The sequence below is a fragment of the Pseudomonas sp. 3A(2025) genome (assembly GCF_054589175.1).
The window spans coordinates 1-230,686 of sequence record NZ_BAAILM010000095.1 but is presented as its reverse complement, the minus strand read 5'-3'; the positions used below and the strand labels follow the sequence as shown (position 1 = coordinate 230,686).

Below are 230,686 nucleotides of genomic sequence, written 5' to 3'. Positions count from 1 at the left end.
CACGGTAAAAACGCCCCACGCCACCCACCCACAAAACCACTGATTTGAGTAGCCCATGGCTTTGCTGTTAAATACACGGCGTGTCGCTGCGGGCCGGGCATTGAATGTTGCACCTCCGAACCGTTAGCGCATAGGCAGGACCAACGTTCGTGCAGCACGCCTCCCTCATTTTCAAGAAGCGTACCGGGCGTTACCGGCTATTTCCTTGCGTTCCATCTTAATGTGAGCTTTTTACCATGTTGAAAATCGTCCACCTGGTAACGGGAGCGGCAGCCCTGCTGCTTTCCTTCATACCGAGCCTGCGCAGCGAAGCGCTTTCCTCCCACCTGCTGCAACCCGATGCCCTGTACCTGGCATTCTTTGGCTTGCTCAACCTGCTGCTGGCGCCCGTCGTCCCGCACTGGAAAAAAGGTCCACGCCGCAATCTGCAGAATCTGGTCAGCGCATTGCTTGTCATCGCTGTCATCGTCCAGACCCTGACCTTGCTGGTTCCTCTGCAAAACATTGCCGGCCAACCCGCCATCGCCATCGCACTGCTCATCGCACTGATCGCGATCGCCTTGCACCTGGGCGCCACGCTGTATAAACGCTCCCCCAGCCCCATTGTGCAAAGCCATGATCTGGGCAATCGCGATACCGGTACCGTGAAATGGTTTAACGCTTCCAAGGGCTTCGGCTTTATCTCCCGGGATTCGGGCGATGACATTTTTGTACATTTTCGTGCTATCCGCGGCGAAGGCCATCGCGTCCTGGTCGAAGGCCAGCGCGTGGAGTTTTCGGTCATGAACCGCGACAAGGGCCTGCAGGCCGAGGATGTGATAGCAGCCCTGCCCCGTCGTTAATGCCGACACCCGCATGAAAAAAGCCGCGAATCGATCGCGGCTTTTTTTTCGTCTTATCAATAGTGCGGCGGCGGCACATCATCCTCGAAGCCGTCACCACGGTGACTCATCTCTTCCTGACGCTTGATCACCATCGCCAACTGCAATTGCAGGCGGTCCAGGCTGCGCTGCTGGGCGACCAGCGCATCATTGAGCACTTGAATGGTGTCATCCTGAAAGGCAAGGCGACTTTCGAGTTCCACGACCCGCAATTCAAGACTCATAGTGACACCTCAAACGTGAAGTCATCCACCAGTACCGGCTTCAGGCGCTCGATAATGGCCGCGAACTGTTCGGCGGTATAAGGCACCGCCGGGTGCTTGCCCCACACTGGGGCAGGCCAGGCTGCATCATCGCGCGTGCGAGCGATAACATGCACATGCAACTGGCTGACAACGTTACCCAATGCCGCAATGTTCATCTTGTCGGCCGCAAAGACATCCCTGAGAAGATTCGCCAGTGCAGTGGTCTCCTGCCACAACTGCGCCTGCTGCCGGGCATCGAGCTGGAAAACCTCAGTAATGTCAGCGCGACGCGGTACCAGGATAAACCACGGATATTGCGCGTCATTGGACAGCAAGAGCCGGGACAACGGGAAATCGCCGACAGGCAAAGTGTCTTGTTGCAGGCGCGAATCGAGAACGAACACGACCGTACTCCTGATCGAAAAGATAAAAGGTGCCGTCATGCAGTGACGCCACGCAGTCACAGAGAATATCAAAAACGCGACGCACCGGCCCGACCCCTCCTCGTCGGCTCATGCACCGATTCGGACTCACCGTCATTTATTCGCAGCAAAGACCCCTCACCCTGTACGCCAGCACACAGAACAAATACAGATCGCCCGCCCTGAAACATAACCCGCCCGTTCAGATTCAGGCAGCTACGCTTAGAAACGCACCAAAACGAAACACAAGTGTGTACTTGGCATACCAGGATTCCGGGATTTACCCACATCGGAGTACCCCCGGTAACATTTTGTGAAACGCCTCCGGGAAGACCCGGCCCAGCCCACTAAAAATATACACAGCGGATACATTATTGATTTTTTCTTTAAAAACATGAAGTTACACAAATAAATTAAGGTTAAAGCTGCATTTTTCACAAATTTTTTTCATTTCAATGAACTTTGAGCACGCTTGTTGCTTTATCACTGGCATGTCTCACACCAGAGCCGACCGCTTGAATCTTGAGCCGATCAAACCTGGCAAGACTTTTGCTGTACTCCTGAACACAGTCGACGAACACATTTGCCAAATAGCGACATTTTCGACGACATACGGGACTTTTTCGGCGAAGAAGCCGTAAAAAAACTGAAAATAATGGGTTTGCAACTATCGCAACCCTGACCGGCGTGAGGTACATTGCGCCAGCATAAAAAGAAAGAGCCGCCCAGATAAAAATACAGGTGGGCGGTAAGAAACTTCTAAAAACCAAAGGAGCAATCACGATGAGAGTGATGAAGTGGAGCGCAATCGCACTGGCCGTTGCAGCAGCAGCCAGCACCCAATTGGCCACAGCAGCGCCGTTCGTCAGCGACCAGGCCGAGGCCAAGGGTTTTGTCGAAGGCAGCTCGTTGAACCTCAAGGCACGTAACTATTATTACAACCGCAACAAGAAAGACGGTGCGGTTGATGATAAAGACTGGACCCAGGGCTTCTCTGCCATCTACAGCTCCGGCTACACCCAGGGCACCATCGGTGTTGGCGTGGACGCTTTTGGCTTCTTTGGTCTGAAACTGGACGGCGAAGACAAGTACTCCGGCTCCGGCAACCTGGTGACCGACAGCCAGGGCCGTAACGAAGACAGCTTCGGCAAGGCCGGTGGCGCTGTTAAGTTCCGCATCTCGAAAACCGAACTGAAAGTAGGCGACCAGTTCCCTACCAGCCCTGTATTCGCCGTAGGCGGCTCGCGCCTGATTTCCCAGACCGCCAGCGGCATCAGCCTGCAAAGCAGCGAGATCACAGGCCTGGACCTGGAAGCCGGTCACTACTACTCGGGCACCAGCCAGGATGAAACCAACCGTAACGGTAACATCTGGGCCAACTATGCCGGCGTGACCGCCAAATCCGCCGACTTCGTAGGCGGCAAGTACGCAATCACCGACAGCCTGGGCGTTGCGTTCTACGCAGCCAACCTGGAAGACGTATGGAACCAGTACTACGGTAACGTGAACTACGCCCTGCCACTGGGCGGCGATCAGTCTCTGGCTTTCGACGCCAACGTGTATCGCACCGTTGACGAAGGCAGCGCCAAGGCCGGCTCGATCAGCAACACCGCCTTCTCCGGCTCCGTTGCCTACTCGTTCCTGGCCGCGCACACCGTGACTCTGGCCCTGCAGAAAATCAAGGGTGACACGCCATTCGACTACATCGGTATTGGCGACAACAACCGTGGCGGCGACTCGATCTTCCTGAACAACTCCGTTCAGTACTCTGACTTCAACGCCCCGAACGAGAAGTCCTGGCAGGTTCGTTATGACCTGAGCATGGCGCCTTACGGTGTTCCTGGTCTGAGCTTCATGACCCGTTACATCCGCGGTACTGACATCGACGGCACCAAGACCCCAACCAACAGCGCCTACGCTGGCCTCTACGGTGCCGATGGCGAGCACCGCGAAACCAACGTCGAAGCCAAATACGTACTGCAGTCGGGCCCGGCCAAAGACCTGTCCTTCCGCATTCGTCAATCCTGGCACCGCGCCAACGCCGACCAGGGCGAAGGCAACATCGACGAGTTCCGCCTGATCGTCGACTACCCGATTTCGGTTCTGTAATCGCGGTTCGGTCACACGCAATACCACAAGCCCGGCTCATGCCGGGCTTGTTCATTTTTAGACCTGCCCGCCGCGCAACTGCCGCGCCCTGTACTCGACTGGCACAGCGCCGTACAATGCCGGTCATTTTCAGCCTTAAGCAACCGACAACGGCCAACCATGCGCACCAGTCAATTTTTGCTCGCCACACAGAAAGAAACCCCTTCGGATGCGGTCGTGGTCAGCCATCAGCTGCTGCTGCGCGCTGGCATGATCCGCAAACTGGCTTCGGGCCTCTACACCTGGCTGCCCATGGGCCTGCGCGTACTACGCAAGGTCGAGGCCATTGTCCGCGAAGAAATGGACGCCGCCGGCGCACTCGAAATTCTCATGCCCGGCATCCAGCCCGCCGAACTATGGCAGGAATCGGGGCGTTGGGAGCAATACGGCCCCGAACTGATGCGCCTGGTCGACCGCCATGCGCGCGACTTCTGCCTGGGTCCGACCCATGAAGAGGTTATCACCGACCTGGCCCGCAACGAGCTCAACAGCTATAAACAGTTGCCGATCAACATGTATCAGATCCAGACCAAGTTCCGTGACGAGATCCGTCCGCGCTTCGGTCTGATGCGTGGTCGCGAGTTCATCATGAAAGATGCCTACTCGTTCCATGCCGATCAGGCTTCGCTACAGCAAACCTACGACCGCATGCACCTGGCCTACAGCAATGTGTTCAGCCGTCTGGGCCTGAACTTCCGCCCGGTAGAAGCCGACAACGGCTCGATCGGTGGCGCCGGCTCCCATGAATTTCATGTGCTGGCCGAGTCCGGCGAAGACGATATCGTGTTCAGCAATGGCTCCGACTACGCGGCCAACATCGAGAAGGCCGAAGCGCTTCCACAGGAAACCAGCCGCCCCGCTGCTACCGAAGAACTGCGCCTGGTCGACACCCCGAACACCAAGACCATCGCGCAACTGGTCGAAGGTTTCGACCTGTCGATCAAGAAGACCGTCAAGACACTGGTAGTGCGCGCCGCCGAAGAAGGCAAGCTGATCGCACTGATCATTCGTGGCGACCATGAACTCAACGAAATCAAGGCCGCCAAGCTTGAACAGGTCGCCAGCCCACTGACCATGGCTACCGAAGCCGAACTGCGCGACGCCATTGGCGCCGGTGCCGGCTCCCTCGGTCCGTTGAACCTGCCGCTGCCGTGCATCATCGACCGCTCGGTCGAACTGATGAGCGACTTCAGCGTTGGCGCCAACATCGACGACAAACACTACTTTGGCGTCAACTGGGAACGTGACTTGCCTACACCGCAAGTGGCTGACCTGCGTAACGTGGTCAGCGGTGACCCGAGCCCGGACGGCAAGGGCGTGCTGGAAATCAAGCGCGGCATCGAAGTGGGGCACATCTTCCAGTTGGGCACCAAATACAGCCAGGCCATGAAGTGCCAGGTACTGGGCGAAAACGGCAAGCCGATCGACCTGATCATGGGTTGCTACGGTATTGGCGTGTCCCGCGTGGTGGCTGCCGCCATCGAGCAGAACAACGACGAGAACGGCATTATCTGGAACGACACCCTGACGCCGTTCCATATTGCCCTGGTGCCGCTGCGCTACGAAACCGATGCCGTGCGCGAGGCGACCGACAAGCTGTACAGCGACCTGACCGCCGCAGGCTTTGAAGTGCTGCTCGATGACCGCGACAAGAAAACCAGCCCCGGCAACAAGTTTGCCGACATGGAACTGATCGGTATCCCGCACCGCATCGTTGTCAGCGATCGCGGTCTGGCCGATGGCAATATCGAGTACAAGAGCCGCACCGAGTCGCAGCCACAAGCCGTCGCCGTGGCTGACGTGCTGTCGTTCATCCAGAGCCGCCTGCGTCGCTAAGCCCTGAGCGCACCCGCCTTTAGCGGGTGCGCCTGGCACGCACCTGCGCGTCTATCCGAATTCAGAGACCCCATGTTCAAGCGACATAACCTGAGCCTCGGCAGCGCCACCTTGTGCGGCGCCCTGCTTGTCAGCGGCTGTGCCAATCACTTGTCACAACGCAGCGAGCATGAAGAACGCGTCGAGCGCAAACTTCTCGAACATACATTGCAGATCGATGTGGGCGACCCCAAGACCCTGGAGTTGCCGCAGCGTCGTATCCGTATTCATGAACACAAGGCCTTCGAAGTCACCGAGTTCGAAGTGACCCGTCACTATGATCGCTACACGCCTTATCAACCCTGGCGCGAAGTCTACGAGATCCCGCTGGGTGTCGTCGCCGTCGTGGCCGGCCTGGGCGCCAATGTGGTCAATGTGTTCGCCTTGGGCAACCTGCCCGACAGCGTGACCCACGACTGGCTCGATTACGGCCTGGCCGGACTCAATCCATTCATGAACGCGCCGTCTCATGGGCGGGCCGAACAAAACCTGGCCAGCATCGATGAGGCCCAGCAGGACAAACGGATCGAACGCACGACCCTGCCCTGGAACGAACGCCCGGTGCTGGTCAAAGCGGGCAACACCACACATGAACTGAGCACCGACCGTAACGGCGTGTTGCGCCTGAACCTGCTGGACAGCCCGTTCGCCGAACAGGACCTGCGGCAGATCACGCGCCTCTATATAAATGTCGAAGACGAGCAGGACAACACCCACGCCAGTGACAGCCTGCCCATCAGTCGCAGCCTGCGCGGCAAACTGCTGGAAGCTCACGATCTGATTTACGACGATCTTGAAGACGACGAAGTTAGCCAGTGGGTTTATCGGGTCAAGCGTCTTGCTGAGCTGGGCCTCGAAGAACAGGCCGGCGAACTGGAGCAAAGCCTGATCGAACTGACCCGCAACGACCCGCAATTGCAGCGCGACTTTCTCAAGCTGCTGGCCCGTGACGCCGGACGCCTGGTAGCACCCGCACCTGCGGACGAGTAAAACGCTCAGCGCTCGAACAACTCCAGCTGTTCATGTGCGCCGCGCAAATCCTGCAGGCGCACACCGATGCCCAACAGCCGCACCGGCTTGCCGCCCCGGGCAAATGCCTGGGTCAGCAGTTGCTGATAACTGCCAAGGTCGCGCCCGGCGCCGGCTTGCTCCAGCGTCGTCTGGCTGAAGTCATGAAACTTGACCTTCACGAACGGCTTGCCCGGCCTGTACTGGCCATCGAGCCGCTGCATCCGGTTTTCGAGGGTTTGCATCAGTTCAGGCAACCGCTCAAGGCAACTTTCCAGATCGGGCAGGTCTGTGTCGTAGGTATTTTCAACACTGATGGACTGGCGCCGGTTGTCGTTATGCACCGCACGCTCATCGATCCCCCGCGCCAGGCTCCATAGCCGCTCGCCAAAGCTGCCGAACTCGCGAACCAGCGCCAGTTTTTGCCAGCCCAGCAGATCGTGGCAACTGACAATTCCCAGGCGTGCAAGCTTGTCGGCCGTGACCTTGCCGACGCCATGCAGCTTGCTGACCGGCAAGGCCGCCACAAAGTCTTCGACCTGTGCCGGCGTAATGACAAACAACCCGTTGGGTTTCTTCCAGTCACTGGCGATCTTGGCCAGAAACTTGTTGGGCGCAACGCCTGCCGAAACAGTGATGTGCAACTGATTGGAAACCCGACGACGGATATCCTGAGCGATGCGCGTGGCACTGCCCTCGAAACGGGTGGACTCAGACACATCCAGGTAAGCCTCATCCAGCGACAGCGGCTCGATCAGGTCGGTGTAGTCGCGAAAGATAGCCTGAATTTCTCGTGAAGCTTCTTTATAGGCATCCATGCGCGGCTTGACGATGGTCAAGTCCGGGCACAGCTTTAACGCATGGTGCGACGACATGGCCGAACGCACGCCAAATGCACGCGCTTCATAGTTGCAAGTAGCAATAACTCCACGCCGATCCGCCGAGCCGCCCACTGCCAAGGGAATGTTGGCCAGCTTCGGGTTGTCGCGCATTTCGATGGCTGCATAAAAGCAGTCACAGTCGATGTGGATAATCTTGCGCTGGGCCATGCCGTACGATCATCTATTTCAGGGAAGTGCAGTATCTCACTGCTCTTTATCGCTGACACCTCTCGAGCCTGGCAATGCCGGTGAAAAACCGGCGACAGGCTGACGGTGACTGCACGCGCACTGCAATGCTTTCACTAAACAATTGAACAAAAAGCACTTTTTCCGAATAGGCGCTTGACAGCCAGTCGAGAATCCGTAGAATGGCCACCACAGACGCGGGATGGAGCAGTCTGGTAGCTCGTCGGGCTCATAACCCGAAGGTCGTCGGTTCAAATCCGGCTCCCGCAACCAAATACAGAAAGAAGGCCACTTGAAAAAGTGGCTTTTTTTTGGCCTGAATTTTGTGCTTTAACAGTTTCAGACGTTTTATTACTATTTTTCACATCCAGCATTGACAACATTTCGTTTGGCTGTAGAATGCGCCCACACAGACGCGGGATGGAGCAGCTTGGTAGCTCGTCGGGCTCATAACCCGAAGGTCGTCGGTTCAAATCCGGCTCCCGCAACCAGATACAAAAGAAAGGCCACTTGAAAAAGTGGCCTTTTTTGTTGCCCATCATAAAGCCTGCACTGCCCTACCAAGCCGCTGATAAAAAACTGTTTAGCGTCGTCGCGTGGAAAACCCTATCATCGGCGCGGTAACCGGATGTGTCCTGTCCGACAGTTTTTTCCTGCACTGCCGATACCTTTGTGTCTAGGCTGGGATACAACTGAATCACACCTGAACAACTCTGCCCTGCTCCACTGGCTATTCGCTCGTTAGCCGCTGACGCGCTAACATCTCGACATATTTTTGCGTAGGGATCGGTAACTTGGCTGTAGACCTCAACCCTGTCGCGCACATTTCAGGAAACGAATGATGCGCGATAACTCGTCAGAGACTCCCGAAGCCGTAACGGCGACTCAACCGATCCAACCCGCGCGTCTCCAGTGGCTGGAGCGCCTGAGCAAATATCGCCAGCCTATTGGCCTGGCGGTGATGCTGGTGCTGTTCGGCATGGCCTTGATTGCCTGCCGGCACATGTTGATCGAAATGGACTTCTATGCGCTGCGCGATGCGATGTACGCCGTGCCCTTGCCTTCACTGGGTGGCGCGCTGCTGGCCGCGGTGATCGGCTATGTGATCCTGATGGGGTACGAGTTTTCAGCCAGCTACTATGCCGGCGTCAAGCTGCCCGCTCGCACCCTGTTGCTTGGCGGCTTCACGTCCTTTGCGATCGGCAATGCGGTCGGGTTATCGATGCTGTCTGGCGGCTCGGTGCGCTACCGCTTGTATTCGAGGCACGGCATAGGCGCAGTCGAAATCGCCCGCATGACGGTGTTTGCCAGCTTGTCGCTGGGCTGTGCCTTGCCGCCGCTGGCCGCCATCGCCACCTTGAGCAACCTGTCCGGCGCTTCGCTGGCCCTGAAACTGCCAGTCGATCTGCTGGCCGGTATCGCCATTGCGGTATTGGTCGGCAGCGCGGTGCTGGCCTATGCGGTGTATCGCCGGCGCCTGCCCGAACAGGACATCCCTCATGTCCTGCTGGTACGTGCCGGACGCCGCTCGCTGCGCCTGCCTGACCAGCGCCTGACACTGGTGCAGTTGCTGATCACCGCGCTGGACGTCGCCGCTGCGGCATTGGTGCTGTATATGCTGCTGCCAGAAGCGCCGCCGCTGGGCGCCTTCATGCTCATCTACCTGCTGGCCCTTGCCGCTGGCGTGCTCAGCCATGTGCCGGGCGGCGTTGGCGTGTTCGAAGCCGTCCTGCTGGCCGCGTTTGCCAATGAACTGGGCGCCGCGCCACTCGCGGCAGCGCTGTTGCTGTACCGCTTGATCTATGTAGTCCTGCCGTTGTTGCTGGCCTGCCTGACACTTCTATTCACAGAGGCACAGCGTCTGCTGCCGACCCGTCAGGCCATGCGCGTGGCTTCGGGTCTGGCCGCGCCGATCCTGGCCTTATTGGTGTTTCTTTCTGGTGTAGTCCTGCTGTTCTCCGGCGCTACACCCGAAATCGACACTCGCCTTGAAAACGTCGGCTTCATGCTCCCGCACCGCTTGATCGACGCTTCGCACTTTGTCGCCAGCCTGGTCGGCGTGCTGTGCCTGCTGCTGGCCCAAGGCTTGCGGCGTCGACTGTCTGCCGCCTGGATGCTGACTGTGATTCTGTTGCTGGTCGGTGCCGTGCTGTCGATGCTCAAGGGCTTTGACTGGGAAGAAGCCAGCCTGCTGCTGTTGACTGCTGCGCTGCTGGCGACCTTCCGCCGCTCGTTCTATCGTCCCAGCCGGCTGCTGGAGCTACCGTTCTCGCCGCTGTACCTGATTGCCAGTTTCTGTGTGGTGGGTGCATCGATCTGGCTGCTGCTGTTTGCCTACCAGGACGTGCCCTATAGCCACCAGCTGTGGTGGCAGTTCACCCTCGATGCCGATGCGCCTCGGGGCCTGCGCTCGGCACTGGGCAGCGCCGTGCTGCTGCTTGTGGTTGGCCTGACCTGGCTGCTGCGCACTGCGCGCCCGGTCATCAAGCTGCCCGATGCAGAGGATCTGGCCAAGGCTGCCGCGATCCTCAAGAGCTCCAGCCAGCCTGACGGCGGCCTGGCACTGACCGGCGACAAAGCGATCCTGTTTCATCCGGACGGCAACGCGTTCCTGATGTATTCGCATCGCGGTCGCAGCCTGGTGGCGCTGTACGATCCAATCGGCCCGGCGCGTCAACGTGCCGAGATGATCTGGCAGTTTCGCGACCTGTGCGACGTGCACCATGCCCGCCCGGTGTTTTATCAGGTGCGCGCAGAGAATCTGCCCTACTACATGGACATCGGTCTGACCGCGATCAAGCTGGGTGAAGAAGCCCGCGTCGACCTGCGCCGCTTTGACATCGACGCCAAGGGCAAGGAGATGAAAGACCTGCGCTACACCTGGAACCGTGGCAGCCGCGATGGCCTGTCGCTGGAAATTCATGAGGCCGGTCAGGCGCCGCTGGAAGAGTTGAAGGTCATTTCCGATGCCTGGCTGAGCGGCAAGAACGTACGCGAAAAAGGCTTCTCTCTCGGGCGTTTCACCCCGGAGTATCTGCAGCATTTTCGTGTCGCCATCATCCGTTTTCAGGGCAAACCGGTGGCGTTTGCCAACCTGCTGGAAACCACCAGCCTGGACTTGTCCAGCCTCGACCTGATGCGCGCCCACCCCGACGCGCCCAAGTCGACCATGGAATTCATGATGATCGGCCTGATTCAATACTACAAAGCCCAGGGCTACAGCCGCTTCAGCCTCGGCATGGTGCCGTTGTCGGGCCTGCAACCACGGCGTGGTGCACCGCTGACCCAGCGCCTGGGTTCGATGGTGTTCCGGCGCGGCGAACAGCTGTACAACTTTCAGGGGCTGCGGCGCTTCAAGGACAAGTTCCAGCCCGACTGGGAACCTCGCTACATGGCCGTACCAGCCGGACTCGATCCGCTGGTGGCCCTGGCTGATACCGCCGCCTTGATCGCAGGCGGCCTGACTGGATTGGTGAAACGCTGATGATTCGACGCTTATGGCGCTATGCGCTGGTGGTACTGGCGATTGTCCTGATCGCAGGTTTGGGCGTATGGCTTTGGCAGCGCCCTGCCACACCGGCAACCCTTGAACAACTGACCCTGGCCGACGGCGCCGCAGTGACCCGCGTAACGCCGGCCGGACGGGTCAAGACCCGTATTGCCCTGGCCGTTTCGGACAAGGACAAACTCAGCGACAAGCAATTGCAGGCATTGGGTACTGACGCTTCTGCACGTGTTGTGCAGGTCGTCTTGCCGGCCGATGACTGTGTACTGCAAGGCAAGACCTTCCAGGCCGCACTGCAACAGCTCGACGGCCCGGCTAATGTGGTCGGCGGCATCGGCCATGGCGGAACACTGGCCTGGCGCTGGCTGGCGACACAGACCGACGACAAGGCCCAGGCCATTTCGGTAGGCTTTGCCTTGCAACATGTCTCCAACCCGCCACCGGTGGTCGACGAAGGCGACACCCCGCCACAGATCTGTGACGAGCCTTTGCCACAAAAGGCCCCGCACGGTCACTGGCTGGCCGCCTTCAACGATGCGCCGGACGATCCGAGCGCGGCGTTCGTGCGCGATCAACCTAACGCCGACACCAGCATCAGCGACTATGACATTCCGCTGCCGCAGGTCCTGACCACTGAATTGCGTCACCTGCTGCTCGGCGAAAACGATGCCGGTGGCCTGGGCGTACCGACCGTTGAGGTGCCGTCCAAACAACCCAGCGACACCGTGACCCTGTTTCTGTCAGGTGACGGCGGCTGGCGCGACCTGGATAAAGTGGTGGCCGGTGACATGGCCGGCATGGGCTATCCGGTCGTCGGTATCGACGTGCTGCGCTACTACTGGGAGCGCAAGTCACCTGAGCAGACTGCCACCGACCTTACCGACCTGATGAACCATTACCGGCAAAAGTGGGGCGCCAAGCGCTTTATCCTCGCCGGCTACTCGTTTGGCGCAGACGTGCTGCCAGCGGTCTATAACCGCATGGCGCCGGAAGATCAGGCACGTGTAGACGGCATCATCCTGCTGGCCTTTGCGCGCAGCGGCAACTTCGAGATTCACGTCGACGGCTGGCTGGGCAATAAGGGCACCGAGGCCCAGACAGGGCCGGAAATGGCCAAACTGCCCGCCAGCAAAGTGCTGTGCGTGTACGGCGTAGAAGAGCAGAAAGACAGCGGCTGCACCGACAGCACTGCCGTGGGTGAAGCCCTGCAATTGCCGGGCGGTCACCACTTTGACGAGAACTACCCGGCCCTGGCCAAACGCTTGATTCAGGCGATCAACAAATGGCAGGGCAAGCCGTAACGGCGAAGTAATACCAAGCCCCGGCACCACAAGGTGACCGGGGCTTTTTTATTTACATCTCGACCTGAGTACCCAGTTCGATCACCCGGTTGAACGGCAGCTTGAAGAAGCGCAGGTTACCGTTGGCATTTCTGAGCATGAACGCGAACAGCGCCTCGCGCCAACGCGCCATACCAACCATCTTCGACGGGATCACCGTCTCGCGACTGAGGAAGTAAGTGGTGCGCATGGGACTGAAGTCCAGCTCATCGAGATGGCACAAGCCCAGCGCCTGAGGCACGTCCGGCTCATCGATGAAACCGAAGTGCAGAATCACCCGATAGAAACCTTCGCCATACGCTTCAACCTCGAAACGCTCATGCGCCGGCACCCTCGGGCGATCTTCATACACAACGGTCAGCAGCACCACCTGCTCGTGCAGCACCTGGTTATGCAACATGTTATGCAGCAAGGCGTGCGGCACCGCGTCGGACCGTGCGGTCAGGAACACCGCCGTGCCCTGCACCCGATGCGGAGGCTGCACGCGGATACTGCCGATGAAGATCGGCAGCGGCAGCCCACCCTCGTCAATCCGGTCAGCCAACAGTTGCCGGCCACGCTTCCAGGTGGTCATGAGGATAAACAGCGCAGCCCCCGCCAGCACCGGAAAAGCCCCGCCCTGCACGACCTTGGGCACGTTGGCGGCAAAAAACAGACCGTCGACCAGCAACAGCCCGATCAGCAGCGGCACAGCCAGCAATGGCGGCCACTTCCACAACAGCAACATCACCGACGACACCAGGAAAGTGGTGCACAGCATGGTGCCGGTGACCGCAACGCCATAGGCCGACGCCAGCGCGCCAGAAGACTCGAAGCCGATCACCAGCAGAATCACGCCAACCATGAGCGCCCAGTTCACCGCACCAATGTAGATCTGCCCCTGGGCATCACTGGAGGTGTGCTGGATGTACATGCGCGGAATGTAACCAAGCTGAATGGCTTGCAGGGTCATAGAAAAGGCCCCGGAAATCACCGCCTGCGAGGCAATAATGGTCGCCAGGGTCGACAACGCGATCAGCGGCAGCAAGGCCCAGCCCGGCGCCAGCAGGTAGAACGGGTTGCGCACCGCTTCCGGATGCTCCAGCACCAGTGCGCCCTGGCCAAAGTAATTGAGCAGCAAGGCCGGCAACACCAGAATGAACCAGGCACGGGATATCGGCTTGCGGCCGAAATGCCCCATGTCGGCATACAAGGCTTCGGCACCGGTCAGGGCCAGCACCACCGCCCCCAGAATCGCCACACCGATACCGGGGTGCACAATGAAAAAGCGCACTGCCCAGACCGGGTTGACCGCCTGCAAGACCTCTGGCGTGTGCAGGATGCCATAGACCCCAAGCGCCCCCAGCACCAGAAACCAGACGACCATCACCGGCCCGAACAGCACGCCGATACGTGCTGTGCCGTGCTTCTGGATCAGAAACAGACCCACCAGCACCACCAGCGCCATCGGCACGATCCAGTTATCCAGCCCGTCGAAGGCCAGCTCCAGCCCTTCCATTGCCGACAACACCGACACCGCAGGCGTGATCATGCTGTCGCCGTAGAACAAGGCGGCCCCGAACAACCCGAAGGCGACCATGACCATTTGCAGCCGTGGAAAGCGCGCCGTGGCCCGCCGGGCCAACGCAGTGAGGGCCATGATCCCGCCTTCGCCCTGGTTGTCGGCACGCAGGATGAACACCATGTATTTGAACGACACCACCCAGATCAGCGACCAGAAGATCAGCGATAAAACCCCGAAAATAGCGTCGTGGGTCACCTCGACGCCATAACCCCCCTGAAACACTTCCTTGAGGGTATACAACGGGCTGGTGCCGATATCGCCGTACACCACTCCCACCGCTGCAATCAGCAATCCCAATGGTTTGGCGGCACTTCCTGTTCCGGCCTGACTACTTGCATGACTCATCGAATACTCCCGAAACCGGAACCTGCGACCTTGAACCTGACCTGAGCCGCATTTGCGCTAAACAACAGGAAACAATTGTACTTGTACGCGTTCTTGACAGATTCCACGCACAACGGCGCGAAGCATAGCGCAGCACTCGTCTTATTTCTCTGTCAGCACAGCTCCCGATCCTGATCAAGCGCTCAGCACTTGCTCGTACCCTCTCCGTATGCGATAAGGAAATTCAATCAACGCAATGTCTCTTTTAAGGTACATTTTTTGATGTACAGCGTGGGACACGTATTGTCTGCCAATGGAGTCGACATCTATCAAGCCTGGCTCGACACGATTATAGATAACCGTACCAAGGCAAGAATTACCACAAGAGTGGACCGGGCTTCCTTGGGCCATTTTGGTATCACTGAGCCCGTAGGCGATGGGGTCTATGAGATGAAACTGGATTTCGGTCCAGGCTTTCGCCTGTATTACGCGGTTCAGGACCGAAAAATCATTTTCCTTTTAGGCGGTGGCTCGAAAAACAAGCAGCAGAATGATATCAATCAAGCCAAGGCTCTCTGGAACTCTCACAAGGTAAAAAAGAAATGACAATTCATACTCGCTCTCATGAGGAAAGCGTTCTTGAAATGCTTCGAGACGACGAAGCCTTTGCCATCGAATACCTTTCTGTGGCCCTCGAAGAAATCGATGAAGAAGGTGGAGAGGACACGTTTCTTGTTGCTATCCGTCGCCTTATAGAAGCCAGAGGCGGCATGGTCAGTCTTTCTCAGAGCACTGGACTGGCTAGAGGCAACCTCTACAGATCCATAGCAGTTGGCGGTGACCCGAAGCTTTCGACGATTTTAAAAGTGCTTCAAGCACTAGGCGTAGGCATGTCCAAGGTCGTGTCCCATCGCGCAGATGAAGCTTGTGCCTGATCGATATCTGGCCTCAGTCGGAGAAAGCCCCAATCACCATCAGGGCTTTCATTACCGGCGAGCGCAGCATTCGTCTTATTTCTCCATGAAGCGCTGGTCATGTCACCGGCTGATCGCTAGAATTGCGCACTTTTTGACCAGAGACGCGTCCAGCGTCCACGTCGGAGCCCGCGCAGTGCGTTGAGGCCTCCCCCTTTACGCCGAGGTTCGCCATGTCCACCGCTACTCCATCCGCCCCCAAGGTCGGGTTCGTCTCTCTGGGTTGCCCAAAGGCCCTTGTAGACTCCGAACGCATCCTTACCCAGCTACGCATGGAAGGCTACGAAGTCGTGCCGACCTATCAGGACGCCGATGTCGTGGTGGTCAACACCTGCGGCTTCATCGATTCGGCCAAGGCTGAATCGCTGGAAGTTATCGGTGAAGCCCTCGCCGAAAACGGCAAGGTCATCGTCACCGGCTGCATGGGTGTCGACGAAAGCGTGATCCGCAACGTGCACCCCAGCGTGCTGTCGGTCACCGGTCCCCAGCAGTACGAGCAGGTCGTCACCGCCGTTCACTCGGCGGCCCCCCCGAACCTCGAGCACAACCCGCTGATCGACCTGGTGCCACCACAAGGCATCAAGCTGACACCGCGTCACTACGCGTACCTGAAGATTTCCGAAGGCTGCAACCACAGCTGCAGCTTCTGCATCATCCCGTCGATGCGCGGCAAGCTGGTCAGCCGTCCGGTGGGCGATGTGCTCGACGAGGCCCAGCGCCTGGTCAAGTCGGGTGTCAAAGAGCTGCTGGTGATCTCGCAGGACACCAGCGCCTACGGCGTCGACATCAAGTACCGCACCGGCTTCTGGAATGGCCAGCCGGTCAAGACCCGCATGACCGAACTGTGCCAGGCGCTCAGCTCGCTGGGCGTCTGGGTGCGTCTGCACTATGTGTACCCGTACCCGCACGTCGACGAGCTGATTCCGCTGATGGCGGCCGGCAAGATCCTGCCGTACCTGGATATTCCGTTCCAGCACGCCAGCCCGAAAGTGCTCAAGCTGATGAAGCGCCCGGCCTTCGAAGACAAGACCCTGGCGCGGATCAAGAACTGGCGCGAGCAGTGCCCGGAGCTGATCATCCGCTCGACCTTTATCGTCGGCTTCCCGGGCGAAACCGAAGAAGATTTCCAGTACCTGCTGGAGTGGCTGACCGAAGCCCAGCTCGACCGCGTCGGCTGCTTCCAGTACTCGCCGGTCGAAGGCGCACCGGCCAACCTGCTGGATGCCGAAATCGTACCCGATGACGTCAAGCAGGATCGCTGGGATCGCTTCATGGCCCATCAACAGGCTATCAGTGCTGCTCGCCTGCAAATGAAGATCGGCAAAGAAATCGAAGTACTGATCGACGAAGTCGATGAGCGCGGCGCCGTCGGACGTTGCTTCTTCGACGCCCCGGAAATCGACGGTAACGTCTACATTGGTCTTGAGGACGACAGCCAGGTCAAGCCGGGCGACAAGATCATGTGCCGGGTCACCGACGCCGACGAATACGACCTGTGGGCCGAACCGCTGTAACCCCGACCCGGTGCCATCAAGCCCCGCCGTCGGCGGGGTTTTTTATTTTGCGCAGGAGTTATCCGGCATGGATTTCCATCGCCCTGACAAGCACGATTACCCACGGCTGATCGAAGTCTGGGAAAGCGCGGTGCGCGCCACTCATGATTTTTTACCTGAACCCTATCTGCAACGCCTCAAAGGTCTGCTGCTGGAGCAGTACCTGGACACCGTGCTGCTGTTCTGCACGCGTAACGAACAGGGGTTGATCACAGGTTTTGCGGGCGTCAGCCCGGGCAAACTGCAAATGCTGTTCGTTGACGCCCAATACCGTGGCCAGGGGCTGGGTACGCAATTGCTCAAACACGCCATCGAGCAATTCAATATTCGCCACCTGGACGTCAACGAGCAGAACCCTCAAGCACTGGGTTTTTATATCAAGCACGGCTTCAAACAGATAAGCCGCAGCCCGGTGGACGGGCTGGACCAGCCCTACCCGATGCTGCGCCTGGGACTGGCCAGGCACCGACGGATCTGACCCAGAACCGCACCACACACATTAACCGGGCGCGCATGCGTACAATGACGCCTTTCTACTCTTTTAAAACGGCTGCCTTTCATGTCTGAACCTCTACGCCTTTCCAAACGCCTCATCGAGCTGACCGGTTGCTCGCGTCGCGAAGCCGAGCTGTATATCGAAGGCGGTTGGGTAACCGTCGATGGCCAGGTGATCGAGGAGCCGCAATTCAAGGTCGACAATCAAAAAGTCGTGCTCAATCCCGACGCAGTGGCCAGTTCGCCAGACCCGGTCACGCTGATCCTGCACAAGCCAGCCAGCCAAAGCCTGGATGCTGCGCTCAATTCGATTACCCCCGGCACCCTGTCGGTCGAACACAGCTACGGCAAGCGCGTGCTCAAGGGCCACTTTTTGCGCCAGGAGGCGGTATCGAGCCTGCAGGCCAACGCCAGTGGCCTGGTGGTGTTCAGCCAGGACTGGAAAATCCTGCGCAAGCTCACCGACGATCGCAGCCGTATCGAACAGGAATACGTGGTTGAAGTCAGCGGCGAGATGGTCGCCCACGGCCTCAACCGCCTGAACCACGGCGTCACCCACAAAGGCAAGGAGCTGCCGGCGGTCAAAGCCAGCTGGCAGAACGAGAACCGCCTGCGTTTCGCCCTGAAGAACCCGCAACCCGACGTCATCGCCCAGCTGTGCAGCGCCGTTGGCCTGAAAATCGTCGCCATTCGCCGTATTCGTATCGGCGGCGTGTCCATGGGCAAGCTGCCTGAAGGCCAGTGGCGCTACATGACCGCCTCGGAAAAATTCTGATAACCGTTTTCCAGGCTAACACCTGAAAGGATTTCTGCTTCCATGATCAACAACGACATTTTGCGCAGCGTGCGCTACATGCTTGATATCAGCGACTTCAAGATCGTCGATATTCTCAAGCTGGCAGGCTGCCAATTGACCCGCGAAGAAGTCGCCGCCTACCTGAAAAAAGAAGAGGACGAGGGCTACGCCGTACTGCCCGATGAGCTGATGGCGCATTTTCTCGATGGCCTGGTGTATTTCAAGCGTGGCAAGGACGAAAGCCGCCCGCCCCAGCCGCTGGAACTGCCGGTCACCAATAACATTGTCATGAAAAAACTGCGCGTGGCCTTCGAACTCAAAGAAGAAGACCTGCACGCCATTCTGGCCTCGGTGGACTTCCCGGTGTCCAAGCCGGAACTCAGCGCGCTGTTTCGCAAGGTGGGGCATAACAACTACCGCGAGTGTGGCGACCAGTTGCTGCGTAACTTCCTCAAGGGCCTGACCCTGCGCGTACGCCCTGCCCAGCCATGACCTACAGCGTCTCGCCGGTCGGCTTTGTGCGCTCGTGCTTCAAGGAGAAGTTCGCCATTCCGCGCCAGCCGCACCTGGCTCCGGCAGCGCGTGGCGTGCTGGAACTGGTGGCGCCCTTCGATCAGGGCGATGCCGTGCAAGGCCTGGAGCAGGTCAGCCATGTCTGGTTATTGTTCGTGTTCCATCAGGCGCTGGAAGCGACGCCACGCCTGAAGGTACGGCCGCCGCGGCTGGGTGGCAACCAGAGCATGGGCGTGTTCGCCACCCGCGCCACGCACCGCCCCAATGGTATCGGCCAGTCGGTGGTGCGTCTGGACAAGGTCGAGCCGGGTCGCCTGTGGTTGTCGGGAATCGATTTGCTCGATGGCACGCCAGTGCTGGATATCAAACCTTACGTGCCTTACGCCGACATCGTCAGCGCTGCGCGTAACGAGATGGCCAGTGCAGCGCCGACACTGATCCCGGTGCAGTGGCAGGACAACGCCCTGCAACAGGCTAACAGTCACGCCCTGCGCCTGAATGAGCCGCTGGTCGAGCTGATCGAGCAGTGCCTGGCCCAGGACCCGCGCCCGGCTTATCAAGTACCCACGCCGGAGCGCCGTTATGGTGCGCAGTTCTGGGATCTGGATGTGCGCTGGCATTATCCCGAGCCCGGACTGATTCGGGTGCTGGAAGTCGTACCGGCCTGCCAATAAAAAACCCGCCGGCTCGACAAGAGGCGGCGGGTTTTTCATTCAGGCGCCAATCACTTCTCGACGAAGGCGCGCTCGATCAGGTAGTCGCCCGGCTCGCGCATGCGCGGCGAAACGGTCAGACCGAAGCTGTTGAGCACTTCACTGGTTTCATCCAGCATGCTCGGGCTGCCGCATAGCATGGCGCGGTCGTCCTGCGGGTTGATCGGCGGCAGGCCGATATCGCTGAACAGCTTGCCACTGCGCATCAGGTCGGTCAGACGACCCTGGTTGCGATACGGCTCGCGGGTCACAGTGGGGTAGTAGATCAGTTTTTCACGCAGCGCCTCACCGAAGAACTCGTTCTGCGGAAGGATCTCGGTGATGAACTCGTGGTAAGCCACCTCGTTGACGTTACGCACGCCGTGCACCAGCACGACTTTCTCGTAACGCTCGTAGGTTTCCGGGTCCTGGATAACGCTCATGAACGGCGCAAGACCAGTGCCGGTGCTCAGCAGGTACAGGTGTTTGCCAGGCTTGAGGTCGTCGAGCACCAGCGTGCCGGTAGGCTTTTTGCTGATGATGATTTCATCGCCTTCCTTGAGGTGCTGCAACTGCGAGGTCAGCGGGCCATCGGGCACCTTGATGCTGAAGAATTCCAGATGCTCTTCCCAGTTCGGGCTGGCAATGGAGTAGGCACGCATGAGCGGACGACCAGTGGGCTGCTGCAGACCGATCATGACGAATTGACCGTTCTCGAAGCGCAGGCCCGGGTCACGGGTGCACTTGAAGCTGAAGAGCGTGTCATTCCAATGATGAACGCTGAGGACGCGCTCGTGATACATGTTGCTCATGTACGTGCAAACTCCTGAAAAAATCGCTCGCGCCGGCACAGGCGCTATTGCGCGACATTCTAGTGGCAGACACAATATCTGTTAACTGGATTATCAAGATATGGGTTATCGGTTATATAGATATGCGATTTACTCTGCGTCAACTTCAGGTCTTCGTGGCCGTCGCTCAGCAAGAAAGCGTCTCGAAGGCGGCGGTCATGCTGTCGCTGTCGCAATCGGCTGCCAGCACCTCGATCACCGAGCTGGAGCGCCAGTCGAGCTGCCAGCTGTTCGACCGCGCCGGCAAGCGCCTGAGCCTCAACGCCACCGGGCGCCAACTGCTGCCCCAGGCGGTGGCTCTGCTCGACCAGGCCAAGGAAATCGAAGACCTGCTCAATGGCAAGTCGGGGTTCGGCTCGCTGGCGGTCGGGGCCACGCTGACCATCGGCAACTACCTGGCCACCTTGCTGATCGGCAGCTTCATGCAGCGCCACCCGGAAAGCCAGGTAAAGCTGCACGTGCAGAACACCGCACACATCGTGCAACAGGTTGCGCATTATGAAATCGACCTGGGCCTGATCGAAGGCGACTGCAGCCACCCGGACATCGAGGTGCAAAGCTGGGTCGAGGACGAACTGGTGGTGTTCTGCGCGCCCCAGCACCCGCTGGCCATCAAGGGCCAGGCCACACTCGAGGAGTTGACCCGTGAAGCCTGGATCCTGCGTGAGCAAGGCTCCGGCACCCGCCTGACCTTCGACCAGGCCCTGCGTCATCATCGCAATGGCCTGAACGTGCGCCTGGAACTGGAGCATACCGAGGCCATCAAACGTGCGGTCGAATCAGGGCTGGGAATCGGCTGTATTTCCAGACTTGCCCTGCGCGATGCCTTTCGCCGTGGCAGCCTGGTGGCACTGGACACGCCAGAACTGGACCTGTCGAGACAGTTCTACTTCATCTGGCACAAACAGAAGTACCAGACCTCGGCGATGCGTGAGTTTCTGGAGCTGTGCCGCGCCTTTACCGCAGGCGTACAGCGCAGCGACCAGATCGTGTTGCCCAGCCTTTATTAGCCGAGCAGGATCACTGCCCAGACCAGTGCAATCATGCTCAAGGCAATGAGTTGCGCAGCGCTGCCCATGTCCTTGGCATTCTTCGACAAGGGGTGCAGGTCCAGAGAAATGCGGTCGATGGCCGCTTCTACCGCCGAGTTGAGCAACTCGACGATCAGCGCCAACAGGCACACGGCAATCAACAATGCGTGTTCGCCCCGGCTGACGTTGAGGAAGAACGACAGCGGGATCAAAACGACATTGATCAGCACCAGTTGGCGAAAAGCAGCTTCGCCCTTGAAGGCGGCGCTCAGGCCGTCGAACGAATAGCCGGCAGCATTGAAAATACGTTTAAGGCCGGTCTGGCCCTTGAAAGGCGACATACAAAGAACTGCCATGCAAAAAAGATGAGCGAAATTAAGGCGGGCCCTGTCAAAAAAACGTGAACCCCGCCTCATTATTGTGCCGGGATTGATTCCAGCTGTTGCAGCAGCAGCGCCGCCTGAGTACGGGTGCGCACCCCGAGCTTGCGAAAGATCGCCGTGACATGCGCCTTGATGGTCGCTTCCGAAACACTGAGTTCATAGGCAATCTGCTTGTTCAGCAAGCCTTCGCAGACCATGGTCAGCACCCGGAATTGTTGCGGCGTCAGGCTGGCAAGACCTGCGCTGGCAACCTTGGCCTCGGCCGATACACTGACTGCCTCATCCACTTGCGGCGGCCACCAGGCATCACCATCCAGCACCGCACGAACAGCCTGCTGAATGGTCTCCAGCGGGCTGGACTTGGGAATGAAGCCGCTGGCGCCGAATTCGCGAGAACGCACGACAATGGAGGCCTCTTCCTGCGCCGAGACCATCACCACCGGGATCTGCGGGTATTGACCGCGCAGCAGGACCAGCCCGGAGAACCCATACGCGCCCGGCATGTTCAGGTCGAGCAGCACAAGATCCCAATCGGCCTTCTGTGCCAATCGGGATTCGATCTGCGCGATGCTGTCTGCTTCGACCAGCTGTGCCTGTGGCCCCAGGCCCAAGCTCAGTGCCTGGCGCAGCGCACTGCGAAACAGCGGGTGATCATCGGCGATCAGGATATCGTAGGTCATTATTTGATCCTGTTTTTATACTGAGTACGAATACCCGATCAGGCCGCTGCGAATGTCGGCAAATGCTCAGCGGCCCTGCGCGACTCGGGGCGGCGCCAAGCATGCCCAGCCAGGCCCTAGTGGTCAAGCGTGATCCGGCCAGAGTATGGCAGTTGGCCTTTAAGGCATTCAGCTCAAAGCCAGGCCTTCAGGCGGTTATGCACCGCATCGTCCGGATCAATCGGATTCTGGTACTTGGCACCCAGATAATGGGTGGTAAACACATCCAGATAAGCGTCGAGCTGCTGACTGGCATCCATATCGCCTGCCAGCTCCAGACATAACGCAGCGACTTCAGCAGTGCAGAAGTGATCGTCTCGCTTTGAGCGACGCAGGCGATACCGCGAGATTTGCTCTGGCGCTAGGCTCAAGACCGGAAAGCGCTCCAGGTACGGGCTCTTGCGGAACATCTTGCGCGCTTCTGGCCAGGTGGCGTCCAGCAGGATAAACAGCGGACGCTTGCCGGATACCGGAGCAACTTCACTGACCACCCTATCCTGAGCGACAAACTCACCGGGGAACACCAAGTAAGGCTGCCATTGCGGATCATCGAGCAGTGCCAGCAGCCGTTGATCGACGTCCAGGCGCGACCAGCCGAATGCGTGGGTATCCTTGATCACATCGGCGATCAACCACCCGGTATTGGTTGGCTTCAAGGGCTCGGTGTCATGCATCAACAGGCACATGCCCGACATGGCAGAGGCCTGCGTGCGCCAGGCACACAGACAATAGCTGAAAATCACCCGGCAGCCAGGACAACGCGGCGCCCGGGAACCCCGGGCAATGAATGGCTTGGTACTGCGTGCCAGGCGCTCGTCGCGCAGGCGAGATACGGCGTGGCTCATTGCGAGACACACTCGCAGGAGGAAAGCATCGGCACAACGAATAACCCGACAGGACTGAAAGTGCGCGCAGTTTATCAGAGCCTGTGCCATGAGCGTTTTTGGCCCGATGGGATTCGGGGCACGCAGCCTTTATAATGCTGCACCTGGTTGTGAACGCACACCCAGGTCGCTGGTCAAAGCGCCAGCCACCGTATCAGGAGAGTTCAATGCTGCGCCTTATCGCCCCCACCCTCATGCTTTTGCTCGCAGCCCCTCTGGGTGCCCAGGCGGCGTCGAAACAAGAGTACGAATTGAGCAAGATGCTGGAGCAAGTCGCCCAGCAAAGCAGTGTCGGAACACCACGCGCTATCAACGAAGACATTCTCGACCAGGGTTATACGGTCAGCGGCAACGAGCTGATCAATCACCTGAGCGTGCGTGAAGGGCAGGCCCGGCAGATGCGCGCCAACCCGGACACCGTTCGCGCTCAACTGGCCAACAGCGTCTGCCACAACAATGGTTATCGCCAACTGATGACCAAGGGCGCCGTGCTCAAGTATCAGTTCACCGAGTACAAGACCAACAGGCCGGTCATCAGCCAGTCGTTCGTCAACGCCGACTGCATCACCAAGCCTGCGGCCAAGGCTAAAAAGTAAGCACTAGCGCTTGCCCATCACCTGCACTCGCCTGGTCGCGCGCCGCTGTTCATCGTCGGCGCGCAACTCAGCGATCAATGCCTGAACGTAGCGTGAGCGCGTTTCTTCACTGCGCAAACGGCGCAGGCATTCCTGACCCAGCGTCAGACGATCAGCCTGAGCTGCCTGTTCAAGCACTTCATACAACGCCTGGTCCACTTCCAGCCTGATGATTACCATCTGCAGCCTCCCTGCACCTCAATCATCGCCACGCTCCGTCAACAGATTCTGCAAACCTGCGATTGAAACCTGTCTCCAATTGAGTAAATCAGAGCGATGTACAGGCATCGGGCAGACCGACGAGCGGCTATCTATAAACCTTGATAATCTTTGGGCAGGCATGCAGCGGAACGCCACGCCGATTTTGCAGAAGGAGAACACTTAAATGCCGTACGTACCTAACGATGTTCTGTCCCGGCACTTTCAGGACAAGGGCCTGGACATCACCGATCAGGTTCAGCAGCATCTCGACCTGCTTTCCCCTGGCAGCGCCAATCTGCCGCTGTACCGCGACATGATTCTTACCGTTTTGCGCATGGCCGAGGACGACCGCAACCGTTGGGATGCCAAGATTGTTTTGCAGACCCTGCGTGAACTGGATAACGCCTTTCGTGCCCTGGAGCAATTCAAGGGGCGCCGCAAAGTCACTGTATTCGGCTCGGCACGCACACCGCTGGAACACCCGCTTTACGCCCTGGCCCGCGAGTTGGGCAAACGCCTGGCCGAGTCGGACATGATGGTCATTACCGGCGGCGGTGGCGGCATCATGGCGGCGGCTCACGAAGGTGCCGGTCTTGACCACAGCCTAGGGCTGAATATCACCCTGCCGTTCGAGCAACACGCCAATGCGACGATAGAAGGCAGCGAGCATTTGCTGTCCTTCCATTTTTTCTTTACCCGCAAACTTTTTTTCGTCAAGGAAGCCGATGCGCTGGTGCTCTGCCCTGGCGGCTTCGGCACCCTGGATGAAGCCCTGGAAGTGCTGACGCTGATTCAGACAGGCAAGAGCCCACTGGTGCCGATTGTGCTGCTCGACGCACCAGGCGGTGGCTTCTGGCAAGGCGCGCTTGACTTCATCAAGGCGCAACTGGAGGACAACCACTACATTCTGCCCAGCGACCTGAAACTGCTGCGCCTGGTTCACAGCCCTGAACAGGCAGTCGAAGAAATCGACCGTTTCTACAGCAACTTCCACTCCAGCCGCTGGCTGAAAAAGACCTTTGTGCTGCGCATGCGCCATCCACTCAGCGATGCCGCACTTGAGCATATACGCCACACATTTGCCGATTTGTGCCTGAGCGAAGGATTCCAGCAGTCAGGGCTAAAACCCGAAGAGCACGAAGAAGCGCCTTTCAGTCACCTGACCCGGCTGACATTCAACTTTACCGGTCGCCAGCAGGGGCGCTTGCGAGAGCTGATCGACTGTATCAACCTGCCGCAGAACCGGGCTGATGCACCGCCCTCCAGCGAGGCCCATGCACATGAGTCACTGAATATCGACTAAGCATCGACTCAGTCGAAATCACCACCACGGCCGCTCAACAAGCGGCCGATCAAATCCATCGGGTAACCCCGATAACTCAAAAACCGGGTTTGTTGTGCACGCTCACGCATGTCGGTCGGTAGCTTGCCGGAAAACTTGCGCTGCCAGGTTTCTTCCAGCCCTGCCCGCCAGTCGATGTCGCACTCGCGCAATGCCTGCTCGATATCACCCCGCGCCAGACCGCGCTGGCTCAGCTCTTCGCGAATCCGCAAAGGGCCCTGCCCTGCGCGCGCACGGTAGGCGATAAAGCTTTCAAGGTAGCGGGCTTCAGAGAGCAGGCCGTCTTCGACCAGTTGATCCAGAGCAGCATCGATCATTTCGGAGGGAGCGCCGCGCTGACGCAATTTGCGCGTCAGCTCGACACGACCGTGCTCGCGACGTGCGAGCAGGTCCATTGCAGTGCGCCGTACAGCGACGAGGGTATCGAGCACGGTAGTCATGATCGAAAATCAGACGTCGGCGTCGATTTCGGCCACATCATCAGCAGACTCATCGATGTCCACAGCACGCGCATCAGCAGCGACAGGGCCACCATTGAGCAGCTTGTCACGAATCTGCTTCTCGAGGGCGCCGGCGATTTCCTGATTTTCAGCAAGGAACTTGGCCGAGTTAGCTTTGCCCTGGCCAATCTTGCTGCCCTTGTAGCTATACCAGGCACCGGATTTTTCGAGGAAGCCATGCGCAACAGCCAGGTCGATGATTTCGCCGTTCAGGTAGATGCCCTTGCCATACAGGATCTGGAACTCCGCCTGACGGAAAGGCGGTGCAACCTTGTTCTTGACAATCTTGACCCGGGTTTCGCTACCGACCACTTCGTCGCCTTCTTTCACGGCACCGGTACGACGGATATCCAGACGAACCGAAGCGTAGAATTTAAGGGCGTTACCACCAGTGGTGGTTTCCGGGCTACCGAACATCACACCGATCTTCATGCGGATCTGGTTGATGAAGATCACCAGGCAGTTGGCGTTCTTGATGTTACCGGTGATCTTGCGCAGCGCCTGGGACATCAGGCGAGCCTGCAAGCCCACGTGCATGTCGCCCATTTCACCTTCGATTTCAGCTTTAGGCACCAGAGCGGCCACGGAGTCGACCACGATCACGTCGACGGCATTGGAGCGCACCAGCATGTCGGTGATTTCCAGAGCCTGCTCGCCGGTGTCCGGCTGGGAAACCAGCAGGTCATCGACATTGACGCCCAGTTTGCCGGCGTATTCAGGGTCCAGGGCGTGTTCGGCGTCGACGAAGGCGCAGGTGGCACCCAGTTTTTGCGCCTGAGCGATGACCGACAGGGTCAGCGTGGTTTTACCCGACGACTCAGGACCATAGATTTCGACGATACGGCCGCGTGGCAGACCGCCGATACCCAAGGCGATGTCCAGGCCCAGCGAGCCGGTGGAGATCGAAGGAATAGCCTGGCGGTCCTGGTCACCCATGCGCATCACGGCACCTTTGCCGAACTGACGCTCGATCTGACCCAAGGCCGCAGCCAAGGCTTTCTTCTTGTTCTCGTCCATTGAAGTCCTCACGTAATCAAATTCATTAAAGGCCTTGCGGCCACGACAACTGTATAAGTAGCCAGTATTATTCCACAGCGTTGAGCGCTCGCCTACCCCTGTTTTGGTTTTTCACCGATACAAAGCTGGATAAGCCCGTCTAGCGCAGCCTTTACCGTTTGTCGGCGCACCTCATCGCGGTCCCCGGCAAAGTGATGACACTGCGCGATGACCTGCTGACCGTCAGCCCAGCAAAGCCATACCGTGCCCACAGGCTTTTGCGGCGAACCGCCCGAAGGACCTGCCACACCGCTGACCGACACCGCAAAACGTGCGCCGCTATGACGCTGCGCCCCGGCCGCCATTGCCCGCACCACTTCTTCGCTGACCGCCCCCACCGAGTCGAACAGCGCTTCGGGCACATCAAGCTGACGGGTTTTCTGGGCATTGGAATAGGTCACATACCCGGCCTCGAACCAGGCCGAGCTGCCGCCGATACGGGTGATGGCCTCGGCAATGCCGCCACCGGTACAGGACTCGGCGGTACTGACCTGAGCCTTGAGCGATCCGAGATGCCTGCCAAGCGCGTCGGCAAGCCGGGTAATGTCATCCATGGTGCAGTTCCTGACAGGAAAAAAAAGTGATCGACGCCTGACGAATCGAGGGGTAGCCAACGGTTGGCGAGTCTACACACACGCAAGGCGTTGCATACCCGGACAAATGTGTGGGCATCCTTCGCAGCAGCCCGGCGCATACCTGCACCGACCCCGCGCACATGGTAATCTTGCGCCCATTACTCAGCCGCCAGCCGACATTTCTTGTTGCAAGCCGAGAAACGCTTTTGCCCCTTGGCGTTGCCCCATCTATTTACGAATTTGCCCTAAGCCACTGATGAATAAAGCCATTTCCGATCTATCCTCGCATACCCCCATGATGCAGCAATACTGGAGACTGAAGAATCAGCATCCAGACCAACTCATGTTCTACCGCATGGGCGACTTCTACGAAATCTTCTATGAAGACGCCAAGAAAGCCGCAAAGTTGCTCGACATCACCCTGACCGCGCGCGGCCAGTCAGCCGGCCAGAGCATCCCCATGTGCGGAATTCCCTACCACGCCGCCGAGGGTTACCTGGCCAAGCTGGTAAAACTGGGCGAGTCGGTGGTGATTTGCGAGCAGATCGGCGACCCGGCGACCAGTAAAGGCCCGATGGAGCGCCAGGTCGTGCGAATCATCACGCCGGGCACGGTCAGCGATGAAGCCTTGCTCGACGAACGCCGCGACAACCTGCTGGCTGCCGTGCTGGGCGACGAGCGCCTGTTCGGTCTGGCGGTGCTCGATATCACCAGCGGCCTGTTCAGCGTTCAGGAGTTCAAGGGCTGGGAAACCCTGCTGGCAGAGCTGGAGCGGATCAATCCGGTCGAGCTGCTGATCCCCGATGACTGGCCGCAGGGTCTGCCGGCCGAAAAACGTCGGGGTGCGCGACGCCGTGCACCTTGGGATTTCGAGCGCGACTCGGCGCACAAGAGCCTGTGCCAGCAGTTTTCGACGCAGGACCTGAAGGGCTTCGGCTGCGAAAACCTGACCCTGGCCATCGGCGCCGCCGGCTGCCTGCTGGGCTATGCCAAGGAAACCCAGCGTACTGCCCTGCCGCACTTGCGCAGCCTGCGCCATGAACGCCTGGACGACACGGTCATCATGGACGGTGCCAGCCGCCGTAACCTGGAACTGGACACCAACCTGGCCGGCGGCCGCGACAACACCCTGCTGTCGGTCGTCGACCGCTGCCAGACCGCCATGGGCACGCGACTGTTGATTCGCTGGCTGAATCGCCCGCTGCGCGATCTTCCGGTGATCCAGGCCCGACAGAGCGGCATTGCCTGCCTGCTGGAACAGTATCGCTTCGAGGGTCTGCAACCGCAGCTCAAGGAAATCGGGGATATCGAGCGCATTCTGGCGCGTATCGGCCTGCGTAATGCCCGTCCGCGCGACCTGGCGCGCCTGCGTGACGCCCTGAGCGCCCTGCCCGAACTGCAACAGGCCATGGCAGCGCTTGAGGCACCGCATCTGCAACAACTGGCGCGCACCACCAGCACCTATCCGGAACTGGCCGAACTGCTGCAACGCGCGATCATCGATAACCCGCCAGCGGTCATTCGCGATGGCGGCGTGCTCAAGACTGGCTACGACGCCGAGCTGGACGACCTGCAGTCGCTGAGTGAAAACGCCGGTCAGTTTCTTATCGACCTGGAAACCCGCGAAAAAGCCCGCACGGGCCTGGCCAACCTCAAGGTGGGCTATAACCGCGTGCACGGCTATTTCATCGAGTTGCCCAGCAAGCAGGCCGAACAGGCACCCGCCGACTATATACGCCGGCAGACGCTCAAGGGCGCCGAGCGCTTTATCACGCCCGAGCTCAAAGAGTTCGAAGACAAGGCGCTGTCGGCCAAGAGCCGTGCCCTGGCCCGGGAAAAAATACTCTATGAGGCACTGCTCGAAGACCTGATCGGCCACCTGGCGCCGCTGCAGGACACCGCCGCTGCCCTGGCTGAACTCGATGTATTGAGCAACCTGGCGGAACGGGCCCTGAATCTGGATCTCAACTGCCCGCAGTTCGTAGCGCAACCGTGCATGAAGATCGAGCAAGGCCGTCACCCGGTGGTCGAGCAGGTGCTGTCCAGCCCCTTCGTGGCCAATGATCTGGCGCTGGACGACAACACCCGCATGCTGGTCATTACCGGCCCGAACATGGGCGGTAAATCGACTTACATGCGCCAGACCGCGCTGATCGTACTGCTCGCGCACATCGGCAGCTATGTGCCAGCAGCCAGTTGCGAACTGTCGCTGGTCGACCGGATCTTTACCCGTATTGGCTCCAGTGACGACCTGGCCGGCGGGCGCTCGACCTTCATGGTCGAAATGAGCGAAACCGCCAACATTCTGCACAACGCCACCGAGCGCAGCCTGGTGCTGATGGATGAAGTCGGGCGCGGCACAAGCACTTTCGATGGCCTGTCGCTGGCGTGGGCTGCGGCAGAATGTCTCGCCCAGCTACGCGCCTACACGCTGTTTGCAACGCACTATTTCGAGCTGACGGTATTGCCCGAAAGCGAGCCGCTGGTGAGCAACGTTCACCTTAATGCCACCGAACACAACGAACGCATCGTGTTCCTGCACCGGGTTCTGCCGGGGCCGGCCAGCCAGAGCTACGGCCTCGCCGTGGCCCAGTTGGCAGGCGTTCCAGGCCGCGTAATCAGCCGGGCCAAAGAGCATCTGCAACGTCTGGAGACCACCAGCCTGCCGCACGAGCAACCCAAGGCCAGGCCCGGCAAACCTGCCGCCCCCCAGCAAAGCGATCTGTTTGCCAGCCTGCCTCATCCGGTGCTTGAAGAGCTTGGGCGCCTCAAACCCGACGACCTGACCCCACGCCAGGCGCTGGATTTGTTGTACTCATTGCAAACTCGCCTGTGACGCAGAGCGTTACATACTGTTAGAATCCCGCGCGGTTTTGGAATGCTCTTGACATTTAGCCTGGTCAAGCAGCTATCCGGGCCGCGTGAGAACGTAGCGAACCAAAGGTCAGCGGCAGGCGGACACAGCCACCCGCCTTGAGACCGCTCACTTAAAGCACATGTTTTCATACGGCTCGGGCGATAACCTCCCGAACCCGGTATCCCTGTCTGATACAGCGATGCTGCCGCCGCCTGAGGAGAGAATTAGAAATGACCTTCGTCGTCACCGACAACTGCATCAAGTGCAAGTACACCGACTGCGTAGAAGTCTGTCCGGTGGACTGCTTCTACGAAGGCCCGAATTTCCTGGTGATCCACCCGGACGAGTGCATCGATTGTGCGCTCTGCGAGCCAGAATGCCCGGCGCAAGCCATTTTCTCGGAAGACGAGATTCCGGCTGGCATGGAGAACTTCATCGAGCTCAACGCTGAACTCGCTGAAATCTGGGAAAACATTACCGAGCGCAAAGACGCCCTGCCCGATGCTGAGGAATGGGACGGCAAGCCCGGCAAGATCGCTGATCTGGAACGTTAACCAAAAGGCCCCTTGCGGGCCTTTTGCATATCGGATGCTGACGACTTTTCTGCAGGCAAAAAAAGGGGCGGTATGACCGCCCACATTTTTTCCCTTGTCCCTTTGATCCCTTTCATCGTCCTGATGAATCGCATCCTGCGATGTCCATTCCGGCCTTCATCCTTGAGGGCCTGTGCCGCTCCGTTGGCACAGTTCCGATAGTAGTGATTTCTCAGCCAAGAGCAATCCCTGTAACCGACACCAGACATGTCAAAATACGGCACATCCTTTAAAAATCCCTTTTAAATCAAAATTATAAAAATTTAACGAGTCTGAATTCGCACAATTCAGCAGCTTAAAACAGTAAAAACTTACAGCCTGCGTAAGCAATGACTTACACAGTACTTAGTTGATCTCAAAGGGCCAGTTTTATAAGTAACGATTAGCCTTATAGCCACTACTGTCACGATAGCGCAATGCAAGTATGCAGATGCAAAAAGGCCGATAGCAACAAGCCAGTTGCTATCGGCCTTTTATCCGCCAGGCGATCTACTGGAAAAGAGACTCGCTCGAAAGACCGTTCTTCTCGAGGATTTCACGCAGGCGCTTGAGACCCTCGACCTGAATCTGCCTGACACGCTCACGGGTCAGACCGATTTCAAGGCCTACATCTTCGAGCGTGCTGCTTTCATGACCACGCAGCCCAAAGCGGCGAATCACGACCTCACGCTGCTTTTCGGTCAATTCCGAAAGCCACTGATCGATGCTTTGCGACAGATCGTCGTCCTGCAGCAATTCACATGGATCGGTTGGACGATCGTCGGTGAGGGTGTCGAGCAGTGTCTTGTCCGAGTCCGGGCCCAGCGACACATCCACCGAGGACACCCGCTCATTAAGGCCCAGCATGCGCTTGACCTCGCTTACGGGTTTTTCCAGCAGGTGGGCGATCTCTTCGGCAGAGGGCTCGTGATCGAGCTTCTGGGTCAGCTCACGGGCAGCCCGCAAATAGACGTTCAACTCTTTGACGACATGAATCGGCAGACGAATGGTTCGCGTCTGGTTCATGATCGCCCGTTCGATGGTCTGGCGAATCCACCAGGTGGCGTAGGTAGAAAAACGGAAGCCACGCTCAGGGTCGAATTTTTCGACAGCCCGAATCAGCCCCAGGTTGCCTTCTTCGATAAGGTCGAGCAATGACAGGCCGCGATTGACATAGCGCCTGGCAATCTTGACCACCAGTCTCAGGTTACTTTCGATCATGCGCTTGCGGCCGGCAGGATCGCCACGTTGCGACAGACGCGCAAAGTGAACTTCTTCTTCCGGAGACAGCAGAGGAGAAAAACCGATTTCGTTGAGGTAGAGCTGGGTGGCGTCTAGCGCCCGGGTGTAATCGATATACTTGTGCTGTTTGAGCGAAGAAGAAGTTTTGGCCTTGGCGCGAGCCGAGACTGCGGTTGACGATTGCTTATCGTCAGACACCTGCTCCAGGACAATGCCTGATTCCATAAGGAGCACTTCATCATCGATGTCAAACTCCGGCGCCTCGTTGCTAAGAGCCATTGTTATAGTCCTTTGGTGAGTTCGACCTCAAGCCCCCGCGTCACCTGATTTCCATGGCAACGCCTGGGCCTGTTCCTGTTTCGCCGGGAACAGGCCGACAACTTTCAACGACGTGGCAAGAATTGCAGCGGATCTACAGGCTTACCCTGGCGGCGAATCTCGAAATGCAGCTTCACCCGGTCAGTCCCCGTTGACCCCATCTCGGCAATTGTCTGCCCTGCCTTGACCTGTTGCCCTTCCTGTACCAGCAGCCTGCGGTTATGACCGTAGGCACTGACGTAGGTATCACTGTGTTTGATGATGATCAATTCGCCGTAGCCCCGTAGTCCACTTCCGGCGTAAACCACTGAACCATCAGACGCAGCTAAAACAGGCTGTCCCAAATCTCCTGCGATATCAATGCCTTTATTCAAACTCCCGTTTGAAGAAAATTTTCCTATCAAAACGCCACTAGCCGGCCACGTCCAGCCCGTTGGAGAGCGCCCTGCCGGCGTCTGCGCATTGGTTGCCGCCGGTGGAATGACCACTGGCGTTACAGCGACCGGCCTGGAGATGACCGTGGTTTTTACAGACCCCGAGCCACTGCTGGTCACGGACGTCGACGTGCTGACAGGCCCGCTACGCACCGGTGTGCTGGCCACATTCGGTGCTGCATCCGAGCGCCCGTCGAAACGAATGGTCTGCCCGGGGCGGATGGTGTAGGGCTCAGGAATCGCGTTGCTCACCGCCAGTGCCTTCCAGTCCCAGCCATAACGGAAGGCGATGGAAAACAGGGTGTCGCCGCGCTTGACCACGTATTGCCCGGAGGTGGTCGGCGTGCGCTGTTGCACGGGATTACCGTTGCGATCGACGACGCGAACGCCACTCGAAGGCGAGCTGGAGCAGCCGACCAGAAGGACGCTCAGGGCAAGGCCAATCACCAGACGCTGAAAACCTGTCAAAAACCTAAGCTGCCGAATGACTGTGTGACTCACCCGCCACTCCCTTTCCTGGTGATTGATTTGAAATGATGCCTGTTGCGCTGCACCCATGATGAGCAGCGAGTGTAACCGGTGTTACGCGCACTTGCCTGAAACAACTGGCACCAGACAATAATGCCATGCTGCCATATCAAGACCTGCAGGCAGGTGATAGACCGACGGCGGCGTACAGAATTCCCCGATGTTCACAGGCCTGACCGTTCAGGCCAGAGGGCCATTGAGCAACGGTACAAAACGCACGGCGCCCAGCACTCGCCGGGAGAACCCGTGTTCTTCACGCACGATCATCAGCAACTGTTGAACCTCGCCCGAGCCCACCGGGATGACCATCCGCCCACCGGGGGCCAGTTGATCGAGCAGGGCCTGAGGCACATCGGTGGCCACCGCCGTGACAATGATACCGTTGTAAGGCGCCAGTGCAGGCCAGCCTTCCCAACCGTCACCCCAGCGAAACACCACATTGCGCACGTTCAGTTCGATCAGGCGTTCTTTGGCACGATCCTGTAACACCTTGATGCGTTCGACGGAGAACACCCGCTCGACCAGCTGTCCCAGCACAGCCGTCTGGTAACCGGAACCGGTACCGATCTCCATGACCTTGTCCAGAGGCCCGGCCTCCAGCAGCAGCTCGCTCATGCGTGCCACCATATAGGGCTGGGAAATGGTCTGGTTATGGCCGATAGGCAAAGCGGTGTCTTCATAGGCCCGGTGTGCCAGCGCCTCATCGACGAACAGGTGACGTGGCGTCTTGCGGATGACATCAAGCACCCGCCTGTCGGCCACTCCCTCTTCGGACAATCGCTGGATCAACCGCTCGCGGGTACGCTGCGAAGTCATGCCGATGCCACGGCGCAGCAAGTCATCATGGTCACGGGACATCAGCGTAACCCTCCAAGCCAAGTATTCAGACTGCTGAAACCGTCCTGAAAAGTACGATCGAGCTGCAAGGGGGTGATCGATACATACCCTTGCATCACCGCATGGAAATCGGTACCCGCTCCGCCGTCTTCGGCGTCCCCGGCTGCCGCTATCCAGTAACCGGCCCGACCACGCGGGTCAACCACCCTGACCGGTGCAGCGGCGCGAGCCCGATGTCCCAGCCGGGTCAGTTGAATGCCACGCACCCGATCCAGCGGCAGGTTGGGAATGTTCACGTTCAATACGGTGCGTGGCGGCAGGTCGAGTTGTTCGTGCGCCTCGACCAGCAGGCGGGCGTAATGGGCCGCCGTCGCAAGGTTGTCCGGCTGACGCGACAAAAACGAAAAGGCCATGCTGGGACGCTGCAGGAAGCGGCCCTCCAGAGCGGCAGCCACCGTGCCTGAATACAGCACGTCATCGCCAAGGTTGGCGCCAAGATTGATACCCGACACCACCATATCGCACTCATACGGCAACAGCCCGTTGAGGCCCAGGTGTACGCAGTCTGTGGGCGTGCCATTGACGCTGATGAAACCGTTATCCAGCGTTTGTGGGTGCAGCGGGCGATCCAGCGTCAATGAACTGCTGGCACCGCTCTTGTCTTGATCCGGGGCAATCACCGTGCACTCGGCATAGTCCGACAACGCGGCGTACAGCGCTGCCAGACCGGGCGCGGCGACCCCGTCATCGTTTGAAATCAGAATACGCATGGGCTATCCGTTAGCCCGACCGGCACCAGATCGACGAGTTCGCGTACCAGAACGGTGGCGAAACATCCGGGCGGAAGGACAAATTCCAGTTGCAGAATGTCAGACTCGGGATAATGCCATGCCAAACGGCCAATGGGCAGTCGCAGAATACGTCGTTCGTGTTCCATTCCCGCCCGCACCAGCCACTCGCACAGTGCCGCTTCGCTGCTTGCCAGGCCGTTTTCCAGCTCACCTGTGGCACCGCTGGCCGGCGAGGCTCCGGCGCCCCACTGCGGACCGGTAGGGTGCAGGTCGAGAATCGCCAGGCGTGGATCGTTGCACTCCTCGCTGCCGGCCACAAAGAAGCTGCGGCTGTCAGTGAACGCCAGCAAGTCGCCCACTTGCGCCTTGTTCCAGTTGCCCTCGCTGACCCGCGCCGCCAGAACCCGGTTGAACAGGTAACTGCGCGCCGTCGACAACAGCCGCGAGCGTACCGCACGCTGTTCGGGCAAGGCCAGGCGTGCGGCATAGTCGCGGGCCTGGGCCAGGTTGCCGCCCTCATAGCCGAAACGCTGGGCACCGAAGTAATTGGGCACGCCCTGGGCTGCAATGGCTTCCAGGCGCTGCTGCAAGGCGGGCTTGTCGGCCTTCAACCCCGTCAGGCGCAAGGTAAAACCGTTGGCAGCATGCGCACCGCGTTGCAGTTTACGGCGGTGCCGGCCACGCGAAAGAATCGTCAGGGTGTCATCTTCGGCCGCCGACAGGTCCGGGTCGGCCTTGCCCGGCAACTGAATGCTGAACCACTGACGGGTCAACGCCTGACGGTCCTTGAGACCGGCATAGCTGACGGTACGCAACGGCACCCCGGCAGCACGCGCCAGCCGGCGAGCGGCCTCTTCGGTGTTCAGGTCGCGCTTTTCGACCCACAGCCACAGATGCTCACCATCGCCGGACAACGGGATGTCGAGCACCTCATCGACCTGAAAATCATCGGCAGTGGCCTTGAGCACGGCTGTACCCAACGCCTCTCCGTAAGCCCGCGGACCCAGCAGTTGAAGGTCGTTCATGCGCGCAGCAACAGTGCGACGGCATGCACGGCAATACCTTCTTCGCGGCCGACGAAGCCGAGTTTTTCCGTGGTGGTGGCTTTGACGTTGACCTGATCGAGATCGACCTGCAGGTCCTCGGCGATCAGCTCGCGCATGGCCTGGATATACGGCGCCATCTTCGGCGCCTGGGCAACGATGGTGGCGTCGACGTTACCGACCTTCCAGCCTTTGCTCTGTACCTGCGCCATCACATGGCGCAGCAATACACGGCTGTCAGCACCCTTGAACTGTGGATCGGTGTCCGGAAAGTGCTTGCCGATGTCGCCCAGTGCGGCGGCCCCCAGCAAGGCATCGCTCAAGGCATGCAACAGGACATCGCCATCGGAATGGGCCAGCAGGCCGAAACCGTGTGCAATCCGCACGCCGCCCAAGGTAATGAAATCGCCTTCGGCGAAACGGTGCACATCGTAGCCATGGCCAATACGCATAGAAAAACGCCCTGAAAAAAGTCAGGGCGCGATTCTACCTGCTTTGCAAGGCACACGGTCAGTTGAACTGACCTGATTGCACTCAATAAGCGTTCAGGGCTGTGGCGTGATGCCGCAGGTGTTCTTCGATGAAGCTGGCGATGAAGTAGTAACTGTGGTCATAGCCGGGCTGCAGACGCAGATTCAACGGATGGCCCGCAGCCTTGGCGGCCTGCACCAGCGCCTCTGGCTTGAGCTGGTTGACCAGAAAATCGTCGCGGTCGCCCTGATCCACCAGAATCGGCAGCTTCTGCGTGGCCTGCGCCAGCAGCAGGCTGGCATCCCACTCACGCCAGCGCGAACGATCCTCGCCCAGATAGCGCGAAAACGCTTTCTGACCCCACGGGCAGTCCACCGGATTGCTGATCGGTGAAAATGCCGACACCGATTGATAACGCCCAGGGTTGCGCAAGGCACAGACCAACGCGCCATGGCCACCCATGGAGTGGCCGCTGATACCACGCGCCTGAGACGCCGGAAAGTGCGACTCGATCAGCGCCGGCAACTCGTCGACCACATAGTCGTGCATGCGGTAATGCTTGGCATACGGCTGCTCGGTGGCATTGAGGTAGAACCCTGCGCCAAGGCCGAAATCCCAGGCACCGTCCGGGTCACCCGGCACATCGGGGCCGCGCGGACTGGTGTCCGGCGCCACGATGATGATCCCGAGCTCAGCCGCCAGCCGATGCGCGCCAGCCTTTTGCATGAAGTTTTCATCGGTGCAGGTCAGCCCCGACAGCCAGTACAGTACCGGCAGCTTGCCGCCCTGCTCCGCCTGCGGCGGCAAATACACGGCGAAAACCATGTCGCAGCCCAGCACTTTGGAGGTGTGCCTGTAGCGCTTGTGCCAGCCACCAAAGCTCTTCTGGCAGGAAATATTTTCAAGGCCCATTGGATAGCTCCAAGCTGCAAGCTCATGGCTGCAAGCGGCAAGTAAAGGCGGGCACCCTCTTGCCGCTTGCAGCTCAACGCTTGCGGCTTCTTTAGAAATGGATGACGGAGCGAATGCTCTTGCCTTCGTGCATCAGGTCGAATGCCTTGTTGATGTCTTCAAGGCCCATGGTGTGGGTGATGAAGTCGTCCAGCGGAATCTCGCCGCTTTGCGCCATGTCGACGTAGCTCGGCAGTTCGGTACGGCCACGCACGCCACCGAAGGCCGAACCGCGCCAGACGCGACCGGTCACCAACTGGAACGGACGGGTAGCGATTTCCTGGCCGGCACCGGCCACGCCGATGATCACCGACTCGCCCCAGCCCTTGTGGCAGCACTCCAGCGCAGCGCGCATCAGTTGCACGTTGCCGATGCACTCGAACGAGAAGTCGACACCACCATCGGTCAGGTCGACAATCACTTCCTGGATCGGGCGATCGTATTCTTTCGGATTGATGAAGTCGGTAGCCCCCAGCTGACGGGCGATATCGAACTTGGACGGGTTGATGTCGATGGCAATGATGCGCGAGGCCTTGGCCTTGACCGCACCGATGATTGCCGACAGACCGATGCCGCCCAGGCCGAAGATGGCCACGGTGTCACCCGGCTTGACCTTGGCGGTATTGAGCACCGCACCGATGCCGGTGGTCACGCCGCAACCCAGCAGGCAAACCTTCTCCAGCGGGGCATCTTTCTGGATCTTGGCCACCGAGATTTCCGGCAGCACGGTGTACTCGGAAAAGGTCGAGGTGCCCATGTAGTGGAAAATCGGCTGACCCTTGTAAGAGAAGCGCGCAGTGCCGTCCGGCATCAGGCCCTTGCCCTGGGTCGCACGGATCGACTGACAGAGGTTGGTCTTGCCCGACAGGCAGAATTTGCACTGACGGCATTCCGGGGTGTACAGCGGAATAACGTGATCGCCCACTGCCACCGAGGTCACGCCCTCACCGATAGCCTCGACGATTGCGCCGCCTTCGTGGCCCAGGATCGCCGGAAAAATCCCTTCGGGATCGGCACCGGACAAGGTGTAGGCGTCGGTGTGGCAAACACCCGAGGCAACGACCCTCAGCAGCACTTCGCCAGCCTTGGGCATGGCCACATCGATTTCGACAATCTCCAGCGGCTTCTTGGCTTCAAAGGCGACAGCGGCGCGTGACTTGATCATTGGGTCTCTCCATTTGGGTAAAAACAGACCCGGAGTGTATTACGCTGCTGAATGATGAATAATCCAGACAAAAGCAAAACATTATTGCTGCACAGGGATAATCAATGTACGCCAACCGCTGGGAAGGTCTGGATGAGTTTGTGGCGGTCGCTGAAAGCGGCCAGTTCACAGCGGCGGCGCAGCGGCTGGGCGTGTCGTCTTCACATGTCAGCCGGCAGATCATGCGCCTTGAAGAACGCCTGCAGACCCGCCTGCTATACCGCAGTACCCGCCGGGTCACCCTCACCGAAGCCGGGCAAACCTTCTTGCAGCATTGTCAGCGCCTGCAAGATGGCCGCGAAGAAGCCCTGCGCGCGGTGGGCGATCTGAACAGCGAGCCCAAAGGGCTGTTGCGCATGACGTGCGCAGTCGCTTACGGCGAGCGCTTTATCGCACCGCTGGTGACCCGCTTCATGGAAAGTTACCCGCAGTTGCGCGTCGACATCGAGTTGAGCAACGACACTCTGGACCTGGTGCATGAAGGCCTGGACCTGGCGATTCGCCTGGGGCGCTTGCAGGATTCGCGCATGGTCGCCACGCGCCTGGCGCCACGACGCATGTACCTGTGCGCCTCGCCGTCGTATCTGGAGCGTTATGGCAGGCCGCACAGCCTGTCGGAATTGAACCGCCACAACTGCCTGATCGGCAGCAGCGACACCTGGCTGCTGCAGCAAAATGGCCGGGAATTTTCTCAACGCGTGCAAGGCAACTGGCGCTGCAACAGTGGCCAGGCGGTGCTCGATGCTGCTTTGAATGGCACGGGCCTGTGCCAGTTACCGGACTATTACGTGCTTGAACACTTGCACAGTGGCGCTCTTGTTTCTCTGCTGGAGGCTCATCAGCCGCCCAACACGGCGGTCTGGGCGCTGTACCCGCAACAGCGGCACTTGTCGCCCAAGGTGCGCAAGCTGGTCGATTACCTCAAGCAGGGCCTGACGCAGCGCAAGGAATACGCGGCAGGCTAAACGCTGCCTTGCCGGCGCTGGCGCAGCCATTCAAGGTCTTCGGGACGGGTGACCTTGATATTGTCGGCACGGCCTTCGACCAGGCGCGGCGCGGCACCGGACCACTCGATGGCCGAGGCCTCATCGGTGATCGGTACATGGGCCACCAGGCTGTCGGCCAGCGCACGGTGCAAGGCGCCAAGACGGAACATCTGCGGCGTATAGGCTTGCCAGATCAGGCTGCGGTCGACCGTTTCGGCCACTCGCCCCTGGGCATCGGCACGCTTGAGGGTATCGCGGGCCGGCACCGCCAGAAGGCCGCCGACCGGATCATCGGCCAGTTCGCCCAGCAGGTTATCCAGATCGCTGCGCGCCAGATTGGGCCGCGCCGCATCGTGCACCAGCACCCAGTCATCGTCGCCTGCACCCTGCGCATGCAGGTGCAACAAGGCATTGAGCACCGAATCGGCGCGTTCCTTGCCACCGGTGACGCGCTGAATCCGTGAATCCAGAGCACAGGGCAAGGTCGGCCAGTAGGGATCATCCTCGGCCAGGCTGATGACCAGCCCCTTGAGCCGCGGATGATCGAGAAAACACAGCAGGCTGTGTTCAAGAATAGTGAGGCCGCCCAATGCCAGATATTGCTTGGGACGGTCTGCGGCCATACGGGCACCCACGCCTGCGGCGGGAATGACGGCCCAGAAAAAAGGCAATGCATTGCTCATGCTCAGCGCGCCAACTGATAAAGCGTTTCGCCATCTTTGACCATACCCAGCTCATGGCGGGCACGCTCTTCGACGGTCTCCAGACCTTTTTTCAGCTCCATGACTTCAGCATCCAGCACCCGATTGCGTTCAAGCAGGTTTTGATTCTCGGCATGTTGATCCGCGATCTGCTGGGTCAGGCTGGCCACTTGCGCAAGACTTCCGTTACCTACCCACAGTCGATATTGCAGACCGCCAAGTAACAACAGCAGGACGAGAAACAACCAGTAAGGACTGCGCATTTAAATATCAGTGACCCGGTAATGAGGCGGCAGCGCCAGAAACATAGCAACCAACGGCATTGAGCCTGACAAAGGCCAGGCTCAATAAGCACAACATCGGCATCAACCTGCACAGACCGCGTGCAGGCCCTGCCGTTTTACCATCTATGGCTTAGCCGCGAAACTCTGCACGACCGCGATAAACAGCCTTGGAGCCCAATTGCTCTTCGATACGCAGCAGTTGGTTGTACTTCGAGACGCGGTCGGAACGGCACAGAGACCCTGTCTTGATCTGGCCAGCAGCAGTACCCACGGCCAGGTCGGCAATGGTCGAATCTTCGGTTTCACCGGAACGGTGCGAGATCACTGCAGTGTAACCGGCAGCCTTGGCCATCTGAATGGCTTCCAGCGTCTCGGTCAGGGTACCGATCTGGTTGAACTTGATCAGGATCGAGTTGGCGATGTTCTTCTCGATGCCTTCTTTCAGGATCTTGGTGTTGGTCACGAACAGGTCGTCGCCCACCAGTTGCACCTTGTCGCCGATCTTGTCGGTAAGGATTTTCCAGCCAGCCCAGTCGGACTCGTCCAGGCCGTCTTCGATCGAGATGATCGGGTAACGGCTGGCCAGACCTGCCAGATAGTCGGCAAAACCGGCGGCGTCGAAGGACTGGCCTTCGCCGGACAGGTTGTACTTGCCGCCTTCTTCATAGAACTCGCTGGCGGCGCAGTCCAGTGCCAGGGTCACGTCGGTGCCCAGGGTGTAACCGGCATTGGCTACCGCTTCGGCGATGGCGCTCAGGGCGTCTTCGTTGGAAGCCAGGTTTGGCGCGAAACCACCTTCGTCACCCACGGCAGTGTTCAGGCCGCGGGCCTTCAGTACAGCCTTGAGGTGATGGAAAATCTCGGTGCCCATGCGCAGCGCGTCGGAGAAGGTCTTGGCGCCAACCGGCTGAACCATGAACTCTTGAATGTCGACGTTGTTATCGGCGTGCTCGCCACCGTTGATGATGTTCATCATCGGCACCGGCATCGAGTAGACGCCCGGGGTGCCATTGAGGTTGGCGATGTGCGCGTACAGCGGCAGGTCCTGATCCTGAGCCGCGGCCTTGGCAGCCGCGAGGGACACAGCGAGGATGGCGTTAGCGCCCAGGCTACCTTTGTTTTCAGTACCGTCGAGGGCAATCATCGCCTGGTCCAGCGCTTTCTGGTCGACCGGGTCTTTGCCCAGCAGCAGGTCGCGAATAGGGCCGTTGATATTGGCTACCGCTTTGAGAACACCTTTACCCAGGTAACGGCTCTTGTCGCCATCACGCAGCTCGAGCGCTTCGCGCGAGCCGGTCGAAGCACCGGATGGCGCACAGGCCGAACCGATGATGCCATTGTCGAGAAGCACGTCAGCTTCGACAGTGGGGTTGCCACGGGAGTCGAGAACTTCACGACCTTTGATGTCGACGATTTTTGCCATTGTTGTGAACACTCCAAGATTGACGTAAACGACACAGCAGGGAAAAACGGGTGGCGCCCGACCGAAAACCGGCAGGACCGGGCGCGCACTTTACCGCAGAGCCGGACTTAGGCGGTCTCTACGGGCGCAAAACTTTTCACCAGATCATCCAGGGCCTTGAGCTGGGTCAGGAACGGCTCCAGCTTGTCCAGACGCAGGGCGCAAGGACCATCGCATTTGGCGTTGTCAGGGTCCGGGTGCGCTTCCAGGAACAACCCGGCCAGACCTTGCGACAGACCAGCCTTGGCCAGTTCCAGCACCTGGGCACGGCGACCGCCGGCCGAATCGGAGCGACCGCCCGGCATTTGCAGGGCATGGGTCACGTCGAAGAACACCGGGTACTCGAACTGCTTCATGATGCCGAAGCCGAGCATGTCGACCACCAGGTTGTTGTAGCCGAAGCTCGAACCACGCTCGCAGAGGATCAACTGCTCGTTACCCGCCTCTTCGCACTTGGTCAGGATGTGTTTCATTTCCTGAGGCGCGAGAAACTGGGCTTTCTTGATGTTGATCACGGCACCGGTCTTTGCCATCGCCACGACCAGATCGGTCTGACGCGACAGAAAGGCCGGCAACTGGATGATGTCGCACACTTCGGCCACCGCAGCGGCCTGGTGCGGTTCATGCACATCGGTGATCAGCGGCACATTGAAGGTGCGCTTGATCTCTTCGAAAATGCGCAAGCCCTCTTCCAGCCCCGGCCCCCGATAGGAATTGATCGAGGAGCGATTGGCCTTGTCGAAACTGGCCTTGAACACGTACGGGATACCGAGTTTCTCGGTAACGCGCACGTATTGCTCGCAGATCTGCATGGCCAGGTCACGGGACTCCAGCACGTTCATGCCGCCGAACAGGACCAGGGGCTTGTCGTTGGCGATCTCGATGGAGCCTACGCGAATGATTTTCTGAGCCATGTACTTGATATCCCGAATCAGGCGTTCTTCTGATGTTGAGCCAGGGCAGCCTTGACGAAACCGCTGAACAGCGGATGCCCGTCACGCGGCGTCGAGGTGAACTCAGGGTGGAACTGGCACGCCACGAACCATGGGTGATCAGCCGCTTCAACCACTTCAACCAGCGCGCCATCACCGGAGCGACCAGAGATTTGCAGGCCGGCCTCGATCAGTTGTGGCAGCAGCTTGTTGTTGACCTCGTAGCGATGACGATGACGCTCGACAATCACATCCTTGGCATAGCAGTCGTGCACCTTGGTGCCCGGCAACAGCTGGCACTCTTGAGCGCCCAGACGCATGGTGCCACCCAGGTCGGAGCTTTCGGTGCGGGTTTCGACCGCACCGGTGGCATCTTCCCACTCGGTGATCAGGCCCACGACCGGATGTGCGACGGTACGGTCGAACTCGGTAGAGTTGGCGTCTTTCCAGCCCAGCACGTTACGTGCGAACTCGATGACCGCCACTTGCATGCCCAGACAGATACCCAGGTAAGGGACCTTGTTTTCGCGGGCGAATTGTACGGCAGTGATCTTGCCTTCGACACCGCGCAGACCGAAGCCGCCCGGCACCAGAATCGCGTCGACACCTTCGAGCAGGCCAGTGCCCTGGTTCTCGATGTCTTCGGAGTCGATGTAGCGCAGATTGACCTTGGTGCGGTTGGTGATACCGGCGTGGCTCATGGCCTCGATCAGCGATTTGTACGCATCGAGCAGCTCCATGTACTTGCCGACCATGGCGATGGTCACTTCATGCTCTGGGTTGAGCTTGGCGTCGACTACCGCGTCCCATTCGGACAGATCGGCGCCGCCGCATTGCAGGCCAAAGCGCTCGACGACGAAATCATCCAGGCCCTGAGCATGCAGGATGCCCGGGATCTTGTAGATGGTGTCGGCGTCTTCCAGACCGATGACCGCACGCTCTTCAACGTTGGTGAACTGCGCGATCTTGCGACGCGACGACACGTCGATCGGGTGATCGGAACGGCAGATCAGTACATCAGGCTGCAGGCCGATGGAGCGCAGTTCCTTGACCGAGTGCTGGGTCGGCTTGGTCTTGGTTTCACCCGCAGTGGCGATGTAAGGAACCAGCGTCAGGTGCATCAGCATGGCGCGCTTGGCGCCCACTTCGAAGCGCAGTTGACGAATCGCCTCAAGGAACGGTTGCGACTCGATGTCGCCGACCGTGCCGCCGATCTCGACCAGGGCCACGTCAGCATCGCCGGCGCCCTTGATGATCCGGCGCTTGATTTCGTCGGTGATGTGCGGGATGACCTGAATGGTCGCACCCAGATAATCACCACGGCGCTCCTTGCGCAACACGTGTTCGTAGACACGGCCGGTGGTGAAGTTGTTGTTCTGGGTCATGGTCGTGCGGATGAACCGCTCGTAGTGGCCCAGGTCCAGGTCGGTTTCGGCGCCGTCGTGGGTGACGAACACTTCACCGTGCTGGAACGGGCTCATGGTGCCCGGGTCGACGTTAATGTAGGGGTCCAGCTTGAGCATGGTGACCTTAAGTCCCCTCGCCTCCAGGATGGCCGCCAATGAAGCTGAGGCAATGCCTTTCCCCAATGAAGAAACAACACCGCCCGTGACGAAGATGAAGCGCGTCATGAAAAACCCTAGAAGTCTGCGTTAAAGCGGTCAGAGCCGCCGGGGAAAGCGAAGGAAGGCCGAAGCCCCCGATTGCCCACCAGGTTCACAATGCATGCCTGAAACTGCTGCGTTGAAACCGACTGGCCATAGGCCTGTCCATTGCGCCACACGTTAAAAGATTGCCCCGTAAACACGGGTTGAAAATCGGCAACTTGAGTCAATTGGAAACCACTGACACAAGCTGTATCAAGAAGGGAGCGTAGTCTACCGGAAAGGGCCTATCAGCTCAAACATTGGTCGCTCGTCGGCGCACTCCAGCACAACTGCGCACCTTTTTCGCCCACGCGGTCCAGCCCTGACAGATTGGCCACCGCCACCAGGCGACCGCCCTGAAACAGCAGTGGCAGACGCGTGCGGACAAAACCCGGCAGTTTTTTTTCGTTGAACAGCCGCTTCAGATCACGCTGCCCGCGTCCGGGTACGCTCATGACTTCCCCGCCCTGGCGATAGCGTATTTCAAACGTTCCTTGCGGCACTTCGCCTGAAAAACCCAGTACGCCATTGCCGGGCAAGACCTGCGGTTGCGTCAAGTCGTGCCAGACAGATACGCCGCAAGGCTGATGCAACCAGTCACCCGCCAGCCAGAACATATGTTCGCCTGCCCGATGCAACTCGCCATCGGCCAGACGCCAGACGGGATGCGCCGAAGGCTGGGCGTCGCGCAGGTCTTTCCAGCCGGCCCAATGATCGGTGTCCGGCAGCCGGGTCAATGACGCCAGCCAGTGGCGCAGGGCATTACGCTGACGTGCCTCGGAAAGTCCGGCCAGCGGCGCCATGGCCAGCACCGGCAGAACAAGCCAGGAAAAAAGGCCGATGTCACACGAACGCGCATCTGCCAGATCTTCGACCGCCAGCTCATCGAGCAATTGCTGAGCCTCGCCCAGATGCGCCGCACTGCGCGCCAGGCTGGTCTGCGCCTGCGGCCAGCGTGCCTGCAACAGCGGCAGCACCTGAGCGCGCAGAAAGTTGCGCGAGTAATGCGTGTCCTGATTGCTCGGATCCTCGACCCAACTCAGGCTATGTCGCTGCGCATAGCCTTCAAGCTCCGAGCGAGAGACGCCCAACAACGGGCGCAGCAGACTGCCCTGTCCTAACGCCCGATGCGGCGCCATGGCCGCCAGACCGCGCACGCCGGCACCACGTAACAGACGAAACAGCAACGTTTCGGCCTGATCGTCGCGATGCTGGGCCACAAGCAACCATTCACCCGCCCCCAGCACATGCGTAAACGCGGCATAGCGTGCCTGACGCGCCGCCTCTTCAAGGCTGGCGCCGCTGCGCACCTGAACCTTTTCTACGCGCAAGGGCACGCCCAGCGCCATGCAGACCTGGCGACAATGCTCAGGCCAGGCGTCAGCCGTCGCTTGCAAACCGTGATGGACATGAATGGCATGAATCGGCGGGAGTGGCTGGCGCTTTGAAAGTGCGACCAGCAGGTGCAGCAGGACAGTGGAATCCAGACCACCGGAGAACGCGACATGCAAGGCAGGCGCCGCGTCAGCCCCCGACAGCGCCCGAGCGAGGGCGACGTATAACGCGTGATCGCTCATGACACGGTCGGGGGCAACGTCATGTCAGACGCCGTAGCTCATCAGACGCTCATAACGGCGCGCCAGTAATGCAGCACTGTCGAACTTCTTCAGCGAGTCCAGCTGGCCTAGCAACTCTTCGCGGATCAGCGCGGCAGCGGCCGCCGGATCACGGTGCGCGCCACCCAGTGGCTCGTTGATCACCTTGTCGACGATACCCAGGCCCTTCAGGCGTTCGGCGGTGATACCCATGGCCTCAGCGGCGTCCGGCGCCTTCTCGGCGGTTTTCCACAGAATCGACGCGCAACCTTCCGGCGAAATCACCGCATAGGTCGAATACTGCAGCATGTTCAACTGGTCGCAAACACCGATGGCCAGTGCGCCGCCAGAACCGCCTTCACCGATCACAGTGGCAATGATCGGGGTTTTCAGACGCGCCATGACGCGCAGGTTCCAGGCAATCGCTTCGCTCTGGTTGCGCTCTTCGGCGTCGATCCCGGGGTAAGCCCCCGGCGTATCGATGAAGGTCATGATCGGCATCTTGAAACGCTCGGCCATTTCCATCAGACGGCAGGCCTTGCGGTAGCCTTCCGGACGCGGCATGCCGAAGTTGCGACGTACCTTCTCGCGGACTTCACGGCCTTTCTGGTGACCGATCACCATCACGGGCTGATCATCCAGGCGTGCCACACCGCCGACAAGGGCAGCGTCATCGGCAAAGTGCCGGTCGCCGTGCAGCTCGTCGAATTCGGTAAAGATGTGCTCGATGTAGTCCAGGGTATAAGGACGACGCGGGTGACGCGCCATCCGTGCGATCTGCCAGCTGGTCAGGTTGCCGAAGATGCTTTCGGTAAGCGTATTGCTCTTGTCCTGCAGTCGGGAGATCTCGTCGCTGATGTTCAGCGAGTTGTCATTGCCTACCAGGCGCAGCTCTTCGATCTTGGCTTGCAAGTCAGCGATAGGCTGTTCGAAATCGAGAAAATTCGGGTTCATAGGCATCCGTCTTGGGTCGACGGCCAAGAGGCCGGCCGGTTGATCTGTAAAAGCGCCCCACCATACGGAAGGGGCGCTTTCAGGTCGAGGTTAAAAACTCGCTACTTTAAGCGCTTAACGATACTGGAGGAAGACGTTCTGCTTGCCGAACTGGTCACGCAACGCCTGAATCAGGCTGTCGGCAGGGTCGATTCTCCAGCTGTCGCCAAACTGCAATATCGCCTGGGCATCCAGCCCTGTGTAATCGAGGGTCACCGGGCAGGCACCGCGATGGCGCTTGCACAGATCCCCCAACCAGCGCAGCCGGTCGCCCTTGAGGGCGTCGGTATCCACCGTCACGCGCAGGCTTTCGGCAAGACCGGTACGGGCATCTTCGATGCTCATGACGCGCTTGGCACGCAAGCGCAGGCCACCGGAGAAATCATCGTTACTGACCTCACCTTCGACCACCACGATAGCATCGGTCTGCAACAGCGACTGAGCGGCGTGAAACGCCTCGGCAAACAGCGAGGCTTCGATACGCGCAGAACGGTCGTCCAGGGTAATGAACCCCATCTTGTCGCCCTTCTTGTTTTTCATCACCCGCAAGGCAATCACCAGCCCCGCCACGGTCTGCGTATCGCGCGCCGGCTTCAAGTCGATGATGCGCTGACGGGCAAACCTGCGTATCTCACCTTCGTATTCATCGATCGGGTGGCCGGTCAGGTACAGGCCCAGGGTTTCTTTCTCACCGCGCAGGCGTTCCTTGAGGGTGATCTCGCGGGTCTTGCGATGGTTGGCATAGACATCGGCGTCTTCGGCTTCGAACAGACCACCAAACAGGTCGCTGTGCCCGCTGTCGCGGCTGCGCGCAGTCTGTTCGGCCGACTGGATGGCTTCTTCCAGCGCGGTCAGCAACACCGAGCGGTTACGGTCGATGTTGGCCTGATACGCCTTGGGTTCCAGCTCGAAATACGGCCCCAGACGGTCCAGCGCACCGCTGCGAATCAGGCCATCGAGGGTTCGCTTGTTGACCCGTTTGAGATCGACCCGCGCACAGAAGTCGAACAGGTCCTTGAAAGGCCCGTTACGACGCGCTTCGGTAATCGCCTCTACCGGGCCCTCACCCACGCCCTTGATCGCACCCAGACCGTAGATGATCCGTCCGTCGTCACTGACCGTGAACTTGAACTCGGACATGTTCACGTCCGGCGCATCCAGGCGCAGCTTCATGCTGCGCACTTCTTCGATCAGGGTCACGACCTTGTCGGTGTTGTGCATGTCCGCCGACAGCACCGCCGCCATGAACGGCGCCGGGTAGTGCATTTTCAGCCAGGCGGTCTGGTAAGAGACCAGACCATAGGCGGCCGAGTGAGACTTGTTGAAGCCGTAGCCGGCGAATTTTTCTACCAGATCGAAGATGTTGCCTGCCAGATCCGGCTCGATGTTGTTGTTCTTGCAACCCTCAATGAAACCGCCACGCTGCTTGGCCATTTCTTCGGGCTTTTTCTTGCCCATGGCGCGGCGCAGCATGTCGGCGCCACCCAGGGTGTAGCCGGCCATGACCTGGGCAATCTGCATCACTTGTTCCTGATACAGAATGATGCCGTAGGTCGGTGCCAGAACGGGCTTGAGGCCTTCGTACTGATAATCGGGGTGCGGATAGGCCAGCTCTGCGCGGCCGTGCTTACGGTTGATGAAGTCATCGACCATGCCCGATTGCAGGGGCCCCGGACGAAACAGGGCCACCAGTGCGATCAAGTCTTCCAGGCAGTCGGGCTTGAGCTTTTTGATCAGCTCTTTCATGCCTCGCGATTCAAGCTGGAACACCGCCGTGGTCTCGGCGCGCTGTAACAGTTCGTAGGTCGGCTTGTCGTCCAGCGGAATAAAGGCGATATCCAGCGGCGCCTTGTCTTCCTTGGCCCGCTCACGGTTGATGGTGTCCAGCGCCCAGTCGATGATCGTCAGGGTCCGCAGGCCGAGGAAGTCGAACTTCACCAGACCCGCCGCCTCGACGTCGTCCTTGTCGAACTGGGTCACCAGACCGTCGCCGGCCTCGTCGCAATAAATGGGTGCAAAGTCGGTCAGTTTGGTTGGCGCGATCACCACGCCACCGGCGTGTTTGCCGACGTTACGCACCACACCCTCGAGCTTGAGCGCCATTTCCCAGATTTCGGCCGCTTCTTCGTCGTTCTTGAGGAAGTCGCGCAGAATCTCTTCCTGCTCGAAGGCCTTCTCCAGCGTCATGCCGACTTCAAAAGGAATCATCTTCGACAAGCGATCGGCCAGCCCATAGGACTTGCCCTGCACGCGCGCCACGTCGCGCACCACCGCCTTGGCCGCCATGGAACCGAAGGTGATGATCTGGCTGACCGCGTTGCGGCCATATTTCTCGGCCACGTATTCGATGACGCGGTCGCGGCCGTCCATGCAGAAGTCGACGTCGAAGTCGGGCATCGAAACCCGCTCGGGGTTAAGAAAGCGCTCGAACAGCAGGTCGTATTCCAGCGGATCGAGGTCGGTGATCTTCTGCACATAGGCCACCAGCGATCCGGCACCCGACCCCCGGCCCGGGCCTACCGGCACGCCGTTGTTCTTGGCCCACTGGATGAAGTCCATCACGATCAGGAAGTAACCGGGAAAGCCCATCTGGATGATGATATCCAGCTCGAAATTCAACCGGTCGACATACACCTGCCGGCGTTCTTCATAGTTTTCCGAGTCTTTGGGCAGCAGCACCTGAAGACGTTCTTCAAGCCCGTCGAAAGAGACCTTGCGAAAGTATTCGTCGATGGTCATGCCATCGGGGATCGGGAAATTGGGCAAAAAGTGCGTGCCCAGCTTGACGTCGATGTTACAGCGCTTGGCGATCTCGACGGTGTTTTCCAGCGCCTCGGGCAGGTCACTGAACAGCGCGGCCATTTCTTCCGCACTTTTGAGGTACTGCTGATCGCTGTAATTGCGCGAGCGGCGCGGGTCGTCCAGCGCCCGGCCTTCGCCGATGCACACGCGGGTTTCGTGGGCGGCAAAGTCTTCTTCGCGGATGAAGCGCACATCGTTGGTCGCCACCAGCGGCGCGCCATGGCGATCGGCCAGGGCAACGGCGGCATGCACGTGCTCTTCGTCGTTGACGCGGTTGGTGCGCTGCAACTCGATGTAGAAGCGGTCGGGGAATACCGCCATCCACTCACGCAACAACTGGTCGGCCTCATCGGCATTGTTGCCGAGCAGGGCCATGCCGATCTCGCCCTCTTTGGCCGCCGACAGCGCGATCAGGCCTTCGCTGGCCTGGGCCACCCACTCGCGCTCGACGATCACAAAGCCATTGCGCTGGCCTTCGGTGAAGCCACGGGAAATCAGCTCGGTCAGGTTGCGATAGCCCAGCGGGTTCATCACCAGCAGGCTCAGGCGGCTCAACGGTGCATCGGCATTCTTGCCGGCCAGCCACAGGTCGGCGCCGCAGATCGGCTTGATGCCGGCCCCTTGCGCCGCCTTGTAGAACTTGACCAGCGAGCACATGTTGCCCTGATCGGTGACGGCGACCGCCGGCATGTTCATGCCCGTCAGCGCCTTGACCAGCGGTTTGACCCGGACCAGCCCGTCGACCAGGGAGTATTCGGTGTGCAGGCGCAGATGAACGAAAGAAGCCGACATGAAGATCCTATAACGCTGGAACACGAAAAACGAAGATCGGGATTGTACCCAGCCAGGCTTGAAACGTCAGTCCTGCAGCAAGCCCTTGGGTACGCCGGGTGCTGTGGCGGCAACGGCCTCCCAGGCGGCGCGCACCGGGGCGAAAGAGCGCCGATGGATCGGCGTTGGCCCCAGACGCGCCAGCGCTTCCAGATGAACGGGGGTCGGATAGCCTTTGTGCCCACCCATGCCGTAGCCAGGATAGATCAGCTCGAAGGCGGCCATTTCCCGGTCGCGGCTGACCTTGGCCAGAATCGAAGCAGCTGCAATCGCCGGCACCTTGGCATCGCCCTGCACTACCGGCGCCGACGGCACCGACAGTTTCGGGCAGCGATTGCCATCGATCAGCGCCAGTTTTGGCGTGATGCTCAGGCCCTCGACAGCGCGCTGCATGGCCAGCATGGTGGCATGCAGAATATTCAAGCTGTCGATTTCTTCGACCTCGGCACGAGCGATGTACCAGCACAGGGCTTTTTCACGAATTTCGTCGAAGAGTTTTTCGCGACGCGCCTCGGTCAGTTTCTTCGAGTCGTTCAGGCCAAGAATCGGCCGGGCCGGGTCGAGAATCACCGCAGCGGTGACCACCGGACCACACAATGGACCACGTCCGACTTCATCGACACCGGCAACCAGCTCTTCGACGAGGGTGAAATCCAGGCCCATTTGCATTGTTCGTACACTCACAGAGAAGAAGGGCGGCCGATCAGTGCCAGCACGGCGTCAGCAGCCTGGTTGGAGGCATCGCGACGCAGCGTGCGATGAATCGCATCGAAACCCTCGGTCTGCGCCTGGCCGTTATCGATCAGCGGCAGTATTTCGCCCGCCAGCGCTTCTGGCGTCGCCGCATCCTGAAGCAACTCGGGGACCAGCCCACGATCGGCCAACAGGTTGGGCAGCGAGACATAAGGGCTCTTGACCAGGCGCTTGAGAATCCAGAAGGTCAACGGTGCCATGCGGTAGGCAACCACCATCGGACGCTTGTACAGCAGCGCCTCCAGTGTGGCGGTCCCCGAGGCGATCAACACCGCGTTGCACGCCGCCAATGCCAGATGCGAGCCGCCGTCCAGCAGCGTGACGGGCAGGTCGCGGCCTTGCAGCAACTGCTCGATCTGCACGCGCCGCTGCGGGCTGGCGCAAGGCAGCACGAAACGCAGTTCGGGCCGCTCGGCCAGCAAGCGTTGTGCGGCATCGAAAAACAGCGCACCCAGACGCCCGACTTCACCGCCACGACTGCCGGGCATCAGCGCAACCAGCGGACCATCGCCCAACCCAAGTTGCGCCCGTGCCGCCGCGCGGTCCGAGTCCAGCGCAATGGTGTCGGCCAGCGGATGCCCGACAAAACGCACCGGCACGCCCTTCTCTTCATAGAAGCGCGCCTCGAACGGCAGCAGGGTCAGCATCAGGTCGCAGCCTTCGCGAATTTTCAGCACCCGCTTCTGTCGCCAGGCCCAGACCGACGGGCTGACGTAGTGCACGGTCTTGATGCCTGCACGGCGCAATTGCAGTTCGATATTGAGGGTGAAATCCGGCGCATCGATGCCGATGAATACATCCGGTCGCTCGGCGATCAGGGCCGCGATCAGCTCCTTGCGCCGACCCAGCAACTCACGCAAACGCCCCAGCACTTCGACCAGACCCATGACCGACAAGCGCTCCATGGGAAAGTACGAGGCCATGCCTTCGGCTTCCATGAGCGGTCCGCCAACGCCAATGAATGTGGCATCCGGATGACGCGCCTTGATTGCACGCATCAGGCCGGCACCAAGAATATCACCGGACGCTTCGCCGGCGACCAGGGCGATACGCAATGAATCGCCCATGGTCAGCGGGTGATGCCGCGGGTCGAGGACTGGATCGACTGGAGAAAGATAGCCACCTCAGGAAATGCAGCCGCAGGCTCAGTGAGCTGGACAATCGCCTGATCGACGGTCAGACCCTGACGGTAAACCGTCTTGTAGGCCTTGCGCAGCGCCTGAATGGCTTCTTCGGAGAAACCACGACGGCGCATGCCCTCGAAGTTCATGCTGCGCGCTTCGGCAGGATTACCGAACACCGTGACGAACGCCGGTACATCCTTGCCAATCGCCGTGCCCATGCCGGAAAAGCTGTGGGCGCCGATATGGCAATGCTGATGCACCAGGGTATAGCCGGACAGGATCGCCCAGTCATCGACGTGCACGTGACCGGCCAATGCCGTGTTATTGACCAGGATGCAGTGGTTGCCGATTACGCTGTCATGGCCGATGTGGGCATAGGCCATGACCAGGTTGTGGTCGCCCAGCGTGGTTTCGGCGCGGTCCTGAATGGTACCGCGATGAATGGTCACCCCTTCACGAATCACGTTGTGATCGCCAATCACCAGGCGCGTCTCTTCACCCTTGTACTTGAGGTCAGGGGTGTCTTCACCTACCGAGGAAAACTGGTAGATACGGTTATGACGACCGATGCACGTCGGGCCGCGCACAATTACGTGGGGACCGATCACTGTACCCTCGCCAATTTGCACACCGGCTCCGATGATCGACCAGGGGCCGACCTCAACGTTGTCGGCCAGTACGGCCGTCGGATCGATGATTGCGCGAGGGTCAATCAAACTCATAGCTTGCGTTCCGCACAGATGATTTCAGCGGAGCAAACCGACTTGCCGTCAACCGAGGCCTTGCACTCGAACTTCCAGATCTGGCGCTTGCAGCTGACGAACCTGGCCTCAAGCAGCAACTGGTCGCCCGGCACCACTGGCTGACGAAAACGCAGTTTGTCCGAACCAACGAAGTAGTAGAGAGTGCCATCGGCAGGCTTGGCGTCAAGCATTTTGAAGCCCAGGATGCCGGCAGCCTGAGCCATGGCCTCAATGATCAGTACGCCCGGCATGATCGGATGCTGGGGAAAATGGCCATTGAAGAAAGGTTCGTTGACGCTGACATTCTTGTAGGCGCGAATAGTCTTGCCCTCGATATCCAGCTCTACGACACGATCCACCAACAGGAAAGGGTAACGATGAGGCAAGTATTCGCGTATTTCGTTGATGTCCATCATTTCGAGGGAAAGCCTGTAGTAAAGAGTGAGAATGCGTAACGACTGCACGCACTCTTCTGCAAATCGGGCAGGCGGTCTATCGACCGTACTGACCCGATATGAAAGAGATTTCAGCCATCAGATGAATCATTGGCGTCGCGGGTCACGGTCTCGACGGTTTTTTCCAGCTTTTGCAGGCGTCGCGCCATGTCATCGATCTTGCGCAAGCGCGCTGCGCTCTTGCGCCACTCGGCGGCAGGCTGCATGGCCGTACCCGACGAATAGGAACCCGGCTCGGTGATCGAGTGGGTCACCATGGTCATGCCGGTGATGAATACCCCGTCGCAAATGTCGATATGCCCCACCAGCCCCACACCACCAGCGAGCATGCAGTGCTTGCCGATTCGGGTGCTGCCGGAAATGCCGACGCAAGCCGCCATTGCCGTGTGATCGCCAATCTGCACGTTGTGTGCAATCTGGATCTGGTTGTCCAGCTTCACGCCGTTGCCGATCCGGGTGTCAGCCAGCGCGCCGCGGTCGATGGCGGTGTTCACGCCAATCTCCACATCGTCACCGATGACCACACCGCCGATCTGGGCGATTTTCTGCCAGACACCCTTTTCATTGGCGAAACCAAAGCCTTCCCCGCCCAGCACCGCACCGGACTGAATCACCACACGCTGGCCGATGCGAACATCGTGATACAGCGTGACACGCGAAGCCAGCCAGCCGCCCTCACCGATTTCACTGCGCGCACCGATGAAGCAATGAGCGCCCACAGTCACGCCCGCAGCAATCCGTGCAGCGCTTTCGATGACCGCATAAGGACCGATGCTTGCAGCCGGATCGACATGCGCATCATCGGCCACAATGGCGGTTGGGTGAATTCCGGTCACAGCCTTGGGCTTGGGGTCGAACAGGTGTGACACCCGGGCATAGGCCAGATAAGGATCAGGGACCAGAAGCGCGTCACCGTCGTAGCTGTCGATATCGGCCGGCTTGAGCAGCACGGCGGCAGCGCGGGTTTCGGCGAGAAACTTTCGATACTGCGGGTTGGCCAGAAAACTGACTTGACCGGGCCCTGCCTCTTGCAAGGTAGCAAGCCCGGTAATGTCCTTGTCCTTGTCGCCACGCAGAGTGGCGCCGAGGAACTCGGCCAGCTGGCCGAGCTTGATGGCTGCGCTCATGATTACTTCAGCTGGTTCATGCGCTCGATGACCTGGCGAGTGACGTCATACTGAGGCTTGACGTCGATCACTGCACCACGCTCGAACACCAGATCGAAAGCACCTTTCTTGATGACTTCTTCAACAGCCTGATCCAGCTTCGGCTTGAGCTGCTTGAGCATTTCGCGGTCGGCAGAAGCTTTGGCTTCGTTCAGTTCCTTGGACTGGAACTGATAGTCGCGGGCCTTTTGCTTGAATTCCAGCTCAAGACGCTCGCGCTCTGGCTGAGCCATCTTGTCGCCACCGCTGACCAGACGATCCTGGATGCCCTTGGCGCTGGTTTCCAGACCTTTGAGCTTGGTGACTTGCGGGCCGAATTTTTTCTCGGCGTCCACGGCGTAACGCTTGGCAGCGTCGGATTCCAGCAGGGCCATCTGATAGTTCAGAACGGCAATTTTCAGATCAGCGAAGGCCGGGGTTGCTACCAGTACAGTGGCCAGCAGTGCCAATTGGGTCAACTTACGCACAAATACACTCCTACAAAATTCGTTTTCGTTGCCAGGAGTCAGACCTTAGAAGGTCTGGCCCAGAGAGAATTGGAACACTTGGGTTTCCGAATCGTTGTCCGGCTTCTTGATCGGCATCGCCAGAGCAAAGCTCAGCGGGCCGAGCGCGGTGATCCAGGTCACGCCAACGCCAACGGAACTTGCCATGCCGGAGAAGTCGACACCGTTACATTCGACTTTTTCGCCTGTACCGGTCCTTGTTTTGGACTCGCAGTTGGTATCGAAGACGTTACCCACGTCCCAGAACAGGGAGGTACGCAGGGAACGCTGGTCCTTGATGAATGGCAGCGGGAACATCAGCTCTACACCACCTTGCACCAGTGCGTTGCCGCCAAATGGCAGCGGATCCTGGTCCGGATCACGCAAGGTGCCAGGCCGTCCGTTTGGATCATCAGCACCTTTACTTGGCGTGCTGCGAGGACCTAGCGTACTGTCCTTGAAGCCACGTACCGAGTTGAAACCGCCGGCGTAGTAATTCTCATAGAACGGCAGGCCGCTGGTCGAACCATAACCATCACCAAAGCCCAGCTCGGTATGCAAGCGCAGGGTATAGGTGTCGTTGATCGGGTAGAAGTACTGGCCACGGTAGTCGACCTTGAAGAACGACAGATCGCTGCCCGGCAGTGTCGCTTCGGCCACCAGGCTTTGCGAGTGACCACGGGTCGCCAGTACACCTTTGTTCAGGGTCGACTCGGACCAGCCGATCGAGCCCTTGAAGTTGGTGAAGTTGCTGCCTTCCTTGTCGATGAAGTCGAAGATTTCATCAACGGTGTAGGTGCCGGTCTTGATCTTGTCCTGCTGTACGTTCAGGCCGTAGGTCAGGCGCGCGGTTTCGCTGATCGGGTAGCCCAGGCTGATGCCGGCACCCATGCTGTCCACGGCGTAGCTGGCCACGTCGACGTCGAGGTCATCGTAGTCGGTGGTGCGGTAGAACGCGTTGTAACCCAGGCTCACACCGTCCGGCGTGTAGTACGGATCGACATAGCTGAAGTTGTAGCGAGTCTGGTATTCGCTACGGGTCAGGCCGATGCTGACCTTGTTACCGGTACCCAGGAAGTTGTTCTGGCTGATCGAACCACCGAGGATCAGGCCGGCGCTTTGCGCAAAACCAACGCTGGCGGTGATGGAACCGGAAGCCTGTTCTTCAACAGCATAGTTCACGTCGACCTGGTCGTCGGTGCCCGGCACGGCCGGTGTTTCGACGTTGACTTCCTTGAAGAAGCCCAGACGGTCAAGACGCACTTTCGACTGGTCGATCAGGTAGGTCGAAGCCCAACCGCCTTCCATCTGGCGCATTTCGCGACGCAGCACTTCGTCGGCCGACTTGGTGTTGCCACGGAAGTTGATGCGGTTGACGTACGCGCGCTTGCCCGGATCGACTACAAAAGTGATATCGACGGTACGGTCTTCGGCGTTCGGAGTCGGCACGCCGTTGACGTTGGCGAAGGTATAGCCTTCGTTACCCAGACGACGGGTGATCAGTTCGGACGTGGTGGTCATGATCTTGCGCGAGAACACCTGGCCAGGCTGCACCAGCAACAGGGACTCGACCTGATCTTCAGGCACTTTCAGGTCGCCGCTGAGCTTGACCGACTTGACGTTGTACTTGTCGCCCTCGTTGACGTTGACCGTGATGTACACGCTCTTCTTGTCAGGGGTGATCGAAACCTGGGTAGAGGCGATATCCATGTTGATATAGCCGCGGTCCAGGTAGTAGGAACGCAGACGCTCAAGGTCGCCGGACAGTTTTTCACGGGCGTACTTGTCGTCGTTCTTGAAGAACGACAGCCAGTTGGTGGTCTTGAGCTCGAACAGGTCAACCAGTTCCTGCTCCTGGAAGACGGTGTTGCCCACCACGTTGATGTGCTGGATGGCAGCGACGGTGCCTTCGTTGATATCGATCTTCAGGCCTACGCGGTTGCGTGGCTGGGGAACGACTTCGGCTTTCACTTCAGCGGAATAACGGCCCTGGGCAACGTACTGGCGTTGCAGCTCGTTACGCACACCCTCAAGGGTCGCGCGCTGGAAGATCTCGCCTTCGGCCAGACCGGACTGCTTCAGTCCCTTCATCAGGTCTTCGGTCGAGATCGCCTTGTTGCCTTCGATCTCGATGCTGGCGACCGATGGACGCTCGACGACGGTGATGACCAGAACGTTACCTTCACGCCCCAGCTGGATGTCCTGGAAGAACCCGGTTTTGAACAACGCACGAGTGGCTTCGACCAGACGACCATCGTCCGCGCTCTCGCCAACGTTGAGCGGCAAGGCGCCAAAGACGCTGCCGGCGGAAACCCGCTGCAGGCCATTGACACGGATATCGGAGATAGTGAAGGACTCGGCGTGAACTTCAGCGATCATCAGTACGGCAAGAGCCGCAGTTAGCAGCAGACGTTTCATGAAGTCCTTTATTCCAACTGGCAATAAACAAACTGCCGCCTCAGGCGGCAGATTCGCAATGGAGCGAAGCTTTTAGAGTCGACCCAGATCGTTGACCAGTGCGAGCAACATGACGCCCACTACCAGACTGATACCAATCTGAACCCCCCAACCCTGTACCTTTTCCGAAAGAGGACGCCCACGGGCCCATTCGATCAGATAAAACAGCAAATGCCCCCCATCCAGCACCGGAATGGGCAGCAAATTGAGAACCCCCAGGCTTATGCTCAGATAAGCCAGAAAATTCAGGAAGTCACCCACGCCCGACTGGGCTGAAGCGCCCGCCACTTTAGCAATGGTTATCGGTCCACTCAAGTTTTTTACCGAGAGCTCCCCGAACAACATTTTCTTCAGCGATTCAAGGGTCAGCACACTCATGGTCCAGGTACGCCTGAAGCCTTCGGCGACTGCCTCCAGCGGCCCGTAGCTGACCTCTCGAAGCATCTCGGCCGGCCACTCGCCACCTTTGACCCCAGCGCCCAGGTAACCGGTTGCCGCCTCGCCCTCGCCCCGCGCCGCCAGCGTCAACGGCACAACCACCTGCGCGCCGTCGCGCTCAAGGGTGACAGAAACTCGTGCTTCGGGCCGCTCGCGCACCCAGTCGACCACCTGCTGCCACTCATTCAGCGGCTGAGCATCAAGCGCAACCAGCCGATCACCGGTCTTGAGGCCGGCAGCTTGCGCAGGGCCTTTCGGATCGAGCTCGGCGAGCACCGGCGGCAAGGCCGGACGCCAGGGCTGGATACCCAGCGAGCGGATCGGGTCCGGCTCTTCGGCACCCTTGAGCCAGTCCTTGAGTACCAGTTGATGCGCGCTGTCGACACTGGCGCCCGGCTCGCGCACGCTCACATTGACGATGCCGCTCTCGCCCAGACGGCGAACCAGCTGCAGATTGACCGCCGACCAGCCGACGGTCGGCTTGCCATCGACAGCAACGATTTCCTGACCTGCAACAAGACCTGCCTGCTGCGCAATACTGTCTGGCGCCACCGTGCCGATCACCGGCTTGACCTGCTGACTGCCGAGCATCGCCAACAACCAGAAAAACACGATTGCCAACAGAAAGTTGGCAATTGGCCCTGCCGCAACAATGGCAATGCGCTGATAAACAGTCTTGCGATTGAACGACTGCTCTGCCATTTCAGCCGGCACATGCCCTTCACGCTCGTCGAGCATCTTGACGTAGCCGCCCAGCGGAATGGCCGCCACCACAAATTCGGTACCCTGCCTGTCATGCCAGCGCACCAGCGGTGTGCCGAAGCCCACTGAAAACCGCAATACCTTGACGCCACAGCGGCGTGCCACCCAGAAGTGGCCGAACTCGTGGAACGTCACCAGTACACCCAGGGCCACCAGGGTCCCGAGAATCATATATAACGCGCTCATTTATCTTCTCCGGGGACCGGCTTTCTGGCCGGCATGCCAATCATTGCAGGCCACAGGACTGCCCCTGACGCATCACCCGATCATCCATGGTTTTATCGTGCATGCCGCTCGAGCCATTGCCCGGCCAGCACCCTCGCCCTCGCATCCATCGCGAACACGGTCTCCAGCTCATTGACCACCACCACCGGCTCGCTCTCCAGCACCGATTCGATCAGGCTGGCGATGTGCAGATAACCGATACGCCCTTCAAGAAAGGCTGCCACCGCCACCTCATTGGCCGCATTGAGCATGGCCGGCGCACTGCCGCCGGCCTCTGCTGCCTGACGCGCCAGGCGCAGACAAGGGAAACGCTGTTCGTCCGGCGCCTGGAAGTCCAGTTGACCGATACGAAACAGATCCAGCGGCGCAACACCCGAGTCGATACGCGCAGGCCACGCCAGGGCATTGGCAATCGGCGTACGCATATCGGGATTGCCAAGCTGGGCCAACACCGAGCCATCGACATAATCCACCAGCGAGTGGATCACACTTTGCGGATGGATGACCACCTCGACCTGATCGGGACGCGCATCGAACAGCCAGCAGGCCTCGATCAGCTCCAGACCCTTGTTCATCATGGTCGCCGAATCGACCGAGATCTTGCGCCCCATCGACCACACCGGATGCGCACAGGCCTGCTCGGGCGTGACTGCCTGAAGTTGCTCCAGAGGCGTCTGCCGGAAAGGACCGCCAGAGGCCGTCAACAAGATACGCCGCACACCGACGGCGCCCAGACCACGGGCAAAATCCTGCGGCAGGCACTGAAAAATCGCATTGTGTTCGCTGTCGATCGGCAGCAGTACAGCGCCGCTTTTGCGCACTGCCTGCATGAATAGCGCGCCGGACATGACCAGTGCTTCCTTGTTGGCCAGCAATACTTTCTTGCCGGCCTCGACCGCTGCCAGGGTCGGACGCAGACCGGCCGCACCGACGATAGCCGCCATGACCGCATCGACCTCAGGGTGAGCGGCCACTTCACACAGACCGCCCTCCCCCACCAGCACCCGAGCGTCAAGCCCGGCACCGAGCAGTTGACCCTGCAAACGGCTGGCAGCCTCGAGCGTCGGCACCACGGCAAAACGTGGCCGGTACACGACACACAGCTCAAAAAGCTTGTCCAGGCGCGCGAAACCGGTCAGGGCGAATACCTGATAAAGATCGGGGTGACGAGCGATGACATCCAGGGTGCTCAGGCCGATGGAGCCTGTAGCCCCCAGCACGGTGATCTGTTGCGGCGTACTCACATGACACCCCAATCAGCGGCCCACAGCAGCACCGCAAACACCGGAATGGCCGCCGTCAGGCTATCGATACGGTCCAGTACGCCGCCGTGACCGGGCAGCAGGTTACTGCTGTCCTTGACCCCGGACTGGCGCTTGAACATGCTTTCGGTCAGGTCGCCGACCACGGAAATCACCACCACCGCCGCCGCCGCCAGAAGCCCTGCAACGAACTGGCCGAACGACCAGTCGCGCATCACTCCGACCACAAAGGTAATCGCCAGGCTGACGGCCAGACCGCCATAGACGCCTTCCCAGCTTTTGCCGGGACTGACCCTCGGCGCCAGCTTGCGCTTGCCTAGGGCCTTGCCGGTAAAGTAGGCACCGATATCGGCCGCCCAGACCAGCACCATCACCGACAGGATCAGCCAGTTACCCAAAGGCCATTGCTTGATCAGCACCAGACCTTGCCAGGCGGGTAACAGAATCAGCAGGCCGATCGCCAGCTTGCACACTGCGCTCGCCCAATGATCGCTGGAAGCCGGAAAGGTCAGGACCAGCCAGGTCGCGAGCAACCACCAGATGACCGCTGCGGTCAGCACCCAAGGCGCCAGCCCCGGCAGCAAGTACAGCAGAAACAGCAACACAGCGACGGTCGCTGCATAAGCGATGCGCATCGACTGACTGGCAAAGCCGGCCAGGCGCGCCCATTCCCAACCACCCAGAACGACCACCAGACCGATGAACAAGGCAAAGCTTGCCCCCTTGAGCAGGAAGAAGCCGCACAAGGCAATCGGCAACAGGATAAGGGCAGTGATAATCCGTTGTTTGAGCATCAGGCGCGGGCTCCGGCTTCTATCTGTTCGCTGGTCTTACCGAAGCGACGTTGACGTGAAGCGAAATCGGCCAGCGCTGCGCGCATGGCGTCGTGTTTGAAGTCCGGCCAGAAAAGGTCGGAGAAATACAGCTCGGCGTAAGCCAGTTGCCAAAGCAGGAAGTTGCTGATGCGGCGCTCGCCACCGGTACGAATACACAGGTCCGGCAACGGCAGATCGCCGGTGGACAGGCAAGCCTGCAGCAACCCCGGTGTAATGTCTTCGGGCTGCATATGCCCGGCCTGCACCTCACGCGCCAGACGCTGGGCAGCCTGGGCAATATCCCACTGACCACCGTAATTGGCAGCGATCTGCAGAATGAACCGGTCATTACCGGCCGTACGCTGCTCGGCATCGCGCATCGCAGCCTGCAGCTCAGGATGAAAGCGCGAGCGATCACCGATGATCCGCAGCGAAATATCGTTTTCGTTGAGGCGCCGCGTTTCACGCCGCAAGGCGCTCAGAAACAGCTCCATCAATGCGCCGACTTCTTCGGCAGGCCGCTGCCAGTTCTCGCTCGAGAAGGCGAACAGGGTCAGCACCTCGACCTTGGCCTCGGCACACACCTCGATCACCGCACGCACCGCATCCACGCCCGCCTTGTGCCCGGCGACACCGGGCAGCAGGCGTTTCTTCGCCCAGCGATTGTTACCATCCATGATAATCGCGACGTGTCGCGGCACTGAAGACAGTGCCGCTTGCTTGGTCTTTTCCATGAAAACGCCCCGAGCCTTACACGGCCATCAGGTCGGCTTCTTTCTGCTTAACAGCCACTTCGATGTCTGCCACGAACTTGTCAGTCAGCTTCTGGATGTCGTCAGCCGCACGACGCTCTTCGTCTTCACTGATTTCCTTTTCCTTGACCAGATCCTTGTACTGGCTCAAGGCATCGCGACGGATGTTGCGCACGGCAACACGAGCGTCCTCAGCGGCATCGCGCGCCTGCTTGGTGAAGCCCTTGCGGGTTTCCTCGGTCAGGGCCGGCATCGAGATCAGCAGCAGCTCACCCAGGTTGGTCGGGTTCAGGTTCAGACCCGCATTCATGATGGCCTTGTCGACGGCACCGAGCATGTTGCGCTCGAATGCAACCACTTGCAGGGTACGAGCGTCCTTGACGGTGACGTTAGCCACTTGCCGGATCGGTGTGTCGGCGCCGTAATACGGCACCATCACCCCTTCAAGGATGTCCGGGTGCGCCTTGCCGGTGCGGATGCGACCAAATGCATGAGCCAGGGACTCCAGGCTTTTCTGCATGCGGACCTGAGCATCCTTCTTGATTTCATTGATCATTATTGAACTTCCTCGATCAGGGTTCCTTCAGCGCCACCGTGCACGATATTGAGCAGGGCGCCAGGCTTGTTCATGTTGAAGACGCGCAACGGCATCTTGTGGTCGCGACACAGGCAGATAGCAGTCAGATCCATGACGCCCAGCTTGCGATCCAGCACTTCATCGTAAGTCAGATGATCGAACTTCTCGGCATTGGGGTCTTTGAACGGATCGGCGGTGTAGACGCCATCGACCTTGGTCGCCTTGAGGACAACGTCGGCATCGATTTCGATGGCTCGCAGACAGGCAGCCGAATCGGTGGTGAAAAACGGGTTGCCGGTGCCGGCAGCGAAGATGACCACTTCCTTGGCACTCAGATGGCGCATGGCTTTGCGACGATCGTAGTGATCGGTCACACCCACCATGGAAATGGCAGACATCACGATGGCGGTGATATTGGCACGCTCCAGCGCATCGCGCATGGCCAGCGCGTTCATCACCGTGGCAAGCATGCCCATGTGATCGCCGGTGACCCGGTCCATGCCGGCAGCACTCAGGGCTGCACCGCGGAACAGGTTGCCGCCACCGATGACCAGGCCGACCTGAACACCGATACCTACCAGCTGACCCACCTCAAGCGCCATGCGATCAAGCACTTTGGGGTCGATCCCGAACTCTTCGGAGCCCATCAGGGCCTCGCCGCTAAGCTTGAGTAGAATGCGTTTATAGCGAGCCTGGTGACCACTGCTCTGCTGAGCCATTGCGAATCTCTCCTGCGGCGTTACTTGATAATGAAATCCGTGCAGGCACCAAGGCCTGCGTCAACTCTAGTCCGGCACCACGCAGGCGCCAGAAAATGCTGCCTTGCAGACTGCTTTTGCGAGAAAAAATTCCCTTTCTTTCTTTGACAAAGAGGCCGCGCGCGTAAGCGGGCAGCCTCTTTGGCAGACGTGTGAAACCGTCTTACTTCTTGCTGGCAGCTACTTGAGCAGCCACTTCTTCAGCGAAGTTGTCGACCGGCTTCTCGATGCCTTCGCCCACTTTGAAGTAGGTGAAAGAAACGATTTCGGCGCCGGCTTTCTTGGCCAGTTCGCCGACCTTGATTTCAGGGTTCTTGACGAACGCCTGCTCGACCAGGCTGGCTTCGGCCAGGAACTTGGCGATACGGCCTTTGACCATGTTCTCGACGATGTTTTCCGGCTTGCCGGCAATCTTGTCGGCGTTCAGTTGCAGGAAGACACCCTTCTCGCGCTCGATCGCTTCAGCCGAAACTTCCGACGGCAGCAGGAACTCAGGGTTGCTGGCAGCAGCGTGCATGGCGATGTCTTTGGCCAGCTCGGCGTCACCGCCTTTGAGGACCACGACCACACCGATCTTGTTACCGTGCAGGTAAGCGTTGACCACGTCACCCTCAACACGCGCCAGACGACGGATGTTGACGTTCTCGCCGACCTTGGCAACCAGAGCCTGACGCTCGGCTTCTTGAGCTTCGATCAGCACGGCGACGTCGGTAACCTTGTCGGCGTAGGCTTTTTCGATGCTGCTGGTGACGAAGTTCTTGAAGTCGTCCTGCAGAGCCAGGAAGTCGGTCTGCGAGTTGACTTCAATGATGACCGCAGCTTTGCCGTCTTCGGCAACCTTGACACCGATCGCGCCTTCGGCAGCGATGTTGCCGGCTTTCTTGGCAGCCTTGATGGCGCCGGAAGCACGCATGTCGTCGATTGCTTTTTCGATGTCGCCGCCGGCCTTGGTCAGGGCCTTCTTGCAATCCATCATGCCTTCGCCGGTACGCTCGCGCAGTTCTTTGACCAGCGCTGCAGTAATCTCTGCCATTTCAAAATCCTCTTGGAAAGGTCTTAAACCAAACCACCCGACTCGCGGGTGTTCAAATTCTTGGAAAACCATCGTGGCAGTCACAGATGACAAGCAGACCACGACCTGACAGCACGATGTTTCCCGAGGTGGCAAAAAGGGGGCCTAGCCCCCTTTTTGCGCACTGAGTCAACGCCTGGCGTTGGTTACTCAGCCTTCTACGGCAGCAGCCGGAGCTTCTTCAACGTAGACTTCGGTACCACTAGCAACGTTGTTGCGACCACGGATGACGGCGTCAGCCATCGAACCCATGTACAGCTGAACGGCGCGAATGGCGTCGTCGTTACCTGGAATCACGTAATCAACGCCTTCCGGGCTGCTGTTGGTATCGACGATGCCGATAACCGGGATACCCAGCTTGTTGGCTTCGGTGATTGCAATGCGCTCGTGATCAACATCGATAACGAACAGGGCATCAGGCAGGCCGCCCATGTCCTTGATACCACCCAGGCTGCGATCCAGTTTTTCCAGATCACGGGTGCGCATCAGCGCTTCTTTCTTGGTCAGCTTGGCGAAAGTACCATCTTCAGCCTGAACTTCCAGATCACGCAGGCGTTTGATCGACTGACGGATGGTCTTGAAGTTGGTCAGCATGCCGCCCAACCAGCGATGGTCGACGTACGGCGAACCGCAACGTGCTGCTTCTTCAGCAACGATCTTGCCTACGGAACGCTTGGTGCCGACGAACAGGATCTTGTTTTTGCCCGAAGCCAGGCGCTCAACGAAAGTCAGGGCTTCGTTGAACAGTGGCAGGGTTTTTTCGAGGTTGATGATGTGAATCTTGTTGCGCGCGCCGAAAATGTACTTGCCCATTTTCGGGTTCCAGTAACGGGTCTGGTGGCCGAAGTGCACACCGGCCTTCAGCATATCGCGCATATTGACTTGGGACATGATAGTTCCTTGATAAGTCGGGTTAGGCCTCCACGCATCCCAATGACCAACCAGAGGCATTGCCCAAGGCACCCAGGTCATCGTGTCGATACGTGTGTGGGTTTATGCTCTGCAGGCTAGCCCTGCAAAGCGGCGCACTTTATATCACAAAAGCCTGACAAACAAAACCGCCCGATGCGCCCGCCTTTCACAACCCGCAGCAACCTGCCCGCAAGCCCATCGCCACTGCCCGCCCGGCGGTCTGGTAGAATCGCCGTTTTCCGTATTTTCAAGCCGCACGCGGCTTCCTGAGAGAGCCTGTATGACCATCAGCATCAAAAACCACGAAGACATCGAAAAGATGCGGATCGCCGGCCGCCTGGCCGCCGATGTACTGGACATGATCGAACCCTATGTGAAGCCCGGCGTCACCACCGACGAGTTGAACACCCTGTGCCACGACTACATCGTCAATGTGCAGCAGGCCATCCCGGCGCCGCTCAACTATAAAAGCTTCCCCAAGTCGATCTGCACCTCGATCAACCAGGTGGTGTGCCACGGCATCCCCAGTGACAAGAAGCTCAAGAAAGGCGATGCGCTGAACATCGACATCACCGTCATCAAGGACGGCTACTACGGCGACACCAGCAAGATGTTCCACGTGGGCGAGGTGGCGCCATGGGTTGAACGCCTGTCGCGCATCACTCAGGAATGCCTCTATAAAGGCATCGAAGTGGTACGCCCCGGCGCACGTCTGGGCGACATTGGCGCGGTGATCCAGCAGCACGCCGAGAAAAACGGCTTTTCGGTGGTGCGCGACTTCTGCGGCCACGGCATCGGCAAGGTCTTTCACGAAGAACCACAGGTGCTTCATTATGGCGTGGCCGGCACCGGCCTCGAGCTGGTCGAGGGCATGACCTTCACCATCGAGCCGATGATCAACCAGGGCCGCGCCGACACCAAAGTGCTGGGCGATGGCTGGACCGCCGTGACCAAGGACCACAAACTGTCGGCCCAGTGGGAACACACCCTGCTGGTGACCGCCACCGGCTATGAAATCTTCACCTTGCGCGCCGACGACACCATCGCGCGCACCAACGCAGGTTAATACACGTCGTTTATTTGCCGACAACCCCAGAAGGAAAGCAGTTGCCATGCCGCAGGTGGATCCTGATTTGTTCGATCGCGGCCAGTTCCAGGCCGAACTGGCCTTGAAGGCCAGCCCTATTGCCGCCTTCAAGAAAGCCATCCGTCATGCACGCGATGTCCTCGACGAGCGTTTTCGCTCAGGCCGGGACATCCGCCGCCTGATCGAAGACCGCGCCTGGTTCGTCGACAACATCCTGCAGCAGGCCTGGAGCCAGTTCGACTGGAGCCAGCAGGCCGACATCGCCCTGCTGGCCGTTGGCGGCTACGGGCGTGGCGAGCTGCATCCCTACTCGGACATCGACCTGCTGATCCTGCTCGACAACGACGATCACGAGCTGTTTCGCGATTCCATCGAGCGCTTCCTGACCCTGCTCTGGGACATCGGCCTGGAAGTCGGACAAAGCGTGCGCTCGGTCAACGAGTGCGCCATCGAGGCGCAGGCCGACCTGACGGTGATCACCAACCTGATGGAAAGCCGGACCATTTCCGGTCCCGAGCCGCTGCGCCAGCGCATGCTCGAAGTCACCAGCACGCAGCACATGTGGCCGAGCAAGGACTTCTTTCTGGCCAAGCGCGCCGAACAGCGCGCCCGGCACCACAAATACAACGACACCGAATACAACCTGGAGCCCAACGTCAAAGGCTCGCCGGGCGGCCTGCGCGACATCCAGACCATCCTCTGGGTCGCCCGCCGTCAGTACGGTACCCTGAACCTGCACGCACTGGCCGGTGAAGGCTTTTTACTCGAAAGCGAAAACAACCTGCTGGCCTCCTCCCAGGAGTTTCTCTGGAAGGTACGCTACGCCTTGCACATGCTCGCCGGCCGCGCCGAAGACCGGCTGCTGTTCGATCACCAGCGCACCATCGCCGCCTTGCTGGGCTATCAGGACAGCGACGCCAAGCGCGCCATCGAACGCTTCATGCAGAAGTACTACCGCGTGGTCATGAGCATCGCCCAGCTGAGCGACCTGATCATTCAGCATTTTGAAGAAGTGATTCTCAGCGACGATGACGGCAGCACCCAGCCGATCAACTCACGCTTTCAGCTTCATGATGGCTACATAGAAGCGACCAACCCCAACGTCTTCAAGCGTACCCCGTTCGCCATCATCGAAATCTTCGTGTTGATGGCCCAGCGCCCGGAAATCAAGGGTGTGCGCGCCAACACCATTCGCCTGTTGCGCGAGCACCGGCACCTGATCAACGACGACTTCCGCAACGATATCCGCAACACCAGCCTGTTCATCGAGCTGTTCAAGTGCGAAATCGGCATCCACCGCAACCTGCGGCGCATGAACCGCTACGGCATTCTGGGCCTGTACCTGCCGGAATTCGGCCATATCGTCGGGCAGATGCAGCACGACCTGTTCCACATCTACACCGTGGATGCGCACACGCTTAACCTGATCAAGCACCTGCGCAAACTGCAGTACACCGAGGTGTCGGAGAAATTCCCGCTGGCCAGCAAGATCATGGCCCGCCTGCCCAAGCCCGAGCTGATCTACCTGGCAGGGCTGTACCACGACATCGGCAAGGGCCGCGGCGGCGATCACTCGGAATTGGGCGCGGTGGATGCCCAGGCCTTCGGCGACCGCCATCAATTGCCCAAGTGGGACACGCGACTGATCGTCTGGCTGGTCAGCCACCACCTGGTAATGTCGACCACCGCGCAGCGCAAGGACCTCTCCGACCCGCAGGTAATTCATGACTTTGCCCTGTTCGTCGGCGACGAAGTGCACCTGGATTATCTGTACGTCCTGACCGTGGCCGACATCAACGCGACCAACCCGACGCTGTGGAACTCCTGGCGTGCCAGCCTGCTGCGCCAGCTCTACACCGAGACCAAGCGTGCGTTGCGTCGCGGCCTAGAAAACCCGGTTGACCGCGAAGAGCAGATCCGCCGCACGCAAACCGCCGCCCTGGACATTCTGGTGCGCAACGGCACCGATCCGGACGATGTCGAGCAGTTGTGGTCGGGGCTGGGCGATGACTATTTCCTGCGCCACACCGCAGGCGACGTCGCCTGGCACAGCGATGCGATCCTCCAGCAGCCGGCCGACGGCGGCCCGCTGGTACTGATCAAGGAAACCACCCAGCGCGAATTCGAAGGCGCCACGCAGATCTTCGTCTACGCCCCGGACCAGCACGACTTCTTCGCCGTGACCGTGGCCGCCATGGACCAGTTGAACCTCAACATTCACGATGCCCGGATCATTACCTCCAGCAGCCGCTTCACCCTGGACACCTATGTGGTGCTCGACAGCGACGGCGGCTCGATCGGCAACAACCCCGAGCGTATCGAAGAAATCCGTCGCGGCCTGACCGAAGCGCTGCGCAACCCCGACGACTACCCGACCATCATCAAACGCCGGGTACCGCGCCAGCTCAAGCATTTTGCCTTCGCCCCGCAGGTCACGATCCACAACGACGCACAGCGCCCGGTGACCGTACTGGAACTGCTGGCGCCGGACCGCCCGGGCCTGCTGGCGCGAATCGGCAAGATCTTCCTGGAGTTCGACCTGTCACTGCAGAACGCCAAGATCGCCACCCTTGGCGAGCGGGTCGAGGACGTGTTTTTCATCACCGACGCCCATAACCAGCCGCTGTCCGACCCGCAACTGTGCCTGCGCCTGCAAGAAGCAATCGCCGAACAATTGAGCGTCACCAGCGAGCCGACGGCGGGCTTTCGCCTCAGCATCTGATTCGATGGCGCCCGCATGACGGGCGCCTGCACTTTGCCTTGGGACATTTGCACCATGAACAACGCCATGCAACTGCTTCAGCCCTACCCGTTCGAGAAGCTGCGCGCCCTGCTCGGCAGCGTGACGCCCAACCCCGACAAACGCCCGATTGCCCTGTCGATCGGCGAACCCAAGCACAGGTCACCTGCGTTCGTTGCCAAGGCCCTGGCCGACAGCCTCGACCAGATGGCCGTGTACCCGACCACCCTGGGCATCCCGGCCCTGCGCGAAGCCATCGGCCACTGGTGCGAGCGGCGCTTTGGCGTGCCCGAAGGCTGGATTGATCCTGCGCACAACGTGCTGCCGGTCAACGGCACCCGCGAAGCCCTGTTCGCCTTTACCCAGACCGTGGTCAACCGTGAAGACAAGGGTCTTGTGGTCAGCCCGAACCCGTTCTACCAGATCTACGAAGGCGCAGCCCTGCTTGCCGGCGCTCAGCCGCACTACCTGCCATGCCTGAGCGAAAACGGCTTCAACCCCGATTTCGACGCAGTATCGCCAGACGTCTGGCAGCGCTGCCAGATTCTGTTCCTGTGCTCGCCGGGCAACCCGACCGGCGCGCTGGTGCCGCTTGAAACCCTGAAAAAACTGATCGCCCTGGCCGACCAATACGATTTCGTCATTGCCAGCGACGAGTGCTACAGCGAGCTGTACTTCGACGAAGACACCCCGCCACCGGGCCTGCTGACCGCCTGTGCGGAGCTGGGCCGCGAGGACTTCAAACGCTGCGTGGTCTTTCACAGCCTGTCCAAGCGCTCCAACCTGCCCGGCCTGCGCTCGGGCTTTGTCGCCGGCGACGCCGAGATTCTCAAGGCATTCCTGCTGTACCGCACCTACCACGGCTGCGCGATGCCAGTACAAACCCAGCTGGCCAGCGTCGCGGCCTGGAACGACGAAGCTCACGTGCTCGCCAACCGCGACCTGTACCGCGAGAAATTCGATGCCGTGCTGGACATCCTCGGCCCTGTACTCGATGTGCAACGCCCCGATGGCAGCTTCTACCTGTGGCCCGATGTGGGTGGCGACGATGCGGCCTTCTGCCGTGATCTGTATGTCGAACAGCACGTGACCGTGGTTCCCGGCTCGTACCTGTCGCGTGAAGTCGATGGTTTCAACCCCGGCGCCGGCCGTGTGCGCCTGGCGCTGGTCGCACCACTGGCCGAGTGCATCGAAGCCGCCGAGCGGATTCGCGCTTTCGTCACCCGCTGATCCGTGCGCTGCTGCCCGCCTGCCGGGCAGCAGCCTCATGCAATAGCTATATATACCACCGGCAACCTGCCGCCTGGCCTTACCTTCGTCGCTCGTCGCAACACCTGCTCACATCAGGTTACGCACTCCCACACGAACGAAACGAGCCGCCCACCCGGCGCTCAGCGAGGCCTTCATGTTCCACTCAACCCCACTCGACCGGCGCCTGCTGCTGCGTTGCTCCCTGCGCGAAGCCGATGACTATCACGCAGCCTATAGCGCCGCAATCAAGGAAAACCCGGGCAATGCCGCCATTACCCCCACCTACGAAAGCGACTATGAAACCGAAGACAGCCGCCAGCCACGCCTGCTGATCGCTTTCAATAAATACTGGGCACGCGGGCGCACCCTGAAAATCCTGTTTCTGAAAGACCCGCCCGCCGTCCTCACCCAACCGATCATCGACGCCGCACGCCAGTGGCTGGTGCATGCCAACCTCAAATTCGAATTCGTCACCAGTGGCCCCAGCGACATCCGCATCGGCTTCAACGAGCACCTGAACTGGAGCGAGCTGGGCACCGATGCGTTGCTGATCCCTCAGGACCAGCCAACCATGGAGTTCAACGCCCATGAACTGTTCGACGCCAAAATCAACGCCCTGCCGGAACTGCCGCGCATCGTGCTGCACGAGTTCGGTCACGCGCTGGGCGCGGTGCACGAACACCAGCACCCCAAGGCCAACATTCCCTGGAACCAGCCGCTGCTCACCAGCCTGCTCACGCAGGCGGGCTACACCGAAGCGCTGATCCACAAGAACTTTCTCGAACACTACGAAGCCGCCGACTTTCAGTATTCGGCCTACGACCGCGACTCGGTCATGCACTTCGACATCCCCAATGCCCTGACGCTGGGCGATTTCGAGGTGATCAACACCGGTAAAACGCTGAGTGAAGGCGACATTCGCATGATGAAGTTTGTCTATCCGGATAGAGGCAATTCGAAGTACGGCGGGGATTGAGGTTTGAGTACATGACTGAGTGATATCACATGCACAAAAATCTATGGTCACCCTCATTTTTGCAATACTGATTAACGGGTGTTGTGGTCGGCTTGCTTAAATCTATCCGGCCTCTGTTTGGGGCATGCCCCAGCGCCACGATGAGAGTCGCGCCTGACGATCCTTAAGCCCGTCGGTTTTTGCAGCCAATTTTTGCGTCAGGATCTTCGTCAGGCCGGTGTGCCGCTCACATCATCTGTTGTTCAGCTATCGCAAAACCTGAAGGTGAATCGTGGTACTGCAACAACCGCAGGGTCAGGCGTTCAAGGCGCCTGACCCTGACTTGCGAAAGACCTCGCGGCCCGACTTATCCTGGCCGTGCAGGTGGACAGTATGTTTGCCGAGATAGATACCCATCAGCGCCGACTCGATCATGATGATGGCCTCCGAAAACAAAACACCCTGTGAAAGCGTAGCCCTCACAGGGTGTTGGGAGTGACCATCTCATTAGAAGACTGGCGCAATGGCCGGGCTTTCAGAAAATCAGAGTTTATTGTGGGCTGAACGACACACGCCGGACTCTTCCGGCTTCTTTTGCGGCTTTATAGGCAGCCAACGCTGCATTCAGTCGTTCGGCTTTGCTGACTTGTACGTCTTTCTTGGCGTCAGACGAGCGCATAACCTTTACCCTCGAGGACTGTGTGCACACCAAAACCTAGCTGGCCTTGATACTTTTTGAGCAAGCGACCGTAGTATGCGGCAAGTTTTGGCCTGTCAACAAGAGCCACCATGACGAGTCCTCGTACATCTCGATGACTACGAAGCATCCATGTAGACTGAAAAATCCCTCGGCCTAACGCCATAGACTGACCGTAGCTCAGGCTGGATAAATCATCCCAGTCTTCAGGAGAGGTAAAGTCTGGCGCCCCTCCATCAAAATCTCGGCGAAGCGCAAACTTCAGCTCGTAACAATTGAGCGGGAGGGCCTTTCCGAGCTCTCGCTCGATCATGCCTTGCTCTGCGAAGAAACCAGCGTCGATCGGCACATAGAGAACACCGTACTCAATATTGTCAACGCGGATGGTGTGGATCAGGGCTTGATGACCGTCATCAGTCATAAGGTCCATCTCCTCATACCCATCATCTAGCCACAGCTCAGCCACTTCGCTCATTCCAGTCCATTTTAGCGGCTCGAATCCAACAAAAGCCCGGCACATTCACTGGCCGGACTTTCTCTGTTTGAGCGCTCACCTGATCACGCTCAAAACCGCAGGGGCGGAACCTAACCGGTCACTTGGGGGCCGTCAAGCGACACGCCAAAGCAACAGCTCCCGCCATTCAAGCGATGGCTATCGTGTCATACAGCCCCTGTATTGAATTCCTACACCCCGCTGTGCCCCGATTGTCCGACAGATGTCGAGACGAGCCGGGCACAGCGGCGTTTGCCATGGCATAATCCCCGGCTGTTTTCAGCGATGCATGGGAAGTTCTGGCAATGGGAAATACCACCAACGGCAGCAACATCATTCGTCTATACGGCATCAAAGCCTGTGACACGATGAAAAAGGCCCGTACATGGCTCGATGAACATGCCGTGAGCCATGAGTTTCATGATTACAAGACCCAGGGCATCGACCGTGAACACCTGACGCAGTGGTGTGACGAACACGGTTGGCAAGTGGTCCTGAACCGCGCCGGTACGACATTTCGCAAGCTTGACGAGGCACAGAAAGCCGACCTCGACCAGGCAAAGGCTGTCGAACTGATGCTGGCGCAACCGTCGATGATCAAGCGCCCGGTGCTCGATCTCGGCGAACGAACCCTGATTGGCTTCAAACCAGAATTGTATGCGGCGGCGTTGCAGTAAGCCCAAGCGCTACTGACACCCCCGATCACCAAGAGGAATCTGCATGTCCACCACCCTGTTCAGCCTGGCCTTCGGCGTCGGCACTCAAAACCGTCAAGGCACCTGGCTGGAAGTGTTCTACGCACAACCGCTGATCAATCCGTCGGCCGAACTGGTCGCTGCCGTTTCCCCGCTGCTGGGCTACACCGGCGGCAACCAGGCGATCACCTTCAGCACCGACCTGGCCTCGAAACTGGCCGATGCACTCAAGTCGGTCGATGCCGCTCAAGCCGCGTTGCTGACCCGCCTGGCCGAGAGCCACAAGCCGCTGGTCGCCACCCTGCTGGCCGAAGACGCTGCCCTGACCTCGACACCCGAGGCGTATCTGAAGCTGCACCTGCTGTCGCACCGCCTGGCCAAGCCGCACGGCCTGAGCCTGGCCGGCATCTTCCCGCTGCTGCCGAACGTGGCCTGGACCAGCGCCGGCGCCGTCGACCTGGCGGAACTGGCCGAGCGTCAACTCGAAGCACGCCTGAAGGGCGAACTGCTGGAAGTCTTCTCGGTCGACAAATTCCCGAAAATGACCGACTACGTGGTGCCGAGCGGCGTGCGTATCGCTGACAGCGCACGTGTACGCCTGGGTGCCTACATCGGCGAAGGCACCACCGTCATGCACGAAGGTTTCGTCAACTTCAACGGCGGCACCGAAGGCCCGGGCATGATCGAAGGCCGCGTTTCGGCGGGCGTATTCGTCGGCAAGGGCTCGGACCTGGGCGGCGGCTGCTCGACCATGGGCACCCTGTCTGGCGGCGGCAACATCGTCATCAAGGTCGGTGAAGGCTGCCTGATCGGCGCCAACGCCGGTATCGGCATTCCGCTGGGCGACCGCAACACTGTCGAGTCGGGCCTGTATGTCACCGCCGGCACCAAGGTTGCACTGCTCGACGAAAACAACGAGCTGGTACGCATCGTCAAGGCCCGCGACCTGGCCGGCCAGCCCGACCTGCTGTTCCGTCGCAACTCGCAGACCGGCGCCGTGGAATGCAAGACCCACAAGTCGGCCATCGAGCTGAACGAAGCACTGCACGCTCACAACTGATGTTGTCGGTGGCACCTTGCCTGCGGCTTGAGCCCGCAGGCCAGGTGCCAACTGACCGAGCTGGATGGACCAATGCCCCTCATTTCTCCCTGGCGCGCGGACTTTCCTGCCCTCGACGCTCTGCAACGGCAAGGCCAGACCTATCTGGACAGTGCCGCTACCACGCAAAAGCCAAGGGCATTGCTCGATGCCCTGAATCACTATTACTTGAGCGGCGCCGCCAATGTGCACCGCGCCCAGCATTTGCCCGGCGCGCATGCCACCCAGGCGTTCGAAGCTTCGCGGCATACGATCGGCCAATGGCTCAATGCCGGTGAATCCGGGCAGATCATCTTCACCCACGGCGCTACCTCGGCCCTGAATTTGCTGGCCTACGGTCTGCAAGAGCGCTTTGCCGAGGGCGACGAGATCGTCATCAGCGCCCTGGAACATCACGCCAACCTGCTGCCCTGGCAACAACTGGCGCGCCGTCGCAACCTGCGTTTGGTCGTACTGCCGCTGGACAGCACAGGCCTGATCGATCTGGACGCCGCCGCCACCCTGATCGGCCCGCGTACCCGTTTACTGGCGGTCAGCCAGCTCTCCAATGTGCTTGGCGCCTGGCAGCCGCTGACCCGCCTGCTGGCACTGGCCCGTGCGCAAGGCGCGCTGACCGTGGTCGACGGTGCACAGGGTGTGGTCCATGGCCGTCACGATGTGCAGACGCTGGGCTGCGATTTTTATGTGTTCTCCAGCCACAAGCTGTATGGCCCCGAAGGGCTGGGCGTGCTGTATGGCCGCCATGAAGCACTGGCGCGGCTCGATCATTGGCAGTTCGGCGGTGAGATGGTGCTGAGCGCCGATTACCACCATGCCGAATTTCGCGCAGCCCCTTTAGGCTTTGAAGCCGGTACGCCGCCGATTGCCAGCGTCATCGGCCTGGGCGCAACCCTTGAATACCTCGGCGGCCTCGATCAACACGCGGTGGCCAATCACGAAGCGCGCCTGCACCAGCGCCTGCTTGAAGGCCTGCTGCAGCGCGAGCAGGTGCGCGTGATCGGCGCGCCGGAGCTGGCGCTGGTCAGTTTCGTGGTCGAAGGCGTGCACCATGCCGATCTGGCGCACCTGCTGACCGAACAAGGGATTGCCGTGCGCGCCGGTCACCATTGCGCGATGCCACTGCTCAAGAGCCTGGGCTTACCGGGTGCAATCCGCGTTTCGCTGGGGCTGTACAACGACTCCGATGACTTGCTGCGCTTCTTCAGCGCGCTGGATCAGGGCCTGGAGCTGTTGGCATGAGCCTGACCGTTGAAGCACAGGCCGCGCTTGAAGCGTTCAGCCAGGCACAAGGCTGGGAGCAACGCGCACGTCTGCTGATGCAGTGGGGTGAACGCCTGCCGGCCTTGAGCGATGCAGAAAAGTCCGACGAACATCGGGTGCATGGCTGCGAAAGTCAGGTCTGGCTGTTGAGTGAGGAACACGACGGCCGCTGGCAGTTTCGCGCCAGCAGCGATGCCCGGCTACTGCGCGGCCTGCTGGCAGTGTTGCTGGTGCGGGTCAACGACCTGCCAGCACAAGCACTGCATCAGGTCGACCTGACCGACTGGTTCGAGCGCCTGGGCTTGAGCCGTCAGCTCTCACCATCGCGCAGCAACGGCCTGAACGCGGTGCTGCAACGCATGCGCGAGCTGGCTCAGGCCTGAGCCGGCTGCGTCTTGACCCGCTCCGAAGGGCGTCGTGCGCCGGCCACCAGTTTGTCTACCGCACGACTGGCCGCGACCATGCCAAAGGTCGCGGTGACCATCATCACCGCGCCAAAGCCGTCGGCGCAGTCCAGCCGAACCCCTTCGCCGACAAAGGTCTTGCTCTGGCACACACTGCCGTCGGGCATCGGGTAACGCAGCTGTTCGCTGGAAAACACACAAGGCACGCTGTAGCTGCGATTGGGGGTGCGTGAAAAGCCGTATGCGCGGCGCAGGGTCGAGCGCACCTTGGCCGCCAGCGGATCGTTGAACGTACGGTTCAGGTCGGCCACCTGAATCTGCGTCGGGTCGACCTGGCCGCCGGCGCCGCCGGTGGTCACCAACGGGATCTTGCGCCGCTTGCACCAGGCGATCAGCGCCGCCTTGGCCTTGACGCTGTCGATGCAGTCGACGACAAAATCGAGCTCGGCAGTGATGTACTCGGCCAGGGTGTCGGCGGTGACGAAATCGGCCACCGCATGCACCACACACCCAGGATTGATGGCCAGAATGCGCTCGGCCATGACCTCGACCTTGGCACGCCCCACCGTACCGTCCAGCGCGTGCAACTGGCGATTGACGTTACTGACACAGACATCGTCCAGATCGAACAGCGAGATCTCGCCGACCCCTGAGCGCGCCAGCGACTCGGCCACCCAGGAACCCACGCCGCCTATACCGATCACCGCAACATGGGCGGCTTGCAGGCGCGCCAGCCCCTCATTGCCGTATAACCGGGCGATACCGGCGAACCGTGGATCTGCTGTACTCATGTGCCTGCCCTCAAAAACCGGCGCGCATTATAAAGCGCCCAACGAATGAAAGCAGTCACTTGTCGAATGGTCGTTGCCACTGATCAGTACAAATCGACAAGACCGGAAGGCAGAAACGCTCTGCGTCGCCCCTCACCCTCACGTTGACATTGTTTTTTACGGTCAGTGCCCTATGACGTGCCAGACCAACCCGGCAATACGTCCTGCAGAACTCTAGACTTAACGAAGTATCCACTTCACATCGCGTGGCAACGCCTGACGCCCATGACCTTGCTCATTATTGTTTGCCTGGCACTTTGCGGGCTGTTGTTGATCGTTATTCATGCCTGTAAGAGGTCGTCTGTTCACGCACCTGACTGGCCAGAACGCGTCAGCGGACTTTGCTATGCGCCTTATCGCCCCGGTCAAGACCCGAATAAAAAAATCTACCCTTCGAAAGCCCAGATTCACGAAGACCTGATATTACTAAGTACGTTGACCTCGCACATTCGTACGTACTCGGTAGAAGGCACGTTGCGGTATATACCCGAGATGGCCGAACCCTTGGGGTTGACCGTCACGCTGGGTATATGGATCTGTAACGATGATGAAAGCAACCGTCATGAAATCGCACTGGCGATTGAACTGACGGAGCGTTTCCCCTGTATCAAACGCATCATTGTGGGCAGCGAAAGTCTCTACCGGGGTGATACCACATTCGAACAATTGGTGGGGTATCTGCAATTGGTACGTCAACAGGTGAGCGTGCCGCTATCTACTTCCGAACAGTGGCACCAGTGGCGCGACCTTCCGATGCTAGCGGAGCAGGTGGACTTTATTGCGGCGCATGTACTGCCCTACTGGGAGGGCAGGGACTTCCTTGATACACCTGCCTACGTAGCAAAATGCGCTGTACAACTGAGGCAGTCATTTCCGGGAAAACCTGTATTGCTCTCTGAAATTGGCTGGCCCAGTCATGGCAATGTCACCAGAACAGCATGTCGTTCGCGGGACCAACAGGCCATCAGCTTGCGTCAGCAGGTCAATGCACTGGACCGGCAAGGGGACGAATATTGTGTAATCGAAGCATTCGATCAGGACTGGAAAAATGACGAGGGTATAACAGGACAACACTGGGGCATCTTCACAGCGCAACGCAACATCAAACTTCAGTTGAAAGGCCCCGTCAGTGTGCAGGCGAACTGGAGCAGTACCTTATCGTTCCTTTCAGGCAGCCTGCAGAGACTGGGTAGCCCCCGCCGCCTGATCACAGCCGGCCTGATCCTCTACAGCTTTCTGGTACTGGCCAGCATCAGCCAGATACTGACCACGCCCTTATGGATCAGCCTGCCGGTAGTCTTGTGCTGGGCCGCATTCACGCTCGGCATTCTGATTGTGGAAATCCATGAATGGCTTGAAAGCATCGGAGCGCCCGAACAGCCGAGGCTGTTCTTGCCTCTACGTGACGCCAACCACTATCGCCCGCCACTGTCGATCCACATCGCCTGTTTCAATGAACCCCCGCACATGGTCATACAAACCCTTGAGGCACTGAACCGGCTGTACTATCCGGACTTTGAAGTGCTGATCATGGATAACAACACCTGCGACCCGGCTATCTGGAAACCGGTGCAGGCGCATTGCCAACACTTGGGTTCGCGCTTTCGCTTCTTTCATGTCAATCCGTTGTCAGGGTTCAAGGCTGGCGCCCTCAATTATCTGCTTGAGCACACCCGGCCCGACGCTCAGGTCATCGCAGTGATCGACGCAGATTATTGTGTCCACCGAAACTGGCTGTACGAAATGGTGCCGCATTTTGCCGACGCCAACATTGCCTTGATTCAGGCCCCGCAAGACTATCGCGATGCCACGGAAAGTCTTTTCAAACGCTGTTGCAATGCCGAATACCGGGGCTTTTTCAATATTGGCATGGTCATTCGTAACGATCACAACGCGATCATTCAGCATGGCACGATGACCCTGATGCGACGTTCGGCTCTGCAGGCATTGCGCTGGGCGCCCTGGTGCATCTGCGAAGACGCCGAACTTGGCCTGCGCTTTCTGGAGAATGGCTACTCGACCGGTTATTTACCGGTCAGCCAAGGCAAGGGGCTGATACCCGATAACTTTTTAAACTTCAAGAAACAGCGCTATCGCTGGGCCTATGGCGCCATGCAGATCATCAAACACCATGCTCATAGCCTGATCTTCACCCGGCATGGAAACTTGAGCAGTGCCCAGCGCTATCACTTCCTGAGCGGCTGGGTACCGTGGATGAGCGAAGGCATCAATTACCTGCTGATCTTCGCCAGCCTGTTCTGGTCAGTCATCATGCTCAACTGGCCGGAGGAGTCAGGCCCTGCTCCCTGGTTGTTTTCAGCACCGCCGATACTGATGCTGCTGGTGCGCACGGTAAAAATCTTCTCACTCTATGATCGCTTCGTCAGCACAGACCTGCGAGAAGCCTTTGCCGCCACCGTGGCAGGCATGGCGCTGTACCCCACCATAGGCAAGGCCGTACTGTCGGGGATGCTCACCCACACACTGCCCTTCTTCCGAACCCCTAAAACGGCGTCCGGCCATGGACTGCTCGTGGCACTTGCCCATGTCCGTGAGGAGGGCTGCCTGGTACTGTCGTTATGGACTGCTGCGCTGGGGTTAGTGCTGACTGGCGACCTGACAGCAGACATGCTGGTATGGATTGCCTTGTTACTGACCCAGTCGCTGCCTTGCCTGGCGGCCGTGGCAATGGCGCTTCTTTCCTGCTCAAACGCTCGTACGCCATTGAACTGAACGGCGCCCTCTGCAAACGGCGGCCTTCACGACGACTTTTTGCTTTAAGATACCCGCCTTTTCGCCTTGCGCCCTGTTACCGGAGTCCTGTTCATGACGGCCCCAGCCGACCTTTCGCCCACTCTTCAACTGGCCTGCGACCTGATCCGCCGTCCATCGGTCACGCCGCTCGACGCCGATTGCCAGGCCGTGATGATGCGCCGCCTGGGCGCGGTCGGTTTCAAGCTTGAACCGATGCGCATCGAAGACGTCGACAACTTCTGGGCCACCCACGGCAACGGCGACGGCCCGGTGCTGTGCTTTGCCGGACACACCGACGTGGTGCCGACCGGCCCTGTGCAGGCCTGGCAGAACGACCCGTTCGAGGCATTGATCGACGAACAGGGCATGCTCTGCGGGCGCGGCGCGGCCGACATGAAAGGCAGCCTGGCGTCGATGATCGTGGCGGTCGAGCGCTTTGTCGGCGACTACCCGGACCACAAGGGCTCGGTGGCATTCTTGATCACCAGCGACGAAGAAGGCCCGGCGCACCACGGCACCAAGGCCGTCGTCGAGCGCCTGGCGGCACGCCAGGAACGTCTGGACTGGTGCATCGTCGGCGAGCCGTCGAGCACCACGCTGGTCGGCGATGTGGTCAAGAACGGTCGTCGCGGCTCGCTGGGCGCCACCCTGACCGTACGCGGCAAGCAAGGCCACGTCGCCTACCCGCACCTGGCCCGCAACCCGATTCACCTGGCCGCGCCGGCGCTGGCAGAGCTTGCCGCCGAGCACTGGGATGAAGGCAATGATTTCTTTCCGCCGACCAGTTTCCAGATTTCCAACCTCAACTCCGGCACTGGCGCGACCAACGTGATTCCCGGTGATCTGGTGGCGGTGTTCAACTTCCGCTTCTCGACCGAGTCTACGGTTGAAGGCCTCAAGCAGCGCGTCGCGACGATTCTCGACAAGCACGGCCTGGACTGGCACATCGACTGGGCGCTGTCGGGCTTGCCGTTCCTCACCGAGCCGGGCGCGCTGCTCGACGCGGTATCGGCCAGCATTCGCCAGGTCACCGGCCGTGAAACCCAGGCCTCTACCAGCGGCGGCACCTCCGACGGGCGCTTTATCGCTACCCTGGGCACCCAGGTGGTCGAGCTGGGCCCGGTCAACGCCACCATTCACCAGGTCGACGAACGTATTCTGGCCAGCGATCTGGATGTGCTGACCGAGATTTACTACCAGACCCTGGTCAAGTTGCTCGCCTGATGCTGACCTGCCCAATCTGTGCAGCGCCCCTGAGCGCTGTCGAACATGGCGTGGCGTGCCCGGCCAACCACCGCTTCGACCGTGCGCGTCAGGGTTACCTGAACCTGCTGCCGGTGCAGCATAAAAACAGCCGCGACCCTGGCGACAACCAGGCCATGGTCGAGGCGCGGCGACGCTTTCTCGACGGCGGGCATTACGCCCCTGTAGCGCGGCGCCTGGCAGAACTGGCCGCCGAGCGTGGCCCCAACCGCTGGCTGGACATCGGCTGTGGCGAGGGCTACTACACCGCCCAACTGGCCCAAGCCCTGCCGAAAGCCGATGGCTATGCACTGGATATTTCTCGCGAGGCGGTCAAGCGTGCCTGCCGGCGTGATCCGGCGCTGACCTGGCTGGTCGCGAGCATGGCGCGCATTCCGCTGCCCGATGCCAGCTGTCAGTTTCTCGCCAGTGTGTTCAGCCCGCTGGACTGGACCGAGGCCAAGCGCTTGCTGACACCCGGTGGCGGCCTGATGCGGGTCGGTCCGACCAGCGGCCACCTGATGGAAATGCGCGAGAAGCTTTACGACGAGGTCCGCGACTACGCCGACGACAAGCACCTGGCCCTGGTGCCAGAGGGCATGGCGCTTGCGCACAGCGAAACTTTGACCTACACCCTCAAGCTGATCGACAACCAGTCCCGCGCCGACCTGCTGGCCATGACGCCTCACGGCTGGCGCGCCAGTGCCGAGCGGCGCACGGCAGTCATCGAGTACCCTGGGCCGTTCAAGGTCACTATCTCTATGCGCTACGATTATTTCGTCCTGCGTTAAGCACTTATTCGAGGCCATCATGCGTCAACCCGATATCGAGATTTACCTCAAGGACGAAGACGTCGACCACAAGGCCATTACCACCTGGCTGAGCGTGGCCCTGGGCCCATGCAGCGAGTGGAAGCAACGCGGCCAGACCTGGAAATGCACCGCAGGCGATGTGCCGGTGACCTGGTTGCCAAAAGCGGTCGGCAAGTGGAACAGCCTGTACCTGGAAAGCGAACAGACGCCGTGGGACGACGACATCGCCTGCGCCCGCGCCGCCTTTGCCGCACTGGGTGTCGAGGTGCGCTGCGCACCGGGCACCTGGGTCGAGGAAGAAGGCGAAGACGACGCCGACCGCTGGATTCGCGTGAGCGAAGACGGCGAGCAAGAGATTGTCTGGCGCACCTCGTAACCCGCACAAACTCGTAAGACTTCGTAGGACCGACTTTAGTCGGGAAGCAGACGCCACAAATCTGCAGTGGTGCCTTTCGCTGCTAAAGCAGCTCCTACGGACATGGGTATGGGTGCGAGTGCGGGTACCAAAACGGAACATTCTTACAATCTGCGACACCAATAGACGACACCGGCCCTTTTGCCGTTCTCTGGCAGATACGGCACACTGCCGCCCGAGCCCTCTATTCAGCAGAAGCGTATGACTCGTTCCCCCCTGCGTCGCCTTGTGTTCGGTGCCCTGCGCCGCCTGTTGTTCCTCTGGGTTCGCTCCGAAACCATCAATCAATCGTCCCTGGGGCTGGACCTGGACCGCAGCAAACCGGTGTTCTATGCCTTGCAGTCGCCGGCATTGAGCGACCTGGCCGTGGTTGACCGTGAATGCAGCAAGGTCGGCCTGCCACGCCCGGTGCTGCCGGTAGCGGTGGGTGAGCTGCTGGAACCGGCAGGGTTTTTCTACCTGACGCCAGAGCCCGACTGGCTGGGCCGGCATGACAAGCGCGGCGCCCCGCCGACCCTTGAGCGGCTGATGGCGACGCTCGGCGAGCACCCGGACCTGGATGCGCAGATCATTCCGGTCAGCGTGTTCTGGGGCCAGTCACCGGATCGCGAATCCAGCGCCTGGAAGCTGCTGTTCGCCGACAGCTGGGCCGTTACCGGGCGCCTGCGCCGGCTGGTTACCATCCTGATTCTGGGGCGCAAGACCCGCGTGCAGTTTTCCGCGCCCATCCACCTGCGCGACCTGCTCAACCAGAACAAGGGCCCGGCCCTGACCCTGCGCATGACCCAGCGCCTGTTGCGCGTACACTTTCGCAACCTCAAGAGCGCGGTCATCGGCCCGGACGTTTCGCACCGGCGTAACCTGGTCAAGGACCTGTTGCAGGAGCCGCTGGTCATCGAGGCGATCAACGAGGCCGCTCAACGCGACAATATTTCCAAGGAAAAAGCTCGCGCGCAGGCACAGAGCTACGCCAACGAAATCGCTTCGGACTACACCTACACGGTAATCCGCTTCATGGAAGTGGTGCTCAGCTGGTTCTGGAACAAGATTTACGACGGCATCAGGATCAGCCATATCGAGAACGTGCAGAAGGTCGCGCCGGGCCATGAAGTGGTGTACGTGCCTTGCCACCGCAGCCATATCGACTACCTGCTGCTGTCGTACCTGCTGTTTCGCAACGGCCTGACCCCGCCGCACATCGCCGCCGGCATCAACCTCAACATGCCGGTGGTCGGCGGCCTGCTACGCCGGGGCGGCGCATTCTTCATGCGCCGCACCTTCAAGGGCAACCCGCTGTACACCGCTGTGTTCAACGAATACATGCATACCCTGTTCAGCAAGGGCTTCCCGGTCGAGTACTTCGTCGAGGGCGGTCGCTCGCGCACCGGGCGCATGCTGCAACCCAAGACCGGTATGCTGGCCATCACCCTGCGCAGCTATCTGCGCAATTCACGCATGCCGATTGTCTTCATCCCGGTGTACATCGGTTACGAACGGGTACTCGAAGGCCGCACTTACCTGGGCGAGCTGCGGGGCGCGACCAAGAAGAAAGAGTCGATCTTCGATCTGTTCAAGGTGTTCAGCGCCTTCAAGAAGCGTTTCGGCGAAGTCGCGGTCAACTTTGGCGAGCCGCTGCATCTGGGCGAGTTTCTCGACCGAGAGCAGCCCGACTGGCGCGCCCAGCCCCTGGCGCCACAAGACCGCCCCGAATGGCTGAATGCAACCACCCACCGCCTGGCCGATCAGGTCGCCCAGCGCCTGAATGCCGCAGCGGCAATCAACCCGGTCAACCTGGTGGCGCTGGCGCTACTCTCGACCCCGCGCCTGGCGCTGGATGACCTGGCACTGGAACGGACACTGGACCTGTTCCTGAGCCTGCTGCGCGCGGTGCCCTACTCGTCGCACATCACCCTGCCCGAAGGCGATGGCAAAGCACTGATCGCCCATGTCAAAGGCATGGACCTGCTGTCTGAACAGAAAGACGCGCTGGGCCACATTTATTATCTGGACGAGCAGAATGCCGTCCTGATGACCTACTACCGCAACAACGTACTGCACATCTTCGCCCTGCCCTCGCTGCTGGCCTGCTTCTTCCAGAGCTGGTCACGCATGAGCCGCGAACTGATCTTCCGTTACGTGCGTGCCCTGTACCCGTTCCTGCAAGCAGAGCTGTTCATCCGCTGGCCGCTGGAAGCGCTGGACGAGGTCATCGACCAGTGGCTGGAGGCATTCGTCGCCCAGGGCCTGCTGCGCCTGGAGAACGACGTGTACCTGCGCCCCGAGCCCAGCTCGCGGGAGTTCGTGCAACTGAGCCTGCTGTCCAAGCCGATTACCCAGACCCTGCAACGCTTCTACATGGCGATTGCCTTGTTGCTCAACAACGGTCAGCACAGCCTCAGCGCCGAAGAGCTGGAAGACCTGTGCACGGTCATGGCCCGGCGCCTGTCGATCCTGCATGGCCTGAATGCCCCGGAGTTCTTCGACAAGAGCCTGTTCCGCCACTTCATCCAGACCCTGCTCGACCTCGGCGTATTGCGCAAGGACGGCAATGGCAAGCTGAGCTATCACCCATTGCTGGGCGAACTGGCCGAGGGCGCGGCCAAGCGTGTGCTGACCGCCGAGATCCGCCTGTCGATTCGTCAGGTGACCCTGCATGGCAATGACGATGAACCCGCCAAGGAGACACCCGCATGAAAGCCCTTCCCGTGATCGCACTGGCCAGCCTGCTGGCCGCCTGTTCGACCGCTCAGACGCCGACCGCCAACCTCGACGGTGAAGTGTTCTACCTGCAACGCATTGCCCTGCCGCCGTCGGCGACCCTGAGCGTCAGCCTGCAGGACGTCTCACGCGCCGATGCCCCGGCCATTGTGCTGGCCCAGCAAAGCGGCCAGGTCAACGGCCAGGTGCCGTTGCCGTTCCACCTGAAATACCAGCCAGGCCAGGTACAACCCGGCCATCGCTATGCGGTCAGCGCGCGCATCGAGGCTGACGGGCGTCTACTGTTCATCAGTACCGAGCAGCACAGCGTCACGCTCGATGGCAGCGACGTGCAGCCGCTGCGCATCCGCGTCAACCCGGCGCATCCCTGATATTCTGCGCAGGTACCGTTCAGACACCCTTATCGCAAAAGGAAACTGCCATGTTTCGCCCCTCGTTTACCCTTGCCGGCCTGTGCGCGGGCCTGTTGCTGTCGGCCAATGTGTTTGCCCTGTCGTTGAGCGACCTGACCCAGTCGGACGCCAGCGGCGGGCTCAAGGACGCCCTGACCCAGGGCGCGCAGATTGCGGTCAAGCAACTGGGCACGCCGGGCGGCTTCAGCAATAACGAAGACGTGCGCATCGAACTGCCGGGTAATCTCGGCAAGGCTGCGAAAAAGATGCGTCAGTTCGGCATGGGCGCACAGGTCGACCAGCTGGAAACCAGCATGAACCAGGCCGCCGAAGCCGCCGTGCCGCAGGCGCAGGCGCTGCTGGTCGATGCCGTGAAGAAGATGACCGTGGCCGATGCCAAGTCGATCCTCAGCGGTGGCAAGGACTCGGCGACCCAGTACCTGGACAAGAGCAGCCGCGAAGCGATCCGCGCCAAATTCCTGCCCATCGTCAAGCAGGCCACCGACAAGGTCGGTGTCGCGCAGAAATACAACACCTTCGCCGGTCAAGCGGCGGCATTCGGCCTGGTCGACGCCAAGAGTGCCAACGTCGAGAACTACGTGGCTGAACAGGCACTCAACGGCCTGTTCGAGATGATCGCCAAACAAGAAGAAAGCATCCGCGCCAACCCGGCCGCTGCCGCGACCAGCCTGGCGAAGAAGGTGTTTGGCGCGCTGTAACGCGCCTTTCATTCACACCGGCTTCTTGACCCTGAACCACGCGGCATACAGCGCAGGCAGAAACAGCAGGGTCAAGGCCGTCGCCACGATCAGCCCGCCCATGATCGCCACCGCCATCGGGCCGAAGAACAGGCTGCGCGACAACGGGATCATCGCCAGCACCGCCGCCAGCGCGGTGAGCACGATGGGCCGGAAGCGCCGCACCGTCGCTTCGATGATCGCCTGCCAGGTGTCCAGCCCCGATGCGATGTCCTGCTCGATCTGATCCACCAGAATCACCGAGTTGCGCATGATCATCCCCGACAGCGCAATGGTGCCGAGCATGGCGACGAAGCCGAACGGCTGATTGAACGCCAGCAGAAACAGCGTCACGCCGATCAGCCCCAAGGGCGCGGTGATGAATACCATGAACATCAGCGAGAAGCTGCGCAGCTGGATCATCAACAAGGTCAGCACCACGACTATGAACAGCGGTACCCCGGCATTCACCGAGTTCTGCCCGCGCGCCGAGTCTTCTACCGTACCGCCGACTTCCAGCAAGTAGCCATCGGGCAGCTCGGTACGAATCGACTCAAGGTTGGGCGAAATCTGGTTAACCAGCGTCGCCGGTTGTTCACGGCCATAGATATCGGCGCGTACGGTGACGCTGGGCAGGCGGTTGCGATGCCAGATGACCCCCTCTTCAAAGCCGTACTCAAGGGTCGCGATCTGTGACAGGGCGATGCTCGCACCGTTGCTGGTCGGCACCGCCAGGCTAGACAGGTCCTGAAGGCGCTCGCGCTCACTGCGAGTGCCGCGCAGCACGATGTCAATCAACTCGTCGTCTTCGCGAAACTGGCTGACGCTGGCGCCGGTCAGCGACGATTGCAGAAACGCCGCCACGTCGCGGCTGCTGACACCCAGCGCCCGCGCGCGGTCCTGATCGATATTCAGGTGCACCACTTTGCTGGGCTCTTCCCAGTCCAGATGCACATTGGCCACATGCGGATTTTCACGCACCTTGTCCTGCACCTGACGCGCCAGCGCCCGAACCACTTCGATATGCTCGCCAGTAACCCGGAACTGCACCGGGTAACCCACGGGCGGGCCGTTTTCCAGACGCGTGACCCGCGAGCGCAGGGTCGGGAAGTTTTCGTTCAGCGCGCTAATCAGCCAGCTGCGCAGGGCTTCGCGGTCTTCGATGCTTTTCGCCAGCACCACGAACTGGGCAAAGCTGGCGGCGGGCAATTGCTGGTCCAGCGGCAAATAGAAACGCGGCGAGCCGGTGCCGACGTAGGCCACGTAATTGTCGATGCCGGCGTGGTCCTTGAGCATCTGCTCCAGGCGCTTGACCTGTTCGCCGGTGTTGCGCAGCGACGCGCCCTCGGCCAGTTTCAGGTCGACCATCAACTCAAGGCGCCCGGAAGCCGGGAAAAACTGCTGCGGCACGAAGCGGAACATCAGCACCGAGAGCACAAACAAGGCAACGGTCGCGACGATCACCGTCTTGCGCCGTCGTACGCACCACTCAACCACGCGACGCACGCGCTGGTACATCGGCGTCGCATAAGGATCAGGGCCATGCGTGCCACCATGCTTGGCCGCGTGCCGCTTGGCCAGATCAGGCAACAAACGATCGCCCAGATACGGCACGAACATCACCGCCGCCACCCACGAAGCCAGCAACGCGATGGTCACCACTTGAAAGATCGAGCGGGTGTATTCGCCGGTACTCGACTGTGCGGTGGCAATCGGCAAAAAGCCTGCGGCGGTGATCAGCGTGCCGGTGAGCATCGGAAACGCCGTGCTGGTCCAGGCGTAACTGGCTGCCTTGAGGCGGTCATAGCCCTGCTCCATCTTGATCGCCATCATCTCGACGGCAATGATCGCGTCGTCCACCAACAGGCCCAGCGCCAGCACCAGCGCGCCGAGGGAGATCTTGTGCAGGCCGATGCCCAGGAAATACATGGTGGCAAAGGTCATGGCCAGTACCAGCGGGATCGCCAGCGCGACCACCATGCCGGTGCGCACGCCCAGCGAGAAGAAGCTGACCAGCAACACAATGATCAAGGCTTCGGCCAGCACCTGGACGAACTCGCCGACGCTGGTCTTCACCGCTGCCGGCTGATCCGAGACCTTGCGCAATTGCATGCCGGCCGGCAGGTTGTTCTGCAAGCGGGTGAATTCAGCTTCCAGTGCACGGCCGAGAATCAGAATGTCGCCGCCGTCCTTCATGGCCACCGCCACGCCAATCGCGTCCTGATCCATGAAGCGCATGCCTGGCGCAGGCGGTTCGTTGAAACCGCGATGGACCTCGGCCAGATCACTGATGCGCAGGGTGCGGTCTTGCACCCGGATCGGGAAATCACGAATCTCGTCCACCGAGACAAAACGCCCGCTGACCCGTAGATGGATGCGCTCTTCAGGGGTTTCGAAGAAGCTCGACGAAGCCACCACGTTCTGCTCTTCCAGCGCCTGCTGCACGCTCGACATCGCAATGCCCAGGGTGGCCAGCTTGACGTTGGACAGCTCGATCCAGATCTTCTCGTCCTGCAGGCCGATCAGTTCGACCTTGCCGACGTCCTTGACCCGTTGCAGCCGCACTTGCACGCGCTCGGCGTAATCCTTGAGCACCGCATAGTCGAAACCCTGGCCGGTCAGCGCATAGATATTGCCGAAGGTGGTGCCGAACTCGTCGTTGAAGAACGGTCCTTGCACGCCCGGCGGCAAGGTCTGGCGAATATCGCCGACCTTCTTGCGCACCTGATACCACAGCTCGGGCAGCAAGGCAGACACCAGCGAGTCGCGGGCGACGAAAATGACCGTCGATTCACCGGGCCGCGAGAACGACGACAGGCGTTCGTACTCGCCGGTTTCCATCAGTTTCTTTTCGATGCGGTCGGTGACCTGCCGTGCGACTTCCTCGGCACTGGCGCCCGGCCACATCGTGCGGATGACCATGACCTTGAAGGTAAACGGCGGGTCTTCGCTCTGTCCCAGCTTGCTGTAGGACAGCGCCCCGACCACGGCCAGAACGATCATCAGGTACAGCACGACCTGGCGATGACGCAACGCCCACTCGGAAAGGTTGAAATGCATGGCGGGCTACTCCTGGCCGGTCAGCTTGACCGCGCGGTTGCTGCGGTCCACCGGACGAATGCGCTCGCCTTCGCGCAGCACATGCACGCCGGCGGCAACCACCCAATCGCTGGCGCGCAGACCGTCCAGCACCGGTACGGTTTCCTGGCCCCAGGCACCCAGTTGCACTGGCACTCGCTTCAAGGTGCTGTCCGGCTCGACCCGCCAGACATAGCTGACGCCGTCATTGGCACTGATCGCCGACAACGGCAGCGCCAGCGACACGGCCTGCCCGGTAGCGATGGACACCCGGGCGCTCTGGCCCAGCTCGACCGGCACCTGGCCGGCATCAAAAGCGATACGCGCGGCGAAGGTGCGCGAGCGCGGATCGGCGGCCGGCGACAGCTCACGAATGCGCCCGGCCAGACGTACATCGCGCTGGGTCCATAGCTCTACCGTCACCGGCTGGCCGACCTTGAAGCGCGCAAAGTTCTGCTCCGGCAGGCTGATGGCAACCTCACGCTCGCCATCGACCGCCAGGCTGAACACCGTCTGCCCGGCCGCGACCACCTGGCCGACCTCTACCGAACGCCGGGCTATCACGCCGTCCTGCGGGGCGCGCAACACCGTGTAGTCGGCCTGATTGTCGGCCACCGTCAATTCGGCCCGCAGTTGTTTGACCCGTGCCTCGGCGGCACGATAGCTGTTGTCTGCGTTGTCGTACTGCGACTGGCTGACCATCTGCTTGCCCAGCAGGGTCTTGTAGCGTTCGCGATCGGTACGCACCCGTTGCAGATCGGCTTCGGCACCGGTGAGCTGGGCGCGCATGGCCTCACGTTGCAGGCGCACATCCTGGGCGTCCAGTTCGGCCAGCGGTTGATTGGCCTTGACCCGCTGGCCCTCTTCGACCAGCCGGCGGCTGACCTTGCCGGCAATCCGGAAAGCCAGCTCCGGCTCGAAGCGCGCGCGGACTTCGCCGGGGTAGCTGTCCAGCGATCGTGACGACGGCAGCGGCTGGACTACCATGGCCGGACGAACGGTAACGGGAGCCGCTACGTCCTGACCGCACGCGGTCAGCAGCACTGTCAGACCTGCGCCAAGGCAGGGAATCAGGAGTTTGCGCAACATGATGTGAAGGGTTCTTCCCTGTGGAGGCTTGGAATAATTGTACCGGCGAGTATATTAAAAATTACCGAACCCACCAGTACATTATTAGAACCAAAATGCCTGATAACCCTTCAAATATTGGTCCGGGCCGCCCCAAGGACCTGGAAAAACGCCACGCCATTCTGGAAGCGGCAAAAAACCTGTTCGTGCGCCAGGGTTATGCCGGTACCAGCATGGACGCCATTGCCAGCGAAGCCGGGGTTTCCAAGCTCACGGTGTACAGCCACTTCACCGACAAGGAGACACTGTTTACCGCAGCGGTAATCGCGCGCTGTGAAGAGCAACTGCCCGACCTGTATTTCGCCTTCGATCCCGAGCAGCCGCTGGAGCCGGTGCTGCTGAATATCGGCCGGGCCTTCGAACGGCTGGTCAACAGCCCCGAATCCTTGCAACTGCATCGCCTGATGTCCGACCTGGGCATTCAGGACCCGCAGCTTTCGCAAGCCTTCTTCGCGGCCGGGCCTCAGCGGGTGCTCGATGGCATGCAACGCTTTCTGGCCCAGGTCGATACCAGCGGTCAGCTACACATCGCCGCACCCGACAAGGCCGCCGGGCACTTTTTCAGTCTGGTGAAGGGCATCGACCACTTCCGCCTGCTGGTGGGCTGTTGCGAAGCGCTGGATGAAGCCGACATCGAAGCGCATGTGCAGGAAGTGGTCCGGCTGTTCATGCGCGCCTATGCGCCGTAGGAGACGTGAATAACCGTGGCGCCTGATTCCCGACTGAAGTCGGTCCTACAGCTTGAGCGCCTTTTTCGGGTAGATGTCGTAGCGGCTGGATTTGCCTTCCAGCGTATAGCCGGGCCGGGTGCCGTCGATGCACGGTGCCTTGCGTGGGCGCTTGACCACCACCCGGTGAGTCGCCAGGGCCAGGGCGGCTTGCAGCAACGCCGGGGCGTCGAGGTCGTCGCCGACCAGCGGGCGGAACAGGCGCATCTCTTTTTTCACCAGCGCACTCTTGTCGCGGTGCGGAAACATCGGGTCGAGGTAGATCACCTGTGGCGGCTCCAGTTGCCAATTGCCGATCAGCTCGATGGAGTTGCCCGCCAGCAGTTGCATGCGCTGGACGATCTCGCCCACGTCCAGATTCTGGCGGCCACGCGCCAGGCCATCTTCAAGCAAGGCGGCGATGATCGGCTGGCGCTCGATCAAGTGCATCTCGCAACCGAGGCTGGCCAGCACGAACGCATCCTTGCCCAGCCCTGCGGTGGCATCCAGTACCCGCGGGCGCACGCCCGGTTGCACGCCGACGGCCTTGGCAATCATTTGCCCGCTGCCGCCGCCAAACAACCGACGGTGGGCCGTCGCGCCCTCGACGAAATCGACCCGCACCGCGCCTGGCGCGTCTTTACCCAACTGCTGCAATTGCAGGCCGTCAGCAGTCACTTGCAGGGCAAAGTCCGCATCGATGTCCTGCAACGGCAGGCCCAGGCGCTGCGCCCAGTGGCCAGCCTGCTCCTGCCCGCTCACCTCAGAAGCTTCAACCCGGATACGACTGCCTGTTTGCTGCTCGGTCATTGCGTTTACACACTCGAAAAAAAAAATTAATGATCGGCCAAACCAGCCGATAACTTCGGTATCAGGCATTTTGCCAGAGCCACAGCCAGTACTGATCGCTATGTCAGAGATTGTTCAATCCATAGGTTACTTGTCGCACTCTGGCGACTATAGCCTGCGCAACAACCGGGCACTGGGTGGCGTCACCCAGCTCTGGTCTGATGCGTTCGCCCGGGCGATGGCTGAACAGATCGGCGATGGCAGCCAGTTTCCGGCTACCGCAGCCCCGGCCGAGGTCTACAGCAGTGAAGGCGAACCCATCGCCGGCGCGCAGACCCTGAGCCAGATCGTCGCCCAGCGCAACCTGCCAGTGACTGACACCGAAGTCCGCCCGCCAGAGCCGCTGTTTCTGCCTATCGCCGAATTCGAAACGGACCTGCTGCCACCGGCCCCTGAACCCTTTGATGCCTTGGCGCTGATCGAACAGCAACGTGGCCTGGAATTCGACACTCAGTGGGTTCGCCCCACCGTGTTCCACGCCTACGATGATCGCGCAGAACCTGGCCAGGCACCGAAACCGCGTCCGCTGAACCTGCCGATTGCCGAGCTGGAATGGGACCTGGCCGACAAGCCTGCCGTGCCGTTCGACGAAGCCACCATGGCCGCCCAACAGCGCCAGCTGGACTACGACAATGGCTGGGCCCGGCCATTGATCCTGCAGAACCTGCGCCAGGTCGCCTGATCCACGCCTGTCACCTGCACACCCGCCACAAGCCCATGTCCAGATGAAAATGATTACGGTGCGCCGCATTGTATTCCGGCCCCAGCACGGTATTGAAATGCGTGCAGGCGGCTTGCTGTATCGCTTTCAGAAAACGCCCCTTGTTCCCTGAATCACTCCAGTCCTTGAGCAAATCGATGCGTTGCCCATCGGCCAGGCGAAAGCCCGCGATGTCCAGCGCATTGGCGCTGGCGTGCTGGCTGAGACGGCCTTCGCTGCGATTGTAGATATTGCGGCAGGCAAAACTGCCCAGATGGTCGATGCGCGCGATACGCTGGCCCAATACGTCTTGGGCAGTAGATTGCAGGCTGTGGTATTCGAACATGGCGTAAGCCACCGCCAATGGGCAACTGGCCAGAAAACTGCTGCTCAGCGCCACATCGCCGCCCTGGATACGCAAGGTGTTACTTAACGGGCAGCGCGCCGAGGCCGGGCTGTCGGCCTGGCGGCTGTAGCGCAAGGTTGAGGTGGCCAGCGCCTGATCGCACAGTGCCGGATCGTCCTGCAGGCGACCGAGCTTGAACGAGGTCAGAAAATTTGGCTCGGCTCGCACATCCAGCGGCGCCCACGGGTTCCAGCGTGGCGGCACATCGACCCAGCCGCGCCATACCGACAGCGTCGCCAGGCCGCACAGCAGCAGGATCAGGAGCATTACACGCATCGAGTCGCCCTTGTAGAGGTCCGTTACAGCATTGACCTCACAACAGGCCCAACTGCTCCACGTGCGGACCACGATCGATCTGCGCCAAAGGCGGCAGTCCCGGTAGCCGGGTCATAAGCTGCTCATGAAAGCGCTGCGCCAGTTGCGGCGCATTGTGATTGTCGGGGGTATGCAGATACACGTAAGGCGTGCGGCCCTCTTCGATCCATACCGCGACTTTTTCGACCCACTGAGCCATGAACGGGTCATTGGCCTCAAGCTCCGGGCGACCGATAAAACGCACCTGCGGGCTTTGCGTCAGCGCCGCCGGGCGCACGGGCACCTTGGGCTTTTTCGACTGCGCATGCAGCACCGCAGGGTCGCTGGACACGCAACTGAACAGCGCCCGCGAATCCAGACAGATGCGCTCAACGCCACGCTCCAGCAACAAGCGGTTGAGCAGACGCTCTTCATCGCCCTTCTGGAAAAACGCCATGTTCCGCACTTCCACCGCCATCGGCAGTTTCAGCTCGTCGATGAAGGTGACCAGTTCAGCGAGGCGCTGCGGCGTGAAGCTGGCCGGCAATTGCAGCCAGAACGGTGTGACTCGCTCGCCCAGCGGCGCCAGCAGACTGACGAAGGCTTGCGCGGCGTCGATCTGCAAGCGCAGGTCGCCTTCGTGACTGATGTCGCGGTGAAACTTGGCCGTGAAGCGAAAATCCGCCGGCATGGTCTCGGCCCAGCGCTGCACGGTGTCCGGTTTCGGGCGCGCATACAGCGTGGTATTGCCTTCGACCGTATTGAACACTTGCGCATACAGGCCGAGAAACTCGCTGTTGCGCGCATCACTGGGGTAAAACGACTCGCGCCAGGCGTTATCGCCCCATGACGGGCAGCCGAGAAAATAAGGCAGGCTGGACACGGTCAGACGTACAGATCGAGTTCCGCGCCATCCATATCCCAATCGCCGACAAAAGTAGCTGTAGTCAGGTAGCTGGCCAGGGCATTGGCCACGCGAGAACTCATGGAACGCGGAAAGATGATGTCTTGCGGGCGTGCAGGCACATTGGCCGTTGGCGTATCGCTGGCCTCACGGCGAGCGGTCTGGGCCGGCTGCGGCGGTAATTCGACTTCACTGTCGAGTTGCTCGAACGAACCCTCAAGCGTAGCCGAGTTCTGGCGCGGCTTGCGCTTGATAGGGTACGAGCGTGATGAAGGACCGTCTATGCGCATCGATGGTTACTCGGCGTCTTGTAGTGGCAATTTAACGTCACGAACAGGCGCTTTGGCAAACAAACAGGTGCCTGGGCAAATATCCGAATGACGAACAGACCACACCTGTCGCAATTTATTTGAGCCACAGGTCGTTCTGATAGAGCCAGCCGATAAATGGTAGATGGCTGATCGACATCTTGTATTGCAATACATGTCCGGTCAGCCACAAACCTGCAGGCGCAAGCTCGCTCTATCACTGTTATATCGTCCGCTGCCCGGTATTCTTGAGGCGATGACTTACTGGCCCTTGGGCGTTGCCACTTTGTCGCGCAGGTAAACAGGCTGGGCGTCGTCAGCCGGCAGCGCTTCGCCGCGATGCCAGGCGAAGGTCGCCAGGCTCAGCAGGTCCTGGGCGTGGGGCAGCAGGCTGGCGTCCATACCGCTGAGACTGACCGGCAAGCGCGGCGCATAGCCCCAGCCGGTGCCGGCGCCGAACCAGTCGCCTGTGGCGTCGGCGGGCAGGATCGCCTGCTCGGGTGGCAGTACGGCTTCATTGCCCACCAGACGCATCTCGCCGGCCGTGGCGCGGTAGCAGCCCCAATACACTTCATCCATGCGCGCATCGATGGCCGCTGCGACCTGGCTCGCGCCGTGTTCGCGCTGGGCGCGCTGGGCCAGTACGGCCAGGTTCGACACCGGCAATACCGGACGATCCAGCGCGAAGGCCAGCCCCTGCACCACACCGATGGCGATCCGCACGCCGGTAAAAGCGCCCGGCCCGCGACCGAAAGCAATGGCGTCCAGCGCCGAGCGCGCCAGACCGGCCTGGGCCAGCAGGTCCTGAATCATCGGCAGCAGCTTCTGGGCGTGCAGGCGCGGGATCACCTCGTAGTGGCTCAGCACCTTGCCGTCATGCAGCAAGGCAACCGAGCAGGCTTCAGTGGCAGTGTCCAGGGCCAGCAGGGTGGTCATCGAGGTATCCGTCGCAAAATAAAAGTGGCGCAGTATAAATGACAAATGGCCCGCAAGCGGGCCATTGTCGTGTGAAACATGTCGCGGTCAGTTCAGCGCGGCCAGAACCTTGGCAGTGATCGAATCGACAGAGCCCACGCCTTCGATGTGGCTGCACTTCGGCTTGCCCTGCTCAGCGCTCAGCTTGCTGTAGAACTCGACCAGCGGCTTGGTCTGCGAGTGGTAGACCGACAGACGATGGCGCACGGTTTCTTCGGTGTCGTCCTTGCGCTGGATCAGCGGCTCCTGGGTGACATCGTCCAGACCTTCGACTTTCGGCGGGTTGTAGATCACGTGGTAAACACGGCCCGAGCCATCGTGTACGCGGCGGCCGGAGATGCGCTTGACGATTTCTTCGTCGTCTACGGCGATTTCGACAACGTGGTCGATCTCGACACCGGCGTCCTTCAGGGCTTCGGCCTGAGGAATGGTGCGCGGGAAGCCGTCGAACAGCACGCCTTTTTCGCAGTCTGGCTGGGCCAGACGGTCTTTGATCAGACCGATGATCAGGTCATCGGAGACCAGGCCACCGGCGTCCATGACGCTCTTGGCCTTCAGGCCCAGCTCAGTGCCTGCCTTGACTGCCGCGCGCAGCATGTCGCCCGTGGAGACCTGGGGAATGCCGAACTTTTCAGTGATGAACTTTGCCTGAGTACCTTTTCCGGCGCCCGGAGCTCCCAGCAGAATCACGCGCATCGTCATGCTCCTCAAATTTTTATATGGAAATCGTCGGATTCGCCTCTTGGGCCAATCGAAAACTAAATAGACGGCCAAAGGCCAAAAGGTTGATCAAGATACACAGCCCACACAGGGCGCACAAGCCGCCCAAGGTCGCAGCTACGCCGCGCCCGGCAAGCCTTACAGTGTCGGGCTGAATTGTCTGACAAGGCCTGCCGCCAGGTTCCGGCGGCAGGCGCTTGAAGAGGGCCGCAGACACTTAGCCGGTGTTGCGCAAACCGGCCGCGATACCGGCCACCGAAACCAGCAAGGCCCGCTCCAGCGGGCTGTCCAGACGGGCTTCACGCTCGCGCGAGCGCGCCAACAGTTCGGCCTGCAGCAGGTGCAACGGGTCGAGGTAGGTGTTGCGCAAACTGATGAACTCCAGCGTCTCCGGGCTATGCGCCAGCAACCGCTGCTGGCCGGTCAAGCCCAATACCACGCCGCACGCCTGCGACAATAGGTCGCGTAAATGCGCCCCTAAATGGCGCAACTTCGGGGTGACCAGACGTTCGTCGTAGAGCTGCGCGATGTCGCTGTCGGCCTTGGCCAGGACCATTTCCAGCATATCGATGCGGGTACGGAAAAACGGCCACTGCTCGCGCATCTGCGCCAGCAACTCGCCCTCACCGCGCTCCAGCGCCTGACTCAAGGCCGCTTCCCAGCCCAGCCAGGCCGGCAGCATCAGCCGCGTCTGGGTCCAGGCGAAGATCCACGGGATGGCGCGCAGGCTCTCGACGCCGCCCTCGCGGCGCTTGGCCGGGCGACTGCCCAACGGCAAGCGACCCAGCTCCTGTTCGGGCGTGGCCTGACGGAAATACTCGACGAACTCAGGGTGCTCGCGCACTACGGCGCGGTAGGCCTTGACCCCGTCACTGGCGAGGCGGTCCATCATCTGCCGCCAGGCCGGCTCCGGCAACGGTGGCGGCAACAGGGTCGCTTCCAGCACCGCGGCCAGGTAAAGGTTGAGGTTCTGCTCGGCGATGCCCGGCAGACCGAATTTGAAGCGAATCATCTCACCCTGCTCGGTGGTGCGGAAACGCCCGGCCACCGAACCCGGTGGCTGCGACAGAATCGCCGCATGCGCAGGACCGCCGCCACGCCCGACCGTGCCACCACGACCGTGAAATAGCAGCAACTCGACCTGCTGCTCGCGGCAGATCTTCACCAGAACTTCCTGGGCCCGATACTGCGCCCAGGCCGCCGCCGTGGTGCCGGCGTCCTTGGCCGAGTCCGAATAGCCGATCATCACTTCCTGCGGGCCGTGTAAACGCGCCCGGTAACCCGGCAAGCCCAGCAGTCGCTCGATCACAGGTCCCGCGTTATCGAGGTCAGCCAGGGTTTCGAACAGCGGTACCACGCGCATCGGCCGTTGCAGGCCGGCTTCTTTCAATAGCAACTGCACGGCCAGCACATCGGAAGCCGCGCCGGCCATGGAAATCACGTACGAGCCCAGCGATGCTGCCGGCGCTGCCGCCACTTCCCGGCACGTGGCCAGCACTTCAGCCGTGTCGGCGGCCGGCTTGAAGTGCGCCGGCAATAGTGGTCGACGGTTGTTCAGCTCGTTGGTGAGAAAAGCGATGCGGGCCTCTTCATCCCAGTCCTCATAACGGCCCAGCCCCAGGTAATCGGTGATTTCGCTGAGCGCCGCGCTGTGCCGGCTGGAGTCCTGGCGCACATCCAGACGCACCAGAAACAGCCCGAAGGTCACCGCGCGGCGCAGGCAATCGAGCAACGGGCCATCGGCGATCACGCCCATGCCACAGTCATGCAGCGACTGAAAACACAACTGCAACGGCTCAAGCAGCTCGCGGTTGTCGTGCAGCACTGCTGCAGGCGCCGGCTGGGTGCTGGTCAGCGAGGCCTGCGCCCAATTACGCGTGGCGCGCAGGCGTTCACGCAGGCGCTTGAGTTCGGCACGGTACGGCTCGGCGCTGTCGCCCACCTTCGCCCGCAACTCGGCATTGGCTTCTTGCATCGACAGGTCGGCGGCCAGGTGATCGACATCGCGCAGGTACAGGTCGGCGGCCATCCAGCGCGCCAGCAGCAAGACCTCATGGGTCACGCTGGCGGTCACATTGGGGTTGCCGTCACGGTCGCCGCCCATCCACGAAGCAAAGCGAATCGGCGCAGCCTCCAGTGGCAAACGCAGGCCGGTCGCGGCATGCAGCGCCTGGTCGGCCTTGCGCAAGTAATTGGGCACCGCCTGCCACAACGAGTGTTCGATGACCGCAAAACCCCACTTGGCTTCGTCCACCGGTGTAGGCCGGGTGCGGCGGATTTCTTCGGTATGCCAGGCCTCGGCGATCAGCCGTTGCAGGCGGGTGACGGTCTGTTCGTATTCCTGGCTATTCAGGTCTCGATGGTCCAGCGCAGCCAGTTGCTCGGCGATGGCATCGTATTTCTGGATCAAGGTGCGGCGGGCGACTTCGGTGGGGTGGGCGGTCAGCACCAGCTCGATGTCGAGCTTGCCCAGTTGCCGGGCCAATGCATCGTTGCTGTGCCCCGCACTCTTCAGACGCTCAAGCAGTTCGGGCAGCACCCGGTTCTCGAAGGCGGCGGGCTGCGCATCGTCGCGACGGCGAAGCAACTGATACTGCTCGGCGATATTGGCCAGGTTGAGAAACTGGTTGAACGCGCGGGCGACGGGCAACAGCTCATCGTCTTCCAGGCTGGCGACACTCGAACTGAGCTGTTCGGCGCCTTCTGCCGAGCCACGCCGGCCGGCCTTGGCCGCCTTGCGGATGCGCTCGATGGTGTCGAGAAAGTCGGCACCGCGCTGCTCGCGAATCGTATTGCCCAACAATTCGCCCAACAAGTGGACGTCTTCGCGCAAACGGGCATCTATATCGGCCATCCTGATCTCCTGAAGTTTGTTGTTATATTACGAACATTGCCTTAAAAATTTCAGTACGCCAAATCCTTTGTCATCGAACCACCGACGCGCTAGCGCAGTCACAACCTCTGACTGCATCAATCGCCACCGGAGGCATCATGAACAGTTTCAAGGACCTGCTCAACGAATGGGAAACCCGCGCCCGCCAACAACAAGAGCGTAGCGAAGTCACCTTAAGCCTGTACCGCCACGACCTGGTCAAGATCAAGGCGCTGGCCGAAGCCTACGGCATCAGCGAAGCACAGGTGACCGAAGGTCTGTTGCATGTCGCGCTCGAACAGGCCGAAGCGGCCATTCCCTATGTGCAGGGCGCCGAAGTGATTCGCGTCGAAGAAGGCGATGAGGTGTACGCCGACAGCGGTCGCACGCCTGCGTTCGTCGAGGCCGAGCAACGCATCCTCAAGGCACAAACCACGCACCGCTGATGCAGGTCATATTTCATGAAAAGTGGCTGTAGCCCTTGATTTCAAAGGCGCTTGAAAAAGTTGACTCATCGGTACAGAAATTCGAGTGAACTATTCAAAAACGCCAAAGGTCACAGCCAATAGCCATTACAGGAAGACCGCAGGTAACAGCCAGGCACGGCTCTGGCACCTCTGATTCCGGCACCGACTGTCATGGAAAACCAAGCACTTGGAGTTAAACAATGGAGTTGATGACCATGAACACCCTCACTGCCAAAACCTCGTTCAAACGTCTGCGCGGGCTGAAACTGGCTGCGTTGGCCCTGGGAAGCACTCTGGTTCTGGCCGGTTGTGCCGGCAACCCTCCCACCGAGCAGTACGCGGTGAGCCAATCGGCAGTCAATAGCGCCGTCAGCGCCGGTGGCACCGAGTTTGCCGCCGTCGAGATGAAGTCCGCCCAGGACAAACTGCGTGCCGCCGATCTGGCCCTGCAGGACAAGAAATATGACGAAGCGCGTCGCCTGGCCCAACAGGCCGAGTGGGATGCCCGCGTCGCCGAGCGCAAGGCACAAGCCGCCAAGGCTGAAAAGGCCGTGCAGGATGCTCGCCAGGGCGTCAACGAACTCCGTGAAGAAAGCATGCGTCAGGTCCAGTAAGACGACCCCTTGCTTCTTGTTTTTCACGCTTTCGCCATTGATTTAAGGACGACAACATTATGCGTAAACAACTGATGATCCCTGCCCTGCTGGCCATGAGCGTTGCCCTGGCGGCCTGTGCCACCAAGCCAAACCCGACCCTTGAGCAGGCACGCACCAACTACACGTCCTTGCAGACCAACCCTGAGGCCACCAAGGTCGCAGCGCTGGAAACCAAAGATGCCAGCGAATGGCTGGAAAAAGCCGACAAGGCTTTCCGTGACGGCGAAGACGCCAAGAAAGTCGACCAACTGGCCTACCTGACCAACCAGCGCGTTGAAGTGGCCAAACAGACCATCGCCCTGCGCACTGCCGAAGCCAACCTGGGCAAAGCCAGCGCCGAACGTGCCAAGGCACGTCTGGATGCACGCGATGCACAGATTGCCAAGCTCAAAGAAAGCCTGAACGCCAAGCAGACCGAACGCGGCACCCTGGTGACCTTCGGTGACGTGCTGTTCGACTACAACAAGGCCGAACTGAAGCCGGGCGCACAAGGCGACATCTTCAAGCTTGCGCAATTCCTGCAAGAAAACGCCGACCGTAAAGTGATCGTCGAGGGCTACACCGACAGCACAGGCTCCGCCACTTACAACCAGGGCCTGTCAGAGCGTCGTGCCGGTTCCGTACGTATGGCGCTGGTGCGTGCCGGTGTCGATCCAAGCCGCATCGTCGCTCAAGGCTATGGCAAGGAATACCCGGTTGCCGACAACTCGAGCAACTCCGGCCGTGCCATGAACCGTCGCGTCGAAGTCACCATCTCCAACGACAACCAGCCAGTAGCACCGCGTTCGACCATTCGTTGATCGCCTGAGCTGTAGTCTCAAGCCCCGCCCGCGTTGCGCAGGCGGGGCTTTTTCATGACTGCTGTTAAGTAAAACACCACGGCGCACACGGAGAGCCCATGGCACAAAAGCCTCAACCCATTGCCAAGTCGGCACTCAACCCGCCGGTCTTCTGGATCTCATCGATCCTGCTGTTGATCCTGGTGTTGTTCACCAGTATTTTCCGCGACGCGGCGCAAAACATGTTCAACCTGATCCAGGACTGGATCATCATCAACCTCAGCTGGTTCTACATCCTCGCTGTAGCGATCATTCTCGGTACCGTGGTGTTTCTCGGCATTGGCCGCTACGGCGACATCAAGCTGGGCCCCGACCACAGCACCCCCGATTACAGCAGCACCACCTGGTTCGCCATGCTGTTCTCGGCGGGCATGGGCATTGGCCTGATGTTCTTCGGCGTTGCCGAACCGGTAATGCACTTCATCAACCCGCCGATCGGCGACGGCTATACCGTTGAAGCGGCCCGCGAAGCGATGAAGATCACCTTTTTTCACTGGGGTTTGCACGCTTGGTCGATCTACGCCATCGTCGCGCTGATCCTGGCCTATTTCAGTTTTCGCCACGGCCTGCCGCTGACCCTGCGCTCGGCGCTGTACCCATTGATCGGCGAGCGCATCAATGGGCCTATCGGCCATGCCGTGGACATCTTTGCGATCATCGGCACCGTGCTCGGCGTGGCGACCTCGCTGGGCTTTGGCGTGTCGCAGATCAATACCGGCCTGAACAGCATGTTCGGCGTACCGGTAAACACCGGCGTGCAGATCGGCCTGATCATCGGCACCACGGCACTGGCCACCTTGTCGGTGGTGTCCGGCCTGGACAAGGGCATTCGCCGGCTCTCGGAGCTGAACCTCGGCCTGGCTGTGCTCCTGCTGCTGATGGTGGTACTGCTCGGCCCGACCGTGCTGATTCTGCAAACCTTCGTGCAGAACACTGGCGGCTACCTGACAGAAATCGTCAGCCGCACCCTGAACCTGTATGCCTACAACCCGACCGACTGGATCGGCGGCTGGACCCTGTTCTACTGGGGCTGGTGGCTGGCGTGGTCGCCTTTTGTCGGACTCTTTATCGCGCGTATTTCACGTGGCCGCACGATCAGGGAGTTTGTGACAGGCGTGCTGCTGGTGCCGACCGCGTTCACCCTGTTGTGGATGACCGTATTCGGCAACACCGCGATCCACCTGATCCTCAACGAAGGCATGAGCGATCTGGCGGCGGCCATCGACAAGGACACGGCGCTGGCGCTGTTCGCCTTCTTGCAGCACTTCCCGCTCGCCAGTTTCATCTCGGTGCTGGCAATCATCATGGTCGTGGTGTTCTTCGTCACCTCCGCCGACTCCGGCGCCATGGTGGTCGACATGCTGGCTTCGGGCGGCAACGATCAGACGCCGGTCTGGCAGCGGATCTTCTGGGCCTCGGCCATGGGCGTGGTGGCCATCGCGCTGCTGCTGGCCGACGGTTTGAAAGCCTTGCAAACCGCGACCATCGCCAGCGCACTGCCCTTCACCATTGCTCTCTTGTGCAGCATGCGCGGGCTGCTCAAGGCGCTGAAGCTCGATGCGACCAAACGCGGCCTGCGCCATCACGCGCTGTCACCGTCGGTGGCCCGCACGCCGGGCAGCTGGCAACGGCGCCTGCGCAACATGGCGATGTTCCCGAGGCGCTCGCACGTGGTGCGTTTCATCACTGAAGTGGCCAAGCCGGCGTGTCTGTCGGTGGCTGAGGAGTGGCGGCGCCAAGGCTATAACTGCAGCGTCCAGGACGGTGAAGACGGCCGCGTGCAACTCACCGTAGGCCCGGCCGACAACCCGGAATTTCTCTACGAAATTCGTCCCCAGGCCTACGCCATGCCCAGCTTCGTGATGGGCGATACGCAAAATGAAGAGCGCAAATACTTCCGCGCCGAAGTGCACCTGCGCGAAGGCGGCCAGGACCATGACGTCATGGGCTGGTCAAAGGAAGACGTGATCGGCGACATTCTTGACCAGTACGAGCGGCACATGCACTTCTTGCATCTGGTCGGGGATTGATCGCTGCAAGCCCCTGCGCGACCGGATCGACTATTGACGCGGGACCTGTTCGATCCGGCCGCCACAGGTGGTGAAACAACCGTCATACGCCTCCCGGCAATGACGGGTATCGGGTGCGGACGGTGAGCGTGGCTCGCCGCCGCAGGCCGATGACGGCTGCGACGACGAACTGCCGATCTGCGTCATGCAGGCCCGGTAGTTCATCATTTGCCAGTCGTAACCGGTCTTATCGACCTTCTGTGCATCCTCGGCCTTGCTGGTGCAGGCGCTGCGCCTGGCTGTACATTGCGCCACGCATTGCTGCCCGTCAGCGGTTTCAGGCGGCACATGGCGGTACTCGACACAGCCGCTGAGCAGAACGCCAAGCAAGCCTGCGGTGAACAATCGTTGAACTGACACGGTATCCCTACCCTTTCTATTGCTGATGGGTTCGCTGCCCCCGGCAACAAAAAGGGCCGGGGAAATCGACAGGAATAGACCGGGATTGTGGAATCAAGTTCGTCAGGACGTTACGGGGCCGGTCACTCCACCAACCGCAACACCCCATCCACATACACCACCTCACGCCCTACCCAGGTCACATCAACCTGCGGTAATACCGCCGACGGCTTACGCAGTTCACGCAGCAGGGTCGAACCGTGCGACAGGCGTCCGCCCATGCGTGCGATTACCGCCTGCGCGGCTTGATAATGCGCATGGCGGCCGGGATCGAGAGTGTCTTCCAGCAGGATGTCGCGGCCCAGAATGCCCTGCACCTGGCCTGGGTAAATCATGAAACCTGTGGCCTGTTCGCTGCCTTCGCGCCCGTCCTGCCAGAAGCTGCCATCGCGGCTGCGGATGTGCGGGTGTGGCGCGAACCAGTGCTCGCGCTCGGCCTGGGGCATGGCGTGATGCAGACGGAAAAACACGCGCATCAGGTTGTCGCGATACCACTCGCGCACTTGCAGGTAATAACCGCGCAAACCCGGTAAACCTGTCGCATGCGCCAGACGGACGCGGCGTGGCCAGTGCGGGAAAGTTTGCAACGGCAAGTCGGTCAGCGCCGGGCGCGGTGTGCCGGGATCGGTCTCCCATGGCAGGCGGTGCGGGCAGTTTTGCAGATCGTCATAGGCCGTAGGCGGCCGCCCCAACCAGTCGCCGCCGCTGCTCGCCAACGCGGTCGCGATGCACAGATTGCCCTGCACCACGAACACATAGAAGCGGGTAAACCAGTCGGCCAGTCGTTGTCCATTCGCCCCTTGCCGAGCAAGATCAGCCAGCTCATGGTCGAAGCGGCGCAGTTGTTTTTCAAGGGTCGGCAAGTGCCCGCGCGCGCTGCGCTGCATGCGCAGAAAAACCGGCAGCGAATGCAGTAACCGCGCTGGTCGCCAGGGCAGAGGCGGCGTGGCGCCACCCACTTCGCCAGCATAGCGGCTAGCGGCGATGCCCCAGTCGGCCAGACGCGCCAGAAACAAGTCATTGTTGATGTAGGAAGCACCGCCAAACACGGCGGTAAACGGCTCGTTGTCCTGCAACACCCGCGCGTCCCAGCGCGCCATGATCGCCGGAATACTGGCCGCTGCCCGGCGCTGGCCGTACTCGACAAAACGGCTCGGTTGCGGCGGCAGAATCTCGGCGATGTTGGCTGCGGTCAGGTGCCGGCGCCAGCCGTAATCGCTGATCGGCCGGTATTGCAACAGCCATAACTGGCGTCCGTCCCACGCCCACTCGACATCGCCCGGCACATAATGAAAAACCCGCAACACACCTTGCAGAAAGTCCCACAGCTGCGCTTGACTCAGCCCGTGCGCAGTCTTGAATGCGCCGCTGCTCCAGCCGTCGCCCAGTCTGGAAATGACGGCCCTTTCGGGACTGATCTGACCGTCGGCCAAGGCTTCAAGATGGCCTTCGACCCACTCCAGCTCCACAGCCAGATGCCGCACAAACGCAATGCCCGACAGCACCGGCGTGATGAAACGCTGCACCACCACTTCTTCGACACCGGCGCCGCGCAACTCGGCCACGCGCCCATTGACCTCATCTGCCGGCACGCGCAAATACGTGGTGCTCAACCCGGCATTCGCAGAGTCGGCCTGGTCTTCACCATAGCTGGACGAACGCACCGCCCAACTCGCTTGCGGCTGGCTGGCCAGCAACGCAGGCAACCGTGGGTCAGAAGCATCCTGCAGCGATAGCGCCGCAGGCACCGGCTGCCCGGCCAGTTCCGCCAGACTCAGACGCCCGCCTTTGGTGTGCGCGACAAAGCCCTGCTCACCCGACTCCAGCCAGGTGGCAAATTCGGACGGCGCGTCGATCCACGGATAATGCCCCCAACCCGGCTTGAGGCAGATGCTCAGGTTCGCGCGGGCCAGGATCGCCGACCACGCCGCAGCCTGCTCGATGCCCAGCACACCGTCCTGATCGCCCCACACCAGCTCGACCGGATCGGTGATCCACTCCAGCAATGGCAGTGCGGTATCGGCACGCAGCAGGTCCCAATACGGCACAAACGCCCGGCAGCGTTTATAGCCATCGCCCATGCGCTGGTACTGCGCCGCGCTCCAGGTGTGTCGGGAGAACTTGCTGGCAAACAGCGTCGGCTTGTTGGCCAACAGCCAATGGATGGTCTTGCGAATCGGCATCGGCGACATCAAGGCCGGCAGGCGCCGCTGCCACAAAAAGGCCCCCACCGGCGCCAGCAATACACTGCGCGAGAAATGCCCGGGCCGGCGCTGCAAGGCATGCAACACCAACAAGGCACTGACGCCCACCGCCATGATCGCGCCGCCCTTGACCGTCGCCGCCAGCAAGGCCTCGGTGTAGGCCGGCAAGTCTTCACACAACGGCTCGGTATTGCTGCCAAACCCCGGCAACTCCACCGGCACAACCTCATAGCGCTGAAAATACGGGATCACGTCATCCCACCAGCGCGCGCTGCTGCCGTTGCCGGCCAGCAGGTACATCACAGGCCGACTCATGCTGCCTCCCTGCGGTCATGGCGATATAGCCAGAACAACGGCGGCAACAGGGCAAGCAAGGCCAGAGAGTCGATCACCAGGTGCGACCAGACACCGGCCTGCAACGAGAAAAACAGATCCTGCGGCGCCCACAGCAGAAGTCCTGCAATCAACCAGCCCCACACCATCGGCCGCCTGATCTGGCTACCGATGTGCACCAGCGCCAGCATGTACAACGAAAAACTCTGCACCGTGGCACCGAACAAGGCCAGCCACCAGACCTGCTGCTGGCGCGCAAAGACTGGCGCCGCCTCTGGCCAGAAGGCCCGCTCCAGCGAACTCAGATAAGCGTCGAACAACCCGGAATTTCCCGCCCAACTGACCAGCAGGCCACCCAGCAGATGGGCCACGGCTACGGCGTATAGCCAGAGCACCAGTGTGCGTCGCAAGGTCGAAGGTGAGCGCGGCATTGCAAGTCCTGTGCAGGTGCTGGAGGGATGGCGAGTGTAGCGATTTCCCCGAACGATTGATAAGCGCGGCACGTTTACAGACTCATGGCGTATCGGTGGTGGTGCAATGTTATAGCCCACGCGATGACGTATCGGAACATGATGCCTGTCACGAAATTCATGACCTCCAGGCCAGAACGCCGCCCAATAATGGATAACCGAACACATGCGTAATCCTCAAACAGCCAGCGGTTCTGTAGCGCGTGATATCGTGCCTGCCTCCATCGACCCACGCTCGACAGCCGGGCGGCTCGAAGGAACGGCAGCGGATCTGCCTGGATACCTGAGGAAAATCGTCATGCTGGACAGCGCGATCATTCATAACTTCGGCCCGCTTCCCAATGCCGAGTTTCGCTTCGCGCCTGGTTTGAACGTGGTGGTCGGTGAGAATGGTTGCGGCAAAAGCCAGCTTCTGAAACTGCTGTATTCGCAGCTTAAAGTACAGGCCGATCATAAAGAACTGACCAAGACCCTCCTGCAGAAGGCCTGCGCCGAAAAGCTTGCAGGGGTGTTTCGTGCCGAGGCCTTGGGACGTCTGGTAAAGCGCCAGCAAGGGCAAGGAAAATGTGAAATAGAGCTGGTCATGGAGACGGCGTCCAACAACCTTTCCATCAGTTTTACACCACGCGCCAGCACATCGGTGCACGTGGGCAAATTGCCTTCGACGGGACTGGAGAAATCACCGGTCTATTTGCCGACTCGTGAATTGCTGACCCTGTGTCCGTGGTTTGTTCCGCTTTACGATAATTACCATCTTGAGTTTGAAGAAAGCTGGCGTGACACCGTTTCATTGCTGGGCAATCCATCGATCAAAGGCAAGCGCGAGGCGACTGCCGCCAGACTGGTAAAACCGCTGGAGGACGCCATGGGCGGCAAGGTCATCGTTGACCCGACGACAGGCCGCTTCTACGTGCAAATGCCCGGCGGCAAAATGGAAATGCCCCTTGTCGCCGAAGGCCTGCGCAAGATTGCCATGCTCGCCCGTTTGATCAGTACAGGCACCCTGCTTGAACAGGGATATCTGTTCTGGGACGAGCCCGAAACCAATCTCAATCCAAGGCTGATCAGGCTGGTTGCCCGGTGCATCCTCAGTTTGTGCGCACAAGGCATTCAGGTGTTCGTGGCCAGCCATTCGCTGTTTCTGCTCAGGGAGCTGGAAATGCTCGCAGATACGACTGAGTTCGAAGCGGTCAAACAGCGTTACTTCTCACTGAACATAACCGATCAAGGTGTCGAGCTTGAACAAGGCGACAGGCCCGATGATCTTCAAACCCTGGTACTACTCGATGAAGAACTGAAACAGTCTGACCGCTTTATCGGGCTGGAACACTGAAATGCCGGTCATTGAGCAAGTCATCGGCGAAGGACGGCTGACGTTTCGTTTTCCTGATCAGGCACTCTCCAGTCAATACGATGAGTGGGCGCATTATCGTCGTCAGTTCAACAGTGCTTTTGGTGGCACCAAAGCTGTCGATATTCTTTATGCCGAAGGGACCACAGGCTGGCTGGTTGAGGTCAAGGATTACCGTGAACACTGCCGCACCAAGACAATCGATCTGGCCGAAGAAGTTGCCATCAAAGTCAGAGACACCCTGGCGGGTCTGATTTCCGCCAGGCTGCATGCTCAGGATTCTGATGAGAAGAACGTGGCCAAGGGCATTCTCAAAAGCCGGCGATTGCGAGTGGTGCTGCACCTTGAACAGCCTGACAAGCAGACCAGACTCCGGCCAAAGGCAATTGATCCGGCGGCCATTTTGCAAAGGCTTAAAAACCTGCTCAAAGCCATCGATCCACCCCCATGCGTCGTCGACCAGAACAGCATGAAACCTGAAATGGTATGGACCGTTGAGGGCTAGATTGAATCTGCACGACGGTGCCTGGCAGCAACTCAAAGACGATCCAGCCGTGCCATGTCCTCATCACTGAGCGTCAATGTCGCCGCCCTTGTCAGGCTTTCGATTTTATGGACATGAACGGCAACCCACGAGTCCACGAGCTTGTTCATATCCTTCAAATATCAAGCAAAGCGGGAGCTATCCCCAAAGCCACTGCAATTTTTTCACGCGTTGCACCGCGTGGCCTCGCGGCCTGTTCCTGCTGCGCATAGGCAGACTGGCTGATCCCGATACGCTCGGCCACCTGAGCCTGAGAAAGGCCAAAGTATTTGCGCCACGCACCAATGGCTGTAAGCCCTTCCTTGACCATAAATCCAACGACTTCATTAGGCACCCGATCATCCAAGGGATGATCTTTTACATAATCGGCGTAAGGAATGACGACGAAGGCAGGCGCACCGTCTGGCCCGTTGATTATTTGCACGTTAGTAGGTGTGCTCATCCCGCTTTTTCACCTCTTCAATATTCACGATCTTTACGCCGCTGTCCCAGTCAAACATGACCCGATAGTTTCCTGTACGAAGCCGATAGCCATAGGGGTGGTTGGTGAGCCTTTTGACATTCTGGGCATTAGGCATGTAGGCCAAGGCTTGGATCGCATCGTAGATTTTGGACTGATCCGGCTTGTGAATCTTGCCCAACTGCTTGACCGCTTTGCGTGCCCAGTAAATCGTGTTCATGCCACCTCGCCAAACACTTATTAAAAATAAGCAATTAAATAAGAATTATCAAGTTCTAATTCGTAAGGCGCAGTCTGATCCGGACACGCGGCAGTGTCTCGTCAGCGCAATCGGGGAATGTTGAGTGAAATGTCGCAACATTTCTTGGAAAAGGCAAAATGCCCTTAAGGATTTTGACGTAAGAAGACGTCAGAATTATCGAGTAGCCACTACTCCTTAGAGAGCGAAGCAATTGCGACGGTGCCTCGCAGCACCGCCGCCCGTCACCTCAAAGCCGATCCAGCCGCGCCACGTCCTCATCACTGAGCGTCAATGTCGCCGCCCGTGCCAGGCTTTCGACCTGGGCCACGCTGGTGGCGCTGACGATCGGTGCGGTCACGCCCGGTTGGCGCAGCAGCCAGGCCAGCGATACTTCAGACGGCGTGGCCTGGTGGCTGGAGGCGATATCGTCCAGTGCATCGAGTATTGCCAGGCCGCGCGCATCGAGGTATTTGGCGATGCCCTGGCCGCGCTTGCTTTTGGCAAGGTCGGCCTGCGAGCGGTATTTGCCCGACAGAAAGCCCGACGCCAGGCTGTAGTAGGTGACCACGCCGATATTGGCGGCAATGCACAGCTGTTGCAGGTCGCCTTCAAAGCCTTTGCGGTCGTACAGGTTGTACTCCGGCTGCAGCACTTGATAGGCCGGCAGGCCCGGTTGTCCGGCGGTGCTCAAGGCTTCGGCCAGTTGCGTGTAGTCGAGGTTGGAGGCGCCGATGCTTTTGATCTTGCCTTCGCCCAGCAACTGGCCGTAGGCATTCAGGGTTTCCTGATAAGGCGTTTCAGGGTCAGGCCAGTGCGAGAAATACAGGTCGATGTAATCGGTCTGCAAGCGGTTCAAGGAGTTTTCCACGGCTTCGCTGATCCAGCGCTGCGACAGGCCCTTGCGCCCTTCGCCGCCCAGGTCCGAGCCGACCTTGGTAAAGATCTTGATCTTCTCGCGCAGGCCCGGCCGCGCCTGTAGCCATTTGCCGATGATGGTTTCCGACTCGCCGCCCTGGTTACCGTCGGCCCAGGCCGAATACACGTCGGCGGTGTCGATGGCATCGAAGCCGTAGTCGATAAAAGCGTCGAGCACGGCAAAGCTGGTCTGCTCGTCGATGGTCCAGCCGAACACGTTGCCGCCGAACACCAGCGGTGAAATGTCAAAACCGGTGCTGCCCAAAGTGCGTCGTTGCATGGTCGTCTCCCTGTCGATTGCCCTCAAAGGTGTGTGCATCGGAACGCTTGATGCACCTGCAGGTTCGATAAAAGTTGGTAAAACCGTGTCCCCTTTTCAGCGCTCGGGTGTCATGAGCTACAAGTGAACCCAAAAAGAGAGCCCCCCAATGCCCGCACTGCCACGCCACAGGTCGTTCCTGGCGTCATCGATTTCCCGTTCAACGTTATGCTTGAGCCTTGCCCTGGGTCTGGCTCCGCTGACCGTGCCCGTAGCCCTGGCAGACAGCCAGCAGCAGAGCTACAACATTCCGGCCGGTGAGCTGGGCACGGTGCTGACCCGCTTTGCCGGCCTAGCCGGGGTCAGCCTGTCGGTGGACCCGGCCCTGGTCAATGGTCGGCGCAGCGCCGGCCTGAGCGGTAACTACAGCGTAGAGGCCGGCTTCAGCCACTTGCTGCAAGGCAGCGGTCTGCAACTGCAACCGGTCGGCAGCGGCAGCTACACCCTGGTGCCCGCACCAACGGCAGCGTCGGGCACGCTGGAAATCAACGCCACCGATATCGTCAGCACCAGCATCCTGTCGTTCAACGGTGACGGCGAGCGCTATGCCGGCGGCCAAGTCGCAAGGCGTGGTTCGCTGGGCCTGCTGGGTTCGCGGGACTTCATGGACACCCCGCAAAGCATCACCACCTACACCAGCGAGGCGGCCAAGAACCAGCAGGCACGCACCCTTGGCGACCTGGTGGCCAGCGACCCTTCGGTGCGCGCCACCAACCCGGCCGGTGGACGCTTCGAGCAGTTCACCATTCGCGGCTTCAGCCTGTTCAACACCGATGTGTCGTACAACGGCCTGTTCGGCGTATTGCCGACCTATTCCATCGACATGGAAATGGCCGACCGCATCGATGTGTTCAAGGGCACCAGCCAGTTGCTCAACGGCATTTCGCCGCGCGGCAGCGTGGGCGGTGGCATCAACGTGGTCGCCAAGCGCGCCACCGAAACGCCAATCACCGAATTCACCGGCAGTCTGGCTTCCGACAGCCAGGTCGGTGGCGCTGTCGACATCGGCCGGCGCTTCGGTGACGAAAACCAGTACGGCATCCGCTTCAACAGCGTCAAGCAGTCTGGCGACACCGCGTGGGATCACCAGAACGTCGACCGCGAAATGTCGGTACTGGGCCTGGATTTCCGTGGCGAGCGCCTGCGTGTCTCGGCTGACATCGGCCGTACCGAACGCGACACCGATGCCCCGCAAGAACGTATTCAGGTCGGCGCCAACGCCCGTGTACCCAGCGCCGGCTCGGTCGATAAGAACTACGCCCAGCACTGGAGCCAGGCCAGCACCAACGACACCTTTGGCGATCTGAACGCCGAATACGACCTGAGCGATTCGTTCATGGTCTACGGTGCCGTGGGCGCCCGCGAAAGCAACCACGACTTCCTGCGCCATGCCGTCAGCGTCACCAACAACGCCGGTGACTTCACTATTTCGCCACGCTATTTCACCCGTGACGAAAGCGTACGCACTGCCACCGTCGGCGCACGCAAGTGGTTCCAGACCGGCCCTGTCAGCCATGAGCTGAATATTTCGGCGACCCACTTCTACATGGACTTCACCAACGGCGGCTCACGCTATGCCACCGCCGCCGGCAATATCTATAACCCGATCCAGCGCCCTGCGCCCGGCACGCCGACCCGCCAGGATTCGAAGGACTACACCGAAAACCGTTTCGACAGTATTGGTATAGCCGACACCCTGGGCTTCTTCGACGACCGTTTGCTGGTGACCCTGGGCGGGCGTTTCCAGCGCGTGCAGGTCGAGGACTGGAGCGATGGCGTCAAGGGTGCCACCGCTTACGACGAGAAGAAGTTCTCGCCGTCGGGCGGCGTGGTGTACAAGGTCACCGATCAGTGGTCGCTGTACGCCAACTACATGGAAGGCCTGAGCCTGGGCAAGATCGCGCCATCGACCTCAATCAACGAAAACCAGATTTTCGCGCCTTTCATCAGCCGTCAGGTCGAACTGGGCACCAAGTATGACCTGGGCTCGGTGGCCTTCACCGCCAGCGTGTTCCGCATCAAACAGCCGGCCTACGAGACCAACGCTACCACTCGGGTCTTCGGCCCCAGCGGCAAACGCGAAAACACCGGCGTGGAACTCAGCGTGTTCGGCGAACCGCTCGAAGGCGTGCGCCTGCTCGGTGGTGTGATGTACATCGACAGCGAGCTGACCAACACCGCAGGCGGTATCTACGATGGCAACCGTGCTCCGGCCACGCCCAAGTTCAACGTCAACCTCGGCGCCGAATGGGATGTACCGGGCGTGCAAGGCGTGACCCTGACTGCACGCGGTATTCACTCCAGCTCGCAGTACCTGGACCAGGCCAACAGCAAGTCGATCGACGGCTGGGAACGCTTCGACCTCGGTGCCCGTTATGCCTTCAAGGTCGAAGGCCGTGACATCACTCTGCGCGCCAACGTCGAGAACGTTCTGGACAAGGCCTACTGGGCCTCGGCCGGTGCCTCGGATGACAGCGAGCCAGGCCTGACCCTGTCGACCCCACGCACCTACCTGATCTCGGCCACGGTCGGGTTCTAAAGGATTGGCGGGGCGCTAATCAATGCCCCGCCGCCTGATTCAGCAAGTGCCGGATCTTCACCGGCACACCTGCGTCCTGAAACCTGCGCGCGGCCACTTCCAGCTTCTGGTCTGCGCGGGTGACCCGGTCGTGATGGCGCAAGTGCTCGACCCAGGATTCCTCGAAGAAATACTCCTGCCACACCTGCGGATCCTGCGCGTCCTGCATCAAGCCCCATGAAAACGCGCCGTTGCGCTGGCGCATGTGACTGACCGCCTGCATCGCATGGCTGAATTTCGCGGCGTTCTGCTGCGCAATCCGGTACTCCACCGTGATCATCACCGGCCCGCGCTCGGCTGGCAGCGCTTCATCAAGTTGCGGTGCGGCCCAGTGCTTTGAAGGCTGCAACTCGTCCATCTCGCTGCTCGGCAACGGGAAGTGCCAGCGCAACAGGATGCCCACCAACAACACTACGCCTGCGCCCATGAACGCCGCATTCATCGACACATGGCTGGCCACCGCGCCCCAACCCGCTGCGCCACCGGCCGAACAGCCGAAAAACACGAGGATATACAGCGACACCGCCCGCGCCCGCACCCACGACGGCACCGTGGTTTGTACCGCGACCTGCAAACTGCTCAACACCGCGATCCAGGCCACGCCACTGATCAACATCAACGGCGCCAGCGCCGCAATGGAGCGTGTCCACGCCAGACCAAACAGCACCAGCGCATACACCACGCTGGCGCCGACCACGATCTGATCGGCACTCAAACGCGCACGCAGTTTGGGCAGAAGTACAGCGCCCAACACCGCGCCGATGCCGACACAGCCCAGCAGAATGCCGTAGTCCAGCGCCGTACCGCCGATCTCACGACGCACCAGCAACGGCAGCAACGCCATGCCCACCACCGCCCCGACAAAGAACGCCGCCGTACGCACCAGCACCGCCCGCAACGGCCGCGCCCCCTGGGCATAACGCACCCCGGCACGCATTGCGCCCCACCAGCGCTCGGCCGGCAACGTTGCAGGTGCCGGCGTGTGGCGCCAGGCATACAGCGCCACGATCACCGCCAGAAACGACACGCTGTTCAAGGCAAAGGTCAACCACGGCCCGCTCAGGCTGACCAGCACCCCTGCAATCGCCGGACCAATGGCCCGCGCCACGTTCATCGCCAGGCTGGACAACGCCACCGCCGACGGTACGTCTTCACGGGCGACGATTTCCGGCGCCAGCGCCGACCACGCCGGCATCATCAGCGCACTGCCGATGCCCATGGCGAAGGTCAGGGTCAGCAGCAGCGGCACCGACATCTGGTTGGTCACCGTTAATATCGTCAGCACCAGCGCCACTGCCGCCATCCAGCACTGTACGGCCAGCAGGTAGCGGCGCTTGTTGACGATATCCGCCAAGGCACCGGCCGGCAGCGCCAGCAAGAACACCGGCAAGGCACCGGCCACCTGTACCAGCGCCACCGCTTGCGGGCTGGCCGACATCGAGGTCATCAACCAGCCGGAGCCGACTTCATGCATCCAGGTGCCGATGTTCGAGGCGATACTGGCCAGCCACAACCACAGGAATACCCGCGTGTGCAGGGGCTTCCAGGGCGAGGTGGTGGGCAACGTGGCGGGCTTGTTCATGGCGACTCTCACAGATCCGGGGCGGAAAAAAAGCCTGCGGGCGAAGGCAGGCTTTTGGTCGGTTGCTTAGGCCTGACGGGCGGTCAGGGCGGCGTAACCATTCATGAGGTTGCGGTAGTTGGGGATGCGTTGCGACAGCAGGTTGCCCAGGCCTTCGATATCGTTGCGCCAGTCGCGGTGCAGCTCACAGGCCACCGAGAACCAGTTCATCAGTTGCGCACCGGCCTGGCTCATACGATTCCACGCCGCCTGCTGCACGGTCTCGTTGAACGTACCGGAAGCGTCGGTCACCACAAACACATCAAAGCCTTCGGCCAGTGCTGACAGCGTCGGGAACGCTACACAGACATCGGTGACCACGCCGGCAATGATGATCTGCTTGCGGCCGGTGGCCTTGATCGCCTTGACGAAGTCTTCGTTGTCCCAGGCATTGATCTGACCAGGACGAGCGATGTACGGCGCGTCGGGGAACATTTCTTTCAGCTCCGGCACCAGTGGGCCATTCGGGCCTTGCTCGAAGCTGGTGGTGAGGATGGTCGGCAGTTCGAAGAATTTGGCCAGATCAGCGAGGGCCAGCACGTTGTTCTTGAACTCGTTGGGCGAGAAGTCCTGCACCAGCGAAATCAGGCCGGTTTGATGGTCGACCAGCAGTACGATGGCGTCGTCTTTGTTCAGGCGGTTGTAAGTGGCTGCGCTCATGATTGAATCCCTTTTCCAAGTGAGTAAGTGGTTGCGTTCAACATGGGCACAGATTAGGGGTGATTGATTGAGGGATAAATCGGCTGAAATGTGTTTGACCGTCAACCTGAGAGGGACAATAAAAATGCCGACTACCTCTGTAGTCCATTTCTGAATTTTCGTGATTGGCCTGCAACAACTGGTTATGCCCGGCTGGCCTGACTACCCTGCGCAGCACTCGCTGCCAATTCAGCGAGACGGGTTTGGCGACCCGATGATCAGTTGCTACGCAGCTCGTAATGACGTTGTGTGTATCCTTACGCACGTCGCTTCTATGGCGGCTGTGCGTCGGAGACCAACAGGTCTGCCGGGCGTGGCTCCTGACCCGGTTCGCCAACCCTCGCACAGCTGCCACCCTATTGTTTGGCGACGGTTCGGAGCAGCTCCTTTTGAAGATCAGGAGCTTGAACAATGCAAAACTTCAACATCTGTACACCTTGCGCAGAGCACTACACCGCCGAAGCTTTTTTCCGCCATCACCGCCGTCTACGCGCCATTCGCCACGACAGCCAGGCCTGGTTCTGCCTGGCCGATATCGCCCGTCTGATGGGCGCCCACCTCGACGAACGCGCCACCCTCAAGCTCGACCCCGACCAACGCCGCTTGGCTTGGCTCTCCTCCCACGGGCTGTGGGAGAAATGCATCATGGTCAGCGAGTCCGGCGTCTTCGCCTTGCTTGTTCATCACTACATCCCCGAAAACCGCACACTGCGCCAATGGCGGACCCACGAAGTGCTGCCCGAACTGCATCGCCGCTCGGAGCGCATGCTGGAAGAACCGAACCTGAGCCGGCTGGAGTGGCTGGGCAATACCCTGCAACTGCTGCACTGGTATAACGACGCGTGGATACGCTGGCGCGATATGCCGTATCTGGTGGCAAAGGTGCCAAAGCCGCTGCGGCTGTGGGAACGGCTTTTAGGCAGGTCGGAGGGTAAGGAGGATTCGCTGGGGATTGGGCAGCGGTAAGGCTAGAGATACTGAGGTATCTGTAGATGCGAGACAGATGGAAATCCGTCTCGCGTCACACGCATAAAGTCCAGAACTCACTCTCTGCTGCGCGCATATTGCTGAGCTACGAACATGCCTACAGTGGTCAGAAACATGACCCACGCGCACGCCACTTGCCAATGCCTGAAAATCCCTTGTTCATCGCCCATGAAAAAGACGGTCGAGGTCATGAACAATACGACGCAAACGCTCGCCAACAGGATGCGGGGAATAGCCAGCAACCAGCGCCACGTGCGACTGGGTCCTGAGCCTTGCGCGCGCCATCGGGCAAACACGGTCAGCCCCCCCAAAACGAAGGCGGCCACGATCAGCAGAATGGGAATGCCCAGCATCGCCATGGCCGGCTCGAACTCGCCGCCATCTTCACCGGGTGTGTAGTAGTTCGCGTACCAGATTTCACGACACAAAATGTGGGTCAGATAAATCACGGTAATCGGCGCGACGGGAAAGATCAGGCAGTTGATCAGCGGGTTCCTGGAGTCCATCAAGTAAAGCGTCCTTGGCAGCAAAGAGTCTGATTATCAGCAAAGCCCTCTGCTGCTGTCATCAAACGAAACTCATTCCTTGATCTTTCCCCATTCACGCGCAACCGCCTCAACATCAGCACATTCGATTCGCGCCAGATCCGTCGGGTAATCAACACCCGGATTCTCGCAAAAGCGCGTCGCCGTGAACTGCCCATTGCTGGCCCGCAAAATGAACCCGGTGTCCAGGCAGAGTGAACTGGCCAGGTACAACACACCGGGCACCACCCACTCAGGCTTGAGGTTTTCCGGCTCCCCGGTCTGCCCCCACATACGGGTCCGGGCCACTGGCGATACGGCATTGACCAGAATGCCGTCTGCCTGCCCTTCCATGCTCAGGGCATTCATGATGCCGATCTGCGCCATCTTGCCGGCTGCATAGGCGACCAGCCCCGGCTGGGCGTATTGCTGATACATGGCCCGGTCCGACGTGGTCAGCACCATACGTGCGGCATCGGAACGCTTGAGGTGTGGCCAGGTATGCTTGCTCAGCCACACCGGCGCGTACACGTTAATGCCCAGCGAACGGTCGAGAAAACCAGCCTCTTGCGCCTCGATGGGCTGATAACCGACCCAGCCTGCGTTGTGAATCACAATGTCCAGCGCGCCAAAGTGCTCAATGGCCAGATTGACTAACTGCTCGCAGCCCGCCTCGGTGTCCAGATGCCCGCAATGGGCGACCACCTGTGCATCACCGACCTGTAACGCACCAGCCGTTTCCATGACCAGCTCTGCGTCATGGCCTTCGCCTTCGCGACCGGTGCCCAGGTCGCTGATGACCACGCGCGCGCCCTGTTCAAGCAAAGCCCTGGCGTAGGCCAATCCCAGCCCCTGCGCCGCACCGGTGACAATCGCAACCTTGTTCTTGAACAGCATGATCGAGCTCCCGAGATGATCTGCTGTTACGGTAGCGCTGAAAAAATCGGCCGCCCAATATCAAATACAGGCACGTTTGATATTTGCCAGATATCGATTCGACGAGGGAACGCAGCATGATCGAGACCCGTTTACTGCGGCAATTCATCGCCGTCGCCGAGGAGTTGCACTTCCACAAGGCAGCAGCTCGTCTGCACATGGCGCAGCCCCCCTTGAGCCAGGCGATCAATCGGCTTGAAGACAAACTGGGGGTCGGCCTGTTCATACGCGACAAGCGCGAGGTAAGGATGACCGCTGCAGGCGAGGCATTTCTGCAAACGGCTTATCGCACCCTCAATGAGCTGGAACAGGGCATTGAACATGCCCGCAGTGTGGCGCAAGGCATCGCCGGCACCTTGACCGTGACAGCGATTTCCATCGCCTGCTATGAACAGTTACTCGATGCCTTTCGCCAGTTTCGCGAGACCTTTGCCCAGGCACGCCTGGTGATTCGTGAAATGCCTTCCTGCGAGCAGTTGCAGCCGTTGCTGAGCGGGCAAATAGACATCGCCTTCATGCGCGAACTGCCCCTGCCGACTCAGGTGCTGACCTCGCGACGAATCCTCGACGAGCAGATCGTCATGGCCCTGCCGTGCGATCACCTCCAGGCGCAATACTCGACGGTCGATCTTCGTCAATTTGCCGATGAAGCCTTTGTCTTTACCCCGCAAGCGCTGGGCAGCGGTTACCACAGCCAGTTAATCGCGTTGTGTGCAGCGGCCGGTTTCTATCCAAAAGTAGTTCAGGAGGCATCGAAGATTCATACGCTGCTGGGGCTGGTGGCCTGCGGCTTCGGGGTGGCGCTGGTACCGGAATACGTTGCCCGGTCAGTGTCGAACCCCAGGGTCCGGTTACGACCGATCCAGCCGTTGGAGGGCCAGGCCAATCCAGCCATGGGGTTGTACATGAACTGGAGTCATCGGCATGTTTCTCCATTGCGGGATAACTTCATGGCGCTGCTGGGTGACGGCTGGCCGTACTGAAACACACGAATGTCCGCCTGACTAATATGTCTGCAAGGAAAAGCACGCACCTCGCAAAATTTGCGCCGTTCGCGCGTCCCCGCATAAGATGCGAACAATTCCCAAAGAGCTTTTTCCTATGCCCACCTCGACCGATTCCTACACGCACCAGGTGTCGGGCTATTACACCGCCCATCACGGCTGGATTCAGGCGTGGCTGAGCAAGCGTCTGGGCAACTCCAGCGATGCCGCCGACCTGGCGCACGATGTCTTCGTGCGATTACTCGCCCGGCCGCGGCAGTTCGACAGCGACAGCCATGCGCGGGCGTACCTGCATACGATGTCGCGCCATGTGTGCGTGGATTTCTGGCGGCGTCGCGAGGTGGAGCACGCGTGGCTGGAGGTGTTGGCGACGCGGCCTGAGGCCTGTGCGCCGTCGGAGGAGCATCGTGCGGTGGTGCTCGAAGCGCTTGAGCAGGTGCATGGCATGCTCGCCCGTTTGCCGCCGCGGGTGGCGCAGGCGTTTTTGCTGGCACAGCTCGACGGCCTGACCTACAAGCAGATCGGCGAGCAGCTTGGCGTCTCGGCGCGCAGCGTGACCAAGTACCTGGCCCAGGCCATGTATCAATGCTTGCTGCTGGAAATGGAACTGGATGAAGCCCTCGTCTGATTCGCTCGATCACGCCGTGCTCAAGCAGGCGGCGCAGTGGTATGCGCGCTTGCAGGGCGAAGACGATGCGCAGGTGCGAGCTGCATGGCAACGCTGGCATGCGCAGCACGACAGCCATCGCCAGGCCTGGCAGTACGTCGAGCGCATCAGTTCGCGCTTCTCACCGCTGCAAGACGATCGCGATACCGCGCGCGCGACCCTAAGTGGCGCACGGCAGGTGCAACAGTCGCGGCGCAATGTGTTGCTGGGCCTGGCCTTGCTGGGTGGCGGCGCCCTGCTCGCCCGTCTGGGCTGGCGACCGGTCGAGCAAAATCTGATGGCTTGGCGCGCGGACCAACGCACGGCGGTTGGCGAAGTGCGTGTGCTGAATCTGCAAGACGGCACCCGCGTCTGGCTCAACAGCGACAGCGCCCTGAACATCGCCTACGCCGCGCAACAACGGATGTTGCAACTGGTGCGTGGCGAAGTGCTGATCGAAACCGCCCGTGATACCCGACCATTTTTTGTCGAGACCATCGACGGACGCTTGCAGGCATTAGGCACACGCTTCAGCGTGCAGCAAGAAGCCCAGGACACCCGGCTGAGCGTATTCGACGGCTCGGTGGCGATTCGCATGGGCGACAGCGAAAGCATTGCAGCGGTGGTTGCCGCCGGGTACGAGCGACGTTTCAACCGCGAACGTCTTGAAGGCGAGCAACCGGCCAGCGCTGGCCGGCAAAGCTGGAGTCGCGGCATTCTGCAAGCCGATAACCAGCCGCTAAGCGAGGTCATCGCCGAGTTGAGCCGCCATCATCCCGGCCATATCGGCGTAGCACCGGAGATCGCCAGCCTCAAAGTGGTTGGCACTTTCCCGCAGGACGATCTGCAGCAAACCCTGAGCATGATCAGCAGCGCACTGCCGATTCGCATCGAGCGCTCGCTGCCGTGGTGGGTCAGCCTTGAGGCGAAACGCTGATGACTGATTGAAAATTATTTTCATTCAGGTGTTCCTGTTTTGCCGGTTCATCCGAATTAGCTGAGACCAACATTACAACATCAGCTAATCAGGAGCCTCCATGCACCGCTTGCCCGCCGCTTCCTTGCGCCCCTTGAGTCTGGCCATTGCCCTGGCGCTGTTCACGCCGCTGAGCAACGCCGCCGATCAGTACCATCTGGCACCCGGCCCGCTGTCGACCCAGTTGAACCAGTTCGCCGCCCAGGCCGGGATCTTTCTGGTCGGCGCTGGCAGCCTGACCGAGGGTCATCAGAGCCGGGCGCTGGAGGGGAGCTACAGCGTTGAACAGGCCTTGGTGATCTTGCTGGAAGGCAGTGGGCTGGAGGCGGTGAAGACGGGGGAGAAGCGCTATGAGCTCAGGTCTGCACCTGTCAGTGCAGGAATCGAGCTTTCAGCCGTCAGTATTTCAGGCAAGGCGCCGGGGTCAACGACGGAAGGGACAGGTTCCTACACAACAGGCTCGACCAGCAGCTCGCTGCGTTTGAACCTGACCCCGCAAGAGACGCCGCAGTCAGTGACGGTATTAACTCGGCAGCGCCTGGATGATCAAAAACTGGATGATCTGGCCGATGCGCTGGATGCCACCACCGGGATTATCGTCAAGACATTGACCTTCGGCGGTGACGCACCGCAGATATTTTCGCGCGGTTCAACGATCAATAACTTCCAGATCGATGGCGTGCCAAGTTCTTCTTCCATGGCCAACTATGTGCAGAACACGGCCATGTACGACCGCATCGAAGTGGTACGCGGCGCGACAGGCATCATGAGTGGTCTGGGTAAACCGGCGGCAACCGTCAACCTCATCCGTAAACGTCCCACCCATGAAGCACAACTGTCAGTCAGTGCCGAAGCCGGTAACTGGGATCGTTACGGCACGGGGGCGGATATCTCCGGCCCGCTGAATGAGAGTGGCACGCTTCGCGGTCGTTGGGTGGTCGACTACAAGACGCAACATGGCTGGACTGATAACTACAAACAGGAAAAGACGGGCGTTTATGGCATCGGTGAATGGGACATAGATGACCGCACGCTGTTGACCTTCGGTTTCAATCACACCGTTAGAAATACCAATAGTCAGTCGACAATCTTCCCCATGCTCTATAGCAATGGAGAAAAAATCGGCATCAACGCATCAGACACAGCGACACCCGACTGGGCATTTTACGATCATGAAATCACCAATATCTTTGCCTCTGTCGAGCATCAATTCGACTCGGGATGGAGCCTGAGAAGCGAGCTGACCCATACTCAGTATGAATATGAAACGTTACTCCCCTCTGTCATTGGCTCCATCGACAAGGCGACCGGCTCAGGAGGCCGGTATCAGAACCCCTACTTCGTCAACAACACCGATCAGGAGACACTGGACACCTACGTCACCGGCCCCTTTTCACTGTTTGGGCGGCAACATGAAGTGGTGGGCGGTATTACCCTCGCTCAGTTGACACCCAGCGGGACCAACTACACATCGATGACACCCAACAGCCTCCCCACTATTTTTACCTGGGCCAAGGACACGCCAAAGCCCGAGTACAGGGCGACGGGGAAAAGTAACGGTGATGAACATCAGTACAGTGCCTACCTCAGCACCCGCCTGCATTTGACCGACAGCACGACACTGCTGATTGGCAGCCGCCTGACCGATTGGAAAAAGAACAGCGAAAGCCTGTCTTACGCCAACGGTAACAAGAGCAAAACGTCCCTGAGCGAAACCGGTGTTTTCACCCCTTATGCAGGGGTTGTGCAAGCGCTGGACGACACATGGTCGGTCTATGCCAGTTACACCAAGATCTTTCAGCCACAAGATCCACTCGTAAGCCAATACGTCGCCTCCCCCCCTCCTGAAGAAGGCACCAGTTATGAAGCGGGCGTTAAAGCCAGCTTCAACGAAAGTCGTTTGAACTCCAGCCTTGCGCTGTTCAGAACCAACCAGGATAACCTGGCCGTCTGGAGCAATGCCACGGCCAGTTATGAGTTGTTCAGCAATACCAAAACCGAGGGTGCCGAACTTGAGTTCAATGGCGAGCTTGCCCAGGACTGGAACTTCAGCAGCGGTTATGTTTACAGCGTGACGCGCAATGACCAAGACCAACGCATCGTGACCCGCGCGCCAAGACATAGCCTTAAAGCATTTACCACCTATCGTTTACCGGGTGAACTCGACCACTTGACTGTCGGCGGTGGTTTCAGTTGGGAGAGCAAGACCGGCGACGATCTGAAGGTCATGCATCAAGGCAGCTACACGCTGGTCAACCTGATGAGCCGCTATGACATTAACCAGCACCTCTCAGTGTCAGCGAATATCAATAACCTGTTCGACAAGGAATATATTATCTCGACTGGAGTACGCGGCACTTACGGCATGCCGCGCAACTTCATGACATCGATCAAATACACCTATTGATGACGACAGGTGCTGAAAATCACACCCTCAGCACCTTCGAACACACCTCAATAAAAGCCCGCAACTTCGGTTGGCTCTTGGCCGTACGGGAAAAATAAAGAAACAGCCCATCACTGCCAGGCGAGCAGTCCAGCAAGGCTGGCTCAAGCGTGCCGTTGGCCAGTTCACGCGAGGTGTGAAAGGTCGAGGAGTAAATCAACCCGACGCCTTTGACCGCCAGGCTACGCATCAGCTCGCCATCGTTGACGGTGAGTGGCCCGTTGGGCTCGATCCTGACAGTCTCTTCGTTTTCAACGAACTCCCAGCGATAGACATCGCCCTTTTCCGGGCGGCGAAATCGAATACAAGGATGGTCTGCCAGATCGCCGGTAACGATGGGTTTGCCCTTGGCCTTGAAATACGCGGGCGATCCAAACACCGCCCATTGGAAGGGCTTTGAAAGCCGCACGGCAATCATGTCTTGCTCGATGTATGAGCCGATCAGGATGCCGGCATCAAAGCCCTCGGAGACGAAGTTGTCGTGACGATTGCTGACGGTGATGTCCACATGCAAGTTGGGCCAGGCTTTTCGGAAAACCGGCAGCACAGGCTCGATCACGTGTGGCAACGCCAGGCGCTCGACGATAAGGCGCAACGTGCCAGACGGCGCTTTGGCTGACTGGGCGGTATCTTCAAGCCCGGTCACAATCGCTTGCGCGGCAGGTTCAATACTGATCAGCAAGTTCTTGCCTGCGTCCGTCAGTGCCATCTTGCGCGTGGTGCGATGAAAGAGCGGCACACCCAGGCGGCCTTCGAGTCGTTGCAATGCCTGACTCACCGTCCCCGGTGTTTTGCCAAGATCCAGGGCCGCCTTGCGAATACTCAGCCACTTCGAAATGGCCAGAAACTCTGATAAGCCATCGAAACGATCAGGCTGCGCCATCGGGCTTTCCTCTCTGGTTCAGGCACGTCGTGCCGCAATGAATACGGCGGCAATGTACACCGTTTTTTCATCGCAATATTTCTCTATAAGGCCGTTTTATTAAACAGTCCGTTCGGTGGTAGCTGGCTATTTCCAGACTCGACCCACCGCTACAGTGGCCGCCATCACTTACAACTGAAGGAAGCGGGCATGTCGATTACGAAGTTTTTTGCCGGCCTTGTCGCCGCGCTGGTCCTGTTTAGCAACCCTGTGTTTGCCGATGAACATGTAAAGAGCAAAAGAGTGCTGTTTGTGGTGTCCAGTCTGGACAAGAAAGCGCCGAATCTGGTCGGTGGCTTCTGGTTTCCCGAACTTACACACCCGGTCGAAGTGTTCGATCAAGCCAATGTCGGCTTCGATATCGCCAGCCCCAAAGGAGGTCTGGCGCCCTTCGATGGCTTTGACTTGAACGACCACGCCAACCTGAGTTTCTGGACCAACCCTGAGCACCGCAACAAGCTGGGCAACACCCTGAAACTGTCGGCGGTAGACCCTTCCCGATACGACGCCATTCTGTTGGTCGGCGGACATGGACCGATGTGGGACTTCGTCGGTAACCCTGAACTTGATCGGATCGTGCGTACGTTCTACGAAAGCAACAAAGTGGTCAGCGCCGTTTGCCATGGCCCGGCAGGACTGATCGACGTCAAACTCAGCAATGGCCAACGCCTGCTCAAAGGCCACCGCGTCACCGGATTTACCGCCGAAGAAGAGCAATCACGCCAGTACGACAAAATCGTGCCTTTTGAACTGGAAAGTGCTTTGAAACAGGCCGGTGCAACCTTTGAAGAAGCACCGGTGTTCGAAAACCGGGTCGTGGTCGATGGTCGTCTGGTGACCGGGCAAAATCCGGCGTCAGCAAAGTCTCTGGGAGAAGCCGTGGTCAAGTTGCTTCAATCGAAAGCGATTTGATTCACTGCCGAACTCAACTACAAAAAACCGGTCAATCAACCCCAGACCTGATCAGGCTTGCCTATTCATTGTTCAAGGATGATTTTCCGCCCGATGAAAAAACCACTTTACGCTGTTCTCGCCGCACTCCTGTCTTTCACGCCCGTTGCCATTGCCGATGCAGAAACCGAGGCCTTGATCGCCAAAGGCCAATGGCAACAGGTGGCCGACCGTCTTTATCTAGAAGTACTAGAGGCCGGATATTCAAAAACGGTGGTTGCCAGGACACTGTCCGCAGACGGGCGTGAAGAACAGGCCGTGGCGTTGATCAAAGCATGCTGCTACAGCACTGGGTTGATTGACGTAGCGGTTCTGTCCCGTCAGTCAAGCCACGCGCAACGACTGGCCATTCTGGATCAGGTGGCGCGGGATAATCCAAGGAACCCCCAACAGTTGAAACTGGCCCAAGCCTATCTGAAATATGGCCGTACCGATCAGGCCCTGCAAATCTACAACACCTATCTACAAACGGCAGTCGCTGACAACCTCAGTTTATCAGTGTTGGTTGAGAGCGTTATTGCGACCAACAACAAGGACATGATGAGTCGCATGCTGCCCGTGCTGTCCGATGCTGCGCAGCGTCTCTCCAATAAGGTCCTGGCCGCAAAAACCTATGCTTTGCTGGCCATTATCCAGGCACGATTGGGGCAAATGCCAGCGGCCGAAGCCGCCTTGCAGCAGGCTTATGATCGGGTTGAGCGCAAGCAGCGCAAGGCAATATCGGAATCGCTTGTACAAGCCGCGCTGATCATCGACCGGCCGGATCTGGCTGATCAATATAACGAGGATGACGATCAGGAATGGCGTAACTGGGCACTCTACCACGTCAATAAGGGCGACTATCAGGGTGCCGTTGCAATCGGTATGAAGATGACCTCCAAAACAGTCTGGGTAAAGAAGTACGTACACATCGAGGCCATCGATAACGCCCGCACAAGCCCGAACATGCCGGCCTTGGTGGCCTTTATCGAAAGTGTCAAAGACGAGAAGCCTTCAAGGTATGTCCAGGACCTGCAGGACATTGCCATTGCTTACGCCATCAAGGGGGATTCTGCACAGGCCCGGGCCACACTGGCACGCGCTGCAGATAGCCTGACACAAGACGGCGCTGCGGACCTGAACGGCCTGCTGCTGACTGCCCGGCTCGCGAGCCTGGCACTGCAACGGAAGTTCGACGATATCGCCCAACCGGCCATGCGGGCACTGCCGGAGCGTCTTCAGAAGATGCAAACCGATGCTTATGGCTATGCCGAGGCATGGCAGGCTATCAGCAAAACACATTCCTTCATTGCTGATCAGACATTGGTCCGGCACAGCATGGCCCAGGCTTATAGCGCCACGCAGCCATTAATACAGAAGAGTCTGGACGACAAAAACTTCAGGCGTTCAGATAACGTGAGAGCCCTGCTGTTAAGCATGGCCCGTTCCGCGCAACGAATGGCCGATGCCACAAAGGCTCCGCTCAAGGAATCACACGCCGCGCTTGAGGCACCATAAGCCGTTTCGTAGCCCTCGTTGTGCAGCGTGCTCGCGAGGATTAGCACAATTGCCAGCGACTTAAGGTGCTTTGAGTTACCTTTCCAACATCAGAATTTCCAGCTCACGGAGGCGGTGACATTGCGCGGGGCGCCGTAGTTGGCGGTGGTTGCGCTCTGGTACAGCGACAGCAGGTATTTGCGGTCGGTGACGTTGTTGAGGTTCAGCGCGGTGCTCCAGTGGCTGTCGATGTCGTAGCTGGCCATCAGGTCCACCAGGGCGTAGGCGTTCTGGCGCACGTGGCTGTCGCTGTCGCTTTCGACCGCGCCTTGCCAGGCCACGCGGGTGCCGACACGGGCTTGCGGCAGGCCCGGCAGGCGATAGATCAGGCTGCCGCGTACGGTGTGGGTGGGCACGTATTTGCGTGCACGGTCGCCGTTGTCGTCGTCGATGCGCACGTAGGTGTAGCCGCCATTGAGTTCCAGGCCGTCGGCGATTTCACCAGCCGCGCCCAGTTCCAGGCCGTGGCTCTTGTAGTCCAGCGCTTCGTACAACTGGCGCGAGCCTTGGTATTCGCCGGTACCTTCGGCGACGTTCTGCTGTTCGGTTTTGAACAGCGCTGCGGTGACGTTCAGGCGTTTGTCGAGCAGGCTGCCCTTCACACCCACCTCGTAGCTGTGGCCTTCCAGCGGATCGAGCAGGCGGCCGTCGGTGCCCAGCGTGTATTGCGGATTGAAGATTTTGGTGTAGCTGGCGTACAGCGCGTAGTCGTCGTTCAGGTCATAGACCAGCCCGGTGTACGGCGTGACCTTGCCATGAATGCGCACATCGCGTGGCTGGGCGTAGTCGGTGCCTTCGCTGTCGGCGCTGAGCATGCGCGCCCCGACGATCCAGTGCAGGTTGTCGGCGAGGCTGAAACGGGTGCCGGCATACACACTTTTCTGGCGGTCGGTGAAGTCTGAGGTTTCGGCATCGCTGGTGAACGCCATCTCTGGCTCGACGACAGTACCGGCCACGGTCGAGGCCAGACTGCCCATCACGTATTCGTCGGCGCTGACGTAGTAGCCGCGCTCATGGTTGCGCGCACGGCCGTAGCTGGCGCCCAGGGTCAGTTGGTGCTCGCGACCGAACAGGCTGAACGGGCCGCTGACTTTGGCCTCGCCGAGCAGTTGATTGTTGCGGGTGCGCGTGTGGCTGGGGTAGGCGTAGACGTCGTCGCCGACATCGGCCAGCACGTAGTACATCTTGGTGTCGTTGTGCTGCTGCACGCCGGTCACGCTGAGGGTGCCGTTCCAGCCACCGCCGAAGTCATGCGCCCATTCGGCAAACGCGCGTTGGGTGTGTACGTCCCAGTAGGTCCAGTCCTGGCCGATGCTGGAGCTGCGGCTGCTGTAGTGGATCAGGTTGCCGGCGCCGTCGACCAGCGGCAGGTTGCCCCAACTGCTGCCGTTGGAATTGCTCTTGGTGTCGGAGTAACCCACGGTCAGCGTGTCGGCCTCGCTGAGATCGAAGGCCAGCAAACCGGCGACCACGTTACGTTCGTGGCTGTAGCGGTCGAGCCAGGAATTGCCGCTGTCGTTGGCATAGATGAAGCGCCCGCGCACGTTGCCGCTGTCGGTCAAGGGGCCTGAGACATCGACGTCGACACGGCGGTTATCCCACGAGCCGACACTCATGCCGATGCTCGCCTGAGTCTCGTAGGTGGGACGTTTACGCACGAAGTTGACCGTGGCCGAAGGGTTGCCGCTGCCGCTCATCAAGCCGTTGGCGCCGTGCAGGATATCGACCTGTTCATACTCGGCCAGGTCCAGATCGCCGACCAGCAAGCCGGTGGCGAACGGCATGCCCATGCCGTCGTACTCGAAGTTGTCGATATCGAAACCGCGCGAGGTGAAGCTGGTGCGGTCGGTCTCGGTCTGCTCCACGGTCACCGACGGCGCACTGCGCAGTGCGTCCTTGACGCTGTTGAGCCTGAAGTCCTCCAGTTGCTCGCGGGTGATGGTGGTGATCGCTTGCGGCGTCTGTTTTTCGCTCAGGCCCAACCGTGTGGTGCTGCTGGCGGGCTTGCCCTGATAACCCTGGCTTTCGCTGTCTTGCTGCTGCGCGGTGGTCTGGATCTGGGTGGCCGGCAGGGTCAATTCATCGGCGGCATGCGCCAATGGCAGGACACTGCAGGCCCCTGTCAGCAGCAGGGTCATGGAGAAGCGGGGTTTCACAGTCGCGATTCCTGTTGAGAATGAGAAGGAATCGCTATTGTGGCGCAAAAGATAATTATTTCAAAATGTAACTATCTTTAGCCGTTTCGTCACAAAGCGCTGGCCAGAAAGCTGGCGGTGCGGCTTTTCTTGTTCTTGGCCACGGTTTGCGGCGCCCCTGCCACCACCACCTTACCGCCCGCCTCGCCTGCGCCCGGACCGATGTCGATCACCCAGTCGCTCTGCGCCACAACACGCATGTCGTGCTCGACCACGATCACCGTATGCCCGGCGTCGACCAGCCGGTTGAGCTGCACCATCAGCCGATCAACATCCTGCGGGTGCAAACCGTTGGTGGGTTCGTCGAGCACATACAGGGTTTTGCCGCGCGCCATGCGTTGCAGTTCGGTGGCCAGTTTGATGCGCTGCGCCTCACCGCCCGAGAGTTCGGTGGCCGGCTGGCCCAGGCGCAGGTAACCCAGGCCGATGTCCTTGAGCACCTGCAAGGCGCGTCGGGCGGCCGGTTGTTCGACAAAGGTGTCGAACGCCTGGTCGACGGTCTGTTGCAATACTTGGGCGATGTTCAGACCTTGCCAGGTCACGGCGAGCGTCTCGGGGTTGTAGCGCGCGCCGTGGCAGGTCGGGCATGGCGCGTAGACGCTGGGCATGAACAGCAGCTCGACGCTGACAAAGCCCTCACCCTCGCATTTTTCACAGCGACCTTTGGCGACGTTGAAGGAGAACTGCCCGGCATCGAAACCCAAGGCCTGCGCCTGTTCGGTGGCGGCGAACAGTTTGCGCACGTGGTCGAACAACCCGGTGTAGGTCGCCAGATTGGAGCGCGGCGTGCGACCGATGGGCTTCTGGTCGACCTGTACCAGGCGCTTGAGACCTTCAAGGCCGGCGCTGACATGGCCACCACTGGTTTGCAGTGGCTCGTCTTCCAGGCTCGATTCGGTGGCCTCACTCGTGGCGCTGGTCTGGCCGAGATGACTGCCGACCAGTTCCAGCAACGCCTGGCTGATCAGGCTGGATTTGCCTGAGCCGGAAATGCCGGTCACGGCGGTGAAGCAGCCCAAGGGAAAGTCGGCGCTCAGGTTGTTGAGGTTATTGCGGGTGATGCCTTGCAGACGCAGCCAGTCATCTGCCGGGCGCGGTTTACGCGGCGTCAGGTCGGGTTCGGCAAACAGATAGGCGCGGGTGCGCGATTCGGTAATCTGCTCAAGTCCTGCGGGCGGGCCGCTGTATAAAATGCGCCCGCCTTGTTCGCCAGCCGCCGGGCCGACATCGATCACCCAGTCGGCGCGGCGCATGGTGTCCAGGTCGTGCTCGACCACAAACACCGAGTTGCCCGAGGCTCTAAGCCGTTGCAAGGCATCGAACAGCGCCTGGCTGTCGGCCGGGTGCAAGCCGGCGGAAGGTTCGTCCAGCACGTAGATCACGCCGAACAATTGCGAGTTGAGCTGGGTGGCCAGGCGCAGGCGTTGCAGTTCGCCGGACGACAAGGTCGGCGTGCTGCGCTCCAGCGCCAGATAACCCAGGCCCAGATCGATCAGGGTGGTGATGCGCTCCAGCAACTCATTGGCGATGCGCTGTGCGGCCAGGCGCTTTTCCAGCGACAGCTCGGGGTCTTCGTGTTGCAGATAGTCATCGGTCGCCACGCGCTTGAGCACGTCGGCCAGTGCTTGTAGCGACAGGTGCGACAGTTCGGCGATGTCCAGGCCTGCGAAGGTCACGGTCAGCGCCTCACGCTTGAGGCGTTTGCCCTCGCACGCCGGGCACGGGCTGGCGCGCATGTACTGCGACACGCGTTTGCGCATCTGCGCGCTTTGCGAGTGCATGAAGGTGTGCAGCAAGTAGCGCCGCGCACCGCTGAAGGTGCCCTGGTAACTGGGCTCGAGCTTGCGCTTGAGTGCCTCGCGGGTCTGCGCCGGCGTCAGCCCTGCGTACACCGGCGCCGTGGGGGTTTCTTCGGTAAACAGAATCCAGTCGCGCTGTTCTTTGGGCAGGTCGCGCCATGGAATGTCGACGTCATAGCCCAGGGTCACCAGAATGTCGCGCAGGTTCTGGCCCTGCCAGGCCAGCGGCCAGGCGGCGACGGCGCGTTCACGAATGGTCAGCGACGGGTCAGGCACCATGCTGGCTTCGGTGACTTCATGCACCCGGCCGATGCCGTGACATTCGGGGCACGCGCCTTGTGGCGTGTTGGCCGAAAAGTCTTCGGCGTAGAGCATCGGCTGGCCGGCCGGATAGGAACCGGCACGCGAATACAGCATGCGGATCAGGCTCGACAGGGTCGTGACGCTGCCCACCGACGAGCGTGCACTCGGTGTACCGCGTTGCTGTTGCAGGGCCACGGCCGGCGGCAAGCCTTCGATGGCATCGACATCGGGCACACCGACCTGGTCGATCAACCGCCGCGCATACGGCGCGACCGACTCGAAATAGCGACGCTGGGCTTCAGCATAAATCGTCGAAAAGGCCAGCGACGATTTACCGGAGCCCGAGACGCCGGTGAACACCACCAAGGCATCGCGCGGAATATCGACGTCAACGTTCTTGAGGTTATGCTCGCGCGCGCCACGCACCCGGACGAATCCTGAGCTGTGGGGCAAGGCTGAATCGTGAGCTGCAGGCATTGGGCTTCCTTGGTACGACAAAGGCTGTAAGGCAATGGACCGCACACAATCGGAATCTACTGCCCCGATGTGCAGCGTACGGCGCGCTTGCGCTCATCGACCAATACGCCGCTCAAGCCTTTTTGTTGGGTATCGAACAGCACCAGCACGCCGTCGATGCACTGCGCCACCTGATCGGCCGGAGTCAGGCTGGCACGCTGCTCTTGGCCGGGCACGGTCTTGAGCATCGTGAATTCGTTGAGCAGCAGTGCGTCTTCGGGTTTGGCGAAATGCAGGTAGCCGTAGTAGCCGAGGCACGCGACCGTGCCGGCGATGCTGGCCACGGCCGTCAGAATCAGCGGGATCAGGTTGCGTTCCTGGGTCATGGCCTGGCATCGCCTTGGTAATTGGGGATTTCGCCCAGCCGGCGTAGACCGTTGAAGTGCTGCGGGTCATCAAGGTAGCGCAGCATCACCTGGCGCCAGGTCGGGTCGGCGAACGTTTGCACGTGGCCACCGCGGGTCAGTTGCAGCACGCGCGGCAACGGCGCGGCCTTGTACAGCGCCAGGCCGTTGTCGAGCGGCACCAGTGTGTCGTCCAGACTGTGAAAGATCAGCATCGGCGTGCCCTTGAGTTGCGCCAGGCTGTTGATCGCGCTGTCGCCATCGGGAATCAGCCAGGACAACGGACGCTTGAACGCCCAGGTCAGCCATGACGTGCCCAGCGTATAACGGGCCACGTCGCGGTAGCTGGCCGGCACACCGTCGAGAATCAGCGACTTGAGGTTTTTACGCTGTTCGGGATGCTGCGCCAGATAGTGCACCGCCAGCGCACCGCCGATGCTTTGCCCGAGCACGATGCGCGGGTGGTCTTTAACCTCTGGCGCGCTATCGAGCCAGGCAAAGGCGGCGTCCAGATCCTGATAAATCGCCGGCAGGCTGGGCGCCCCCTGCGACAGGCCGTAGCCGCGATAGTCGAGCATCAGCACCTGATACCCCTGCTCCGGCAACCACCCGCTACCGCCCAGGTGCCAGGCCAGATTGCCGCCATTGCCATGCAAGTGCAGCACCGTGCCTTTGACCGCCACACCCGGTTTGGCCGGCAACCACCAGGCATGCAGGCGCGTGCCGTCGGCGGCGGTCAGGGTAATGTCGCGGTACGCCAGTTGCGCCTTTTCAGGGGTGAAAGGCTGGCCGGGTTCCGGGTAGAACAGCATGCTGCTGCAACCGGTGAGGGTCAACAGCAGGGTCAGGATGCCGATGAGTTTCACGTCCACCTTCCTTGCGTACCGGATCTACAAAATATTCGAATAATCCGCTTCGATCCGATCCAGGCTCAGGTGGTTCAAGAAGTTCGAAAAGCACATCCAGGCCGACAGTGCGTTCATGTCGCGGAACTGGTCGGGCAGGTATTTGGGCGCAATCACCAGGCCTTCATCCACCAGTTGGCGCAGAGTGCGCATGTCTTCCAGCGTGGTCTTGCCGCAAAACAGCAATGGCACCTGTTCAAGCTTGCCTTTACGCACGGCCAGCTGGATGTAGTTGTAAATCATGATGAAGCCTTTGAGGTACGACAGGTCCTTGGTGAACGGCAGCCCGTTGGGGGACGAGCCACGGAATACGCGGCTGGCGTTGCCGTAGCTTTCGGACATACCGAAGCCTTGTTCACGGTAGAAGTTGAACACCTCGATAAAGTCGGCGCCCTCCTCGGCCATGTGGATGGCGCGGGTGCGGTTGGTCAGTTTGCGCAGGCGGCTGGGGTAGGACGCAAAGGCGATCACTTCCATCAGAATCGCCAGGCCTTCCTGGGTCACGGTCGATGAGGGCGGGCCCTTGGACAGGAAGGTGCAGATCGGCTGGTTCTGGCCATTGAGGGTGGTGGCGACGTGTACCAGGCCTTCGTGGACTTCCAGCGCCCGCACGTCGCGCTCGTTGAACATCGCGTCCGAGCGCACCTTGATGTAGTCGGCGCCGGCCGCCGCATCGGCGACGATGCCGTCGGACTCGAACACCCGCACGGTGTCCTCGGCCTCGCCGAACACCCGGTTCAGCCGGCTTTGCAGCATGGCCACGGCGTCCTTGGCGGTGAGGGTCTTGGGCTCGTCCTTGAGGTCGCCGCGCCCGGCAATGTTGTTCAGGTAGCCGGACAGCATCAGGCCCAGGTCGGACAGGGTCGGGTCGCCGGCATGAAAGGCATCGGAGGCCGCGCCGTACAGCTCCTGGGAAATCAGGCCGAAATCCTGGGTGCCGCGCGCCTCTAACATGCGCACCACCATGCGATATTCGCGGCACATGCGGCGCATGATCTGCCCTGCCGGGTTGAACTGGCCTAGCTGGCGAGTGATGTCGCGCTCGATGTTCTGGAATTCCTGCTTCAGTACACCGGCATCGAAGCCCAGCGGGCGGCCTTCGTAATAGGCCCGATCGACGATCGGCAGTTCCTTGCCCTTGGCGGCCAGAAAGGTCTTGCGTACGCCGTCGTCCCACTTAACTGCATCCAGTACGCGAATCGGTGTTTGCGCCGCCACGATGCGGTCGGATAACACGCGAATAGTCTGCTGGTAATCGTCCACCCGGTACTCCTTGATCCTGTTGTTGACGTCCTGCATGCACACAACGCCCGATATTCCATGCCACGGACAAGGTCCGTCAACATTTATGCCGTGCATAAAAAAACCGCCTGCTCATATCACACGAACAGGCGGTTCTGGATATTCCGGCTTACGCCTGTGGGCGCATGTGCGGGAACAGGATCACGTCGCGGATCGACGGCGAGTTGGTCAGCAGCATGACCAGACGGTCGATACCGATGCCTTCACCGGCAGTCGGCGGCATGCCGTACTCCAGGGCACGTACGAAGTCAGCGTCGTAGTGCATCGCTTCGTCGTCGCCGGCGTCCTTGTCGGCCACCTGGGCCTGGAAGCGTTCGGCCTGATCTTCGGCGTCGTTGAGCTCGGAATAGGCGTTGGCAATTTCACGGCCGCCGATGAACAGTTCGAAGCGGTCGGTGACGTTCGGGTTGTCGTCGTTGCGGCGCGCCAGTGGCGACACTTCGAACGGGTACTGGGTGATGAAGTGCGGCTGTTCCAGCTTGTGCTCGACCAGTTCTTCGAAAATCATCACCTGCAATTTGCCCAGGCCTTCGAAACCCAGCACCTTGGCGCCGGCTTTCTTGGCAATGGCGCGGGCCTTGTCGATGTCCTGCAGGTCATCGGCGGTCAGCTCGGGGTTGTACTTGAGGATCGAGTCGAACACCGACAGACGCACGAACGGCTCGCCGAAATGGAACACCTTGTCGCCGTACGGCACGTCGGTAGTCCCGAGAACAAGCTGCGCCAGTTCACGGAACAGTTCTTCGGTGAGGTCCATGTTGTCTTCGTAGTCGGCGTACGCCTGGTAGAACTCCAACATGGTGAATTCTGGGTTGTGACGGGTCGAGACGCCTTCGTTACGGAAGTTGCGGTTGATCTCGAATACTTTTTCAAACCCGCCAACCACAAGCCGCTTGAGGTACAACTCTGGCGCGATACGCAGGAACATGGCCATGTCCAGCGCGTTGTGGTGGGTTTCGAACGGCTTGGCCGCCGCGCCACCCGGAATGGTCTGCAGCATCGGCGTTTCGACTTCAAGGAAGTCGCGCTTGGCCAGGAAGCTGCGGATGTGGCTGATGACTTGCGAGCGCACGCGGAAGGTGTCGCGTACTTCTTCGTTGACGATCAGGTCGACGTAGCGCTGGCGATAGCGCTGCTCGGTGTCGGTCAGGCCGTGGTGCTTGTCCGGCAGTGGGCGCAGCGATTTGGTCAGCAGGCGCACGCTGGTCATCTCGACGTACAGGTCGCCCTTGCCCGAACGGGCCAGGGTACCTTCGGCAGCGATGATGTCGCCCAGGTCCCAGGTCTTGACCTCGGCCAGGGTTTGCTCAGGCAGGGTCTTGCGGTTGACATAGACCTGGATGCGACCGGTCATGTCCTGAATCACCATGAAGGCGCCACGGTTGAGCATGATGCGACCGGCAACCTTGACAGGGATTGCAGCCTCGGCCAGCTCTTCCTTGGTCTTGTCGACGTACTGCTTCTGCAGGTCGTTGCAGTAGCTGTCGCGACGGAAGTCGTTGGGGAAGGCCTGACCCTTGGCGCGTTCTGCGGCAAGTTTTTCCTTGCGCAGGGCGATCAGGGTGTTTTCTTCCTGTTGCAGGGCTTGCGAGTCGGGTTGTTGGTCGCTCATGTCTTCAGTTATTCCATCACAGGTTCATTGTCCCTCGCCTGCGGCAAGGGATGGCGGGCAGTCCGGGCTGCCCGCTGCTGTTGTGTCGCCTTACAGGCCTTGTTTGAGGCTGGCGATCAGATACTCGTCCAGGTCGCCGTCAAGCACCTTGTCGCAGTCGCTGCGCTCGATGCTGGTGCGCAGGTCCTTGATGCGCGAAGCATCCAGAACGTACGAGCGAATCTGGTGACCCCAGCCGATGTCGGACTTGGTGTCTTCCAGCGCCTGGGAGGCAGCATTGCGCTTCTGGATTTCCTGCTCGTACAACCGGGCCCGCAGCATTTTCATGGCGGTGTCCTTGTTGGCGTGCTGGGAACGTTCGTTCTGGCAACTGACCACGGTGTTAGTCGGCACGTGGGTAATCCGCACCGCCGAGTCGGTGGTGTTTACGTGCTGACCACCGGCACCGGAGGAGCGGTAGGTGTCGATCCGCAGGTCGGACGGGTTGATCTCGATTTCGATGTTGTCATCGATTTCAGGCGAGACGAACACCGCCGAGAACGAGGTATGGCGACGGTTGCCGGAGTCGAACGGGCTCTTGCGCACCAGGCGGTGCACGCCGATCTCGGTGCGCAACCAGCCAAAGGCGTACTCGCCCTTGATGTGCACGGTCGCGCCCTTGATACCGGCGACTTCACCGGCGGACAGTTCCATGATGGTCGCGTCGAAGCCGCGCTTGTCGGCCCAGCGCAGGTACATGCGCAGCAGGATGTTGGCCCAGTCCTGAGCCTCGGTGCCGCCGGAACCGGCCTGGATGTCCAGGTAGGCGTTGTTGGGGTCCATCTCGCCACTGAACATGCGGCGGAATTCGAGCTTTTCCAGCGCTTCGCGCAGACGCTCGACTTCAGCTGCCACGTCGGCGACCGCGCCTTCGTCTTCTTCTTCGGCAGCCATTTCCAGCAGGTCACGGGCATCGGTCAGGCCGCTGCCAAGCTCGTCGAGAGTGTCGACGATCAGCGCCAGCTGGGAGCGTTCGCGGCCCAGGTTCTGTGCGTATTCGGGTTTGTTCCAGACAGCGGGGTCTTCGAGCTCGCGGGTAACTTCGGTCAGACGATCATGTTTGTGATCGTAGTCAAAGATACCCCCGAATGGTTTGGGAACGCTCGGAGAGGTCCTTGATGCTGTTTAGGATCGGATTGATTTCCATGGTAGTCAGCACTCGCAGGCGAAATTTTCAAAGCCGGAGAGTATACCTTAGAGGGCGGGGTGATAGCAGCCTATTCCTACCCCCCCATCTGCACCTGATTACGCCCATTATGCTTGGCCGCATACAGCCCTTTATCCGCATCCAGTATCAATTGCCGGCTATTACCGCCGGGCTGCGGCACCACGGTCGCCACACCGATGCTCACCGTCAGGTGCGCGCCAGCGTCAGGGGCGATGTGCGGGATGTTCATGCCGGCTACGCTCTGGCGCAGCTTTTCTGCCAGCAGTCGGGCGCCGCCAGGGGTGGTGTTGGGCAAGACCATGGCGAATTCTTCGCCGCCGTAGCGGGCCGGCAGATCCGACGGACGGCTGCAGTTGGCGCGAATCGCCTTGGCGACCTGGCGCAGGGCTTCGTCGCCTTCGAGGTGGCCGAAGTTGTCGTTGTAGGCTTTGAAGTAGTCGACGTCGATCATCATCAGCGACAGCTGGCTTTGCTCGCGGGTGGCGCGGCGCCATTCCAGCTCCAGATATTCGTCGAAGTGGCGACGGTTCGACAGACCGGTCAGGCCGTCGGAGTTCATCAGGCGTTGCAGCACCAGGTTGGTGTCGAGCAGTTGCTGCTGGCTGACGCGCAAGGCGCGGTAGGCTTCGTCGCGCTGCAGCAGGGTCATGTAGGAGCGTGAGTGGTAGCGGATGCGCGCCACCAGTTCGATGTTGTCGGGCAGTTTGACCAGGTAGTCGTTGGCACCGGCAGCAAAGGCGGCGCTCTTGATCATCGGGTCTTCCTTGGTCGACAACACGATGATCGGAATATCGCGGGTCAGCGGGTTGTTGCGGTATTCGCGCACCAGGGTCAGGCCGTCCAGGCCAGGCATGACCAGGTCCTGCAGGATCACGGTCGGCTTGATCTGGATCGCCTGGGCGATGGCCTGATGTGGATCGGCGCAGAAGTGGAAGTCGATCAGGTCTTCATTGGCCAGGCCGCGACGCACCGCTTCGCCGATCATGGCTTGATCGTCGACCAGCAGTACCATGGCGGCGTTCTCATCCGGGGCTTTGAAGTCTTCTGGCTGAAAGTCATGCATGAGGCGTCTCCTGGTCACCGGTTCTGGGTGATTTCACCTGGATAATCATTGAGCGAATACCTCAAGCAAACGAGGTGCGATGGTGCGCAGCGGCCGGATCTCGACAGCGGCATCAATAGCAGCAGCGGCCTTGGGCATGCCATACACCGCACTGCTTGCCTGGTCCTGGGCAATCGTCAGAAAACCCTGCTCGCGCATGGTTTTAAGTCCTTGAGCACCGTCACGCCCCATGCCGGTCAATAAGACTCCCACAGCTTCTCCACTCCAGTAACGGGCCACACTCTCGAAAAAAACGTCGATCGAGGGCCGGTAGATTTCGTTCACTGGCTCCGCCGTGTAAGCCAGTGTTCCGTCCTTGAGCAGACGGATATGGTGATTGGTGCCGGCCAGGACCACCTGGCCGCTTTGTGGCGGCTCGCCCTCGCGAGCCAGACGCACCGGCATGCCCGAGGCACTGCTCAGCCACTCGGCCATGCCGGCGGCGAACACCTGGTCGACATGCTGTACCAGCACGATGGCCGCCGGAAAATTTACCGGCAGGCCTTTCAATAACTCTTCCAGCGCCGCCGGACCGCCGGCCGATGAACCAATCGCGACCAGCCCGCCGCGCTTGGCGGCAGTGCGCAGCGGTGAAGTCTCGCTGCGCTCACGGCTGTTACGCTGGCCAATCAACCAGCCGATGTTGAAAATCTTGCGCAACAAGGGCGCCGCAGCGTCCCTGGGGTTGCCTGAGCCAATGGCCGGGGTATCGACTACGTCCAGCGCGCCATGGCCCATGGCTTCGAATACCCGGTGCACGTTCTGCTCGCGATCGACCGTCACCAGAACGATAGCGCATGGTGTGGCAGCCATGATCCGTCGTGTCGCTTCGACACCGTCCATGACCGGCATGATCAGGTCCATGAGAATCACATCCGGGGTCAGTTCGGCGCAGCGCTGCACGGCATCCGCCCCGTTGCTGGCCACCCAGACGATCTGGTGCGCCGGCTCGAAGGCCAGCGCCCGGCGCAGGGCTTCGACAGCCATGGGCATATCGTTGACGATAGCGATCTTCATCCCTGTGCTTCTCCTATCAGTTCCACCACTACATCGAGCAATGCATCATCGTGGAAGCTGGCTTTGGCCAGGTAATAATCGGCACCGGCATCAAGGCCCCGCCGGCGGTCTTCTTCACGGTCCTTGTAAGAAACCACCATCACTGGCAGCGATTGCAAGCGCGTGTCGCGACGCAACAGGGTCACCAGTTCGATACCGTCCATGCGTGGCATGTCGATATCGGTAATCAGCAGGTCGAAGTCTTCGCCGCGCAAGGCGTTCCAGCCATCCATGCCGTCGACGGCTACGGTTACATCATAGCCGCGACTGACCAGTAACTTGCGCTCCAGCTCACGCACCGTCAATGAGTCATCGACGACCAGAACCCGCTTACGCGTCACATTGCCAGCATTGCGGTTCTGTCGGTCGATGCGCTCCAGCCGGCCGGTATTAAGCAGCTTTTCGACAGAACGCAGCAGGTCTTCGACGTCGACGATCAGCACCACCGAGCCGTCGTCGAGCAAAGCGCCGGCCGAAACGTCCTGAACCTTGCCCAGCCGCGGGTCGAGGGGCATGACCACCAGAGTCCGCTCGCCGATAAAGCGCTCCACCGCCACCCCGTACACCGCGTCGCGCTCGCGGATCACCACGACTTTCAGGCTGTCCTGCACCTTGGCGCTCGGCGGCCGGTTGAGCAACTGACTGGCCGATACCAGACCGACATGCTGCCCCTCGTGCCAGAAATGCTGGCGGCCTTCGAGCTGTACGATATCCGAGGGCTCAAGGTCGCGCATGCGTTCGATGTGCGCCAGCGGAAAGGCATAGGCCTCACCGCCGACGTCGACCACCAGGCTGCGCGCCACCGACAGGGTCAGCGGCACCTCGATGCGAAAACAGCTGCCCTGCCCTGCGCTTTGTTCCAGGGTTACGCCGCCATGCAGCTGGCGCACCATATGCTGCACGGCGTCCAGGCCCACACCGCGACCGGAAATCTGGGTGACCTTGTCGCGCATGCTGAAGCCGGGTAAAAACAGAAAGCTGAGCAGTTCTTCTTCGCTCATCTGGGCGGCGGTTTCGGCTGGCGACAGCTTGCGCTGCACAATGGCCTGGCTCAGGCGTTGAAGATCGACACCGCCACCGTCGTCGCTCAGCTCCACGACCAGCATGCCGGCCTGGTGTGAGGCACGCAGGCGGATGGTACCTTCGCTGTCTTTACCGTGCGCAAGGCGCAGTTCGGGCATTTCGATGCCATGATCGACGGCATTGCGCAGCAAATGGGTCAACGGTGCTTCGAGTTTTTCCAGCACCTCGCGATCGACTTGAGTTTTCTCGCCTTCGATGTCCAGGCGCACCTGTTTACCCAACTCGCGCCCCAGGTCGCGAACCATGCGCGCCTGGCCGCCCAGCACATCGGCAAACGGGCGCATGCGGCACGCCAGAGCGCTGTCGTACAGCGATTGAGCGCGCTGCGCCGATTGCCAGCCGAACTCGTCAAGCTCGGCTGCTTGTTCGATCAGCATGTTCTGCGCCTGAGACAGCAGGCTGCGCGCATCTTCCAGTGCGCGCTGCGCCTCGGGGCTGACGGTACTGACGCTCAGGCTCGCCTCCAGGACCTGCAAGGCGCGGTCGCTGCCCAGTTGCAGACGCTTGAGGCGCTGCATGCCCGCCAGCAGTGGCTTGATGCGCTGGCTTTCAACCAGTGACTTGCTCGACAGATCGAGCAAGCCATTGAGGCGTTCGGCGGTGACGCGCAAGACCCGCTCGCCACCTTCGGCCACCCGGCGGTCGCGTAAGGGTCGGGGCGCAGAATCGGCGTCACTCACGACTGGCGCAGGCTCAAGCTGTACAAGCTCGGGTTGCAGTTGCAGTGCGTGCGAAAGATCGATTGGCGGCAATGCCGGCGCTGGCTGTTCCGGTTGGCGCAGGGCGTCCAGCAGCAGGCTTTCGGCCAGCAGGGGATCCGGCGGATCGGGCGGCCGGCTGACACTGCGTGCGGCGCCGGCGCCGGAGTCCATCAGGGTGTTCATGCGCTGCACATAGGCATCGACGACGGCCTGATCGACACTGCCATCGCCGGGTGTGGCAATGCGCATCAGCATGTCGGTACCCGACAGCAAGGCGTCGATGTGATCGGGTTGCAGCACCAGCCGGCTTTCCTGGGCGCTGACCAGGCAATCTTCCATCACGTGGGCAACGCTGACGCCGAAGTCGACCCCGACGATTCGGGCCGCGCCCTTGAGCGAGTGGGCGGCGCGCATGCAGGCTTCGAGCTGGTCGGCCAGGGTCGGGCTGCGCTCCAGTTCCAGCAGGCCTGCGCTCAACACCTGGGTCTGCGCCTCGGCCTCCAGGGTAAATAGCTCGAACAGCGACGCATCGCGCATTTGATCAGGCGTCATGTAAGGCTCCGGTTGACCGCCGACAACAACTCCTGCTCATCGAGCAGCCGCAGACTGCGGTCCTTCCAGTGCAGCACGCCGCGGGTAAAACGGGCGTTGGCGTGGGTACCGGAGGTCGACGCCGAATCGAGCAACTGTTCGGTCATGGCATGGATACCGTCGACTTCATCGACCGGCACCACCACCGGTCCTCCCTGGGCCGCGACGATCAGCATGCGCGGCATGATCCGCCCGCCGGCCGCAGCTGCAGGTACAGCGCTATCGAGGCCCAGCAGGTCGCTCAGCGAGATGCAGGCCACCAGCGCGCCGCGCACGTTGGCAACCCCCAGCAAAGCGCGGGAGCGCTGGTGCGGCAGAGAATGGATCGCCTGCATCGGCGCCACTTCGACCAGGCTGCGCGTGGCCAGGCCCAGCCATTCATCGCCCAGACGAAACACCAGAACCGAGCGGGTGCGCACCAGGGTCTGTTGTTCGGCACTGCGCGAGCGGTCGTGGTAGTCCTGAACCAGGCTGTAGCGGTCGAGCAGGCGCGTGGCCGCTGCCGAGTAGACTTCGCAGTTACGGCAATGAATATGCCCGGGCAATAACGGGCAGGAGCGGTCGCCATGAATACCGATGCGGTTCCAGCAATCGTCGATGGCGTGATCGTCGTCCTGGGTAAGGCTTGAAAGGCTGACCCCGCTCATCGCGTGTTTCCTTGTTTATTGGCACCGCGTGCGGCGCGCTCAAGCAAGCGCTGGGCGCCGGCGCTATCGCCTTGGGCGGCCAGCAAAGCCGCCATTTGCGCCAGCGTTTCAGGGTGCTGGGGTTCAAGGTACAAGGCCTTGCGGTAATAACCCTGCGCCTGGCTGGCATTGCCGTCGACCTCGCTGAGCAGGCCCAGCCAGTAGAACACCGATGCGACAGGCTCATGCTGTTGCAGGTAGCGCTCGCACGCTGCGTGGGCCTCGCGGCTTTTGCCCTGATTGGCCAGCCGGGCGATGGTGGCCAGATCATCGACGGCCTGCACCGATTGACCGGTATCGGCTACGGCCGGGCTGGTGGCGCCTACCCGTGAGGCAGCGCCCGGTGCAAAGGGCCGTGGTGCAGGAGCGGCAGTACGACGCGGCGCAGGCTCGGCAACCGGGGCAACAGGGCTGACCGGCGCGACAGGCATGGCCGGTAGGATCGGCACATCGTCTTTGTGGGCATGCCGAAAGGCGAACGACTGTGCGATGTTGATCGAGCGCATGCCGATGTGTGCCAGCAGGTTGCCTTCGGCAGGACCGATGAACAGCACACCATCGTCGAGGGTCAGGCGCTTGAGCACCTCGAATACATGCTTCTGCGTGGCGCGGTCGAAATAGATCACCAGGTTGCGGCAAAACACAAAATCATAGGCCGGCTGGTTGAGCAGTGCCGGATCGAGCAGGTTGCCGGGACGAAAGTCGACGCTGTCGCGCACCCGCTGGGTGACCTGCCAGCCCTCGTCGACCGGCATGAAATACCGTTCGCGGTAAGTCAGATCGCTGCCACGAAACGAGTTCTTGCCGTAAGTGGCGCGCTGCGCCCGCTGAATCGACAGGGGACTGATGTCGATGGCATCGACGCGAAACTTCGCCGCCTCGATACCGGCATCGAACAGCGCCATCGCAATCGAGTAAGGCTCTTCGCCTGTCGAGCACGGCAGGCTGAGAATGCGCAGCGGCCGGGCGCCTGCCAGTTTCTGCAAACGGGCCACGGCCAGCTTGCCGAGCGTGACGAAGGACTCGGGGTAGCGGAAAAACCAGGTTTCCGGGACGATCACCGCCTCGATCAGCGCCTGCTGCTCAGTCTGCGAACTCAGCAACAGCAGCCAGTAGGCGTCACTGTCGGCGGCACCCGACGCGGTACAGCGCTGGCGCAGTGCACGCTCGACGATGGCCTCGCCCACCGAGGTGACATCCAGGCCGATACGCTCCTTGAGAAAGGCGAAAAAGCGCGCGTCGTCACTCATGGCGCATCCTCAAGCTGATCGATATCGGGCGGTACGACCGGGTACAGCAGTTCACGCACCGGCTCGCTGAGCAGTTCTTCGACACGAATCCACTGCAACAGGCCCAGGTCGTCTTCACGCACCGGCCCCAGATAAGGCGACAGGCGATTCTCCAGCCCGTACTCCTTGAACTGCGAAGCCGGGCAACGCAGGGTTTCGGTAGCCTGTTCCAGAATCAGGCCCAGCAGTTGCGCCGGGTGCTTGTCGTCGTGCCGGTACTGCACCAGCACCATGCGCGTGCTGGTGCGTGCCTGAGCCGGCGTGCCGAAACTCAGGGCGCTGATGTCGATGACCGGCACGATTTCACCACGATGGGCAAAGATGCCCGCCACCCAGTGCGGCGCCTTGGGAATGACCTTGAGTTTCAGGCGCGGCAACACTTCGGCGATTTCACGGGCCTGCAACGCGTAGCGTTCTTCGCCAATGCGAAACAGCAGGAACAGTGTGTCCCGGACCTGCGCAACCGCATTGCGCCTGGGTGAATGATCGCGCATGGTCTGGCTCAGACCTTGAAGCGTGAGACGCCACTGCGCAGGCCAACCGCGACCTGGCTCAGCTCGTCGATGGCAAAACTGGCCTGGCGCAAGGACTCGACGGTCTGGCTGCTGGCATCGGCCAGTTGCACCAGCGCCTGATTGATCTGCTCGGCACCGGTGGCCTGGGCCTGCATGCCTTCGTTGACCATCAGTACGCGTGGCGCCAGAGCCTGCACCTGATGAATGATCTGCGACAGTTGCTCACCTACCTGAGTGACCTCGAACATGCCACGGCGCACTTCTTCGGAGAACTTGTCCATACCCATCACGCCGGCCGAGACCGCCGACTGAATCTCGCGGACCATCTGTTCGATGTCGTAGGTGGCGACAGCGGTCTGGTCGGCCAGACGCCGTACTTCGGTGGCTACCACGGCAAAACCACGGCCGTACTCACCGGCTTTTTCAGCCTCGATGGCGGCGTTGAGCGACAGCAGGTTGGTCTGGTCGGCCACTTTGACGATGGTCACTACCACCTGATTGATGTTGCCGGCTTTCTCGTTGAGGATCGCCAGCTTGGCATTGACCAGATTGGCCGCGCCCATGACCTGGTGCATGGTTTCTTCCATGCGCGCCAGGCCTTGCTGACCGGAACCGGCAAGGGTCGAGGCTTGATCGGCGGCGGAGGTGACCTCGGTCATGGTGCGCACCAGGTCCCGCGAGGTCGCGGCGATTTCGCGCGAGGTCGCGCCAATTTCGGTGGTGGTGGCAGCCGTTTCAGTGGCCGTGGCCTGTTGCTGCTTGGAGGTGGCGGCGATTTCGGTCACCGAGGTGGTGACCTGTACCGAGGAGCGCTGTGCCTGGGCGACCAGCGCGGTCAGCTCGGTGACCATGTCGTTGAAACCGGTCTGTACCACATTGAATTCGTCATTGCGCTCAAGGTTCAGGCGCTGGCTCAGGTCGCCGGTGCGCATGATCCCGAGGATTTCGACCAGCCGCTGCATGGGGGCGGTGATCGAGCGCATCAGCAACAGGCCACAGGCACCAGCCGCAAGAATCGCGATAAGCAACGAGACGATCATGCCGAGCTTGGCTGTGAATACGGCCTTGACGATGTTGTCGGTGGCCTGATCGGCCAGCTGCTTGTTGGACAGAATAATGTCGTTGAGTTGCTTGCGGCCCAGGCTCCAGACCGGATTGGCCTGTTCATAAAACTCGGACTTGGCCGTGGCATAGTCGCCGCGCTCGTAGGCAACATGCACCTCCTTGAGCAGGCGCGAATAGACCTCGCGCTGTTTCTCGAACTGCTGGAAGTTGACCTTGTCGGTATCGTCGAAGATCGAGCGCTTATAACCGTCGATCTGCTTTTGCAGGGCATCTTCAAAGCCCTGGAACTGGTCGCGCTCGGCCTGGGTCAACGCCCGGCCCTGCCCTTCGCCGATCAGCTCCAGGGTGCGGATGTAACTTTCGCCCCAGGCACTGCGCACCAGGGTGCTGTAGTAAACACCGGGCAAGGCGTCCAGGCGAACCTGCTCTTCGCTGGACTCGATCGACAGCAAGCGCGAATAGGACGCCACCACCATCAGCAACATGATCGCGATGATTACAGCAAAACTCGCCAGGATCCGTTGACGCAACGTCCAGTTCTTCACAGTCAGCCCTCAAGAGTTCAACACCGGCATGGCCGTGTTCAAGAAATGGACCGCATCAGGGCCCAGGCGGGCTGAGTATAGCCCAGCCATTAATTGATTAGCGTGTCGTCAGGCAAGTAATTGAAAAGACTCTGAATCAGCCAATTCAATGTTGAACCGCACAGTAGGAAAACCTCGAAGTGCCCTCGAAAGCAGGGGGCCTCTCGATTAAATACCCGTTCATACGCCGGTGTTACCTAGATAGTTAGCGCACCAAGAACAGCATCGGCTCGTACGCTCTGGCCACTCTTCAATGCCAAAAGGCGTGCGTGACCATGACCACCAATACCCAGGCGGCGGCCCCAATGACCGTCCCCGTACATTACGACCTCATCAAACAACGCAGCCCCGAGTGGCTGAGCCTGGCGCCAGCCGCCACCCATACGACACTGCGCAATGCCAGCCGGCAGTCGCTACCGTGGCTGGAACAGGCACGCAGCCGGATGCCTCACATCGTCGTCCAGCTGCAAAAGGCCTACGCCGAACACCGCCAGCACGCACTGCGCGTCCTGCCGATAATGGAGAAGCTGGGCACCCCGGAGAGCTTTTGCGAACCCTTGCTGACAGCGGCAATCACGGCAAAGTACAACCTGCCTGTCGATGTTCGACAGGCGTATTTTCTGCATGCCAGCCATGCGCAGGTGGATCAGTCTTTCCAGTCGGTATCCAAAGACCCTATCGTCCAGGCCAATAGGGCCCTGCGTCAGGCAACAAGGCCGTTGCTCAGTGCAGCCATGCAGAACTTTCAGAACGGCGATACGGCGACAGGAGCCATGGATCGTAGCCCTGCGCTCAAAGCCACGGTGTTTGCCAACCATCAGATTCTCGGCCCGCATATCACAGGAACTCCCCTGGCCATTCCCGCCCACGAATTCGCCACGCTGAGCCGCCACCTCGATCTGGGCGGCCGTTACCAGACTCATATCGACTCTCTGTTCAGCCCGCCAGACGACGCAGACGATCCCGCCATGCACTTCAAGGCATTCGAGAGTTCGGCACTGGAGATGCAAGTGCATATCGCCCTGCTCAAGGGGTTGATCGAGCCGGCCGATCATGCAGGCTTACTGCCCATTGTGCGCGGCCAGTGGTATTCCCGGCCCGGCCACCTGCCGGTAAAAAGCAACAGCCTGAGCCTGTGGGATGTCGAACTGCCCGGAATTGTGGTGATCGAGATAGGCGATCGGGTCATGGTGTACATCCCCGAAGACCCGGTGGCCCCCTTGCAAGCTTTCGCATCGTTTGAGGCGTTTCATGATGCCCTGCGCGAGCGGTTGTTCCGGCGCCGCTATATGGCGTTCTTCAATAGTCTGGTGCCCGCCCGCGAGCGTGACCGCATCGCGGCCAGGTTGCATGAGCGGTTGTATCCGCTGGTAAAGAAAGGTCGCTGGTTCGAACGCCAATGGCTCAGCGAAGAAGCGGACCCCAGTGCCAGCCTGTACCTGACCCGCAACCCGATGAGGCCGCCCCTCGCTGAAGCACTGTATCGACAGAAACTGGCCAGCATCCGCGACAATGCGCTGTTTCATGCCGTACCCAGCGCCGAGCAGGATCGCAAGAGTCATGAAGAACGTCTGGCCTATTGGCGCGACAAAGCGCTGCAGGCCTTGAATCTGGCAGCCTTTGCCGTACCGGCGCTCGGCGCGGTGATGATGGCGGTGACTGCCGTCCAACTGGTTCATGAGGTGTATGAAGGCATCGAAAGCTGGACGCACGACGAGCGCGAGCAAGCCATGGGTTATCTGTTCGATGTGGTGCAGAACATTGCCTTTATGGCAGCACTGGGAGCGGCTGGCGCACATGGCTCGCCGATTCCTGCTGTCGAATCGCCGCGCCTGGTCGAGACCCTCATGCCGGTCGAACTACCCAGCGGTCAGATGCGGTTGTGGAAGCCTGACCTGAAGCCGTTTGCCCACGACATCTTGCTACCCGCGACGCTCAAGCCCAACGAACTCGGTCTGTATGAGTTTCAGGGCAAGCAATGGCTGGCGCTGCAAGACCGTATCTACTCGGTCAAGACTGCCAGCAACGGCGATGGCCTGGTGATGCAGCACCCGGACAAGCAGAACGGCTATGAGCCGCCGTTACGCCACAACGGTGCCGGCGCCTGGCTGCATGTACTCGACAATCCCCGCCAGATGCACGGCCTGGACCTGCTGCGACGCCTGGGGTATAGCGCGCTGGCGTTTCCTGACGAAATGGCCGAACGGATTCTAAAGGTCAGCGACACCGGCGAAGGCGTCTTGCGCTACACCCTCACCGACCTGCAACGGCCGCCGGGCTTATTGGCCGATACCGCAGAACGCTTCAGCCTGGATCAGCAACTGGGGGTGCAAGGCGCGCGTGAAACCTTCGATGCCGCTTACCGATCCGGGCAGGTATCGCCCGTGGATGGCGTCGAACCCTTGCAGGCATTATTGCCCGTTCGACTGCCGAGGCGGGTCGCCGAGGAACTGCTGGCGAATGCGACCGACGCCGAGCGGGTAAGCCTGATCAAGAGCAACAAGCTGCCGACACGCCTCGCCGAGGAAGCCAGGATTTACCGGCAGCAGGTGCGTCTGAGCCGCGCCTATGAAGGGCTGTACCTGGAATCGGTGCATAACCCCGACACCGACATGCTGATCCTGCACAGCCTCGAGGGATTGCCGGGCTGGTCAACCGAGGTGCGTCTGGAGGTCCGTGAGGGGCATTTCAATGGGACGTTGCGTGACAGCATCGGCCTGAAGGATGCCCCGACCCGCAAGGTACTGGTCAGAGGTGAAGGCGGCTATGAAGCCTATGACGCCGAGGGCTTGCACCTGTGTGGCCGAAGCGACCTGTACGCCGCCGTTCTGCATGCCTTGCCCGATGCCGAGCGTGGCGCACTGGGTTTTCCCAAAACCGGCCAGAAGGCTGACCTGCAACGCGCTATTCAGGCACAACCGATGTTACGCAGGCACCTGCGCGATGTGCTGGGCATGACGGTGGTCAGACCAGCGTTCAGATCGCCAATGCGCCTGGCCGATGGCCGCATTGGTTATCCCATGAGTGGGCGTATCCGGCCCGACTGGGCATTCACCCGCGACAGCCTGCTCGACAAGCTGCGCCTGCTGGAACTCGAAGATGCCTACCCGGACCAGATCCTTGATCGGTTGTCGGCGAGCGGATTGAGCAATCAGGCAATCGACGAACGACTCAACGCACTTCTGCACGAGCAGCAGACCCTGCGCGCCAGCATGGCTCTGTGGGCTGACGGAGCCAGTTCGATACCGCTCATGGATACGACCCGTCTCGCCGCTCGCACGCACATCGGCGAAGCCATCTGGCGCCACTGGAACCTGAACAATCTGCCCGAAATCGGTCGCAACCTGGAGCCTCTGCAACTGTCTTCGATTGCTCTGGAGGATTTTCCCGGTCAACTGCCGGACTTCTTTTATCAACGGGTCACCGGGTTGCACCTCAATGGCGTAACCACCTATTCGAGTACCGCCCAATCACTGGGCGTCCGAATGCTCGACCTTGAGGTTCTGGAGCGCTTCCTGACGCATTTCAGCAACACCCGGGTCTTCACGATGCGTCAGGAAACAGGAAGCCCCGCCCTGTGGAGTTCCACCAACCTGCCGCGCTCTATCGCGCGCGCCTTGCCGGGCCTGACCGACCTGTCGCTGATCAATCAGCAGCTCTTGCTCGATCAAACCCAGATCGGTACGTTCAGATCCCTGCGCAATCTGCGTAATCTGGACCTGAGCGGTAGCCAGTTCAATCCGATTCTGCCGCTGAGCCTGGAGGGCCTGAACCTTGAGCGCCTGGTGCTGGAGCGCACTGGGTTGAGCCGCTGGCCCACCTGGCTCGACAACATGATACCGGGCACCCTGCGTCAAGTGTCACTGGCCAATAATCGCCTGACCGGGCTGCCCGACAGCATCATGAATAACCGCACTGGCCTGGACGGTCAAACCGTCATCGATTTGCGTGGCAACCCGCTGTCGGTCGGCACCGTACTGCGTGCACGCCTGGATGAGCTGCTGCCGGACCTGTCGTTGAGCGTGCTCGTCGATACACCGCCCGCCCTGGCTGTCAATCTGGGTATTCAGATGGCCGAGCGCAATGTGCTGGTCGAAGCCATCGACGCCTGGACCGAAGCGTCCAGCTCGCAGATGCCTTTGAACGAACAGACGATTGCCGGGCGCCGGCGTATAGGCCAGGCCCTGCTCGCACACTGGAATGCGTATGCGCGAGGTGAAACACAGACGCCACTACGGCTTGACTCGGTGGATCTGGCCGACTTCCCAAGACGCCTGCCGGCCTTGTTTTATACGCGCATTCGCGCGTTACATATCAACCAGGCCAGGGGCACCGGCGAGCAACTCAATGATCTGCTCAAGCGTTTCATAAGCCTGACCACCGTGCATCTGGAGGGGCCAATGACACCGTTGCTCGAACCGCCGGTGGCGCTTGCCGGGCTACCGATGCTCACGACCCTGAACCTGATCGATCAGGGCGTGCTGATCGACCAGCGCTGGATAGACTTTTTTGCCCGACTGCGGCTGCTGGAACATCTGGAACTGGATAACAATCGTCTAGGCGTCATACAGGATGTCTCAGCGCTGGAGCGTCTCAACCTGCGTTGGCTGTCACTGAGCAATACCGGACTCGACCACTGGCCGCAATGGGTGCTCGACCTGCTGCCCGAGCCTCTGGAAACCCTGATTCTGGATAACAACCAGTTGACTGTGATTCCTGATGAGCTGCTGGCCAACCCGCGCCGCTCCTGGGGGCATAGTGAGATCAGCCTGCGCGGTAACCCGCTGCTACACGATGTCATGCAACGCGCACATACCTCGCAGCATTACGGGCGTTCTTACGCGTTCGATATTGATCTGCCGCAAGACATCCTCGACATCACCTGGCATGAGATCCATGACTCGGACACCAGCATGAGTGACTCCGACAGTTCGTTGCACACGCATAGCCCGGCGACAACGTCCAGCGAGGAGGAGATCAGCGTCGAGCCCTGGCTGCACGCCACGATGGCCAATGCCGAAACCCGGCGTGCTACCTGGCAGCAACTTGAAGCGGGAAGCGACGGGCAAAACCTGCTGGGCATGATCGGCTATTTGCAGCGCAGTGCTGACTACCGTATGCCCAATAGCCGTACGCAGTTGATCGAACGTGTGTGGCGCCTGCTCGATGTCGCCGCACAAGACCCTCAATTGCTTACCACCTTCAATGCCATTGCCGAAGATCCGTTACGTATGGCAAGAAATGAAGAGACCTGTCCTGACGGCGTCATGCTGGAGTTCAACCAGATGGAAGTCATGGTGTTCACCCGGCAGTCGCTACTGGACCTGCCGACCGTTTCCAGGGGCAGCGCCCTGCTGAGTCTCACCCAGCGGTTGTACCGCCTCCATGAACTGGATCGCATTGCCCGTGAACGGGCCGGTACTCGCGACGAGGCCGAAGTTCGCCTGGCCTACCGCTTGCGTTGGGCCCAGGTCCTTGACCTGCCGGTACCGCCGGAGCGCATGCTGTATCAGGTAGAAGCCCGTTTGCGCCCCGGCGAGCTGGACTCGGCCCTGACTCAGGTACAGGCCGGCGAACGTGGCGAGTCGTTTCTGAATTACGCCACGACTCAAGAGCCATGGACACAGTACCTGCGCGAACACTATGCACCGCGCTTTCAGGCTCTGGAGCAAGCCTACCGGGACAATCTGACGCAACTGACCGAACGCTTCGATGAGAACAGCCTGAGCCTGAGCAGCCCGGAGTTCGAAGCGTCGGCACGTGAGCTGCAACGGCGGTGGCTGGATGACCAGCAGGAGCTGATCAAGACGCTGACCACCGAGCAGACCATCAGTCAGTCCAGCCTCACTGCGCCTGACGCACCTGAGCCTCCAGCTCACTCTTGAGTCCGGGGGCCAGATTCAACTGGCGGGCCAGCTCTTCGAGATAGGCACGCTCCATGAAATGCTCCTGGTCGACCAGAATCAGGCTGGCGATGTACATCTCGGCAGCCATTTCCGGAGTGCGCGCCGCACGGGCTACCTCGGCCGGGTCGAGCGGCTTGTCCAGCTCGGCATGCAGCCATTGCTGGAACTGCTGATCGTTGTCGAGTTTAACGAACTCGCCTTCGATCAGTTGCCGCTCACGATCATCGACATGACCGTCAGCCTTTGCCGCTGCCACCAGAGCGCGCAAGATTGCCTGGCTGTGCTCTTCGGCCTGGTCGTCGGGCAAGCGATCGATAGTCTGCGGCTCGCGCTGGCCGGCTTGTCCCTGGCTGGCTTGCCAATTGTTGTAGGCCTTGTAGGCGATCACGCCCAATGCCACCAGGCCGCCATAGGTCAGCACCTTGCCGCCCATGCCGCGCGAGCCCTTGCCCTTGAGCAGACTCATCGCACCCGCCGCCAGCGCACCGCCGCCCGCTCCCGATAACAGGCCACCCAGACCACCTGCGGACGACTTGCCGCCGCCCAGCAGGCTGCCCAGGCTACCGGCCAGCCCGCTGTTGCCCGGACTGCGCTTACCCGGTTTGCCGCTGACCTTGTCCTGCAGGATCTGCTGGCCCGATTTAAGCAATTGATCGAGTAAACCGCGCGTATTCATGTAAATGCCCTCAAACCTGACGTTGACTGGATGTGCAACTGACCAGAAAACCGGATCGAAGTCCCTCGTGGCGCCTGAACGTGTGATTCCGGATATTTCAGAGTTTCGATATTCAGCCTCTCGACCGATAGCCAGCACACGTCCTGAAAAGCCTGCTGTTCGTTGACTCTCCCCCACAGGGGAGACTTTAGACTGTTGCACGACAGGCCAACGCCACAAGAGTCCGACATGCACAAAACCGATGTAGTAGTGACCGGCTACGGCCTGGTTGCTCCAGGCGTACTGGATGCCAGAGGGCTGTTCGCCCTGCTCGGCGCACAAGGTTCATGCACGCGTGAGCATTCGGGTCCGATCGAAGCCGAGCAATGGCAGGTCATTCATGACGCCTTGCCCGCCCCGACAAACGATCAGTCCAGGCGCAATACGCTGATCCGCTATGTCGCCGGCCAGGCACTGGCTCAGGCAGGCCTGAACATGGATGAGTACGTCTCGACCCATTCGGCCCCTAGCGCGACCAGCACCCTGGCCATCGGCAATGCTTATCGGGCGATTGCCAACGGTGAAATCGACCTGGCCTTGTGCGGCGGCATCGAACAACTGCCTGGCGAAGGTGCTGCGCTGATGGTACTGGAGTCGGCCAGCCATGCCCGACGCCGCGGGGCACGTGCATTGGGGCGGGTGCTGGGCTTTGCCGCAGGAACCCATTATGCGCAGTGCATGCAGGCCGCACTGGACGATGCCCGACTGGGCGCGCACCAGATCTGTCACGTCAACCTGCACGGCCCGGGCGACCCGAATGAAGTCCGCGCAGTCAAACAACTGTTCGGCGCCAACCTGCATGAAATGACGTTCACCGCCAACCCGCTGACGGCAGGCAGCGGCGTTATCGAAACGGTGCTGTCCTTGATGAGCCTGCAACTGGGCGTACTGCTGCCCACGCGCAATCACACGCCAGAAAAAGCCGGGCTCAACTTTCCGCTCAGCCTGGTGCAACAGCCTGTCGAGGCAATGCTGTCGAACTGGTTCGGTGTTGAAGGGGTCAATGGTTCGCTGATATTGGGCAGGGCGTGAACCGTCAAGGCATCAGGCTTTGCTCGAACGCCAACAAGCCATTGTGCATGCTCTGTAACTGCTGAATCTGTTCGTTCAGTTCCTGCTTCTTGGCGGCGATGGCCTGGCGGGCCTGCTCCTGATGCCCTTCCAGAATGGCCTGCATTTCCTTGAGCCGGAAACCCAGTTGCTGAACATCTTTGATACAGGTCAGACGCTCGATGGTCTGTTGGTCGTAGACCCGGTATTTGCCCTCGCGCCTGGGCGGGGGTAACAAACCGATGGCCTCGTAATGACGAATGGATTTGATCGTAGTCCCCGATAACCGGGCTGCTGTACCGATGAACATGCCTGCTCCTTTCCCTGACATCACGTCCCTTAAATTTCGGGAGGTCATCCGTGATGATGCTGGCCAATTGTTACACAGGCCATCGCAGGAAAGTAACAAGGGCAGAGATCTGCCCTTGTCAGCTGTGTATCAGTCGCGCAGGTCGGACTCGTGAATGGGCTGGTCGCGGTGAGTTGCGCGTTGATATTGCGCGGGCCAGACGGACTGGCGACTGCCCAGATCGTCGTCGGCATGCAGCGCCCAGTACGGATCACGCAGCAGTTCACGAGCCAGCAGGATGATGTCGGCCTGGCCGGTGCGCAGGATGTGTTCGGCCTGGGCAGGTTCGGTGATCATCCCCACGGTGCCGGTGGCGATGTCCGACTCTTTGCGGATGCGCTCGGCGAAGCGGGTCTGATAGCCAGGCCCCACCGGAATTTCGGCATGCACCGAGGTGCCGCCGGAGGAGACGTCGATCAGATCGGCGCCCAGCGCCTTGAGGCGGCGCGCCAGTTCTACGGTTTCGTCCGGATTCCAGCCATCCTCGACCCAGTCGGTGGCCGACACGCGTACAAACAGCGGTAACTCGACAGGCCAGACATCGCGCACTGCAGCGGTGACCTGCAAGGCCAGGCGAATACGGTTTTCGAACGAGCCGCCATAAAGGTCGGTGCGCCGATTGCTCAACGGCGACAGAAATTGATGCAGCAGGTAACCATGTGCCGCATGCACTTCGACCACCTTGAAGCCGGCCTTCAATGCTCGCCGGGTCGCGGCAACGAAGGCTTCGACCACTTCCTGAATATCGTTTTCGCCTAGCGGCTGCGGAACGCTGTGCTCGGGGTCGAAAGCAATCGCCGACGGGCCGCGCGGGGTCCAGCCGCCCTCTTCGATCGGCACGTTGCCATGCTTGCCCAGCCACGGCCGCCAAGTGCTGGCCTTGCGTCCGGCATGCGCCAGCTGGATCGCCGGCACCGCACCCTGGGCGGTAATGAAACGGGTGATGCGTTGCAGGGGCTCGATCTGATCGTCATTCCACAGACCCAGGTCTTGCGGGGTAATGCGCCCGTCGGCGGTAACCGCCGTCGCTTCGGTAAAAATCAGCCCGGCGCCACCCACGGCGCGGCTGCCCAGGTGGACCAGATGCCAGTCGTTGGCCAGCCCGTCGACGCTGGAGTACTGGCACATCGGCGAGACGGCAATACGGTTAGGCAGTTTCAGGTGGCGCAGGGTATAGGGTTCTAGCAGCAGACTCATGGCGACCTCGCAAATTGACAGTCAGGACGGCGGCTCTTGCTTTTTCTAATCAGAGCCTAGTCGACAATTTGCAGACGCACAGGGTTCAACGCGGCGCAATATGCGTCACCAGCAACTGCACGGTTTCGTTACCGCGAAACTCGTTGAGATCCAGCCGGTAAGCCAGTTCGACCCAACGGATATTGGGGTCGGGCCAGACCTCGCGATCGACGCCAAAGGCAATGCCGTCCAGACGCACGCTGCCGCATTCGGTCTTGAGCACCATCTTGAGGTGGCGCTCGCCCACCACCCGCTGCTCGATCAGTTGAAACACGCCATGAAACAGCGGCTCGGGAAAATGCTGCCCCCAGGGACCGGCATTGCGCAGGGCGCGGGCCAGCTCCAGGTGAAACTCCTCGACGGCCAGGGTGCCGTCGGACAACAGCCGGCCGGTCAGGTCTTCTTCGCTGAGCTGGCGACGCACTTCAAGGTCGAAGGCTTCGGTGAAAGCACGGAGATTGGCTTCGGGCAACGACAGCCCGGCGGCCATGGCGTGCCCGCCGAACTTGCTGATCAGATCAGGATGACGGGCCGCCACCGCGTCCAGCGCGTCACGAATATGAAACCCCGGCACCGAACGGGCCGACCCCTTGAGCAGACCGTCGCCAGCACTGGCAAAGGCAATCGCCGGACGGTGGTAACGCTCTTTGAGGCGCGATGCCAGGATGCCGATTACGCCCTGGTGCCAGTCTGGCTCGAACAGGCACAAGCCGAACGGCATGGACTCCAGGGGCAGATCCTGAAGCTGTGCCAGGGCTTCGCGCTGCATGCCCTGCTCGATGCTTTTGCGATCCTGGTTCAACTCGTCCAGTTGCACGGCCATTTCCCGCGCCAGCAGCGGGTCATCGCACAGCAGGCATTCGATGCCCAGGCTCATGTCGTCCAGACGCCCGGCAGCGTTCAGGCGTGGGCCCAGGATGAAACCCAGATCAGTTGAAGTGATGCGCGACGGATCGCGGCGTGCCACTTCAAGAATCGCGCGCAGGCCAGGCCGGGCACGGCCAGCCCGAATGCGCATCAGACCCTGATGCACCAGAATGCGGTTGTTGGCATCCAGCGGCACCACGTCGGCCACGCTGCCCAATGCCACCAGGTCGAGCAACTCGCCCAGGTTCGGCGGTTTCTGCTCGAACCAGCCCAGCTCGGTCAAGCGCGCGCGCAGGGCAATCAGCACATAGAAGATGACCCCGACCCCGGCCAGCGACTTGCTCGGGAACGTGCAGCCCGGCTGGTTGGGATTGACGATTGCGTCGGCCGCCGGCAGCTCGTGACCCGGCAAGTGGTGGTCGGTGACCAACACCTTGAGCCCCGCCGCCCTGGCTGCCGCCACGCCCTCGACACTGGAAATGCCATTGTCGACAGTCATCAGCAGATGCGGCGTGCGCTTCAAAGCCACAGCGACGATTTCCGGGGTCAGGCCATAGCCATATTCAAATCGGTTGGGCACCAGATAATCGACGTGCGCGGCGCCCAGCAACCGCAACCCCAATACACCGACCGTGCTGGCCGTGGCGCCATCGGCATCGAAGTCACCGACGATGAGGATACGCTGGCGCTGCTGGAGCGCCTCGACCAGCAGATCGACCGCTGCTTCGATGCCTTTTAGCTGCTGATAAGGAATCAGCCGCGCCAGGCCCTTGTCCAGTTCATCGACCGAGGAGACCCCGCGGGAGGCATACAAGCGGGTCAGCAAGGGCGGCAGGTCGCCGAGCAACGGCAAAGGATCGGGCAGAGGACGGTGTTCGATGCGCATAAGCGTTTTGGGGTCTCGTAGGGGGCTAGCTGATTAATCGCGTTCGCCGGTCAGCCACTGCAGCTGCACTTCGTGCTGGCCACGGTCGTCGGTGACGAAGATCGTACCGTCGCTGATCATCACATCCCACTTGATAACGCGTGGCATGTCCTTGGACAGAATATCCAGCGCCTCTTGTGGCACCGCCGCAATGTGGACGTTTTTCAGGTTTTTCGCGACCGGCACGACTTTGCCTTCCCACACACGCAGGCTGCCATAGGCCAACAGGCTGGTGCGCTCGGTACGCCGCGAGCACCAGGTCAGGCGGTCGGCATCGGGCTGACCGACTTCGATCCAGTGCAGCACGCGGTCATCCAGACTTTTTTCCCACAACGCCGGTTCGTCTACTTCAGACAGACCACGACCGAACGCCAGTTGCTCGTTGTACCAAAGGGCATACGCCAGCAAGCGCACAGTCATGCGCTCTTCGGTTTCGGAAGGGTGACGGGCGATGGTCTGCTTGACGCTTTCGTAGACGCTACGGTCCAGATCGGTCAGGTTGAGTTCGAATTTGTATGTCGTCGACGGCTGAGCCATGAACAGGCTTCCAGAACAGGAGAAAGCCGGCAAGTCTACCCGATGCAGGCCCCGGCAGGTTACGGATGGCTGACGAGCGATGATTTCGCCAGCATTTGTTGCGGCCAAGGGCCATAAGCCCGGAAAATCCGCTAGTGTAAGCAAGCTTGCCGATGCTCTTTGAATCACTTTGCATGAGGAAGAATTCGACGTATGTGTTTTCGTGCCTCACTCCTTGCAAGCCTGCGTCTGGCTAGCGGCCTGCTGGCCCTGACACTTTGGGCCATGCCCGCCACCGGCCAGGCCAGGGAGACGTTGATCTGGCTGATGCGCGACATGGCACCTGTGACTATTTTCTCCGGCCCCGACCAGGGCCAGGGTGCCATCGACCGGCTGATGCCGCTGCTGATCGCGCACATGCCGGAGTACGACCATGTGCTGATGCGCGTTAACCGAGCCCGTGGCATGCAAATGCTCAATGAGCCGAGCTTCACCTGTGACCCGACCCTGCTGTGGACGGCCGAGCGGGCGAAAAAAATCGTGTTTTCCATTCCAACCTATGCAGTGTTCAGCAATGGCCTGATCGTGCGCAAGGATGACCTGGCGCTGTTTACCCCTTTTATTGCTGATCGGCACATTGACCTGCAAGCACTGCTGGCCAGCAAGACCGTAAAGATTGGCGTGGTGGCCGAGCGCAGCTATGGCCCGGTCATCGACAACCTCCTCAAACAGACCGCGCCAGACGAACTGAACCTGCACTATGGCAACGATGCGATTGGCAGCCTCTTGCAGATGCAGCGGCTGGGACGCTTGCAGGCGATGATCAGCTATTGGCCCGAAGCGCGCTATCAGGCGCAGTTGCAGGGTATTCGCGAAAGCGAGTTGATCTTTCTGCCGGTCAAGGACAACCCCAAGTACCAGTTCACCCACATCGGTTGTTCGGACACTGAGCAGGGCCGTCAGGCCATGGACATCATCAACCGGGAAATGCGCGTGCTGCGTGAAGAATATCTGGTGGGCTTCTACGCCCAGTGGCTGGACGACAAGAAGCGCGCAGAATACCTGGAGGACGCCAAGACCTTCTTTATCGACAAATGATTTTCTGTCGTGCAAAAGAAACCCCGAACAGCGGAGATTGCCATTCGGGGGTTGGCCTTGGCTTTTGGCGTCAGCGTTACAGAAAAACTACAGAAAGGCGGATGAAGCCGAAAACGCACGCTGGGCAGCAGCATGGCGCATGGCTGCGATCATGCAAGGCTCAATACGCCCCTCGACGACCAACAGATCGCGATGCAGACCGTCGACGACATCGGTCAACTGAAACTTGTCGCGCAACTGATCGGCGCTGAAGCGGCGTTCGATCACGGTGACACCGACAGCATTCTTCAGGGTTACCAGACGTTCGCCTTTGGAGCCGGCAGGACCGAGACTGACCTGATACGGTGATAGCGCTTCATTTAGCAGCAAGCTGATATTTTCCATCTGGATCACCACTCAACAGGTTGAATGCAAAGGTGCTTATCAATGACCTGCGCCCGGACTGGAAAGTTCTGACAACCGGGCGTAAAGCAGGCAATGCTCTATAAATCGAGCATGCCTATGGAATGTGACAGAGAGAAAACCACAACGCAATTGGCAATTATTTCAGCGCCCGGCCATCCAGGCCTGCAGCGCTTCGGAAGGAACCTTGCCCTGCCGTCGATCCTGCTCGAACTCAAGCTCCAGCAGGTCGATTATCGCCTCCAGACGGGCGCTTAACTGATGGTTCATATCGCTTACCAGCGTGGCATGGGCGGCTTCGGCCTGATTGAGCCGCTCTTGCAGGCGCTTGTGCCCTGTATTGTCGACCCAGCCCCCCAACAGCCCCTGCAACTGCCCTTCAGCACTGAAGAACGGCACGCTCCACTGACTGACCTCAATGGGATGACCGGCGTATTCCAGCACCCGTTCGGCAAACACTGGCTGGCCACTTTCAAGCAGTTGCAGGTAATCGTCATGCGCCTGCCTGGCCAATGGGCCAGGCAGCAAGTCGACATCGATCAGGCGGCGCCCGAGCAAATGTTCGATGCTGACACCCAGACACGTCTCATAATGGCGATTGCATGACAGCAAACGGCCCTGCAGATCGCGCACATAAAGGGGCATGGGGATGCCATCGAGTAACGCACGCCTGAAAGCCAACTGGTCATTGAGCAATACCTCGGCATTGTGCCGCAGGCGGGTTTGCACCTTGAGCCGGCTGTGCCAGGCCAGCGACACCAGCCCCAACAGCAGCACCAGCGTCACACTCCATAGCACCCATGGCGGAACCCGACTCCACAGTGATGGTTGCGGTGATTTCGCCCCCAGCCACTTCATACGAATCGAGCGCATTTCAGCCACCGGAAACTCCTCCAGGGCCTTGTTGAGGATGCTCAGCAGCTCTGGTTGCGATTTGATCACCGAAAAGCGATCCGGCGACCATTTGCCATCCACGCTGCGCCCGACCTTGAGCTTGCCGGGCGCAAACAGCCAGGCGCCGGCCTCATTCTGCAGGGTGACGTCGGCCTGGCCGCTTTCTACCAGTTGGCGAGCCTGGGCATAGGTGTCGACCAGATGCAGTTGAATGGCCGGATACTGGCGGCGAATTTCACTTTCAAGCGCATGCCGGGCCGGCAAGGCCAGCACACGCCCGTTCAGATCGGCCAGGCTGTCGGGCGAAGCCTGGTCGGCACGGACCACGAACACCCAATGATTGCCGCCAAAGGAATAGGTGAAGTTGAGAAACTGCTTGCGCTCGGCATTTTCGGCCAGCGTGCTGTTCATGTCGGCCTGACCACGGCGCAACAGATCCAGGCTGGCCTGGGTGGAAATCACGGGTTTGTAGACGAACTGCAAGCCGGTCATGCGCGAAATCCGCGACAGCACATCGACATTGAGCCCCACCCAGTGCCCGTGTTTGTCGCGGTAGATATACGGCGGGTGTTCGCTGGTTGCGACGCTTACCAGTGGATGCTTGGCCTGCCAGAGCCGCTCGGCGCGACTCAAGGTGATGCGCTGGCCGGCAACCTCGGCATTAAGCCCCAGAGTCCAGCGCCTTAATACTTCACGCACCAGCGCCGGCTCCAGGCTGGTCAGTGCCTGATCGACCAGCCCGCGCAGGTGTTGATCACTGGCGCGCAGGGCAAAGGCAAATCCTGTCGGTGGCAGCGAACCTTCGAACACGACCCGCAGGTCCAGATAGGGACGCATGGCCAGATAGGAACCTACAACGACTTCGTTGCCGATAAAGACATCCACTTCCTGCTGGAGCAAGGCCTCCATGGCGCTGTACAGCGTCGGCGCCAGGATAATTTCGCTGTCGGGGTAGGTTTGATGAGTCACCTGCGGGTCGGCATAGCCCTCAAGCAGGGCGATTTTCTTGCCGGCCAGCCCCTGTGGCGGCACCAGTTGCTTGCCATGGGCAACCACGACGGTCCGGTCGGGCAGGTACTGCCGGGAGAACACAAGGCCCGCTTCACCCCGATCAAAGCCATTGGCGCTGGTCAGCAGATCGATGCTGCCATCGCGCAAGGCTTCAATCGCATCTTCGCGCTGGGCAAAGCCCACCAGTTGCACAGGGGTGTCCAGCTTGAGGCTGACCAGGCCCAGGTAATCGGCACTGACGCCCTGATAGCGGTTACCGTCGGTGGTGATGTCGATGGGCTCGTTATCGGCGATGGCAATGCCGACCCGCAGCGGGGTGTACCGGCTGAGCCTTTGCCGGTCGGCATCGGACAGCGGCAAAGCGGTGGTGCTCTCGAAGGGCGCCCCCAGCGTAAATGCCAGGCTTTGCGCAGCCGTCGCCGGTTGCACGAACACCATCATGAGCATCAAGGACAGCAACCACCGGACCTGCGCTTTCGCAGCCAGGAGGGTCTTGCTGAGAGGACTTTGCCTGCTTGCCTGTTTCACTGCCACACACTCTTCCGAAACCATTCAACCGGCAGAGTTTGGCATGCGCAAACAAGAAGGCCCGCCAGATGGCGGGCCTCAAGTTGTTACACGACGATACCGTTAAAGCGGTTTGCCGCGGTTGCCGTGCTGACCGACGAAGGCCTGTACGGCTTTGAGGTCATTTGGCAGAACCGTGCAGCGCTCTTCACGCTCGAATAAATCAGAAAGATGTGCAGGTAGCACAAGCTCTTTTCCTACACCGGCCTTCTCCACTGCCTCAGGGAATTTGACCGGATGCGCAGTTCCAAGCACCACCATCGGGATGTCCAGGCTGCGACGGCACTCGCGTGCGGCCTTCACACCGATGGCAGTGTGCGGGTCAAGCACTTCGCCAGTGCGGGCAAAAACTTCGGCGATGGTTGCGCAGGTTTGCTCGTCGTCAACAGCCAGCGAGTCGAATAGCTTGCGGGTTTCGGTCCAGCGATCCTGATCGACGCTGAAACCGCCACCTTGCTTGAAGTTGTCCATCAGCTCGGCGATGGCTGTGCCATTGCGGCCGTGCATGTCGAACAGCAGGCGCTCGAAGTTCGACGACACCATGATGTCCATCGACGGCGACAGGGTCGCGTGCAGGGTTTCCTTGACGTACTGATTGCCGCTCATGAAGCGGTGCAGGATGTCGTTGCGGTTGGTGGCGACGATCAACTGGTTGATCGGCAGGCCCATGTTGCGCGCCAGGTAGCCGGCGAAGATGTCGCCGAAGTTGCCGGTCGGCACCGAGAACGACACCGAACGGGCCGGGCCACCGAGCTGCAGGGCGGCGTGGAAGTAGTAGACGATCTGGGCCATGATCCGCGCCCAGTTGATCGAGTTGACCGCCACCAGACGTGTGCCCTTGAGGAAGCCCTGGTCGGCGAAGCTGGCCTTGACCATTTCCTGGCAGTCGTCGAAGTTGCCTTCGATGGCGATGTTGTGGATGTTGTCGCCCTTGATGGTGGTCATCTGGCGGCGCTGAACATCGGAGACGCGCTTGTTCGGGTGCAGGATGAAGATGTCGACGTTGTCGCAACGACGGCAGCCTTCGATGGCCGCAGAGCCTGTATCGCCGGAAGTCGCGCCGATGATGACCACGCGCTCGCCGCGTTTGGCCAGCACGTGGTCGAGCAGGCGGCCGAGCAGTTGCAGGGCGAAGTCCTTGAACGCCAGGGTCGGGCCGTGGAACAGCTCCAGCACCCACTCGTTGCTGTCGAGCTGACGCAGCGGAGCGACCGCGCTATGGGCGAACACGCCGTAGGTTTCTTCAAGGATTTTCTTGAAGTCGGCATCGCTGATGCTGCCGGCCACGAAGGGGCGCATCACCCGGAAAGCCAGCTCGTGATACGGCAGGCCGGCCCAGGAAGCGATTTCTTCCTGGGTGAAACGTGGCAGGTTTTCCGGTACGTACAGGCCACCGTCGCTGGCGAGACCGGCGAGCAGCACATCTTCGAAGTTCAACGCCGGCGCTTGGCCACGAGTACTGATATAACGCATTTTTTCAAACCTTCGGTTTTTTGAGCTGCAAGCTGCAAGCTATAAGCCGCAAGTAAAGGCACGGTGGCGCTCGACTTGTGGCTTGCCGCTAAAAGCTTGCCGCTGCTCTTAGTTTAGGTGTTCGACGCGGATGCGAACGACCGGGCCCACGACATCCTGCAAGGCTTCCAGCGCCTGGATGGCATCATTGATACGCTGCTCGACGACACGGTGGGTCAGCAGGATCATCGGCACCAGGCCATCCTGCTCTTCAACCTCTTTCTGCATGATCGATTCGATATTGATGCCGCGCTCGGACAGGATGCTCGCCACCTGAGCCAGCACACCAGGATGGTCCTTGCCCTGAATGCGCAGGTAGTAGGCACTTTCGCAGGCTTCGATCGGCAGAATCGGGTGCGCAGACAGTGAGTCGGGCTGGAAGGCCAGGTGCGGCACGCGGTTGGTCGGGTCCGAGGTCATGGCGCGAACCACGTCCACCAGGTCGGCGATTACCGAGGAAGCGGTCGGCTCCATGCCGGCGCCAGCGCCGTAGAACAGGGTCGAACCCGAGGCATCGCCATTGACCATCACGGCGTTCATCACGCCATTGACGTTGGCGATCAGGCGGTCGGCCGGGATCAGGGTCGGGTGCACGCGCAACTCGATGCCCTGCACGGTGCTGCGTGCCACGCCCAGGTGCTTGATGCGATAGCCCAGCGCTTCGGCGTAGTTGACGTCGGCCGTGGTCAGTCTGGTGATGCCTTCGGTGTAGGCCTTGTCGAACTGCAGCGGAATACCAAAGGCGATGGACGCCAGAATGGTCAGCTTGTGCGCGGCATCGATGCCCTCGACGTCGAAGGTCGGGTCGGCTTCGGCGTAACCCAGCGCCTGGGCTTCGGCCAGAACATCCGGAAAGGTGCGGCCTTTTTCGCGCATCTCGGTAAGGATGAAGTTGCCGGTACCGTTGATGATGCCCGCCACCCAGTTGATACGGTTGGCCGACAGGCCTTCACGGATCGCCTTGATCACCGGAATGCCACCCGCTACGGCCGCCTCGAACGCAACGATCACGCCCTTCTCGCGGGCACGGGCGAAGATTTCATTGCCATGCACGGCAATCAGCGCCTTGTTGGCAGTGACCACGTGCTTGCCGTTGTCGATGGCCTTGAGCACCAGCTCACGGGCGATGGTGTAGCCGCCGATCAGTTCGACGACCACATCGATCTCAGGGTTGCTGGCCACCTCGAATACGTCCGTGGTGGTAGCAATACCGGTAATCTGGCAGTTGGGGTTGGGTGTACGAACGGCAATCTGCGCGACTTCGATGCCACGCCCGGCACGGCGGGCAATCTCCTCGGCGTTGCGCTGAAGTACGTTGAAGGTACCGCCACCGACGGTACCCAGCCCACAAATGCCTACTTTGACCGGTTTCACTGATGAACTCCCCATAGAACAGCCGCCCTGAGGACGGCCGCGAAAAAACAGCTGCACGCGACCATGCAGCTAAAAATTGATTATTTGGCGCCCAGCGCCAGTTTGGCGACTTGAGCGGCTGGCTGGTAGCCCGGAATTACCTGACCGTCGGCCAGAACAATGGCCGGTGTGCCGTTGACACCGATCGACTGACCGATCTGGAACTGCTTGCTCACCGGGTTATCGCACTTGGCGGCCTTGATGTCCTTGCCTTCGACCATCTGGTCCATCGCCGCCTTGCGGTCCTTGGAACACCAGACGGCCTGCAACTGCTGGTCGCCCGGCGAGCCCAGGCCCTGACGCGGGAAGGCCACGTAGCGCACTTCGACGCCCAGTTTGTTCAACTGGCCGACTTCTTCGTGCAGCTTGTGGCAGTACGGGCAGGTGGTGTCGGTAAACACGGTGATATGCGACTTGGTTGCACCCACAGCCGGGTAAATGACCATGTCACCTGGGGCGATGGCATTGATGGTCTTGGCGATTGCCAGGCGTTCGGTTTTCTCGGTCAGGTTGACCGGCTTGCCGTCCTGAATCTGAAACAGGTAGCCCTGCACCACAAACTGGCCGTCGGCGCTGGCATACAGCACGCGACCGCCCTTGAGTTTGACTTCGTACAAGCCGTTGAGCGGGCTCGAAGCGATGCTTTCGACCGGCAGTTCGAGTTCGAGGGTATCGAGGGTCTTGCGGATGGCCTGCTCAGCGCCGGCATCGGCCTGGGCAACCAGGCTGAAAGTACTGGCCAGCGCGACAACGATGGCTGCAAAAAAAGAAGGAATGCGCATGAAAACTCCTGGGACGACGGACAAAGCCGAGGCCTTGCTACGTTGTAGCACCTGCCTCGCTCTGTGAAACCGGCAAAGACTATCACATAAGCCCGTCAACACGGACCCGGACTGTCGGGCGTTTTGCTCAACCGCGCGGATGATGGCTGGCATGCAGCTCCTGCAGGCGCGCACGGGCAATATGGGTGTAGATCTGGGTGGTCGACAGATCGCTGTGGCCCAGCAGCATCTGTACCACGCGCAAGTCGGCGCCATGGTTGAGCAGATGAGTGGCAAAGGCATGGCGCAGGGTATGCGGCGACAGGGATTTGCCGATGCCGGCCACCATTGCGTGCTGCTTGATACGGTGCCAGAAGGTCTGGCGGGTCATCTGCTCGCCACGCAGACTGGGAAACAGCACATCGCTGGGCCGCCCATTAAGCAACTCGTCACGCGCACCGCGCAGGTAACGCTCGATCCAGACGATTGCCTCTTCGCCCATCGGCACCAGCCGCTCCTTGCTGCCTTTGCCCATGACCCGCACCACGCCCTGGCGCAGGTTGACCTGCTCCAGGGTCAGGCCGACCAGCTCGGTCACGCGCAGGCCACAGGCATACAGCACCTCAAGCATGGCGCGGTCGCGCTCGCCAATCGCGGCACTCAGGTCGGGGGCTGCCAACAAAGCTTCGACATCGGCTTCGGAAAGGGATTTGGGCAGCGGCTTGCCGAGTTGCGGCATATCGACCTGTAAGGTGGGGTCGATGGCAATCAGCTTCTCGCGCAGCAAATAACGATAAAAGCCACGCAGCCCGGAGATCAGGCGCGCCGTAGAACGCGGCTTGTAGGCGTGCTCAACGCGCCAGGCCAGGTGATCGAGAATGGCCTCACGACTGGCCTCGGGCAGGTGTACACCGCGCTCGTGCAGCCAGCCATTGAACAGCGTCAAATCGCTGCGGTAAGACTCGCGGGTGTTGTCGGACAGGCCCTTCTCCAGCCACAGGGCATCGAGAAAGTGGTCGATCAGCGGATGATCCAGGGCAGACATTACAGCTCGATTACAATGAACAGAGCGCAAAACCTACTACAAGCGATCCATCGAAGGAACGCCAGATAGCAAAAAAGCAGCCCGAAGGCTGCTTTTTTCATGCATCGAAAAACTGTATCAGGACAGTTTTTCTTTGATGCGTGCTGCTTTACCGGACAGGTCGCGCAGGTAGTACAGCTTGGCCTTGCGAACGTCGCCGCGACGCTTGACAGCCAGGCTGTCGATTTGCGGGCTGTAGGTCTGGAAAGTACGCTCTACGCCAACGCCGCTGGAGATTTTACGAACAGTGAAAGCACTGTTCACACCGCGGTTACGCTTGGCGATTACGACGCCTTCGAAAGCCTGCAGACGTGCACGATCGCCTTCCTTCACTTTTACCTGAACGACAACGGTGTCGCCCGGTGCAAAGGTCGGGATTTCTTTCTGCATCTGCTCTGCTTCGAGGGCGAGAATGATTTTGTTGGTCATACTATGCTCCTAAGGGTGATCCTCCCGGATCAGCCATCGATACGTTAACTATCGTCCCGCTCGCGGATGTATTCCGCCAGCAGCTTTTTCTCTTCTCCAGAAAGTGAGCGACTTTCCAGAAGATCGGCTCGTCGTTCGTAGGTCCTTCCGAGGGACTGCTGCAAACGCCAACGCCGGATATGTGCGTGATTGCCACTGAGCAACACGTCGGGTACACGCTGATCCGCATACACCTCAGGTCGGGTGTAGTGCGGGCAATCAAGCAGACCGTCGGTAAAAGAGTCTTCTTCCGCCGAGTCTACATGCCCTAAAGCTCCAGGCAGCAGCCGTGTAACCGCATCGATCAGCACCATCGCCGGAAGCTCACCTCCGGACAGGACATAGTCACCAATCGACCACTCTTCATCAACATGCGCTTCAATGAAACGCTCATCAATGCCTTCATAACGACCGGCAATGAGAATAAGTGCACTCTCTGTTACCAACTCGCGTACCGCCGACTGATCCAGCCTGCGGCCTTGCGGTGACAGGTAAATTACCTTGGCCGCCTCCCCTGCTGCCTGCCTGGCCTGAACCAGAGCATCTTCCAGAGGCTTGATCTTCATCACCATGCCGGGGCCGCCACCGAAGGGGCGATCGTCTACTGTGTGATGCCGATCCGTGGTGTAGTCCCGCGGATTCCAACAGGTCAGCTGCATCAGCCCCTGTTTCACCGCACGGCTGGTTATGCCGTATTCGCTGATGGCGGAAAACATCTCCGGGAACAGCGTAATGACCTCTATGCGCAAATTGGCCACTTAGAAGTCCGCGTCCCAGTCCACCTTCATCTCGCCGGCTTCCAGATCGACTGCCAGCACGCAATGCTCCGTATAGGGCAACAGGCGCTCGCGATCATCCAGGCTGCCCGCGCAGGGCTTGACCACAATTACATCGTTCGAACCGGTTTCGAGCAGGTGATCGATCTTGCCGAGCAATTGCCCCTGCGTGTCGATGACCTTCAGGCCTTCAAGCTGGTACCAGTAGTACTCGCCATCGTCCAGATCGGGGAACAGGCTGCGCGGCACACAGATTTCACAACCGGACAGAAGACGGGCTTCGTCGCGATCGTTGAGACCTTTGAGCGTTGCGACCAGGAACTTGCCTTGCAAGCGTCCACTGACCAGTTCTACCTGTTTTTCCACACGCCCTTCGCGCCGAAGCGTCCAGGTCCCGTAGTCCAGCAGGTTATCAATCGGATCCGTAAAGGAATAAACCTTCACTTCGCCGCGAACGCCATGAACCGAGAAAATCTTGCCAATGACGATCAGACCGTCGGCAGATGCAGGCGTCGCGTTCATAAGGTTCAGGCCGCAGCCTTGGCCTTGTTGTGCTCTTTCAGCAACTGAGCTACGCGCTCGGAAGTCTGTGCACCAACGCCCAGCCAGTAGTTCAGGCGTTCTTCGTTAATGGACAGACGGATTTCCTGGCCACGAGCGATCGGGTTGAAGAAGCCGATCTGTTCCTTGTGGGAACCGTCGCGTGGGTTACGGCTGTCGGTAACGGCCAAGTGGTAAAACGGGCGCTTTTTGGAGCCGCCAAGGGCAAGACGGATGGTTAGCATTGAACATCGTTCCTGTTAGTCGGTGCTGCAAATCTAAGGTGCACAGCGGGCACGGGTGCCCGAAAGGCCGCATATTCTCAAGGAATATCCTGACTAATGCAAATGACTTTTTCCTGCAGGCATTTGCTGCGCCCGACGATTTGCCAAGGTCCGACCGTCGGTGACGGCCGGGAGAGCTGCCCGAAGGCAGAGTGCGCAAGGTCCCCCTCGCACATTGAACGAGCGCAGCCGGTGCCGCGCTCAGGATCGGACGGACTGTCGACCCGGCAACGCCGGATCGACATCCTTTACATCTTCGGCATACCGCCGCCACCCGGCATCATGCCGCCCAGGCCGCGCATCATCTTGGCCATGCCGCCTTTGGTGGAGAATTTCTTCATCATTTTCTGCATCTGCTTGTGCTGCTTGATCAGACGCCCGATGTCCTGGACCTGCGTCCCCGAACCCTGTGCGATACGGCGTTTGCGCGAACCGCTGATCAGGTCAGGGTCGCGGCGCTCGGCCGGGGTCATGGAACCGATGATCGCTTCCATCTGCTTGAACTGCTTCTCGGCCGCGCCCTGGGCGTTGCCCATTTGCGAGAGGTTCATGCCGCCGATGCTTGGCAGCTTGTCCATCAAACCGCCCAGGCCACCCATGTTTTTCATCTGTTGCAACTGGTCGCGGAAATCTTCGAGATCAAAGCCCTTGCCCTTCTTGAGTTTCTTGGCAAGCTTGTCGGCCTTGTCCCGGTCCAGCGTCTGCTCGGCCTGCTCGATAAGGCTGAGCACGTCGCCCATGCCCAGAATACGCGAGGCGATACGGTCGGGGTGAAAGGGCTCCAGCGCCTCGCTTTTCTCGCCCATACCGATGAATTTGATCGGTTTGCCGGTAATCGCTCGCACCGACAGCGCCGCACCGCCACGGGCATCGCCGTCGACCTTGGTGAGGATCACACCGGTCAGCGGCAGCGCATCACCGAAGGCCTTGGCGGTGTTGGCCGCGTCCTGACCGGTCATGGCGTCGACCACGAACAGGGTTTCGACCGGCTTGACGGCCGCGTGCAGCGCCTGGATCTCGGTCATCATCTCGGCGTCGATGTGCAGACGACCGGCGGTGTCGACGATCACGACATCGATGAATTTCAGTTTTGCTTCGCGGATGGCCGCCTGGGCGATGTCGACCGGCTTCTGGCTGATATCGGACGGGAAGAAGGTGACGCCCAGATCGTTGGCCAGCGTTTCGAGCTGTTTGATCGCTGCCGGACGGTAAACGTCGGCCGAGACCACCATCACGGTCTTTTTCTTGCGCTCTTTAAGGAAGCGCGCCAGCTTGCCGGCCGTGGTGGTTTTACCCGCACCCTGCAGACCGGCCATCAGTACGACGGCAGGCGGAGCAACATTGAGGACCAGATCTTCGTTGGCCGCGCCCATCAGGCTTTCGAGTTCGGCCTGGACGATCTTCACGAACGCCTGGCCAGGCGTCAGGCTGCGCGACACTTCAGTGCCGACGGCGCGCTCCTTGATGCTGTTGACGAAGTCCTTGACCACCGGCAACGCGACGTCGGCTTCAAGCAAGGCCATGCGCACTTCGCGCAGCGTTTCCTTGATGTTGTCTTCGGTCAGCTTGGCCTTGCCAGTGACATGGCGCAGCGTCTGCGAAAGGCGGTCGGTAAGGTTTTCAAACATGCGCGATCCTTTAAGGCTCTGGTCGACCCGGTGGGTGCGGCCCCGCCGCGATAGAGACAAGTGGCCCACGGCGAGCCCGCGGCCTGTAACAGGGCAGCGATTATAGCCGAGACTCCGGCGCACGGACACCAGCACCGCAAAGACCGCCTCTGCACTGCCAGGCGGCATCGTACAGCGTCGTGCCGTAGCACTCTTTCGTGCAACGCCGGTCTATGCCACACTCAGCCCCTTTCAGGGCCCGCCCGTCAGGATTTATGTCCCCTTTGTCAGCCAGTCTGTTACCCAGCCTCGCCGCTGCCTGCCTCTACGCCGTTGCGACCGTCTATCAGGGCATTCGCCTGAGCCAGACCACCCGGCCCGACAAACGGCTGCTGGGCCTGCTCGGCAGCCTGGCGGTGATTGCCCACGCCTTCAGCCTTTATTCGCAACTGGTACGGCCTGTCGGCCTGGGCCTGGACTTCTTCAACGCCGCCAGCCTGATCGCCCTCTCCGTTATTGTCCTGACGCTGCTGGCCACGATCCGTATCCCGGTCGAAAACCTGCTGGCGCTGTTGTTCCCGCTGGGACTGGTGACCGTGCTCATGGCCCAGTTCGTGCCCAGCGGCACTGTCCAGCCCATTCTCGAAGAACCGGGCATCCTCAGCCATGTACTGCTGTCGATCCTGGCCTATGGCATGTTCACCATTGCCGCGTTCCAGTCCTTGCTGCTGCTGTTGCAGGACTACCAGCTCAAACACAAACACCCGGCAGGCCTGATCCGCAATTTCCCGCCCCTGCAAACCATGGAGAGCCTGCTGTTCGGCTTTTTATGGGCCGGCTGGACCCTGCTGTCGCTGTCGCTGATCAGCGGCTGGCTGTTCGTCGACAATCTGTTTGCCCAGCACCTGGTGCACAAGACCCTGCTGGCGTGCCTGGCCTGGGTGGTGTTCAGCGTGCTGCTGCTGGGCCGCACACGCCTGGGGTGGCGTGGGCACAAAGCAATTCGCTGGACCCTGGGCGGCTTCTGCCTGCTGATGCTGGCCTATTTCGGCAGCAAGCTGGTACGCGAATTCATCCTGCACATCTGACGAGCCTTGCACATGGATAATCTGCCCATCGGTCCGCTGCTCGGTGTGCTGGCGTTGTTGACGCTGTGGTCGGGGCTGCTCACTGCGCTGGAACGCGCGCATACCCTGTGCACCGACGGCCGCAAGATACGCACCCGGACTGACATCGACCTCGACAGCCTGATCCTGGGCAATACGCTGATCAAGACCCTGATGGTGGTGATTGTCCTGTTGATCACCATTCGCTACTGGTTCTATCAAGGTCCGGTGCTGGCCTGGCTGGGCAGCAGCGCCCTGATGCTGATTTTCGTCGAGTACCTGCCGCGTCGCCTGGCGGCTCGCTATCCGTTAAGCACCTTGTTACTGGGCAAAAGCCTGCTGCGCTGGCCATTGCGCCTGCTGCGGCCGCTCAGCTGGAGCCTGGATGCTATCGCCGGCGTGTTGCTGCGACCTTTCGAGCCCCGCCCGACGCCTCGCGGCGAAGTCGAGCACCAGCAACAACCGCTGCCTGCCACCAGCCTCGATACCGAAGCGGACACCGACCTGCCGCAAGGTGTACTGGCCGGGATTCGCGCACTGGACCGCATGACGGTCAACGACATTCTGATCCCGCGCAGTGAAGTGGACGGCATCAATCTGGATGACAGCATCGAGCAGATCATCGAGCGCCTGATTATTTCCCGGCACACACGCCTGCCGCTCTATCACAACGACATCAATCAGGTGCAAGGCGTACTCAATACCCGGCAGATCAGCCATTTGCTGCCCAAGAGCGAGCTCACCAAAGAGCACCTGCTGGCGGCCTGCTACGAACCCTACTTCGTTCCGGAAAGCACACCCCTGCAACTGCAATTGCTCAATTTCCACAAACAGCAGCGGCGTCTCGGCGTGGTGGTCGACGAGTATGGCGAAGTGCTGGGCATCATCAGCCTGGAAGACATTCTGGAAGAGATCGTCGGCGAGTTCGAAAGCGAGCATTTCGATAACCCGGACATTACCCGACTGGCGGATGGCCAACTGCAAGTCGATGGCGCCGCCTCCATCCGCGAACTGAACAAGAGTCTGGGCTGGCACCTGCCCTCGGACGGCCCCAAGACCCTGAATGGCCTGGTGACCGAAGCACTGGAAACCATTCCAGAAGGCCCGGCATGCCTCAAGGTCGGGCCCTACAGGATCGAGATTCTCGAAACCGAGGACAACCGCGTGACCCGCGTGTTGATGTGGAAGCATGCCCCGGCCCGGGCACTCTACTAAGGTCTGTTACCGCTTGTTTCAGAAATGAAACCCTTCCTATAATCCCCAGGCTTACCCAGCCCCGACCGATCCGCGTGCTACCCGCACGTCGCGTAATCGGCCACGTTTCAGCCTGCCCCACGCACTTTCAGGCGTCGCCCCCACCCATCAGCGACGCCCCTGCCTTGCCGCCCAACCGGGCCGACCGTGGACATGCCCACTAAAAACGTAATAACAGGGATATTCGCATGACCACTACGACCGTTGATGACGCCGACGCCATACCGCCGGCCAACTCCGCCACCCGCGTTGCCACTGCCAGCTTCATCGGTACCGCCATCGAGTTTTACGATTTTTATGTGTACGCCACCGCTGCCGCGCTGGTCATCGGCCCGGTGTTCTTCCCGCAGACCTCCGGGGCTGCGCAAATGCTCGCCTCGTTCCTGACCTTCGGCATCGCGTTCATAGCGCGCCCGCTGGGCTCGGCATTGTTCGGCCACTTTGGCGACCGCATCGGGCGCAAGTCGACGCTGGTCGCTTCGTTACTGCTGATGGGCGTCAGCACCACGCTGATCGGTGTGCTGCCCGGCTATGCCACCATCGGTTTCTGGGCACCCCTGCTGTTGTGCCTGCTGCGCTTCGGCCAAGGGCTCGGGCTGGGCGGCGAATGGGGCGGTGCAGCCTTGCTGGCCACCGAGAATGCGCCCAAGGGTAAGCGCGCCTGGTACGGCATGTTCCCGCAACTGGGGCCTTCGATCGGCTTTCTGGCAGCCAACGGGCTGTTCCTGACCCTGGCGCTGGTGCTCGATGACGAACAGTTCCGCTCGTGGGGCTGGCGCATTCCGTTCCTGCTCAGTGCAGTGCTGGTGATGGTCGGCCTGTACGTGCGCCTGACCCTGGAAGAAACTCCGGCCTTCGCCAAGGTGCTGGCCCGCCAGGAGCGGGTGCGCCTGCCAATCGTCGAGACCTTCAGCCAGCACTGGGCACCGATGCTGCTGGGTGCTGCGGCCATGGTGGTGTGCTACGCCCTGTTTTATATCTCGACGGTGTTCTCGTTGAGCTATGGCGTGTCGACGCTGGGTTACAGCCGCGAAACCTTCCTGGGCCTGCTGTGTTTTGCCGTGCTGTTCATGGCCGCGGCTACGCCAATCTCGGCACTGGCCAGCGACCGTTACGGTCGCCGCCCGGTACTGATCGTTGGCGGCCTGTTGGCAATTGCTTCAGGCTTTTTGATGGAGCCGCTGCTGACCCACGGTTCGACCTGGGGCGTGGCCCTGTTCCTGTGCATCGAGCTGTTCTTGATGGGCGTGACGTTTGCGCCAATGGGCGCCCTGCTACCGGAACTGTTCCCGACCAAAGTGCGCTACACCGGGGCATCGGCAGCGTATAACCTGGGCGGCATCGTCGGCGCCTCGGTGGCACCGTTCTTTGCCCAGAAACTGGTGGCCATGGGTGGCCTGAGCTGGGTGGGCGGCTATGTATCGGCGGCAGCCTTGCTCAGCGTGCTGGCCGTATTGGCGCTTAAAGAAACCCGCGATACCGACCTGTAAACATAGCGGCAAGCGGTGAGCTTCAAGCTGCAAGCAGAATGCGTAGTTCTTGCTTGCAGCTTGAGCCTTGCAGCTTAAAGCTCGACCTTGACCGCTTGCGAGGCGCGGGTGGCTTTGGCGCGAGCGGCTTCGATTGACTCGTCGCGTGCCAGGGCTACGCCCATGCGGCGCTGGCCGTTGACTTCCGGCTTGCCGAACAGGCGCAGGGCGGTGTCTGGCTCGGCCAGCGCCGCGCCGAGATTGGCGAAGGCGGTCTGGGTCGACTGGCCTTCAACCAGCACCACGGCCGAAGCCGATGGCCCGAACTGACGCACCAGCGGCACCGGCAAGCCCAGAATGGCGCGGGCATGCAGGGCGAACTGCGACAGGTCCTGAGAGATCAGGGTCACCAGGCCGGTGTCATGCGGGCGTGGCGAGACTTCGCTGAACCACACCTGATCCCCCTTGATGAACAGCTCGACGCCGAACAGACCACGGCCGCCCAATGCTTCGGTAACCGCCTTGGCCACACGCTCGGACTCTGCCAGCGCGACCGGGCTCATGGCCTGTGGCTGCCAGGATTCCTGATAGTCGCCCTTCTCCTGACGATGACCGACCGGCGCACAGAACGTGGTGCCTGCAGCATGACGCACGGTCAGCAGGGTGATTTCGTATTCAAAGTCGATGAAGCCTTCAACGATGACACGGCCCTTGCCGGCGCGACCGCCTTCCTGAGCGTAATCCCAGGCTTTCTGCACATCATCGACGCTTTTGAGCAGGCTCTGGCCTTTGCCCGAGGAGCTCATCACCGGCTTGACCACACATGGGAAGCCCAGCTCCAGCACAGCCTTGTTGTAATCCTCGAAGCTGTCGGCGAAGAAGTACGGCGAGGTCGGCAGCCCCAGCTCTTCAGCCGCCAGGCGACGGATGCCTTCACGGTTCATGGTCAGCTGGGCAGCACGCGCGGTCGGGATCACGGTGAAGCCTTCGGCCTCCAGTTCCACCAGCGTTGCAGTGGCGATGGCTTCGATTTCCGGCACGATGTAGTGCGGCTTCTCGGCCTCGATCACCGCACGCAGGGCAGCGCCGTCGAGCATGTTGATCACGTGGCTGCGATGCGCGACCTGCATGGCCGGGGCGTTGGCGTAGCGATCGACGGCGATTACCTCGACACCCAGGCGTTGCAGTTCGATCACGACTTCCTTGCCCAGTTCGCCGCTGCCGCACAGCAATACGCGGGTCGCGGTGGGCGACAGTGGGGTTCCGATTTGAGTCATCTCAGGTCCTCGTGGAGCAGATGTCGAGGGCAACCCGGCAGGAAACGGGCAACCGCTGTGGAGAAAGGCGCGCAATTTATCATGCTTGAAGTGCTACGGGGTCAGTTCAGTTCACGCACGCCTGACGACGCAGGCGCCAGGCCATGATCAGCCACACCGCCGTGACACCGGCGAATTTGGAGCCTAGTGCGGTGAGCAGCACCGGCGCTGTCAGGGCGTCGATCATGCCGAAGAAGATAAAGGTATCGAGCGGAATGCTCAGCGCCGAACTGATCCACAAGCGGTCATGCAGCGGCCGACGGGTGATGGTGAACACCAGCCAGTCGATGCATTCGGAAACCGCGAAGGCCGTGGCGCTGGCCAGCGCGATAGTCGGGTCGCTGGTGACGTACGACAGCAGCAATGCGACCAGCATGGCCAGGATTGCGCCATGGCCAAAACGGGTCTGGACCATGTCGCGCAGGACGAACACCAGCCCGCCCCAGGCCGACCAGATGATGTCCAGGTGCGGCGCGGCCGAGAAGGCAAAGTTGATCAGCACGACGCTGGCGATGTAAGCGATCAGGAAGAGCACGGTCAAAAGTTCCAGAGCACGCCGCTGGCCTTGGCCCGCTCGTGACACAGCACCAGCACGGCGCGGCGCTGTTCGTTGTCCATGCGGCTCCAGCCGGTGATTTCGCTGACGCTGCGCTGGCAGCCGGTGCAGATATCGTCATCATCCAGTGCGCAGATGCTCACGCAGGGCGAGCGCACAGGTTTTTCAGCCGGTATTTCAGTATTCATCGTCTTCCTGCACCGCAAGGTCGCGGGCGTAGCGTTGGGCGTTGTGCACATAATGAGCGGCGCTGGCTTCGAGCATGGTTTTCTGCGCATCGGTCAATTCGCGTACAACCCGCCCCGGCGAGCCCATGACCAGCGAGCCATCGGGAATCACCTTGCCTTCGCCGATCAGCGAGTTGGCGCCGATGATGCAGTGCTTGCCGATCTTCGCGCCATTGAGAATCACCGAGTTGATGCCGATCAGGCTGTAATCGTCGACACTGCAACCGTGCAGCATCGCATTATGGCCAATGGTCACGCCCTTACCGATGGTCAGCGGCGAGCCCATGTCGGTGTGCATGACCGTGCCATCCTGCACGTTGCTGTTTTCACCGATATGGATCAGTTCGTTGTCGCCGCGCAGCACGGCGCCAAACCAGACATTGGCGCCTGCTTCAAGGCGCACTTTGCCGATGAGCGTGGCGGTGGGCGCGGTCCAGCTGTCGGGATGGGTCTGGACGCGGGCGTCCCCCAGACGGTATTTCATGGCAGGTCCTCAGGCTTTCTTATAAGTCGATGTTCAGCGTTTCACGGGGCGCGGCGGGTGCTCCAGGCTGATCTTCGCGTCGTACAGCACGTTGATCAGCTCGACGATCATGATCGCGGTCAGGCCCCAGATCTTGTATTCGCCATAACGATAGCTGGGCACGTACCAACTGCGGCCCTCGTAGTCGATGCGGTGAGTGTGCTCACGCACGTCCTGACGGAAAAACTCCAGCGGCACGCTGAATACAGCGGCAATCTCGCCATCGTTGGGGCGGTATTCGACAAAGTCCGGAATGATGCCGACGTACGGCGTGACCTTGATGCCATAGCGCGAGACCAGCGGGCTTAAAGGCCCGACAATCTCGACCAGCCCCGGCGGCAGGCCGATTTCTTCTTCGGCCTCACGCAGCGCGGTGAACACCAGGTCAGGGTCTTCCGGGTCGCGCCGACCACCGGGAAAAGCCACTTCGCCGCCATGGGTCGACAGGCCGCTGGCACGCAGGGTCAGCACCAGCTCGGGTTCTGCGCTGCGCGTCACCGGCAACAGCACGGCAGCCTCGGGAAAGCGTCGATCCGTCTCAAGGATGTCTGGCGTATGACTGCTGACACGTCGAAGTAGCTCATCCAGCATGGGAAATCTCGATCGGTTGGCTACCCGGCATCATGCACCAAAAGCCGGGGTACGCCCAAGCCTTAGCAACCAGGTTGAGGTGCAACACACAGGAAAACTTGCTGACCGGCCATGTGGCAGGCCAAGATAACGCCTGCCCTCACTGATCGAACCACGCCATGAATTTCTGCAGCCATTGCGGCCAGGCGGTTACCCAGCGCATTCCCGACGGCGACAGCCGCTTGCGTTTTGTGTGCGACCACTGCCACACCATTCATTATCAGAACCCGAACATCGTTGCCGGCTGCCTGGTCACCGTAGGCGACAAGGTGCTGCTGTGCCGCCGCGCCATCGAGCCGCGCCACGGTTACTGGACCTTGCCGGCAGGCTTCATGGAGAACGGCGAAACCGTCGAGCAGGCTGCGCGCCGCGAAACCCTCGAAGAAGCCTGCGCCGAACTTCACGAGCTGCACCTGTACGCCATGATCGATGTGCCGCACATCAATCAGGTGCATGTGTTCTATCGCGCAGAACTGGCAGGCAACGCGTTTGCCGCCGGTATCGAGAGCCTGGAAGTGCAATTGTTCGACGAAGCCGACATTCCCTGGGGCGACCTGGCTTTCATGACGGTCAAGCGTACCCTAGAATGCTTCTTCGCCGACCGGCGCGAACAGCACTACCCTGTGCACGCTCAAGCGCTGCCGGCCTCACGCCCGACTTAAACCCTCCACTGCCCGGCACGTCGACGACGCGCCCTCAGGAAAACGTCAATGCGCTGGTTGTTCGCCGTACTGTGCCTGTCGTTCGCATCCGCCTCTCAAGCGGCCTTCACCCAGACCATCGTGCCCAAGGGCAGCGAGCAGAAGATCGTCGGCGAAAAGGTGATCAACACCGTAAAACTGTCTGAACGACGCATCGACAAGGTACTTGTCATCAAGTCGGCGCGCCAGTTGCAGTTGATCAGCGACGGTGAGGCACTCAAGACCTATCGGGTATCGCTGGGCAAGAACCCCAAGGGCACCAAGCTACAGGAAGGCGACAAGCGCACGCCCGAAGGCTTTTACTGGCTCGACTGGCGCAAGCCCAGCAGCCGCTACAACCTGTCGATGCATGTGTCTTACCCGAACGCGGCCGACAGCGAGCGCGCCAAGGCGGCAGGCGTGAAACCCGGTAGCATGATCATGATCCACGGCACGCCCATCGATGAAGAATACCCGGAGTGGTATTTCCATACGCTGGACTGGACAGAAGGCTGCATCGCGCTGAAGAACAATGACATGCGCGAGATATGGGATCTGGTGAAAGACGGCACGATGATCGAAATCAGGCCTTAAACGATGCAGCGCCGAACTCGTAGGAGTGGCTTTAGCCGCGAAAGCCGTTACGCGGTGTTTGCTTCCCGACTGAAGTCGGTCCTACAAGCAGGCGTCTCGTAGGGGTGGCTGAGCTTGAGCGCTGCCACCGCCGCACGAATATGGTCGTCGGCGACGACCATCTCGACTTTCCACTCTGCAACTTCTTCGACCACCCCGCTCTGCCCGATGAACGGCTGGCTGCCGTCCAGCGGGCGGAACTGGCCCTGGCCCAACACCTGCCAGGCACAGTGGTCGTAGTCACCGATTCGCCCGGCACCGGCGGCGAATACGGCGTTCTTCACCACGGCCAGATGACTGGCCGGGACGAAGAACGCGAGCTTATACACTGACTCAGTTCACCCAGGCGCGCGCATTGCGGAACATGCGCATCCAGGCCGCGTCCTCGTTCCAGTCGTCCGGACGCCAGGAGTTCTGCACGGCACGGAAAACCCGCTCAGGGTGCGGCATCATGATGGTCACGCGACCGTCACGGGTGGTCAGGCCGCCGATACCGCGCGGCGAACCGTTCGGGTTGGCCGGGTAGGTTTCGGTCACCTTGCCATGGTTGTCGACATAACGCAGGGCCACAGTGCCGGAAGCATCGGTCAGGGCCAAAGCATCGCTGCTGGCGAACTCTGCATGGCCTTCACCGTGGGCGATGGCGATCGGCATGCGCGAACCGGCCATGCCTTGCAGGAAGATCGACGGCGACTCCTGGATCTGCACCAGCGCCACGCGTGCCTCGAACTGCTCCGAACGGTTGCGCACGAAGTGTGGCCACAGCTCGCTGCCCGGAATCAGCTCGTGCAGATTAGAGAGCATCTGGCAACCGTTGCACACGCCCAGCGTGAAGCTGTCGGTGCGCTCGAAGAAGCCTTGGAAGGCGTCACGGGCACGGCTGTTGAACAGCGCCGACTTGGCCCAGCCTTCACCGGCGCCCAGCACGTCGCCGTAGGAGAAGCCACCGCAGGCGACCAGACCCTTGAACTCATTGAGGTCGACACGACCGGCGAGAATATCGCTCATGTGCACGTCGATGGCGTTGAAGCCGGCGCGGTCGAAGGCGGCTGCCATCTCGACCTGACCGTTGACGCCCTGCTCACGCAGTACGGCCACTTGCGGACGCACGCCCTTCTTGATGTAAGGCGCTGCGATGTCGTCGTTGACGTCAAAGCCCAGTTTTACGTTCAGGCCCGGGTTGTCTTCTTCAAGCAGCAGACCGAATTCCTGGTCGGCGCACTCGGGGTTATCGCGCAGGCGCTGGATCTGGTAGCTGGTCTGCGCCCACTCGCGGTGCAACTGATGACGCTGAGCGTTGAAGACCGCGACGCCGTTGTAGCTGATCGAGACTTCGTCGTTGTTGAGCGGCTTGCCGATCACCGCGACGCAGTCCGACAGACCGGCAGCGCTGAACTGGGCCAGTACATTGGCGGTGGCATCCTGACGAACCTGGATGACTGCACCCAGCTCTTCGTTGAACAGGATGGCCGACAGTTCGGAGACGTTTTCAGCCAGACCATCAAGGCACAGTTGCAGGCCGCAATGACCGGCGAAGGCCATTTCCAGCACGCTGACCAGCAGACCACCGTCAGAACGGTCGTGGTAAGCCAGCAGGTGGCCATCGGCGTTCAGGCCCTGGATCACAGCGAAGAACGCTTTCAGGTCTTCGGCGTCGTCGACGTCCGGCACGCTGCGGCCCAGCTTGCCGTGTACCTGAGCGAGGATCGAGCCGCCCATACGGTCCTGGCCACGGCCCAGATCGATGAGGATCAGGTCGGTTTCGCCCTTGTCCATGCGCAGTTGCGGGGTCAGGGTCTTGCGAATGTCGGCCACCGGCGCAAAGCCGGTCACGATCAGCGACATCGGCGAGGTCACGCTCTTCTCGGTGCCTTCGTCGCTCCAGCGGGTCTTCATCGACATCGAGTCTTTGCCGACCGGAATGGTAATGCCCAGCTCAGGGCACAGTTCCATGCCAACGGCCTTGACCGCGTCGTAAAGACGGGCGTCTTCACCGGGGTGACCGGCTGCCGACATCCAGTTGGCCGACAGTTTGATGTCGGAGATTTTCGCGATGTGCGAGGCGGCGATGTTGGTCAGCGTCTCGCCGACCGCCATGCGTGCCGAAGCCGCCGCATCGAGCAGAGCCAGCGGCGTGCGCTCGCCCATGGCCATGGCTTCACCGGTGTTGACGTCGAAGCTGGTGGCGGTCACGGCGCAGTCAGCCACCGGCACTTGCCAGGGGCCGACCATCTGGTCGCGAGCGACCAGGCCGGTGATGCTGCGGTCACCGATGGTGATCAGGAAGCTTTTGCTGGCCACGGCCGGGTGATGCAGCACGCGCTGCACGCTGTCGGCCAGATCCAGCACGCTTGGGTCGAAATCGTCGCCCTGCTCGGCTTCACGCTGAACCGAACGGTGCATGCGCGGCGCCTTGCCGAGCAGCACTTCGAGCGGCATGTCCACCGGGCTGTTGCCGAAGTGGCTGTCGGTCACGGTCAGGTGCGGCTCTTCAGTGGCCTCACCGACGACGGCAAACGGGCAGCGCTCGCGCTCACAGATGGCCTGGAAGCGCTCGAAGTCCTCGGCGCTGACCGCCAGAACATAACGTTCCTGGGATTCGTTGCTCCAGATTTCCAGCGGCGCCATGCCCGGCTCGTCGTTGGGCACGTTGCGCAGTTCGAAACGACCACCACGGCCGCCGTCGTTGACCAGTTCAGGGAAGGCATTGGACAGACCGCCTGCGCCCACGTCGTGGATGAAGGCGATCGGGTTGTTGTCGCCCAATTGCCAGCAACGGTCGATGACTTCCTGGCAACGACGCTCCATTTCCGGGTTTTCGCGCTGCACAGAAGCGAAATCGAGGTCGGCAGAGCTGGTGCCGGTGGCCATCGACGAGGCAGCGCCGCCGCCCAGGCCGATCAGCATGGCCGGGCCGCCGAGCACGATCAGCTTGGCGCCAACGGTGATTTCGCCCTTTTGCACGTGTTCGGCACGGATGTTACCCATGCCACCGGCGAGCATGATCGGCTTATGGTAGCCGCGCACTTCGTCGCCGTGCGGGGTACTGATCGACTGCTCGAAGGTACGGAAATAGCCGGTCAGGGCCGGACGACCGAATTCGTTGTTGAACGCAGCGCCGCCCAGCGGGCCTTCGATCATGATGTCCAGCGCGGTAACGATACGCTCAGGCTTGCCGTAAGGCTTTTCCCAAGGCTGCTCGAAACCTGGAATCTGCAGGTTGGATACGGTGAAACCGGTCAGGCCGGCCTTTGGCTTGGCGCCGCGACCGGTTGCACCTTCGTCGCGAATCTCGCCGCCGGAGCCGGTGGAGGCACCCGGGAATGGCGCGATGGCAGTCGGGTGGTTGTGGGTCTCGACCTTCATCAGGATGTGCACCGGCTCCTTGACCGCACCGTACTGGCGGGTTTCAGGATTCGGGAAGAAGCGCCCGGCTTCATGGCCGACAATCACCGAGGCGTTGTCTTTGTACGCCGACAGAACGCCTTCGTTGTGCATGACGTAGGTGTTCTTGATCATGCCGAACAGGCTTTTTTCCTGTTCCTGACCATCGATATCCCAGCTGGCGTTGAAAATCTTGTGCCGGCAGTGCTCGGAGTTGGCCTGGGCGAACATCATCAGTTCGATGTCGTTCGGGTTGCGGTTCAGGCCGGTGAAGCTGGTGACCAGGTAATCGATCTCGTCTTCAGCCAGGGCCAGGCCCAGCTCGACGTTGGCTTTCTCCAGCGAAGCGCGACCACCGCCGAGGATATCGACAGAGGTCAGCGGACGCGGCTGGGCATGGCTGAACAGGCCGGCGGCCTGGTCCAGCGAGGTCAGTACCAGCTGGGTCATGCGGTCGTGCAGCACAGCGGCGACGGCTTGCGCCTCGGCATCGCTGAACTGGCCTTCTACATAAAAGGCAATGCCGCGCTCCAGGCGCTGGATCTTGTCTAGGCCACAGTTACGGGCAATGTCGCTGGCCTTGCTCGACCACGGCGAAATAGTGCCGAAACGGGGCACGATCAGGAACAGGCGCCCGGTCGGCTCCTGAACCGGCACGCTCGGGCCGTATTTCAGCAAACGGTCAAGGACCTGTTGCTCCTGGTCGCTCAGTGCGCCGGAGACTTCAGCGAAGTGAGCGAATTCGGCATACAGGCCACTGACAGCTGAAACTTTTTGTTTCAGTTGTTCCAGCAATTTGCTGTGGCGGAAAGCAGAAAGGGCAGGAGCACCACGCAGGATCAACATCGTCGGGACAGCCTCGGGAAGGGGGGTGTACTTTGAGGCCACGCATTCTAGCCTAAAGCGGTCCTTCTGGCACCCAAAACGGCTGCACGGCATGCGCCGCAATGTCGCGCCAGCATCTTTATTGGCTGTTTAACAAAAAACAGGCGGTTTTCTTATCAGACACAAGCTTTGCTGTCGATATATGGCGCTCAAGGTCCTTTGCGTATACTGCACCGATGTTCTCCCAACCAGATTTCCGTATTCGTTGCGTCAGATGGCTCATCGCAACCGGACTCTTCCTGCTGCTCGGCGCCTGTGTGGATAAACCCAACACACTGGAGCGAGTCAAGGAGGACGGCGTGCTGCGCGTGATCACCCGCAACAGCCCGGCCACCTACTTCCAGGATCGCAACGGCGAAACCGGCTTCGAATACGAGCTGGTCAAGCGTTTTGCCGACGACCTGGGCGTCGAACTGAAGATCGAAACCGCCGACAACCTCGACGAACTCTTTGATCGCCTGCAACAGCCTGGCGGTCCGGTTCTGGGTGCCGCCGGGCTGATCGAAACGCAAAAACGCAGCCAGCAGGCGCGCTTCTCGCACCCTTATCTGGAAGTGACACCGCAAGTCGTTTACCGCAACGGCCAGTCGCGTCCGACCGAACCCGGCGATCTGGTCGGCAAACGCATCGTGGTGCTCAAGGGCAGCAGCCATGCCGAGCAACTGGCCACGCTCAAGACCCAGTACCCGGCCCTGGAATATGAAGAGTCCGACGCCGTCGAGGTGGTCGACCTGTTGCGTATGGTCGACGAGGGGCAGATCGACCTGACCCTGGTGGACTCCAATGAACTGGCGATGAACCAGGTGTATTTCTCCAACGTGCGGGTCGCCTTCGACCTGGGCGAGACCCGCCAGCAGCGCTGGGTCGTGGCCTCGGGCGAAGACAACAGCCTGCTCAACGAGATCAATGCCTTCCTCGCCAAGGTCGAGAAAAACGAAACCCTGCAACGCCTCAAGGACCGTTACTACGGCCATGTCGACGTGTTGGGCTATGTCGGCGCCTACACCTTTGCCCAGCACTTGCAGGAACGCCTGCCCAAGTACGAAAAATTCTTCCAGACCTCATCGAAAAAGGAGCAAGTCGACTGGCGCCTGCTGGCGGCCATCGGCTATCAGGAATCGATGTGGCAGCCCACCGTCACCTCCAAGACCGGCGTGCGCGGGCTGATGATGCTGACCCAGAACACCGCACAGGCCATGGGCGTGACCAACCGCCTGGACGCCCGACAAAGCATTCAGGGCGGCGCCAAGTATTTTGCCTACGTCAAAGAACAGCTCGATGCCGACATTCAGGAGCCTGACCGCACCTGGCTGGCCCTGGCGGCCTACAACGTGGGCGGCGGTCATCTGGAAGATGCGCGCAAACTGGCGGTCAACGAAGGGCTGAACCCCAACAAGTGGCTGGACGTGAAGAAGATGCTGCCGCGTCTGTCGCAAAAGAAGTGGTACAGCAAGACCCGCTACGGCTATGCGCGCGGCGGTGAGCCGGTGCATTTTGTCGCCAACATCCGCCGTTATTACGACATCCTGACCTGGGTAACCCAGCCTCAGCTGGAAGGTAGCCAGGTGGCCGAAGGCAAGTTGCACGTGCCGGGCGTCGACAAGACCGTGCCGGCAGGGGCGTCGCAGCCAGCATCAACGCCAGCACCGGCACCCGCCACAACACCGTAGCCAATACGCATCAAGACTTTTGCAACGCCCGCCGCATCCGGAAAAACTCGCTGAGCATGCTGCCGCACTCCTCCCCCAGCACCCCGCCTTCATACAGCACACGGTGATTGAGAAAGCCCTGGGTAAAGAACTGCCCCTGGCTTTGCACCACACCGGCCTTGGGCTCCAGCGCGCCATACACCACCCGGCCAATGCGCGAATGGACGATCAAGCCCGCGCACATGCTGCAAGGCTCCAGCGTCACATACAGCGTACTGCCCGGTAGCCGGTAATTGCTGATCGCCTGCGCTGCATCGCGGATGGCGACCATTTCGGCGTGCGCACTGGGGTCGCTGCCGCTGATCGGGCAGTTGTAACCGCGCCCGACAATCTGTCCGCTCATCACCAGCACAGCGCCCACCGGCACCTCACCCAGCAGCGCACCCTGCGCCGCCAGCGCCAAGGCTTCGCGCATGAAATCCTGATCGCGGCTACGGTCGATGATCATTGGCTGGCGCATCACGACACCTCGATGGCGGCCATCAGGCCGGTTTCCATGTGGTCGATCACATGGCAGTGGAACATCCACACGCCAGGGTTATCCGCCACCAGCGCCACCCAGGCGCGCTCGTTACGGCCGAGCAGGAAGGTGTCGGTAAAGTACGGGATGATCTTGCGCCGATCCGACTTGAGCACCTTGAAGCTCATGCCATGCAAATGAATCGGGTGCTGGTACTGAGCCATGTTCTTCAGCTCGAAGATATAACTGTTACCCAGCTTGAGCCTGGCAATCGGTCGATCGGCGCAGGTCTTGTCGGTGATATCCCAGGCTTGACCGTTGATCTGCCAGAGGCTCGGCAGCTTGCCATTGTCAGTCCCTTCGGACACCGCCCCGACCCACTCGAAGTTGAAATTGATTGTCTCGGCATTCTCCAGATCCGGCTCGGGCAGCGGATTGGCCGGCAAGGCGGGCGGCCAGTCGCCGGGCGCGTCGTTATTGGCCACCGAACGCAAGGTCCCCAAGCGCACCGGACCATTGCGCAACGACAACTCCTCGCCCGCTGGCGGCGCCTTGACTGCCAGGCACAAGCGCATGCCCGGCCCCAGCCAGTAATCCTTGCCCAGCGGCCGTGGCTCGACCGGATTGCCGTCGATGGCATAAATCCGCGCCTCGGCGTCCGGCAGATTGATGCGGTAGGTCACCGTGTTATCCAGATTGAGCAACCGCACACGGGTGATCTGACCGGCCGGCAGCTCGATCACGCTGCGATGTTCACCATTAATCGTAGAAAGGCGCCCGGCCGTGCCTTCGCGTGCCGCCTCGCGGATCACGCTGAATTCGGTAAACGCCCCGACTTCATCGACATGCCAGTTCTTCAGGCTGAGCGTGCGCTCATGGGCAAATCCGGTGGGCTCGCGCTCCTCGACGATCAACGGCCCGACCAGCCCGCGCCCCAGCTCTTCGCTGCTGCTGACATGCGGGTGATACCAGAAGCTGCCGGCGTCCAGCACCCGGAACTTGTAATCGAAATACTCGCCCGGCTTGACCGGCAACTGCGACACATACGGCACGCCGTCCATCTCCAGCGGCACGCGAATGCCATGCCAGTGAATAGTGGTCTCGACCGGCAAATGGTTGATAAAGCGCAACCGCAGCCACTCGCCTTGCCGTACCCGCAGCTCGGTGCCCGGCGCGCTGCCGCCAAAAGCCCAGGCCGGGGTCTTGTGGCCCGCAATCAGCTCGACATCCAGGGGGGCGGCGATCAACTCGAAATCATGCCCCTCCCCCGGCCCGCGCTGACCCAGCCAGTAACGCGCCGCCCCGCCAGCACCCAGGCCGACTACGGCAAGGCCGGCGATACCGGTGAGAATCTGGCGACGGGTAAAGGACATGTCAGCGGACACCTTGAAAACGATGACGAAAGGCACCTGTTGGCAGGTGCGAGGGGGTCAATACGATACACGCGGGGATGGGAATGTGTAAGGGTGGCTTGCAGAGGAGCCGGGCATCGCCCCCAGCAATTTCAAGCTAGTCATAGATGCCGTCATGCTCGCCTTTCTCGATGAAAAGATCCGCAAGGTCACCCTGGATTTCCTTGCCGGCGCAAGAAAGCACGCAGTCCTCGTCCCAATCATCAGGAAAATGGACGCCATCCAGCGTACTTAAAATCGTGGAAGCGGTGTCTGCAATCACCAGCCTCAAGAAATTGATAACGTCCGATCTCTTGGCCTCATCCAGCAATGCCAAGGCGTTTCTGGCCTTGGCATAGGCATCCTGACCGCCCTCGATCGGCTTGTTCAAAGCTGCCTTGTACCGCTCAAAATTGTCATCGAACAATTCGCTGTATAAAGCACAGACAAGCTTTTTATCTAAAGACATAAATACTCCGGCCTGCGACTTGCGCAAATGATTTGACACACATTCTGCAACGGTGGGCCGTACCGATAATGCATATAATTCGCTGTTACTACCTGCCTCAAAGGTTTGCTGACGTTTGCCAACGTCCGTCAGCATCCGCCCGGTGGCTGCCGAGTGTTCCAGACTTCATAAAAAAAGGAAAAGAAGATGTCGTCCAAGAAGTTTCCAGTGCGTCAACTTGCGGCAACCGTACTGGCCGTTACGGCAGCAATGGGCGCTACCGGTAGCGCGTTTGCCAAAGAACTCAACCTGTACACCACCCGTGAGCCCAAGCTGATCCAGCCTTTGCTTGAGACCTACACCAAGAAGACCGGCGTACAGGTCAAGACGATCTTCGTTTCCGAGGGTTTGCTGGAACGCGTCAAGGCCGAAGGCGAACGCTCGCCGGCCGACGTGCTGATGACGGTCGACATTGGCAATCTGATGGATCTGGTTGAGGGCGGCGTCACCCAGCCGGTCAAATCCAAGACCCTTGAGCAGGTGATTCCAGCCAACCTGCGCGGCGCTGACGGTCAGTGGTTCGCGTTGTCGATGCGCGATCGTGTGCTGTATGCCGACAAGAACCTGCCGATTACCTCGTTTACTTACGAAGAACTGGCCGATCCGAAGTGGAAAGGCAAGGTCTGCATCCGTGCCGGTCAGCACCCGTATAACACCGCACTGATTGCGGCAATGATCGCCCACGATGGAGCGGCAGCCACACAGACCTGGCTTGAGGGCGTGAAGAAAAACCTGGCGCGTCCGGCGGCCGGCGGCGACCGTAACGTGGCCCGTGACATCCTCGGCGGCATCTGCGATCTCGGCATCGCCAACGCCTACTACGTCGGGCACATGAAGAACGCCCAGCCGGGCACCGATGATCGCGCCTGGGGGGATGCCATCAAGGTCGTGCGCCCGACCTTCGCTAGCAACACCAATGGCGGCACCCATGTGAACATCAGTGGCGCATCGGTGGCGAAGAACGCTCCGAACCGCGACAACGCCGTCAGCTTCCTCGAGTTCCTGGTCTCCGAGCATGCCCAGGCGCTGTATGCCAAGGCCAACTATGAGTATCCGGTCCGTGAAGGCGTTGAGCTTGATCCGGTGATCGCGGCGCTAGGGCCGTTGAAGGCCGACACGCTGAACGTGGCAGAAGTGGCCAGGTACCGTAAACAGGCCAGTGAACTGGTGGATAAAGTCGGTTTCGACAACTGACGCGATTGCTCACCTTTAGATACCCCCGCGATCGATGAACGTCTACTCTTTGCGTTTTTCCCGCGCCGTGCGTGGCTGGTGGGCTCCGGCAGGTTCATTGCTGGTAGCCCTGATGGTCATTGCGCCGGTCGCCGCGCTGCTCTGGCATGCCTTTGCGGGTGATGTTGCCCACTGGCAGCATTTGCTCAATAACGTGGTGCCCATTGCCCTGCGCGACACGCTGATCCTGCTGGCAGGTGTCGGTGTGGTGGTGACCCTGCTGGGTGTCGGCAGTGCCTGGCTGCTGACCGCTTACGACTTTCCGGGCAAGGCCCTGCTCGGTTGGGCGCTGCTGTTGCCGTTGGCGGTGCCGACCTACATCATGGCTTATGCCTATCTGGATCTGCTGCATCCGATCGGCCCGGTGCAATCGACGTTAAGGGCACTGCTGGGTTACAGCAGCCCGCGTGAATGGCGCTTGCCCGACGTGCGCAACATGACCGGCGCGATTCTGATTCTGGGCTTTGTGCTTTACCCCTACGTCTACCTGACCCTGCACGCGATGTTCCTCACCCAGGCGGCCAACCTGATCGAGGCCGCAAGAACCCTGGGTGCCCGGCGCCAGGAAGTGTTCCGGCGCATTGTCCTGCCGCTGGCCCGACCTGCCTGGGCGGTGGGGCTGAGTCTGGCCCTGCTTGAAACCCTCAATGACATAGGCGCATCGAGCTTTCTGGGTGTGAAGACCCTCACCGTATCGGTGTACACCGCGTGGACGGCACGCTCTGATCTGGCGGCTGCAGCGCAAATCGCCCTGACCATGCTGGTGGTGATCATTGGTTTGATCCTGATGGAGCGTAAAGGCCGCGCACGCCAGCGCTTTGCCAATACCCAGAAGATGCAACCGATGCGCCCCCGCACTCTGCACGGGCCAGCCGCGCTGCTTGCCCTGGCGCTGGGGCTGATTCCGGTATTGATCGGCTTTGTGATCCCGGCGGCCTATCTGTGTGTGCAAGCCTGGAAACGCCTCGATCAATCGGCCGGGGTATCCCGCGCCTTGCTCGACAGCCTCTATAACACGCTGCTGGTCGCCTCGCTGGCCACCATCATGACCGTGTGCGCCGGGCTGATGATCGCCTGGGCCGGCAGAACCCTGCGTGAGAGTGCCTGGCGTCAGCCGGCCAGAGGTTTTGCGCGAGTCGGCAGCCTCGGCTATGCACTGCCTGGCACGGTATTGGCCATCGGCCTGATGACGCCAGCGATGCTGATCGAACATCTGCTCGGTGGCTTGCTGGGCACTCAGACGTTGTTCCTGATGGGGTCTACCGGGTTGCTGATCATCGCTTACTGCATTCGCTTTCTGGCCATTCCGATCGGCGCTGTCGAGGCTGGCCTGACCCGTGTGCCTGCGTCCATCGAGCAGGCTGCACGGACGTTGGGCGAACACCCCGGCGCAACCTTGCGCCGGGTCCACCTGCCGCTGCTGCGCCCGGCACTGGCAGCCAGCGCGCTGCTGGTGTTCGTCGATACGATGAAAGAACTCTCGGCAACACTGTTACTGCGCCCGCTTGATTTCGACACGCTGGCCACCCGGCTGTATGCCGAGGCCTCACGCGGCACCTATGAGGAAGGCGCCATCGCCGCCATCCTGATCGTATTGGCGGGCTTGTTGCCTGTCGTCCTGCTGGCCCGCACCAGACTTTCTTATGGACACTGACCCATGTCTGCCAATCAGCCGCAAGATCGTGCCTGCCGTCCCTATCTCGAACTGGCGGGTGTGCGGGTCGCTTATGACACGCCACGCGGCCTGCTGAATGTCATTCATGCTTTTTCCCTGACACTGGACAGAGGGCAGATCGGCTGCTTGCTCGGATCGTCCGGCTGCGGCAAATCGACTGTACTACGCGCCCTCGCCGGTTTCGAACCGGTGCTTGCAGGATCGCTGAGCCTGGATGGCCGGCTGCTGTCATCGGCCAAGGTGCATATCGCGCCGGAAGATCGGCGCATCGGCATGATGTTTCAGGACTACGCCTTGTTCCCGCACCTGACGGTCGGCGAGAACGTGGGCTTTGGGGTTCGCGGCGTCAGCAAGCAGGGCCGCCAGCTTCGTGTGCAGGAGATGCTCGACGCGGTGCGTTTGCCGGATATCGGCAGCCGCTATCCGCATGAGCTGTCTGGCGGGCAACAGCAACGGGTTGCCCTGGCACGGGCACTGGCGCCCGCGCCGGAGATTCTGCTGCTCGACGAGCCGTTCTCCAACCTGGATGTGAACACCCGCGAACGACTGGCCAGTGAAGTGCGCGAGATCATCAAGGCGACCAACCACACGGCAATCATCGTGACACACAACCAGGATGAAGCGTTTGCCATGGCCGACCGGATTGGCGTCATGCGCGATGGCCGCCTCGAACAATGGTCGTGCCCCGCGACACTGCGTGCAGCGCCCGCTTCGGATTATGTGCAGCAATTTCTCAGTGGTGAGCTGGAACCGCTGCTGGTATAGGTCGGGTTATCCCAATGTACCGGCCAGGTCAGTTTGCGCCGGCATCTTTTTTGGGCGCACCGATGGTTTTGCGTTCACCGGTTGCGGAAACTTCGTACACGCTCATGACCCAAGTGTCGGCGATCACGGTTTCAACCAGGTAATTCTTCCTGGCTTGCGGCGTGAATTGTTGCGCAGCGGGCTGCTCATTGTCGAACGGCGTAGGCATGGGAATACCGTTCAAGGTAAACGTTTTTGCCTTGACCACCCCTTCCACGTAGACCGTTTTGTCAGCCTCGACCAGCTTGCTGATGCTGTCAGTACCACCGGCAATTTTTTTCAGATAAGCCGGTATACGCTTGAAGTAAGCAGAGTCGTAAACCCGATCACCCGCGCGCTGGAATCCACCATTGGCATACCAGTACGTGTAACTGACAGGATGATCACCCTCGCCGCCTATGGTCCGGAAAGTCACGCTGGCTTGATGGTCATTCATGGCCAGTGGAACGACCGGCTCCGAAGTAAGATCACCCGCCTGACGGCTGCTGCAGCCGGTCATGACAAGCGCGAAAGTGATTGCTAATGGAAACGCCAAAGAGGTTTTCATTCGATCCCTGAACAGTCTGAAAGAAGGCCTGAATGGAGCCCTCTGCAAAACAAAAGTTCACTGTACGCTGTCGCGTGCTGCTGTGGAGTTGACCCGCCATGACGGCATATCACACTTCGTACGAGTCAAATCATAAGGAATAACGCCATGTTCACGAGGAGCCTGCTGCTGAGTTTTTGCGCCCTGTTACTGGTTGGCTGCACAGGCAGGGGCTTTCAACCGCCACCGCCGGAATTTACCAATTGGAAAAAAAGCGGGGTCTCGCAAGAGGGCGTCAAAAGCGCCATGAGAGCATGCGGCTATATCAACCTGACAGGAACGGGGGACACGACGCCGATTGACCAGGTGCTCACACAGTTTTACTGCATGAAAGACGCAGGCTTCAAACGCACAGATAACATTGACTTGTGCAAGGAAGGCCGCATCGGCGAATCACCGGTGTGCGAAGGGCGCCGGTAAGCCTTGCCAGGACTCGTGCTGCGAGTGACAACCGTAAATCCGCTCGCGCTGGCGAATAGCTCTCCGAATCCAGAGTTACCGTATCTGGTACAGCACAGCAGCCCCTGGCTTGGGTTCGAAAGCGGGCACAGTGCGCTGCTCAAGTGGCTTACCCTCGGCATCCCAAACCAGGGTCTGCGATGGGTACTCGTCCTTTCGGGTCATGACGTCAATCTGTTTGGCGATTACTCCCGAGCTTGCAGGCACTTCCGGGTTCCATACAAAGACGCCAACCCTACCGTAGAACACAGCCGGCGCGTCGGCATCCAGGCGCCGGTCGGGACACATGACCAGACCGCGGTCAAGCATGACCCGCAACGCGCCGACCGGCACCGCCTTCACCCCGGGCATGGTGCGCTCCGTGCTATGGCCTGGGCAGACATTGGCCGAGCGAGTCACCATCTGCTCGACCACTTGATGATCGGATTGGGCCTGCGCCGAAACGGCAACGGCTGATAAAGCGAGCACGACAAGATTTGACTTCCAGGACACGTGAAAACTCCTATGGAAAAAATACCCCAACGTTGAGGAATACCCCCATGCAAGAACAGTCTGTTGCCAGGGAGCACACTTGAGACCACTACGGCATTTAGTCTGTTCCACTTGCTGATGGATAGCCTTGGCTCTGACTGCGCAGAGCGCCTTTGCTCCTCATAAGAAAGGCGCTCGCTAGGGGCTATCCCTTGGGGTTGGCATATCCGTCTCATCCCGCACCTGCATCAGTGCAAATCCCAGCAGATTCAAGCCTTTCCACAGATTCGGATTGTTCACATCTGCATTGTCCTGTGCGAGCCCTATACCCCAGACGCTATCAACTGGACTGGCTTCGACAATCACGCTCGTACCGGTTTGTAGAAGATATTCGTTCAACTCGGGATTCTGAGAGAACTTGGCCAGGTTCGCTCGAACGACAATGTCGTATCGATGTTGCAGCCAAACCTTCTCATTGAATCCGCGCACGTTGCGACCAAGGGCTTTGGCGGCATCAGGCGTCGGGGCGTGGAGCACCTGCGCACGAATTTCCTGATCGTCGAACAAGGCCGCTTTCTCAGCCATCATGAAGTGTTCGGCTGTCGGGTAATGTTGCCCCTCGACTATGAATCCGGCCTCAAACCATTGGCTGAAGCATGAAGCTGTGACGACAGTTTTACTACGCCGGTGCCCCCAGAAAAACGTAAACCTCAGATCTTCTCCAGAATTGAAACGGGCGCACAGTTCTTCAAGATGTTCCGAGTCGTTCAATGAGATGTCCTCGCTGACTGAAGCTCGAAGTTACAACTGCTGTGCCAACCAAGGCAACCACAAAGCTTGGTCGATCAAACGTCCACAGATTGACGCATATTGAGCAACGCGCACGCTCCGCTGGTCATCCGGCTCAGGTCTCAACCGACAAGTAAAAGCTCAAACGAGCCCTGCGAAATCACACCACGCTGTGGTTTCGCACTGATCAGCGTATTTGATCCATTGACTTGCCAGACCTAAAAAACCAAAAGCCCGCAATTACGCGGGCTCCAGGGCATTTCTTGCTAGATCGTGCCGGTCAGTGCCGGACGCGGGATCATTCCCACTCAATCGTCGCCGGCGGCTTGCTCGATACGTCGTAGGTCACGCGGGAAATACCCTCGATCTCGTTGATGATCCGGCCACTCACCGTTTCCAGCAGTTCGTAAGGCAAATGCGCCCAACGCGCGGTCATGAAGTCGATGGTTTCCACCGCCCGCAGTGCAACAACCCACGCATAGCGACGGCCATCACCGACCACGCCCACCGATTTCACCGGCTGGAACACCACGAAGGCCTGGCTGACCTTGTGGTACCAGTCGGCCTTGCGCAGTTCTTCGATGAAGATGTGGTCGGCGCGACGCAGCAGGTCGGCGTATTCCTTCTTCACTTCACCGAGGATGCGCACGCCCAGGCCTGGGCCGGGGAATGGGTGGCGGTAGACCATGTCGTACGGCAGGCCGAGTTCCAGGCCCAGACGGCGGACTTCGTCCTTGAACAGTTCGCGCAGTGGCTCGACCAGCTTGAGGTTCATTTCCTCTGGCAGGCCGCCGACGTTGTGGTGCGACTTGATCACGTGGGCCTTGCCGCTCTTGGCGCCAGCCGACTCGATCACGTCGGGGTAGATGGTGCCTTGGGCCAGGTACTTGATGTTGTCCAGCTGGGCCGACTGGGCGTCGAAGACGTCGATGAAGGTGCGGCCGATGATCTTGCGCTTCTTCTCCGGGTCGCTTTCGCCGGCCAGGTTGGTCAGGAACTGGTCTTCAGCGTTGGCGCGGATGACCTTGACGCCCATGTTCTCGGCGAACATGGCCATGACTTGCTCGCCTTCGTGCAAGCGCAGCAGGCCGTTGTCGACGAAGACGCAGGTCAGCTGGTCACCGATGGCCTTGTGCAGCAGGGCCGCAACCACCGAGGAGTCGACGCCGCCGGACAGGCCCAGCAGGACGTTGTCGGTGCCGACCTGGGCGCGAACCTGGGCGATGGCGTCTTCAGCGATCTTCGACGGGGTCCACAGCGCTTCGCAGCCGCAGATGTCGAGGATGAAGCGCGACAGGATGCGACCGCCCTGCTTGGTGTGGGTCACTTCCGGGTGGAACTGCACGCCGTAGTAAGCGCGTTCGTCGTTGAACATGCCGGCAATCGGGCAGCTCGGGGTACTGGCCAGAATGTGGAAGTCTTCCGGCATCTTGGTGACCTTGTCACCGTGGCTCATCCACACGTCGAGGCCGAACAGGCCGTCGGCGTCAATGTGGTCTTCGATGCCGTCGAGCAGGCGGCTTTTGCCGACCACGTCAACACGGGCGTAACCGAACTCACGCAGTTCGGAACCCTCGACCTTGCCGCCCAGTTGCTCGGCCATGGTCTGCATGCCGTAGCAGATGCCGAAGACCGGCACACCCAGGTCGAACACCGCTTGCGGGCAGCGCGGGCTGTCGGCTTCGTGCACGGACTCGGGACCGCCGGCGAGGATCACGCCTTTTGGAGCGAACTCGCGAATGGCTTCATCGTCCATGTCGAACGGATGCAGTTCGCAGTACACGCCGATTTCGCGCACGCGGCGGGCAATCAGCTGGGTGTACTGGGAACCGAAGTCGAGGATCAGGATACGGTGAGCGTGAATATCAAGAGACATGGGGAAGGCTCTGGAGAGCAGTTGCAAGCTTGAAGCTGCAAGCTGCAAGTTGTCGGAGTCAGCGGTAGCTGCGTCAAAGCAGCTACCGCTTATAGCTTGAAGCTGATCGCTTGAAGCTTGTCGGCCTTAGCCGACCCGGTAGTTCGGCGCTTCTTTGGTGATCTGCACGTCGTGGACGTGGGATTCGGCCATGCCGGCACCGGTGATGCGGACAAATTCCGGCTTGGTACGCATCTCTTCGATGTTGGCGCTGCCGGTGTAGCCCATCGAGGAACGCAGGCCGCCCATCAGTTGATGGATGATCGCCGACAGCGAGCCTTTATAGGCGACGCGGCCTTCGATGCCTTCCGGTACCAGCTTTTCAGCGCCGGCGGACGAGTCCTGGAAGTAGCGGTCCGAAGAGCCCTGTGCCTGGGACATGGCGCCCAGCGAGCCCATGCCACGGTAAGCCTTGTACGAGCGGCCCTGGAACAGTTCGATTTCGCCCGGTGCCTCTTCGGTACCGGCGAACATCGAACCCATCATCACCGCCGAAGCGCCCGCCACGATGGCCTTGGACAGGTCGCCGGAGAAGCGGATGCCGCCGTCGGCGATCAATGGAACGCCAGTGCCTTCAAGGGCGGCAGCGACGTTGGCGATGGCGCTGATCTGCGGCACGCCGACACCGGCAACGATACGGGTGGTGCAGATCGAGCCTGGGCCGATACCGACCTTGACCGCGTCGGCGCCAGCTTCAACCAGAGCCTTGGCCGCAGCGCCGGTCGCGATGTTGCCACCGATGACCTGCACTTGCGGGTAGGTTTCCTTGACCCAGCGAACGCGGTCGATCACGCCTTTGGAGTGACCGTGGGCGGTGTCGACCACCACCACGTCAACGCCGGCAGCCACCAGCGCGGCAACGCGCTCGCCAGTGTCCTTGCCAGTACCGACCGCAGCGCCGACGCGCAGACGACCCTGGTCGTCCTTGCTGGCCAGCGGATAGGCCTTGGCTTTTTCGATGTCCTTGACGGTCATCATGCCCTTGAGCGCGAACTTGGCGTCGACGATCAGGACCTTTTCCAGACGGTGCTTGTGCAGCAGGTCGCGCACTTCGTTCTTGTCAGCGCCTTCACGGACGGTGACCAGACGCTCTTTGGGGGTCATGACTTCGCGGACCGGAATGTCCAGACGGGTCTCGAAACGCACGTCACGCGAGGTGACGATGCCGACCAGATCGCCGTCGTGCAGCACCGGTACACCGGAAATGTTGTGCTGGCGGGTCAGGTCGAACAGATCGCGCACAGTAGCGTCGGCTTCGATGGTGATCGGGTCTTTGACAACACCGGCTTCGAACTTCTTGACCTTGCGCACTTCAGCAGCTTGCTGGTCGATGGTCATGTTCTTGTGGATGATGCCGATACCGCCTTCCTGAGCCATGGCGATGGCCAGACGGGCTTCGGTGACGGTGTCCATCGCGGCCGAGACCAGCGGGATATTCAGCTCGATGCCGCGGGTCAAACGGGATTTCAGACTGACTTCGTTGGGCAGTACTTCGGAATAACCGGGTACAAGGAGAATGTCGTCAAATGTTAAGGCTTCTTGACTGATACGCAGCATCGCGGGGGCTCCCGAGCGGGAAAATTGGAAGCGCGCCATTATACCTATACACAGCGGGCTGCTCAATGCAAAAACTCGGCCTGTTCGACGCGTTTTCTATAGCTGGGGTTATAAGCGCACTTTTACCCACGACACCGGTCGGTCAAGCCGTGCGGCAAATTCGTCGATAAAGCTCTGTTTGAAGCCCGCCGCCAGCCAATCGTTAAAGATAAAGCCCAGATTGGAAAAGCCGCACGGGTCGAGAAACAGAAAGCCGTTTATATCGTCTTCATGCCTGCACAGCGGGCAAATGAAGTTATCGGTGTGCCTGGGCATCCAGTCTTCAAGGCTGTCGAACAGCGCCTCGCCGATTTCCTTGCGGCACTCCGGGCAACCGGCTTCTTCGGCAAACCCCTCAAGCGGGGTATAAATGCAGCGCTTGGTGACAATCTCCAGACCGTTCAGCGCCTGGCCGAACGGTAGAAGCTCAGGGTGCTCCACGACCTTGCGTGCGCCCGGTGCGATGGCGTAGGCCATGCGGTTGCCGCTGCGTCCGCAGGTGCTCAGTTCAGGCTCGACCACATCCAGCGTGACCAGCCAGCGCAGGATCTTGCGCGCCATGGCTTCACGCGCCGGAAAGCTGGAGATTTGCGGGACGATGATGCTTTGGCTACTCATGGGGCGATTGTCATACATGGGAATCAGAGGGCGGCAGCTTAATCGCCCTCTGCCGCAGGTCAAGCGTCATCCGCTGAAGTAACGGACGATCAGCGCAATACCACTGACCAGCACCAACCAGGTGATGAACCTGACGAACGCTTCACGCGAGAGCTTCATGGTCACCCGGCGGCCAATCCACGAGCCGATCAGCATCGCCGGCAATAGACACGCCGCCAGCACCAGCAGCGGGATTTCGGCGTACACGCCGGCAATCACGAACAAACTCAGGCGCACGATGGTGCTGCAACTGATCAACGCGCCCTGTGTGGCCCGCGCCTGCTCCTTTGAGCTCAAGCGACCATTGAGGTAAATGGCATATAGAAAGCCGCCACTGCCAAACAACGCCCCGAACAGGCCACCCACCGTGCCCGCTGGCACCGCCCAACCTGCCGCCAACTGGCTGGGCCGCACTTTCACCGCCAGGCTATACAGCGCATAGGCGGTGACGAACAGGCCCATCAGCAACAGCAGCACATCGGATTTCAGGTTAAGCAGAAACACCACGCCCAGCGTGCAGCCCACCGCCATAAAGGGCAGCAAACGCAGTAGTTCAGCCTTGACCACCGAGTGCCGCGCCGGCAGCAGGTTGCCCAGGGCTGCGATGAAGTCGAGCATGACCAGCAAGGGAATGATCCGCGACAGCGGCATAAAGTGAATCAGGATGGGACCTGCCACCAGCGCCGTGCCGAAGCCGGCGATGCCAAAGACGATATAGGCGCCCACCACAGCCAGCTCGATCCACAGCCAGTCCAGCGGCGAAAAGCCCAATTGCGCAAACCATTGCAGCGCTTGTTCGATAATCACGACATCGTCCCTGAATGCTTTTTTTGTGCGCGTATATAAAGGCATGCGCGGCAAAAGCACCAGTGGTGGCCGGGCGGTAAATCGCTTTATGATGCCCGCCATGATCAAAGACCCTTTTGCAAGACTCGGCCTGGACCGGGAAGTCCTCACTGTCAGCCAGCTCAACGGCCGTGCCCGGGTGTTGCTGGAGGATGTATTCAGCAGCGTCTGGGTCGAAGGCGAGATTTCCAACCTCTCGCGCCCGGCCTCGGGCCATGTGTACTTCACCCTCAAGGATTCCGGCGCTCAAGTGCGCTGCGCGCTGTTTCGCCAGAACGCCGCCCGGGTGCGCCAGGCACTCAAGGACGGTTTGCAGGTCAAGGCGCGCGGCAAGGTGTCGCTGTATGAGGGGCGTGGCGACTATCAGTTGATCCTCGACACGCTGGAGCCTGCCGGTGATGGTGCGTTGCGCCAGGCCTTCGAAGCGCTGAAAGCCAAGCTCAGCGAAGAAGGCCTGTTCAGCACCGAGCGCAAGGTCGCCCTGCCCTCGCACCCACGCCGCATCGGGATTGTCAGTTCGCCGACGGGCGCGGTAATCCGCGACATCATCAGCGTATTTCGCCGCCGTGCGCCGCAGGTCGAGCTGACGCTGATTCCGACCGCCGTGCAGGGCCGCGAAGCCATCAATCAGATCGTCCGTGCGTTGCAACTGGCCGACCGCCGGGGCTTCGATGCCTTGATCCTCGCCCGTGGTGGCGGTTCGCTGGAAGATTTGTGGTGCTTTAACGAAGAAGCCGTGGCGCGGGCCATCGATGCCTGTGTCACGCCGATCGTCAGCGCCGTGGGTCATGAAACCGATGTGTCGATCAGCGACTTCGTCGCCGATGTTCGCGCCCCGACGCCCTCGGCTGCCGCCGAGCTACTGGCCCCGGACTCCAGCGACCTGCATCGTCAGGTCGAGAACCTGCAACGCCGCCTGGTCAGCCGCCTGCGTGAAAAGCTGATGCGCGAACAGCTCAGGCTCGAGGGTCTGACGCGGCGCCTGCGCCACCCCGGCGAACGCTTGCGCCAGCAGGCACAGCGCCTCGATGACCTGGACATGCGCCTGCGCCGGGCCTTCGAGCACAGCATGCGCAAGCGCGAGACGCAGATGACCCATTTGCAAAGCCGGCTGGCCGCGCAGCATCCGGGCCGCACACTGGCGTTCCTGCGCCAGCGCCTGGACAGCCTGGCCGAGCGACTGCCCCGCGCAATCCGCGAGCAGATCAAGGCCCGCCGCCTGCATCTGCAACATCAAGTGCAGACCCTGCACGTGGTCAGTCCACTGGCCACACTGGGTCGAGGCTACAGCATTCTGCTAGACGAACGTGGCCAGGCAGTACGCCGCGCTGAACAAACCCATACTGGCCAGCGTCTGACGGCTCGCCTCAGCGAAGGCGAATTGCAGGTGCGCGTCGAAGACAATCACCTGACGCCTGTGACCCTTTCTCTTCTGGATTGATCTGCCAATGCTACGTGTTATCGCACCGCTGCTTGCCCTGCTGTTAAGCCTGCCCGCCTTTGCTGACAGCTTTATCACCCGCACCCTCAACAAGCCGGTGCCTGGCGGCGTCGCCGTCATCGATCTGGGCAACGCAGCCCAGGCGCCCAAAGCCACTTACCAGGGCAAGCCGGTGCTGGTAGTCAATGAGCAAGGCACGCGCTGGCTGGCCATTGTCGGCATTCCTCTGACGGTCAAGCCGGGCAGCCAACAAGTGCTCAGCGGCGGTCGCACGCTTGCGTTCACCGTGGGCAGCAAGAAATACAAAGAACAGCGCATCACCCTGAAAAACCAAAGCCAGGTCACGCCGGACGCCGAGCAGACCAAGCGTTACGAGCGCGAACTGGCCGAACAGCTCAAGGCGTATCGCAGCTTCAGCCCCGGCACGCCGAGCAACCTGATTCTCGACAAACCGGTCAACGGCCCGCTGTCGAGCCGCTTCGGCGTGCGGCGCTTCTTCAACGGTGAAGAGCGCAACCCGCACTCGGGCCTGGACTTCGCCGTGCCGGCCGGCACGCCAATCAAGTCTCCGGCGGCGGGCAAGGTGATTCTGACCGGTGATTACTTCTTCAATGGCCAGACCGTGTTCGTCGACCACGGCCAAGGCTTCATCAGCATGTTCTGCCACCTGTCGAAGATCGATGTGAAGGTCGGTGATGCCGTGGCGCGCGGCGGCGTGGTCGGCAAAGTCGGCGCCACTGGCCGCGCGACCGGTCCGCACATGCACTGGAACGTCAGCCTGAACGATGCGCGGGTAGACCCGGCGATCTTCATTGGCGCATTCGAGCCTTGATGCTCGGTTGCGCACCTGAAAAGCACCCGGCAATAAAATCTCGATTCCCGGGCTTTAAGCGCTGAAAAATATCTATTGGCAAGCATTACGGAAGATTTCTATCAATTTTTCGCAAGCGCTTGCCAATATTTACCCCAATGAGTACGGTTGGCGACATGAAAACCTCTCACACCCTCATTCTGTTGCGCCAGCACGCCTGTCTCGACCTGGTCAGCGCCCGACTGCCAGGCTAGATCGCGTCGCCTCGCCCCCTCTACTGCTTGCAAATGGTTGGCCGCCTCTATCACGGCCCATTCAGAACAAAAGGATTAGCCCGATGACCATGCTCAAAGACCCTTCGAAGAAGTACCGTGCATTCCCGACCATTGACCTGCCGGATCGCACCTGGCCTTCGAAGTCCATCACTGCAGCGCCGATCTGGTGCAGCTCTGACTTGCGCGACGGCAACCAGTCGCTGATCGAGCCGATGGACGCGGTCAAGAAGCTGCGTTTCTGGAAGACGCTGGTCAGCATTGGCGTCAAGGAAATCGAAGCTTCGTTTCCGTCCGCCTCGCAGACCGACTTCGACTTCGTACGCACCCTGATCGAAGACAATCACATCCCGGAAGACACCACCATCCAGGTGCTGACCCAGGCCCGTGAAGACCTGATCGCGCGCACCTTCGAATCGCTGCGCGGCGCCAAAAAGGCCATCGTTCACCTGTACAACGCCACCAGCCCGTCGTTCCGCCGCATTGTCTTCAATCAGGACAAGCAAGGCGTCAAGGACATCGCGGTGAATGCGGCCAAGCTGTTCGTCAAGTACGCCGCCCAGCAGCCTGAAACCCAGTGGACGTTCCAGTACTCGCCGGAAACCTTCAGCGCCACTGAGCTTGAGTTCGCCAAGGAAGTCTGTGACGCGGTGATCGAGGTCTGGAATCCGACCCCTGAGCACAAGGTCATCCTCAACCTGCCGGCCACCGTTGAAGTGTCGACGCCGAACATCTATGCCGACCAGATCGAGTGGTTCGGTCGTCACATCAACCGTCGTGACAGCGTGATCATCAGCCTGCACACCCACAACGACCGTGGCACCGGTGTGGCCGCTACAGAGCTGGGCCTGATGGCCGGTGCCGACCGGGTCGAAGGCTGCCTGTTCGGCAACGGCGAGCGCACCGGTAACGTCGATCTGGTGACCCTGGGCCTGAACCTCTACACCCAGGGCGTCCACCCTGAGCTGGACTTCTCGGACATCGACGGCATCCGCAAGGTGGTCGAAGAATGCAACCAGATCCCGGTGCACCCACGTCATCCGTACGTGGGCGACCTGGTCCACACCGCGTTCTCCGGCTCGCACCAGGATGCCATCCGCAAGGGCTTCACCCAGCAAAAGGCTGACGCTCTGTGGGAAGTGCCGTACCTGCCGATCGACCCTGCCGACATCGGCCGCAGCTACGAGGCGGTGATCCGCGTCAACAGCCAGTCGGGCAAAGGTGGCATCACCTATTTGCTCGAACAGGAATACGGTATTTCGCTGCCACGCCGTATGCAGATCGAGTTCAGCCAGGTGGTTCAGGGCGAAACCGATCGCCTGGGCCTGGAGATGACCGCACAGCAGATCTATGCGCTGTTCAAGCGTGAATACCTGCAAGCCAACAAGCCTTACGCGTTGATCAGCCATCGCCTGCAAGAAGAGAACAACATCAGCAACGTCGACGCCGAAGTCAACGTCAACGACGAAACCCAGCGCTGGAAAGGCAAAGGCAATGGCGCACTGGAAGCGCTGGTGTCCAGTCTGCCGGTGGCGGTCGAGATCATGGACTACAACGAGCACGCCATCGGTGCCGGTACCACAGCGAAAGCAGCCGCGTACATCGAGCTGCGCGTCAACGGCGAGCGTGCGGTGCATGGCGTGGGCATCGATGAAAACATCACCACGGCCAGCTTCCGCGCCCTGTTCAGCGCCCTGAACCGCTCGCTGAGCCTGGTGCCAGGCAAGGCTGAAGCCGCCTGATTCCGGCCCTTCCCTTCGCCCTTTTGCACCCTAGTGGTGCATGGGGCGAAGACCCCGGGGCAATAACGCCCCATCAAAGTGCATCTTGCATTTCCCGCATACCCCCGGCAGATTCGGCATAAGGCACGGCAAAATCGCTGTGATAGCATTGCGACCTTAAACGATTCAGGCACCTGTGTTTACGAGCCACATGACCTTTTTGCGTCATCGTATCCCGCTTGTAACCGGCCTCTGCTGTACTTCATTCCCGACACTTCGATGACTAGCGCAACGATTTTCTGCCGAAAATCCTGCACGGAGCGACCTGCCGTATATTGAAAAACCCTCAGCCGCGGCCGTGCCGGGCTGACCCTGCCCTCTACGGAGCGACTATGCCCAAGGCTTCCCATCAAGACCTGCGCCGTAACTTTCGCGCGCTGACCTCTTCCAGTTCCTGCTACCGCACCGCGTCGGTGTTTGACCCCATGTCCGCCCGCATCGCGGCCGACCTGGGTTTTGAGGTCGGCATCCTTGGCGGCTCCGTTGCATCCCTGCAAGTGCTGGCCGCGCCAGACTTTGCTCTGATTACCCTGAGTGAATTCGCCGAACAAGCCACGCGCATTGGCCGCGTCGCCGAACTGCCGTTCATTGCCGATGCCGACCACGGTTATGGCAACGCGCTGAACGTCATGCGCACCGTGGTAGAACTTGAGCGTGCAGGCGTTTCTGCACTGACCATCGAAGACACCCTGCTACCAGCCCAGTTTGGCCGCAAGTCCACCGACCTGATTCCGGTCGACGAAGGCGTGGGCAAGATGCGCGCCGCGCTGGAAGCACGCAGTGACCGTGAACTGTCGATCTTCGCCCGTACCAACGCGACCATTCTGCCGGTCAACGAAACCATCGACCGTATGCAGCAATACCAGGCCACCGGCGTGGACGGCATCACCGTGGTCGGCGTGCGCGATTTCGAACACCTGGCGCAGATTTCCGAAGGCGTGACCGTGCCATTGATGCTGGTCACCTACGGCAACCCTGAACTGCTCGATAACAAGCGCCTGGCAGAAATGGGCGTACGGGTCTGCGTGGACGGCCATGGCGCCTATTTCGCCGCGATCAAGGCCACTTACGACAGCCTGCGCGCGCAGCGGCAGATTACCTGCAGCACCTCGGAAATGAGCGCCACCGAACTGACCCACACCTACACCCAGCCTGAAGACTATGTGCAGTGGGCGCGCAAGTTCATGAATGTGAACGAGTAACCACCACACGACAAAAAGCCCCCGGTTCTGTACAGAGCCGGGGGCTTTTTTTATACGCAGTGTCTCGATCAGGCCGTAGTGTTCACACTGCCCTGGGTCTGCAATTGCAGCAAGGAAGCTTGCAAGGTCTGCACCTGAGCGCTGGTGGTCGAAATCTGTGCCTGAATGGCAGCGACCTGTGCTGCCTTTTCTTCTTCGGTGCCTTTGCCGTTCTGTGCAGCGGCCAGTTGCTGTTGTTGTTGCTGGAGCTGTTTCTGGGCTTCCTCGATTTGCTCTTCAAGCTCCTCGATCGCCTGCTCGGTGGACGACAACGTACCGGAGGATCCGCCGGCAGCTCCAGCCGCAGAACCCGCCTTGGCGCCGTCCGGCGACACTTCGGTGCTGTTGGTTTCGGAGCTACTGGCTTCAGTGCCAGTTGTCTCGCTGGTCGACTCGGTCTGGCTCTTGGTGGTCAACGAGAACGAGGTGCTGTAGGTGCTCAATGCACTGGTGTTGATCGTGGTCATGGTGAATCTCCTGTTAGCCCGGACTCTGTATCGGCCCGGCCACAGGTGAAAACAGCATGACTTTGTAGTCACCACGTATCAGCGCAGAGACAATCGCTGCCCCGAATCAGGCCGTGGTGTCGATGCTGCCACCGATGAGCTGCAACAGACTGCCCTGCAAAGTCTGCAGGTTGGCACTGGTGGCGGCGATCTGGACCTGAATCGCCATGACCTGCTGGGCCTTGGTCTGCTCATCGGCCTTGCTGCTCTGCACCGCTGCCAATTGCGCTCTTTGTTGTTCGAGCTGTTTTTCAGTCTGTTCGATCTGCTTCTTGATCTGCTCGATCATTTCTTCGGTCGGCGTCGTCGCCGTACTCTTGCTCTTGCTGGCGCCGCCAGTCTTGGCACCGCTCAGATCGGCGCTGACCCTGGTGGTTTCGGAGGTCTTGGTTTCATCGGCCTGGACAGCTTCCGGCTTCCTGGCCGTCAGGCTCAAGGCGCTGCTGTAACTGCTCAGCGAACTGGTATTGATGGTCGTCATGACGAACTCCTTTCAGGTGTGCCGACTGTATCGGCCGGCACACAGAAAACTACATACCTGTTACTGAATGTTAAAGCTGTCGGCATCCAGCGACGCCGGAAAGCGTTCACGATAGGCGGCCAGCTCGCTGGCATCCAGCGTGACCCGGAATACGCCGTCGGCTTCACCGGCGTCAAACAGGCTTTCCCCCTGGAAATCCAGCACCTGGCTGTCGCCGGTGTAGGCCAGGCCCTTGCCGTCGGTGCCGATGCGGTTGACCGCCGCGACATAGCACAGGTTCTCGATGGCCCGCGCCGGCAGCAGGCGGTTCCAGTGCGCACGTCGGGCGCCGGGCCAGTTGGCGGTGTAGAGCAGTAGATCAGTGTCCTGCGCGTCGCGACTCCACACCGGAAAGCGCAGGTCGTAACAAATCAACGGGCGAATGCGCCAACCCTTCAGCTCGAACGTCACCTGCCGCTCGCCAGGGCTGAAATGCTCGTGTTCGCCCGCCATGCGAAACAGATGACGCTTGTCATAATGCAGCAGCCCGCCGTCAGGCCGCGCCCACAACAACCGGTTGCGGTGGCTGCCATCGGCGGCGCGCACGATCACGCTGCCGGTGATGACCGCATCTATGCGCCTGGCCTGAGCCAGCAGCCATTGTGTAGCCAGGCCGCCCTCCTCCTCGGCCTGGCTGGCGGAGTCCATGGTGAAGCCGGTGGTGAACATTTCCGGCAGGATTACCAGATCGGCGTGTTGGGCCTGATCGAGCAACGCTTCGAAATGCTCCAGGTTGGCCTGCGGGTCATGCCAGGCCAGCGTGGTTTGCACCAGAGCAATGTTCAGCGGCGGCAAGGCACTCAGATCGCGCATAGTTTTTCCGCTGCCTGACGCAGCGTCTCCTCTCGTTTGGCAAAGCACAGGCGGATCAGGCGCTGGCCTTCGGGCGGGTTCTGGTAGAACACCGACACCGGAATACTCGCCACGCCATGCTCGCGGGTCATCCACAAGGCCATGTCGACATCGTTGAGGTCGGGACGAATCTGCGAGTAGTCCACCAACTGGAAATACGTACCGCCCACAGGCTGGAAGCTGAAACGCGAAGCGGCCAGTTGATCGCAGAAGAAGTCGCGCTTGGCCTGATAGAACGCCGGCAGTTCTTCGACATGTTGCGGATGCTCGGCCATGAAATCGGCTAGCGCGAATTGCAGGGGCGTGACACCGCAGAAGCTGACGTATTGATGCACCTTGCGCAATTCGGCGGTCAAGGCCGGTGGCGCAACCACGTAGCCGGTTTTCCAGCCGGTGACGTGGTAGGTCTTGCCAAACGAACTGACCACAAAGGCCCGTGCATAGAGTTCTTCGTGGGCCAGAACGCTGACGTGTTGGCGGCCATCGAACACCAGATGTTCGTAGACCTCGTCGCTGATCAGGTAGATATCGCGCTCGGCGATCAATGCTGCCAGGCGGTCCAGCTCGGCACGGCTCAGCAAGGCACCGCACGGGTTGTGTGGTGAATTGAGAATGATCAGGCGGGTACGCGGACTCAGGGCATCACTGAGTTTCTGCCAGTCGATAGAGAAATCATGCGCATCGAGCTGCACATGCACGCAGCGGCCACCGGCCAGTTCTACCGAAGGCTCATAACTGTCGTAGCAAGGGTCGAAAACGATGACTTCGTCACCGGGACGAATCAGCGCCTGCACGGCACAAAAGATGCCTTGGGTCGCGCCGGGCGTGATAGTGATTTCGCTGTCGGGATTGACCTGAACGCCATAGCTGCGGGCGATCTTGGCGGCCACTTGCTGACGCAAGGCCGGCAGGCCGGTCATGGGGGAGTACTGATTGCGGCCTTCGCTGACATGCCGCCCAACCGCATCGCGCAACGCCTGCGGACCATCGAAATCGGGAAAGCCCTGAGACAGGTTGATCGCCCCGGTTTCAGCGGCGAGTTGCGACATGACGGTGAAAATAGTAGTGCCCACGTTGGGCAGTTTGCTGTCGATCATTGGACGCCTGCTGTAGGGAAAGCCTTGGGGCTAACCCTACAACTTTAGCGGTAAGTTGCAAGCTACAAGCTGCAAGCAAGAACAGTTCGCGGACTGCCTTCACTTGCAGCTTGAAGCTTGCCAGCTTGCCGCTGCTTTCAGCGTTTGTCGCGGCGCTTTTTGTCGGCTTTTTTGTTGTGCGACATCAGGCGGCGTTTCTTGTTGACCTGGCGGTCGGTCAGGGTGTTCTTGTTGCCTTCATACGGGTTTTCGCCGCCCTTGAATTCGATACGGATCGGCGTACCGACCAGCTTCAACACCCGGCGATAGGTGTTTTCAAGGTAGCGCACATACGACTTGGGCACCGCATCGACCTGGTTACCGTGGATCACGATAATCGGTGGGTTGGCGCCACCCAGGTGGGCATAACGCAGCTTGATGCGGCGGTTATTGACCATGGGCGGTGCGTGGTCGCTGACGGCATCTTCAAGGATCTGCGTCAGGCGGCTGGTCGGCCAGCGGGTTACAGCCGAAGCGAAAGCGTTCTGTACCGACTTGTACAGGTTACCCACACCGGTGCCGTGCAGCGCCGAGATGAAGTGGATGTCGGCAAAGTCGACGAAGAACAAGCGGCGTTGCAGCTCGATCTTGACGAAGTCGCGTTCGCCTGGCGTCATGCCGTCCCATTTGTTCAGGGCAATCACCAGCGCACGCCCCGACTCCAGGGCAAAGCCCAGCAGGTTCAGGTCGTGATCGACCACGCCTTCGCGCGAGTCCATCACGAAGATCACCACGTTGGCGTCCTTGATGGCCTGCAGGGTTTTGACCACCGAGAACTTTTCGACTTCCTCGTGGATCTTGCCGCGCTTGCGCACGCCTGCCGTGTCGATCAGGGTGTACTTTTCTTCGTTACGCTCGAACGGGATGTAAATACTGTCGCGCGTCGTTCCAGGCTGGTCATAAACGATGACCCGGTCTTCACCGAGCATGCGGTTGACCAGGGTCGACTTGCCGACGTTCGGGCGGCCGATAATGGCGATCTTGATGCCATCTTTCTCGCTCGGACCGGGAATACGCTTGGCTTCCTCGCCTTCGGCGACTTCTTCGACGCCCTCAGGATCGATGACTTCCTGCTCGTCCCATTCCAGGTCCTTGAGCACGAAATCGAGCATCTGGGTGATGCCACGGCCGTGAGCACCGGCTACCGGAATGGCGTCGCCCAGGCCCATCGGGCTGAACTCGGCGCGGGCCAGGTTTTCGTCGATGTTATCGATCTTGTTGGCAATCACGTAGCTGCGCTTGTTGCGCTTGCGCAAGTGCTCGCCAATCATCTGGTCGGCGGCGGTATAGCCAGCCTTGGCATCTACCAGAAACAGTACGACATCGGCTTCTTCGATGGCCATCAGCGACTGCTCGGCCATCTTTTCATCCATACCATGCTCGTCACCGGAGATACCGCCGGTGTCGATCAGGATGTAAGAGTGCCCCTGCCATTTCGCCTCTCCGTATTGGCGATCACGGGTCAGACCGGACAGGTCGCCAACGATGGCGTCCCGAGACCTGGTCAGGCGGTTGAACATGGTGGACTTGCCGACGTTCGGTCGGCCCACCAGGGCGATTACGGGAACCATGCGGCTCTCCACTGCGTTATTTCAGAAAATACAAAAGCCGCTGCGGGGCAGCGGCCAGAGTGCGAAACAGTCCCCGAGGGCACTGCTGCCTTGCACAAGCAAGGCAGGCCGGGGCGTTCAGCCCAGGCCTTGGACAATCATTGCTTGATGGTCAGGGCTTCGAGTTTGCCACTGTTGCCATACACGTAAATCATGTCGCCGACCACCAGCGGACGAGCCCGCAGGCCATCGCTGTCGATACGTTGACGGGCCACGAAACGACCGTCGACCTGGCTGAGCAAGTGTAGATAACCTTCGAAGTCACCTACAGCCACATAGCTGGAAAACACTTCAGGCGCGCTCAGTTGGCGACGAGCCAGCGACTCGTTGCTCCACAGTGCGGTAGACGAACGCTCGTCGACGCCTTCGACCGTGCCGGACGCCAGGCTGACGTAAACGCTGCCGAAACCCTGGGCCACACCGGCATAGCTCGACGCATCGCGCTGCCACAGTACGCGGCCGCTGTCCAGGTCGAGACCGGCAACGCGGCCCTGATAGCTGGCCACATACAGGGTGCCACCGGACAGCAGCAGGCCGCCGTCGATGTCGACCACACGCTCAAGCTCCGAACGGCCTTGCGGAACGGCAATACGCTGCTCCCAGACTGGCACGCCGTTGCTGATGTCCAGCGCCACGACCTTACCGGTCGACAGGCCGGCAATCGCCAGACGATTGGTGACGATCGGCGCACTGGTGCCACGCAACGTCAGCACGGCAGGCGTGCTTTCGTAGATCCAGCGCTGGGCACCGGTGTAGGCGTCCAGACCGATGATGCGGTCGTCCTGGGTCTGCACGACCACAACGTCACCGTTGTTGGCCGGCGGTGCCAGAACTTCGCTGCTGACACGGGCGCGCCATCTTTCTTCGCCAGTGCTCGAATCCAGGGCTACCACTTCACCGCGCACAGTGCCGACGGTCAACAAGCCGTAGCCTACACCGACCGCACCGGAAACCGGCAGGTCGAGGTCTTTTTCCCAGAGTTTGTCGCCCGTATGGCGGTCCAGGGCAACCACTTCACCGGTCACGTCGCCGGCATAGATACGATCACCGTCGATGGCCGGAACCAGCATGTTCCAGGTCTCGCCCTGGCCGTCGCCGACCGAGTGGCTCCAGACTTTTTGCAGGACCACTTCTTCTTTGAAGTCGGTCAGCTCGGCTGGCGGCAATTCTTTCTTGCTGTTGCTGCTGCAACCCACGGCCATCACGGCCAGAGCCAGCAATGCTGCATGTTTCCAACGAATCACGTCACGCATCCCCTTTGGCCAGATCGTCGAGCTTCATTTGCAGGCCACCCACCGCCGCGTCTGGCGACAGTGCATTCTTGGCCTTTTGATAAGCAGCATGTGCCTCATCGGTACGACCCAGCTGCACCAGCAGATCGCCCTTGAGTTCTTCACGGCTGGCCAGGAATGCCTTGTCGGCATCGCCGTTGAGCAGCTTGAGCGCATCTTCGGCCTTGTTCTGCGCCGCCAGTACACGGGCCAGACGCTGACGCGCCAGTTCACCCAGTGTCGGGTTGGATGGCTTGTCGGCAACCGGCTTCAATTCGGCAACGGCATCATCGAGCTTGCCGGTATCGACCGCCACCTTGGCGACGAACAGGCTGGCGTATTGCGCGTAAGCGGTGCCGCCGTATTCCTTCTTGAGCTTGCCGGCCACGTCGGCAACACGGGCAGGATCGGCTTCACCGGTAGGGGTCAGGGCCGTTTCCAGCAATTGCTGGTAAAGCACCGAAGCATTGGATGCCTGGGTGCTTTGATATTTCTTCCAGTACTGCCAGCCGAAGACGACTACCAGCGCCAGCAAACCACCCGTTACCAAGGGCTTGCCGTTGCGCTGCCACCAGTCTTTCATTGCTGCCAGATCATCATCTTCGCTACTCGACACCCCAATACTCCTGATTCGTCGCTAAATCGTCTGTTTGACCGCTCAAGCCTGCGCGAGGCAAGCCGCCAGGTGCTCGGGCAGAGCGTCCCAGGCAATATTCTGTTGCTCGCCCTGCCCACGCAGCGGCTTGACGCCGATCTGCTGGCCGGCCAGCTCTTCTTCACCCAGGATCAGAGCATACAGCGCGCCGCTCTTGTCGGCTTTCTTGAACTGGCTCTTGAAGCTGCCGGCGCCGGCATTGACCTGCAAACGCAGGTTCGGCAACTGGTCGCGAACCCGCTCGGTCAGCGCCAGGGCTGCAAGCTCTGCCGCCTCGCCAAAGGCGCAGAGGTAAATATCGACCTGACGCGCGATGTCTTGCGGCACTTGCTCCAGGGTTTCAAGCAGCAACACCAGACGCTCGATGCCCATGGCGAAGCCGACGCCGGTCGTAGGCTTGCCACCCATCTGCTCGACCAGACCATCGTAACGACCGCCGGCACACACGGTGCCCTGGGCGCCGAGCTTGTCGGTGACCCATTCAAAAACGGTCTTGCTGTAGTAATCGAGCCCACGTACCAGCTTGGGGTTGATCACGTACGGAATGCCGGCCGCATCCAGACGCGCCTTGAGGCCGTCGAAGTGGATACGCGACTCGTCGTCGAGGTAGTCGGCCAGCTTCGGCGCGTCGACCAGCAGGGCCTGAGTGGCCTGATCCTTGGTGTCGAGAATACGCAGCGGGTTGCTTTTCAGCCGACGCTGGCTGTCTTCGTCCAGTTGCTCGTGACGCGCCGAGAGGTACTCGACCAGCGCATCGCGATAACGGGCACGGGCTTCGCTGGTGCCCAGGCTGTTGAGTTCGAGCTTGACCGCATCGCGGATGCCCAACTGGCCCCACAGACGCCAGGTCAGCACGATCAATTCTGCGTCGATGTCCGGGCCATCGAGATTGAAAACCTCTACGCCAATCTGGTGAAACTGGCGATAACGGCCTTTCTGCGGACGCTCATGGCGAAACATCGGGCCGATATACCAGAGTTTCTGCACCTGACCACCGCCGGTGATACCGTGCTCCAGCACCGCACGCACGCAGGCTGCTGTGCCTTCAGGGCGCAGGGTCAGGGAATCGCCGTTACGGTCGGCAAAGGTGTACATCTCTTTTTCGACGATATCGGTCACTTCGCCGATCGAGCGCTTGAACAGCTCGGTGAACTCGACGATCGGCATGCGGATCTGGCGATAACCGTAGTTATCCAGCAGACGCGAGACGGTGCCTTCAAAGTAACGCCACAGCGGGGTCTGCTCGGGCAAAATGTCGTTCATGCCACGAATGGCTTGCAGAGACTTACTCACAAAAAATCCTTAGCAATCTTGATTAGCCGCGCACGATGACCGAGGCGTCAGCTTGAGCTTTTTCGGCTGCTTTCTCGCGAATCAGGCGTTCGAGTTCGGAGACCAGATTCTCGTTGCCCAGTTTCTGCGCCGGCTTGCCGTCGATATAGATCAGGTTCGGGGAACCACCGGTCAGCCCGATATGGGCTTCCTTGGCTTCTCCAGGGCCGTTGACCACGCAACCGATCACCGCGACATCCAGCGGTACCAGCAGGTCCTCAAGGCGGTTTTCAAGCTCGTTCATGGTCTTGACCACATCGAAGTTCTGCCGCGAGCAGCTCGGGCAGGCAATGAAGTTGATACCACGCGAACGCAGGTGCAACGACTTGAGGATGTCGTAACCGACCTTGACCTCTTCGACCGGATCGGCCGCCAGCGAGATGCGGATAGTATCGCCAATCCCTTCGGCGAGCAGCATACCCAGCCCTACGGCAGATTTCACTGTGCCAGAACGCAGACCACCGGCTTCGGTGATGCCCAGGTGCAATGGCTGGGTAATCTGCCGGGCCAACTGCCGGTAGGCTTCGACGGCCATGAACACGTCAGAGGCCTTTACGCTGACCTTGAAGTCCTGAAAATTCAGGCGATCAAGGTGCTCGACATGACGCAGTGCCGACTCGACCAGCGCTTCAGGCGTAGGCTCGCCGTACTTTTTCTGCAGGTCTTTTTCCAGGGAACCGGCGTTGACGCCGATGCGGATCGGAATGCCACGATCACGCGCGGCATCGACCACGGCCTTGACCCGGTCTTCGCGACCGATATTGCCGGGGTTGATGCGCAGGCAGTCGACGCCCAGTTCCGCTACGCGCAGCGCAATGCGGTAATCGAAGTGAATGTCGGCGACCAACGGTACCTTGACCAGTTGCTTGATGCGGCCGAAAGCCTCGGCGGCGTCCATGTCGGGTACCGAGACCCGTACGATGTCCACACCGGCAGCTTCCAGACGGTTGATCTGGGCCACAGTGGCAGCCACATCGTTGGTGTCGCTGTTGGTCATGCTCTGTACGGCAATCGGGGCATCGCCACCGACCGGCACAGATCCAACCCAGATCTTGCGCGACTCTCGACGTTTGATGGGGGAATGGCCGTGCATGACTTATTGCCCTAGTTTCAGGCGAGCGGTTTCGCCGGAGGTAAATGGAGCCACGTCTACAGGCTGTCCGTTGTAGCTGACTTCGGCACCACGGGCATAGCCCAGACGCAGAGAAAGTGGTGGCTTACCGGTTACGTCGAGGGTTTCACCCTTGCGTTTCAGGCCGCTGCTCAGGACCTTGCCGTTGGCATCGGTGACCTGGGCCCAGCAATCGGCGACGAATTTGACGCTGACCTGACCGGAGCCGGCGACGATCGGCGCAATCGTTTCGGAAGTGGCTGCAGGCACCGATGGCGCGACAGCGGCTGGCGCACTGGCGACTGGCGGCGTGGCCTGGACCGGCGCAGACGCCGGGCTGGCAGGTGCCGGACTGACGGGTGCAGTCTCGGCAGTCGACGTCGACGGGGTCAGTGGCAATGGCGAAGAATTGCCATTGCCAACCTGCGGCGCGGGCGTTTCTTGTGGCGGCTCGTCCAGCTGATGAATCTGAGTGGTGCCGTCGGCGCTCTCGACCTCGACATGCTCAAGGCTCAACCCGGCAATGTCCTTGCCGCGCAACGAGCCCTGGTCTTGCCACCAGAGAAAACCACCGCCGACCAGCACCAGCAACAAAATCAGGCTGACAATACGCAGAATGTTATGCGACAGCCGCACCGGCTCTTCGATACGCCCCAAGGCATGCACTTCGCTGCCCTTGGCATTGGAGCCGGTGTACTGGTCGAACTGGGCAACCAGCGCTGCCTGGTCCAGTTCGAGCAATTTGGCGTAGGCGCGGACATAGCCACGGGCAAAGGTGTGCCCCGGCAGCTTGTCGAACGCGCCGTTCTCGACATGGTTCAAGGAACTGGCGGTCAGGTTGAGCCTCAACGCCACATCAGACAGCGACCAGTTCTGGCTCTCACGGGCCTGGCGCAGGGTTTCCCCAGGATTCATACCATTGCCTGTTACAACTTCGGGATGCGCCGCTTTCATCATTGCTCCAACAGGTATTGCTGATATTCCGGCGAACCGGGATAGAGTCTTCTCAGCTGCAGGCCATAACTGGCTGCAGTGTTACGGTCTTCGTGAATTCTGGCCAGTCGTATACCGAGCAACAGGCTACGCGCATTCTGCTCGCTGAGCTGGCTGAAGCGCGCGTAGTAATCGAGCGCGGGTACATATTGCCTGTCTTCGTAAGACAACTCAGCCATTTCCAGCAACGCACGCGGCTGACGACGCTCCAGACGCAAGGCACGGGTGAAATATTCACGCGCCTTTTCGCGATCCCCCAGCTTCTGAGCAGTCATGCCCAGGCTCTCGAAGACCCGCGAGCGCTCAGGATACAGATTGTCGGCCGCCGCCTGTTCAAAACGTGCGAAAGCTTCCTTGTAACGTTTTTGATCGTACAGAAAGCTGCCGTAGTTATTGACGATGCGGGCATCTTCCTTACTGCCGGCAATTGCCTTGAGGTAGTACTGATCGGCAAGCTCCGGCTCCATTTCGGCCTGGAACACGATCGCCAGGGCAGCATTGGCATCCGGATCGTTACGGTTGAGTTCCAGCGCCTTTTTCAGTGGCACCTTGGCCCGCTCGGTCTGGCCCTGCTGAAAGTACCCCAGGCCCAGTTGCACATACGCCTGGAGGGCCTGGTCACGCCCCTTGCTGGTGGTCATCGGATCGACATCGCCCGATGTCACGCACCCCGCCATCAGGAAGGCAACACTCAACAGCAACAAGGCGCGCACAGACATAAGGTCCCTCTCGGTCAGGTTCGCATGCGTATCAGGAGGCCGCGCGCTGTCCCTGCCCGGCTTCGGCATTGACCTCGCGAACGGCGATGTAGCGTTCGCTACGGCGCGTGCGATCCATGACCTGACCGACCAGTTGCCCGCAGGCAGCATCGATGTCTTCACCACGGGTGGTGCGCACGGTCACGTTGTAGCCGGCCTGATGCAGCATGTCCTGGAAGCGCCGGATGGCATTGTTGCTGGGGCGCTCGTAGCCGGAATGCGGGAACGGGTTGAACGGGATGAGGTTGATCTTGCAAGGGGTGTCCTTGAGCAACTCGATCATCTCGGTCGCGTGCGCCGGCTGGTCGTTGACGTCCTTGAGCAAGGTGTACTCGACGGTCAGCACGCGCTTCTCGCCCAGCGTGGCCATGTAGCGGCGGCAGGACTCGAGCAGCACCTTGAGCGGGTACTTCTTGTTGATAGGCACCAGCTTGTTGCGCAGTTCGTCGTTGGGCGCGTGCAGGGACAGCGCCAGGGACACGTCGATGTGCTGAGCCAGCACGTCGATCATCGGCACCACACCGGAGGTCGACAGGGTCACACGGCGTTTGGAAATGCCATAGCCCAGGTCGTCCATCATCAAATGCATGGCGGCCACGACGTTATCGAAGTTCAGCAGCGGTTCACCCATGCCCATCATCACCACGTTGGTGATGGCACGGTCGACGGTGGCCGGAACGCTGCCAAAGGATTTGTTGGCAATCCACACCTGGCCGATCACTTCGGCGGCGGTGAGGTTGCTATTGAAGCCTTGCTTGCCGGTGGAGCAGAAACTGCAATCCAGGGCACAGCCTGCCTGGGACGAAACGCACAATGTGCCGCGTTTGCCCTGAGGAATGTAGACGGTCTCGACGCAGCTGCCGGACGCCACACGCACCACCCATTTACGGGTGCCGTCGGTGGAGATGTCCTCGCTGACAACTTCGGGGCCGCGAATCTCGGAGCAGGCCTTGAGCTTTTCGCGCAAGGCCTTGCCGACATTGGTCATGGCGTCGAAATCATCGACGCCAAAGTGGTGAATCCACTTCATGACCTGACCGGCACGGAAGCGTTTCTCCCCGATTGACTCGAAGAATTTTTCCATTTCCGGCTGAGTCAGACCCAGCAGGTTGGTTTTACCAGTCGTCACGATCATGAATTCACCTCTTGCTCGTCGGCCGTGGCTTAGCGAGCAGTTACTTCGGTAGCAGCGAAGAAGTAAGCAATTTCGCGAGCAGCAGCAGCTTCGGAGTCCGAACCGTGAACGGCGTTGGCGTCGATCGACTCGGCGAAGTCAGCACGGATGGTGCCGGCAGCAGCTTCTTTAGGGTTGGTAGCGCCCATCAGCTCACGGTTCAGAGCAATGGCGTTCTCGCCTTCCAGAACCTGAACGACAACTGGACCGGAAGTCATGAAGGCAACTAGGTCACCGAAGAAACCGCGCTCGCTGTGCTCGGCGTAGAAGCCTTCAGCTTCAGCCTTGGACAGTTGCTTGATTTTCGAAGCAACGATGCGCAGGCCAGCGTCTTCGAAGCGAGTGGTGATCTTGCCGATCACGTTCTTGGCAACGGCGTCAGGCTTGATGATCGAGAAAGTACGTTGAACAGCCATGGTGAAACTCCAGAAACAGAAATTAAATCGAAAAATTAAACCCGCGAATTATACGCGGGTTCTAGAGTATTGCCTAACTTGCTTGCGTTACAGAGGCTGTCCGGTGTCAGTCAGCCTCTTCAATCCACAACCCCTGGATCGCCTCAAGGACCTTTTCCCCGCCGCGATCAGGGATATCGTCGAATTCCGGCAGCGCCATCACCAGATTGCGCAGCTTGACGAAATTCACCGTCAGCGGATTGATATCCGGGTGTGCTTCAGCCAGCTGGATCGCGATTTCCTGCACATCAACCCATTTGAGACCCATGCCTATTCTCCTTGAGATCAGTGCGGCGCTTCGGCAGCGTGGTTGAGCGAATATTTCGGAATCTCGATGGTCAGGTCTTCGTTACCGACCTTGGCCTGGCACGACAACCGCGACTGCGCTTCCAGCCCCCAGGCCTTGTCGAGCATGTCTTCTTCGAGCTCATCGACCTCACCGGTCGAATTGAAGCCCTTGCGCACAATGCAGTGGCAGGTGGTGCAGGCACTCACGCCACCGCAGGCGCTTTCGATCTCGATGTGATGATCGTGGGCGAGATCCAGAATTGTCGTCCCGGGCGCCGCCTCGACGGTCATCCCGTCCGGACAATGCTCCTTATGGGGCAGAAAGGTCACCAACGGCATCAGTTATTCCTCAATCTCATTCAGGTTGCGTCCTGCCAGTGCGGCTTTTACCGTCGAATCCAGGCGCCTTGCAGCAAATGCATCGGTCACTTGCGACAGACGGCGGGTCTGTTGCTCGATGGCCAGGCCATCGGTGCCTTGCATCAGTTCACGTAATTCGTCCATTTGCAGGTTGATAACCAACCGCTCTTCTTCGTCGAGCAGGCGTTCGCCATCGACTTCCAGCGCGCCCTGCACCGCTTCCAGCAGGCGCTCGGCATCGACCTGTTGCTCGCGCAACACGCGAGCCACCTTGTCTTGCCCGGCATTCTGGAAGGAGTCCTTGAGCATCCGGGCAATTTCGCCGTCGGTCAGCCCGTAGGACGGCTTGACTTGAATGCTCGACTCGACGCCCGACGCCAGCTCACGGGCCGCTACGCTGAGCAGCCCGTCGGCATCGACCTGAAAGGTCACGCGAATCTTCGCCGCACCGGCGACCATCGGCGGAATGCCACGCAGCTCGAAGCGCGCCAGAGAACGGCAATCGCTGATCAGCTCGCGCTCGCCTTGCAGCACATGAATCATCATGGCTGTCTGGCCGTCTTTATAGGTGGTGAATTCCTGGCCACGCGCCACCGGAATGGTCGTGTTGCGGGCGATGACTTTCTCCATCAGCCCACCCATGGTTTCCAGCCCCAGCGACAGCGGGATCACGTCGAGCAGCAACAGTTCGCCGCCGTCGCGCTTGTTGCCGGCCAGAGTGTCGGCCTGAATCGCCGCACCGATGGCCACGACCTGGTCAGGGTCGATGTCGGTCAGCGGCTGGCGACCGAACAGCTCGGCCACCGCATCACGCACGCGCGGCACACGGGTCGAACCGCCGACCATGACCACGGCCTTGACGTCGTCGATTTCGATATCGGCGTCACGCACCGCACGCCGGCACGCCTTGAGGCTGCGTGCCAGCATCGGCTCGATCAGTTCATTGAAGGCTTCGCGGGTCAGCTCGGCACGCCAGTCGCCATGCACCACTTCGACAGACGCGGCGTCGGTCAACGCTTCTTTGGCGGCACAAGCGGTGTGCAGCAGGCTGCGCTGCGCGGCCGGCTCCAGATCGGAGGACAAGCCGGCACCACGGATGATCCACTGCGCAATCGCATGGTCGAAATCGTCGCCGCCCAGCGCAGTGTCGCCGCCAGTGGCCAGCACTTCGAAGACACCGCCAGTCAGGCGCAGGATCGAGATATCGAACGTACCGCCGCCCAGGTCATAAATGGCGACCACGCCCTCGGCGTTCTGGTCCAGGCCATAGGCTACGGCTGCCGCCGTCGGCTCGTTGAGCAGGCGCAATACGTTAAGGCCAGCCAGACGCGCTGCGTCTTTGGTGGCCTGGCGCTGGGCATCGTCGAAATAGGCCGGCACGGTGATCACCGCGCCAACCAGCTCGCCGCCCAGCGTCGCTTCAGCACGCAGGCGCAGCACCTTGAGGATGTCGGCCGACACCTGCACCGGGCTCTTGGCGCCCTGCACAGTGTCGATGAACGGCATGTGCGACTCGCCTTCGACGAAGCGGTACGGCAGTTGCTCGCCCAGTTGCTTGACGTCGGCGATGCCACGACCCATCAGGCGCTTGACCGACAGCACCGTATTGAACGGGTCAACCGAGGCCGCCGCCTTGGCAGCGTGCCCGACTTCGACGTGATCGGCATGGTAGCGCACGGCCGACGGCAGAATGATCTGCCCGCTTTCATCGGCCAACGGCTCGGAAAGGCCACTGCGCAATGCAGCAACCAGCGAATTGGTGGTGCCAAGGTCGATCCCGACAGCCAGACGGCGCTGGTGCGGTTGAGGACTCTGGCCGGGTTCGGCGATCTGCAGTAAGGCCATGCTTTTAGGAATAATCACAGGCGTACGGCCAGGGCCGCACGGGGTTAATCGTCGAGGCGCTCTTCGAGCTGGCGCACTTCTTGGGAAAGCTTGTCGAGGAACTGCATGCGCCGCATCAGGCGCTCGGCCTGTTCGCGTTGCGCTGCATCATCCCAACAAGCGGCAAAGCTGTCGTTGAGGGTCTCTTGAGCAACCTTGAGGCGACGCTTGAACACCGCGACGCCGGCCAGATCGGCCTCGTCCTGCAGGTCTTCGAGCTCTTCGCGCCACTGCATCTGCTGCAAGAGAAAGTCGGGGTCGTGCACCGTCACTTCAAGCGGCACCTCATCGCCCCGGATCGCCAGCAGGTAGCGCGCCCGACGCGGGGCACTCCTGAGGGTCTGATAGGCCTCATTGAGGTTGGCCGAACGCTCCAGCGCCTGGCGCTGCTCGGACTCGGGCGCATCGGCGAACCGATCCGGGTGCACGCTGCGCGCCAGTTCCCGGTAGCGGCTCGCCAACTGGTCGAGGTCCACGACAAAACCAGGCTTCAGCTCAAACAGCGCGAAATGACAAGGAGTACCCACGATCACCCGCCTCAGACGTTGAAGCTTTCGCCGCAGCCGCATTCACCGCGCGAATTGGGATTATTGAACTTGAAGCCTTCGTTCAAGCCTTCGCGGACGAAGTCCAGCTCGGTGCCATCGAGGTACACCAGGCTTTTCGGGTCAATGATGACCTTCACGCCATAGGCCTCGAACACCGTGTCTTCAGGGTCCGCCGCGTCGACGAACTCAAGCACATAGGCAAGGCCGGAACAGCCTGTGGTGCGAACACCCAGACGAATGCCATCACCTTTGCCGCGTCCGTCAAGGGAGCGACGCACGTGGTTGGCGGCGGCTTCGGTCATGCTGATTGACATCGGGAACTCCTTGGATTTCGCCAGCGTTGCTATAGAACGGTACGCTTACAACAAGCCTTTCTTTTGCTTGTAGTCGCGTACGGCTGCCTTGATGGCATCTTCGGCCAGTACCGAGCAGTGGATCTTGACTGGCGGCAAGGCCAGCTCTTCTGCCAGCTGGGTGTTCTTGATGGTTTCTGCTTCGTCCAGGGTCTTGCCCTTCATCCACTCGGTGGCGAGGGAGCTGGACGCAATGGCCGAACCGCAACCGTAGGTCTTGAACTTGGCGTCTTCGATAACGCCCTGATCGTTGACCTTGATCTGCAGGCGCATCACGTCACCACACGCCGGAGCGCCGACCATGCCGGTGCCGACATCAGGATCTTCAGCGTCCATCTTGCCGACGTTGCGTGGGTTTTCGTAGTGGTCGATGACCTTTTCGCTGTAAGCCATGATTCTGTTCCTCTCACATCAGGGGAGTCGCTCTGCAGGTCGCGCGACTTATAAAGCAGGCGACCTGTCCGGGGGGCGACTTTAAATTAGTGCGCCGCCCACTCGATCTTGGAGATGTCGACACCGTCTTTGAACATATCCCACAGCGGCGAAAGTGCTCGCAGCTTGGTGACCGCCTCGCGAACCTTCTGCGCGGCGTAATCGATTTCTTCTTCGGTGCTGAAACGGCCGAAGGTGAAGCGAATCGAGCTGTGTGCCAGTTCGTCGTTGCGGCCCAGGGCGCGCAATACATACGAAGGCTCAAGGGATGCCGAAGTACAGGCAGAACCGGACGATACCGCCAGATCCTTGAGCGCCATGATCAGCGACTCGCCTTCAACGTAGTTGAAGCTCAGGTTCAGGTTGTGCGGAACGCGGGCGGTCAGGCTGCCGTTGACGTACAGCTCTTCAAGGTCTTCGACCTGTTTGAAGAAGCGGTCGCTCAGGGCCTTGATGCGCTGGTTCTCGCTGGCCATTTCTTCTTTGGCGATGCGGAACGCTTCACCCATACCGACGATCTGGTGAGTCGCCAGGGTACCGGAACGCATGCCGCGCTCATGACCGCCGCCGTGCATGGTGGCTTCGAGGCGAACACGTGGCTTGCGGCTCACGTACAGGGCGCCGATGCCTTTGGGGCCGTAGGTCTTGTGCGCCGAAAACGACATCAGGTCGACTTTCAGGTTGGCCAGGTCGATCTCGACCTTGCCGGTAGACTGAGCGCCATCGACATGGAACAACACGCCGCGCGAACGGGTCAGTTCACCGATCGCTGCGATATCGTTGACGGTACCGATTTCGTTGTTGACGTGCATGATCGACACCAGAATGGTGTCTTCGCGCAAGGCCGCTTCGACCAGTTGCGGGGTGATCAGGCCGTCTTCTCCCGGATCGAGGTAGGTCACTTCGAAACCTTCACGCTCCAGCTGGCGCGTGGTATCGAGAACGGCCTTGTGCTCGATCTTGGAGGTGATGATGTGCTTGCCTTTGGTGTGGTAGAAGTGCGCCACACCTTTAATAGCCAGGTTGTCGGACTCGGTCGCACCGGAAGTCCAGACGATTTCGCGCGGATCGGCGTTGACCAGATCGGCGACCTGACGGCGAGCGTTCTCGACCGACTCTTCGGCTTTCCAGCCAAAAACGTGGGAGCGCGACGCAGGATTCCCGAAGTTGCCGTCAACCAGCAGGCAGTCCATCATCTTCTGGGCGACACGCGGATCGACCGGGGTCGTCGCGGAATAATCGAGGTAAATCGGCAACTTCATTGAATATCTCCTTTCAGGCAGGCGCACCGCTCATTCATCTGCGTTCATTCGACGGCGGACGTTTCAATCTTACCCAGTTGCGGCGACTTGCTCGTGTTCGAGCAACGACGCTGATCCTGGCGCTGAGCGACTTCTTGTACCTCACGGCGAGTGACAAGGTCCGCCAGGCTGATACCGCTAAGAAACTCGTGAATCTGCTGGCTGAGGTCACACCACAAATGGTGGGTCAGGCAGGTATCTCCGGCATGGCAATCGCCCAGCCCCTGACAACGGGTGGCATCGACCGATTCGTTGACGGCGTCGACGACCTGAGCGACCTGAATGCCGTTCATGTCACGCGACAGTTGATAACCGCCACCGGGACCACGCACGCTCGACACCAGATTGCCGCGACGCAGCTTGGCGAACAGTTGCTCAAGGTAAGACAGGGAAATGCCTTGGCGCTCGGAAATGTCGGCCAGTGACACAGGGCCATGCTGCGCATGCAAAGCCAGGTCAAGCATGGCTGTGACAGCGTATCGGCCTTTGGTAGTCAGTCGCATGGCATGTACCGCAGTGATTCAGAATGGAGCGAGTATGCTATTCCCGAGTATTTGAGTCAACTATAAAACCAAGTAAAACAGTCGGGATTAGCCTCAAAGAGCGCGCAGAAGCATAGCAAAAATGACGGCGTATTGACACTGGTCAAGCGCGCGCCTTCTCCGGCTGATCTTTCACGCACTCAAACACTTCATCCGGCAACGACGGCAGCGCGCAAGCCCGATAGTCGCTGTCCAGCTTGCTCAAGGCACCGCACATATCCTCAAGACGCACATCCACTGCCTGCAGATGGTCGAGCAACTGGCCGATGGCACGCGCAATCGGGTCAGGCATGTCCTGACCAACGCCATAGGCATCGAAGCCGAGCTTCTCGGCCATCGCCTTGCGCCGCGCCTCGACCTCACCATCGGACTTGACGATGATCCGCGCCGGAATACCCACCGCCGTCGCACCGGCTGGTACCGGCTTGGTGACCACGGCATTGGAGCCGATCTTGGCCCCTGCCCCGACGGTAAACGGCCCCAGCACCTTGGCGCCGCCGCCCACTACCACACCGTCTTCGAGCGTCGGGTGACGCTTGCCGGCATTCCAGCTGGTACCGCCCAGGGTCACGCCTTGATACAGCGTTACGTCATTACCGATCTCGGCGGTTTCGCCGATGACGATGCCCATGCCGTGATCGATAAAGAAACGCCGGCCAATCTTCGCCCCCGGATGAATCTCGATGCCGGTCATCCAGCGGCTGAAGTTCGACACCACGCGCGCCGACAGCTTCCAGTTATTACGCCAAAGAATGTGAGCGGCGCGGTGCATCCAGATCGCGTGCATCCCGGGGTAGCAGGTCAGCACTTCAAAGGCATTGCGCGCCGCCGGGTCTCGGTGGAAAACGCTCTGAATATCTTCTCGCAACCGCTCGAACATCACTGATCCTTCCGTTTGTAGGGTTCACCGCGTGCCACTTTCTGCGTTTCGGTCAGGATACCGCGCAGGATGCTCAGCTCCGGCCGCTCAATTTCACCCCGACCATAAAGACGGCGCAGACGCGCCATCAGGTGGCGCGGTTTTTCCGGGTCCAGAAAGCCGATGGCAACCAGCGTCTGCTCCAGATGAGCATAAAAGCCTTCCATTTCATCCATGGTCGCCAGCTCATGCTCACGCGCCACCGACGCCTTGGTCTCAAGCGGCGCTTGCTGACCGGCCAGCCATGCCATGCGCACTTCATAACTGAGCACTTGCACCGCAGCGGCCAGGTTCAGCGAGCTGAAATCGGGATTGGAGGCGATATGCACATGATAATGGCAGCGCTGCAGCTCGTCGTTGGTCAGGCCGGCATGCTCACGCCCGAACACCAGCGCAACCTCAAGGCCCTCGCCTGCCTGCTCGATGACTTTTTCGCCCGACTCGCGCGGGTCAAGCATTGGCCAGGGCAAGCTGCGATCGCGCGCACTGGTGCCCAGCACCAGACTGCAACCGACCAGCGCCTCTTCAAGGCTCGACACTACGTGCGCGCCACCCAGAATATCATCGGCGCCGGAGGCCCGTGCGTCAGCTTCAGGCGACGGAAACACCCGCGGCTCGACCAGTACCAAGCGCGTCAGGCCCATGTTTTTCATGGCGCGGGCGGCCCCACCGATATTTCCGGGATGGGTCGTACCGACCAGGACAATACGAATGTTGTGCAACACCGTGTGCGCTCACTGACTCAATCTTGGGGCGCAAATCTTACAGAAGCGGCCTGCTTAACGCCACGAAGCCTTGCGACACCTTGACGCGCAGGCGACGGACGCGCGACGACAGCAGTTCATCCGCCAGGCATTCAGAATGCCCACGCCACGCTGGAAATAATTTAATTCAGCCACTAGAATGCCCGGCTCTCTTTAACAACCCTAGGTGATTTATCCATGCAGCCCATGCTGAATATCGCGCTGCGCGCCGCACGCACCGCCAGCGAATTGATTTTCCGCTCCATCGAGCGCCTGGATACCATCAAGGTCGACGAAAAAGAAGCCAAAGACTACGTCAGCGAAATTGATCGCGCGGCTGAGCAAAGCATCATCGCAGCCCTGCGCAAGGCCTACCCGACTCACGGCATCCTCGGCGAAGAAAGCGGCCTGCACGCCGGCAGCGGCGAGGGCACCGATTACCTGTGGATCATCGACCCACTGGACGGCACCACCAACTTCGTCCGTGGCATCCCGCACTTTGCAGTGAGCATCGCCTGCAAATACCGTGGTCGCCTGGAACACGCCGTGGTCCTGGACCCGGTTCGCCAGGAAGAATTCACCGCCAGCCGTGGCCGTGGCGCCGCCCTCAATGGCCGTCGCCTGCGCGTCAGCTCGCGCAAGAGCCTCGAAGGCGCCCTGCTGGGTACCGGCTTCCCGTTCCGCGACAACCAGCTCGACCACCTGGAAAACTACCTGGGCATGTTCCGCAGCCTGATCGGCCAGACTGCCGGCATCCGTCGCGCCGGCTCCGCCAGCCTGGACCTGGCCTATGTCGCTGCCGGCCGCTTCGACGCCTTCTGGGAGTCGGGCCTGTCCGAGTGGGACATCGCTGCGGGCGCCCTGCTGATTCAAGAAGCCGGCGGCCTGGTGAGCGACTTCACCGGCGGTCACGACTTCCTTGAAAAAGGCCACATCGTGGCGGGCAACGCCAAATGCTTCAAAGCCGTGCTGACCTCCATCGCACCGCACCTGCCGCCTTCGATCAAGCGCTGATCTAAACACCGATCAAAATGCAGGCATAAAAAAACCGGCTCAAGTGGCCGGTTTTTTTATGCGCGAAACTTATTGCTGGCTGAGAATCAGCTGACCATTCTTGTCGACCGGAATCTGATTGCCCGGATCGCGGTCCATGCGCACCTGACCGACCTTCTCGCCGACCTTGTACTTGACGTTGTAACCCACGACCTTGTCGCTGATGTCGTTGACGGTGTTACAGCGCGTCTGGGTCGTCGTATAAGTGTCGCGGTTCTGCATGCCTTCCTGAACCTTGTTACCGGCATAACCGCCACCGACCGCACCGGCCACAGTGGCAATCTTCTTGCCGTTGCCGCCGCCGACCTGGTTACCCAGCAAGCCACCGGCCACAGCACCCAGCACACTGCCGACAATCTGGTGTTCGTCCTTGACCGGCGCCTTGCGCGTCACGGTCACGTCCTTGCACACCTCACGCGGCGTCTTGATTTGCTGCTTGACCGGCTCGACCGCCAGTACATCAGCATATTCCGGACCGCTGTTAACCAGACTGTAGGTGGCAAATGCGCCACCCGCAGTCACCGCAACGGCTCCCAACACGGCACCCACCAACAGAGACTTGTTCACGTGAACCTCCTGACCTTCCAAGCGCAATTTCTTGCGATTTACCCAGCCTTGGAGCAATAAAAAAGGCGCGAGTTCAACACTCGCGCCTTTTTTGGTCAGCTTCGATGCCTTATGGCAGATCGTCGACTTTGTCAGCCGTTACCGGCGGAATCAGGTCTTCACTGCTCAGATTCAGCCAGATCAGCACCACGTTGGCGATGTAGATCGACGAGTAGGTGCCCGCCAGAACGCCGACGAACAGCGCAATGGAGAAGCCCTCCAGGTTGTCACCCCCAAAGGCCCACAACGCGATGATGGCCAGCAGCGTCGACACCGAGGTGGCGATGGTGCGCAGCAAGGTCTGGGTGGTCGAGATGTTGATGTTCTCGATCAGCGTCGCCTTGCGCAGTACGCGGAAGTTCTCGCGCACCCGGTCAAAGACCACGATGGTGTCGTTGAGCGAGTAACCGATGATCGCCAGCACCGAGGCCAGCACGGTCAGGTCGAAGGTGATCTGGAAGAACGACAGGATACCCATCGTCACCACCACGTCGTGCACCAGGGAGACGATCGCGCCAACACCGAACTTCCACTGAAACCGGAAGGCCAGGTACAGCATGATGCCGCCCAATGCCAGCAACATGGCGATACCGCCCTGGTCGCGCAGCTCTTCACCCACTTGCGGGCCGACGAACTCGACACGCTTGACGGTCGCCGGGTTACCGGCATCGGCCTTGCGCAGTGCATCGGCAATGCGCGAGCCCAGTTGCGGGTCATCACCCGGCATGCGCACCAGCAGGTCGGTGGTGGCACCGAAGCTCTGCACCACCGCGTCGTGGTAACCGGCATTACCCAGTTCCTGACGCACTTTGCCAAGGTCGGCTGGCTGCTCGTAGGTCAGCTCGATGAGCGTACCGCCGGTGAAGTCCAGACCCAGATTGAGCCCTTTATGGAACCAGCTGAACAACGCCAGTACCGTAAGGAGCATGGTCAGGGCGAACGCACCGTTGCGCACGCCCATGAAATTGATCGTACCTAATTTCATGGCAGCTCCTTAAATCCACAGCTTCTTGAAGTCACGCCCGCCGTAGATCAGGTTGATCATTGCGCGAGTTACCATGATGGCCGTGAACATGGAGGTAAAGATCCCCAGCGACAGGGTAACGGCAAAGCCTTTGACCGGGCCGGTACCCATTGCATAGAGAATGCCGCCGACCAGCAAACTGGTCAGGTTGGCGTCGATGATCGCGGTATACGCGCGGTCGAAACCTTCGTTGATGGCGCGCTGCACGCTCATGCCATTGGCCAGCTCTTCGCGAATCCGCGAGAAGATCAGCACGTTGGCGTCCACCGCCATACCCATGGTCAACACGATACCGGCAATACCCGGCAGGGTCAGCGTGGCCCCCAGCAGCGACATCAGCGCCAGCAGTGCAACCATGTTGAAGGCCAGGGCGACGGTTGCGATCAGGCCGAAGAAGCGGTAGATGGCCATGATGAACAGCGACACGAACAGCATGCCCCACAACGAAGCGTCGATACCCTTGGTGATGTTGTCAGCACCCAGGCTCGGACCGATGGTGCGTTCTTCAGCGAAGTACATCGGTGCAGCCAGACCACCGGCACGCAGCAGCAGCGCCAGCTCGGAAGATTCACCCTGGCCGTTCAGACCGGTAATCCGGAACTGACTGCCCAGCGGCGACTGGATGGTCGCCAGGCTGATGATCTTCTTCTCTTCCTTGAAGGTCTGGATCGGCACTTCTTTCTCGACGCCGTCGACCATCTGTTTGGCGTAAGTCGTCACCGGACGCTGCTCGATGAAGATCACCGCCATGCTGCGGCCCACGTTGCTGCGGGTGGCGCGGCTCATCAGTTCGCCACCGTGACCATCAAGGTTGATGTTCACCTGTGGACGGCCATGTTCGTCGTAGCTGGCCTGGGCATCGGTGACCTGGTCACCGGTGATGATCAGACCGCGCTCCACAGCGGCAGCCGGACGACCACCTTCACGGAACTCGAACATTTCAGTGGTGGCCTTGGAGTCATCCGGGCCTGCACCCAGACGGAATTCCAGGTTGGCCGTCTTGCCGAGGATACGCTTGGCTTCGGCGGTGTCTTGCACGCCTGGCAGCTCGACCACGATGCGGTTGGCGCCCTGGCGCTGTACCAGCGGCTCGGCCACGCCCAGCTCGTTGACCCGGTTACGCACCGTGGTCAGGTTCTGCTTGATGGAGTATTCGCGAATTTCTGCCAGCTTGGCCGGGGTCAGCGCCAGACGCAGCGTGACAATGCCGTTGAGCTCGGACGGGGTGATTTCGAAATCTGTGAAGCTCTTGCGGATCAGCGCACGGGCCTGTTCACGCTCGGCATCATCAGTGAAGCCCAGTTGAATCACGTTGTTCTGCTGCGGCAGGCTGCGATAACGCACCTTCTCTTTGCGCAGCAAGGTCTTGACCTCGCCTTCGTAGACTTTCAGGCGAGCATCGATGGCCTTGTCCATGTCGACTTCGAGCAAAAAGTGCACGCCGCCCGACAGGTCCAGACCCAGTTTCATCGGGCTTGCGCCCAGGTTGCTCAGCCAGGCCGGTGTCGTACGGGCCAGGTTCAATGCCACGACATAGTCGTCGCCCAGCGCCTTGCGCACGATGTCTTTGGCCGGCAACTGGTCTTCCTGTTTGGTCAGACGCAGCAAACCGCCCTTGCCATTCTCAGCCAGAGAAGAACCTTTGACCGCAAGACCTGCATCGGTCAGCGCCTTGGCGGCACGGTCGACATCGGCCTGGTTGACTTGCAACGCCGTGCTCGCGCCGCTGATCTGGATAGCCGGATCGTCAGGGTAGAGATTGGGTGCGGAATAAATGAAACCGATCGCCAGCACTGCCAGAATCAGTATGTATTTCCACAGAGGGTATTTGTTCAGCATCACGCCGCCCGCTTAAAACGCGGGGCGCCTTGCGCGCCCCGTCGATGGTAGATATGAAACTCAGAGGGCTTTCAGAGTGCCCTTTGGCAGAGTGGCCACAATGGAGCCCTTCTGGATTTTCAGCTCAACGGTATCGGACACTTCAATCACAACAAAGTCGTCAGTCACTTTGTTGATTTTTCCGGCGATACCGCCAGCGGTTACAACTTCGTCGCCTTTCTGCAGGTTGCCCAGCAGGTTTTTCTGCTCTTTGGCGCGCTTGGCCTGTGGGCGCCAGATCATCAGATAGAAGATGACCAGAAAGCCCACCAGGAAGATCCACTCGAAACCGGAACCCGCAGGGCCCGCGGCAGCCGGGGCTGCAGCGTCCGCGAAGGCGGGGGAGATGAAAAAGCTCATTTAGCGCTCCATTTTCATAATTAGTATGTAAAGCAGGAAAAACTCGTTGTGTTTCAATCCAGCGGCGGCACAGGAAGGCCGCGCTTGGCGTAGAAGGCATCGACGAAGTCGGCCAATTTACCCTGTTGGATAGCCTCGCGCAAACCAGCCATCAGCCGCTGGTAATGCCGCAAGTTGTGGATTGTATTGAGCATGCTACCCAGCATTTCGCCGCACTTGTCCAGGTGATGCAGATAAGCGCGCGAGAAGTTCTGGCAGGTGTAGCAGTCACAGCTTGCATCCAGCGGCGAATCATCGTGGCGATGAAACGCATTACGGATCTTCAGTACACCGGTGTCGATGAACAGGTGACCGTTGCGGGCATTGCGGGTCGGCATCACGCAATCGAACATGTCAACGCCGCGGCGCACACCTTCGACCAGATCTTCGGGTTTGCCTACACCCATCAAGTAACGAGGTTTGTCTGCTGGCATCAGGCCAGGCAGATAATCGAGCACCTTGATCATTTCATCCTTGGGCTCGCCCACCGACAGGCCGCCAATCGCCAAGCCGTCGAAGTCCAGCTCGTTCAGGCCGTCCAGCGAGCGCTTGCGCAGATTCTCATGCATACCGCCCTGCACGATGCCGAACAGCGCCGCATCGCTCTCGCCATGGGCGATCTTCGAGCGCTTGGCCCAACGCAACGACAGCTCCATCGACACCCGCGCCACGTCTTCGCTGGCCGGGTACGGCGTGCATTCGTCGAAAATCATCACGATGTCGGAGCCCAGGTCACGCTGGACCTGCATCGACTCTTCCGGGCCCATGAACACCTTGGCGCCATCGACCGGAGAAGCGAAGGTCACGCCCTCCTCCTTGATCTTGCGCATCGCGCCCAGGCTGAACACCTGAAAACCGCCGGAATCGGTGAGGATCGGGCCTTTCCACTGCATGAAATCATGCAGGTCGCCGTGGGCCTTGATCACCTCGGTGCCCGGGCGCAGCCACAGGTGGAAGGTGTTGCCCAGAATGATCTGCGCCCCGATCGCCTCGATATCGCGCGGCAGCATGCCCTTGACCGTGCCATAGGTACCCACCGGCATGAACGCCGGGGTTTCCACCACGCCACGCGGGAACGTCAGCCGACCGCGACGGGCCTTGCCGTCGGTGGCCAGCAACTCGAAAGACATACGACAGGTGCGACTCATGGGTGATCCTCTGATGCCGATTCCCGGGGCCCCGTAGGCGCGGGATTGCGGGTGATGAACATCGCATCACCGTAACTGAAGAAGCGGTAACCCTGCTCGATGGCCGCCGCATAGGCCGCCATGGTCTCGGGGTAACCGGCAAACGCCGAAACCAGCATCAACAGCGTGGATTCGGGCAAATGAAAATTGGTCACCAGGGCATCGACCACATGAAAGGGTCGCCCAGGATAGATGAAGATATCGGTATCGCCGCTGAACGGTTTCAACACGCCATCACGCGCCGCGCTCTCCAGCGAGCGCACGCTGGTCGTGCCGACCGCCACCACTCGTCCGCCCCGAGCCCGGCACGCCGCCACGGCATCGACCACGTCCTGGCCGACTTCCAGCCACTCGCTGTGCATGTGGTGGTCTTCGATGCGCTCGACCCGCACCGGCTGAAAAGTGCCGGCGCCGACGTGCAGGGTCACGAACGCGGTCTCGACGCCCTTGGCAGCAATGGCCTCCAACAGCGGCTGATCGAAATGCAGCCCCGCCGTCGGCGCCGCCACGGCACCGGCGCGCTCGGCGTACACGGTCTGATAGCGCTCGCGGTCCGCGCCCTCGTCGGGCCGGTCTATATAAGGAGGCAGCGGCATGTGCCCGACCCGGTCGAGCAACGCCAGCACCGGTTCTGCAAACGCCAGCTCGAACAGCGTGTCGTGACGCGCAACCATGGTCGCCTCGCCACCGCCGTCGATCACAATCGCCGAACCCGGCTTGGGCGACTTGCTCGAACGCACATGCGCCAGCACCCGATGGCTGTCCAGCACGCGCTCGACCAGAATCTCCAGCTTGCCGCCAGAGGCCTTCTGGCCAAACAACCGCGCCGGGATCACCCGGGTATTGTTGAACACCATCAAGTCGCCAGGGCGCAGATGCTCCAGCAAATCGGTGAATTGACGATGCGCCAGGGCGCCGCTCGGGCCGTCCAGCGTCAACAGCCGGCTGCCACGCCGCTCGGCCAGAGGATGACGCGCGATCAGGGCATCGGGGAGATCGAAGGTAAAGTCAGCAACACGCATGATGGGAGTGGTCGTCCAGCAGGGGCGCGAAGTTTAGCCGGTTTGCCTCAATTAGTAAAAAAGCCTCAAAAATCAGGGTTGACCGACCGTCAGACCATCCCTATACTTCGCGGCCATTGAGCCCTGATGGCGGAATTGGTAGACGCGGCGGATTCAAAATCCGTTTTCGAAAGGAGTGGGAGTTCGAGTCTCCCTCGGGGCACCAAACAGTAAGACTGTTCGAGCCAGCTACTAGCTTGAATGAACAAAAAAACCGGCCATCTGAGCCGGTTTTTTTGTGGGTGCGACAAAAGAAAACGCCTACATAAACCATGCTCTTCTCGCACGTATTCTGTCCACTTCAGGTGACATTGCAGTCCGTGCACACCTAAAACAGAAGTGCTACCTTCATCCATCTGTGCACTTGGCCGCATCGAAGGGTATTTCTGCACAGATCCTGATTGCTCCCTGATACCAGGAGGGACATGTGAAAAACGCTCAACCACTCAGTCGCCTCATTGGCGTCGGACTTTATACAGCCGGCGAAGCTTCGCTCTACACAGGTATCTCCGCGTCAGATATCCGGCGCTGGATGTTCGGATATACGTCTCATGGCGTCGATCATCCTGGTCTCTGGACACCTGAACTGTCTTTTCTGGATGAGAACCTGCTTGGCTTCCACGACCTGCTCGAGATTCGATTTGTCCATGCGTTTCGGCAACACGGCGTGAGCCTGCAAGCCATTCGAAGCGCGTCCCGGCAAGCAACAGAACTATTCGATCAACGTTATCCATTTACCTGCAGGCGCTTTCAGACTGATGGCCGGGATATCTTTGCCACTGTTCTCGATGAAACTGGAGATGAAGCGCTTCTGGATCTGGTTAAAAGGCAGTATGCCTTCAAGCAGGTCATCAAGCCCTCTCTGTATGAAGGTATCGACTACACCCTAGAGGGCTCTGCACAGCGCTGGTACCCACTCAAGCGCAGTAAAGCCGTTGTACTGGACCCAGCAAGAAACTTCGGCAAACCAGTCCTTACTTCTGCCAGCATTGATACAGCGACCTTGTATCAGGCTTTTCAAGTGCGTATTCCGCGCACACTTGGACACCCATTCCACGAACACGTGGACACTGATTCCACGCTGACTTGGACACTCATTCCACGGCCACTTGGACACTGATTCCACGAGTACTTGGACAGTGAATCATCTCTGATCCACCC

General features: G+C 60.3%; 208 protein-coding genes, 3 tRNA genes and 5 pseudogenes. 73 read left to right on the top strand and 143 right to left on the bottom strand.

The features are described from left to right. Positions 1–236: 236 nt before the first annotated feature. Both ACYP2A_RS24600 and ACYP2A_RS24595 read left to right on the top strand, forming a co-directional pair. A pseudogene (locus ACYP2A_RS24600) lies at positions 237–512 on the top strand (cold shock domain-containing protein membrane protein); the annotation flags it as partial. A gap of 108 nt (positions 513–620) precedes the next feature. Further along, positions 621–842: a cold-shock protein gene (locus ACYP2A_RS24595; protein ID WP_080544372.1), complete on the top strand. Its 222-nt coding sequence runs from the start codon at positions 621–623 to the stop codon at positions 840–842. Positions 843–898: 56 nt separating this feature from the next. On the opposite strand, the gene ACYP2A_RS24590 is transcribed toward ACYP2A_RS24595, so the two are convergent. Next, positions 899–1,105, bottom strand: a complete 207-nt coding sequence (locus tag ACYP2A_RS24590) for a SlyX family protein (RefSeq protein ID WP_459748536.1) — start codon at positions 1,103–1,105, stop codon at positions 899–901. After that, entirely contained in the window at positions 1,102–1,530 is a 429-nt protein-coding gene (locus ACYP2A_RS24585) for an HIT domain-containing protein (RefSeq protein ID WP_459748535.1), read from the bottom strand. The genes ACYP2A_RS24590 and ACYP2A_RS24585 overlap by 4 nt, the downstream gene beginning before the upstream one ends. An 801-nt stretch (positions 1,531–2,331) precedes the next feature. Between ACYP2A_RS24585 and ACYP2A_RS24580 the strand changes: the two genes are divergently transcribed. The 3 genes from ACYP2A_RS24580 to ACYP2A_RS24570 all read left to right on the top strand — a co-directional run bounded on the left by ACYP2A_RS24580 (position 2,332) and on the right by ACYP2A_RS24570 (position 6,561). Beyond that, positions 2,332–3,657, top strand: coding sequence for an OprD family porin (locus tag ACYP2A_RS24580; protein WP_459748534.1), 1,326 nt, complete (start codon positions 2,332–2,334; stop codon positions 3,655–3,657). A gap of 159 nt (positions 3,658–3,816) precedes the next feature. Continuing rightward, the gene (locus ACYP2A_RS24575; protein ID WP_459748533.1) at positions 3,817–5,532 is read left to right on the top strand and encodes a proline--tRNA ligase; all 1,716 of its coding nucleotides are present in this window, start codon (positions 3,817–3,819) and stop codon (positions 5,530–5,532) included. Positions 5,533–5,604: 72 nt separating this feature from the next. Beyond that, the gene (locus ACYP2A_RS24570) at positions 5,605–6,561 is read left to right on the top strand and encodes a hypothetical protein (RefSeq protein WP_459748532.1); all 957 of its coding nucleotides are present in this window, start codon (positions 5,605–5,607) and stop codon (positions 6,559–6,561) included. Positions 6,562–6,566: 5 nt separating this feature from the next. Here the strand turns inward: ACYP2A_RS24570 and dinB are convergent, their stop codons facing one another. After that, positions 6,567–7,628 (bottom strand): DNA polymerase IV, encoded by a 1,062-nt coding sequence (gene dinB, locus ACYP2A_RS24565; RefSeq protein ID WP_459748531.1) that lies wholly within the window; start codon positions 7,626–7,628, stop codon positions 6,567–6,569. A 214-nt stretch (positions 7,629–7,842) separates the two neighbouring features. Between dinB and ACYP2A_RS24560 the strand changes: the two genes are divergently transcribed. The 4 genes from ACYP2A_RS24560 (at position 7,843) to ACYP2A_RS24545 (ending at position 12,452) form a co-directional block, all read left to right on the top strand. After that, a tRNA-Met gene (locus ACYP2A_RS24560) sits at positions 7,843–7,919 on the top strand. A 141-nt stretch (positions 7,920–8,060) separates the two neighbouring features. Beyond that, positions 8,061–8,137 (top strand) — tRNA-Met (locus ACYP2A_RS24555). A 350-nt stretch (positions 8,138–8,487) separates the two neighbouring features. Next, the gene (gene mprF, locus ACYP2A_RS24550; protein WP_459748530.1) at positions 8,488–11,130 is read left to right on the top strand and encodes a bifunctional lysylphosphatidylglycerol flippase/synthetase MprF; all 2,643 of its coding nucleotides are present in this window, start codon (positions 8,488–8,490) and stop codon (positions 11,128–11,130) included. Next, the gene (locus ACYP2A_RS24545; protein ID WP_459748529.1) at positions 11,130–12,452 is read left to right on the top strand and encodes a virulence factor family protein; all 1,323 of its coding nucleotides are present in this window, start codon (positions 11,130–11,132) and stop codon (positions 12,450–12,452) included. Before mprF ends, ACYP2A_RS24545 begins: the two co-directional genes overlap by 1 nt. 52 nt (positions 12,453–12,504) lie before the next feature. Here ACYP2A_RS24545 and ACYP2A_RS24540 read toward each other — a convergent pair whose 3' ends face one another. Next, positions 12,505–14,400 carry a potassium transporter Kup gene (locus ACYP2A_RS24540; RefSeq protein WP_459748528.1) on the bottom strand — a complete coding sequence of 632 codons (1,896 nt, stop codon included), beginning with the start codon at positions 14,398–14,400 and terminating at the stop codon, positions 12,505–12,507. Between the two features lie 261 nt (positions 14,401–14,661). Here ACYP2A_RS24540 and ACYP2A_RS24535 point away from each other — a divergent pair, with 261 nt between their 5' ends. The 7 genes from ACYP2A_RS24535 to tsaA all read left to right on the top strand — a co-directional run bounded on the left by ACYP2A_RS24535 (position 14,662) and on the right by tsaA (position 19,384). Continuing rightward, entirely contained in the window at positions 14,662–14,985 is a 324-nt protein-coding gene (locus ACYP2A_RS24535; RefSeq protein WP_459748527.1) for a type II toxin-antitoxin system RelE/ParE family toxin, read from the top strand. After that, complete coding sequence (locus tag ACYP2A_RS24530; RefSeq protein ID WP_459748526.1) at positions 14,982–15,314, top strand: helix-turn-helix domain-containing transcriptional regulator; 333 nt, start codon at positions 14,982–14,984, stop codon at positions 15,312–15,314. Before ACYP2A_RS24535 ends, ACYP2A_RS24530 begins: the two co-directional genes overlap by 4 nt. A 212-nt stretch (positions 15,315–15,526) precedes the next feature. Next, positions 15,527–16,867 (top strand): 30S ribosomal protein S12 methylthiotransferase RimO, encoded by a 1,341-nt coding sequence (gene rimO / locus ACYP2A_RS24525; RefSeq protein ID WP_459748525.1) that lies wholly within the window; start codon positions 15,527–15,529, stop codon positions 16,865–16,867. A gap of 67 nt (positions 16,868–16,934) precedes the next feature. Next, positions 16,935–17,384, top strand: coding sequence for a GNAT family N-acetyltransferase (locus ACYP2A_RS24520; protein ID WP_459748524.1), 450 nt, complete (start codon positions 16,935–16,937; stop codon positions 17,382–17,384). Positions 17,385–17,465: 81 nt separating this feature from the next. Beyond that, entirely contained in the window at positions 17,466–18,176 is a 711-nt protein-coding gene (locus tag ACYP2A_RS24515; RefSeq protein WP_459748523.1) for an rRNA pseudouridine synthase, read from the top strand. A 42-nt stretch (positions 18,177–18,218) separates the two neighbouring features. Then, positions 18,219–18,689, top strand: coding sequence for a YehS family protein (locus tag ACYP2A_RS24510; protein WP_459748522.1), 471 nt, complete (start codon positions 18,219–18,221; stop codon positions 18,687–18,689). Further along, entirely contained in the window at positions 18,686–19,384 is a 699-nt protein-coding gene (tsaA, locus tag ACYP2A_RS24505; RefSeq protein ID WP_459748521.1) for a tRNA (N6-threonylcarbamoyladenosine(37)-N6)-methyltransferase TrmO, read from the top strand. Before ACYP2A_RS24510 ends, tsaA begins: the two co-directional genes overlap by 4 nt. A 50-nt stretch (positions 19,385–19,434) precedes the next feature. Here the strand turns inward: tsaA and fpr are convergent, their stop codons facing one another. After that, on the bottom strand, positions 19,435–20,214 hold the full coding sequence (fpr, locus tag ACYP2A_RS24500; RefSeq protein ID WP_459748520.1) for a ferredoxin-NADP reductase: 780 nt from the start codon (positions 20,212–20,214) through the stop codon (positions 19,435–19,437). Positions 20,215–20,336: 122 nt separating this feature from the next. Here fpr and ACYP2A_RS24495 point away from each other — a divergent pair, with 122 nt between their 5' ends. Further along, the gene (locus ACYP2A_RS24495; RefSeq protein ID WP_459748519.1) at positions 20,337–21,263 is read left to right on the top strand and encodes a LysR family transcriptional regulator; all 927 of its coding nucleotides are present in this window, start codon (positions 20,337–20,339) and stop codon (positions 21,261–21,263) included. Here the strand turns inward: ACYP2A_RS24495 and ACYP2A_RS24490 are convergent. The 3 genes from ACYP2A_RS24490 to ACYP2A_RS24480 all read right to left on the bottom strand — a co-directional run bounded on the left by ACYP2A_RS24490 (position 21,260) and on the right by ACYP2A_RS24480 (position 23,231). Beyond that, positions 21,260–21,625, bottom strand: coding sequence for a diacylglycerol kinase (locus ACYP2A_RS24490; RefSeq protein ID WP_459748518.1), 366 nt, complete (start codon positions 21,623–21,625; stop codon positions 21,260–21,262). The genes ACYP2A_RS24495 and ACYP2A_RS24490 overlap by 4 nt on opposite strands. 74 nt (positions 21,626–21,699) lie before the next feature. After that, complete coding sequence (gene erdR, locus ACYP2A_RS24485) at positions 21,700–22,350, bottom strand: response regulator transcription factor ErdR (RefSeq protein WP_459748753.1); 651 nt, start codon at positions 22,348–22,350, stop codon at positions 21,700–21,702. 170 nt (positions 22,351–22,520) lie between these two features. Beyond that, positions 22,521–23,231, bottom strand: a complete 711-nt coding sequence (locus ACYP2A_RS24480) for a tRNA-uridine aminocarboxypropyltransferase (protein WP_459748517.1) — start codon at positions 23,229–23,231, stop codon at positions 22,521–22,523. A 206-nt stretch (positions 23,232–23,437) separates the two neighbouring features. On the opposite strand from ACYP2A_RS24480, the gene ACYP2A_RS24475 reads away from it, so the two are divergent. Beyond that, positions 23,438–23,866, top strand: coding sequence for a quorum-sensing-regulated virulence factor family protein (locus ACYP2A_RS24475; RefSeq protein ID WP_459748516.1), 429 nt, complete (start codon positions 23,438–23,440; stop codon positions 23,864–23,866). Positions 23,867–23,869: 3 nt separating this feature from the next. On the opposite strand, the gene ACYP2A_RS24470 is transcribed toward ACYP2A_RS24475, so the two are convergent. Further along, on the bottom strand, positions 23,870–24,085 hold the full coding sequence (locus tag ACYP2A_RS24470) for a hypothetical protein (RefSeq protein ID WP_459748515.1): 216 nt from the start codon (positions 24,083–24,085) through the stop codon (positions 23,870–23,872). 205 nt (positions 24,086–24,290) lie between these two features. Between ACYP2A_RS24470 and ACYP2A_RS24465 the strand changes: the two genes are divergently transcribed. Beyond that, positions 24,291–25,409: an LOG family protein gene (locus ACYP2A_RS24465; RefSeq protein WP_459748514.1), complete on the top strand. Its 1,119-nt coding sequence runs from the start codon at positions 24,291–24,293 to the stop codon at positions 25,407–25,409. Between the two features lie 8 nt (positions 25,410–25,417). Here the strand turns inward: ACYP2A_RS24465 and recX are convergent, their stop codons facing one another. From recX to ACYP2A_RS24450, 3 genes are all read right to left on the bottom strand, one after another. Further along, positions 25,418–25,888, bottom strand: a complete 471-nt coding sequence (gene recX / locus ACYP2A_RS24460; RefSeq protein ID WP_459748513.1) for a recombination regulator RecX — start codon at positions 25,886–25,888, stop codon at positions 25,418–25,420. 9 nt (positions 25,889–25,897) lie between these two features. Next, entirely contained in the window at positions 25,898–26,965 is a 1,068-nt protein-coding gene (recA, locus tag ACYP2A_RS24455) for a recombinase RecA (RefSeq protein WP_459748512.1), read from the bottom strand. Between the two features lie 92 nt (positions 26,966–27,057). Then, entirely contained in the window at positions 27,058–27,558 is a 501-nt protein-coding gene (locus ACYP2A_RS24450; protein WP_459748511.1) for a CinA family protein, read from the bottom strand. A gap of 289 nt (positions 27,559–27,847) precedes the next feature. On the opposite strand from ACYP2A_RS24450, the gene mutS reads away from it, so the two are divergent. Both mutS and fdxA read left to right on the top strand, forming a co-directional pair. After that, positions 27,848–30,415, top strand: a complete 2,568-nt coding sequence (gene mutS / locus ACYP2A_RS24445; protein ID WP_459748752.1) for a DNA mismatch repair protein MutS — start codon at positions 27,848–27,850, stop codon at positions 30,413–30,415. A 251-nt stretch (positions 30,416–30,666) separates the two neighbouring features. Next, the gene (gene fdxA, locus ACYP2A_RS24440) at positions 30,667–30,990 is read left to right on the top strand and encodes a ferredoxin FdxA (protein WP_459748510.1); all 324 of its coding nucleotides are present in this window, start codon (positions 30,667–30,669) and stop codon (positions 30,988–30,990) included. Positions 30,991–31,518: 528 nt separating this feature from the next. On the opposite strand, the gene rpoS is transcribed toward fdxA, so the two are convergent. The 8 genes from rpoS to ACYP2A_RS24400 form a co-directional block, all read right to left on the bottom strand. Beyond that, on the bottom strand, positions 31,519–32,529 hold the full coding sequence (rpoS, locus tag ACYP2A_RS24435) for an RNA polymerase sigma factor RpoS (RefSeq protein ID WP_459748509.1): 1,011 nt from the start codon (positions 32,527–32,529) through the stop codon (positions 31,519–31,521). A gap of 104 nt (positions 32,530–32,633) precedes the next feature. Then, positions 32,634–33,503, bottom strand: a complete 870-nt coding sequence (locus ACYP2A_RS24430; protein ID WP_459748751.1) for a peptidoglycan DD-metalloendopeptidase family protein — start codon at positions 33,501–33,503, stop codon at positions 32,634–32,636. A gap of 207 nt (positions 33,504–33,710) precedes the next feature. After that, positions 33,711–34,346 (bottom strand): protein-L-isoaspartate(D-aspartate) O-methyltransferase, encoded by a 636-nt coding sequence (locus tag ACYP2A_RS24425; RefSeq protein WP_459748750.1) that lies wholly within the window; start codon positions 34,344–34,346, stop codon positions 33,711–33,713. 41 nt (positions 34,347–34,387) lie between these two features. Next, a complete protein-coding gene (gene surE / locus ACYP2A_RS24420) occupies positions 34,388–35,137 on the bottom strand; it encodes a 5'/3'-nucleotidase SurE (protein WP_459748508.1) in 750 nt (249 codons plus the stop codon). Then, positions 35,125–36,183 (bottom strand): tRNA pseudouridine(13) synthase TruD, encoded by a 1,059-nt coding sequence (gene truD / locus ACYP2A_RS24415; protein ID WP_459748507.1) that lies wholly within the window; start codon positions 36,181–36,183, stop codon positions 35,125–35,127. The genes surE and truD overlap by 13 nt, the downstream gene beginning before the upstream one ends. Then, the gene (gene ispF, locus ACYP2A_RS24410; protein WP_459748506.1) at positions 36,180–36,653 is read right to left on the bottom strand and encodes a 2-C-methyl-D-erythritol 2,4-cyclodiphosphate synthase; all 474 of its coding nucleotides are present in this window, start codon (positions 36,651–36,653) and stop codon (positions 36,180–36,182) included. The genes truD and ispF overlap by 4 nt, the downstream gene beginning before the upstream one ends. An 82-nt stretch (positions 36,654–36,735) precedes the next feature. Continuing rightward, positions 36,736–37,584 carry an S-formylglutathione hydrolase gene (gene fghA / locus ACYP2A_RS24405; RefSeq protein WP_459748505.1) on the bottom strand — a complete coding sequence of 283 codons (849 nt, stop codon included), beginning with the start codon at positions 37,582–37,584 and terminating at the stop codon, positions 36,736–36,738. Positions 37,585–37,675: 91 nt separating this feature from the next. Beyond that, positions 37,676–38,788 carry an S-(hydroxymethyl)glutathione dehydrogenase/class III alcohol dehydrogenase gene (locus ACYP2A_RS24400; protein ID WP_459748504.1) on the bottom strand — a complete coding sequence of 371 codons (1,113 nt, stop codon included), beginning with the start codon at positions 38,786–38,788 and terminating at the stop codon, positions 37,676–37,678. A 104-nt stretch (positions 38,789–38,892) separates the two neighbouring features. Between ACYP2A_RS24400 and ACYP2A_RS24395 the strand changes: the two genes are divergently transcribed. Next, a complete protein-coding gene (locus ACYP2A_RS24395; RefSeq protein ID WP_459748503.1) occupies positions 38,893–39,792 on the top strand; it encodes a LysR family transcriptional regulator in 900 nt (299 codons plus the stop codon). Here ACYP2A_RS24395 and ispD read toward each other — a convergent pair. From ispD to rpsB, 23 genes are all read right to left on the bottom strand, one after another. Beyond that, positions 39,789–40,496, bottom strand: coding sequence for a 2-C-methyl-D-erythritol 4-phosphate cytidylyltransferase (gene ispD / locus ACYP2A_RS24390; protein ID WP_459748502.1), 708 nt, complete (start codon positions 40,494–40,496; stop codon positions 39,789–39,791). The two genes, ACYP2A_RS24395 and ispD, sit on opposite strands and share 4 nt — an antisense overlap. Before the next feature lie 2 nt (positions 40,497–40,498). Beyond that, positions 40,499–40,777 carry a cell division protein FtsB gene (gene ftsB, locus ACYP2A_RS24385; RefSeq protein WP_459748501.1) on the bottom strand — a complete coding sequence of 93 codons (279 nt, stop codon included), beginning with the start codon at positions 40,775–40,777 and terminating at the stop codon, positions 40,499–40,501. Positions 40,778–40,928: 151 nt separating this feature from the next. After that, entirely contained in the window at positions 40,929–42,221 is a 1,293-nt protein-coding gene (gene eno / locus ACYP2A_RS24380; protein ID WP_459748500.1) for a phosphopyruvate hydratase, read from the bottom strand. Positions 42,222–42,328: 107 nt separating this feature from the next. Then, positions 42,329–43,174, bottom strand: coding sequence for a 3-deoxy-8-phosphooctulonate synthase (gene kdsA / locus ACYP2A_RS24375; protein WP_459748499.1), 846 nt, complete (start codon positions 43,172–43,174; stop codon positions 42,329–42,331). A gap of 17 nt (positions 43,175–43,191) precedes the next feature. Further along, entirely contained in the window at positions 43,192–44,823 is a 1,632-nt protein-coding gene (locus ACYP2A_RS24370; protein ID WP_459748498.1) for a CTP synthase, read from the bottom strand. A gap of 263 nt (positions 44,824–45,086) precedes the next feature. Next, positions 45,087–46,415 (bottom strand): tRNA lysidine(34) synthetase TilS, encoded by a 1,329-nt coding sequence (tilS, locus tag ACYP2A_RS24365; protein ID WP_459748497.1) that lies wholly within the window; start codon positions 46,413–46,415, stop codon positions 45,087–45,089. A gap of 24 nt (positions 46,416–46,439) precedes the next feature. Next, positions 46,440–47,387, bottom strand: a complete 948-nt coding sequence (gene accA, locus ACYP2A_RS24360; RefSeq protein ID WP_459748496.1) for an acetyl-CoA carboxylase carboxyl transferase subunit alpha — start codon at positions 47,385–47,387, stop codon at positions 46,440–46,442. 114 nt (positions 47,388–47,501) lie between these two features. Further along, positions 47,502–51,020 carry a DNA polymerase III subunit alpha gene (gene dnaE, locus ACYP2A_RS24355; protein WP_459748495.1) on the bottom strand — a complete coding sequence of 1,173 codons (3,519 nt, stop codon included), beginning with the start codon at positions 51,018–51,020 and terminating at the stop codon, positions 47,502–47,504. 66 nt (positions 51,021–51,086) lie between these two features. Beyond that, positions 51,087–51,728, bottom strand: a complete 642-nt coding sequence (gene rnhB, locus ACYP2A_RS24350) for a ribonuclease HII (RefSeq protein WP_459748494.1) — start codon at positions 51,726–51,728, stop codon at positions 51,087–51,089. Between the two features lie 11 nt (positions 51,729–51,739). After that, the gene (gene lpxB / locus ACYP2A_RS24345) at positions 51,740–52,879 is read right to left on the bottom strand and encodes a lipid-A-disaccharide synthase (protein ID WP_459748493.1); all 1,140 of its coding nucleotides are present in this window, start codon (positions 52,877–52,879) and stop codon (positions 51,740–51,742) included. 2 nt (positions 52,880–52,881) lie between these two features. Then, positions 52,882–53,658, bottom strand: a complete 777-nt coding sequence (gene lpxA, locus ACYP2A_RS24340; protein ID WP_459748492.1) for an acyl-ACP--UDP-N-acetylglucosamine O-acyltransferase — start codon at positions 53,656–53,658, stop codon at positions 52,882–52,884. After that, a complete protein-coding gene (fabZ, locus tag ACYP2A_RS24335; protein ID WP_056834957.1) occupies positions 53,655–54,095 on the bottom strand; it encodes a 3-hydroxyacyl-ACP dehydratase FabZ in 441 nt (146 codons plus the stop codon). Before fabZ ends, lpxA begins: the two co-directional genes overlap by 4 nt. A gap of 110 nt (positions 54,096–54,205) precedes the next feature. After that, positions 54,206–55,261 (bottom strand): UDP-3-O-(3-hydroxymyristoyl)glucosamine N-acyltransferase, encoded by a 1,056-nt coding sequence (gene lpxD, locus ACYP2A_RS24330; RefSeq protein ID WP_459748491.1) that lies wholly within the window; start codon positions 55,259–55,261, stop codon positions 54,206–54,208. A 2-nt stretch (positions 55,262–55,263) separates the two neighbouring features. Further along, complete coding sequence (locus tag ACYP2A_RS24325; protein ID WP_459748490.1) at positions 55,264–55,767, bottom strand: OmpH/Skp family outer membrane protein; 504 nt, start codon at positions 55,765–55,767, stop codon at positions 55,264–55,266. Between the two features lie 45 nt (positions 55,768–55,812). Beyond that, a complete protein-coding gene (bamA, locus tag ACYP2A_RS24320; protein ID WP_459748489.1) occupies positions 55,813–58,203 on the bottom strand; it encodes an outer membrane protein assembly factor BamA in 2,391 nt (796 codons plus the stop codon). A gap of 72 nt (positions 58,204–58,275) precedes the next feature. Continuing rightward, complete coding sequence (gene rseP / locus ACYP2A_RS24315; RefSeq protein ID WP_459748488.1) at positions 58,276–59,628, bottom strand: sigma E protease regulator RseP; 1,353 nt, start codon at positions 59,626–59,628, stop codon at positions 58,276–58,278. 92 nt (positions 59,629–59,720) lie between these two features. Next, positions 59,721–60,911, bottom strand: coding sequence for a 1-deoxy-D-xylulose-5-phosphate reductoisomerase (ispC, locus tag ACYP2A_RS24310; RefSeq protein ID WP_459748487.1), 1,191 nt, complete (start codon positions 60,909–60,911; stop codon positions 59,721–59,723). Then, positions 60,908–61,723, bottom strand: a complete 816-nt coding sequence (locus tag ACYP2A_RS24305; RefSeq protein ID WP_459748486.1) for a phosphatidate cytidylyltransferase — start codon at positions 61,721–61,723, stop codon at positions 60,908–60,910. Before ACYP2A_RS24305 ends, ispC begins: the two co-directional genes overlap by 4 nt. After that, entirely contained in the window at positions 61,723–62,478 is a 756-nt protein-coding gene (gene uppS, locus ACYP2A_RS24300; RefSeq protein ID WP_459748485.1) for a polyprenyl diphosphate synthase, read from the bottom strand. Before uppS ends, ACYP2A_RS24305 begins: the two co-directional genes overlap by 1 nt. A gap of 16 nt (positions 62,479–62,494) precedes the next feature. Further along, the gene (gene frr / locus ACYP2A_RS24295; RefSeq protein WP_459748484.1) at positions 62,495–63,052 is read right to left on the bottom strand and encodes a ribosome recycling factor; all 558 of its coding nucleotides are present in this window, start codon (positions 63,050–63,052) and stop codon (positions 62,495–62,497) included. Then, the gene (gene pyrH, locus ACYP2A_RS24290) at positions 63,052–63,792 is read right to left on the bottom strand and encodes a UMP kinase (protein ID WP_056834940.1); all 741 of its coding nucleotides are present in this window, start codon (positions 63,790–63,792) and stop codon (positions 63,052–63,054) included. The genes frr and pyrH overlap by 1 nt, the downstream gene beginning before the upstream one ends. A 202-nt stretch (positions 63,793–63,994) precedes the next feature. Beyond that, a complete protein-coding gene (gene tsf, locus ACYP2A_RS24285; protein WP_459748483.1) occupies positions 63,995–64,864 on the bottom strand; it encodes a translation elongation factor Ts in 870 nt (289 codons plus the stop codon). Positions 64,865–65,053: 189 nt separating this feature from the next. Next, positions 65,054–65,794, bottom strand: a complete 741-nt coding sequence (gene rpsB / locus ACYP2A_RS24280; protein ID WP_459748482.1) for a 30S ribosomal protein S2 — start codon at positions 65,792–65,794, stop codon at positions 65,054–65,056. Between the two features lie 301 nt (positions 65,795–66,095). Between rpsB and map the strand changes: the two genes are divergently transcribed. The 4 genes from map (at position 66,096) to ACYP2A_RS24260 (ending at position 71,869) form a co-directional block, all read left to right on the top strand. After that, the gene (gene map, locus ACYP2A_RS24275; RefSeq protein WP_459748481.1) at positions 66,096–66,881 is read left to right on the top strand and encodes a type I methionyl aminopeptidase; all 786 of its coding nucleotides are present in this window, start codon (positions 66,096–66,098) and stop codon (positions 66,879–66,881) included. Positions 66,882–66,927: 46 nt separating this feature from the next. Continuing rightward, positions 66,928–69,624, top strand: a complete 2,697-nt coding sequence (locus tag ACYP2A_RS24270) for a [protein-PII] uridylyltransferase (RefSeq protein ID WP_459748480.1) — start codon at positions 66,928–66,930, stop codon at positions 69,622–69,624. Between the two features lie 54 nt (positions 69,625–69,678). Next, positions 69,679–70,872, top strand: coding sequence for a succinyldiaminopimelate transaminase (gene dapC, locus ACYP2A_RS24265; protein WP_459748479.1), 1,194 nt, complete (start codon positions 69,679–69,681; stop codon positions 70,870–70,872). Between the two features lie 175 nt (positions 70,873–71,047). After that, positions 71,048–71,869: a matrixin family metalloprotease gene (locus ACYP2A_RS24260; RefSeq protein ID WP_459748478.1), complete on the top strand. Its 822-nt coding sequence runs from the start codon at positions 71,048–71,050 to the stop codon at positions 71,867–71,869. 312 nt (positions 71,870–72,181) lie between these two features. Here ACYP2A_RS24260 and ACYP2A_RS24255 read toward each other — a convergent pair. Next, a pseudogene (locus tag ACYP2A_RS24255) lies at positions 72,182–72,283 on the bottom strand (IS110 family transposase); the annotation flags it as partial. A gap of 230 nt (positions 72,284–72,513) precedes the next feature. After that, entirely contained in the window at positions 72,514–73,020 is a 507-nt protein-coding gene (locus ACYP2A_RS24250; RefSeq protein WP_459748477.1) for a hypothetical protein, read from the bottom strand. 323 nt (positions 73,021–73,343) lie between these two features. On the opposite strand from ACYP2A_RS24250, the gene ACYP2A_RS24245 reads away from it, so the two are divergent. The 4 genes from ACYP2A_RS24245 (at position 73,344) to ACYP2A_RS24230 (ending at position 76,475) form a co-directional block, all read left to right on the top strand. Continuing rightward, on the top strand, positions 73,344–73,715 hold the full coding sequence (locus ACYP2A_RS24245) for an ArsC family reductase (RefSeq protein WP_459748476.1): 372 nt from the start codon (positions 73,344–73,346) through the stop codon (positions 73,713–73,715). 43 nt (positions 73,716–73,758) lie between these two features. Beyond that, complete coding sequence (gene dapD, locus ACYP2A_RS24240; protein WP_459748475.1) at positions 73,759–74,793, top strand: 2,3,4,5-tetrahydropyridine-2,6-dicarboxylate N-succinyltransferase; 1,035 nt, start codon at positions 73,759–73,761, stop codon at positions 74,791–74,793. A 72-nt stretch (positions 74,794–74,865) separates the two neighbouring features. Next, a complete protein-coding gene (locus tag ACYP2A_RS24235; RefSeq protein WP_459748474.1) occupies positions 74,866–76,071 on the top strand; it encodes an aminotransferase class V-fold PLP-dependent enzyme in 1,206 nt (401 codons plus the stop codon). Continuing rightward, entirely contained in the window at positions 76,068–76,475 is a 408-nt protein-coding gene (locus ACYP2A_RS24230; protein WP_459748473.1) for a SufE family protein, read from the top strand. Before ACYP2A_RS24235 ends, ACYP2A_RS24230 begins: the two co-directional genes overlap by 4 nt. Here ACYP2A_RS24230 and tcdA read toward each other — a convergent pair. Then, positions 76,466–77,287, bottom strand: coding sequence for a tRNA cyclic N6-threonylcarbamoyladenosine(37) synthase TcdA (gene tcdA / locus ACYP2A_RS24225; RefSeq protein ID WP_459748472.1), 822 nt, complete (start codon positions 77,285–77,287; stop codon positions 76,466–76,468). The genes ACYP2A_RS24230 and tcdA overlap by 10 nt on opposite strands. Positions 77,288–77,551: 264 nt before the next feature. On the opposite strand from tcdA, the gene ACYP2A_RS24220 reads away from it, so the two are divergent. The 7 genes from ACYP2A_RS24220 (at position 77,552) to ACYP2A_RS24190 (ending at position 86,378) form a co-directional block, all read left to right on the top strand. Beyond that, complete coding sequence (locus tag ACYP2A_RS24220; protein ID WP_459748471.1) at positions 77,552–80,059, top strand: glycosyltransferase family 2 protein; 2,508 nt, start codon at positions 77,552–77,554, stop codon at positions 80,057–80,059. 93 nt (positions 80,060–80,152) lie between these two features. Further along, positions 80,153–81,304 (top strand): succinyl-diaminopimelate desuccinylase, encoded by a 1,152-nt coding sequence (gene dapE, locus ACYP2A_RS24215; protein WP_459748470.1) that lies wholly within the window; start codon positions 80,153–80,155, stop codon positions 81,302–81,304. After that, entirely contained in the window at positions 81,304–82,113 is an 810-nt protein-coding gene (locus tag ACYP2A_RS24210) for a putative RNA methyltransferase (RefSeq protein ID WP_459748469.1), read from the top strand. The genes dapE and ACYP2A_RS24210 overlap by 1 nt, the downstream gene beginning before the upstream one ends. A gap of 19 nt (positions 82,114–82,132) precedes the next feature. Then, positions 82,133–82,510, top strand: a complete 378-nt coding sequence (locus tag ACYP2A_RS24205; protein WP_459748468.1) for a hypothetical protein — start codon at positions 82,133–82,135, stop codon at positions 82,508–82,510. Between the two features lie 240 nt (positions 82,511–82,750). Then, positions 82,751–85,243, top strand: coding sequence for a glycerol-3-phosphate 1-O-acyltransferase PlsB (plsB, locus tag ACYP2A_RS24200; RefSeq protein ID WP_459748467.1), 2,493 nt, complete (start codon positions 82,751–82,753; stop codon positions 85,241–85,243). Further along, positions 85,240–85,638: a YbaY family lipoprotein gene (locus ACYP2A_RS24195; protein WP_459748466.1), complete on the top strand. Its 399-nt coding sequence runs from the start codon at positions 85,240–85,242 to the stop codon at positions 85,636–85,638. The genes plsB and ACYP2A_RS24195 overlap by 4 nt, the downstream gene beginning before the upstream one ends. A gap of 50 nt (positions 85,639–85,688) precedes the next feature. Next, positions 85,689–86,378 (top strand): DUF4197 domain-containing protein, encoded by a 690-nt coding sequence (locus tag ACYP2A_RS24190; protein WP_459748465.1) that lies wholly within the window; start codon positions 85,689–85,691, stop codon positions 86,376–86,378. A gap of 12 nt (positions 86,379–86,390) precedes the next feature. On the opposite strand, the gene ACYP2A_RS24185 is transcribed toward ACYP2A_RS24190, so the two are convergent. Together ACYP2A_RS24185 and ACYP2A_RS24180 are read right to left on the bottom strand one after the other, a co-directional pair. Then, positions 86,391–89,456, bottom strand: a complete 3,066-nt coding sequence (locus ACYP2A_RS24185; protein WP_459748464.1) for an efflux RND transporter permease subunit — start codon at positions 89,454–89,456, stop codon at positions 86,391–86,393. A gap of 6 nt (positions 89,457–89,462) precedes the next feature. Beyond that, complete coding sequence (locus tag ACYP2A_RS24180) at positions 89,463–90,563, bottom strand: efflux RND transporter periplasmic adaptor subunit (protein ID WP_459748463.1); 1,101 nt, start codon at positions 90,561–90,563, stop codon at positions 89,463–89,465. Positions 90,564–90,658: 95 nt separating this feature from the next. Between ACYP2A_RS24180 and ACYP2A_RS24175 the strand changes: the two genes are divergently transcribed. After that, entirely contained in the window at positions 90,659–91,291 is a 633-nt protein-coding gene (locus ACYP2A_RS24175) for a TetR/AcrR family transcriptional regulator (RefSeq protein ID WP_459748462.1), read from the top strand. A 45-nt stretch (positions 91,292–91,336) separates the two neighbouring features. Here the strand turns inward: ACYP2A_RS24175 and ACYP2A_RS24170 are convergent, their stop codons facing one another. After that, complete coding sequence (locus ACYP2A_RS24170; RefSeq protein WP_459748461.1) at positions 91,337–92,119, bottom strand: class I SAM-dependent methyltransferase; 783 nt, start codon at positions 92,117–92,119, stop codon at positions 91,337–91,339. 100 nt (positions 92,120–92,219) lie between these two features. On the opposite strand from ACYP2A_RS24170, the gene ACYP2A_RS24165 reads away from it, so the two are divergent. Further along, entirely contained in the window at positions 92,220–92,840 is a 621-nt protein-coding gene (locus tag ACYP2A_RS24165) for an energy transducer TonB (RefSeq protein WP_459748460.1), read from the top strand. A 10-nt stretch (positions 92,841–92,850) separates the two neighbouring features. Here the strand turns inward: ACYP2A_RS24165 and ACYP2A_RS24160 are convergent, their stop codons facing one another. From ACYP2A_RS24160 to ppc, 6 genes are all read right to left on the bottom strand, one after another. Next, complete coding sequence (locus tag ACYP2A_RS24160; RefSeq protein WP_459748459.1) at positions 92,851–93,540, bottom strand: extensin-like domain-containing protein; 690 nt, start codon at positions 93,538–93,540, stop codon at positions 92,851–92,853. Between the two features lie 37 nt (positions 93,541–93,577). Next, the gene (locus ACYP2A_RS24155) at positions 93,578–94,441 is read right to left on the bottom strand and encodes a DUF72 domain-containing protein (RefSeq protein WP_459748458.1); all 864 of its coding nucleotides are present in this window, start codon (positions 94,439–94,441) and stop codon (positions 93,578–93,580) included. Positions 94,442–94,443: 2 nt separating this feature from the next. Further along, positions 94,444–94,752 carry a hypothetical protein gene (locus tag ACYP2A_RS24150; RefSeq protein WP_459748457.1) on the bottom strand — a complete coding sequence of 103 codons (309 nt, stop codon included), beginning with the start codon at positions 94,750–94,752 and terminating at the stop codon, positions 94,444–94,446. A gap of 279 nt (positions 94,753–95,031) precedes the next feature. Next, a complete protein-coding gene (tsaB, locus tag ACYP2A_RS24145) occupies positions 95,032–95,706 on the bottom strand; it encodes a tRNA (adenosine(37)-N6)-threonylcarbamoyltransferase complex dimerization subunit type 1 TsaB (RefSeq protein WP_459748456.1) in 675 nt (224 codons plus the stop codon). An 87-nt stretch (positions 95,707–95,793) separates the two neighbouring features. Beyond that, positions 95,794–96,441: an adenylate kinase gene (gene adk / locus ACYP2A_RS24140; RefSeq protein ID WP_459748455.1), complete on the bottom strand. Its 648-nt coding sequence runs from the start codon at positions 96,439–96,441 to the stop codon at positions 95,794–95,796. 241 nt (positions 96,442–96,682) lie between these two features. After that, entirely contained in the window at positions 96,683–99,319 is a 2,637-nt protein-coding gene (gene ppc / locus ACYP2A_RS24135; RefSeq protein WP_459748454.1) for a phosphoenolpyruvate carboxylase, read from the bottom strand. 137 nt (positions 99,320–99,456) lie between these two features. Here ppc and ACYP2A_RS24130 point away from each other — a divergent pair, with 137 nt between their 5' ends. The 4 genes from ACYP2A_RS24130 to betT all read left to right on the top strand — a co-directional run bounded on the left by ACYP2A_RS24130 (position 99,457) and on the right by betT (position 103,329). Continuing rightward, positions 99,457–99,783 (top strand): hypothetical protein, encoded by a 327-nt coding sequence (locus ACYP2A_RS24130; RefSeq protein WP_459748453.1) that lies wholly within the window; start codon positions 99,457–99,459, stop codon positions 99,781–99,783. A gap of 221 nt (positions 99,784–100,004) precedes the next feature. Continuing rightward, the gene (locus ACYP2A_RS24125; protein ID WP_459748452.1) at positions 100,005–100,418 is read left to right on the top strand and encodes a DUF4398 domain-containing protein; all 414 of its coding nucleotides are present in this window, start codon (positions 100,005–100,007) and stop codon (positions 100,416–100,418) included. 59 nt (positions 100,419–100,477) lie between these two features. Next, a complete protein-coding gene (locus tag ACYP2A_RS24120; RefSeq protein WP_459748451.1) occupies positions 100,478–101,260 on the top strand; it encodes an OmpA family protein in 783 nt (260 codons plus the stop codon). Between the two features lie 98 nt (positions 101,261–101,358). Then, positions 101,359–103,329 (top strand): choline BCCT transporter BetT, encoded by a 1,971-nt coding sequence (gene betT, locus ACYP2A_RS24115; RefSeq protein ID WP_459748450.1) that lies wholly within the window; start codon positions 101,359–101,361, stop codon positions 103,327–103,329. Between the two features lie 30 nt (positions 103,330–103,359). Here the strand turns inward: betT and ACYP2A_RS24110 are convergent, their stop codons facing one another. The 3 genes from ACYP2A_RS24110 to ACYP2A_RS24100 all read right to left on the bottom strand — a co-directional run bounded on the left by ACYP2A_RS24110 (position 103,360) and on the right by ACYP2A_RS24100 (position 106,735). Then, positions 103,360–103,728: a hypothetical protein gene (locus tag ACYP2A_RS24110; protein ID WP_459748449.1), complete on the bottom strand. Its 369-nt coding sequence runs from the start codon at positions 103,726–103,728 to the stop codon at positions 103,360–103,362. A 122-nt stretch (positions 103,729–103,850) separates the two neighbouring features. After that, on the bottom strand, positions 103,851–106,286 hold the full coding sequence (locus tag ACYP2A_RS24105; protein ID WP_459748448.1) for a PEP-utilizing enzyme: 2,436 nt from the start codon (positions 106,284–106,286) through the stop codon (positions 103,851–103,853). Further along, a complete protein-coding gene (locus tag ACYP2A_RS24100) occupies positions 106,283–106,735 on the bottom strand; it encodes a cell division protein (protein ID WP_459748447.1) in 453 nt (150 codons plus the stop codon). Before ACYP2A_RS24100 ends, ACYP2A_RS24105 begins: the two co-directional genes overlap by 4 nt. A 205-nt stretch (positions 106,736–106,940) precedes the next feature. On the opposite strand from ACYP2A_RS24100, the gene ACYP2A_RS24095 reads away from it, so the two are divergent. Together ACYP2A_RS24095 and ACYP2A_RS24090 are read left to right on the top strand one after the other, a co-directional pair. After that, entirely contained in the window at positions 106,941–108,107 is a 1,167-nt protein-coding gene (locus tag ACYP2A_RS24095) for an AAA family ATPase (protein ID WP_459748446.1), read from the top strand. Between the two features lies 1 nt (position 108,108). Beyond that, a complete protein-coding gene (locus ACYP2A_RS24090; RefSeq protein WP_459748445.1) occupies positions 108,109–108,630 on the top strand; it encodes a hypothetical protein in 522 nt (173 codons plus the stop codon). Positions 108,631–108,784: 154 nt separating this feature from the next. Here ACYP2A_RS24090 and ACYP2A_RS24085 read toward each other — a convergent pair whose 3' ends face one another. From ACYP2A_RS24085 to ACYP2A_RS24075, 3 genes are all read right to left on the bottom strand, one after another. After that, the gene (locus ACYP2A_RS24085; RefSeq protein WP_459748444.1) at positions 108,785–109,111 is read right to left on the bottom strand and encodes a helix-turn-helix domain-containing protein; all 327 of its coding nucleotides are present in this window, start codon (positions 109,109–109,111) and stop codon (positions 108,785–108,787) included. Continuing rightward, positions 109,095–109,349 carry a type II toxin-antitoxin system RelE family toxin gene (locus ACYP2A_RS24080; RefSeq protein WP_459748443.1) on the bottom strand — a complete coding sequence of 85 codons (255 nt, stop codon included), beginning with the start codon at positions 109,347–109,349 and terminating at the stop codon, positions 109,095–109,097. The genes ACYP2A_RS24085 and ACYP2A_RS24080 overlap by 17 nt, the downstream gene beginning before the upstream one ends. Before the next feature lie 268 nt (positions 109,350–109,617). After that, entirely contained in the window at positions 109,618–110,565 is a 948-nt protein-coding gene (locus ACYP2A_RS24075) for an aldo/keto reductase (RefSeq protein WP_459748442.1), read from the bottom strand. 148 nt (positions 110,566–110,713) lie between these two features. Between ACYP2A_RS24075 and ACYP2A_RS24070 the strand changes: the two genes are divergently transcribed. Then, positions 110,714–113,143 carry a TonB-dependent siderophore receptor gene (locus ACYP2A_RS24070; protein ID WP_459748441.1) on the top strand — a complete coding sequence of 810 codons (2,430 nt, stop codon included), beginning with the start codon at positions 110,714–110,716 and terminating at the stop codon, positions 113,141–113,143. Positions 113,144–113,162: 19 nt separating this feature from the next. Here ACYP2A_RS24070 and ACYP2A_RS24065 read toward each other — a convergent pair whose 3' ends face one another. Continuing rightward, on the bottom strand, positions 113,163–114,764 hold the full coding sequence (locus ACYP2A_RS24065) for an MFS transporter (RefSeq protein WP_459748440.1): 1,602 nt from the start codon (positions 114,762–114,764) through the stop codon (positions 113,163–113,165). 66 nt (positions 114,765–114,830) lie between these two features. Continuing rightward, positions 114,831–115,463, bottom strand: a complete 633-nt coding sequence (ycaC, locus tag ACYP2A_RS24060) for an isochorismate family cysteine hydrolase YcaC (protein WP_459748439.1) — start codon at positions 115,461–115,463, stop codon at positions 114,831–114,833. Positions 115,464–115,913: 450 nt separating this feature from the next. Here ycaC and ACYP2A_RS24055 point away from each other — a divergent pair, with 450 nt between their 5' ends. Further along, positions 115,914–116,468 (top strand): BRO-N domain-containing protein, encoded by a 555-nt coding sequence (locus ACYP2A_RS24055; protein ID WP_459748438.1) that lies wholly within the window; start codon positions 115,914–115,916, stop codon positions 116,466–116,468. Between the two features lie 77 nt (positions 116,469–116,545). Here ACYP2A_RS24055 and ACYP2A_RS24050 read toward each other — a convergent pair whose 3' ends face one another. After that, on the bottom strand, positions 116,546–116,995 hold the full coding sequence (locus ACYP2A_RS24050) for a hypothetical protein (RefSeq protein ID WP_459748437.1): 450 nt from the start codon (positions 116,993–116,995) through the stop codon (positions 116,546–116,548). A gap of 72 nt (positions 116,996–117,067) precedes the next feature. Beyond that, complete coding sequence (locus ACYP2A_RS24045) at positions 117,068–117,910, bottom strand: SDR family NAD(P)-dependent oxidoreductase (RefSeq protein WP_459748436.1); 843 nt, start codon at positions 117,908–117,910, stop codon at positions 117,068–117,070. A 116-nt stretch (positions 117,911–118,026) separates the two neighbouring features. On the opposite strand from ACYP2A_RS24045, the gene ACYP2A_RS24040 reads away from it, so the two are divergent. From ACYP2A_RS24040 to ACYP2A_RS24025, 4 genes are all read left to right on the top strand, one after another. Next, complete coding sequence (locus ACYP2A_RS24040; protein ID WP_459748435.1) at positions 118,027–118,932, top strand: LysR substrate-binding domain-containing protein; 906 nt, start codon at positions 118,027–118,029, stop codon at positions 118,930–118,932. 118 nt (positions 118,933–119,050) lie between these two features. Beyond that, on the top strand, positions 119,051–119,581 hold the full coding sequence (locus ACYP2A_RS24035; protein WP_459748434.1) for a sigma-70 family RNA polymerase sigma factor: 531 nt from the start codon (positions 119,051–119,053) through the stop codon (positions 119,579–119,581). Further along, the gene (locus ACYP2A_RS24030; protein ID WP_459748433.1) at positions 119,565–120,536 is read left to right on the top strand and encodes a FecR domain-containing protein; all 972 of its coding nucleotides are present in this window, start codon (positions 119,565–119,567) and stop codon (positions 120,534–120,536) included. Before ACYP2A_RS24035 ends, ACYP2A_RS24030 begins: the two co-directional genes overlap by 17 nt. A gap of 100 nt (positions 120,537–120,636) precedes the next feature. After that, positions 120,637–122,982 (top strand): TonB-dependent siderophore receptor, encoded by a 2,346-nt coding sequence (locus tag ACYP2A_RS24025; RefSeq protein ID WP_459748432.1) that lies wholly within the window; start codon positions 120,637–120,639, stop codon positions 122,980–122,982. A 19-nt stretch (positions 122,983–123,001) separates the two neighbouring features. Here the strand turns inward: ACYP2A_RS24025 and ACYP2A_RS24020 are convergent, their stop codons facing one another. Beyond that, positions 123,002–123,904: a LysR family transcriptional regulator gene (locus tag ACYP2A_RS24020; protein WP_459748431.1), complete on the bottom strand. Its 903-nt coding sequence runs from the start codon at positions 123,902–123,904 to the stop codon at positions 123,002–123,004. A gap of 189 nt (positions 123,905–124,093) precedes the next feature. On the opposite strand from ACYP2A_RS24020, the gene ACYP2A_RS24015 reads away from it, so the two are divergent. Together ACYP2A_RS24015 and ACYP2A_RS24010 are read left to right on the top strand one after the other, a co-directional pair. Next, positions 124,094–124,855 (top strand): type 1 glutamine amidotransferase domain-containing protein, encoded by a 762-nt coding sequence (locus ACYP2A_RS24015; protein WP_459748430.1) that lies wholly within the window; start codon positions 124,094–124,096, stop codon positions 124,853–124,855. Positions 124,856–124,948: 93 nt separating this feature from the next. Beyond that, on the top strand, positions 124,949–126,391 hold the full coding sequence (locus ACYP2A_RS24010) for a hypothetical protein (protein ID WP_459748429.1): 1,443 nt from the start codon (positions 124,949–124,951) through the stop codon (positions 126,389–126,391). 89 nt (positions 126,392–126,480) lie between these two features. Here ACYP2A_RS24010 and ACYP2A_RS24005 read toward each other — a convergent pair whose 3' ends face one another. The 15 genes and pseudogenes from ACYP2A_RS24005 to ACYP2A_RS23935 all read right to left on the bottom strand — a co-directional run bounded on the left by ACYP2A_RS24005 (position 126,481) and on the right by ACYP2A_RS23935 (position 145,246). Further along, complete coding sequence (locus ACYP2A_RS24005) at positions 126,481–128,586, bottom strand: TonB-dependent siderophore receptor (protein WP_459748428.1); 2,106 nt, start codon at positions 128,584–128,586, stop codon at positions 126,481–126,483. Between the two features lie 89 nt (positions 128,587–128,675). Further along, positions 128,676–131,204 carry an excinuclease ABC subunit UvrA gene (uvrA, locus tag ACYP2A_RS24000; RefSeq protein WP_459748427.1) on the bottom strand — a complete coding sequence of 843 codons (2,529 nt, stop codon included), beginning with the start codon at positions 131,202–131,204 and terminating at the stop codon, positions 128,676–128,678. A gap of 56 nt (positions 131,205–131,260) precedes the next feature. Continuing rightward, positions 131,261–131,569: a hypothetical protein gene (locus ACYP2A_RS23995; protein ID WP_459748426.1), complete on the bottom strand. Its 309-nt coding sequence runs from the start codon at positions 131,567–131,569 to the stop codon at positions 131,261–131,263. Further along, the gene (locus ACYP2A_RS23990) at positions 131,566–132,399 is read right to left on the bottom strand and encodes an alpha/beta hydrolase (protein ID WP_459748749.1); all 834 of its coding nucleotides are present in this window, start codon (positions 132,397–132,399) and stop codon (positions 131,566–131,568) included. The genes ACYP2A_RS23995 and ACYP2A_RS23990 overlap by 4 nt, the downstream gene beginning before the upstream one ends. 78 nt (positions 132,400–132,477) lie before the next feature. Next, complete coding sequence (locus tag ACYP2A_RS23985) at positions 132,478–133,791, bottom strand: flavohemoglobin expression-modulating QEGLA motif protein (RefSeq protein WP_459748425.1); 1,314 nt, start codon at positions 133,789–133,791, stop codon at positions 132,478–132,480. A gap of 112 nt (positions 133,792–133,903) precedes the next feature. Then, positions 133,904–135,406, bottom strand: coding sequence for a lysine--tRNA ligase (gene lysS, locus ACYP2A_RS23980; protein ID WP_459748424.1), 1,503 nt, complete (start codon positions 135,404–135,406; stop codon positions 133,904–133,906). 90 nt (positions 135,407–135,496) lie between these two features. Continuing rightward, a protein-coding gene (gene prfB / locus ACYP2A_RS23975; protein ID WP_459748423.1) for a peptide chain release factor 2 occupies positions 135,497–136,592 on the bottom strand; the annotation gives its coding sequence in 2 pieces (ribosomal slippage) (positions 135,497–136,519 and positions 136,521–136,592; 1,095 coding nt in all). Between the two features lie 76 nt (positions 136,593–136,668). Then, the gene (locus ACYP2A_RS23970; RefSeq protein WP_459748422.1) at positions 136,669–137,676 is read right to left on the bottom strand and encodes a diguanylate cyclase domain-containing protein; all 1,008 of its coding nucleotides are present in this window, start codon (positions 137,674–137,676) and stop codon (positions 136,669–136,671) included. A 45-nt stretch (positions 137,677–137,721) separates the two neighbouring features. Continuing rightward, a complete protein-coding gene (gene cheB, locus ACYP2A_RS23965) occupies positions 137,722–138,732 on the bottom strand; it encodes a chemotaxis-specific protein-glutamate methyltransferase CheB (protein WP_459748421.1) in 1,011 nt (336 codons plus the stop codon). After that, positions 138,729–140,513: pseudogene (locus ACYP2A_RS23960) on the bottom strand (response regulator); the annotation flags it as partial. The pseudogene ACYP2A_RS23960 and the gene cheB, both read right to left, overlap by 4 nt. 140 nt (positions 140,514–140,653) lie before the next feature. After that, positions 140,654–141,107 (bottom strand): annotated as a pseudogene (locus ACYP2A_RS23955) (Hpt domain-containing protein); the annotation flags it as partial. Then, the gene (locus tag ACYP2A_RS23950) at positions 141,104–141,793 is read right to left on the bottom strand and encodes a chemotaxis protein CheW (protein WP_459748420.1); all 690 of its coding nucleotides are present in this window, start codon (positions 141,791–141,793) and stop codon (positions 141,104–141,106) included. The pseudogene ACYP2A_RS23955 and the gene ACYP2A_RS23950, both read right to left, overlap by 4 nt. Then, the gene (locus ACYP2A_RS23945; RefSeq protein ID WP_459748419.1) at positions 141,790–143,082 is read right to left on the bottom strand and encodes a CheR family methyltransferase; all 1,293 of its coding nucleotides are present in this window, start codon (positions 143,080–143,082) and stop codon (positions 141,790–141,792) included. Before ACYP2A_RS23945 ends, ACYP2A_RS23950 begins: the two co-directional genes overlap by 4 nt. Further along, entirely contained in the window at positions 143,079–143,615 is a 537-nt protein-coding gene (locus ACYP2A_RS23940) for a chemotaxis protein CheW (protein ID WP_459748418.1), read from the bottom strand. The genes ACYP2A_RS23945 and ACYP2A_RS23940 overlap by 4 nt, the downstream gene beginning before the upstream one ends. Positions 143,616–143,623: 8 nt before the next feature. After that, on the bottom strand, positions 143,624–145,246 hold the full coding sequence (locus tag ACYP2A_RS23935) for a methyl-accepting chemotaxis protein (RefSeq protein ID WP_459748417.1): 1,623 nt from the start codon (positions 145,244–145,246) through the stop codon (positions 143,624–143,626). Between the two features lie 314 nt (positions 145,247–145,560). On the opposite strand from ACYP2A_RS23935, the gene ACYP2A_RS23930 reads away from it, so the two are divergent. After that, complete coding sequence (locus ACYP2A_RS23930) at positions 145,561–151,170, top strand: NEL-type E3 ubiquitin ligase domain-containing protein (RefSeq protein WP_459748416.1); 5,610 nt, start codon at positions 145,561–145,563, stop codon at positions 151,168–151,170. On the opposite strand, the gene ACYP2A_RS23925 is transcribed toward ACYP2A_RS23930, so the two are convergent. After that, positions 151,130–151,867 (bottom strand): tellurite resistance TerB family protein, encoded by a 738-nt coding sequence (locus tag ACYP2A_RS23925; protein ID WP_459748415.1) that lies wholly within the window; start codon positions 151,865–151,867, stop codon positions 151,130–151,132. The genes ACYP2A_RS23930 and ACYP2A_RS23925 overlap by 41 nt on opposite strands. 228 nt (positions 151,868–152,095) lie before the next feature. Here ACYP2A_RS23925 and ACYP2A_RS23920 point away from each other — a divergent pair, with 228 nt between their 5' ends. After that, positions 152,096–152,938 carry a beta-ketoacyl-[acyl-carrier-protein] synthase family protein gene (locus tag ACYP2A_RS23920; protein WP_459748414.1) on the top strand — a complete coding sequence of 281 codons (843 nt, stop codon included), beginning with the start codon at positions 152,096–152,098 and terminating at the stop codon, positions 152,936–152,938. 4 nt (positions 152,939–152,942) lie between these two features. On the opposite strand, the gene ACYP2A_RS23915 is transcribed toward ACYP2A_RS23920, so the two are convergent. The 4 genes from ACYP2A_RS23915 to ACYP2A_RS23900 all read right to left on the bottom strand — a co-directional run bounded on the left by ACYP2A_RS23915 (position 152,943) and on the right by ACYP2A_RS23900 (position 156,870). Continuing rightward, complete coding sequence (locus ACYP2A_RS23915; RefSeq protein WP_459748413.1) at positions 152,943–153,266, bottom strand: MerR family transcriptional regulator; 324 nt, start codon at positions 153,264–153,266, stop codon at positions 152,943–152,945. 129 nt (positions 153,267–153,395) lie between these two features. Continuing rightward, complete coding sequence (locus tag ACYP2A_RS23910) at positions 153,396–154,502, bottom strand: NADH:flavin oxidoreductase/NADH oxidase (RefSeq protein ID WP_459748412.1); 1,107 nt, start codon at positions 154,500–154,502, stop codon at positions 153,396–153,398. An 85-nt stretch (positions 154,503–154,587) separates the two neighbouring features. Then, on the bottom strand, positions 154,588–156,294 hold the full coding sequence (gene recJ, locus ACYP2A_RS23905; RefSeq protein WP_459748411.1) for a single-stranded-DNA-specific exonuclease RecJ: 1,707 nt from the start codon (positions 156,292–156,294) through the stop codon (positions 154,588–154,590). 33 nt (positions 156,295–156,327) lie between these two features. Beyond that, positions 156,328–156,870 (bottom strand): YaeQ family protein, encoded by a 543-nt coding sequence (locus tag ACYP2A_RS23900; RefSeq protein WP_459748410.1) that lies wholly within the window; start codon positions 156,868–156,870, stop codon positions 156,328–156,330. A gap of 240 nt (positions 156,871–157,110) precedes the next feature. On the opposite strand from ACYP2A_RS23900, the gene ACYP2A_RS23895 reads away from it, so the two are divergent. Continuing rightward, positions 157,111–157,947: a TIGR02285 family protein gene (locus tag ACYP2A_RS23895; protein ID WP_459748748.1), complete on the top strand. Its 837-nt coding sequence runs from the start codon at positions 157,111–157,113 to the stop codon at positions 157,945–157,947. A gap of 87 nt (positions 157,948–158,034) precedes the next feature. Here the strand turns inward: ACYP2A_RS23895 and ACYP2A_RS23890 are convergent, their stop codons facing one another. The 11 genes and pseudogenes from ACYP2A_RS23890 to ffh form a co-directional block, all read right to left on the bottom strand. After that, positions 158,035–158,331 carry a DUF3509 domain-containing protein gene (locus tag ACYP2A_RS23890; protein ID WP_459748409.1) on the bottom strand — a complete coding sequence of 99 codons (297 nt, stop codon included), beginning with the start codon at positions 158,329–158,331 and terminating at the stop codon, positions 158,035–158,037. Between the two features lie 183 nt (positions 158,332–158,514). Continuing rightward, positions 158,515–160,701: pseudogene (locus ACYP2A_RS23885) on the bottom strand (transporter substrate-binding domain-containing protein); the annotation flags it as partial. Between the two features lie 183 nt (positions 160,702–160,884). Next, a complete protein-coding gene (thrC, locus tag ACYP2A_RS23880) occupies positions 160,885–162,294 on the bottom strand; it encodes a threonine synthase (protein WP_459748408.1) in 1,410 nt (469 codons plus the stop codon). Between the two features lie 108 nt (positions 162,295–162,402). Then, positions 162,403–163,707 (bottom strand): homoserine dehydrogenase, encoded by a 1,305-nt coding sequence (locus tag ACYP2A_RS23875; RefSeq protein WP_459748407.1) that lies wholly within the window; start codon positions 163,705–163,707, stop codon positions 162,403–162,405. An 80-nt stretch (positions 163,708–163,787) separates the two neighbouring features. Next, complete coding sequence (gene dsbC / locus ACYP2A_RS23870) at positions 163,788–164,528, bottom strand: bifunctional protein-disulfide isomerase/oxidoreductase DsbC (protein WP_459748406.1); 741 nt, start codon at positions 164,526–164,528, stop codon at positions 163,788–163,790. A 127-nt stretch (positions 164,529–164,655) separates the two neighbouring features. Further along, positions 164,656–165,552: a site-specific tyrosine recombinase XerD gene (xerD, locus tag ACYP2A_RS23865; protein ID WP_459748405.1), complete on the bottom strand. Its 897-nt coding sequence runs from the start codon at positions 165,550–165,552 to the stop codon at positions 164,656–164,658. 117 nt (positions 165,553–165,669) lie between these two features. Next, positions 165,670–166,020 carry a 50S ribosomal protein L19 gene (gene rplS / locus ACYP2A_RS23860; protein ID WP_056835535.1) on the bottom strand — a complete coding sequence of 117 codons (351 nt, stop codon included), beginning with the start codon at positions 166,018–166,020 and terminating at the stop codon, positions 165,670–165,672. Between the two features lie 44 nt (positions 166,021–166,064). Then, positions 166,065–166,775 carry a tRNA (guanosine(37)-N1)-methyltransferase TrmD gene (gene trmD / locus ACYP2A_RS23855; RefSeq protein WP_459748747.1) on the bottom strand — a complete coding sequence of 237 codons (711 nt, stop codon included), beginning with the start codon at positions 166,773–166,775 and terminating at the stop codon, positions 166,065–166,067. Positions 166,776–166,817: 42 nt separating this feature from the next. Beyond that, positions 166,818–167,357 carry a ribosome maturation factor RimM gene (gene rimM / locus ACYP2A_RS23850; RefSeq protein WP_459748404.1) on the bottom strand — a complete coding sequence of 180 codons (540 nt, stop codon included), beginning with the start codon at positions 167,355–167,357 and terminating at the stop codon, positions 166,818–166,820. 5 nt (positions 167,358–167,362) lie between these two features. Further along, positions 167,363–167,620, bottom strand: a complete 258-nt coding sequence (gene rpsP, locus ACYP2A_RS23845; RefSeq protein ID WP_459748403.1) for a 30S ribosomal protein S16 — start codon at positions 167,618–167,620, stop codon at positions 167,363–167,365. Between the two features lie 287 nt (positions 167,621–167,907). Continuing rightward, positions 167,908–169,287 carry a signal recognition particle protein gene (ffh, locus tag ACYP2A_RS23840; protein WP_459748402.1) on the bottom strand — a complete coding sequence of 460 codons (1,380 nt, stop codon included), beginning with the start codon at positions 169,285–169,287 and terminating at the stop codon, positions 167,908–167,910. Between the two features lie 254 nt (positions 169,288–169,541). Here ffh and ACYP2A_RS23835 point away from each other — a divergent pair, with 254 nt between their 5' ends. From ACYP2A_RS23835 to ACYP2A_RS23825, 3 genes are all read left to right on the top strand, one after another. Further along, positions 169,542–170,354 carry a cytochrome C assembly family protein gene (locus ACYP2A_RS23835; RefSeq protein WP_459748401.1) on the top strand — a complete coding sequence of 271 codons (813 nt, stop codon included), beginning with the start codon at positions 169,542–169,544 and terminating at the stop codon, positions 170,352–170,354. Between the two features lie 12 nt (positions 170,355–170,366). Next, positions 170,367–171,587 (top strand): transporter associated domain-containing protein, encoded by a 1,221-nt coding sequence (locus tag ACYP2A_RS23830; protein ID WP_459748400.1) that lies wholly within the window; start codon positions 170,367–170,369, stop codon positions 171,585–171,587. 227 nt (positions 171,588–171,814) lie between these two features. Further along, the gene (locus ACYP2A_RS23825; RefSeq protein WP_459748399.1) at positions 171,815–173,116 is read left to right on the top strand and encodes an MFS transporter; all 1,302 of its coding nucleotides are present in this window, start codon (positions 171,815–171,817) and stop codon (positions 173,114–173,116) included. Positions 173,117–173,190: 74 nt separating this feature from the next. Here the strand turns inward: ACYP2A_RS23825 and purT are convergent, their stop codons facing one another. The 5 genes from purT to ACYP2A_RS23800 all read right to left on the bottom strand — a co-directional run bounded on the left by purT (position 173,191) and on the right by ACYP2A_RS23800 (position 176,308). After that, positions 173,191–174,372, bottom strand: a complete 1,182-nt coding sequence (gene purT / locus ACYP2A_RS23820; protein ID WP_459748398.1) for a formate-dependent phosphoribosylglycinamide formyltransferase — start codon at positions 174,370–174,372, stop codon at positions 173,191–173,193. A gap of 106 nt (positions 174,373–174,478) precedes the next feature. Continuing rightward, the gene (locus tag ACYP2A_RS23815; protein WP_459748397.1) at positions 174,479–174,946 is read right to left on the bottom strand and encodes a preQ0 transporter; all 468 of its coding nucleotides are present in this window, start codon (positions 174,944–174,946) and stop codon (positions 174,479–174,481) included. 2 nt (positions 174,947–174,948) lie between these two features. After that, positions 174,949–175,155 carry a DUF1289 domain-containing protein gene (locus tag ACYP2A_RS23810; RefSeq protein ID WP_459748396.1) on the bottom strand — a complete coding sequence of 69 codons (207 nt, stop codon included), beginning with the start codon at positions 175,153–175,155 and terminating at the stop codon, positions 174,949–174,951. Then, complete coding sequence (locus tag ACYP2A_RS23805; protein WP_459748395.1) at positions 175,145–175,678, bottom strand: gamma carbonic anhydrase family protein; 534 nt, start codon at positions 175,676–175,678, stop codon at positions 175,145–175,147. The genes ACYP2A_RS23810 and ACYP2A_RS23805 overlap by 11 nt, the downstream gene beginning before the upstream one ends. A 33-nt stretch (positions 175,679–175,711) precedes the next feature. Further along, complete coding sequence (locus ACYP2A_RS23800; protein ID WP_459748394.1) at positions 175,712–176,308, bottom strand: CoA pyrophosphatase; 597 nt, start codon at positions 176,306–176,308, stop codon at positions 175,712–175,714. A gap of 158 nt (positions 176,309–176,466) precedes the next feature. On the opposite strand from ACYP2A_RS23800, the gene ACYP2A_RS23795 reads away from it, so the two are divergent. Both ACYP2A_RS23795 and ACYP2A_RS23790 read left to right on the top strand, forming a co-directional pair. Next, positions 176,467–177,009: an NUDIX hydrolase gene (locus tag ACYP2A_RS23795; protein ID WP_459748393.1), complete on the top strand. Its 543-nt coding sequence runs from the start codon at positions 176,467–176,469 to the stop codon at positions 177,007–177,009. A gap of 48 nt (positions 177,010–177,057) precedes the next feature. Then, complete coding sequence (locus ACYP2A_RS23790) at positions 177,058–177,621, top strand: L,D-transpeptidase family protein (protein WP_459748392.1); 564 nt, start codon at positions 177,058–177,060, stop codon at positions 177,619–177,621. A 47-nt stretch (positions 177,622–177,668) separates the two neighbouring features. Here ACYP2A_RS23790 and ACYP2A_RS23785 read toward each other — a convergent pair whose 3' ends face one another. Next, on the bottom strand, positions 177,669–177,989 hold the full coding sequence (locus tag ACYP2A_RS23785) for an NGG1p interacting factor NIF3 (protein ID WP_459748391.1): 321 nt from the start codon (positions 177,987–177,989) through the stop codon (positions 177,669–177,671). Between the two features lie 4 nt (positions 177,990–177,993). Beyond that, positions 177,994–181,890 carry a phosphoribosylformylglycinamidine synthase gene (gene purL, locus ACYP2A_RS23780; protein WP_459748390.1) on the bottom strand — a complete coding sequence of 1,299 codons (3,897 nt, stop codon included), beginning with the start codon at positions 181,888–181,890 and terminating at the stop codon, positions 177,994–177,996. A gap of 215 nt (positions 181,891–182,105) precedes the next feature. Here purL and mltF point away from each other — a divergent pair, with 215 nt between their 5' ends. After that, on the top strand, positions 182,106–183,599 hold the full coding sequence (gene mltF, locus ACYP2A_RS23775) for a membrane-bound lytic murein transglycosylase MltF (RefSeq protein ID WP_459748389.1): 1,494 nt from the start codon (positions 182,106–182,108) through the stop codon (positions 183,597–183,599). A 10-nt stretch (positions 183,600–183,609) separates the two neighbouring features. On the opposite strand, the gene tadA is transcribed toward mltF, so the two are convergent. From tadA to ACYP2A_RS23760, 3 genes are all read right to left on the bottom strand, one after another. After that, positions 183,610–184,098 (bottom strand): tRNA adenosine(34) deaminase TadA, encoded by a 489-nt coding sequence (gene tadA, locus ACYP2A_RS23770; protein ID WP_459748388.1) that lies wholly within the window; start codon positions 184,096–184,098, stop codon positions 183,610–183,612. Then, positions 184,098–185,471: a multicopper oxidase family protein gene (locus ACYP2A_RS23765; RefSeq protein WP_459748387.1), complete on the bottom strand. Its 1,374-nt coding sequence runs from the start codon at positions 185,469–185,471 to the stop codon at positions 184,098–184,100. The genes tadA and ACYP2A_RS23765 overlap by 1 nt, the downstream gene beginning before the upstream one ends. 136 nt (positions 185,472–185,607) lie before the next feature. Then, complete coding sequence (locus tag ACYP2A_RS23760; protein ID WP_459748386.1) at positions 185,608–185,958, bottom strand: hypothetical protein; 351 nt, start codon at positions 185,956–185,958, stop codon at positions 185,608–185,610. 186 nt (positions 185,959–186,144) lie between these two features. Here ACYP2A_RS23760 and ACYP2A_RS23755 point away from each other — a divergent pair, with 186 nt between their 5' ends. From ACYP2A_RS23755 to ACYP2A_RS23745, 3 genes are read left to right on the top strand one after another with little or no spacing between them, the layout of a single operon-like run. Continuing rightward, positions 186,145–187,191 carry a Fe(3+) ABC transporter substrate-binding protein gene (locus ACYP2A_RS23755; RefSeq protein WP_459748385.1) on the top strand — a complete coding sequence of 349 codons (1,047 nt, stop codon included), beginning with the start codon at positions 186,145–186,147 and terminating at the stop codon, positions 187,189–187,191. A gap of 34 nt (positions 187,192–187,225) precedes the next feature. After that, the gene (locus tag ACYP2A_RS23750; protein WP_459748384.1) at positions 187,226–188,884 is read left to right on the top strand and encodes an ABC transporter permease; all 1,659 of its coding nucleotides are present in this window, start codon (positions 187,226–187,228) and stop codon (positions 188,882–188,884) included. 3 nt (positions 188,885–188,887) lie between these two features. Next, a complete protein-coding gene (locus ACYP2A_RS23745; RefSeq protein WP_459748383.1) occupies positions 188,888–189,670 on the top strand; it encodes an ABC transporter ATP-binding protein in 783 nt (260 codons plus the stop codon). A 28-nt stretch (positions 189,671–189,698) separates the two neighbouring features. Here ACYP2A_RS23745 and ACYP2A_RS23740 read toward each other — a convergent pair whose 3' ends face one another. Further along, positions 189,699–190,256 (bottom strand): hypothetical protein, encoded by a 558-nt coding sequence (locus ACYP2A_RS23740; protein ID WP_459748382.1) that lies wholly within the window; start codon positions 190,254–190,256, stop codon positions 189,699–189,701. A gap of 147 nt (positions 190,257–190,403) precedes the next feature. Between ACYP2A_RS23740 and ACYP2A_RS23735 the strand changes: the two genes are divergently transcribed. Next, positions 190,404–190,715, top strand: coding sequence for a hypothetical protein (locus tag ACYP2A_RS23735; protein ID WP_459748381.1), 312 nt, complete (start codon positions 190,404–190,406; stop codon positions 190,713–190,715). Between the two features lie 75 nt (positions 190,716–190,790). Here the strand turns inward: ACYP2A_RS23735 and ACYP2A_RS23730 are convergent, their stop codons facing one another. From ACYP2A_RS23730 to ACYP2A_RS23705, 6 genes are all read right to left on the bottom strand, one after another. Next, positions 190,791–191,246 (bottom strand): hypothetical protein, encoded by a 456-nt coding sequence (locus ACYP2A_RS23730; RefSeq protein ID WP_459748380.1) that lies wholly within the window; start codon positions 191,244–191,246, stop codon positions 190,791–190,793. A 177-nt stretch (positions 191,247–191,423) separates the two neighbouring features. Next, on the bottom strand, positions 191,424–191,996 hold the full coding sequence (locus ACYP2A_RS23725; protein WP_459748379.1) for an NADAR family protein: 573 nt from the start codon (positions 191,994–191,996) through the stop codon (positions 191,424–191,426). 316 nt (positions 191,997–192,312) lie between these two features. Then, complete coding sequence (guaA, locus tag ACYP2A_RS23720) at positions 192,313–193,890, bottom strand: glutamine-hydrolyzing GMP synthase (RefSeq protein WP_459748378.1); 1,578 nt, start codon at positions 193,888–193,890, stop codon at positions 192,313–192,315. 126 nt (positions 193,891–194,016) lie between these two features. Further along, positions 194,017–195,486, bottom strand: coding sequence for an IMP dehydrogenase (gene guaB / locus ACYP2A_RS23715; RefSeq protein WP_459748377.1), 1,470 nt, complete (start codon positions 195,484–195,486; stop codon positions 194,017–194,019). A 108-nt stretch (positions 195,487–195,594) separates the two neighbouring features. Further along, a complete protein-coding gene (locus tag ACYP2A_RS23710; protein ID WP_459748376.1) occupies positions 195,595–196,143 on the bottom strand; it encodes a sugar ABC transporter ATPase in 549 nt (182 codons plus the stop codon). A 66-nt stretch (positions 196,144–196,209) separates the two neighbouring features. Further along, a complete protein-coding gene (locus tag ACYP2A_RS23705; RefSeq protein ID WP_459748375.1) occupies positions 196,210–196,989 on the bottom strand; it encodes a sulfite exporter TauE/SafE family protein in 780 nt (259 codons plus the stop codon). A gap of 100 nt (positions 196,990–197,089) precedes the next feature. On the opposite strand from ACYP2A_RS23705, the gene xseA reads away from it, so the two are divergent. The 4 genes from xseA (at position 197,090) to ACYP2A_RS23685 (ending at position 202,535) form a co-directional block, all read left to right on the top strand. Further along, the gene (gene xseA, locus ACYP2A_RS23700) at positions 197,090–198,469 is read left to right on the top strand and encodes an exodeoxyribonuclease VII large subunit (protein WP_459748374.1); all 1,380 of its coding nucleotides are present in this window, start codon (positions 197,090–197,092) and stop codon (positions 198,467–198,469) included. Positions 198,470–198,476: 7 nt separating this feature from the next. Then, on the top strand, positions 198,477–199,301 hold the full coding sequence (locus ACYP2A_RS23695; RefSeq protein WP_459748373.1) for a peptidoglycan DD-metalloendopeptidase family protein: 825 nt from the start codon (positions 198,477–198,479) through the stop codon (positions 199,299–199,301). A 316-nt stretch (positions 199,302–199,617) separates the two neighbouring features. After that, positions 199,618–201,294: a 2-isopropylmalate synthase gene (gene leuA / locus ACYP2A_RS23690; protein ID WP_459748372.1), complete on the top strand. Its 1,677-nt coding sequence runs from the start codon at positions 199,618–199,620 to the stop codon at positions 201,292–201,294. A 371-nt stretch (positions 201,295–201,665) separates the two neighbouring features. Next, positions 201,666–202,535, top strand: coding sequence for an isocitrate lyase/PEP mutase family protein (locus tag ACYP2A_RS23685; RefSeq protein ID WP_459748371.1), 870 nt, complete (start codon positions 201,666–201,668; stop codon positions 202,533–202,535). 68 nt (positions 202,536–202,603) lie between these two features. Here ACYP2A_RS23685 and ACYP2A_RS23680 read toward each other — a convergent pair whose 3' ends face one another. From ACYP2A_RS23680 to trmJ, 23 genes are all read right to left on the bottom strand, one after another. Continuing rightward, positions 202,604–203,041 carry a hypothetical protein gene (locus ACYP2A_RS23680; protein ID WP_459748370.1) on the bottom strand — a complete coding sequence of 146 codons (438 nt, stop codon included), beginning with the start codon at positions 203,039–203,041 and terminating at the stop codon, positions 202,604–202,606. Positions 203,042–203,147: 106 nt separating this feature from the next. Continuing rightward, positions 203,148–203,561, bottom strand: coding sequence for a hypothetical protein (locus tag ACYP2A_RS23675; RefSeq protein ID WP_459748369.1), 414 nt, complete (start codon positions 203,559–203,561; stop codon positions 203,148–203,150). Positions 203,562–203,621: 60 nt separating this feature from the next. Then, positions 203,622–204,413 (bottom strand): amidohydrolase, encoded by a 792-nt coding sequence (locus ACYP2A_RS23670; protein WP_459748368.1) that lies wholly within the window; start codon positions 204,411–204,413, stop codon positions 203,622–203,624. After that, positions 204,401–205,549, bottom strand: a complete 1,149-nt coding sequence (locus ACYP2A_RS23665) for a pyridoxal phosphate-dependent aminotransferase (RefSeq protein WP_459748367.1) — start codon at positions 205,547–205,549, stop codon at positions 204,401–204,403. The genes ACYP2A_RS23670 and ACYP2A_RS23665 overlap by 13 nt, the downstream gene beginning before the upstream one ends. Positions 205,550–205,686: 137 nt before the next feature. After that, positions 205,687–207,159 (bottom strand): ribosome biogenesis GTPase Der, encoded by a 1,473-nt coding sequence (gene der / locus ACYP2A_RS23660; RefSeq protein ID WP_459748366.1) that lies wholly within the window; start codon positions 207,157–207,159, stop codon positions 205,687–205,689. A gap of 137 nt (positions 207,160–207,296) precedes the next feature. Continuing rightward, complete coding sequence (gene bamB, locus ACYP2A_RS23655) at positions 207,297–208,451, bottom strand: outer membrane protein assembly factor BamB (RefSeq protein ID WP_459748365.1); 1,155 nt, start codon at positions 208,449–208,451, stop codon at positions 207,297–207,299. Continuing rightward, positions 208,444–209,085, bottom strand: coding sequence for a tetratricopeptide repeat protein (locus ACYP2A_RS23650; protein WP_459748364.1), 642 nt, complete (start codon positions 209,083–209,085; stop codon positions 208,444–208,446). The genes bamB and ACYP2A_RS23650 overlap by 8 nt, the downstream gene beginning before the upstream one ends. Before the next feature lie 42 nt (positions 209,086–209,127). Next, a complete protein-coding gene (hisS, locus tag ACYP2A_RS23645) occupies positions 209,128–210,417 on the bottom strand; it encodes a histidine--tRNA ligase (protein WP_459748363.1) in 1,290 nt (429 codons plus the stop codon). 22 nt (positions 210,418–210,439) lie between these two features. Then, entirely contained in the window at positions 210,440–211,549 is a 1,110-nt protein-coding gene (ispG, locus tag ACYP2A_RS23640) for a flavodoxin-dependent (E)-4-hydroxy-3-methylbut-2-enyl-diphosphate synthase (RefSeq protein ID WP_459748362.1), read from the bottom strand. Between the two features lie 3 nt (positions 211,550–211,552). Continuing rightward, complete coding sequence (locus tag ACYP2A_RS23635; RefSeq protein ID WP_459748361.1) at positions 211,553–212,521, bottom strand: RodZ domain-containing protein; 969 nt, start codon at positions 212,519–212,521, stop codon at positions 211,553–211,555. Then, complete coding sequence (pilW, locus tag ACYP2A_RS23630) at positions 212,521–213,279, bottom strand: type IV pilus biogenesis/stability protein PilW (RefSeq protein WP_459748360.1); 759 nt, start codon at positions 213,277–213,279, stop codon at positions 212,521–212,523. Before pilW ends, ACYP2A_RS23635 begins: the two co-directional genes overlap by 1 nt. Positions 213,280–213,310: 31 nt before the next feature. Next, positions 213,311–214,453, bottom strand: a complete 1,143-nt coding sequence (gene rlmN, locus ACYP2A_RS23625) for a dual-specificity RNA methyltransferase RlmN (RefSeq protein ID WP_459748359.1) — start codon at positions 214,451–214,453, stop codon at positions 213,311–213,313. A gap of 29 nt (positions 214,454–214,482) precedes the next feature. Next, entirely contained in the window at positions 214,483–214,908 is a 426-nt protein-coding gene (gene ndk, locus ACYP2A_RS23620) for a nucleoside-diphosphate kinase (RefSeq protein WP_459748358.1), read from the bottom strand. 106 nt (positions 214,909–215,014) lie between these two features. Further along, positions 215,015–215,215: a Fe-S cluster assembly protein IscX gene (iscX, locus tag ACYP2A_RS23615; RefSeq protein WP_459748357.1), complete on the bottom strand. Its 201-nt coding sequence runs from the start codon at positions 215,213–215,215 to the stop codon at positions 215,015–215,017. A gap of 17 nt (positions 215,216–215,232) precedes the next feature. Further along, positions 215,233–215,574 (bottom strand): ISC system 2Fe-2S type ferredoxin, encoded by a 342-nt coding sequence (gene fdx / locus ACYP2A_RS23610; protein ID WP_459748356.1) that lies wholly within the window; start codon positions 215,572–215,574, stop codon positions 215,233–215,235. A gap of 3 nt (positions 215,575–215,577) precedes the next feature. Further along, positions 215,578–217,440: a Fe-S protein assembly chaperone HscA gene (hscA, locus tag ACYP2A_RS23605; RefSeq protein WP_459748355.1), complete on the bottom strand. Its 1,863-nt coding sequence runs from the start codon at positions 217,438–217,440 to the stop codon at positions 215,578–215,580. Between the two features lie 44 nt (positions 217,441–217,484). Further along, positions 217,485–218,006: a co-chaperone HscB gene (gene hscB / locus ACYP2A_RS23600; protein WP_459748354.1), complete on the bottom strand. Its 522-nt coding sequence runs from the start codon at positions 218,004–218,006 to the stop codon at positions 217,485–217,487. Between the two features lie 11 nt (positions 218,007–218,017). After that, complete coding sequence (iscA, locus tag ACYP2A_RS23595) at positions 218,018–218,341, bottom strand: iron-sulfur cluster assembly protein IscA (protein ID WP_459748353.1); 324 nt, start codon at positions 218,339–218,341, stop codon at positions 218,018–218,020. Between the two features lie 45 nt (positions 218,342–218,386). Beyond that, positions 218,387–218,773 (bottom strand): Fe-S cluster assembly scaffold IscU, encoded by a 387-nt coding sequence (gene iscU / locus ACYP2A_RS23590; protein ID WP_108095972.1) that lies wholly within the window; start codon positions 218,771–218,773, stop codon positions 218,387–218,389. A gap of 86 nt (positions 218,774–218,859) precedes the next feature. Beyond that, on the bottom strand, positions 218,860–220,074 hold the full coding sequence (locus tag ACYP2A_RS23585) for an IscS subfamily cysteine desulfurase (RefSeq protein WP_459748352.1): 1,215 nt from the start codon (positions 220,072–220,074) through the stop codon (positions 218,860–218,862). A gap of 44 nt (positions 220,075–220,118) precedes the next feature. Beyond that, on the bottom strand, positions 220,119–220,616 hold the full coding sequence (gene iscR / locus ACYP2A_RS23580; RefSeq protein ID WP_459748351.1) for a Fe-S cluster assembly transcriptional regulator IscR: 498 nt from the start codon (positions 220,614–220,616) through the stop codon (positions 220,119–220,121). A gap of 142 nt (positions 220,617–220,758) precedes the next feature. Next, positions 220,759–221,535: a serine O-acetyltransferase gene (gene cysE, locus ACYP2A_RS23575; protein ID WP_459748350.1), complete on the bottom strand. Its 777-nt coding sequence runs from the start codon at positions 221,533–221,535 to the stop codon at positions 220,759–220,761. Further along, positions 221,535–222,299 (bottom strand): tRNA (cytosine(32)/uridine(32)-2'-O)-methyltransferase TrmJ, encoded by a 765-nt coding sequence (gene trmJ, locus ACYP2A_RS23570; protein ID WP_459748349.1) that lies wholly within the window; start codon positions 222,297–222,299, stop codon positions 221,535–221,537. Before trmJ ends, cysE begins: the two co-directional genes overlap by 1 nt. 216 nt (positions 222,300–222,515) lie before the next feature. On the opposite strand from trmJ, the gene suhB reads away from it, so the two are divergent. Then, positions 222,516–223,331 (top strand): type III secretion system regulator SuhB, encoded by an 816-nt coding sequence (gene suhB, locus ACYP2A_RS23565; protein WP_459748348.1) that lies wholly within the window; start codon positions 222,516–222,518, stop codon positions 223,329–223,331. A gap of 69 nt (positions 223,332–223,400) precedes the next feature. On the opposite strand, the gene ACYP2A_RS23560 is transcribed toward suhB, so the two are convergent. The 6 genes from ACYP2A_RS23560 to queA form a co-directional block, all read right to left on the bottom strand. Further along, the gene (locus ACYP2A_RS23560; RefSeq protein ID WP_459748347.1) at positions 223,401–223,937 is read right to left on the bottom strand and encodes a glycine zipper 2TM domain-containing protein; all 537 of its coding nucleotides are present in this window, start codon (positions 223,935–223,937) and stop codon (positions 223,401–223,403) included. Between the two features lie 109 nt (positions 223,938–224,046). Next, positions 224,047–224,961, bottom strand: coding sequence for a protein translocase subunit SecF (gene secF / locus ACYP2A_RS23555; RefSeq protein ID WP_459748346.1), 915 nt, complete (start codon positions 224,959–224,961; stop codon positions 224,047–224,049). A 9-nt stretch (positions 224,962–224,970) separates the two neighbouring features. Further along, entirely contained in the window at positions 224,971–226,839 is a 1,869-nt protein-coding gene (gene secD, locus ACYP2A_RS23550) for a protein translocase subunit SecD (RefSeq protein WP_459748345.1), read from the bottom strand. Positions 226,840–226,899: 60 nt separating this feature from the next. Beyond that, a complete protein-coding gene (gene yajC, locus ACYP2A_RS23545) occupies positions 226,900–227,238 on the bottom strand; it encodes a preprotein translocase subunit YajC (RefSeq protein WP_459748344.1) in 339 nt (112 codons plus the stop codon). A 53-nt stretch (positions 227,239–227,291) separates the two neighbouring features. Further along, positions 227,292–228,407: a tRNA guanosine(34) transglycosylase Tgt gene (gene tgt, locus ACYP2A_RS23540; protein ID WP_459748746.1), complete on the bottom strand. Its 1,116-nt coding sequence runs from the start codon at positions 228,405–228,407 to the stop codon at positions 227,292–227,294. A 14-nt stretch (positions 228,408–228,421) separates the two neighbouring features. Further along, positions 228,422–229,486 (bottom strand): tRNA preQ1(34) S-adenosylmethionine ribosyltransferase-isomerase QueA, encoded by a 1,065-nt coding sequence (queA, locus tag ACYP2A_RS23535; RefSeq protein ID WP_459748343.1) that lies wholly within the window; start codon positions 229,484–229,486, stop codon positions 228,422–228,424. A gap of 120 nt (positions 229,487–229,606) precedes the next feature. Between queA and ACYP2A_RS23530 the strand changes: the two genes are divergently transcribed. Both ACYP2A_RS23530 and ACYP2A_RS23525 read left to right on the top strand, forming a co-directional pair. Beyond that, positions 229,607–229,691, top strand: a tRNA-Leu gene (locus tag ACYP2A_RS23530). Between the two features lie 261 nt (positions 229,692–229,952). Beyond that, positions 229,953–230,645, top strand: a complete 693-nt coding sequence (locus tag ACYP2A_RS23525; RefSeq protein ID WP_459748342.1) for a MerR family transcriptional regulator — start codon at positions 229,953–229,955, stop codon at positions 230,643–230,645. The last annotated feature ends 41 nt before the right edge of the window (positions 230,646–230,686 follow it).

Bases quoted from the DNA above. Each gene is read 5' to 3' on its own strand.
- ACYP2A_RS24245 (WP_459748476.1), top strand. From the start codon at position 73,344: ATGGGAAATACCACCAACGGCAGCAACATCATTCGTCTATACGGCATC.
- iscR (WP_459748351.1), bottom strand. From the start codon at position 220,616: ATGCGACTGACTACCAAAGGCCGATACGCTGTCACAGCCATGCTTGAC.
- ACYP2A_RS23925 (WP_459748415.1), bottom strand. From the start codon at position 151,867: ATGAATACGCGCGGTTTACTCGATCAATTGCTTAAATCGGGCCAGCAG.
- map (WP_459748481.1), top strand. From the start codon at position 66,096: ATGACCATCAGCATCAAAAACCACGAAGACATCGAAAAGATGCGGATC.
- purT (WP_459748398.1), bottom strand. From the start codon at position 174,372: ATGACTCAAATCGGAACCCCACTGTCGCCCACCGCGACCCGCGTATTG.
- ACYP2A_RS23835 (WP_459748401.1), top strand. From the start codon at position 169,542: ATGTCCCCTTTGTCAGCCAGTCTGTTACCCAGCCTCGCCGCTGCCTGC.
- ACYP2A_RS24535 (WP_459748527.1), top strand. From the start codon at position 14,662: ATGTACAGCGTGGGACACGTATTGTCTGCCAATGGAGTCGACATCTAT.
- ACYP2A_RS23920 (WP_459748414.1), top strand. From the start codon at position 152,096: ATGCACAAAACCGATGTAGTAGTGACCGGCTACGGCCTGGTTGCTCCA.
- ACYP2A_RS23635 (WP_459748361.1), bottom strand. From the start codon at position 212,521: ATGAAAGCGGCGCATCCCGAAGTTGTAACAGGCAATGGTATGAATCCT.
- rnhB (WP_459748494.1), bottom strand. From the start codon at position 51,728: ATGCAAATGGGCCTGGATTTCACCCTCGTCGAAGAGCTGGTTGCCGGT.
- tsf (WP_459748483.1), bottom strand. From the start codon at position 64,864: ATGGCAGAGATTACTGCAGCGCTGGTCAAAGAACTGCGCGAGCGTACC.
- ACYP2A_RS24470 (WP_459748515.1), bottom strand. From the start codon at position 24,085: ATGGTAATCATCAGGCTGGAAGTGGACCAGGCGTTGTATGAAGTGCTT.
- ispG (WP_459748362.1), bottom strand. From the start codon at position 211,549: ATGCACGGCCATTCCCCCATCAAACGTCGAGAGTCGCGCAAGATCTGG.
- ACYP2A_RS24545 (WP_459748529.1), top strand. From the start codon at position 11,130: ATGATTCGACGCTTATGGCGCTATGCGCTGGTGGTACTGGCGATTGTC.
- rlmN (WP_459748359.1), bottom strand. From the start codon at position 214,453: ATGATCGTGACGACTGGTAAAACCAACCTGCTGGGTCTGACTCAGCCG.
- ACYP2A_RS24270 (WP_459748480.1), top strand. From the start codon at position 66,928: ATGCCGCAGGTGGATCCTGATTTGTTCGATCGCGGCCAGTTCCAGGCC.
- ACYP2A_RS24180 (WP_459748463.1), bottom strand. From the start codon at position 90,563: ATGTTGCGCAAACTCCTGATTCCCTGCCTTGGCGCAGGTCTGACAGTG.
- ispF (WP_459748506.1), bottom strand. From the start codon at position 36,653: ATGCGTATTGGCCATGGCTACGATGTGCACCGTTTCGCCGAAGGCGAT.
- ACYP2A_RS24175 (WP_459748462.1), top strand. From the start codon at position 90,659: ATGCCTGATAACCCTTCAAATATTGGTCCGGGCCGCCCCAAGGACCTG.
- mprF (WP_459748530.1), top strand. From the start codon at position 8,488: ATGCGCGATAACTCGTCAGAGACTCCCGAAGCCGTAACGGCGACTCAA.
- mltF (WP_459748389.1), top strand. From the start codon at position 182,106: ATGTTCTCCCAACCAGATTTCCGTATTCGTTGCGTCAGATGGCTCATC.
- eno (WP_459748500.1), bottom strand. From the start codon at position 42,221: ATGGCAAAAATCGTCGACATCAAAGGTCGTGAAGTTCTCGACTCCCGT.
- ACYP2A_RS23685 (WP_459748371.1), top strand. From the start codon at position 201,666: ATGCCCAAGGCTTCCCATCAAGACCTGCGCCGTAACTTTCGCGCGCTG.
- tgt (WP_459748746.1), bottom strand. From the start codon at position 228,407: ATGTCTTTCGAGTTGCTGGCCACCGACGGCAAGGCCCGTCGCGGTCGG.
- fpr (WP_459748520.1), bottom strand. From the start codon at position 20,214: ATGAGCAACATGTATCACGAGCGCGTCCTCAGCGTTCATCATTGGAAT.
- ACYP2A_RS23985 (WP_459748425.1), bottom strand. From the start codon at position 133,791: ATGCAGGACGTCAACAACAGGATCAAGGAGTACCGGGTGGACGATTAC.
- ACYP2A_RS23940 (WP_459748418.1), bottom strand. From the start codon at position 143,615: ATGCGCGATCATTCACCCAGGCGCAATGCGGTTGCGCAGGTCCGGGAC.
- suhB (WP_459748348.1), top strand. From the start codon at position 222,516: ATGCAGCCCATGCTGAATATCGCGCTGCGCGCCGCACGCACCGCCAGC.
- ACYP2A_RS23765 (WP_459748387.1), bottom strand. From the start codon at position 185,471: ATGTCCTTTACCCGTCGCCAGATTCTCACCGGTATCGCCGGCCTTGCC.
- cysE (WP_459748350.1), bottom strand. From the start codon at position 221,535: ATGTTCGAGCGGTTGCGAGAAGATATTCAGAGCGTTTTCCACCGAGAC.
- ACYP2A_RS23970 (WP_459748422.1), bottom strand. From the start codon at position 137,676: ATGCATGACTTTCAGCCAGAAGACTTCAAAGCCCCGGATGAGAACGCC.
- ACYP2A_RS24080 (WP_459748443.1), bottom strand. From the start codon at position 109,349: ATGAACACGATTTACTGGGCACGCAAAGCGGTCAAGCAGTTGGGCAAG.
- frr (WP_459748484.1), bottom strand. From the start codon at position 63,052: ATGATCAATGAAATCAAGAAGGATGCTCAGGTCCGCATGCAGAAAAGC.
- ACYP2A_RS23930 (WP_459748416.1), top strand. From the start codon at position 145,561: ATGACCACCAATACCCAGGCGGCGGCCCCAATGACCGTCCCCGTACAT.
- ACYP2A_RS24230 (WP_459748473.1), top strand. From the start codon at position 76,068: ATGAGCCTGACCGTTGAAGCACAGGCCGCGCTTGAAGCGTTCAGCCAG.
- ACYP2A_RS24170 (WP_459748461.1), bottom strand. From the start codon at position 92,119: ATGACCGAGCAGCAAACAGGCAGTCGTATCCGGGTTGAAGCTTCTGAG.
- ppc (WP_459748454.1), bottom strand. From the start codon at position 99,319: ATGGCCGATATAGATGCCCGTTTGCGCGAAGACGTCCACTTGTTGGGC.
- recX (WP_459748513.1), bottom strand. From the start codon at position 25,888: ATGACTACCGTGCTCGATACCCTCGTCGCTGTACGGCGCACTGCAATG.
- secD (WP_459748345.1), bottom strand. From the start codon at position 226,839: ATGCTGAACAAATACCCTCTGTGGAAATACATACTGATTCTGGCAGTG.
- rpoS (WP_459748509.1), bottom strand. From the start codon at position 32,529: ATGGCTCTTAGCAACGAGGCGCCGGAGTTTGACATCGATGATGAAGTG.
- ACYP2A_RS24575 (WP_459748533.1), top strand. From the start codon at position 3,817: ATGCGCACCAGTCAATTTTTGCTCGCCACACAGAAAGAAACCCCTTCG.
- ACYP2A_RS24065 (WP_459748440.1), bottom strand. From the start codon at position 114,764: ATGAACAAGCCCGCCACGTTGCCCACCACCTCGCCCTGGAAGCCCCTG.
- ACYP2A_RS24030 (WP_459748433.1), top strand. From the start codon at position 119,565: ATGAAGCCCTCGTCTGATTCGCTCGATCACGCCGTGCTCAAGCAGGCG.
- ACYP2A_RS24070 (WP_459748441.1), top strand. From the start codon at position 110,714: ATGCCCGCACTGCCACGCCACAGGTCGTTCCTGGCGTCATCGATTTCC.
- ACYP2A_RS24370 (WP_459748498.1), bottom strand. From the start codon at position 44,823: ATGACGCGCTTCATCTTCGTCACGGGCGGTGTTGTTTCTTCATTGGGG.
- ACYP2A_RS24015 (WP_459748430.1), top strand. From the start codon at position 124,094: ATGTCGATTACGAAGTTTTTTGCCGGCCTTGTCGCCGCGCTGGTCCTG.
- uvrA (WP_459748427.1), bottom strand. From the start codon at position 131,204: ATGCCTGCAGCTCACGATTCAGCCTTGCCCCACAGCTCAGGATTCGTC.
- ACYP2A_RS23805 (WP_459748395.1), bottom strand. From the start codon at position 175,678: ATGAAATACCGTCTGGGGGACGCCCGCGTCCAGACCCATCCCGACAGC.
- dapD (WP_459748475.1), top strand. From the start codon at position 73,759: ATGTCCACCACCCTGTTCAGCCTGGCCTTCGGCGTCGGCACTCAAAAC.
- ACYP2A_RS23995 (WP_459748426.1), bottom strand. From the start codon at position 131,569: ATGACCCAGGAACGCAACCTGATCCCGCTGATTCTGACGGCCGTGGCC.
- tilS (WP_459748497.1), bottom strand. From the start codon at position 46,415: ATGAGCGATCACGCGTTATACGTCGCCCTCGCTCGGGCGCTGTCGGGG.
- lpxA (WP_459748492.1), bottom strand. From the start codon at position 53,658: ATGAGTTTGATTGACCCTCGCGCAATCATCGATCCGACGGCCGTACTG.
- ACYP2A_RS23710 (WP_459748376.1), bottom strand. From the start codon at position 196,143: ATGAGTAGCCAAAGCATCATCGTCCCGCAAATCTCCAGCTTTCCGGCG.
- ACYP2A_RS23665 (WP_459748367.1), bottom strand. From the start codon at position 205,549: ATGATCGACAGCAAACTGCCCAACGTGGGCACTACTATTTTCACCGTC.
- rimM (WP_459748404.1), bottom strand. From the start codon at position 167,357: ATGAACGCGACGCCTGCATCTGCCGACGGTCTGATCGTCATTGGCAAG.
- ACYP2A_RS23680 (WP_459748370.1), bottom strand. From the start codon at position 203,041: ATGACCACGATCAACACCAGTGCATTGAGCACCTACAGCACCTCGTTC.
- cheB (WP_459748421.1), bottom strand. From the start codon at position 138,732: ATGAAGATCGCTATCGTCAACGATATGCCCATGGCTGTCGAAGCCCTG.
- iscX (WP_459748357.1), bottom strand. From the start codon at position 215,215: ATGGGTCTCAAATGGGTTGATGTGCAGGAAATCGCGATCCAGCTGGCT.
- ACYP2A_RS24165 (WP_459748460.1), top strand. From the start codon at position 92,220: ATGTCAGAGATTGTTCAATCCATAGGTTACTTGTCGCACTCTGGCGAC.
- ACYP2A_RS24195 (WP_459748466.1), top strand. From the start codon at position 85,240: ATGAAAGCCCTTCCCGTGATCGCACTGGCCAGCCTGCTGGCCGCCTGT.
- ACYP2A_RS24475 (WP_459748516.1), top strand. From the start codon at position 23,438: ATGCTGCGCCTTATCGCCCCCACCCTCATGCTTTTGCTCGCAGCCCCT.
- ACYP2A_RS24085 (WP_459748444.1), bottom strand. From the start codon at position 109,111: ATGAGCACACCTACTAACGTGCAAATAATCAACGGGCCAGACGGTGCG.
- ACYP2A_RS24235 (WP_459748474.1), top strand. From the start codon at position 74,866: ATGCCCCTCATTTCTCCCTGGCGCGCGGACTTTCCTGCCCTCGACGCT.
- ACYP2A_RS24530 (WP_459748526.1), top strand. From the start codon at position 14,982: ATGACAATTCATACTCGCTCTCATGAGGAAAGCGTTCTTGAAATGCTT.
- dsbC (WP_459748406.1), bottom strand. From the start codon at position 164,528: ATGCGCATTCCTTCTTTTTTTGCAGCCATCGTTGTCGCGCTGGCCAGT.
- ACYP2A_RS24540 (WP_459748528.1), bottom strand. From the start codon at position 14,400: ATGAGTCATGCAAGTAGTCAGGCCGGAACAGGAAGTGCCGCCAAACCA.
- rpsP (WP_459748403.1), bottom strand. From the start codon at position 167,620: ATGCTAACCATCCGTCTTGCCCTTGGCGGCTCCAAAAAGCGCCCGTTT.
- hscA (WP_459748355.1), bottom strand. From the start codon at position 217,440: ATGGCCTTACTGCAGATCGCCGAACCCGGCCAGAGTCCTCAACCGCAC.
- ACYP2A_RS24055 (WP_459748438.1), top strand. From the start codon at position 115,914: ATGCAAAACTTCAACATCTGTACACCTTGCGCAGAGCACTACACCGCC.
- ACYP2A_RS24160 (WP_459748459.1), bottom strand. From the start codon at position 93,540: ATGCGTGTAATGCTCCTGATCCTGCTGCTGTGCGGCCTGGCGACGCTG.
- ACYP2A_RS24010 (WP_459748429.1), top strand. From the start codon at position 124,949: ATGAAAAAACCACTTTACGCTGTTCTCGCCGCACTCCTGTCTTTCACG.
- ACYP2A_RS24590 (WP_459748536.1), bottom strand. From the start codon at position 1,105: ATGAGTCTTGAATTGCGGGTCGTGGAACTCGAAAGTCGCCTTGCCTTT.
- ACYP2A_RS24150 (WP_459748457.1), bottom strand. From the start codon at position 94,752: ATGCGCATAGACGGTCCTTCATCACGCTCGTACCCTATCAAGCGCAAG.
- ACYP2A_RS24495 (WP_459748519.1), top strand. From the start codon at position 20,337: ATGCGATTTACTCTGCGTCAACTTCAGGTCTTCGTGGCCGTCGCTCAG.
- ffh (WP_459748402.1), bottom strand. From the start codon at position 169,287: ATGTTTGAAAACCTTACCGACCGCCTTTCGCAGACGCTGCGCCATGTC.
- ACYP2A_RS24515 (WP_459748523.1), top strand. From the start codon at position 17,466: ATGTCTGAACCTCTACGCCTTTCCAAACGCCTCATCGAGCTGACCGGT.
- adk (WP_459748455.1), bottom strand. From the start codon at position 96,441: ATGCGCGTGATTCTGCTGGGAGCTCCGGGCGCCGGAAAAGGTACTCAG.
- ACYP2A_RS24105 (WP_459748448.1), bottom strand. From the start codon at position 106,286: ATGAGTCGGCCTGTGATGTACCTGCTGGCCGGCAACGGCAGCAGCGCG.
- ACYP2A_RS24185 (WP_459748464.1), bottom strand. From the start codon at position 89,456: ATGCATTTCAACCTTTCCGAGTGGGCGTTGCGTCATCGCCAGGTCGTG.
- ACYP2A_RS24120 (WP_459748451.1), top strand. From the start codon at position 100,478: ATGCGTAAACAACTGATGATCCCTGCCCTGCTGGCCATGAGCGTTGCC.
- ACYP2A_RS23695 (WP_459748373.1), top strand. From the start codon at position 198,477: ATGCTACGTGTTATCGCACCGCTGCTTGCCCTGCTGTTAAGCCTGCCC.
- ACYP2A_RS24020 (WP_459748431.1), bottom strand. From the start codon at position 123,904: ATGGCGCAGCCTGATCGTTTCGATGGCTTATCAGAGTTTCTGGCCATT.
- ACYP2A_RS23750 (WP_459748384.1), top strand. From the start codon at position 187,226: ATGAACGTCTACTCTTTGCGTTTTTCCCGCGCCGTGCGTGGCTGGTGG.
- ACYP2A_RS24570 (WP_459748532.1), top strand. From the start codon at position 5,605: ATGTTCAAGCGACATAACCTGAGCCTCGGCAGCGCCACCTTGTGCGGC.
- kdsA (WP_459748499.1), bottom strand. From the start codon at position 43,174: ATGGCTCAGAAAATCATTCGCGTAGGCTCCATCGAGATCGCCAACGAC.
- ACYP2A_RS24305 (WP_459748486.1), bottom strand. From the start codon at position 61,723: ATGCTCAAACAACGGATTATCACTGCCCTTATCCTGTTGCCGATTGCC.
- ycaC (WP_459748439.1), bottom strand. From the start codon at position 115,463: ATGAGCGCAGCCACTTACAACCGCCTGAACAAAGACGACGCCATCGTA.
- ACYP2A_RS23585 (WP_459748352.1), bottom strand. From the start codon at position 220,074: ATGAAGTTGCCGATTTACCTCGATTATTCCGCGACGACCCCGGTCGAT.
- ACYP2A_RS24040 (WP_459748435.1), top strand. From the start codon at position 118,027: ATGATCGAGACCCGTTTACTGCGGCAATTCATCGCCGTCGCCGAGGAG.
- dnaE (WP_459748495.1), bottom strand. From the start codon at position 51,020: ATGTCGGCTTCTTTCGTTCATCTGCGCCTGCACACCGAATACTCCCTG.
- secF (WP_459748346.1), bottom strand. From the start codon at position 224,961: ATGAAATTAGGTACGATCAATTTCATGGGCGTGCGCAACGGTGCGTTC.
- rpsB (WP_459748482.1), bottom strand. From the start codon at position 65,794: ATGTCCCAAGTCAATATGCGCGATATGCTGAAGGCCGGTGTGCACTTC.
- ACYP2A_RS23790 (WP_459748392.1), top strand. From the start codon at position 177,058: ATGCGCTGGTTGTTCGCCGTACTGTGCCTGTCGTTCGCATCCGCCTCT.
- thrC (WP_459748408.1), bottom strand. From the start codon at position 162,294: ATGCGTTATATCAGTACTCGTGGCCAAGCGCCGGCGTTGAACTTCGAA.
- lpxB (WP_459748493.1), bottom strand. From the start codon at position 52,879: ATGGGCGATTCATTGCGTATCGCCCTGGTCGCCGGCGAAGCGTCCGGT.
- bamB (WP_459748365.1), bottom strand. From the start codon at position 208,451: ATGCGTGACGTGATTCGTTGGAAACATGCAGCATTGCTGGCTCTGGCC.
- rplS (WP_056835535.1), bottom strand. From the start codon at position 166,020: ATGACCAACAAAATCATTCTCGCCCTCGAAGCAGAGCAGATGCAGAAA.
- iscA (WP_459748353.1), bottom strand. From the start codon at position 218,341: ATGTCAATCAGCATGACCGAAGCCGCCGCCAACCACGTGCGTCGCTCC.
- tsaA (WP_459748521.1), top strand. From the start codon at position 18,686: ATGACCTACAGCGTCTCGCCGGTCGGCTTTGTGCGCTCGTGCTTCAAG.
- ACYP2A_RS24220 (WP_459748471.1), top strand. From the start codon at position 77,552: ATGACCTTGCTCATTATTGTTTGCCTGGCACTTTGCGGGCTGTTGTTG.
- ACYP2A_RS24025 (WP_459748432.1), top strand. From the start codon at position 120,637: ATGCACCGCTTGCCCGCCGCTTCCTTGCGCCCCTTGAGTCTGGCCATT.
- plsB (WP_459748467.1), top strand. From the start codon at position 82,751: ATGACTCGTTCCCCCCTGCGTCGCCTTGTGTTCGGTGCCCTGCGCCGC.
- ACYP2A_RS23675 (WP_459748369.1), bottom strand. From the start codon at position 203,561: ATGACGACCATCAATACCAGTTCGCTGAGCAGTTACAGCAGCGCCTTG.
- ACYP2A_RS23755 (WP_459748385.1), top strand. From the start codon at position 186,145: ATGTCGTCCAAGAAGTTTCCAGTGCGTCAACTTGCGGCAACCGTACTG.
- ACYP2A_RS24260 (WP_459748478.1), top strand. From the start codon at position 71,048: ATGTTCCACTCAACCCCACTCGACCGGCGCCTGCTGCTGCGTTGCTCC.
- guaB (WP_459748377.1), bottom strand. From the start codon at position 195,486: ATGCTGCGTATCAGTCAAGAAGCCTTAACATTTGACGACATTCTCCTT.
- ACYP2A_RS24250 (WP_459748477.1), bottom strand. From the start codon at position 73,020: ATGAGCGAAGTGGCTGAGCTGTGGCTAGATGATGGGTATGAGGAGATG.
- fabZ (WP_056834957.1), bottom strand. From the start codon at position 54,095: ATGATGGACATCAACGAAATACGCGAATACTTGCCTCATCGTTACCCT.
- uppS (WP_459748485.1), bottom strand. From the start codon at position 62,478: ATGGAAAAGACCAAGCAAGCGGCACTGTCTTCAGTGCCGCGACACGTC.
- guaA (WP_459748378.1), bottom strand. From the start codon at position 193,890: ATGTCTCTTGATATTCACGCTCACCGTATCCTGATCCTCGACTTCGGT.
- ACYP2A_RS24190 (WP_459748465.1), top strand. From the start codon at position 85,689: ATGTTTCGCCCCTCGTTTACCCTTGCCGGCCTGTGCGCGGGCCTGTTG.
- lysS (WP_459748424.1), bottom strand. From the start codon at position 135,406: ATGAGCGACCAACAACCCGACTCGCAAGCCCTGCAACAGGAAGAAAAC.
- ACYP2A_RS24050 (WP_459748437.1), bottom strand. From the start codon at position 116,995: ATGGACTCCAGGAACCCGCTGATCAACTGCCTGATCTTTCCCGTCGCG.
- ndk (WP_459748358.1), bottom strand. From the start codon at position 214,908: ATGGCTGTTCAACGTACTTTCTCGATCATCAAGCCTGACGCCGTTGCC.
- ACYP2A_RS24100 (WP_459748447.1), bottom strand. From the start codon at position 106,735: ATGCCGCGCTCACCTTCGACCTTGCGACGCACACTGGTGCTCTGGCTA.
- ACYP2A_RS24125 (WP_459748452.1), top strand. From the start codon at position 100,005: ATGGAGTTGATGACCATGAACACCCTCACTGCCAAAACCTCGTTCAAA.
- fghA (WP_459748505.1), bottom strand. From the start codon at position 37,584: ATGGGCCTTGAAAATATTTCCTGCCAGAAGAGCTTTGGTGGCTGGCAC.
- ACYP2A_RS24210 (WP_459748469.1), top strand. From the start codon at position 81,304: ATGCTGACCTGCCCAATCTGTGCAGCGCCCCTGAGCGCTGTCGAACAT.
- ispD (WP_459748502.1), bottom strand. From the start codon at position 40,496: ATGAGCAATGCATTGCCTTTTTTCTGGGCCGTCATTCCCGCCGCAGGC.
- ACYP2A_RS23810 (WP_459748396.1), bottom strand. From the start codon at position 175,155: ATGAATACTGAAATACCGGCTGAAAAACCTGTGCGCTCGCCCTGCGTG.
- ACYP2A_RS23945 (WP_459748419.1), bottom strand. From the start codon at position 143,082: ATGAGTGACGACGCGCGCTTTTTCGCCTTTCTCAAGGAGCGTATCGGC.
- ACYP2A_RS24480 (WP_459748517.1), bottom strand. From the start codon at position 23,231: ATGAGCCACGCCGTATCTCGCCTGCGCGACGAGCGCCTGGCACGCAGT.
- ACYP2A_RS24090 (WP_459748445.1), top strand. From the start codon at position 108,109: ATGCCGGTCATTGAGCAAGTCATCGGCGAAGGACGGCTGACGTTTCGT.
- truD (WP_459748507.1), bottom strand. From the start codon at position 36,183: ATGAACGACCTTCAACTGCTGGGTCCGCGGGCTTACGGAGAGGCGTTG.
- ACYP2A_RS23740 (WP_459748382.1), bottom strand. From the start codon at position 190,256: ATGAAAACCTCTTTGGCGTTTCCATTAGCAATCACTTTCGCGCTTGTC.
- dapE (WP_459748470.1), top strand. From the start codon at position 80,153: ATGACGGCCCCAGCCGACCTTTCGCCCACTCTTCAACTGGCCTGCGAC.
- pyrH (WP_056834940.1), bottom strand. From the start codon at position 63,792: ATGGCTCAGCAGAGCAGTGGTCACCAGGCTCGCTATAAACGCATTCTA.
- ACYP2A_RS24450 (WP_459748511.1), bottom strand. From the start codon at position 27,558: ATGGATGACATTACCCGGCTTGCCGACGCGCTTGGCAGGCATCTCGGA.
- ACYP2A_RS23950 (WP_459748420.1), bottom strand. From the start codon at position 141,793: ATGAGCGGGGTCAGCCTTTCAAGCCTTACCCAGGACGACGATCACGCC.
- rseP (WP_459748488.1), bottom strand. From the start codon at position 59,628: ATGAGCGCGTTATATATGATTCTCGGGACCCTGGTGGCCCTGGGTGTA.
- tcdA (WP_459748472.1), bottom strand. From the start codon at position 77,287: ATGAGTACAGCAGATCCACGGTTCGCCGGTATCGCCCGGTTATACGGC.
- ACYP2A_RS23830 (WP_459748400.1), top strand. From the start codon at position 170,367: ATGGATAATCTGCCCATCGGTCCGCTGCTCGGTGTGCTGGCGTTGTTG.
- purL (WP_459748390.1), bottom strand. From the start codon at position 181,890: ATGTTGATCCTGCGTGGTGCTCCTGCCCTTTCTGCTTTCCGCCACAGC.
- der (WP_459748366.1), bottom strand. From the start codon at position 207,159: ATGGTTCCCGTAATCGCCCTGGTGGGCCGACCGAACGTCGGCAAGTCC.
- ACYP2A_RS24520 (WP_459748524.1), top strand. From the start codon at position 16,935: ATGGATTTCCATCGCCCTGACAAGCACGATTACCCACGGCTGATCGAA.
- ACYP2A_RS24400 (WP_459748504.1), bottom strand. From the start codon at position 38,788: ATGATCAAGTCACGCGCCGCTGTCGCCTTTGAAGCCAAGAAGCCGCTG.
- ACYP2A_RS24490 (WP_459748518.1), bottom strand. From the start codon at position 21,625: ATGTCGCCTTTCAAGGGCCAGACCGGCCTTAAACGTATTTTCAATGCT.
- yajC (WP_459748344.1), bottom strand. From the start codon at position 227,238: ATGAGCTTTTTCATCTCCCCCGCCTTCGCGGACGCTGCAGCCCCGGCT.
- iscU (WP_108095972.1), bottom strand. From the start codon at position 218,773: ATGGCTTACAGCGAAAAGGTCATCGACCACTACGAAAACCCACGCAAC.
- ACYP2A_RS24075 (WP_459748442.1), bottom strand. From the start codon at position 110,565: ATGCAACGACGCACTTTGGGCAGCACCGGTTTTGACATTTCACCGCTG.
- ACYP2A_RS23900 (WP_459748410.1), bottom strand. From the start codon at position 156,870: ATGGCTCAGCCGTCGACGACATACAAATTCGAACTCAACCTGACCGAT.
- dapC (WP_459748479.1), top strand. From the start codon at position 69,679: ATGAACAACGCCATGCAACTGCTTCAGCCCTACCCGTTCGAGAAGCTG.
- dinB (WP_459748531.1), bottom strand. From the start codon at position 7,628: ATGGCCCAGCGCAAGATTATCCACATCGACTGTGACTGCTTTTATGCA.
- ACYP2A_RS24035 (WP_459748434.1), top strand. From the start codon at position 119,051: ATGCCCACCTCGACCGATTCCTACACGCACCAGGTGTCGGGCTATTAC.
- ACYP2A_RS23735 (WP_459748381.1), top strand. From the start codon at position 190,404: ATGTTCACGAGGAGCCTGCTGCTGAGTTTTTGCGCCCTGTTACTGGTT.
- surE (WP_459748508.1), bottom strand. From the start codon at position 35,137: ATGCGTATTCTGATTTCAAACGATGACGGGGTCGCCGCGCCCGGTCTG.
- ACYP2A_RS23745 (WP_459748383.1), top strand. From the start codon at position 188,888: ATGTCTGCCAATCAGCCGCAAGATCGTGCCTGCCGTCCCTATCTCGAA.
- ACYP2A_RS23800 (WP_459748394.1), bottom strand. From the start codon at position 176,308: ATGCTGGATGAGCTACTTCGACGTGTCAGCAGTCATACGCCAGACATC.
- ftsB (WP_459748501.1), bottom strand. From the start codon at position 40,777: ATGCGCAGTCCTTACTGGTTGTTTCTCGTCCTGCTGTTGTTACTTGGC.
- ACYP2A_RS23990 (WP_459748749.1), bottom strand. From the start codon at position 132,399: ATGCTGTTCTACCCGGAACCCGGCCAGCCTTTCACCCCTGAAAAGGCG.
- trmD (WP_459748747.1), bottom strand. From the start codon at position 166,775: ATGTTTTCCGCCATCAGCGAATACGGCATAACCAGCCGTGCGGTGAAA.
- xerD (WP_459748405.1), bottom strand. From the start codon at position 165,552: ATGTCTGCCCTGGATCATCCGCTGATCGACCACTTTCTCGATGCCCTG.
- betT (WP_459748450.1), top strand. From the start codon at position 101,359: ATGGCACAAAAGCCTCAACCCATTGCCAAGTCGGCACTCAACCCGCCG.
- leuA (WP_459748372.1), top strand. From the start codon at position 199,618: ATGACCATGCTCAAAGACCCTTCGAAGAAGTACCGTGCATTCCCGACC.
- pilW (WP_459748360.1), bottom strand. From the start codon at position 213,279: ATGTCTGTGCGCGCCTTGTTGCTGTTGAGTGTTGCCTTCCTGATGGCG.
- ACYP2A_RS24130 (WP_459748453.1), top strand. From the start codon at position 99,457: ATGAACAGTTTCAAGGACCTGCTCAACGAATGGGAAACCCGCGCCCGC.
- ACYP2A_RS24465 (WP_459748514.1), top strand. From the start codon at position 24,291: ATGCCGTACGTACCTAACGATGTTCTGTCCCGGCACTTTCAGGACAAG.
- ACYP2A_RS24045 (WP_459748436.1), bottom strand. From the start codon at position 117,910: ATGCTGTTCAAGAACAAGGTTGCGATTGTCACCGGTGCGGCGCAGGGG.
- queA (WP_459748343.1), bottom strand. From the start codon at position 229,486: ATGCGTGTTGCTGACTTTACCTTCGATCTCCCCGATGCCCTGATCGCG.
- accA (WP_459748496.1), bottom strand. From the start codon at position 47,387: ATGAACCCGAATTTTCTCGATTTCGAACAGCCTATCGCTGACTTGCAA.
- fdxA (WP_459748510.1), top strand. From the start codon at position 30,667: ATGACCTTCGTCGTCACCGACAACTGCATCAAGTGCAAGTACACCGAC.
- ACYP2A_RS23890 (WP_459748409.1), bottom strand. From the start codon at position 158,331: ATGGAAAATATCAGCTTGCTGCTAAATGAAGCGCTATCACCGTATCAG.
- tadA (WP_459748388.1), bottom strand. From the start codon at position 184,098: ATGCGCCAGCCAATGATCATCGACCGTAGCCGCGATCAGGATTTCATG.
- ACYP2A_RS24580 (WP_459748534.1), top strand. From the start codon at position 2,332: ATGAGAGTGATGAAGTGGAGCGCAATCGCACTGGCCGTTGCAGCAGCA.
- ACYP2A_RS23670 (WP_459748368.1), bottom strand. From the start codon at position 204,413: ATGCGCGATCTGAGTGCCTTGCCGCCGCTGAACATTGCTCTGGTGCAA.
- ACYP2A_RS24510 (WP_459748522.1), top strand. From the start codon at position 18,219: ATGATCAACAACGACATTTTGCGCAGCGTGCGCTACATGCTTGATATC.
- ACYP2A_RS23910 (WP_459748412.1), bottom strand. From the start codon at position 154,502: ATGAGTCTGCTGCTAGAACCCTATACCCTGCGCCACCTGAAACTGCCT.
- xseA (WP_459748374.1), top strand. From the start codon at position 197,090: ATGATCAAAGACCCTTTTGCAAGACTCGGCCTGGACCGGGAAGTCCTC.
- ACYP2A_RS23915 (WP_459748413.1), bottom strand. From the start codon at position 153,266: ATGTTCATCGGTACAGCAGCCCGGTTATCGGGGACTACGATCAAATCC.
- rimO (WP_459748525.1), top strand. From the start codon at position 15,527: ATGTCCACCGCTACTCCATCCGCCCCCAAGGTCGGGTTCGTCTCTCTG.
- lpxD (WP_459748491.1), bottom strand. From the start codon at position 55,261: ATGAGCGCAGCCATCAAGCTCGGCCAGCTGGCCGAGTTCCTCGGCGCC.
- ACYP2A_RS24425 (WP_459748750.1), bottom strand. From the start codon at position 34,346: ATGACTTCGCAGCGTACCCGCGAGCGGTTGATCCAGCGATTGTCCGAA.
- ACYP2A_RS24205 (WP_459748468.1), top strand. From the start codon at position 82,133: ATGCGTCAACCCGATATCGAGATTTACCTCAAGGACGAAGACGTCGAC.
- recJ (WP_459748411.1), bottom strand. From the start codon at position 156,294: ATGCGCATCGAACACCGTCCTCTGCCCGATCCTTTGCCGTTGCTCGGC.
- recA (WP_459748512.1), bottom strand. From the start codon at position 26,965: ATGGACGAGAACAAGAAGAAAGCCTTGGCTGCGGCCTTGGGTCAGATC.
- bamA (WP_459748489.1), bottom strand. From the start codon at position 58,203: ATGAAACGTCTGCTGCTAACTGCGGCTCTTGCCGTACTGATGATCGCT.
- ACYP2A_RS23825 (WP_459748399.1), top strand. From the start codon at position 171,815: ATGACCACTACGACCGTTGATGACGCCGACGCCATACCGCCGGCCAAC.
- ACYP2A_RS23760 (WP_459748386.1), bottom strand. From the start codon at position 185,958: ATGTCTTTAGATAAAAAGCTTGTCTGTGCTTTATACAGCGAATTGTTC.
- ACYP2A_RS24095 (WP_459748446.1), top strand. From the start codon at position 106,941: ATGCGTAATCCTCAAACAGCCAGCGGTTCTGTAGCGCGTGATATCGTG.
- tsaB (WP_459748456.1), bottom strand. From the start codon at position 95,706: ATGACCACCCTGCTGGCCCTGGACACTGCCACTGAAGCCTGCTCGGTT.
- ACYP2A_RS23795 (WP_459748393.1), top strand. From the start codon at position 176,467: ATGAATTTCTGCAGCCATTGCGGCCAGGCGGTTACCCAGCGCATTCCC.
- ACYP2A_RS24395 (WP_459748503.1), top strand. From the start codon at position 38,893: ATGTACGCCAACCGCTGGGAAGGTCTGGATGAGTTTGTGGCGGTCGCT.
- fdx (WP_459748356.1), bottom strand. From the start codon at position 215,574: ATGCCGTTGGTGACCTTTCTGCCCCATAAGGAGCATTGTCCGGACGGG.